This window comes from Paenibacillus sp. FSL M7-0134 (genome assembly GCF_038007865.1).
GTDB classification, from domain to species: Bacteria; Bacillota; Bacilli; order Paenibacillales; family Paenibacillaceae; genus Paenibacillus; species Paenibacillus polymyxa_B.
Genome location: NZ_JBBOXV010000001.1, coordinates 1,127,501 through 1,358,186, shown reverse-complemented (window position 1 = coordinate 1,358,186; position 230,686 = coordinate 1,127,501). Strand labels below are relative to the sequence as shown.

Below are 230,686 nucleotides of genomic sequence, written 5' to 3'. Positions count from 1 at the left end.
TCTATTAAGTCGTCTTCCGCTCGCTTATTCACAAAGGTTGAGATTAGAGTTCTAAGCTTTTCATTATACATTTTTAGAGCCTCCTAAAATATACATTATATAAATGAATAATATATATTCAAAAGATTAGGATTCCCTAATATAATAAATGCTGCTGTCTATCGTGCAAATCTTAGTCTTATTTGCTCATTGTAAGTGATGGTTATTCATCAACACAAAGTAGGTCAATTGAGACACGTTTCAAAACTTGTTCTCGAACCTCTGCTATTTTCTAAGAACAATAATTTCCCAAGAGCTTCCCTATTATAATGATCAAGTTATTTTGCTCTTCTAAAACTAATGGGTACAAGTTTCCAAAATGGGAATGGTTTCAAGGTCTCGGAACATACAAAAAAACACAACGTTTAGCCACAATTAATGATTTTCGCCAAACTTCATATGTATTCATGGTACCTTCCATCCAAACATCAACACACTAAACAAAAAAATAATGGGTCTTTTGTGTATAGCATATGGATATTACTTATCCATTCACAAAGGTTTCCCATTATTTTTACTTATCCTTCAAACGTCCAAAGCAGTTGATACCTCCGAGTTTCATCATAGTTAAATCGTCAACTAAATAGAATAACATGTAAAAATTTATGATAAGTTCATTTCCTACCTGCACATGACTTCTCTTTTCCAATACAGCCTTACAAAATCATAATCACTTCAACACATATACTCTCACACTAAGCTAGTTTATTTTCTCGATGGGTGTTTTATGAATATGATCTAAGGGCAAACTTACAGACTTTCGTTTTGACGGATACGTTGTTCTATGCGTGACACAAGTTCTTTAAATGTTTTTTCAGTAACTGCCAACGGTACACCATTAATCATTTCCATAATCACTGCTTGAGCAATATCTCCTCCTTCTACTCGTACCATATACGAGTAATAAATTTTTCCATCCTTAATCGCACCACCATAAATTGTATATTCCCTGGAAACCTGCTTTAACGTAATTTCCATATGATTCATTTGCTCCTTCATGCGTTAAGTGTTATTAGGGTATACACGTAAATAATATATAACTCATTTTTATGAATATACGAATACATAAAGAAGATCTAATACAGTATATACTGTATTAGATCTTCTCATTTCTAGTTGTTTCTTAAAATGGTGCTGAAAGTCATATGCACTACATATTGATCCATTAGATTTAAAAATATTCATGGAATTCGTACTCATAATACCATAACGTTACTCTGAATAATGTATAATGCCTTTTTCCTTTTCTTCCTTATGTATATTAATAGGCAATGTCTTATATATCTCTTTAAAATAAGGTATTATAATGTTCCTAAATTCATGATATTTTCATAATCTCTTCGTGTCATTTCAATTACTTTAGATACATGAATGATTTCCTAAATCTTTACTATTAATCCTATCTTTCGATGCTTTCGAATACGTTGGATTTCCATATGATTAGCCTCCCATTAATATCGGACTATAATGTAGGGGGTCATCCCCCTACCGGGTTGGTCCCCTCTTCGGGGCCCTTCTCTTTCCCCTTGCTCTCTCTTCTTCTCTTCCCTACTTCCTCTGTCGCTTCCTTCTCTCGCTCCAATCAACCCCTTTTTTAACCCCTTCTTGTGTATGTTGTCCCTCCGGGACGGGTGTTCTGGATCTTTTGGCCTATCGGCAATTCCCCATCTCCCGCCCGACCTTTATTCCCATGTTTATTGATTTATATTTTATAATATTCATTTTTTATCATCGGACATTCTATTAATAGAATGTAGAGAGGTAAATAAAATGTAATTATTTATCAGTAAGCAAATTAGTAAAGAGATGGAAAAATTAGTGTATGCTGTGTTCGATAAACTATATCCTTCAAAAACAAATGGAGATAGGTTATCGTGATTTGACTAGTAAGATGAGCGACAACGAGTTCAGGGCTTATTTTGAATATGTATTTAATGATGAAAAACAATATCTAATTTTAGATACCGTAGATTACGAACGAGATATTCAAATGGAAAATATTGAAGCTGAATCCAAGGTATTAGTAGTTCCTCTATTTGAGAAAGTGATCATACATCATATTAATATGGATACCAATGAACCCGTATTAACTAAGTATGAGGTTTCCGTAGGTTATGTTTCCAGTAAAACGGTCACACCATACAATAGTCTCTAAGCTAATCTGACTTACGATTAGCTTTCTTTCTGGAACCTTAAATGAAGTTGCCGCGCTATTAAAATCAAACCTCTTAAAACGCTCCTCGCCAATATCTTTTTTTGATAAATCCGATTACCTTTTATAACACAATTATATTCAATGATTCTGTGTTCTGGCCAAATTCGATTACTTTAGATTGCGTCACATTACCCCACAAACTTGCAAAACTTCGCCATACCCATTCCTAGAACCTGCCTTTAGCCATATGAAAGACTACTTAACGACTCTATTGAGGATTACAAGCAATTGAAACCATATCCGGATAACTTACCTATTAACATAAAAGAGAAAGTACCGTCAATTCGTCATAATGACATAACTGACGGTACTGACACCAATTAATGGAGAGAAATAGGTTTGTGCATTAAGAACCCCTGTCCAGCATTAAACGTTGTGGTTTTATATGGACAGGGATTAGAAATTCCGATCCATGGAACGGCAAATCCACAATTCGACGTGTTGTGATGTTGAGATTGTTTGGGGATGTGGCTTAACACACACATTACAAAACAAATTAATTGTGAGATCATCTGCATTAATTACTACCCAATTAATTCCATGAAATCGGATTCAATTTTACCGTAAATATCCAAACTATAGTCCATACTGCCGATTTCAATTCGAAAATGACAATGAGGAACAAATTAATCATCAAAATGGACAGCATTTAGAAACATTGTGAGTACGTTCTACGCACCTACTCTTCGAGTAGTGTCCACAATATCGTTTTCTTCAATTTCTCGGACCAAATCAGTATTCAAGATTATGCTTAGTCAAAGTGTTTTTACTCTGAATGGTATTATCTCCTATCCGTATTCAGAGCAAAGAAAACGCCGAACCACTGTCCATAAAAAAAGATCCCTCACCAAGAAGAAGATTTATGCTTGTGATGCTTGACTATGTAAAATCACAAGTCAATTAACCTTGGGCTTAGAGCAACTTTTAAGTCACCGGCGAGGAAATAACAAAATTAAATACAATAGGATATTTTATGCATATCCTATTTAACTAAATCATATATAAAAGAAGAATGCTGACAGGAGTGATAGCACATATGGACTGGAATGCGTTAAGTAATAACGAAAGACTACATTTAATGAACAACTGGGTTATGGAAGAAAATAAATGCCTTTCAAAGCTAACAGATCGAGATAGCTTATGCATTCTTGAACAATTTAATACCTTCCAGCTTACTAAAACCTCTCCATGTAAATACCGGACAATCGTAGAAGCTAACAAGAATGTTGCTATTGCAGACACAATGATAGAATCCGTTTGCTTAGCCGCCCTAAAAGCAAAGGGTTTGATTGATTAAGATTATTAAAATGTAAGGCGCTTCACCTTCTCTTGTATAAGTGAGGGTGAATCAATCATGTACACTTGGATATTTTCTTTTTGATGTTCATTCTTCTTAACGAATAACTTCACAAAATCAAAATCATGGGTGGCAAATAGGATTTGTTTATTCATTTTACCAAGAACATCACATATTGAAAATTGATTAACGTCATCCATATTTTGAATTGGGTCATCAATTGCTACAAAATCGAGTATACTAACTCGTTGAGACTCATTGATTGCTAAAAAGATTGAAATTGCTAATACATTTAATTGTCCGGAGCTTAGTGTATACTGCGCGTTTGTTAAAGTTTTACCTTCTTCACTTGGCATTTGAACCATAATTTTAAGCTCGTCGTGACCCCCGTCAAATTTAATAGAAAGGCTACTAGGCAGAGGATTAAGATATCGAAAATATTTTTGAATGGATGAGTGCGATTGGTTAAGATGCTCTAATGCTGTAGACCCCAACTGGGATTTAGCCGATTTAAGAAAAACAGAAATATCCTCTATTTTCAATTTGTATTTCCCAACTTCCTGTTCCCTTGCTATTTTATCATTATTCAACATCTCTACATCTGCTTTAATACGTTTGTAGCTGTTCCAAAACTGAACAAAGGAAACCGTATCAGCATATTCATTTTGGACAGTTAATTTATCATGTTGGTACTGCTCCACAAGAGTATCCAGTTTCTGATTTAACTCTTCCTCATTATTTTCATCTGGCAACTGTAACAGCATTTTTTCTATCTCATTAAGATCTTTGTTGATTTTTTTGTACACCCCATCTTTCTGTTGAGCATAAAGTTGAAGCCGATACGATGCCCGTTGAAGTCTAGATAGGCGGATATCAACCTCTTCTTCCCCCCCCAGACGAAAAGCCCCAAACTCTTCTTTTAAACGAGTAAATTCTTTACTGACTCGTTGCAAATTTATCAGATCCTGCCTGACTCTCTCTAGCAATTGTACCTGTGCCAAGATTGTTTCATTCTTGTGTTTAATTTCTTCAAAGGGTAGCATAAAAATATTCTCATCAAACATCTTAAGATTGGTTATTATTTCAAAACGTGCCTCACCATTTTGCAATCGGGTATGGTCCATTCTTCTATCCCCAACGGCTTGATCAAGTTGTTCCTTTGTCAGTCGTAGCTTGGTTTCCAACCTTTGATCTTGATCAAAAAGCTGCTTGGAAAGTGCAGAGTTCAGTTGTAATAGCTTCATTTTCTCCCCGATTGACATTTCTACCTTGGGGAGTAGTTCATCACCATGATACGACGCGCATACAGGACAAATTCCTTCATGTTCATGATTGGTTAGATATTCGTAAATACCACGAACATCTGAAAGCAATTTGGTAACCACCCCGTCCGTTTGATTATTCATTCGGCTTACAATCGCTTGTCTCAATATATCAATCCGCTTATAACGTCTCTCCAGTCGCTTTATCCGTTTATCCAAACTTGTTAGGTATGAAGGAATAAGTAATATATCTTGCGTAATTTCTTGATATTCTAACGCATAAGCTAGAGCAGTTTCCAAACGGTTCTGTGATTGTCTATTTAAGTTGATCTCCTCTAGAATTTGCGATATCTCTACAACCTCTGAAATATCAACCTCTTTGAGATTCTCACGAATTGTTCTATCTTCTTCTTCTAATAGTAATAACTTATTTAAGACATCTTTTCTTTGGCTTAAAGTGGTGATAGTCGAATTTACTCGGCTTTGAAGAAGGTTGGCTTGTTCCTTTTGCGTTGAAAGAAGATTCATCTCTTCTTTTATTAATCCGATCTGAATCTTAGCATCGTTAATGGTTGTATAACCAAGTTTAAATATATTTTCATAAAATATAATTTTTGTATTCAAAATTTGTGATTGGGACAACAGCCTTTCCTGTAAAAGATTAATGGATTCATAGACTTTTGCATAATTTAATGGGATATGAAGTAAGTTAGCCCACTTCTTAACCTTGGATGCATCAAAAGTTGGAATGTCTTTTTTTCTTTGCTCAATCAATTGATTGTAATTAGCAGCAGCTTCGGTAACTTTTGTTTTTTGAGACAAGAGTTTTGCCTCTACTTCTTTCATGTTATCAAGTAGAAAAAGTACGCTTCTCAAACCCATAATATCAGCTAACGCTTCAAATCTTCCCTTTGCATCATCTCGCGAAATGAAATCTGTAATTTGATCCTGTGAAAGAATATGTGTTTGTTTAATCAAACCGCCCAACATACTTCTTCCTGAATTTTGGTAAAATTGTTTTCTTAAAAATATATCTACATTACCTTTTCCCCGAATAGACCGCCCTGAAGGCGTTTGAATCATAGCCGTTACATTCCCTGCTACCCCATCAATAACCTTAAATTTTCGTATTAAAGTATGCCCTTCAAATTCAATTTCCACCGAACAAACTGAATTCTGACTGTCGCATTGAAAACAAAGGACATCTTTTTCGTTAAAGTCCTTCTGCCTTGAGAATCTGCTAATTATACCGGATAAGCACCATTCGATAGCATCAAAAAAGGTACTCTTTCCAAATCCATTCGGGCCATATAATATAGTGATTCTCTTACTAATATCAAATTCATGTACCCCTAAGTATTTACGGAAGTTTTGTATACAGACTTTTTTTATTTCCATTTCATAACTCCTTTTCATTGAAGATAAAAAGGGCTGCTTCTTCAATTTTTTTCTGAGAGAATTTTGCACGCTCCCCATTATGCTGGCGAAGATATTCTACCAACCTCGTAACATTATCACCGTACTGGCTTGTATCTTCAACGATATTTAGTTCATTCCCCTCTGTATTCCCAATGTTGATATCAAGAAATGGGATTCTTTTCAAATCATTCTCTGTGCGAATCACATATTTTCGAAGAGCACTAGCTTCGCGTTCTATATAATAAACCATCTCATCATTAATCGCTTCAGTTCCAGCACAAAGTAAATAATATGCGTTCCACGCGTTTAAACGATTTCTCAATAATAGATCTCTCATTCTGCTTGCTTCATTCATAATTTGGTTTGTATTCATTTCGGTTTCCCATCGTTGTAAAATGGAAATCGTTTGCCCATTTGTAAAGCATTTAACTCCCCAGTCCTTCATATTAGCAATCTCTGTTTCTTGGAAATCTGCATCAATAAGCTGTTGAAATGTTCGATTATAAGCTTCCATCTGCCCCTCCTTTACTAAACTCGGCCCAAAATTCCCGAAGATGTTGCCGGAGTTCAGGCATGTTATTGAAATGAAATAAATTATTGTATTCCTCGGTTAGTTGCCCACCAGGCATAAAATCCAAAACGATACGCATGTTTTTAAGTGAATTATTCAAGGGAAGCCCCTCCACCTGTGGACTAGCTTCAAAAATTGTGATGGACTTAACTGCACCATTACTGCCTTTAAATTGTCCTTGTAACAATACATTTGACGGTGGATGTAGTATAATGTCCATTGATTTCTCGGGATCCTGAAACATTTGGCGAATTTTTTCAATTGCCTCTTCAACGGTGCCCCTTCGACTCAAGCTTAAAAAGGAAAAGTATTCAGAGTGAATCTCCTTTACAAGTAATGTCGAATGCTTGTCAGATATCCGCAAAAGGTCTTCATTTATTAAAATTAGTAATATTGAACAATTGAATAACTCTAATAATTTATTAGTTTGATCAATTTCAGTTATATCCATATATTTCTGTGAAACTTCTTTGCCGTCCAAGTATCGATTTAATAAACTTCGAATCGTTCCTCCACCCTGAATCCAATCAATGAGATGCACTTTGTATCTATGGATTTCACTTTCAAGTTCTGTGTAAAGGTCAATTTCTTTAATATCATGCAGCATTTGATCAAATACTGTATGTATGACCTCAATGCTATTATGTTTACGAATCGATTCACCGCTTGACTGTAGTGCTCGATCGTGGAGATTTTGACGAATTTCTTCTACTTCATCAGCAGACATATATAAAACAAGATTGTCTCCTATAGCTTGGCACTTCTCCATCATGAGGCCAACTAACCACTGGAGATCTTCAATACTAACACGCACGCCTGGCAAAATTTTATCACTAAGAAGGTACAAAATATGATTAATATACTGATTAATCTGAGATAAATCATTTTTCTTATGAATGTAGAATCTGGATAGAAGAGATGCGAGCTCCTCGCCGCAGATAGTGTTATATTCAACAGGTTCTTCGGTATCTTTATGATAAGCAGATTCAGAAAGTCGGGAAAACAAGTCATCATCATTGGGAACCGGGTTAGAAAACTTGCTATTTTTACTGTAAAATGATACGTCCATTTTTTTCGAACCAATTACAATGAAGCTCGTAACAAGCTCGAATTCAGTCTGAAATCCTTGAGAAGCGGGGAAATACTTAGCTTTCATCAGCAATTTATCTACCCAACTATCGGGCCTACGATGTGTCTGACCATCCACTTCTTTAGGAGTCCTACTATAAATACCAGTATTACTCACTTTTAAATCAGTTTCATAACTAGTTTTTACTTGGACAAATCTAACTCGGTTATTTTTTCCGACAATTATATCTTCATGAAGCTCTAGCGAGACAAAGTCCCACTTACCCTCCATAACTTCGATCATATACTCAATTGTTACTAGAAATTGGTAGTAAAATCCTGCCAGCGCTGTTCGTCCACCAATTTCTTCTGGTTCAATAGTCATCAGAAGTTCTTGAAGAACAGAAGCCTTATCAGATTTCGTGCGATTTATAAGTTGCATTCTAGAATTGTCTACCTTATCCCGAGGCTGAGATAAGATGTCTATTACTTTGTTCAATTTGAACCATTCCTTTTCATAGTGTACAATTAACGCCATTTCATTTTTATAGGTGTTCTAACATGGCTTTTCGTATATATGGTGTGTTATATAAGGGTTCATTATGATTCTCCCTTGAATAGATCCTCATTCGCTTCATACTTATCTTCATTGTTTGTTCTTTTTCTATAACTGCAAAAGTTCCCAAATAATACGATGTGATATTATGGATATAACCTACCTTATTATTTATAGAGCTAATTGATAAATTATACCTACTTTAGTATTACTCACTACCATGAAGAAAGGTACAAAAGTAATGATATCATTAGTCATATAAATAATTTGTCGTTTTTTGTCGTGGTAATTTACATACTTTCAAAAGGTAAAATCTATGTATGACGATAGACAAGGATACTGGAATTAAAAACATTATAAAAGAGGGTGGAGTACTTTCAGACAGTCCTATTTTTCATGGTGAGATATTTCCATTTTTTTGGAATTCGGTTAATGAGTTAGCCGATCCGTGTTACTTTCGCTGGAAAACCTATTACTAATGTCGGAACAGCAACAAATTATGTTCATGCAGAATACAATACAAGATATCCTTTTTCTCTTTAAAGGCAAATAATCATTCCCTTTGAACCTCAAAAAGCGACGATACCGACGAAAGCGTCAAACTACGCCAAAGTCAGTACCGTCGCTTATTTATACCTGAAACAATTAGAAGACCACTCATCTTTCTACTGTCGCTTATCACTCAGATAAAGCAGACAATAACATCTACTACCCAGCGTTAATTGCCCCAACGTATTCCAATTTCCCCAAAGGAAGTCTCGCTTTCATTCAATCCCTCAGGATCACTTGTTCCAATCGCTTCAATTTCTTTCTTGGTTAATATTATGTCATTACTTAAATCTTTAATCTTTCTCGTGTATATTGATTTAAGAAGATCAACTTGTTCATCCGTCATCTCATAATAATCCTTCCAAGATTCAACCGCTGAATCATATTCCATTAACTGGCTTTCTAAAAGATAGCCACCATTTAAAACGATTCTTACTACGTTATCTATAGAGATCATGTTATCCTGATCCCCCCAAAAAGCTGTTGTAATAGAGGGTATGGGCACACCATCTTCCCCTTCTTCCAGCAGATACTCCAAAGTTTCATTTTTCGCTAGCTCCAAGACTTCATTGGGTGCTCCTTTAAAAAAATCAATAGCAGTTGTAACATCAGAACGAGTAACATTGTCATTTCGGAATGCTGCAACACAATACTTTTCACTGAATGTAATTGTTGCTCTCCCACCTGTTCCGTCAATAACACTGTAGTTCATTCCATCCCAAGAATGTTCATAGGACAGTTCAGGGTAATGGGCCACCATAATTGCGTGCGCAATAGATGAAAGTATACATCCCTTCCAAAGATCGTGTTTATTCCATCCTTTAGTTATCATTATAGGCTTCATTATGGTCTCCCTTTTTTAGGTTTAGAAGGTGGATTCGCTTTATTGGCTTTCGATGAATCTGAAGGCAAAATATTTGATTTATCTCTGTTTTCTTTACGTGTTAGTACCTGGGCATTACTATAACTGTTACTTCCACCTTTATCTTTGGGGTAAATATGATCAATTTGCCATTCATTCTGATCGGGAGTAACACCTTTTTGGCTTTTTTGTGGCTTAGTAGCAATTTGACCAGATTGATCAGATTTCACCACGCCTCCGTTTTGTTTTCTATTTTCCTCTATAATTTTTTTCTTTTGGGCAGGTGTGAAATTTTTGCCTGGCCCAACATGTTTTGAATCCTCAAGATTGGAATAAGGACCTGATTCTGCGTCCTTGTTTCCTTTATTTTCAGGAACACTCTTTTTCGGTTTCTGTGGTGTTGGCGAGCCCTTACTCGACTTGGTATCAGTGGGCTTAGGAGGGGTCGAGCCCTGCTTGTTTTTTTCTTTAATCATTTTCCAGAGTTCAGCAGAATCTCCTCCTGTATTCGACGCCCCGTGATAGGACATCACACCTCCATGATATATCATACCAGCAGATGCAACGTTCACCAACACACCAGCCGGAGATAATACGACCGATCCATCAAGAAGAAAACCACCTACCTCTCCCCCCGTACCAATCATCATCTCTCCAACTCCAGCTACAGTGCTGAAAACATCTCCTATCACTTCACCTGTTTTACCTGCAATCGGATGTTTTGGGTTGTAGTCAATTTGATGTTTACCATGTGATACACTTCTTAAACCAGCTTGGTATGCTCCTTGAGTAGCATCCCATGCCATTTCACTGCTAATCCGGGTTCCTTCTAACTGTAGTTGTGCGTTCAGTAATTCAGCCTCACCTTGCTTCTCTAATGCTCGTTCCCACCAAGACTGAGATTTCTCTTCTTGCGTTGGCTTTTCTTGTTGTGCCATGTAACTGTCGTAGTTTGCCCTCCAGCGTTGTCTCAACTCGGCGGGAATTTGCTGATAGGCATGAGCCATAGCATTCGATTCTTTCAGTAAGTTTTGAACAAGCTCTAGGGGACCACCGGAATGGGCCACATGACGTGCACTCGTATATACCTTGCCTAAAATCCACTTGCTATAATAGGTTTGTTTCGCTTGCTCATGCTCATACTGACTAATCAATCCTTGAAGCGCCAAACCTGCCAAATGTTTCAACGGATGTACACCCGCTTCTTTAGACGCTCCCAAGGTAGGCGTTCCTTTGCTGCGAACAGGAATCGCTGCGGTTGCTTGTAAAACCGTTGCTGCTACCTTACCTGCTATTCCACCCGATGTATTCAACATCACGTTGGCTACTTTCCCGACTGCTGGAATGGAGCCTAATAGCTTGGATACTGTACCCAGCAAAGCGTTGGCCTGTTGAAGTGCCGCTGGACTTGTAACCTTTGCCGTAGGAGTAGAAGTTGCACTGCTGGAAGAAGCGTTGGCTGCTGCAGTTTGAGCCGCTTCATAGGCTTTAATACTCATCAATGGAGGCTCAGGTACAGGAGGGAGGTCAGCTACGAAAACTGGAGCTTTTACCGTACCTTCCTGATAAATCACTGGGGCTTTGGTATCTGTCTCACCATCCAGCACCATACTGCTGGCTCCACCTTTTAAGTATAGTGCGGTTCCAGCTTCAAGTGATAGTTCCTGACCTGCATCCAGCTTTACATGACCGCCCTGAATCTGTACATTCCCCGGACTGTTGACGGTGATGCCCGTATCCTCATGTAGTGTAATCAAAAACCCATCGGAAATGGACAGGACCAGCTCCTGCTCAGACATTTCTATACCGCTACCTTGTACGTGTTTCCATGTCTTCACATCTGGCTGTCCATTGGCGTGGCGATGCTGTCGCAAGGAATCGGTCACATAGGCTTCCTGTTCACGGTGTGTAGGCAGATACAGCTCCACTTGTTCCCCAACTTCAGGCATGTCGTACCAGCCACTATGTTCTTCCGCGACATAACGGGTAGCTACGGGAAACCAGCAGGCTTTAGCTGGGTCCTGCTTCGGATCAATTTCCAGTTGAAGTTGTACGAAATCCTGTTGTACCTTCAGCACCGTTCCCGTGAGCGAAATCCCGATAGCTTGATCGTTTTCATACCGAGCATACTGAATATCCTGTTCGGCTTGGAGATCATAACGAGTTTGGAGTAAACCGTCCTTTAACTCTGTCACTGCCCGAACAATGACCAGCTCTTTGCCTTGTCCGATAGGTAACGTGATAAAGTCACCCAGTGCATAGTATTGCAGATTTTCAATCGTATAGGTGACATACGCGCCAGCACGTTTCCCCGGGTTCCCTGTATCTAAATCATGAAATGTTTTCCGTACCCTATAAAATACATCTCGCTCCACCTTGTGCTGCTTGCCTTCTGGCATCCCAAAGAAAATCTTAGGTGATGCAGCCGTGATTTCCGGTACAAGTACCGAACCAAAGCGAGAGACAAGACGCTTTAAAAAAGCCCAATCGGTTTCTTCATATTGTAAAACAAAAGCACCTAACTGGGCATAGTTGGTTACGGTATCAATGGCATCTCCATACATGTACTTCCGAACCATTGTAGTGACTAGATCATCATAAGTACGGTGAATATCCTGATAGGAGCGCCTTTTCGTTTTGATATCCATTTGATAGGAATGCGAGGCCGCCTCCAGTTCAAAAGTGTATACTCCCCGTATGCAGTGCACAGACATGCGTGTAATTAACCCATGAAATAAACGTCTAAGCGACTGTCCTTGCTCATCCAACTGACGTATGACAATTGGTTCCTGCTCCATGTCCTGTCCAACACACGCGGCTCCCTGTTCTTCCGACAGCATGCCGCTCACATATAGGAATACATGATCGTTAACGGCCCTGGTAATTCGCAATTGTTCCATATGCTGAGGTTGAAAGGGAGCATATAATCGCAGACTTTCATATCCGATTCCGTTTTGCAATACGTCCAAATGATTTCATATCTCCTTTCCAGCGACACTAGGCACCGTTTCTCAGCTACCTTGTGTGTACATTTACTCGTAGCTACAACATAATTTAAATAGTAAGTTTAAGAGGTTATTTTTAACAGTAAGCCTTTCTTATGTATGTATCGGATAGAATAAAGATTTTGTTTACAGAAAGCCCACACGTTGTGTTATTTTGAATGGTGTGGATTGACAAATGAATCTATGAAGTACCTCAAAATCGTTTTGGCTAGGAAAGAAAATAGATATTATAACTCGGAAGGACCATTCATTACGATTGGTCTTATTTTATTTTAGGAGGTTACGTTGTGCGCATCATTCAAACCCAGCAAGACATCGACTCACTGCAATACTCTCCACTCCCCCCACTTTATTAAAGCACATCCAAGAATACCAGCTTCACAATTCATTCTGGATTGTCAACAGGAAACCTGGACAAGGATTATAAGGGGATCTTTCTTGCTGCTGCCGACGTAAGGCAACCTAACGTTCCGTGGATACGATGTGGTTAAACCAGTTCATGTAGTCACTAAGTTCCAATTCCAACTGCTCAGCGTTCTGAAAGTGCACATGGTTTGCAAACTCTGGTTTAAATACTTTGAACATGGCTTCGGCTACAGCATTGTCATGTTGGCACCCCTTCATGCTCTAAGATCGCTTAATTCCAAACGTACCCAAAACACTGGAGATCGGGGTATTATCAAATTCTTTTCCACGGTCACTGTGAAACATTTGAATTGTATCCAAGCGCAATGAAATACTGGCAATAGTTTTGTGGACCAAGCTGGCTGTCCTTTGAGGGCCACTGCTGTAACCAATAATCTCTCGGTTATAAAGGTTAACAAATAACCACACGTAGTGCCGCTTATTCTACATACGTACGTATGTCAAATCACTCACCCCTACGGCAAAAGGTTGTTTCTGCTCAAATTTGCACTGTAGGATGTTTGTTTCCTTCGACTCATTGGAATCCGTTTTGAAGGGTTTGTATTGAGCGGTGTAGTTCGAGGTAACCCATTTTTTTGTGATATTCCCAATTTTACTCCGTGAAGTTTGTGAACGCTCTCTTCAGCAACTCGAATTTAAAGTCATGATACCTTCTTCAGAGGGTTTAGGGACTCCACGAGGATGATTATGAGCACATATAAGGGAACGCACTGCATATGCTTTATTGTCGCTCCGAATACCTCTCTAGGATGGACGACAGTGCGGTTTAGAGAGCCAATAGAAATAACTTCTTTATGAATTACTTGATTTTTGGTATTTAATAAAAGACAAGTGAATTACTCCTTAGTGGAGAATCGAAATTCTGGTTCCAGCAGATTACAAGCGTCCTTAGGGATACTTATAAAATAAGGATCAGATTCCGGCAGTGTGAGGATGTTAGCTAGTTGAAGAATGAAAATATTTTATTTCGATTTATCGTAGACAATTCCATTAATATGTATTAATTCCCATTCATCAACATTCATAAGTTGGGACATTGTAGGGAATTGTCGAAATAGCTCTTTTATAATTTTCACTTCTTCTGAATCGCTTATGACTATAGATTTTAAATTCTTAACACTTCCCTTTTCCATTCTCTGCGCCTCCTGCTTTTTAATTGTTACAACAAATAGCCGAACTGAATCAAGATCAGTTCGGCTATTTGCTGTACTATATTGTACGAAAAAATAATATATAAATAATGATATTATTAAATACTAACAACAATTAATTCCTGATTTAGAGATGTGTCTTCTTTCATAGTATGCCTCTTTAGCAAATCACCCTATGCGTATTCCTCACCAAAATTACAACGTATCTATCAAAAAAATAAATCCAAAATCATACTACACAGTGATTCATTTATTGCTTTCTCTATATGGGGAGTGTTGAATTCACATTAAAATCAATGAACTATGACTTTTTTTTGCCGCGATTTATTCTTCTCTCACGCAACTTAATCCAAATCCCTCTGAATGATACTACAACTTTCTCAGGAACGTTTAAAAAATCAACTAATATTCTTCGATCCAGCTCAGGGAGCAACCCAGAAATATCATCATTATTACGAATAAATTCTTCTATTAATCCAATTAATTCATCAATTATAGTGTCAGGTATCATAAGATTGAATAGGTTAGGAAGTATAATTTTTTCTGCTTCTCCTGGCAATATCTCAAGCACACCTCCACCATAGCTTCTTCCTTCAATTTCAGTGAAAGCCAAAGCGATGCTATTATAGTGTGCTAAAACTGCCAACTTAGGATTAATGCCATTTTTAAATTTAATCCTATGCATAGTATCAGTACTAACAGCAGCTACCTTATTCAAAACAAATTTGGGATAAAGATAATTTCTTCTTAATAAAAATGCCTCTGGAATCCATATTGATGGCACACGGTACCATCTTTCTCTTATAGAACATTTATAACCTAAATGCTCTTTCCTCTCTTCACCTTCTAGTATATACCTTTTATGGCCCTCCGGGTAATCATCGAAGTTATCTGAGGGAAAGTCTAGTAGAAAGGCTTTGGCTCCCCTATCAATATTATATTTCCATTCAAGCTCATCATAATAAGTACCTCTGATGCTAACGCTTCTAGCAATTAACGGCCTTGTCACTTCCGATAGGTTATATCGCTCTACCGTATCCAAGCTTACACAAAAGAAATCGTTATTCCCGGTAGTTATACCAATATCTACATCCGCTACGTCATCAAATAGCACAAACCTAGAATCACCTTTAATCTGCTGAATCAGTTCATTTTCATTTGCAGTTAGAAAGTAACTTGTCCATTTTGAATTATTATACTCTACATCCATATAATTAATATTTTCAGCATTGAAGTTCTCTGTTAAATCATTAATATTGTTATATTCAAGAAGTTTAATTTGGTGTTCTCCTTCAAATGACGAAATCTTTTCACCTAGAAATACAACCACTTCTTGTTCAACATTAGGAAAAACAAGCTCTTTAAAAGTTATAACAGTTATTTTTTGCAATTTTTGCATCAAGTATGCTCTAAGGCCTTCCGAATATGCGACTTGTAACAGTTCTGCGGGAATTACTAAACCAATCCTTGAATTCTCACTTAGTAAATGGATACTTGCAACTACAAATGAAACCCAAGCATTAATCAATTTATTTGATTTCATGCCACTCGATGTTAATATCAAAGATTGTTCATTTCTTTGTTGCTCCGTAAGATACTGATAGCGAATATATGGGGGATTGCCTATAATCAAATCAAATTGCTGTTTATTCACCATTTCTTCATAAAACATATAAAAATCAGTATTAATTAATTTGAAGTTATTATGATTCAGTATTCTATTTTTAGCCTTTTCTAACTCTTCATTATTAATTTCAATTCCTATGCAATGAAAATCACCATCTATTTTAGAAAGACTCTCAATGAAATTCCCATCACCACAACTCGGTTCCAATACTGATATTGGATACCTACCATTAAAACCCCATCTAGCAATAAAGTCAGTTAATAATTTTGGAGTATAGTATCCTCCACGTAATTTCTCATTAGAAGCATTTTCTTTTAATAGCATCATTATCACCTTTGTGTATTGTAACATATATTCATTTAAAACACTTCAATTACAAGGAAACACACATTCCTATCAATGGAAATAAATTGTTTCTTGCTTTCTTAAGCTTCGATTAACTAAAATAGGAATATAATAATGAGGTGATTAAAATAGTTAAAGTATCTTTTATCATGCAGGGGTTATCAGAACACGTAAATCATTATGACAGTCTTATAAATTTACTCGAATTAGACAATATTACAAAAGTAATAATCAGTACGGCCTTTTTAAGAAGGGGCGGAGTTCTCCTTATAAAAGATAAACTCCTACCACTGATTGAAAAATTAGACTTTTACGTTGGAGTAAGAAATGATATCACATCAGCTCAAGCATTAACAGAGTTGATTAATATGGGAGTACATCCTTATATAGTGGACACAGGTTCGACTGACCTTATATTCCATCCCAAAGTATACCTAGCCATTAGTGATTCTGATGAAGTTGCACGTGCTATTATTGGGAGTGCCAATTTAACTACACGAGGTCTTGCTGGTAATATCGAAGCTAGTGTCATTGTAGATCTTGATCTAGCCGATCATTCTGGTAACACTGACTCTTTGAATGAGATCATTTCTTCTTTCGACAATTTAGTGTTGAATTATCCCAAAAATGTATTTAAGATAAGTAATTTAGACGAAGTTAATCTATTGTTATCTCAAAGCAGAGTTTCTGACGAAAACATTAAATCTCATATTTCGAAACAAGAAGATTTGGAAGCCAACCAAAAAGATGTAACTTCAGAAGTAGAAGACACCGAAATAAAACAAGCAGTCATACCAAGAATAAAACTCAATACGCCAAAAATTGAATTTCAAAGAAAGGGCGAAAAAAGTACTGTCCTACCTGAAGTAGATGATACAGATACTCAAAATGACCCTATCGCGAATGTGGCTCCTTCATTAGTTTTAAAATGGGAAAGCACACCCTTAAATGAGAGAGATCTAAATATTCCAAGTGGTGTTAACACAAATGCTACAGGATCAATGACCTTAAGAAGTGGATCATCAAAGATCTCCAATTTCCAAAGTTATTTTCGCCACGAAGTATTTAATAGTTTAAGTTGGCATCAAAATCCAAGAGCAAACTCTACACACTTACAAATAGCGCGGGCTGACTTCGAAATAATTATTTTGGGAGAAAACTATGGCGTGTTCAATTTGGAGATAAAACATGATCCTAGAACAAATACTTCTTCTTATAAACAAAGAAATGTTATGACACATTTGAAATGGGGGAATGCAAAACATCTTATTAGAAAGGAAAGCCTTCTTGGTTATACCTTAAAAATATATGAAAACCCTCTAGGCTCACCAAGCCCCTTTGTTCTTATAATTGATTAACGTTAAATCATGGGATCAAACTATAAATTGATTCAGTAGGATATTCATAGTCATATTGTCTACAACTATTAGCAAATTATCAACATTTATTAGCTAGTGTCTATACGCCGTCTACATTAAATCATTTTCTAAAGCAAAAACCCGCTCAATGAGCGGGTTTTTTAAATGGAGGCGAGGGGAGTCGAACCCCTGTCCGAAGATAACGACACATAAGCTTCTACGGGTGTAGTGACAGTTTTGATGTCACCCTAGAAACTCCCTGTCACCGGATTCCCTTCGGGTCAGCCTGATTATCTTCTTCAGCTCACCCCAGGCGGAGATGAGACAGCGTATTCCACTATTTGTTAGCCCCTATCCCAGTCACATGGACGATGCTGGGTAGAAGCACGCACACAGTTTCTTAGGCTGCGAAAGCGTAGTTGTTTTGTTGTTTGCCGTTTAATAGGCTTTAGCGTTGATGAAGCGGACGCGTCCCCACTACCCGCTACCCATGCTCGAACTATCCCCGTCGAATCCATAAACGCCCCCTTATTATAAAAGGGCTCCACGGATAAATCCGGAAATACCGGAGCATAAGCATGCATAATATCAAAAGCTGAATTCTAAGATTCAACACTCGAACAAAGTTAAAAGCTTTAAAACTGACTACTTCGTTAGTATAGCATATTACAGGTCATTACGAAACGAAATGAAGCCATTTAAGCCTTATAAAATAGCACCATTACAGGAACAAGTAACTTCTCCACGTAATTTGTACCATACAATAATACAGCAACTTATCTCGCAATTTTCTGTTTCTCACGCAAAGCGCGCTGGATATCACGCTGTGCATCACGTTTAGCGGCAGCATCACGTTTATCATACTGCTTTTTACCTCTACCCAGTCCGAGCAAAAGCTTGGCATAACCATTGCGAACATAAATCTTTAACGGAACAATCGTGTAGCCTTCCTGTTTGGACAATCCGATAAGTTTGCGAATCTGCTCTTTATGCAACAGCAGCTTACGCGTACGGGTCGGATCAGTAGGATTATTACGATTGCCTTGCTCAAAGGGACTGATATGCATATTGTGAATATGAATTTCGCCGTTACGGATCGTAGCAAATGCGTCACTTATATTAGAGCGACCATTCCGTAGAGACTTAATTTCTGTTCCCGTTAGCACCATGCCCGCCTCGTAAGTGTCCTCAATAAAATAGTCATGGGAAGCTTTTTTGTTCTGGGCGAGCACTTTCCCGTCTGCCTTCTTACCCATGAATACCACTCCTTATGAATAACGTAATTCACTCTTGAAACCCAGGCATCAAAATCCGGCTACAAAGAGCCACCTAGAAATATATTGTAACAAATTTCAGATGGTAAAAGCAAGAAAGGTCAAGCCTTATACATTTCTAACTGCACTTATATCACACTTAAAACCAAGCGGCTTCCATCCAATACAGCAGACAGAAACCGCACGTATACCTATGCTTCAAATCAGCTTCATACACTGCAATGAAAGCTCCAGCCTTCAAAGTAAGTAAGCTCTAGCTACCTACTTCTTCTTTTTCCGCACAAAGCCCGCGGTGCTATTGCCGCCACTTCCGCCCTTATTCTTCCGCTTGCGACGTGCTGCGCCTTCACTGTTTGGTCTGGCATCACTACCTGGTGTAGCTGCTCCGCCGATGAAAATACCGCTGGCAGACGTCTTCTTCCGTCGCTTGCTTGCCCCGGATGCTGGCGAGTTATACCCGCCCTTGCCACTGCCAAAGCCGAAGCTGCTAGCTGAGCCGGCTCCAGCTCCGTTTCCACCGCCGCGCCCTGAACGACCTGCGGTGCTAATACCTCCGCCACCTACGCCTGAACCGGCTTCTTTAGGCTTCCCGGCAGCATCACGACCGCCTTTACGCTCCCTGCCAGCCTTGTCTTTACCACCCTTACGTTCGCGCCCTTCATGGGGTTTGCCTTTACCTCGGCCCTCACCACCACGCGCAAAACCTCCGCCCTGTCCTGAACCGCCCGTCCGCTCACGGCGTTGCCGTTGCTTCATATCGACAAGTTCAAAGTCAATTGTGTAATCTTCCATGTTCACACGCGCGACGCGAACCTTAACCTCATCCCCAATGCGGAACACCTTGGAGGTGCGTTCGCCAATCAACGCCATATGCTGCTCGTCAAAGTGATAATAGTCGTCCGTAAGCGCACTCAGACGCGTCAGGCCCTCCACTGTATTGTCCAACTCAATGAACATCCCAAAGCTGGTTACACTGCTGATGATCCCCTCGAATTCCTCGCCGACCTTGTCCAGCATGTATTCAGCCTTTTTCATCTGCTCTGTATCACGTTCTGCATCCACAGCCACACGTTCACGCTCAGAAGATTGCTGCGCAATATCAGGCATACGTGCAGTCAAATATTCCTGACGCTCGGCTGTTAAAGCCCCGCCATTCTCCAATACCTCACGAATGACACGGTGAATCACCAAGTCAGGGTAACGACGAATCGGCGATGTAAAATGAGAGTAATACTCTGCTGCTAGCCCAAAATGTCCTGTCGTTTCCGCATCATACTTTGCCTGCTTCATCGAACGCAGCATCATCGTGCTAAGCACGGTTTGCTCCTTCGTACCCTGAATATCTTCCAGCAACGTTTGCAGTGCACGGGGATGAATGGAATTTCCTCTACCTTTGATCTGATGCCCAAAATTAGCCGCGAAAGCCATAAAGTTTTGCAGCTTCTCCGGATCTGGGTCCTCATGAATCCGGTACAAGAAAGGTACTTTGAGCCAATGGAAATGTTCGGCTACCGTTTCATTGGCCGCCAACATAAACTCTTCAATAATTTGTTCAGCTATCGTACGCTCTCTCTTCACAATATCTACAGCTTTTCCTTCATTATCCACAATCACTTTAGCTTCATCAAAATCAAAATCAACCGCACCTCGGCGCATTCGATTAGCACGCAGCTTCAATGCCAATTCCTTCATCGTGCCGAATACATCAACGAGATCCTTGTACCGTTCCATCAGTTCAGCATCTTCCTCTTCGAGGATTTTGCGAACGTTAGTGTACGTCATCCGTTCCTTCGTTTTAATCACACTGGTGAAAATATCATGCTTTACAACCTTCATATGCTCATTGAATTCCATCTCACAGGATAAAGTCAGTCGATCCACCTGTGGATTCAAAGAACATATTCCGTTCGAAAGTCGATGTGGAAGCATAGGAATGACACGGTCAACCAAATACACGCTACAACCGCGGTTATATGCCTCCTGATCCAGCTTAGAGTTCTCACGCACATAATACCCTACGTCGGCAATATGAACGCCCAGACGGTAGTTCCCGTTCGGCAAGCGCTCTACATTTACAGCATCATCCAGGTCTTTAGCATCCTCACCATCAATGGTAACAATGATCTTATCACGCAAATCGCGCCGTCCCTGACGTACAATCTCTTCTTCCGTAATCGCGTCGGGAGCATTCTCCGCTTCCTCTGTAACTTCATCTGGAAAAGCTTCCGGAAGCTGATGCTTGCGAATAACTGACAAAATGTCGACGCCCGGATCATCCTTATGACCCAAAACTTCCAACACTTCGCCTTCCGCCGCTGCTCGTCCTTCTGGATAGCTCACAATACGCACAACGACCTTTTGACCGTTTACGGCTCCATTGAAGCTTGTTTTTGGAATGAAAATATCCCGGTTAATACGCTTATCATCCGGCAGAACGAAACCATATGCTTCGTGGCTCTGAAACACGCCTACTACTTGAAGCACTGCACGCTTCACGATCCGTACAACTTCACCTTCTAATCGACCGCCCGCAGGTCCCTTCGAGGACACTCTTACCAGTACCGTATCTCCATTCATCGCACTTTTTAAGTCGTTCGCATGAATATATACATCCGGGTGCTCCCGGTCCTCTGGAATCAGAAAGGCAAATCCCTTGGCATGAGCCTGCAAACGCCCACGCTGCAAATCCATCCGTTCCGGCACGCCATAACGGTTTGTGCTGGTCAGCAGGATTTTCCCCTCTTCCTCCAAGGAATTCAAGAGCTTAAGAAATTCACGGAAATCCTCCGCATCCTTAATATCAAAGTGCTGCTCCAGCTCCTGGTAAGTCATGGGTTTGTATGCAGTCTCGCGCATAAAATCGAGTAGTTGTTGCTCTGTTATCATAATATTGTCCACCTCGGGTGACCTTTAATTTTCAGTAATAAATCCGCATGTCCTTGTTCCTGATACAAGGCTCTTAATATACTCATACCCTAGTATACACGAATTTAATCGACGGCATCCCTGCCTGTCCAAAATCTAAAAAAAGCCCCCGTTTCCCGCGAAACGAAGGCTTAAGGTACATATTTATCTTATTTTGCAAAAAATGCAACTAAAACAGAAACGATCATAAAACCCGCACCCAAAACAGCAGTTGCACGTTGTAAAATCAAATCCATACCGCGAGCTTTTGTTTTGCCGAACAGATGCTCAGCACCGCCAGAGATGGCACCGGACAAACCTGCGCTTTTCCCCTTTTGCAGTAAAACAACCGCAATAACAGCAATCGAGAACACAACGAGCAGCACTTTCAAAAAGATTTCCATGAAAAATCCCACCTCCTGAGCTTATACATCTGTTTTGCAAAACAACACAGCCTCTTTTATGAAAACATGTACATATCATGTTATAAATAGCCGGAAATTAACGCAAAACACTATTTTTATTCTACCACAGCTTCCAGTAGATAACAACAGTTATACAAGTCACTCAGCCATTAAGCCTTTGCAAAGTTATGTATTCTCATACACATCCATAATAACAAAAAAACAGACCTGCCCGCGGTGGCGAGTAGGTCTGTTTTTTAATGCGTAAAAGCTTTGAGCGTTCAGACTTCGTGATCATGAACCATGAGTCAGAGGCGCCATCAGCATTTTTGCGCAATATTATTTTTTCAGGTTGTAGAAAGATTTCAGGCCGTGGTATTGAGCCAGTTCACCCAGTTGATCCTCAATGCGGAGCAATTGGTTGTACTTCGCAATACGGTCAGTACGGGAAGGAGCACCTGTTTTAATTTGGCCTGCATTTGTTGCAACAGCGATATCAGCGATTGTGCTGTCTTCGGATTCACCGGAACGGTGAGAGATAACAGCTGTGTATCCTGCGCGTTTAGCCAATTCGATAGCATCGAAAGTTTCAGTCAGCGTACCGATTTGGTTTACTTTGATCAGGATGGAGTTACCGATGTTTTCATCGATACCTTTAGCCAGACGCTCTGTGTTTGTTACGAACAGGTCGTCACCAACCAATTGGATTTTGTTGCCCAATTTTTCAGTGAGCAATTTCCAACCTTCCCAGTCATCTTCGGAGCAACCATCTTCAATAGTGATGATTGGGTATTTATCAACCCAAGAAGCAAGCAGGTCAACGAACTCAGCAGAAGTGAAGGATTTGCCTTCGCCTTCCAAAGTGTATTTTCCATCTTTGAAGAACTCAGTGGAGGCAACGTCCATACCGAGGAATACGTCAACACCTGGTTTGTAACCAGCTTTTTCGATCGCTTCGATAATAGTGGACAGAGCTTCTTCGTTAGATTTGAAGTTAGGAGCAAAACCACCTTCATCACCAACAGCTGTGTTCAAACCTTTGGAGTTCAGTACGGATTTCAGGTTGTGGAAGATTTCTGCGCCTACACGCAGAGCTTCTTTGAATGTAGGAGCGCCTACAGGCAGAACCATGAACTCTTGTACGTCAACGTTATTGTCGGCATGAGCGCCACCGTTAACGATGTTCATCATTGGCACTGGCAATTGTTTAGCATTGAATCCGCCCAGGTAAGTGTACAGTGGCAAGCCCAGAGCTTCAGCAGCAGCGCGAGCTACAGCCATGGATACAGCCAGAATTGCGTTTGCACCCAATTTACCTTTGTTATGTGTACCGTCCAATTTGATCATCAGCGTGTCGATTTCTACTTGGTTCACAGCATCCAAGCCGATTACTTCAGGAGCAATAATTTCGTTCACGTTTTTAACAGCTTGCAGAACGCCTTTACCCAGGTAACGGGATTTATCGTTATCACGAAGCTCTACAGCTTCGTGAGCGCCTGTGGAGGCACCGGAAGGAACGATAGCACTACCGATAGCACCGGATTCCAGATATACTTCAACTTCAACCGTTGGGTTACCACGGGAGTCGAGGACTTCGCGAGCGTACACGTCAGAAATAATAGTCATTTGTACTTAATCTCCTTTGTGAATCATGATTTATTGGTCAAGCCTATACTTATTAAATCAAGCTTACTTGCGGGATGCAATCATAGATTTTCCTGTCATTTCCGCAGGTTGCGGAAGTTGCATCAAATCCAGAAGCGTTGGAGCTACGTCAGCCAGTATTCCATGCTCACGCAAAACGATATTTTCGTCAGTCAAAATGAACGGAACCGGATTAGTTGTGTGAGCTGTGAACGGACGTCCCTGCTCATCAATTTCCATATCCGCGTTACCATGGTCAGCAATGATAATAACCACGCCGCCTTTGGCTTTAACCGCATCTACAACACGTCCAACACATTCATCCGTCGTCTCTACCGCCTTAATTGTTGGCTCCAGCATACCGGAGTGTCCAACCATATCCGGATTGGCAAAGTTCAGGATAATCGCATCATGCTTGTCGGCTTCGATTTCCTTAACAGCAGCATCCGCTACTTCATACGCACTCATTTCCGGCTGCAAGTCATATGTAGCCACTTTAGGCGAGTTGATCAAAATACGAGTTTCGCCAGGAAGCTCCACATCACGTCCGCCACTGAAAAAGAAAGTAACGTGCGGATATTTTTCAGTCTCAGCAATACGCAATTGCTTTTTGTTGTTTTGAACCAACACTTCACCAAACGTGTTATCCAGGTTTTTCGGTTCGTAAGCTACAAAGCCTTCAACCGTTTCGCTGAACAACGTCAGGCAAACAAAGTGCAAATCTTTAGGCAATTTCGGGCCACGGTCAAAACCACGGAAGTCCGCGTTTGTAAATACCTGAGACAGTTGAATCGCACGGTCAGGACGGAAATTGAGGAAGATAACAGAGTCATTGCTTTCGACCAGCCCTACAGGACTTCCGTCAGCCTTCACAATAACCGTTGGCTCCACAAATTCGTCGAACACTGATTTTTCATACGATTCTTTCAATGCTTCCATTGGATCTGTGTATTGAGGGCCTTCTCCGTATACGATTGCACGGTAAGATTTCTCCACACGTTCCCAACGTTTGTCGCGGTCCATAGCATAATAGCGTCCTTGTACAGTCGCAATTTTGCCTACGCCCACTTCTTGAATTTTGGCGATCAGTTGCTGCATGAAGCCTACGCCGCTGTCAGGCATAACGTCGCGTCCATCCATGAAAGCATGAATGTACACTTCAGTTAAGCCTTCTTTTTTCGCCAAGTCCAGCATAGCGAACAGATGGCTGATATGGCTATGCACGCCGCCGTCAGACAACAGTCCGTACAGGTGAAGTTTCGTGTTGTTCTTCTTAGCATGTTGCACTGCTTTAACCAGTGTTTCATTGTCGTAGAACTCGCCGTCACGAATGGACTTCGAAATACGAGTCAAGTCTTGATATACAATTCGGCCTGCGCCGATGTTCAAGTGACCTACTTCGGAGTTACCCATTTGTCCTTCAGGCAGACCCACTGCTTCGCCAGAAGCCGTCAGCGTTGTATGAGGATACTGTTGTAAATACCGGTCGTAATTCGGTTTGTTGGCCTGCGCAACCGCATTACCTTCTACGGTGTCACGCAATCCGAACCCGTCCATAATAATTAAAGCTACCGGTTTTGGTGCTGTCATCTTACTTCGCCCCCTCAACAAGCGCGATGTACGACGCCGGTTGAAGACTGGCACCGCCCACAAGCGCGCCGTCGATATCGCTTTGACCCAGGTACTCAGTAACATTTTCAGGTTTTACACTGCCACCATACTGAATACGTACAGCATTTGCTGTATTTTCATCATACAGCTCTTTAATCAGACTACGGATATAGGAAATCACTTCATTCGCATCCTGCGAAGTGGAGGATTTGCCTGTTCCGATGGCCCAGATTGGCTCATAAGCAACAACTACTTGTGCAGCCTGATCCTTAGCCAAACCAGCAAAAGCTGCTACAGTTTGCACTTTTACAACCTCTTTAGTTTGTCCAGCTTCACGATCTTCCAGCTTTTCGCCTACACATACGATTGGAGTCAGGTCATGACGGAATGCCGCATGAACCTTTTTGTTCACCGTTTCGTCTGTTTCATTAAAATATTCACGACGCTCGGAGTGTCCGATCACAACGTAGTCTACGCCCAGATCTTTCAGCATTCCACCGCTAATTTCACCTGTAAATGCACCATCTTCTGCAAAATGCAGGTTTTGTGCGCCAATTTTAATAGACGTGCCTTTTACTGCTTCAACCAGAGCAGGAAGATTCGTAAATGGTGCGCAAATCACGCTTTCCACTCCTGCAACCTCTGCTTTGCCTTTGATCTCTTCGATGAAAGTTTTAGCTTCTGGTACGGTTTTAAACATCTTCCAGTTACCCGCGATAATCGGTGTTCTCAATGGTTTCAACTCCTAACTATTAGGTGCCCTAAAGCTTTATTCACGCATAGTGCGTTTGATTATTTATCGTTCAGTGCAACAACACCCGGAAGTGCTTTGCCTTCCATAAATTCCAGAGATGCGCCGCCGCCAGTGGAGATATGATCCATTTTGTCAGCCAAGTGGAATTTTTCAGCCGCAGCCGCAGAATCACCGCCACCAATGATGGTGTATGCTTCTGTTGTTGCGCAAGCTTCCGCTACTTCACGAGTACCACCAGCGAAAGGTTCGATTTCAAATACACCCATTGGTCCATTCCAAACAACCAATTTGGAGTTTTTGATCACATCTGCATAGATTTTACGTGTTTTCGGTCCGATATCCACGCCTTCCCAATCTGAAGGAATGCCGTCGATATCCACAATGTTTGTGTTCGCCGTAGCGCTGAAATCGTCAGATACAACAATATCAACCGGAAGGTAGAAGTTTTTGCCGAGCTTCTTCGCTTTTTCGATAAATCCAAGAGCTACGTCCAGTTTGGATTCATCCAGTAGGGATTGACCCACTTCATGACCTTGAGCTTTGAAGAATGTATAAGCCAAACCACCGCCAATGATTACGTTATCTGCAATGTTCAGCAGGTTGTCAATCACGTCGATTTTGTCTTTTACCTTGGAACCGCCGATAATGGCTGTAAAAGGACGATCTGGGTTTGAAAGAGCTTTACCGATTACAGACAATTCTTTCTCCATCAGCAAGCCGGAAACAGCCGGAAGAAGATGCGCGATACCTTCTGTGGAAGCATGAGCACGGTGTGCTGCACCAAATGCGTCATTCACGAAAACGTCGGCCAATTCAGCAAATTGCTTCGCCAATTCAGGATCATTCTTTTCTTCCCCTGCATAGAAACGTACATTTTCAAGCAACAGCACGTCGCCGTTTTGCAGTTCAGCCACTTTCGCTTTAACAGCTTCGCCTACCGATTCGTCCACTTTAACTACTGGTTTTTTCAGCAGCTCAGACAAACGTACGCCAACAGGAGTCAGACGCATGGATTCAACAACCTGACCTTTTGGACGTCCAAAGTGACTCGCCAAAATAACTTTTGCACCTTTTTCAATCAGGTAGTTAATGGTTGGCAAGGTTTCACGAATACGCTTGTCATCCGTAATTTTACCGTCCTCAACCGGAACGTTAAAATCTACACGAACAAACACCCGTTTTCCATTCAGTTCTATATCACGTACGCTCTTTTTGTTCATCTCCATATTCCTCCGCACCCTTATAATTTTACGAATCAGGAATTCAAGGCACATTTGATATATAAAGAGCGGAAACAATAACCTGTTTCCGCTCTATGATGTTGCTCAATAAGACTGTTCTTATTTAGCCAGTTTTGCGAAGTATTCCAACGTGCGGATCAATTGTGCAGTGTAAGACATTTCATTGTCATACCAAGCTACAGTTTTCACCAGTTGTTTGTCGCCAACAGTCAGAACTTTAGTTTGAGTTGCATCAAACAAAGAACCGAAAGTAAGACCTTTGATGTCGGAAGAAACGATTTGATCTTCAGTGTATCCATAAGTTTCAGGATCGGATGCTTCTTTCATCGCAGCGTTGATTTCTTCAGCAGTTACGTTTTTCTCCAGAACTGTTACCAGCTCAGTCAGGGAACCTGTAGGTACTGGAACACGTTGAGCCGCGCCATCCAATTTACCTTTCAACTCAGGGATAACCAAACCGATTGCTTTAGCAGCACCAGTTGTGTTAGGGATGATGTTTTCAGCTGCTGCACGAGCACGACGGAAGTCACCTTTAGCATGTGGAGCATCCAAAGTGTTTTGGTCGCCAGTGTAAGCATGAATTGTAGTCATCAAACCTTCAACGATACCAAATTTATCTTGCAGTGTTTTAGCCATAGGAGCCAGGCAGTTTGTTGTGCAAGAAGCACCGGAGATTACAGTTTCAGTTCCGTCCAGAATTTCATGGTTTACGTTGTAAACGACAGTTTTCATGTCGCCAGTAGCTGGAGCGGAGATAACAACTTTTTTAGCGCCGCCTTTCAAATGTTTCTCAGCAGCTTCTTTAGTTGTGAAGAAACCTGTACATTCCAGAACGATGTCTACACCCAGGTCTCCCCAAGGCAGTTCTTCAGGGTTGCGGTTAGCCAAAACTTTAACTTCTTTACCGTTTACTTTGAAGAAGCCGTCATGTACTTCTACTTGTCCTTGGAAATTACCTTGTGTTGTATCATATTTCAACAAATGTGCCAACATTTTGGAATCTGTCAAGTCATTGATTGCTACTACTTCAATACCTTCCACGTTTTGAATCCGGCGGAAAGCAAGGCGTCCAATACGTCCGAAACCGTTAATACCAACTTTAACTGTCATGAGTGAGTTCCTCCCAAAGTTCGTTTAGTTTAGTTTTATATATTCAAGACAGACCCGAAAGCCCGTCAAGACAACACTATTCATAAATCCTATATTAATCATTTAAATAACGACTTACAATCTCAACAGCAGCGCCTTCGTCGGTGACTAGAATGTCCTCTTGCCCGAAACGCAGTACCGCATGAATAGCGGCCGCCTTGTTTTTGCCTCCAGCTACACCTAGAACCGTATCGGTACGCCTAATGTCCTCCAATCGGAGTCCAAGCGTCAGCATTCTGTGAACAACGACGCCATCTTCGTTAAAGTAATAACCAAACGATTCGGCTACCGCTCCTTCACTGCTGATCTGGGCAAAGGTTTCGGGATCAAGTTTACGTCTATGTGCCATCGCTATGGCGTTGCCTATCCCGTGAATGATGATACGACTCTCGCGAATCAGGTTCAATATATCCTGAATGTTCGTATCTTCAAGCAAGGAGTTGTAAGCATGATTGCTGAGCAAATCCGGTACATGGAGCAGACGGTATTGAGCGCCTACCTTGCGAGCCATTGTGGAAGCAATTGTGTTGGCCTGCATTTCCATGCTTTCTCCCAAACCCCCGCGTGCCGGTACAAACCACCCACCCTTAAGTGGGCCATTAGAAGGTAGTGCCAGTTGTTCCGCCACGTCGGCAATTGTCGTGCCACCTGTTACAGCGACCACATCCTCGTCGTCCATAACACTCAGCAACGCTTTTGCTCCAGCGCGCCCCAGCTCCTGCTTTGTTAACGGAGAAGCATCCGAATCCCCTGGAACGACAACCACCTTCCTCAAACCATAGGCTTGACGAATCTGGTCCTCCAATTGGGACAGGCCGAACAAGTTGTTCGCAATCGGCTCCAGCTGTTCCAGCAGATCCAGTCCTGCTTTGCTCACCTTCATGCCTACACTCTCAATCTCAATTAGCCCCTGAGCTTTAAGAAGATCGGTTTCGGCGCGCAACACGCGCTCAGTCATGTTCAGTGAAGCTGCCAGTGTTCTGCGTCCAACAACATCGGACAGCATAATCTGATGCAGGATCGTGTACCTTTTTTTCAAAACATCCATGAGGTCGGGCAGAAGCTGCTTCTGTATTTCTAATATCTTTCGCATGCTTTCCACTCCCGCACACTTCTAAGTTCTGTCTCTAATGCTCTATCTCTAACTGGTCTCAAAACGTCCCGGGATAACTTTTTAAGTCCCACGTATATCTTAACCAATATTTGCTCCATATGCAAGTCTATCTGAACCTATATTTCTCAACCATTTATCTGAATATGCGCATTTAATAAAAGCTTGCAATTCACTGCTGTATATCATATAATCATCTTTGTTTCCAATTAGCTGTTTAATTAGTTAGTTGTTTGCATTGAATCAACTATGCGCCCGTGGTCCAACGGATATGACGTAGGCCTCCGGAGCCTGAGATCGAGGTTCGATTCCTCGCGGGCGCGCCATTTTAAATGAACGCTTAGATGCTTCTATATAATGTTTTAACCAATAAGAGCGCTGAGGGCTCTTTTTTTTAATCATTAGTTTGACTTTCTTTGACTTTTTGTTTGAAATTGTTTATCATGTGGTTATTACGGTAACAGTTTATAAATAAGGGACGTGTAATCGGCATGTCCACCAAATCCACTAACGATATTTAAGGGAGGTTTTTTGACGTGAGCTATGTTCCTATGGTAGTAGAACAAAGTAACCGCGGCGAACGCGCCTATGACATTTATTCCAGACTGTTAAAGGATCGCATTATTTTGTTAGGCTCGGACGTCAATGACGTTGTAGCCAACTCTATAATTGCGCAAATGCTGTTTTTGGCTGCCGAAGATCCTGAAAAAGATATTCACTTGTATATTAACAGCCCTGGCGGTTCCATTACAGCTGGTATGGCCATTTTCGATACGATGCAATACATTAAACCTGACGTATCTACGATTTGCGTAGGTATGGCGGCTTCCATGGGCGCGTTTTTGCTGAATGCAGGCGCCAAAGGTAAACGTTTCGCTTTGCCAAACAGTGAAATTATGATTCACCAACCCCTGGGTGGTGCACAAGGTCAGGCAACGGATATCGAAATCCGCGCACGCCGCATTCTGAAAATGCGTGATAAACTGAACCGCATTCTCGCAGATCGCACAGGCCAACCACTGGAGCGCATTGAAAAAGATACAGACCGTGACTACTTCATGTCTGCTGATGATGCCAAGGAATACGGTATTATTGATAAAGTGCTAACTAGCTCCTCTCCAGAAGGTGTATAAGAGAAGAAATTTACCTCTTTCGATAACTGGTAAATGAAAAAGCTGCTCCGGATGTCCTTATCCGGTAGGCAGCTTTTTTGCTTTATTGTTTTTTAGGTTATAGACAATTGGACTTATTTATTTCTACTATTCATTCTGTCCCGCAAAAGGCTTTCCACCTTGAGGCAGCAGTTGACCGAACGAGTAGGTGAACTCAGGAATTCCATACGCGTATGGCGCATAATCATACAAATCAAACACGATTGTTACTCCACTGTTCGTCACATAAAAATTCTGATCTGCCGCCAGCTCTTTAAATTTGCCGAATCCTTCGCCAGCCTGAAGTGCATCGATTTTTTTCTTCAAATCAGCATTGAGGAACTTTTTGTAGTTCGGATTTGCCTTCAATACGTCAGACAATTGCTGCAGTTTACCATCAGCTAGCGAAAACGTATATCCTTTACGTGCCGTCATGCCATGTGCGCCACCCGTATACGAGTAGTCCTGCATAATCACACTCAGAATACCATCTTTGTTATAGGCAATCGCAAAATCATTTCCAAACTCATACGGTCTTTCTGTTGTAGCCTCTCCCTCAGCCATCATCTTTTTGCCTGCTGCCAATATACCTTCTGCATGCTTTTTAAGCACATTGTTAATGGCCTGTTGAGCCTCAGAATTCAGCTGGCTACCGCTGATTTGCGGGTACTTAATCTTGTAGGACACCTTCGCACTACTCGAAGCTGGAAGTGTTTGAGACGCAATTGTAATCGGATTTAGCTGGCTTTTACTCAGCGTTACTGTTTTCTGAGCTGCATTCCATTGAGCATCTATGCCCAGATAGTCTTTCAGCAAACTCATAGGAATGTATAGCTTCCCAGCGATCTGTTTGGCATCCATACTACGTGTATTGATTCCATTGACGTTGACGTAGGCATCCGAGGAAGAAGCCATAATGTAAAGTTTATTGTACCCGCTACCTACGGTATATGTCGCTGTTTTCGCATCATAGCTTACTGGAATCCCCAAGCTGTCGCGCAGTGCGGCCACCGGAATCATTGTACTCCCGTTCACTTGGACACCTTTAGCGGGCAACGTTTTACCATTCCATTGGATGGTGATTCCTGGTTGCTGTGTTGTCGCTTGCTGCTGTTTCGTCGATGCTGCCTGGATATAGGAAACGGGAACAGCTGTGACTCCTGCGAAAATCCCTGCCGCCAGCAGTGCTGAACCCCATTTTTTTGCATGCTTACTCATATTAAATATTCCTCCTGTTAATGATCTGTATTGTCTATGTGTGATAACTACTTTTATTATTATATCTATACCCTATTGTATGTAGTTTACAATCTGTACACTCTCCGATTTCAATATGTACACCTAATAACCCTTAGCTATGACAGACTCATTACAAAAAGGTTTCGGTATACAAAAAAAGCCAGCAAGCCAGCCTGCACATGATGCAGGCCGCTTGTGGCTTCGTTTGATGATCTATATTAGTTCATTTCGTATTGAGCCGACACCTGAACTTTCACTGTTACTTGCCCCGATTGTATCTCTGTCCCGCCACCTGCTACGTCCAAGAGCGATTTTGACATGGCATTTTCACGTTGTGTAAAGATTTGTGCTTCTCCGCCATCTACCGTCACACTCACAAGGACACCTAACCCTCGTTTGGCTGCCTTAGCTACAGCACTGGCTTTAGATTGTGCGCTTCCCAATGCCTTAGTAATGGCTTCTTCTTCATAAGTCGAAGGATCTTCCACGGAAAAACGTACATTATCTACGTTATTGGCTCCGGACTTGGTCGCCTCATCCAACAACTGACCGATTTTATCCAAATCGCGGTATTTGACGGAAAGTGTATGGTTGGCAGTGTAGCCTTTGAGCTTCTGCCCTTCTTTTTCGTTATAGGTGTAGTTAGGCTGTACATAAAACTGGCTGGTCTGAATGTCATCTGCGCTAATGCTCCACTTTTCTTTCAGCAGTTGTGTAACCTTGTTCAATTTTGTAGCATTGGCTTTTTGAGCAGCAGCTGCCGTATTCCCTTCCGATTGTACACCGATAGAGAGATAAGCAATATCGGGCTTCGCCAATACTTCCCCGCTTCCAGTCACATTAATTACACCGTTTACCGTCGAAGCTGTTGACGCAGCATAAGCACGATCTGCCCCCGTCCATAATCCGCCTGCTACTCCCCCTGCCATTAATGCTCCTGCGAGAACTGCCGTGGCTACTGTTTTTGTCCAAAGTCTCATTGAATTCAACCTCTTTCTTGAAAATGTTTGTACCTTCCAGACGGAAAAGACGGAAAAAGGTTGCAGCCAAGCGTACAAATTTCCGAAACAGAGCATGACCACGGGGATTTTAATTATTTATAGTTTGAACTTAATACAGTCTCTATATTCAACAAATCCATCCATAAAACAGTTAACGGAGGAGTTTTCGAAGACTTTTTTCTGGATACAAAAAAAGCCCCAAAGGGGCTTTTCACTAAGAGCATACACCATATCACAAAGCAAATCTTTGTTTATTGATTTTCCAGCTCTACCTTACTAACCAGACTTACTAAAGCGTTTACAGCCTGTTCGGCGTCCGCACCTTCAGCACTAATATTGATTTCAGTACCTGTACTGATGGCAAGACTCATAATACCCATGATGCTCTTGGCATTAACCTTTTTGTCTTCTTTTTCCACAAAAATCTCAGATGAATATTTATTCGCTTCCTGTACGAACAACGCAGCAGGTCTGGCGTGCAGTCCTGTTTTCAAGCGTACGACTACCGGATGTTTTGACATGTCAGCTTACCCCCTCATCAAATAAATCTGGACACTACTTACTCCATTTTATTTATCACATTATAACATTAACCCGGGACAGACACTAGAAAAAAAACTAAAAAAACCGGGGCTGAAAGCCCCACGGACATTCTTTTTACGGAATCAGGCCATTTTCGCCCCTGATTTTGTCAGCCATCTCATCAATTTTGCGAAGCCGATGATTTACACCCGATTTACTCACGACCCCTTTGAGCATTTCCCCGACTTCTTTTAAATTCAAATCGGGATGAGCGAGACGAATTTCTGCCACTTCACGCAGTTTATCCGGCAAGGTCTCCAAACCAACTTCCCTCTCCAGCAACTTTATATTCTCAATTTGCCGGACAGCAGCTCCAATCGTCTTGTTCAAATTAGCCGTTTCACAATTGACAATGCGATTTACGGAATTGCGCATATCGCGCATAATGCGTACATCTTCAAATTTGAACAAGGCTTGATGCGCCCCAATGATGCTAAGCAGCTCAATGATCTTCTCGCCTTCCTTGATGTAGAGAATAAAACCTTTTTTTCGCTCAATACAGCGAGCATTTAGGTGAAACTCATTCGCAAGATCAACGAGTGCCTGACAATGCTCCTCATACATCGAAGAAATTTCAAGGTGGTAAGACGATCCTTCAGGATTGTTGACAGAGCCACCTGCCATAAAGGCGCCCCGCAAATAAGCCCTCTTACAACAGTTTTTCCGAACGATATCCCGATTAATCCCGTCAGTGAATAAGAAACCTTCTGTGACGATATAAAGATCCTTTAGCAGTTGCTGCACACCATTGGGAATACGGACAATGTACACATTATTTTTTTTCAAGCGCATTTTTTTCCGTACAAGCAGTTCGATATGGAGTTGAAAATGCTTCTTGATCAAGGAGTAAATCCGCCTTGCAATCGCGGCATTTTCTGTGGACACGTCCAATATCACCCTTTTATTCGACAGTTGTACGGATCCGAGCATACGTATAAGTGCAGATAGTTCCGCTTTCTCACAGCAGGACTGGCTTTCAATCATCGTAAGCTCTTTTTTCGTTTGTGCCGCAAAGGACAAGGGACTCACCTCCTTCTTAATATCCAGTTTTGTACCAATTGGTAAATATGCTGGCTCAATTTGTCGGCATCATGCCGTAAATACGTGCGGAACAGAACTAATGTATCTGCCACCACTTTATATCCCCGGTCGGTCAGCTCGCCCATGTCTACTTGAACTGGCTTGGCTCCCTGCTCGGCATACATTTCCTGTACTTGGGGTGGGATTTCTCCGTTATTTACAATGACATAGTCGAAGAGATGATGCCCTACATGCTCAAAAATAGCTTGCAGGTGATCTCCTACCGTATAACCATCGGTTTCGCCAGGCTGGGTCATAACGTTACAGACAAATATTTTGATAGCGTCTGATTTTACTACAGCTTCAGCGAGTTTAGGTACAAGCAAATTTGGTAATATGCTGGTATATAGACTGCCGGGGCCAATCAAAATCGCATCGGCTTCATTAATGGCCTCTACAGCCTCAGGCAACGGCTCCACGTGAGTCGGTTCAAGAAAGACGCGTTTGATGCGTCCGCCCGCTTCCGGGATCTTGGACTCCCCGGTAATCACCGTTCCATCCTCCATCTCAGCGCTTAACACAACGCCTTCCTCGGCTGCCGGTAGCACACGTCCCCGGACAGCAAATACACGGCTAAGCTCACGCACCGCCGTTACAAAATCTCCCGATATATCGGTCATCGCTGCTAAAATCAGATTACCCAGGCTGTGGCCTGACAATCCTGATCCCGCACCGAAACGGTATTTCAGCATATCTGACATCACTGGTTCCACGTCAGCCAAGGCAGTCAGCACATTGCGAATATCCCCTGGAGGGGGCATCTGCAGCTCACTGCGCAAAATCCCGGAGCTTCCGCCATCGTCAGCGACTGTAACAATAGCCGTAATATCTAGCGGCTTTTGCTTTAAGCCCCGCAGCATGACGGACAAGCCGGTTCCGCCGCCCATAACAACAATACGTGGGCGCTCCCGTTGTGATCCGGTCTCTTTCATGATTTCACCTCATTAATGCCGGTCCCGATCAGCATCCCGATGCGAAACAGAAACAGATTCTGTCTCGCTGGCACCCAGCATTTTTCCTAAATACTCCGATATTGCAACAGAACGATGCTTACCGCCAGTACAGCCAATGCCGATAATGACCTGGCTTTTGCCTTCTTTGCGATATTGCGGAATCAAAAAGTGTAACATATCCAGCAACTTGGTCAAGAATGCCTGAGTCTCGGGCCATTTCATGACATAATCATATACATCGCTATCCTGTCCCGTGTGGGGACGTAGTTGGTCCACATAGTGGGGATTAGGCAGGAAGCGCACATCGAATATAAGATCGGCATCAATGGGAATACCATACTTGAAGCCAAAAGAAGTAATGTTCACGGAAAGCATACTGCTCTCCAGATGAGAAAATCGTGAAATAATCCTCGCCTTTAAGGTTGCAGGCTTCATCACACTTGTATCAATAACCTGTGTAGCCGAGCTTTTTAATTCTTCCAACATCTTGCGCTCCAACCGAATCCCATCCAAAGGCATGCCGTCTGGAGCCAGCGGATGACGTCTACGGCTTTCCTTATACCGCTGTACGAGAACGCCATCATTCGCATTTAAGAATAAAATTTCACAATGAATCGTAAAATGATCTTTAATATAATTCAACGATTCAGACAAGGCGGTGAAAAATTCTCGTCCGCGTAAATCAATTACGAGTGCCACCTTGCCTATTTTACCGTTAGACTGCTCAATCAACTCGGCAAATTTGGGAATCAGTACAGGAGGCAAATTATCAACGCAGAAGAAGCCCAAGTCTTCCAGGCTCTGAACCGCAATGGTCTTCCCTGCGCCTGACATCCCCGTAATAATAATGAGCGTTGCCCACGGCGCAGCATTTTTTAGGTTATCTGTCATATGGACTTCCCTCTCCTTTTGCTTCTTCGCTCTATGCCAGTACCCGTATTATCAGTAACCTGTGGATCAGGATCAGGATCAGGAACGTAGCAACAAACCAGCTGCCCCTACGATACCTGCATCATTGCCCAGCACAGCTGGAACAATCGATACCCCTTTTTGAAGGGGCTCAGGTGCCAGTTTGGTGTACACGCGACGCATCTCTTCAAACAAAAAGTCGCCTGCTTTGGAAACACCGCCACCTATGATAAACAACTCTGGATTAAGCACAGCGGCAACTGCTGCCATAGATTTCCCCAAATAGAAAGCAGCACGGTTCACGATACGCAGAGCGACTTCATCCCCGGCTTTAGCAGCATCAAATACTTCCTTGGCAGCAATTTGATCTTCCAGCGCCAGAGAGGTCCGGTCGCCACGTTCCACAGCGTCCTTGGCCATACGAATGATGCCTGTTGCGGAAGATACAGTTTCCAAGCAACCCATTTTGCCGCATCCACACTGAATAGCCTCCAGATCAGGTACGACACTGATATGGCCAATTTCTCCGGCCATGCCCGAAGAACCTTGGTATATTTTACCGTTTATAATAATGCCGCCACCTACTCCTGTTCCCAGGGTATAGCATACGCAGTTTTCTATGCCTTTGCCTGCACCAGCCCAAGCCTCACCCAGCGCAGCAACATTCGCATCGTTGTCTATTTTCACAGGCTTGCCAATCCGGTTCTCTAGGAGCGCACGGATCGGTACGTCACGAAAGCCAATATTAGGAGCGAGGACAATAATACCATCACGAACATTCGTAAAACCTGCAACGCCTGCACCGACACCCTTTAGTTGATCCCACTCATAAGGAGATTGCTCAACAATATGCCGCACATATTTTTCGATATTACCGATGACAACGTCTACACCTTTATCGGTTTCGGTTGGTCCCTCATATGTGTGCAAAAGCTGTCCGTTTTCATTACAAATGCCGACTTTAATCGCGGTACCGCCCAAATCGACACCTACATAGATACTTTCAGACATGTTCCAAGCCACCTTTATGTTTACTTAAAAACCTGGTATGAAATATACGCTTACAATTCCTACTTCATAATAGTAATCCTACGTTCCAACTATAATTGAAGCCCCCGTTACGGTCAAGGACACTTCCTTGTTGAAAAGTGTACGATTAGCGGAATTTTTAACCTCATGCACCCATAAGAAAAACGTCTATTGACGTACTTTCAAGGAAGCCAGACCACGCTTAACGGAAATTTTTCTTGCGATTATAGATTGTTCAGCTCCGCTGAAAACTTATAAATTCTATAATCATAAAAAGGAGAAAGCCTGTGCAAACGCAGCAGGCTTTCTCTTCCTGAACAAAAGATGCGGCATAACAGAGGTTTCCTTCGCTCTCCCGTTAGCCTTTTTGTATACCATAGACACGCTTTTATTGATCCAGTGTTTCGCTCCAGTCGTGAACAGCACTGCCTTCGAGATACTTCTCGCAGTCCATAGCCGCCATACAGCCCGTTCCCGCAGCCGTAATAGCTTGACGGTAACGGTTATCCTGTACGTCCCCACAGGCAAAAACTCCGGGGATGTTCGTTTCCGTTGTGCCTGGCTTTACTACAATATAGCCGTGTTCATCGGTATGAATTTGTCCGTTCAGGAAACCTGTGTTCGGTGTATGCCCGATGGCTACGAACACGCCATCTACCTCAATCAGCTCATCCTGATTGGTCTCATTATTGTGTACCTTCAAACCTTTTAAGCCTGCTTCTCCCGTCACAACTTCAAGAGGAGTCCGGTTTAATGCCCAATGTACTTTTTCGTTCTCACGCGCACGATCTTGCATAATTTTGGATGCCCGCAACTCATCGCGACGATGGACCAAGGTTACACTGGAAGCAAAACGGGTCAAGAAGCTCGCTTCCTCCATGGCTGAATCGCCACCGCCAACCACGACAATCTTTTTCCCGCGGAAAAAGAAGCCATCGCAAGTTGCGCACGTGCTGACTCCGCGACCTACATTGTCCTGCTCACCCGGAATGCCTAGATATTTGGCGGACGCACCTGTAGCAATAATGACCGACTCCGCCTCAATGATACCTTTACCCTCTACCTTCACTTTAAAAGGGCGTTTGCTGAAATCTACTTCCTCTACCCATCCGGAAGTAAATTCAGCGCCAAAACGTTCAGCCTGCTTGCGCATATTATCCATCAGTTCAGGCCCGAGGATACCTTGCTCAAAACCCGGGAAATTTTCAATTTCGGTCGTTGTAGTAAGCTGCCCACCGGGCTGCATCCCTTCAATGATCAGCGGATTCATGTTAGCGCGTGCCAAATAAATAGCCGCTGTGTAGCCTGCAGGACCTGTACCAATAATTATGGATTTATACATACGTTTGTTGCCTCCTTTAAGTGATGTTTGGAGCAGGTCTCAGACCTGCTTTTTAAACGTGGAGAGCGGCTGCTTCAGCTTCTGTTTGATACCACACACGCTGTCAATCTGGCGTGCATAGCGGCTTACGGTCGATACGGAAATACCATAACGATCGGCTACTTCCTGATAGGTGACTGAATGATGATGCATTTTGGCTGTCAAATATTCCAGCGCCGCTGCCCATCCCTCAGTATGCTGAACCATCGGAACTTCCGGGGCGAGCCGATCCAAATACTCCAGCCAAAGCGATTTCAAATCGTGCTGCATGGCCGGATCTGATGACTTGCTCATGACGGTCAGTACCTTATCCAGCACTGCCTGCCATTGTGGATCGACTGGGGAAGCAGATACATCACCTTCAATTGTATGCGGATCGTTCTCAACCTCCGACTGATCAGAATGTTCCGTTTCCGGGTACATTTTCTGCTCACCCTGCTCCGCCAGCTCTTGCAATACTTGCAAGGCACGACGTTTCAGCTCATCCTCCTGGTCCGGGTCTTCTACGAAGGACTCCAGTGCCTGACGCACCTCATCATCACCGATCAGGCTTAACGCCTGAATGACCTGAAGCTGAGTCGCCCGGTCCCCGTGGCGCAAGGCCCAGAAGAAGGATGATCGGATTAGCGGGTCCTTCTTCATGCTGTCAGGCACCTGGTCAGCACCAAACTTCTCCCACATGCGGAATTGCTCCTCAAACGGGAGATGATAATGATAGCTGAGCACTTGCAGCGGTGTACCCTCCTGCTGGAGTTCCTCCAGTCGGGACAGGAAAAACCGCGGAACTTCCGAGGAAGCATCCTGCTTTTGCAAATGACTCCACAACCGCCGAGCTTCCGCATATCTTCCCGTATTGCTGGCAGCTACCGCCGTGTAATGGTACAAAGAAGCGTCCGCATTGTTCTCTCCATCGCCATGAAGCAACCTGCGGAAATGTCTGTAGGCCTCCTCGTGGCGTCCGAGAATCCCCATAGTGGTCGCCAGCTTGAATACCTGCTCCTCCTGAAACGGTATAGTAACCGCCAAAGTCTGCACCAGACGATCCAATTCCGGGCCGCCGCCCTCGTGCTGATAAAAGATCGCCAAGTTGCACAATGCGTGTAAATTACCCGGCTCATCTTCCAGCACTTGAATAATGGTAGCCTTAGCATTTTGGAACAATCCCATGTAGTAATACGCCAGCGCCAGATTATTCCGCGCAGCGAACATATCCGGTTGTTCCTCTGAAATTTGCTTGAGCAACTGGGCTGCCTGAGCAAATTTCCCCTCCTCCAGCAGGACACGAGCCTGATCATGCTCTACTACTCCCTGCCGGGCCTTAATGCGGTTCAGCTTCGTTGGACGGTCCAGCTCATAATAGAGCAGCTCCATCATTTCCTCCGCTTCATCAAGAAACTGGCCTTCTTCGTCCTCCTCCAGGTACGTGACCAATGCTTTCTCCGCTTCTTCAAACTGCTCCATATTAGCGTAATTATTCGCCATATAGAAATAACACTCTGTCATCGACGAGTCTACGTCACTTAGAACAGAGGACAGGATCTCATTCGAACCTGCATAATCCCCCATCTCTGATAATATACCCGCCATATTGCAATGATTCACCGGATTATCCGGTTCATATTCAACGGCTTTGCGAAAATATTTCAATGCCTTGTCATAATGATTGCGATCAAGCGAGCGCACAGCTTTCTCAAAAAAGAAAGATGCGTCGAAACGCAAAGCAATAATTTTAGGGCTAGGTTCCGATACTCGCAGATGTTTCCCTTTCATAAATAACCAAGGCACCTCCTTTAAAAGTAACTGGCATGTTCATACCCTTCAGTATACCACAACTTCAAAACGACTTGACAGTCGATCCTACCTCATTCCAAAAAACGGATATATGCTCGTATACCGATAGATATAGATACAAGAATACGCTAAATAGCCGAGCGCTTTTTCCCTGTATAAATAGGGAGCGTTCGGCTAGCCACTGGATATGATACTTAGACCCAATAAACGTAATAATTAAAGCGTCAGCGGCACCAGCGAGCGCTCGCGATGCTGAAATACGGCAAGCTCGCGATAGCCGACTTCATATAGAAGCGCGCGTGCCTTCTCCAAGTGCTCGGACAGCTTCGCCGGATCATGAGCATCCGATCCTACGGTCAGCGGGATGCCTAGCGTAAAAGCTTCTTCCAGCATGCGGCGGCTCGGGAACATCTCGGCACAGGGCTTCGAAAGCCCTGATGCATTCAGTTCCATCGCCCGACCGCTACGGGCAACGGCTGAGAGTGCGGAGCGCTCCAGTTCACGCAGCTCCTCCATTTCCTCCGGCTTCGGATGATAGCCGAAGCGCTTAATGACATCCAGATGACCCATGATGTCATACAAACCGGTAGCTGCCGCCTTGGAAACCGCATCATAATACGTGCGGTACACCTCAAGCACATTTTTGCCTTCCCAATGGTGTACCTGACGGAAGTCCGTGACATCCCATTCACCGAGAAAGTGGACGGAACCAATCACATAATCCCAGGGATACGCGGTGATGATGTCTTCGATTTCTCGTTCCCAGCCCTCGATGTAGTCGCCTTCCAAGCCAACACGAATATCAATTTGTCCTTTAAAACGTTCCTTCAGTTCCAAACATTCTTCCACGTAGCGGGGCAGCTCCTCCATAGGCATCGCCATTTCCGGGTAATAGTCAGCCGGTTTTACATGCAGTAGTGGCATGTGATCGGACAAGCCGAGCTGATCCAGACCCAGCCGAATTCCCTGCTGTACATACTCTTCCAGACTCCCTATGGCATGCCCGCAGCGGGCGTGATGCGTATGATAGTCGATTTTCATGCGACCCTCCCCCTTTCAACACTACAACAAACCGTACTAATCACGACGAGGACGTTCATGACGGCGATTCAGCTCAGCCAGCACGTCATCGAGCGGTAGCTTGCGCTCCTGCAACAGCACCAGCAGGTGATAAATCAAATCGCTGACCTCCAGGCGCAGTTCGTCATTATCTTTATTTTTGGCGGCAATGATTGTCTCGGATGCTTCCTCGCCAACCTTTTTCAAGATTTTGTCTACACCTTTATCAAAAAGATAAGTCGTATAGGCCCCTTCAGGACGTGTCTCTTCGCGCTCCTTAATAATCGCCTCCAGCTGGCCAAGCACCTCAAAGCGGTCTGCTGAAGCATTGGAAACATCATTTACCAGCGTGTGGTCTCCTGCATTTCCTGCAGCAGGTGCTACAGCCGTTCCTGGCGCGGAAATATCACGAAAAAAGCAGCTCGTTGCTCCTGTATGACAGGCAGGACCACTCGGAATGACACGTACCAACAGGGCATCACCGTCACAATCCAGCTGGATGGAGGTGATTTTTTGCGTATTCCCCGAAGTAGCCCCCTTATGCCACAGCTCCTGTCTGGAACGAGACCAGAACCAGGTCTCTCCCGACTCCAAAGATAGTTTCAGCGACTCGCGGTTCATATAGGCCAGCGTCAGCACCTGAAGCGTAGCATCATCCTGCACAATCGCCGAGACAAGACCTGCCTCATTCCAGCGGACATTATCCAATATCTGCTCCAGAGATAGCTGTTGGTTCAATTCGTTGCTCATCGTATCTCCACTCCTCTGCGCTTCAAATCCCGTTTTAGCTCAGGGATTCCTATTTCTTTATAGTGAAAAATCGTTGCTGCTAATCCAGCATCCGCTTTGCCCGCCGTAAACACGTCATAGAAATGCTCCTGTTTGCCTGCTCCGCCAGAAGCGATAACTGGAATCCCGACGGTATCCGACACCGCGGAAGTCAGTGGCAGGTCAAAGCCGTCCTTGGTTCCGTCCGCATTCATGCTGGTCAGCAGAATCTCACCGGCTCCCAACTGCTCAGCTTCCTTGGCCCAGGCCAAGGCGCGGATACCAGATGGCGTGCGGCCTCCGTGCGTATACACTTCCCACTCGCCCCACGCCTTGTTGTACTTGGCATCAATGGCAACAACGATACATTGTGAGCCAAAGCTGCGCGCACCCTCCGCAATCAGCTGAGGGTTACGGACAGCTGCCGTATTTACGCCGATTTTATCAGCTCCGGCACGCAAAATGCGTTTCATATCATCGACATGAGATATCCCGCCACCTACGGTGAAAGGAATGGCAATTTCCCCGGCTGTCTGACGAACTACTTCTTCCATGGTGGCACGCCCTTCAACTGAAGCAGAAATATCCAGAAATACGATTTCGTCTGCCCCTTCCCGGTCATAAAGCGCCGCCAATTCCACCGGATCGCCTGCATCGCGTAAGTTCACAAAATTAACGCCCTTAACCACCCTGCCATCCTTTACATCCAAGCAGGGAATAATACGTTTAGCCAGCATGCCTACTCCCCCTATGCCTTTGCTACAGCTTGTACGGCGACCTGTAAATCAATGCTGCCTGTATACAATGCCTTACCCACAATAGCACCGCCCACACCCTCTTTCGCATAGGTGCTCAGCGTGATTAGATCGTCCATCTTGCTGACACCGCCGGAAGCGATCACGGTTCGTCCACTGCTTTTCGCAAGCGCTACGATTGCCTCCACATTCGGGCCTTGCATCATTCCGTCGCGGGAAATGTCTGTGAAAATGAACGTTTCCGCTCCCTTGGAGGCCAACTCAGCAGCCAATTCGTCCGCTCGAACCTCCGAGGTTTCAAGCCATCCGCGCGTGGCCACATAGCCATTACGTGCATCCAGACCAATGGCGATCCGATCACCGTAGGTACCCAATACCGCTTCCGTAAAAGCACGATCCTCAATCGCTGCCGTGCCCAAGATCACACGGCTCACGCCCAGCGACAACAGCCGCTCCACATGTTCTCGTGTACGCAAGCCGCCACCCACTTGTACAGGCACTTGCACCGCAGAAGCGATGCGCCCAATGAGTTCATCGTTCACCGGTTGACCTGCTTTAGCACCGTCCAAATCAACCAAATGAATGTAGGAGCCGCCCAAACGCTCCCATTCTTGGGCAACCTCCACCGGGTTTTCGTTGTATATCGTCTCCTGGTTATAATCTCCTTGTACCAGTCGTACACATTTGCCATCGCGAATATCAATCGCCGGGTATATCGTGAACAAAGTATGACCCCCTTGTGAGCTATTCAACATCTATATGCCTTTACATCAATCAACGACCAAAGTTGGCGTACCTCCAACTGCAGACTCACGAATCGTTACGCTCGCTTTTCCGCTTCCGCTAGTTCCAAAAACTGACGAAGCAGTTGCATCCCCATTTCCCCGCTTTTCTCTGGGTGGAACTGCATGCCATATACATGGCCTCTGCCCACGATAGCCGTTACGGGCCCACCGTAGTCGGTCACCGCCAGCAGGTCACTTTCGACCTCCGGCTTCGCATGATAGGAATGCACAAAATACACATGTCCTTCCTCCAAGCCCTGTAACATCGGGTGATCCGGCTGAGTCATACGCAGACGATTCCAGCCCATATGCGGCACTTTAACCCCCAGATCAGGAGCAAACCGAATAACCTCGCCTGGTAAAATATTAAGCCCTTCGTGACTGCCGTATTCTTCACCACGAGTGAATAACAGTTGCATTCCTAGACAAACACCGAGCAGCGGTTGTCCAGCGCTTGCAACCTCCTGAATCACCCGATCCAATCCGCTGGAACGCAAATGCTCCATAGCGTCCCCGAATGCCCCTACACCCGGCAAAATCACACCGCTGGAGGAACGAATCACTTGGGCATCTCCCGTTACTACAGCCTCATAGCCAAGACGCTCAACCGCCTTGCTCACACTATGCAGATTGCCTCTGCCGTAATCCACAATGGCAATGGACATGGACTACAGCACTCCCTTCGTTGAAGGCACTCCCGTCACTCGCGGATCAATGGAGGTCGCTTCATCCAGTGCACGTCCCAGTGCTTTGAACACCGCCTCAATCATATGGTGGGTATTTTGCCCGTAGTGAACGATGACGTGTAGCGTCATGCGAGCCTCCAACGCAAATTTCCACAGAAATTCATGCACCAGCTCTGTCGAAAAGCTCCCTACCTGCTGTGATGGATACTCCGCACGATACTCAAAATGGGGTCGGTTACTCAGATCAATGACAACTTGCGCGAGCGCCTCATCCATCGGTACAAAGACGCTGGCATAGCGCTTAATTCCTTTTTTATCACCCAACGCTTCCAGTAAGGTTTGCCCCAAACAAATACCAATGTCCTCCACGGTATGATGATCGTCGATATCAACATCCCCTCTGGCCTGTACATTAAGATCAAATTGTCCGTGCTTGGTGAACAAATCCAGCATGTGATTCAGAAAAGGAACATCCGTTTCAATCTCAGCTTGCCCTGTGCCGTCTACTGCAAAAGATAGCTGAATATCCGTTTCGTTCGTCTTCCGGCTGACGCTGCCTGTACGTCCTGTTACGTTATTTTCGTTCCCCATCGCCATCCACCGCCTTCTTTTCATTGTCCAATCGAACTTGTATCGCCCGTGCGTGACCTTCCAGTCCTTCATGGCGGGCAAGCTGCATAATCGTCTCTCCATTGCGCAGCAGTGCTTCCTTGCTGTAATAGATCATACTCGACTTCTTGATAAAATCATCAATATCCACTGGCGAAGAAAACCGCGCCGTTCCATTCGTCGGGATAATGTGGTTAGGTCCAGCAAAATAATCGCCTACCGGCTCCGAGCTGTACGCTCCCAGGAAAATAGCTCCCGCGTTTTCGATCAGACCCACATGCTCCATCGGCTGCTCTGTCATAATTTCCAAATGTTCTGGTGCCAGTTGGTTTACAATATGGATACCCTCTTCCAAAGTGTCGACGACAATGATAGCCCCGTATGCCTCCACAGATGCAGCAGCAATATCTCTACGCGGCAGCTCTGCCAATTGGCGCTGTACTTCAGCTGATACTTCTTTGGCCAAGCGTTGCGAGGGCGTAACCAGTATGGCTGAGGCCATTTCATCATGTTCCGCCTGTGAAAGCAGGTCGGCCGCTACATAAGAGGCATTCGCCGTGTCGTCAGCCAACACGACAATTTCACTTGGTCCCGCTATACTGTCGATATCCACCGCGCCGTACACCTCTCGCTTCGCTAGCGCTACATAAATGTTGCCGGGACCGCAAATTTTATCGACTGGTTCAATGCTATGTGTTCCGTAAGCGAGAGAGGCAATCGCCTGCGCTCCGCCAACCCTATATATTTCCGTTACACCAGCCTCTGCCGCAGCTACCAGTGTATATGGATCTATCCCTGCCTTGCCGCCTGTAGCCGGGGGTGTCACCATGACAATCTCCGGTACACCAGCTACCTGAGCGGGAATGACATTCATCAGCACCGAGGATGGATAGGCTGCTTTACCGCCCGGAACATACACGCCTACACGTTTCAACGGTCGGATAATTTGGCCGAGCAAGCTACCATCCGGCTGTAAATCCATCCACGAATTACGTTTTTGCTTCATGTGAAAAGCACGGATATTATCCGCCGCCTCTCGAATCGCCTGTAAAAAAGAAGGCTCTACCTTGTCATATGCCGCCTTCAATTCTTCCTCCGTCACACGAAGTTGCTCTGCTACCAGCGATACACCATCAAACGATTGCGTATACCGCAGGACAGCCTCATCCCCCTCTTGGCGTACCGAATGAATAATGGTACGCACAGCCTCATTTTGCTCAGGTGTGCCGTAATCCACCTCCCGTTGGAGGCTGAAATCACGGGCTGATACGATCTTCATTTGTCCATTCCCCCTTACTTGCAGCTTGCAGAATGCCCTGTAACCATTGGCTTATTCCTTTAGTTCATTTATTCACGGGGTGCCACCGCATTTGGAATCACCTGATGCAATCGGTCACACAACGCCTGAATCGGGCCGTTTTTCATCCGGTAGCTGACCCGATTGGCAATCAGACGACTGGTAATATCCAGTATGCTGATCTGCTCGACTAATCCGTTCTCCCGCAAGGTTTGCCCCGTTTCCACCATATCAACAATACGGTCTGCCAGACCAATTAACGGCGCCAGTTCAATGGAGCCATTCAGCTTAATAACCTCCACCTGTTGACCTTGCTCCCGAAAATACTGGGAAGCCACGTTCGGATATTTTGTAGCGACCCGCTGACGAATACCTGGCTGCCAATCTGGTAAAGCAATCACCGACATCCGGCAACGAGCAATCCCGAGATCCAGCAGTTCATACACATCCTTGTTTTCTTCCAGCAAAACATCCTTGCCCACGATGCCGATGTCCGCCGCCCCATACTCTACGTACGTAGGAACATCGACGGGCTTCGCCATAATAAATTCCATGCCTAGCTCAGGCAGTGGAATGACCAGTTTACGCGTTTCGTCCACATCCAGTGGAATCGGAACCCCCGCTTGGCGAAACAGCTCGGAAGCCTGCTTATAAATCCGTCCCTTTGGCATGGCTACCTTCAACGTTTCCGTCATGGCAATTCTCTCCTTTGTACTGGCTGTCTTCCTTCGGCTGTATAGCTGTATACCTCTGCGTACAGGCCATGCTGTTCACGACGTCGATCTTCCGTTCCGCCCGTGAGCCCTGTCACTACCGTAAGGCCTATTGCGCGTAGCTGTGCCGCTGCGGATAACGCCTCTTGGCGTCCCTGTTCGTCATAACGGATAAGTACAGGAAGCTTCGTCTCCATTTGGATACCATCCACACCATCGACGATGCGGTTTGTCTTCAATGCAAATCCCGTTGCAGGTACGGATCGACCAAACTGCTGAAGCAGATTGTCATAGCGACCTCCGTTGCATACCGGGAACCCAATCTCCGCCGCATAGCCCTCAAAAGTCATTCCTGTATAATATGAAAAATCTCCGATCATGGTAAGGTCGATTAACACATGCTCAGATACGCCGTAAGCCTCCAGTACTTCCCACACCTCGCACAAATGTGCAATGGATCGAATCGTCTGCTGCTCCACACTAAGACGGGTAGCCTGGTCACAAATTTCTTTTCCACCGCGCAACCGAAGAATAGCTTCCAGCTTATCCCGATGTTCGGGAGCCAAGCCCAAAGCTTCAATCGCTGTTCGGTAGCCCACTACATCACGACTGAGCAACAGTTCCTTTAGCGCTTGTTGTTCAGCCTGACGGCCGGGAATGATTTCCTCAAATAAGCCGTTCAGGAATCCCACATGCCCCATGGCAATTTTAAAAGAGGTCACCCCTGCTGCCTGTAATGATGCAATTGCCAATGCTACAACTTCTGCATCAGCCTCAGGCGAATCATCACCCACCAGCTCCACACCCGTCTGAAAAAACTCCGCTTCTCTTCCTGCTTCTTCCTCAATCGCCCGAAATACATTTGCGTGATAGGAAAGTCGGAGTGGTACTTCCTCTTCCTTTAGCAACGAAGATACCACCCGTGCAATCGGAGCGGTCATATCCGATCGCAGCACCAACGTGGTTCCCCGGTTATTGAGCAATTTAAACAGCTTCCGATCGGAAGTAGAACTAGCCACTCCCACCGTATCGTAGTATTCCATCGTAGGCGTCATAATCTGGCGGTAACCCCAACGCTCCATGCATTCGAGTACATTCAGTTCAATGGCCCGCAGCTTCGACACTGCACGCGGAAGATAATCTCGAACCCCTACAGGGATCTCAAATCCTTTTGGCTTAGACATCTCTATCACCTCATGATTTCACAATATCTTTATCATGGTAAAGTGCTAACAAACTAAAGTATATTCGATATATTATCATGCCCTACTTGTGAACGTCAACCGAACAGCGCAGCCCTTTTTTTTACGGATTCGCCAAGTGGCTGCCCCTCTCTATATTTTATCCAATGCAAAATACATGAATCCTATATGAAAAACATCTATCAACGTATTCTCCGGAGCAAGACCGCGCTTACGGTAATTTTTGTGCATATAGAGTTGTTCAGCTCCACTGAAAACTTATAAATTCTGTACTCTAAAAAAAGACTGCCAGCTTTAAGCTAACAGTCCAAATCAAAATATTTAGCTATTTATCTGTTCTCTTTACTCCGGGAAGGAAACTTTGGAACCGTGCCCAAACCGATCCATGCAAATGGTACATATCGAAAACACAACGTCACAATCAGCCATGAGCCAAACAGCGCCAACAACCATCCACCCGCAACAGAGAAGATATATTCTACCGGCGTTCCTTGGAAATCTAACTTGCGATACACCCGCAATAACGCTGGGTGAAGTAAATAAATGCCGAATGAGCATGCCCCCAGCCAACTGATTAACATTCGCAACCTATCGTTAGTATGACGATATAATAAGACCGAGAACTGAAACAGCACCAGCGCAGAGACGAGGGCATATGCATTATGGAGCAGTTCATAGATCAGCGAGTCTGCATAGATGGCTTTGCGGTATGCTACAAACCATATTTGCACATAAGCTATACCCAGGAGTAGCCAAGCCACCCACAAGCCCCACCAACTGATCAACTGACTGCGACTAATTGCCGTACCTGACACCGGTAAAAGCCACTTTTTAAACCCTTCATATCCAATTGCTACAGCTGCACCCAAGGCAAAATAACTGATATACGTAATCGCAAGACTTCCTCTTTCCTCTTGCCAAACGTATTTGTTCAGCAATACAAACCCCCATTGAATGACTAACCCTACTATCAAAATGACAAAGGCTGCTCTCCGTGGACTCGATATCGAATGGCATAAACGCTGCACTCCCCACAGCAACAGCGGAAAGACCAAATAAAATTGGATGATGATGATGACATAATACAAATGCGTGTATGCCTTTCCCGTTAACAGCACGAGCGGAAGATCACTGAGCGGCATCAACCCACGTGTTACCAAGGTCAAATAATACACAAGAGAAAACAAAACGTACGGTAACACAATAAACATCAGTCTTTTTCGGAAAAATATAAGCATATACTTACCACGAAGCGGCCTATCAACATAATTGTAAAATAAAACAAACCCGCTCACAAAAATAAATACGGGCACTGCAAAGCTACTAAACACATTTAAAAATAAAAAAGGATAAAACAATAGAGAATGACGCGCATCAATTAAAGCCATTGAAGTCGCATGAATGGTAACAACGGCTGCAATTAATATTCCCCGGTAAATATCAAGCTCTGGTATACGTTCTTTTTTGACCAAATCAACACGCTCCCATATCGCCTTGCAAATATGTCTGTTATCAATTTTTAAACATAATTAACATGCATTACCCCACTTATTATACAGAAAAACAATGCAAGAAAGACCCCTTAATACATAAGGGGCCTTTCTATTGTGCTATTTACTGCTCATTCACACCAGAGCGTCTTAAATCACGTAACGGATTGCCACCCACAAATGCACCTGCGGGCACGTCTTTATGTACGACCGCTCCGGCCGCTACGATAGCTCCGTCACCGATGGTCACACCCGGCAAAATGGTTGTGTTGGCGCCGATCAACACATGATCACCAATCACCACTTTACCGATACGATACTCCTCTATGAGGTATTCGTGAGCCAGTATCGTCGTGTTATATCCAATGACCGAATTGTTCCCTATCGTAATATGCTCCGGAAAAAAAACATCTACCATCACCATCAGGCCGAAGGCCGCATGTTGCCCCACCTTCATCCCCAGCATTCTGCGGTAAATGACGTTTTTCAGAGAAAGCACAGGACAATACCGGGCAATCTGTATAAAAATAAAGTTCTTAATGCCTTTCCAGCGGCTCACCGTCCGATAAATCTGCCACAACGCATTGGGACCTTCTACAGGATAGCGGTTCACCTTTCTCACGATACATTGACACCTTGAAGCTCCAGCTTCAGCAAATCCCGCATATCATGCAACATGTAGTCTGGCCCATATCCGCGCAGAGTTTCCTCACCCTTGAGCGACCAAGCTACACCAGCCGATTTCACACCTGCTGCCTGAGCTGACAAAATATCAAAAGAACTGTCTCCGACCATCAATGTATGCTCTGCTTCAGCATTCAAACCTGCCAATGCCTTGAGCACTGGCTCAGCGTGTGGCTTTGGATGCTCCACATCGTCTACCGTCACAATATAGTCCATAGAGGAGGTCAGATTGAACAGGTTAAGTACACGTAACGTGGATGGTCGTATTTTGGTTGTCACAACCCCCAGCTTAATTCCTCGCGCACGCAACTCCTGAATAACCTCAATGACATATGGAAATGGCTTGACCATTTGATCATGATGAATCTGATTATAAGCACGATAGTCCTTAACTAACCCAGATACATCCGTTAATCCCGAAAAAGTACGGAGTTGATCGTCCAGCGTTCCACCCATATGAGGAATAATATGCTCCCGCGTCAGCGGATCAGCATCCGGATGATTCAAAATGTGTAGAAATGTGCTGATAATCAACTCATTCGTATCCATGATGGTGCCGTCTAAATCAAACAAAATCGTATTTATCATAGATGCTCCTTCTTGTCCTCGTCCATGTCTTCCTTAGGTAGCTTATCCGTCGTAGCTGTTGGAGGAACCGCGCCCTGTCCTGGACGGGATACCTGTTCTGGCGTCACGTCAGGTACCTGATCAATCCCCGCTTTGCTGGAGATAATCGGATCGCTATACCGAGCAACAGATGTGCCCTTCCGGCGACGAACCAAAATGAAAATCACAGCGGCTACCACAATGAAAATAGGCAGCAATTGCGAGATCCGTACATTACCGTAACTCGGGTCCAGATGCCCTGGTTCAAACCCTAACCACACCATAGGAGACCACAAAGCATTCACAAAGGAAGCCAGCCAATCTGGTCCCTGAAAAGCCAAACTATCCGTCCGTACACGCTCGATGAAAAAGCGGCCAATCGAGTACCAAATGAAGTAAAACGCAAACATTTCGCCTGCACGTACAAATTTCATACGACGAATGACGAGCAGCAAAATCACACCGACAATACTCCACAGTGATTCATATAAAAATGTAGGGTGATGGAACACCCCGTTAACGTTCATCTGATTCACAATGAAATCCGGCAGATGGAGCTGATTTCGCAAAAATGTTTCTTCCGTCGGTCCACCGTAGGCTTCCTGATTGACAAAATTACCCCAGCGTCCAATCGCTTGACCGATCAGTAGGCCTGGTGCACAAATATCAGCGATACGCCAGAAGTTATACCCTTTATACCGGAAATAAATGACCGCACATATAATGGCCCCGATCAAGGCACCGTATATCGCAATACCGCCGTTCCAAATTTTGAAAACATCCCATAGATTATCTCGGTAGTCTTCCCATTTGAAGGCTACATAATAAATACGCGCTCCAATAATAGCTGATGGAACACCCAGAAGCAGCATATCCATAAAAAAGTCCTGCGGAATACCGAATCTTTTTCCTTCACGGATGGCGAGATATAAACCCACAAGCGCCGCCAGCCCCAAAATAAGCCCATACCAGTGGACCTTGATTGCCCCGATTGAAAAAGCGATCGGATTCAGCAGTAATGTTGCCGTTGACATATGTTTCTCTCACTCCTCGTTCTTCCTTGCAAACGAACAAACCTTAATCCATCTCTTCCATATCTTCAGAAATCGTAGCAGTCAGCTTGTTTGTAAATTGCAGGGCTGCATTAACGCCCATTTGTTTCAAACGATAGTTCATCGCCGCCACCTCGATAATAACAGCCAAGTTTCGGCCCGGACGAACTGGGATTGTAACCAGTGGAACATCTGTATCAATAATGCGTGTCGTTTCCTCATCGAGACCAAGACGGTCATACTGCTTGTCCTGCTGCCATGCCTCCAGACGAACAACCAATGTAATCCGCTTGTTATTACGAACTGCGCCAGCACCAAACAGCGTCATCACATTAATAATGCCCACGCCACGAATTTCCAAGAGGTGACGGATCAGCTCAGGTGCCGTACCATGCAGCTGAAAATCGGACGTTTGCCGAATTTCTACCGCATCATCTGCTACCAAGCGATGTCCACGTTTAACCAGTTCCAGTGCCGTTTCACTTTTACCAATTCCGCTACTTCCTGTGATAAGCATTCCTACGCCATACACGTCACACAGTACACCATGAATAGTCGCCGTAGGAGCCAGCTTTCTTTCGAGAAAGCCTGTGATGCGGCTTGATAAAATCGTCGTCGCCATATTAGTGCGCAGTACAGGAATATCTCGCTCTGCGCTCGCCTCCACTAGCTCAGCAGGTACCTCCAGACCACGTGTGATAATAATGCATGGAGTCAGCTCTGTACACAGACGCTCCATCCGATCCCGACGCTCCTCAGGAGGAAGCATCCCCAGAAAAGCCAACTCAGACCTTCCCAGAAGCTGTACCCGCTCCTGTGTATGATATTCAAAATACCCGGCCATCTCCAGACCTGGGCGATTCAAATCATCCACTGTGATCAGTCTTCGCAGACCTTTTTCACCAGAAATAACTTCCATTTGAAACTGCTGTACAAGCTCGGATACCTTTACCTGTTTAGCCATTGTATTCTCCCCTTCATCTGCAACACCGGATTCTATACGTCATTTGATTTATGTAGCTTTACCCTATTAACCATACAGCCCAACGCCAGTCTATGCTGCACTGCACCAATCCACACTCCACTTGATTTAACACTATGGTTCCAGGCTAACTCTCTTCCGAAGCTGGATTGATCCCATCTAGGAACCTTGCCTGCATCTAGACCTGTACCATTTACCCATCGTATCGGAATTTTCCAATGAATGCAATGCCGAAGCTAGTAGCCGTATGCGATATACAAAAAGAGTCGCAGTTCTCCGCTTGGGGAAAACTGCGACTCTCTTCCAGAGGCAAATTTTATTCGCCAACCAGAATACTCAATTCTGATTCCTTATCAAAAATATGAACCTTGTTCATATCAACAGCCAACTTCGCTTTGACACCATCACGAGTATTGGAGCGTCCGTCTACACGGGCAATAATCGTATCATTTCCGGCACCGCTCAGGTACAACAGCATTTCATGACCGAGATTTTCTGTTACATCCACAGTGGATGTAAAGATTGTATTCGGAGAAGCCTCCAAGAATACAGGCTCTTCATGAATATCCTCAGGACGGATACCTAAGATCACATCTTTGCCGATATATCCCTTCGCTTTTAAAATCTGTCCTTTACCTTCTGGTACGAACAGATCCAGACCCGGCGCAGTAAAATGCAATGCACCTTCTTTTTCAACCAGCTGACCTGTGATAAAGTTCATCGTAGGAGAGCCGATAAAACCAGCAACGAACAGATTCACTGGACGGTTGTACAGTTCATCCGGGGATGCAGCTTGTTGAATGATACCATCCTTCATAACGACAATCCGATCACCCATCGTCATGGCTTCAATTTGGTCATGTGTTACATAGATACAAGTGGTTTCAAGGCGTTTAACCAGTTTAGTGATTTCAGCACGCATTTGACCACGAAGTTTAGCATCCAAGTTGGAGAGCGGCTCATCCATCAGGAAGACTTGAGGATCGCGGACAATCGCACGGCCCAGAGCGACACGTTGGCGTTGACCACCGGACAGCGCTTTAGGTTTACGTTCCAGCAAGTGCTCGATATCGAGTATTTTGGCAGCTTCGCGTACTTTCTTGTCGATTTCTTCTTTCTTAACTTTGCGCAGTTTCAGACCGAACGCCATGTTCTGGTACACGCTCATGTGCGGATACAGGGCGTAGGATTGGAATACCATCGCGATATCGCGGTCCTTTGGAGCCACGTCGTTCACAACACGATCCCCAATGTACAATTTACCATCTGAAATTTCCTCCAGACCAGCAATCATACGAAGTGTAGTAGACTTCCCGCAACCGGAGGGACCAACCAATACGAGGAATTCTTTATCTCGAATGTCCAAATTGACATCAACAACCGTAGCTTTATCTGCACCCGGATATTGCTTGAAAATATGCTCTAAACGTACACCAGCCATAGCTTTTGCCTCCTAAGATCGAGTTATGAAATCGAATACATTTCTTACTTGTATCTTACCCTAGTCCTTGTAGCGTGGCTATTCGCAAACTGCACAAAGATGCTATTTCCTTTTTGTCACTTTGTACAATAGGAGATAGAGCTTGACCAAAACCGCATCATTAAACGTCCGCACGTCCAATCCGGTCTCCTGTTTGATCTTATCCAAACGGTAAATCAACGTATTTCGATGCACATACAGACGCTTAGCTGTCTCACTCACATTACAATCCAATTGAAAAAAGATATCTAATGTAGCCATCGTTTCTGAGTCTTCCAGTATGACAGATGATTTCATTACCTGCTCTAAAAATAGTACGCGTTGTTCCTTGGGAATGCGGTTTAACAGCCTTTCTAAATGAAGCTCCCATGAAAAGTGGATGTGCTCTGTTACATGAAAAATCTTGCCCAGATGTATCGTCTCCCATAACAAATTCAGCTCTTGGGGAAGACTTTGCAAAGGGATCGAAGGCTTAGAAACCGCCAAATGGAATACACCCACCCACTCATTCGCAATAAGCTCATATAGGCCCAAGCTAAAAGCCGTAAGAACCTCCTCCAGCGATTCCGTAAAATCTGCATCCCTGGACTCAGTGTCTTTATCCCGTTCATCGTCAGCTCCTAATAAAAGCTCCTTTTTAGCCATAATCAGCCAAGACTGTTCGTCCAATGGAGTAAGTAACACATCCCCTCCAAAATAGCTCGCGAACAATCGATGAAGCTGCGTATAAGTAATAGCCCCCTCCTGTGTTCCCTCGCCATTCAGTAAAATCGGAACCATACACGCTGATAGCGAATCACGAAGCTGCAATTCATCAGGAACCTCTTCTTCCCTGTTTAAATTGGCAGCCTGCTGTATGAGCCATTGTCCAAAACGATTCATCCGCTCTTCCTCGCTATAAATCGGGTTGTCCGACAATTGTGGACCGTTCTGCCAGACCTGCTCCATGTTCCCCAATAGCGCTTCTACCAGTTTCCGTTCTCGATCCGTCAAATATCTGGCCTCTACCACAAAGGCAGCCAGTTCACCTGCCGACGCACGAAACGGAAAATATAACTTGTTGTCACGGACAAACGATCTATCCGGAATAACTGAATCGGCTGTCTCTCCCTCTGCCATCACTTCCGGGCACCAAGGCACTATGGTAAAAGGCGCTTGAATAATATTCTGAAGCTGTTGCTGAATCCATTCTGTATCCAGAGTCACGCGATCACCACTTCACTTTTTTTAGAATATAGAATAAGCACTGAGCGAACATAATGAACTCATTATAACCTGTCGATACCGTAAAATAAAAAAGCTATATAAAAACATAACTTAAAACAATACAAAAAAAGCCATCAACCTATAGTTGATGACTTCTGATGAGCCATGAAGGACTCGAACCTTCGACACCCTGATTAAAAGTCAGGTGCTCTACCAACTGAGCTAATGGCTCGTAAAACTGGTGGAGGATGATGGATTCGAACCACCGAACCCGTAAGGGAGCAGATTTACAGTCTGATGCGTTTGGCCACTTCGCTAATCCTCCATATAAAGGTGGCTCGGGACGGAATCGAACCGCCGACACGAGGATTTTCAGTCCTCTGCTCTACCGACTGAGCTACCGAGCCATACCCATTAACAAAAAAATAAAGTGCGGAGGGATACCCCTTCCCACTTTAGTACGGAAAAACTATTGAATTGAAAAATGGCGGAACTGACGGGATTCGAACCCGCGATCTCCTGCGTGACAGGCAGGCATGTTAGGCCTCTACACCACAGTTCCCTAGATTTTTCAAAATTCAAAAATGGTGCCGGCGAGAGGACTTGAACCCCCAACCTACTGATTACAAGTCAGTTGCTCTACCAGTTGAGCTACACCGGCACAATGGTGGAGGCTGAGGGGATCGAACCCCCGACCCTCTGCTTGTAAGGCAGATGCTCTCCCAGCTGAGCTAAGCCTCCTGGGTATGTATGGTAGCGGCGGAGGGGATCGAACCCCCGACCTCACGGGTATGAACCGTACGCTCTAGCCAGCTGAGCTACACCGCCATAACATAATATTTCGCTAGCTTGTCCTAAATGGCGGAGAGAGAGGGATTCGAACCCTCGCACCACTTTCGCAGTCTAACCCCTTAGCAGAGGGTCCCCTTATAGCCACTTGGGTATCTCTCCATATAAATGGACTCGCTTAGCAAAATTCCGCAAGTTATTCTTTAAATCAACAAAGTGATTTGGAATATCAAGCGCAATTTCAAGGTTACACCCTGAAAACTGGATCCGAAACTTATTTGCGTTTTATTTAGGATAAGCCCTCGACCGATTAGTATTGGTCAGCTCCATGCATTACTGCACTTCCACCCCCAACCTATCTACCTCGTCGTCTTCAAGGGGTCTTACTAATTGGGAAATCTCATCTTGAGGGGGGCTTCACGCTTAGATGCTTTCAGCGCTTATCCCTTCCGTACATAGCTACCCAGCGGTGCTCCTGGCGGAACAACTGGTACACCAGCGGTACGTCCATCCCGGTCCTCTCGTACTAAGGACAGCTCCTCTCAAATTTCCTACGCCCACGACAGATAGGGACCGAACTGTCTCACGACGTTCTGAACCCAGCTCGCGTACCGCTTTAATGGGCGAACAGCCCAACCCTTGGGACCTACTTCAGCCCCAGGATGCGATGAGCCGACATCGAGGTGCCAAACCTCCCCGTCGATGTGGACTCTTGGGGGAGATAAGCCTGTTATCCCCAGGGTAGCTTTTATCCGTTGAGCGATGGCCCTTCCATGCGGTACCACCGGATCACTAAGCCCGACTTTCGTCCCTGCTCGACTTGTAGGTCTCGCAGTCAAGCTCCCTTCTGCCTTTGCACTCTTCGAATGATTTCCAACCATTCTGAGGGAACCTTGGGGCGCCTCCGTTACTCTTTAGGAGGCGACCGCCCCAGTCAAACTGCCCACCTGACACTGTCCTCGCACCGGATCACGGTACCAAGTTAGAACCTAGATACGATCAGGGTGGTATCCCAAGGATGCCTCCCTTCAAGCTGGCGCTCAAAGTTCTACGGCTCCCACCTATCCTGTACAGATCGTACCCAAATTCAATATCAAGCTGCAGTAAAGCTCCATGGGGTCTTTCCGTCTTGTCGCGGGTAACCTGCATCTTCACAGGTATTAAAATTTCACCGGATCTCTCGTTGAGACAGCGCCCAAGTCGTTACGCCATTCGTGCGGGTCAGAATTTACCTGACAAGGAATTTCGCTACCTTAGGACCGTTATAGTTACGGCCGCCGTTTACTGGGGCTTCGGTTCATAGCTTCGCCCGAAGGCTTACCACTCCCCTTAACCTTCCAGCACCGGGCAGGCGTCAGCCCGTATACTTCGCCTTGCGGCTTCGCACAGACCTGTGTTTTTGCTAAACAGTCGCTTGGGCCTTTTCACTGCGGCCCCCTCGGGCTATTCACCCTACCGAGGCACCCCTTCTCCCGAAGTTACGGGGTCATTTTGCCGAGTTCCTTAACGAGAGTTCTTCCGCGCGCCTTAGAATTCTCTTCTCGCCTACCTGTGTCGGTTTGCGGTACGGGCACCTTCTCCTGGCTAGAGGCTTTTCTTGGCAGTCTGAGATCATGACCTTCGCTACTACAATTTTCGCTCCCCATCACAGCCCAGCCTTAACGATGTGCGGATTTGCCTACACACCAGCCTCACTGCTTAGACGGACATCCATCAGTCCGCGTCACTACCCTACTGCGTCACCCCATTGCTCATAACGGATTACGGTGGTACAGGAATTTCGACCTGTTGTCCTTCGACTACGCCTATCGGCCTCGCCTTAGGTCCCGACTTACCCTGAGCGGACGAACCTTCCTCAGGAACCCTTAGGCTTTCGGCGGATCTGATTCTCACAGATCTTTTCGTTACTCATACCGGCATTCTCACTTGAATGCAGTCCAGCGCTCCTTACGGTACACCTTCAACCCGCATTCAACGCTCCCCTACCCCTGATGCAAGCATCAAGCCATAGCTTCGGTGGTGTGTTTAGCCCCGTTACATTTTCGGCGCAGAGTCACTCGACCAGTGAGCTATTACGCACTCTTTCAATGGTGGCTGCTTCTAAGCCAACATCCTGGTTGTCTGTGCAACTCCACATCCTTTCCCACTTAACACACACTTGGGGACCTTAGCTGATGGTCTGGGCTGTTTCCCTTTCGACAATGGATCTTAGCACTCACTGTCTGACTCCCGGAACTAAATCTATGGCATTCGGAGTTTGACTGAGCTTGGTAACCCTTGCGGGCCCCGCACCCAATCAGTGCTCTACCTCCACGATTCTATTTCCGAGGCTAGCCCTAAAGCTATTTCGGGGAGAACCAGCTATCTCCGGGTTCGATTGGAATTTCTCCGCTACCCCCACCTCATCCCCGCATTTTTCAACATGCGTGGGTTCGGGCCTCCAGTGCGTGTTACCGCACCTTCACCCTGGACAGGGGTAGATCACCCGGTTTCGGGTCTACGTCCACGTACTCATTCGCCCTATTCAGACTCGCTTTCGCTGCGGCTTCAGCTCTTCACCTTAACCTTGCACGGGAACGTAACTCGCCGGTTCATTCTACAAAAGGCACGCCATCACCCATAGATCGGGCTCTGACTTCTTGTAAGCACACGGTTTCAGGATCTATTTCACTCCCCTTCCGGGGTGCTTTTCACCTTTCCCTCACGGTACTGCTTCACTATCGGTCGCCAGGGAGTATTTAGCCTTGGCAGATGGTCCTGCCGGATTCATACGGGGTTTCACGTGCCCCGCACTACTCGGGATCCGTCTCGGAGAGAACAAGTTTTGAACTACAGGGCTTTTACCTTCTCTGGCGGGCCTTTCCAGACCTCTTCATCTAACCGGTTCCTTTGTAACTCCATGTGAGACGTCCCACAACCCCAAGGAGCAAGCTCCTTGGTTTGGGCTAATCCGCGTTCGCTCGCCGCTACTGACGGAATCACTATTGTTTTCTCTTCCTCAGGGTACTTAGATGTTTCAGTTCCCCTGGTCTGCCTCTATTCTGCCTATGTATTCAGCAGAAAGTGACTGTCGATGAAGACAGCCGGGTTTCCCCATTCGGACATCCCCGGATCAAAGCTTGCTTACAGCTCCCCGAGGCCTTATCGTTGTTCGCCACGTCCTTCGTCGGCTCCTGGCGCCTAGGCATCCTCCGTGTGCTCTTTGTAGCTTAACCTAGTATTTACATGGTAAATACGATTTGCTTTGAATTTCGGTTCAACACTTACGTGTGAATGAAATTCAAGGCAGCTACCTTTATTTCACTTGTTTACACAAGATCAGCTTAAAGGAATATTCTAAAACGCAATTTCGTTTCGGTATCCAGTTTTCAAGGTGCAATGATAATAAATCTTTTTGGTGGAGCCAAGCGGGATCGAACCGCTGACCTCCTGCTTGCAAGGCAGGCGCTCTCCCAGCTGAGCTATGGCCCCAAAATAAAATATAAAGTTATATGGTGGGCCCTAGTGGACTCGAACCACCGACCTCACCCTTATCAGGGGTGCGCTCTAACCAGCTGAGCTAAGGGCCCATAATAAACCACCAAAGAAGTTCTTCTTTAGTGGTTGCGCTTGGCGACGTCCTACTCTCCCAGGACCCTGCGGTCCAAGTACCATCGGCGCTGGAGGGCTTAACGGTCGTGTTCGGGATGGGTACGTGTGGAACCCCTCCGCTATCGCCACCAAACGTTCGAGAGTTTGAGCTCTCAAAACTGAGCAACGAGTGAGTAACAGGCCTAAACCTGAGTTTTGAAGCTTACGCTTCATATTTGAATGTTTCCATTGCAGGAAACGATTCTCCATAGAAAGGAGGTGATCCAGCCGCACCTTCCGATACGGCTACCTTGTTACGACTTCACCCCAATCATCTACCCCACCTTCGGCGGCTGGCTCCCTTGCGGGTTACCCCACCGACTTCGGGTGTTGTAAACTCTCGTGGTGTGACGGGCGGTGTGTACAAGACCCGGGAACGTATTCACCGCGGCATGCTGATCCGCGATTACTAGCAATTCCGACTTCATGTAGGCGAGTTGCAGCCTACAATCCGAACTGAGACCGGCTTTTCTAGGATTGGCTCCACCTCGCGATTTCGCTTCCCGTTGTACCGGCCATTGTAGTACGTGTGTAGCCCAGGTCATAAGGGGCATGATGATTTGACGTCATCCCCACCTTCCTCCGGTTTGTCACCGGCAGTCTGCTTAGAGTGCCCAGCTTGACCTGCTGGCAACTAAGCATAAGGGTTGCGCTCGTTGCGGGACTTAACCCAACATCTCACGACACGAGCTGACGACAACCATGCACCACCTGTCTCCTCTGTCCCGAAGGAAAGGCCTATCTCTAGACCGGTCAGAGGGATGTCAAGACCTGGTAAGGTTCTTCGCGTTGCTTCGAATTAAACCACATACTCCACTGCTTGTGCGGGTCCCCGTCAATTCCTTTGAGTTTCAGTCTTGCGACCGTACTCCCCAGGCGGAATGCTTAATGTGTTAACTTCGGCACCAAGGGTATCGAAACCCCTAACACCTAGCATTCATCGTTTACGGCGTGGACTACCAGGGTATCTAATCCTGTTTGCTCCCCACGCTTTCGCGCCTCAGCGTCAGTTACAGCCCAGAGAGTCGCCTTCGCCACTGGTGTTCCTCCACATATCTACGCATTTCACCGCTACACGTGGAATTCCACTCTCCTCTTCTGCACTCAAGCTCCCCAGTTTCCAGTGCGACCCGAAGTTGAGCCTCGGGATTAAACACCAGACTTAAAGAGCCGCCTGCGCGCGCTTTACGCCCAATAATTCCGGACAACGCTTGCCCCCTACGTATTACCGCGGCTGCTGGCACGTAGTTAGCCGGGGCTTTCTTCTCAGGTACCGTCACTCTTGTAGCAGTTACTCTACAAGACGTTCTTCCCTGGCAACAGAGCTTTACGATCCGAAAACCTTCATCACTCACGCGGCGTTGCTCCGTCAGGCTTTCGCCCATTGCGGAAGATTCCCTACTGCTGCCTCCCGTAGGAGTCTGGGCCGTGTCTCAGTCCCAGTGTGGCCGATCACCCTCTCAGGTCGGCTACGCATCGTCGCCTTGGTAGGCCTTTACCCCACCAACTAGCTAATGCGCCGCAGGCCCATCCACAAGTGACAGATTGCTCCGTCTTTCCTCCTTCTCCCATGCAGGAAAAGGATGTATCGGGTATTAGCTACCGTTTCCGGTAGTTATCCCTGTCTTGTGGGCAGGTTGCCTACGTGTTACTCACCCGTCCGCCGCTAGGTTGTTTAGAAGCAAGCTTCTAAACACCCCCGCTCGACTTGCATGTATTAGGCACGCCGCCAGCGTTCGTCCTGAGCCAGGATCAAACTCTCCATTAAAGACCAACCGAAGCTGGTTTATAGAAAGAGCGATAAGCTCATTTTGAAACTGACGAGATAAAAATATCTCTTGTTTGATTTTGCGAACAAAATCGTTTTACTCACTCGTTGTTCAGTTTTCAAAGATCAAACCTGCATTATGTCTTACTTTGTTTCACCACCGCATCTCAGCGGCGACTTGATTAATATAACACACATTCAGGATTTAAGTCAACACTTTTTTAAAATTATTTTTTAATTTCATTCAAATGTTGTTCTCACAAAAAATTCCCGGGCTTTAAGGGCCGAGAATTAATGTATCACATTTTTGAATTCGCCGTCAACTATATTTTAAAAATAGAAACAATAACATTTAAGTTTTCATATGGCCTGTCCGAATAATACTATTTTCAATCCCAGTAAAAGGACAATCCCAGGCAAACCTAATATCGTTACCGCCCCCATTGTCACTGGATTGATCGGGATGTACACCTGCGTAATCCACCCTGAATAATTGATAACATACAATGCGATGGCTGCCAGGCCCATATGCGCCCCGAATACTACAAGCCAGCCGATACCCAAACGTTTTTTTAAGATTAGAAATAGTAGCATCCCGACACAGGCAATCAGAACAAGCCAGACCGCCCCTTTCATTCAGCTCTCCGCTTGTGAACACGATCCGTATCATTGGCATACCCAGGTTCATCTGCAGGCAGATGGAAACGATGCAGGCCTTGCTGTTTCGCGCTTTTTAAATGTATCTGATATTTACGTTCTGCAGCTTCTAGAACAAATATAGCGTAGTCGATCTCATCTTTACCCGTAGCTTCATGAAATAAACGATGCGCTCTTAGCCATTCCGCATGCGAAGCCCGAATCTGGGCAAACAACTCCTGCCGATACTCCGCTTCTGATTTGCCATTCTCCTGACGACGGAAATTTTGTTTCATCCGTTCCCACATCCGTTCATCCTCCTCACAAGCTGAATTATGTGCACAGTCTGCAAGACTACCTTATTCATACTTATTGAACTAAGGACAAACTTAGAACCAGGAACGATCTATACTGCCATCTATCACGGCAAATAAAAAAGGAGCCGTAGCGGCTCCCCCAAGTAAGTCGAGAATGCCCAAAGGACATTTCAGACTCCCTATTTATAACGTATAAATACACCTATTAATTGAGCTCTCTACGGCCTTCCAACGCTTTGGACAGGGTAACCTCGTCGGCATACTCCAAATCTCCACCCACTGGCAATCCATGAGCAATACGAGTAACCTTGATTTCAAAAGGACGCACTAGCCGAGAAATGTACATGGCCGTGGCCTCTCCTTCAATGTTCGGGTTCGTAGCTAAAATCAGCTCCTTGACGCGTTCATCACTGAGTCTGTTCAGCAATTCCTTGAGTTTGATATCCTCAGGACCAATTCCCTCCATAGGAGATATCGCCCCATGAAGCACATGGTAAAAACCATTAAACTCTTTGGTACGCTCCATAGCCACCAAATCCTTGGAATCCTGAACAACACAAATGACGGAGGTATCCCTCGTCTTATCCTGACAGATCCGACAAGGATCTGTGTCCGTAATGTTGCCGCAGACTGAACAGAAGTGAAGATTGCGTTTTACATTGACCAGCGCTTTGGCAAAGTCAATCACATCATCTTCCTTCATTTTCAGTACGTGAAAAGCCAACCGGGCAGCCGTCTTCGGCCCTACTCCCGGCAGGCGCGTAAAAGCATCAATTAGCTTTGCAATCGGCTCCGGATAATACAATAGCGTGTTTCTCCTTTATGCAGCAGACTAGAACAAGCCCGGAATTTTCATGCCGCCTGTAAATTTACCCATATCATCATTAGCCAGTTCATCTGCTTTGGACAAAGCATCATTGACAGCAGTCAGCACAAGATCTTGCAGCATTTCTACATCATCAGGATCTACAGCTTCCGGTTTGATCGTGATGGACAACACTTTTTTATGTCCATTTACCTCCACCGTCACAACACCGCCGCCAGAAGTTCCTTCGATTACTTTTCCGCCAAGCTCCTCTTGGGCTTTCAGCATTTGTTCCTGCATTTTTTTCACTTGCTTCATCATTTGGTTCATATTGTTCATTTCAATCATCTCCTTTAATGAAGTATACATCTAGAAACTTGATTCAATCTTTAATGACTACTAGGTCTTCCCCGAAAAGTTGAATAGCTTCATCAATCCAGGGCTCCTTGGACTTTCCCGGCGCATCATGCTCCGGCTCCAGTTGCAATTCTTCGGCAGGCTGGTCGGAAACTCCTTCAATCGCAGCATTCCAATCCTTTTGCATCATCGTTACTAAACGATAAGGATGACCCAACTGCTCATGCAATACCTTCTCGATGACCTGCTTATTGGCAGGCTTTTCGGTAGTTTCACGATGAATATTGTTCTTAAATGCAACCAGCACACTGTCCTCTAACACAGAAACTGGCTCACCATCCATAAACCAAGCATGAACCGTAACTTTTGCCTCTTTTACCCCTTGCAAAATCTGGCTCCACTTACGTCCTGCTGCTGCGAATGCTTCGCTCGACTTCTCAGCGATATAGCGATCCAACTGAGAAGGAAGCTTGGCTGGCGCTGAAATCCGCGGAGCAGGGGCACGCCCCCCGGAAGCCTGACGACCACCCGACGATGCTTCCTGTCCCGCTCCAGCGCCCAATCCACCTTGCAGCGCGCGCTCCAGTTTCTTTTCCAGCTCAGCAAGCTGACGCTTCAACATTACCACATCTTCCTGATCAGCTGCAGCGCCAGAGCGTTGTGCGGTCGGCTGAGCAACAGTTCCTGCTTCCCCCGGAATACTACACAGCTTCAATAGAGCTACCTCAAACAAGGTTTGTGGCTGTACGGCATATTTCATCTCGCTCTGATAACGATTAAGGGTGTCAATCATCGCAAAGAGTTGCTCCTTGGTAAAAGCATCTGCCACTTCCTTAAATCGCTCTGGATCCAGCACTCGCTCCGTCATTTTGGTCGCCTGAGGCACCATCTTGATCATTAGCAGATCTCGGAAATAGTACAGAAGATTCTCCATGCACTTATCCGCACTTTTACCTTCCTGCATAAAGTTCTCGATCATTTGGAGCACCGTGCCCACATCTTCTTTCAGCAATGCCAAGGCAAGCTTACCGAATTGCTCGGACGCAATACCTCCCGTCATATCCAGCACCTGCTGATAAGTAACCCGACCATCTGTAAACGAGGATATCTGATCTAAAACGCTAACCGCATCTCGCATCCCACCATCTGAAAGACGCGCAATGTACTGCAGTGCATCCGAATCAGCCTGTATGTTCTCCTGTTGACATATCAGGTCAAGCCGCTCTGTCTGTTCTTCCAGCGATACCCGCCGGAAGTCAAACCGCTGGCAACGTGAAATAATTGTTGCCGGAATCCGATGTGGTTCAGTCGTAGCCAATATGAACATCACGTGTGGCGGCGGCTCTTCCAGCGTCTTGAGCAGCGCATTGAACGCTTCCGTCGTCAGCATGTGCACTTCATCAATGATATAAACCTTGTGCCGCACTTCTGTGGGCGCATATTTGACTTTATCGCGCAAATCACGAATCTCTTCAACGCCCCGGTTGGAGGCTGCATCAATCTCCTGTACATCCATGACCGCTCCGGCCGTGATCCGTTTACAGGCTTCGCATTCGTTGCAAGGTTCCGGCGCAGGTCCATGCTCACAGTTGATTGCCTTGGCCAAAATTTTGGCTGCACTCGTCTTACCTGTTCCTCGTGGACCGCTGAACAGGTAGGCATGGGACGTGCGATTTTCGCGGATGGCATTCTGCAATGTCTGGATAATATGCTGTTGTCCTACCATGTCCTTGAAAGCCTGCGGCCGCCAAGCACGGTACAACGCTATATGTTCCAATGCGCGTTACCCTCTTTCCCATTCACTTTCATGACCATTCATGGTCACTTCATTATACTATACTCCCGTCCGAATCTAAACCAGACACCTTCCAATTTATAAAACACAAAAAAACATCTTCGCAATGATTGCCAAGATGTTCTAATTACCAATATATACCGTGCACCTGTTATTGATCGTTGTGATCCGAGCGGCAATCCTGAACAACAACTCGGGCTAGGCAACCCTCCGGCACAAGAGTGGACCTGCTTATGGCTGCTTCCTTCCGGACCTGACCAGGTTCACAAGTACTCATTGCGGAGGACCCAGCCGTCAACATTGTGCGCAGGGACCAGCCTCACATCAACAACACCTCTAACAGGAATTCAACCTCGCTATAGCGGATTGCGAGTTACAGGGCACCGCTACCTCCCCATCTAGCACGGTGAAAATAAGTATATCTTAAGGCCGCATAAAAAGCAAATACACATTATTACAAAAAGAGCCCTCTGCAGTTGCAGAAGGCTCTAATAACTTTATAACCTGCGGTAATCCATTAGATACCGTATTTCTTTTTGAAACGATCCACGCGTCCACCAGCATCAATAAATTTCTGCTTGCCTGTGAAGAATGGGTGGCAGGCGGAGCAAATCTCCACACGCAGAGATCCTTTCACAGAACCAGTTTCAAACGAATTTCCGCAAGCACAAGTGACATTAGTTACGTTAAAATTTGGTTGAATAGCTTGTTGCATTGAACTTTCACCTCTTTCCGCCCTGAACGTCCTATCAGTCCAGAGTTGTATGAACACATGTTCACATTATAGCACTTGAATATGAGCGTTTCAACAACTCTTTTCTGCATTCAAAGATGGCATAAAATAGGTGTGTTTCAAGTTACATCGACCATTTTAGGCCTTGGCAAATTTGGGACGTGCCAGCCCTTGTGGCGGTACATGAGTGTAAGAACCGATGACTACATCAGGCAGCTCCTCACGATAAATCTCAAGCATTTGCTTCATACCAAGAATCTCACCTTGAGCAGGTGGAATCAACTCCAGATAGCTTTCAGGATCGATATTCAAGTTACGCATTTGAATCAGCTTGAGCTTAGTACGTTTGGCAAATTCAATCATTGCCTCAATTTCTTCCTCTCGGTCAGTTACACCCGGAAAAATTAAATAGTTAATCGACGTATATACTCCCTGTTCGGAAGCATAACGAAGTGATTTTTCCACATTAGCCAACGTGTAACCGCGCGGCTTGTAATACGCATTGTAGTGATCGTCCAGTGCACTAATGGTACTAACGCGCATCAGATCAAGACCCGCATCCACGATTCCCCGGATATGATCGCTCAATCCCGCATTCGTATTGATATTGATGTATCCCATATCGGTAATGGAACGCACCTCTTTGATCGAATCAATAATCAGTTTGGCTTGTGTGGAAGGCTCACCTTCGCAACCTTGGCCAAAACTGATGATGGACTCCGGTGTCTTCAAATGTTCCAGCATAACTTCTACAATTTCTTCGACGCGAGGACGGAAGTTCATTCTTGTCTGCGGAGATACGAAACCACTGTCATCCGGCTGTTCAGATATACACCCAAAGCAACCCGCATTACAAGAATAAGATACCGGAACTCCTCCTTCCCAGCGATTCAGGAATGTGTTCGAGGAAGTAAGACATTCGTAGCCCAGCGCACAGTTAGACAAATGTTGGTACAGCCGATTTTCGGGATATTGCTCCGTCATCCGCTGCACACCCAATTTAACTTGATGACGGTCACAGTTTTCCGGATTCCACTTGGATGGACTGTCACTCTGCTCTGCCGTTACATAAAATGCCCCATCTTTCCAGACTACAGCCGAATAACCGAACAAGGGAAGTTTGTACTCCTTATCGGTCTTCACATATCCCGGCAGGCACAAGCGTGTAAAACCTTGCGGCAATAAAGCCCCTACTGCTTGCATATCTCCGGGAAGAGAAACCATTTCCCCTGTTTCAGGGTTCATACCGACCGGGCGAGTGCTGGGCAGGCTTACCAATGTAGCTCCTTCCGGTAACGGAATAAGCTCATCCTCCATGATTTCAACAATCATGTCTGCACTACGGGCAAGCCCATACAAAGAAGCATGATCATATACATTGCCTTTTTCGTCGGCATACACCAAATACATTATGGAGCTCCTTTCGCTCCGTTAAGCCTACGCCATTAACAAAATGAATGGTAACGACTGTGTGCTTACGGAACAGATAAAATACATGAAGGGTTTTAGTTGGTTGTGGCCGGGACTGACGCTGTGGTAGAACGCGCCGTTCTCCGTTGTTGCCCACCAGAACTGCTTTGCGAGCCACTGGAAGAAGGTGCCGTCAAATCAAACGAAGCCAAAAACTCAGCATTAGTTTTGCTATTACGCAGCTTTTTGAGGAAGCCTTCCACAAATTCATGGCTTTCCGTCATATTTTTACGAATGGCCCAGATGGTATCCAATTCTTCCTTATTCAACAACACTTCCTCACGGCGTGTGCCGGAACGACGAATATCAATCGCAGGAAAGATACGACGTTCTGCCAGCTTGCGGTCCAAATGCAGCTCCATATTGCCTGTACCTTTAAACTCCTCATAGATGATATCGTCCATGCGTGATCCTGTATCAATCAGCGCTGTAGCAAGAATCGTCAAGCTACCGCCTTCCTCCACATTCCGAGCCGCACCAAAAAAGCGCTTTGGACGGTGAAATGCCGCCGGATCAATACCCCCGCTCAAAGTACGACCAGAAGGAGGGATAACGAGATTGTACGCACGAGCCAAACGTGTGATGCTATCCAACAGGATGACAACATCCTTTTTATGTTCTACGAGACGCAGCGCACGCTCCAACACGAGTTCTGCCACTTTGATGTGATTTTCAGGAAGTTCGTCAAATGTAGAGGCCACAACTTCACCTTTAACAGAACGCTGCATATCGGTCACTTCTTCGGGGCGTTCATCAATCAACAAGACAAAAAGCTCGATCTCGGGATTGTTGGTAGAAATGCTATTGGCAATTTCTTTGAGGAGAAGCGTCTTCCCAGCTTTGGGAGGTGCTACAATGAGTCCGCGCTGTCCAAGTCCGACAGGGGCCAGTACATCCATAATTCTCGTAGACAAATGGTTGGGGGAAGTTTCAAGGACTAATTTGGTCTGCGGATACAGTGGAGTCAGTGCAGGAAAATGTAGCCGCTCAGCAGCTTGCTCAGGACTTCTTCCATTGACGGCGTTAACTTGAAGCAATCCAAAATATCGTTCATTCTCTTTTGGCGTTCGGCATTTACCGGAAACAAGATCGCCTGTCCTCAAGTCAAACTTGCGGATTTGTGAAGCAGAGATGTAAATATCTTCGGTACTCGGGAGATAATTGATCGGCCTCAGAAAGCCGTAACCTTCGGGAAGGATTTCCAGAACCCCCTGCATAAACATCAATCCGCTCTTCTCAGCTTGTGCGCGCAGGATAGCGAAAATTAATTCTTTCTTTTTGAGCGTTCCGTAGTACGGGATCTGGTATTGCTTGGCCAGCTTGTACAGGTCGGTCAGCTTCATTTCTTCCAGATCGGAAATTTGCAGATCCATATAATAACCACCTATTCAATTATTAAGTCCATTCATACATCTAAATGATAGACAATGATATCATAAACACCATTAACATAATTTTAACCAAAACAAATAAAGTTATGCAGCCATCTGCCTGGATTATACCGAATTATTCCGGTTTTCCGATAAAAGATTGTTAGGTATGAACCACAATCATTTATCAAGCAGCGGCTGCATAGGTGTTGCCCGTTCTATTACTTTCGTCCGGGAGTTCGAAAAAACTGCATGGTTTAATTATTCAGTTTGCCGCCATACATCCGCGCCCAAAAGACGCAGGTTGGAGACAAGGTGATCATAACCACGGTCAATGTACTCGACACCCGTCACCTCGGTTACGCCTTCGCTTACTGTAAGTCCAGCAATGACAAGGGCCGCTCCGGCGCGCAGATCTGCTGCTTTTACTTTAGCTGCATTCAGTTGACCACCCTCTATAATGGCGGACCGACCCTCTACGCGAATTTTAGCCCCCATTCGCACCAGCTCAGGAACGTGCTTAAAACGATTGCTGTACACAAAATCGCTCAATACACTGACACCCTGCGCTTGGGTAAGCAAGCTGGTCATGGGAGATTGTAAATCTGTGGCGAATCCGGGGTATATTAAGGCTTTAACGTCGACATGTTCATAGGAAGGTGCACCCAGTACGCGAATACTTTCATCATATTCCTCGATGCCGATGCCCATTTCCTGCATTTTTGCAGTGAGAGCCTCCATATGTTTGGGGATTACGTTGTCAATCAATACATTTCCACGGGTTGCCGCAGCGGCAATCATATATGTGCCCGCTTGTATACGGTCAGGTATGATCGAATGACGGCAGCCATGCAGCTCCGACACACCTTCAATTCGAATCGTTTCCGTACCGGCGCCTTTAATAATGGCCCCCATGGAGTTTAAAAGGGTTGCTACATCTATAATCTCAGGCTCTTTAGCCGCATTTTCGATAATTGTGGCGCCTTTGGCACGTGCTGCCGCCAGCATAATATTAATGGTAGCGCCTACGCTGCTAACATCCAAATAAATTTTGGTTCCGCGCAATTCTTTGGCGTGCAAATGAATAGCGCCATGCTCGTTCGTAACCGTGGCACCCAGCGCTTCAAAACCTTTGATATGCTGATCAATGGGCCGGGGTTCGAAATTGCACCCTCCTGGCAAACCGATGATCGCTTCCTTGAATCTGCCCAGCATGGCTCCCATCATATAATAAGAGGCTCGTAATTTCTTAACAGGCCCATTCGGCATAGGAATGGATTTAATAGAGGAAGGATCTATTTTCATCTGGCTACCTTCCCAGGTAACCGTTGCACCAAGTTCCTCCAGTATTTCGGAATACACCGCCACATCACTCAACAGTGGCAAATTGTCCAAAATGACTTCCGACTCTGCCAGAATGGCTGCGGGAATCAAGGCGATGGCACTGTTTTTGGCACCGCTGATGGAAACTGTACCTTGAAGCGGCCGTCCACCGGTGATCATCAATTTTTCCATAAGCTTGAGGGTCCCCCTACGTGTTTTGCAGTCGGTCAAACAATAATCTCAAACAATAATCTCAAATCATAAACTTTTAACTTTTTTAGTGGTGAAAATGGAAAGACACCGGCTAAGCGGTGTGCTTTCCATACCAAACTATTCAACTGTACAGATTTAAATATTTTGTGCAGCAGAACTACAGCTACAACTAAGAAATACATCTAGTCTGTGCAGACGCACGACCAGTTTAATTCATTATTACGCTTTGTTGTTGGAACCAAACTCACGAATTTTACCGATAACGGTTTGTTTAATCGCTTCACGACCTGGAGCGATGAATGTACGTGGGTCATAAGCATCCGGTTTCTCAGCAAGCACTTCACGAACCACTTTCGCAAATACGATTTGGTTCTCAGTGTTTACATTGATTTTGGAAGTTCCCAGGGAGATTGCTTTTTTAATGTCATGTGTTGGGATACCAGTACCACCGTGCAGAACGAGTGGAAGTTTGATTGCATTGCAGATCTCTTCCATTTCTTTGAATCCGAGGTTTGGCTCGCCTTTGTAAGGTCCGTGTACGGAACCCAGTGCAGGTGCCAGTGTATCGATACCTGTTTCGTTAACGATACGCAGACAGTCGTCCAACTTAGCGTACATTACGTCGCCGACAACATCATCCTCTTGACCGCCAACCATTCCAACTTCAGCTTCAACAGAAACGCCTTTGGAATGAGCATATTCTACCACTTTTTTCGTTGTAGCAATGTTTGTGTCGATCGGGCTGTGGGAATCGTCAATCATAACGGATGTGAAACCAGCGTCGATAGCTTCTTTACATTTTTCAAAGCTGGAACCGTGGTCCAAATGGATCGCAACTGGAACGGTGATTTTCATGTCATGAATAAGACCTTCTACCATTTTAACAACAGTGTAGAATCCGCCCATGTGACGTGCTGCGCCTTCAGAAACACCCAAGATTACTGGGGATTTTTCTTCTTCAGCAGCGCCCAAAATAGCTTGAGTCCACTCCAGGTTATTAATGTTGTATTGACCTACTGCATATTTTCCTTCGAGTGCTTTGTTCAACATGTCTTTCATAGATACCAATGGCATGGTTACAGTCCTCCTAAAGGTGTTTGGGTTTGTCTATATTTTAGCCGACATCACATACGGGCTTATTATACCACAACCCATGTTAAATACTAAACAAGCTTTTGCATATCAACACATACAAAAATCACGCCCAGGACGCCGTTTTTCCATAGAATTGTATAAGGAGAGGATTTACTTTCAGTATTTCCCATAATCACAAACAAAAAACCCTGTTGTGTTAACAGAGTTCTCAACCATAGTGACTCACCTAATCACCTCTGAGTTGTTTGTTCACAGCGATCCGCATTTCGTCAATATCAAAGGGCTTGGTAAAATGCATTAGCGCACCTAGCTCCGTCGCCTCTTTAATCATGTCCAGTTCTCCATATGCTGTCATCATAATAACCTTGATATCAGGATTCATGGTTTTTAGATGCTTCAGAATTTCGAGTCCGTCCATACCTGGAATTTTCATATCGAGCAGAACCAGATCAGGTGGTTCCTTCTCAACAATTTCAAGTGCAATTTTTCCGTTCGCCGCCTGAAAGGTCTCATAACCCTCACTTCCGAACACTTCCATCAATAAAATTCGTATTCCATTCTGGTCATCGACGATTAATACTTTCTTCTTTTCCAATGTTTTAACCTCCTAAGATCTTAAAACGAGGATCATGCAGCTATTGCCATAACAGCGTCCGATGACGTACAATATCCGTCCCATACCTAAAACTATATTCGCTCCTGCAAAAAGAAAATCCTGCTCTTATACATAATTGTGGAATATTCTTTCATAATCAGGAAGCACGGGATAAAAAAAGACCTCCCTGAGGAGGTCTTACAAGCCGTAGCATTAACCTTGAAGCTGCAATGCTGCCTTTACAAATTCACGGAACAAAGGCTGTGGACGATTCGGACGGGAAGTAAATTCTGGGTGGAATTGTACCGCCAGGAACCACGGATGCTCTGGGAGCTCCACAATTTCCACCAAGCGTCCATCTGGTGAAGTACCGGAAATACGAAGACCTGCTTTTTCAATAACTTCACGATATTCGTTATTGAATTCGTACCGATGACGGTGTCTTTCGTACACCAGCTCGTCGTTGTAGCAAGCCGAAGCCAGGGAACCTTCCGCCAGTTTGCATGGATACAAACCAAGACGCATCGTACCGCCCAAATCTTCGATGTCTTTTTGGTCAGGAAGCAAGTCAATGACAGGATAATCCGTAGCTGGGTTAATTTCCGAGCTGTTAGCTCCTTCGAGACCAGCCAGGGAACGGGCAACCTCAATGACAGATACCTGCATACCCAGACAAATGCCGAAGAACGGAATTTTTTGCTCCCGTGCATAACGAATGGTACTGATTTTGCCTTCAATTCCGCGATCGCCGAAGCCACCCGGTACGAGAATGCCGCCAATGCCGCCCAGCATGTCAGCTACGTTCTCGTCCGTCACTTCTTCAGCGTTCACCCAACGGATTTTTACGTCTGCATTCGCATCAAATCCAGCGTGGGAAAGTGATTCAACCACACTTAAATACGCATCATGTAATGCAACATATTTACCAACAATAGCAATCTCAACCGTTTTATCCAGCTTGCTGATTCGATCAACTAACCCTTCCCATTCGGTCATATCTGGTGCAGGTGTTGTCAGCTTGAGGTGGTTAACTACGATTTCATCCAAGCCTTCTTCACGCAGGTTCAACGGAACCTCGTAGAGGGTTGAAGCATCGCGGCATTCTACCACTGCATTCGCATCAATATCGCAGAATAATGCAATTTTTGCCTTCATATCGGAGGACAGTTCATGCTCTGTACGGCAAACAATGACATTCGGTTGGATACCGATACTGCGCAATTCTTTTACACTGTGCTGAGTTGGTTTGGTTTTAACCTCACCAGCAGCTTTAATATAAGGAATGAGCGTTACGTGAATGTACATTACATTCTCGCGCCCAACTTCGCTTTTGAGCTGACGAATAGCTTCCAAAAATGGCAAGCTTTCAATATCGCCCACAGTACCGCCGATTTCTGTAATAATTACGTCCGAACCTGCTTCACGGCCTGCACGGTACACGCGCTCCTTGATTTCGTTCGTAATATGAGGGATAACCTGCACCGTACCGCCTAAATATTCTCCGCGACGTTCTTTGCTGATTACGCTGGAATATACCTTGCCTGTTGTGACATTGCTGTTCTTGGACAGATTAATATCAATAAAGCGCTCATAGTGTCCCAAGTCAAGGTCCGTTTCCGCACCATCATCCGTTACAAACACTTCACCGTGCTGGTAAGGACTCATCGTACCCGGATCGACATTCAGGTAAGGATCAAATTTTTGAATCGTTACCTTCAGTCCCCTGTTCTTCAAAAGCCTCCCCAGTGAAGCTGCCGTAATCCCTTTGCCCAAGGAAGACACAACCCCGCCTGTCACAAAAATATACTTTGTCACTGTTCAAAACCCTCCTAGATAAGATGCAAAATTCAGGCGACATTATGATGTTATCGTAACCCGTTTGCACGGATTATCATCCATGAAGAAGGCAGCGGAATCATTTTCCATGTCCGCCGCCCTTAGCCCTCTTTCATGAGTGAAAACACCCCTATAAAAAACAAAAAAGCACTCCCGTAGTACGGGGCACTTTTATACAAAAAGCAAACATATAAGTGAATCAATCATAAGCCCAAGCAATAGTTTACCCCGTGTCCAATCCGCTGTCAAGGAAGTTATCTGTGTTAATTTGTCCATTGAACCAGATTGGAGAGAATCTACCTGAAAGCTTTAAATCAGAAGAGGTTTTCAAGAAAACGGTCATGAAAAAGGGGAGAACGCATCTCCCCTTACAGCCTGTTCCTAACGAAGCGAATCGTCGTCTTCCGTCGACTCATCGTCATTTTCATCTTCTGAATCTTCCTCATCACTGAGGTCTTCATCGTCTATAACCACGTCTTCATCACTATCATCATCATCTTCTTCTCCGTCGAACAGCTCATCTTCGCCATCCTCGTCTTCGCTATCTGCATCGAAGTCGTCATCAGAGTTGTATGTTTCTTCTTCCTCATGATAGTCATCTTCATCGTCATCGTCTTCGTCGTTAATAATGCGAGGACGCTTGGCGCCTGTCAGGGCATCTTCGGATTTATCTACCGGATACCAACGTTTCAAGCCCCACAGATTCGTACCGACACAGGCAAAACGCCCGTCAATGTTGATTTCAGTATATAGCTGAGCAATAACGTCATTAATTTCTTCGTCGGAAAAGCCACGCAATTTGGCGACTTCCTTCATCAGGTCACGGTAATAATACGGAGTATTGGCTGCTTTCAATACCATAAATGCCAAGTCCACCATTGGAGTCTCGTGGACTTTCTCCGGGTCAATCTTCAAGTTGAGTGGGGTACTCACCTAGGGACACTTCCTCTCACACGTAATTCACAAGAACATGTTTCAGAGCATACACGATACATGCAATACTAACATATCCATTATCAAAACTAAGTAAAACCTATTTGGAAGCAAATTGCAAGTTAAAGATGGGTATCGTCATAATTTCCAGTAATATCCCTCTAAACAAGACGGCACACATAAAAAGACGGGGTCCCCCCCGTCTTCGACTGTACCCGCTCCGGGAGAACCCCCCAAAGTTGTTGCACAAGAGCTTATGCCCTCCATGTATCGTATGTGTCCACAGCCACTTTGACACGACAAGCAGGCCTATTTCCATAAAAAAGGGGCAGGTTTCCCATGCCGCAGCTGACGCTTGCTCATACAATACCTCAGCATGGCTCATCGGAGGGGGACCGTCTCAAATGGACTATCCGGATTTTTTGCAGCGTTTGCATGAGGGTATTTCGGAGCCGTCCGGCAGTGGACGGAACAAACAGATCATCACGTTCGATAAGCCTCACCAATACCGGGAATGCCTGTCCTATCTCAGGAAGCTGAAACCCGAGCTTGCGGGATTACGGCAAGTACAACCGGCCCGACTAATCCGCGCTTTAATCGCTCCGCTTTCAGGGGGAGACAGGCTAGGCAAATATCACAACGGTGTTACCGTTGAAGAAGATACCCGCATGAAGGTCCACGCTGAAACTGCTCATATACCAAAAGCAGAAAAGAACCTTTCCATGCCATGGGGAGTCAAACAGGTACGTGCATACAAGGCTTGGCCTTCCTCGACAGGGAATCGGGTCAGAATCGGTGTGATTGACACAGGAGCGGATTTTCAACATCCTGATCTTCGTCATTCTCTCGCCAGAGGTATTAATTTGCTTAACCGAACCATGCTACCCTATGACGATAACGGCCATGGTACTCATATTGCTGGAACTATCGCGGCGTCCAACTATGACGAAGGTATGGTCGGCGTAGCACCACGGGCTTTAATTCATCCCGTAAAAGCATTTGATCATAATGGAGCTGCCTACGTCTCCGATATCATTCTTGGTATCGACTGGTGTGTATTAAATCGTGTCGATATCATCAATATGAGCTTTGGTATGAAGTCGCGCAGCAAGGCACTACTTGATATGGTGAATAAAGCATATCATAACGGCATCGTGATTGTAGCGTCCTCGGGAAATGAGGGCAAGCGCCGAAGTATTGACTATCCAGCCCGCTATTCCCAGACGATTTCAGTGGGTGCTACTGACAAATACAGACGCATCGCACCTTTCAGCAACCGAGGGCAATTTGTAGATGTGTACGCACCGGGCGAAAAGATCACCTCCTCCTGGATCCATGGCAAGCATCACGAAATGAGTGGTACCTCTATGGCTACTTCCCATGTGACCGGAAGCATCGCACTTCTCCTTTCACTGAGACCGGAACTGGAGCCTGGAGAAATCAAAGCGCTGCTTAAGCGTACCGCCACACCGCTACGCCTGCGTAAAAGCGCTGGACGCAGCTCTATCTCCACTAAACTTGGCGAAGTCGATGCCTTCCGATTGATGCAGGAGGGCACGAAGTAAATGATGATGTGATGCTAAACCTCTAGTGTAGCGCCCGGCTCCAAAGAATGAACTTTTCTGGCAGGACCTTCACACCCACGATTTCCTGCTCTTATCAACTCATCTCGTACCAGGTCAGTCTGCAGCTTTGGCGCATGAACGAGTACAACCTGTTTGCTAGGCAGCTCCTTCAACATTTGCCGCACATCTGATAATCCCTGATGCACCTTGTAAATCAAATGCCGAGCTACACAGCTGTCATTTTGATCTGCACGTTCCAACAGATGTTTGCCAAAAGAACCATGTGGAGCATGCCCGGTCAATATAACAATGTTGCTAATGCTTTCTCCGCTATCTTCACCCTCCCCCATGTTGCGGTTATCCGATAGAAACTGATAGTACCAGCGCGCCTGTGGGGAATCCATCATGCCGTCTCTTGTTATGATAATAGCCGTTGGGTTCTGTTCCAGCAGACTCACTCGTTCAGCAGCACCACGAGGCACGAAGACCCTGTCACTGTTTAGCACATGTTTTATTCGCGCTGGAGCTTCTGGACGCAGCCATTCTTTCCAGCGGTCTAACTGTTTCAATCCCTGCCATATATCGTGCTCTACAATCATTGCCTGTGTAGGGAATTGCTCGCTAGCCCATACGATCATGTCCTGTCCTCTGCCAAAGGCAGGCACCGGCAACAACACATGACCACCAGACCATAATATCCGCTCCATCTCGACCCTCAGCCGCTCCAGCTTAACAGGCTGCGGGTCTATATCCATGCCATAGGCATTGTCCATAATGGATATGTCCGCTAGATTGGGCTCTGACTTCCATTCAGGCAGGTCATGCAGCCCCTCCCCAACACCCAAGTCTGGCGCATCGGCAGCAAGAAGCTCAGATTCGCGGCTGTAATCTCCAGAAAAAAACAACCGCTTCCCTTCCATTTCTACCGCATACCACACTGCACCAGCCAAATGTCCACTGCGTCCCCACATGATTCTCACACCCGGACAAGCCTCAAGCCATTCTCCTGCTGGCGCTTCATCTTCTAGATAGCGATAAGCAATGGATTGGATATCCTGTACGTCGTATGGCAATTCGGCTCCTCTCGATTCAACATAAGTATGCCAGGAGCGAAAATAGGAGCCTAGCTGCTCAGCGGTGGCCTTGGTCGTCCAGACCTCCCCCTGGTATCCATACTTGTACAGTAAGGGGAGCGCCATGGAATGATCCTCATGTGCATGAGACAGCAATACAGTGGTCAGTCCCTCCGCCTTTTGCGGCGGAAAAATCGGATATTGTCCGGTTCCTTCCTTCTTCACGCCACAATCCAGCATGACGCGATGCTGCGTTCCTTCAAAAACATAGCAGGAGCGGCCATGTTCGCCCGCTCCTCCCCAAATCCTAAGCTTGGTCATGATCATTTCCACTTTCTTTGCGAGTTTAAGCTTTCCATTAAGATCAGCAGCAGTGTGGTCATTCCGACCGATATGACGGCCATCGCCATCCCAAGTGACACCTGGCCCTGCTCAAATTGTGCAAATATGTAGGTTGCAGACGTCTGAACGGATGGCGGCAAAATCAGCAACGATCCTACCAGCTCGCGTGAAGCAATGGTAAATGTCATCATCCAACCAGCGAGCATTCCCGGTACAATCAGCGGCAGCACAATCCGGCGGAATATGTAAGACGGTGGCCCGCCAAATACCTGTCCCGCCTGAAAAAGACCAGTGTCCACCTGCGTAAAGGCGCTTTTGACATACTGCACCGTATAAGGAACAAACAAGATAACATACGTCAGAATGACCATGCCGTATGTGTTATACAAAGGGATCGGCATCCATGGTGAGTTCCACCACAAAATCAGGCCGACCACCATAACAATTCCCGGCACCGTATTCGGAAGCAAGCTAAATGCATCAACCGTCCGTTGGATTCTTGTGCGTGAGCCGCCAATGACAAGCGCAAACCAAGTGCCCAGCACCACAGCAAGCGTCGAAGCGCCCAAAGAGAGAAATACGCTGTTCAGGAGCGCCTCCATGCTCTCTGATCCCCAAGACAGCAGTTCCTTGTAAGAGTCGAGCGTCAAATTATCCCAGGCGAGCCCAATTCCCCTCAGCTTCATCGTCGAGGCTGAAAGAATTGAAAAATAAGGAATGCCAATGGACGCAATGAGCAACAATAGAATGTATGCAACACTCAGCCCCGTAGTCCAGCCGGATATACGAAGACGGGACGGACGCGAACCTTTACCACCTACCAGCCTGTACGTAAACTTTCGGTTGATCACCGATTGCGCATACCACATGAGCAGGCAGGCGGTTAACAGCACCGAGGCCATTGACGTCGCTTTGCCAAAATCTATGGGCCAGCTGGAAATATATTTGTGAATTTCCGAAGTCATGACCTCATACCCGATACGTCGCCCAAAGGTAGCAGGGGTGCCAAACTCGGCAATCGTTTTAACGAAAATGAGCAACGCGCCCATTCCGTAAGCTGAAAGCAGCAGCGGTAAAATGATTCGACGGAATCTGTACAGAAAGCCGCCGCCCATTACGGCACCCGCCTCTTCCAGGCTCCCGCCAATCCTCACCAGCGCCCCGCGCAGCAGCAGGTACAGGAATGGAAACAGATGCAGGCTCATGATCATCACCATGCCACCAAGGCTGAAGAAGGACGGCGTTAAGAAATGCAGGTCCGGGAACAACTGCTCCAGATATCCGTTTTTTTGCATGAACAGAATCCAGCCCATGGAACCGATATAGGGCGGGGTCATAAACGGAATCAGCAACACGACATCCAACCAGCGCCAGTGTGCAAGACGAGTGTTGGACATGATCCAGGCTAGCGGAAGCGCAAGTACCGTCGTTCCTGCAATCACACAGATGCCTAGCCAAATCGAGCTGAATAGCACTCCTATAAATTGTGAAGCAGCTAACGTTCGAAAAGGCGCATCCCATTGAAATTTTTCATCAACATACACACTTTGGATAAAGATTTGCAGCAACGGCAACACAATCAGGAAAAGAAGCGCGATCAGAGCCAGCGTCAGACACCACACTCTGAGGTGTTTAACAGATAAGCCTCCCATCGGCTTACTTGAACATTTGCGTGAACTTCTCCGTCACGTCTGATCCATGCTCACCCATCCACTCCCAATTGGTTTTCAACAATGGAATCTCGTCCAGGTTGGCACGCTTGTCGGCTTTGATATCCGTGCGGCCCGGGAGTAAGGAGGCATCTGCTACTAGTTTCTGTGCCTCGTCCGACAACAGATAGTCAATGAATGCCTTCGCATTCTGCTCATGCTGCGTTGACTTGAGAATTGCGGCAGGACGTGGGCTGATGACCGTCCCCTCTGTCGGATAGACGATGTCAATCGGCTCGCCTTTGGCTTTTGCCTTGTAGGTCATGTAATCGACCGCAGCGACGACTATACCTTTAGCTCCGGTAATCACGGGGTCCAGCGCTTCCTGATTGGCACCAGCCATAGCAACACCGTTAGCCTTGTACTGCTCGAACAACGTCCAGCCTCCATCGCCCTTGGCGCTCAGATAGCCTGTCATAAAATCCAACGCTGAGCCGGACAGGGATGGATCGGGAATATTAACCTGATCCTTGTACTCAGGCTTCGCCAAATCAGCCCATGAAGTTGGTGGTGTTTTCACCAGCTTCGTGTTATACGCAATGCCCAGAGCAGAAGCACTGGTACTGAAGTAGTTGCCCTCCTTATCGGACCAGTCTGGATTTAGCTTGTCTGCGTTCTTGGCTTCCGGGTAAGGCAGCGTAAGTCCTTCCTTTTTCAAGCCTTGTACAGATGGAAGCGATGCCAGCACAACCACGTCCGCTACCGGATTCGTCTTCTCAGCTTCCATGCGGGCCAAAATTTTTCCTGTCGTTCCCTGGAACAACTCTACCTTAACTCCGCTCTGCGCCTCATACCCTGCTACCAGCTTTTTCGCCAGTCCATCCGGGCCTGCGCTGTAGACCACCAGCTTCTGATCGGTGGATGCCGCCTCAGCTTGTCCTGCTGATCCATTATCTGGCGCCCCATCCTTGGATGGCGTTGCTGTTCCGCAACCCGCCACAGCGAGTCCAAAAGTCAATGTTAATGCGAGCATCGTCCCTTTTTTCCATCCTGTACGAAAAACATGCCTATTCATCATCTTATATTTACCCCTTTTCCCTATGCTTCAAGTTGGTGGATGTGTTGCGGTGATACCCAAATGTGCATTTGTTGACCTATGGGCAAGCGGATGGAGTGATATGCAGTCCATTGTTCGCCGTTCTCGGCTAGTATACGAATTTCATAACGATCGCCGACATAGCTGACATGCAGGATCTTTACTGTAAAAGCGTGCTGATCCGCTTGCTCCTGTTCCCAACGGACATGTTCAGGACGAAATAGTGTTCGTTCCGACTCCAACCAGTTGGATTTGCCAATAAACCTCGCTACCTCTGTATGAGCTGGGCAACCGTAGATCACCTCTGGTGTTCCGGTCTGCAAAATATGTCCACTTTTCATAACAACTACTTCATCAGACATTGACATAGCCTCGATCTGATCATGGGTGACATATAGGGCGGTCAGCCCCAGATCGCGCACAAGCGATAGCATCTCAATGCGCATCTCCTCCCGTAGCACCGCATCCAGCGCACTGAGCGGCTCGTCGAACAAAACAAGTCGAGGCCGGATAGCAACCGCTCTTGCAAAGGCAACCCGCTGCTGCTGACCACCGGACAGCTGATGAGGATACCGATCCTCCATCCCTGACAATCTGACCATGTCGAGCGCCTCCAGCACCACTGTCCGCAGTTCCTTGTCTCGTACGCTGGCGAACCCTTTCCCACGCTTGCCCGCACGCAGGCCGAAGGCCACATTTTCAAACACCGTCATATGCGGCCACAACGCGAAATCCTGAAAGACCATGCCAAAGTGGCGGAGATGGGCGGGAATATCCTTTTTGCGTTCTGCCGAAAAAAGAATTTCCTCTCCCATCGTGATTGTGCCAGTATCCGGTATCTCCAGACCAGCAATCAAGCGCAAGAGCGTTGTTTTCCCACAGCCGGACGGTCCGAGCAGTGTTGTGAATTTGCCCCGTCGTACTACCAGATTCGTCTCATGCAGCGTTGTTATTTGGCTGAAGGTTTTACTTAATCCGTGAATATATAGATCCTGATTCATCGCATTACCTGCCTGTTCTTCTGACTGACCCCAGTGTAAAACTTGAATTCGCAACCTGTGTTATTGGAAAGTTAAAACAAAATTAATTATTTCAATGAATTGTGTTAACACTCATAGATTTAATCTATATAGAGGGGATTGATGCTGCTCCCCAAAGAAGTAGGCATGATTGTTCGATTAACCTGAAAGCGAGGCATTCTAAGTGAACTTAAGTCTTCTAAAGTTACATATTGTAGAGCTGCTGAATAAGCACCATAAAATTACCACGGTCGCCGAGCTTCTTGGCCTAAAGCAACCAACCGTTACTTTTCATATGAAAAATCTGGAGCGTGAATTCGGAGTAAAGCTGTTTGACACACGTATGGGCAAAATCATCCTGACGGATGCTGGAAATGCGCTGCTGCACTATGCCACTAAAATTAATGCACTGGCTGCTGAAGCTGAGCGAGTCGTCCGCGAATTCGATACGCTCCAGCGGGGAAGTATACGTATTGGCGCAAGCTATGTACCCGCTACCTACCTGCTTCCTGCTGTGCTGCACCGCTTTGCCCGTGAGCATCCGGGCATTCACATCGCCTTGTCCGTGAAAACAGCGCCCGTGATCAAGGACATGCTCGCTCGCCACGAAATTGACCTTGGCATCATTTCGGCAGAGCCGTTTCAATCCCCAACGCTACTCTCCGAATCCTTGGGCGAAGATGAATTGATGCTCATCTGCTCACCCACTCATCCGCTCGCCAACGAAACCGATTTGACACCCGAGCTTATCGCTTCTTCCTCCTTCGTATTACATGGCAAGGAATCCAGCACACGCCACGTGACCGACAAATGGCTGGAGCGTGGGAGTCGGCGACTTCCTTCCTATCTGGAGCTGGATTCACTGGAAGCCATCAAACAGGCGGTTATGCTGGGAGAACACATCTCCTTTGTCTCTCGCATTGCCGTTCAGTCAGAGGTTGAGCGGGGCTTACTGGTTGTAAGACCTATTCCGGGGCAGTCTGTTGAGCGGTACATCTATATGGTCAGCAACAAAGACCGCCATCGCTCGGCGCTCATTCACAGATTCACCGAATATTGTTCATGGAACCAAGATTAAATCTTACCTGTCATATAGAAATTATGTAATTTTTTAACCGGAGTACCCTCTTGCTTTGACATACGACTGACAATACACCCGTAAAGTGTAGCGTGTAACCTATTCGGACGAACAGGAGAGGATGAAATGAAAACAGGCCTTCGTATCACCAAATTGATGTCGGTAGTAACTCTAAGTGCAGTGCTGCTCGTAACAGGATGGAAAGGAGCAGAGCCGGTACAAGCTGCCGCCAATGCCACACCAAGCTATGAGGTGAAGCTGCTACTGGATACGGCTCAGGTCCTCAATGCGGATGGCTCATTAAAAAGTGGCATCGTGAACGAGTTTCAAATTAGCGAAGATGCACAACGATTGAGCGTCGAGTATTTTGATACAAATTCATTGCAATTGAATGACGAGGGCTGGAACGTGAGATTTCGCAAAAAAGAGGACAAAAAGAATTATGAATTAACCTACAAAAAGCGCTATACGGTCACAAACGAAAATATCGACGCTGCGCTCACCCAAGCGAATAAAGAAGGGTTCAGCGCATCTGATGATAATTATGAGGCTGAGGTGGATTGGGGATACAGCAAGCAAACACTAAGCTTTTCCAATGATAAGAAAACAAACGCCTCCAAAGGATTGGCTCTGCCTTCCCCAGATCAAGCATTAAAGCAATTGCAGGATAATCTTCCGGGCAAGCTGCAAAACTGGAAAAACAGCAATTGGGGTAAACAAACCTTGGCAAACTCCAGAGTACGCGGTCCTGTACAGGTCAGTAAATACGAGGGTAGCTTTCAGGGATTGGATGCCGACGTTGAAGTATGGCCTATTCGCAGCGCAAACGGATCAGGTATAGAAAATATTATCGAAATCTCCTTCAAAACCTCGGATTACAGTGTTGCCGCCAGCAACCGCACCAAGCTGATGAACCTGCTGCAATCCAAAGGATGGCTGGTTCCCGCGGATTCCCTGAAAACGAATTTGGTACTGGAACGCTACTAAGCTAATCCAACATAAAAAAGGAACCGAGGCGCCACCCTGTTGAGGGTGATACGAACGGTTCCTTTTATTATTATTTATATGACTACAAGGTCATGATGTTAAAGTTGCTTGCTTACATACGTTCCGGTGCAGACACGCCCACCAGCTTCAGTACGTTGGCAATGGTAGTGCGCACCGCACCAAACAACGCCAAGCGTGCCTGCGTTTGAGCGGCATCCTCTGTGATGACGCGCTCTGCCTTGTAGTAGCTGTGGAACAATGAAGCCAGCTCGTAGACATAGCGAATCATACGGTGTGGTGCAAAGTTTGCAGCCGCCACCGATACTTCTTCCGGCAGCTCGCCGATTTTGCGTAACAGATCGTATTCATGCTCAGCCGTCAGCTTGGACAAGTCAACTTCTGCCAACGGCAGCACAGCAATACCTTGCTCTTCGGCTTGACGATATACGCTGCATGCACGTGCGTGCGCATATTGCACGTAGAATACTGGATTCTCATTGGAGGTAGAAATCGCCAAATCCATGTCAAAATCCAGGTGCGAATCCATGCTGCGCATAGTGAAGAAGTAACGGATCGCGTCTACACCCACTTCTTCCATCAGATCTTCCATCGTCACGGCCTTGCCGGTACGTTTGGACATTTTTACTTTTTCCCCATTTTGGAACAAGCTGACCATTTGGGCAATCAGCACTTTAAGCTTATCCGGGTCATTGCCCAGTGCTTCCATTGCTGCCTTCATCCGTGGAATGTAGCCGTGGTGATCCGCTCCCCAAATGTTGATGATCGTGTCATACCCACGAGCATATTTATCGCGATGGTAAGCAATATCCGGGGTCAGGTACGTGTATGTACCGTCATTTTTGATCAAGACGCGGTCTTTATCGTCGCCGTACTTGGTCGTATTCAGCCATGTAGCTCCGTCCTTCTCGTAGATCTCCTCACGGTCACGCAGCTCATTCAGCGCTTTAAGCACTTCACCGTTTTCATACAACGACGTTTCGCTAAACCAGGAGTCAAAAGGTACACGGAACAGTTCCAGATCGCGCTTGATCTTGTTCAGTTCCTTTTCCAGACCGTAGTCACGGAAATAAGCAGCGCGATCTCCCGGTTCCATAGACAACAGAGAATCTCCCTTTTCGGCCACCAATTCCTTGGCAAACCCGATGATATCCTCACCATGGTAACCATCCTCCGGCATCTCCGCAGGCTGTCCCAGCTCCTGCAAATAACGCGCTTCAATAGAACGGCTCATGTTGTAAATCTGGTTACCCGCATCATTAATGTAGTATTCACGAGTTACTTTGTATCCAGCAAAATCAAGCACGTTGCAAAGAGCATCCCCTACGGCTGCACCACGCGCATGACCTAAGTGAAGGCTACCCGTCGGATTGGCGCTAACAAACTCGATTTGCACCTTTTTGCCCGCACCTTCCTGTATACGCCCGTAATCTGCCCCCTGCTCCTGCACCTGTCCAATAACAGCATAAAGGTAGCTCTTGTTCAGGCGGAAGTTAATAAAGCCCGGTCCAGCGATTTCCGCACTTTCAATAGAAGCAGAAGCTAAATCCATATTCGCGATCAAATCTTCAGCGATTTGCCGTGGGTTCTTCTTCGCAATGCGGGTGAGCTGCATCGCGGCGTTGGTAGCCAAATCACCGTGTGACTTGTCCTTCGGTACCTCCAGCGTAATGGTCGGCAACTCTTCGCGGCTCACGATTCCGGTAGCCAGCACCGCCGCCTCAATTGCTGAGGTCACCTTTTGATTAATAAGTTCCAGTGGATTGCTTGTCATGATTATTGCTCCTCCTGTATATGCAAACTGATGGCAAAATGCCCCGAGAAATCCTCAAATACGTACAGATCATAGGTCCAGCTCACATGTCCGGTGAATCCATCCATCCGAATATCGAGCTTCTGCGTATGCGCAGACATGTTCAGGTTTAAATAAGGCGAGCGGTAAAATCCAGGCAACCTGCGTCCCAGCGCAAACGACTGCTCTGATTGTACCTCACCGTGACGAATCAGCTTTAGCTCATCCGGTCCGATTTTGACTGTGTTCCGTGTCGTACCGCCCTCAGGACTTTCTTGCGGCTCATCGTACCTTATATATAGATGCTTCCCACGCACGATCGCTTCTCCGGGAAGTTCCTGTACCACATCTTCTCCGTCATGATGACTATGAAGACGGATTCGGACCTTTGCATTATGTGGCATGTATTCAAACTCCATTCTATTGCTATCCTACTGTACTACTATATCCAGTTCCCGATTGCAATTCAAATGAGTTTTTACAAAAAGATGCTTTCATCCAAAAAATTTAGCTACCTTAAGTCAGCTTCATCGGATGCTTGGCTAAAACTTTCAATGAATCGAGAGGCTAGAGAAGACATGTATTTATCCTTCAGCCAGACAGCTGCCACACGCGTATGTAATTCTTCACACATAATTTCCTTAACGATTAACTGGTTATTGCTTCCGAGTGACAACGCAGACCGCGAAATCATACCGATCCCTAGTCCTTCATTAGCCCAGTGAAGCGTGGTGCGAGCATCATCGTTTTTGCAAAAGAAATTTGGCTCAAAGCCATGCTTCATACAGGTATCGTGGATCAATTGTTCAAAGCGGCGATATACGATGAGCGGCCTATTTTTCAAATCAGACAACGGGATGGTCTTCTGTTCGGGGTTCCAGTCATGTTCTTCTGTCATCACTGCTATCATCGGCTCGGAGGACGCATATCTGCACCCTAAATCGGTGGTATTAAAAGGGGTTCTGACGATACCGACCTCTACAATTCCTTTGTTCAAAAGATCAAGAATCATGAAGGTATTTCCCTCATGAATTTCGAATTTTACACCCGCATAGGTTTTATGAAATTCGGAAAGCCTGTCTTTCATCAGGGCTGCGCCGGAAGAGGAGACCGTTCCAATGGTGAGCGTACCCTTCATCCCCAAGGCAAAATCGTTTATTTCTCTTGTTGTGGCATCTGTCAGCTCCAAGATCTGCTTGGCCCTGTTCTGTAAAATGATGCCGGCCTCCGTCAACTGGATACTTCGTGAGCCTCGATGCACGAGCTTTACACCAAGCTCTTCCTCTAGCTGCATGAGCTGCTGACTTAAAGGAGGCTGCGCGATTTGCAGCTTTTGGGCTGCCGCTGTAATCTGTCCGGCCTCTGCGATCGCCAAAAAATACTTGAGATGTCTCAATTCCATCCTTATGGACCTCCGGTACTGATATATGTAAAACCTATACCTCTAATATATATTAAATATTATTCATATGGTTGGGGATGTGCCATAATCAAATTCAGTTATGCTATTGCGGCATGAGGCTATATACATTATTTAGGTTAGGTGATGGTTTATTTGCTGAAATTTGCTGTTTTTTTGAAACCTTATAAAAAGGAAACGATTCTTGGGCCTCTGTTTAAATTGATTGAGGCCATCTTGGAACTATTGCTGCCTACTATGGTTGCTTTAATGATCAATCATGGCGTAGGTAAAGGAGACACCCATTATGTTTGGCAGATGGGTCTTTTGATGTTACTCATGACTATACTGGGCTTTGGCAGTTCATTAGTGTGTCAGTTTTACGCAGCCCGTGCCTCTCAAGGATTCGGAACTACACTGCGTAACACGATGTTTAAGCATATCTCATCGTTTTCTTATGCTGATCTCGATAAGTTCGGTACGCCCTCGCTCATTAACCGGATTACGAATGATGTCAATCAGCTCCAAACGGCTGTAGCGATGCTGATTCGTCTGGTCATTCGTGCTCCTTTTATTTGTATCGGGGCTATTATCATGTCAATGATTCTGGATTTCCGCCTGGCTTTGGTGCTGTTGGCGGCTACACCAGTTCTGGCTTTGATCCTATATGTGGTCATTACGAAGGCTTCACCACTGTATCGTCGGTATCAGAAAAAATTGGATAAAATCGCCCTGGTGCTAAGCGAAAATCTTACAGGCGTACGGGTCATACGCGCATTTGCCAAAAGAGGAGCTGAACGAGTTAAATTCAACACTGCTTCAGATGACCTGACTCAGACCGCTATTCGTGTCGGACGTATTTCTGCTTTGCTAAGCCCTGCCACCTTGCTGGTGGTAAACGGAGCTATTATTGCAATCCTGTGGATCGGCGGCATCCATATCCAATATGGATCTCTTACACAAGGGGAGATTATTGCCTTTATTAATTACATTACGCAAATTTTACTGGCTCTGATTGTGGTGACCAATTTAATTATTTTGTTCACCAAGGCTGCCACTTCAGCAGCGCGGATTCAGGAGGTCCTAGACATGCAAGCTTCGATTTCCGACACTGCTGCTACTTCTACACCTATAGACAGGGAGGGAACAACTGAGCATGGCGCTGTACCAGCCATCTCTTTTGATCATGTTTCCTTTGGATACAATACGACAGGGCAACTGGCACTTAGCGATGTAGTGGTAAACATCTATCCCGGTGAAACGGTCGGCATCATCGGAGGAACAGGTTCGGGGAAATCCACCTTTGTGAATCTCATTCCCCGCTTCTATGATGTAGTAGAAGGTCGTATAGAGGTTGATGGCATTGACGTACGGCAGTATAAGCTTGAGCAATTGCGGCAGAAAATCGGTATTGTTCCTCAGAAGGCGCTGCTGTTCACTGGAACTATAGCGGATAATATCCGTTGGGGGCATGAACACGCCACCGATGAGGAAGTCGCTCAAGCCGCAGCAATCGCGCAAGCAGATGAGTTCATTTCCAACTTGCCGGAGAAATTCGATGCTCCGATCACCCGAGGGGGGCTTAATCTGTCGGGAGGACAAAAGCAGCGACTTACCATTGCCAGAGCTATTGTCGGCAATCCGCAAATTCTCATTTTGGATGACTCCTCAAGCGCACTTGATTTTGCTACCGATGCCGCCCTCCGCAAATCGCTGCGTGAAAATAGCACCAGTATGACCGTCCTGTTGGTCTCGCAACGAGTAAGCAGCGTACAGCATGCTGATAAAATAATTGTGTTTGATGAGGGGCGGATTGTCGGTATCGGCACACATGAACAGTTGATGAGCAGCTCAGATGTGTATCAGGAAATTAATCATTCCCAGCTCTCAACGCAGGAGGTAGACCAATGAGCGGCAAGGAAACCTGGAGAAGATTGTTAACCTATGTGGGTCGATATAAAACAACAACATTTTGGGTCATCGTCAGTGCGTTTCTCAGCGTGCTTGCCAGTCTGATCGGACCCTACATGATTGGTCAAGCTATCGACCACATGGTGGATAAGGGAGCAGTGGATTTTAAAGGTATTGCGCAGATTCTAGCTGGATTAGGCATTGTATATGTAGTAGGAAGTCTATTTAGCTGGCTGCTCACGTATTTGACGAACCGGATTGCTTTTCAGACCGTAAATGATATGCGGCGGGAGTTATTTGATCATTTTAATATCCTTCCGTTAAGCTTTCATGACACTCATCCACAAGGAGACAGCATAAGCCGTTTTGTGAACGATATGGATGCTGTGTCGGATGGATTGCTGCAAGGATTTTCCACATTGATTACCGGGATTATTACAATTATAGGCTCCATTGTACTCATGCTGTATATCAGTCCGATCATGACGTTGGTCGTATTGGTGTCTGCCCCGATCACATATGGCGTGGCACGGTTCATTACTACAAGGTCGCAGCGTATGTTCCGCGAACAGGCCAAAATTTTAGGAAGCCTGAACGGTTACGTCGAAGAAATGATCGGCGGACAACGGGTAGTTACCGCTTTTCATTATGAAAACCGCTCGCTTGAGGAATTTTCCGCCAGAAACGAACAATTGTATCAAGCCGGGGTGAAATCGCAGTTTTACGGATCATTGTCCAACCCCTCCACCCGATTGGTGAACAACATGACTTTTTCAGTCACCGCCATGATTGGCTGTATCTCCATCATTTTGGGCGTGATCTCGGTAGGCGGATTGTCGAGCTTTCTAATTTATACCAATTTGTTCGCCAAGCCCTTTAATGAAATTACGGGTGTGCTGACTCAGTTCCAGGCAGCTACGGCTTCTGCTCAGCGCATATTTGCGATTTTAGACTCACCGCCTGAGCAGTCGGAAAAATCGAACGCCGTACAGCTGGAGCGCAGCAAAGGCACGATTCTTTTTGATCATGTCAAATTCTCCTATAACCCGGAACGTACGCTCATTACGAACTTTAGTCTGGAGGTTAAGCCAGGCACTCGTGTGGCCATTGTCGGGCAGACCGGAGCTGGTAAAACCACACTCGTCAATCTGCTCATGCGGTTTTACGATGTGGACAGCGGCTCGATATCCATCGACGGGGTGAATATCAACGACATGAGCCGGGACAGCCTGCGGACTAACTTTGGTATGGTACTTCAAGATACTTGGCTGTTCAGCGGGACCATTCGGGACAATATCGCTTACGGGAAGCCGGAGGCCACAGACGAAGAAGTCATCGCAGCTGCAACAGCTGCCAATGCGCATAGCTTCATCAAACGACTGCCTCATGGCTACGATACGGTCATCAGCGGATCAGGCGATAGCCTGTCGCAAGGCCAAAAACAGCTGCTTACCATCGCGAGGGTGATCCTGGTCGATCCACCTATGCTGATCCTGGATGAAGCGACCAGCAGCATAGACACCCTGACAGAAGCGCGTATCCAAAAAGCATTTATGAAAATGATTGCCGGACGCACCAGCTTTGTGATCGCCCACAGACTATCGACCATCCGCGAAGCGGATTTAATTTTATACATGAAAAACGGCGATGTCGTCGAAAGTGGTACCCATGAGGGACTTCTTGCCAGCGGCGGCCATTATGCCTCGCTCTATAACAGCCAGTTCACTACGGCTTAAAAGACTGACCAGATACGATCGCATCATTAAGGTCAACGTTCTTTAAAAAAGTCGGTTGCTTTTTAAGCAAACGGCTTTTTAAATTTTTCTTTGATAAATCCCCCCCTTATATTATATAATACAACACGAACAAATGTTTCTGTTTCATCTAAACCTTATGGTTTGTGTATAGCCAACACCTATGCATGGGTTTCAGTTGGGAGGCTGAATATGGATATTAATGAATTTCAAAAGTGGGTCAAGCAATATTATCAGGAGAGAAACTGGTCTGATTTGGATATCTTTGTCCGAATTGGTTTCTTGGCAGAGGAAACCGGGGAGGTTGCGAGAGCTATTCGCGCCCTGGAGATCGGCAGAGACCGGCCTGATGAGATCGATGGTTCATTCGAGGAGAACAAGGACCATTTAACTGAAGAACTTGGAGACGTACTGGGTAATCTCATCGTGATCGCCAACAAGTATGACATCACCTTGGAGGATATATTTCGAACACACCAGCAAAAACTTGCAAAAAGATATACATAAAGGAGAATCTCATATGAAAAGCATTGCTGTTTTTTGCGGTTCCAGTAATGGAGCGTCTGAGATTTATCGAGAGCATGCTGTTGCTCTGGGCAAGGCACTTGCCGAACAGGAAATAAGCCTGGTTTATGGAGGAGCAAGTGTTGGTTTAATGGGTGCAGTGGCTGACGCGGCACTTCATGCAGGAGGTTGCGTCATCGGTGTGCTCCCTCACTTTTTGCAAAGCCGTGAAATTGCACATAATGGCCTGAGCGAATTAATCATTGTTGATTCCATGCACGAACGAAAATCTAAAATGGCAGAGATTGCGGACGGATTCATTGTTTTACCAGGTGGCCCAGGTACAATGGAAGAATACTTTGAAATCTTCACATGGGCGCAATTAGGCTTGCATGAAAAGCCATGCGGTCTTTTAAACATTAACCATTATTACGATCCTCTTATTTCCTTGTTTGATCGTATGGCTGAGGAACAATTTATGCAGGAAAAATATCGTGCGATGGTAATTACGGATACTACTCCGCAAGGAATCCTACGGCAATTTACAAATTACACTCCTCCTGCCGTCAAAACATACCTCTCGAGCAAACGGACCTGATATTAGGAATGGCACATACTGCTCAACAGATATACCAATTAATTTAATAGTTATAAAAGGAACACCACCGTCAACGTTATTCCAGTGGTGTTCCTGTAAAATTGAGGAGAATTGCAGGCTTTTATTCTCCCCAATCGTCACGTTCACTTTCACAACTGCATTTAATTATGTAGTCATCCAATGAATGATGTCACGCCTAACGAGAACCCCAATTTTAAATCCCAGCGCCCGTAGCGGTTGGATGGTCCATTTGCTCACTTTCCTGAAAATCCCTGCGATACAACCAGCCGATCAAGATAGCAATGGTCGTCATAATCGCAGCCAACAAATACACCTGCACCATACCAAAACGGTCTGCATACCAGCCCATGAATAACAAGGACAGGCCGAAAGCGAGATTTGTAAGCACATCAATTCCCGCCATCACTTTGGGCAGCTGGGCTGCCGGTGCACTGGTTTGCAGCAAGGTACGGCGAATGATACCAGCCATTTGAACAGGTAAGCCTGATACAGCAAAAAGAATAAGTGCAGCAACGGGGATTGTATTCAGCGCAAATACAATTGTAATCAGTACATACACCAGTAACGCTCCGAGCATGTACAAAAAGCTGTTCTTTTGCAATCGCTTGACCAAGCCAACGACAATCAATCCACCCAAGATCGTGCCCGAGAAAAAGGACGCATTCATAAAGCCCCACCAGCTTGCATCCCGATGCAGCACTTGACTGACGTACGCCAAAATAAATACGCCGAGCCAGGAGACTCCCCCAATACTATCCACACTATCGACGATCATCAGAGAACGAATACGACGGTTGTGCCAAATGATTTTCCAGCCTTCCCCAAGCTCTTTCCAATGGGAGCCTTTTTCCTTTCCCTTTGCAGGTTCTACTAGATTTGTTGAGGAATCCGAAGCTTCAAGACTTAATTCCTTCTGATCCAGTGGATCGCGGACGAAGGACGTGACAGTTACAGCTACGAGATAACAACCGGATGCGATCACAAGCGTATTCAGGGAACCCAGCCAAGCTACAATAATTCCGCTCAACGCCCAGCCTGCACACCTGACCACCTGATCACTGACCGCTACCATGCCGTTGGCCCGCATTAGCCCTTCACCCGTAGCCAAACGGGGTACAAGCGCATTACGCGCAGGATTTGTCCAGCCATCCAGAAAAGACATACCAAACACCATCACAAAAATAAATAGAAACGACCTCTGCTCCGGTACGATCCACAAATAAAGCAGCAGCAGCGTAAAAATGACAAACTGCCCAAACTGGGAAAATAGCAACACGCGCGTCAGCCGAAATCGGCCGAGGACGATCGGTGCAACGAGCCCACTAAGCACTTGGGCAGACAATCGGAACAACGGGATTAAAATAGTCGTCATTAAGGAATTACTTGAACTGAACACCAATACCACTACACTCAACATATAGATGATATCTGCTACGTTGGAGATCGTCTGAGACCCCCACAGGTAATAAAAAGAGCGTCTGATCAAAAAAGTTTCCCCCTCTTTGGTACATCGCCAATTTATGTATTTCCATAACCAAACCTCCCTTGTTGATATTACAAATCTGTTAATTGTCTGGTTTTTTGTATATTCTACGTACACCCTTAAATTTCCTTCTTTTATCTTAAAAGGAAATCCGGTGTCCAGTATGCTTTCATAGCCTTTTCCAAATCTTATCCAACACAAAAAAGCGCCTATAGCGCTCTTTCCCACCCAAAAAAAGGTAATAAAGACCACTAAGACGCTTCTTAAAATGTTTACTTCGTTAAATCTTCCACAAATTTAGGTAATACAAACGCCGCTTTGTGTAGACGCGGACTGTAATATCGGGTGTCCATCTCTGGAATTCGGGTCTCGTCTACTTCGAGCGGATCATACTTCTTACTACCCAACGTGAATGTCCAAAAACCGCTAGGATAGGTCGGAATGTTCGCACCATACACACGCACAATCGGGAAAATTTCCTTCACATCTTTGTTGACCTTCTGAATCAGGTCTGCCTTGAACCAAGGATTATCCGTTTGCGCAACGAAAATGCCGTCTTCCTTCAACGCTTCAAAAATACCTTGGTAAAACCCTCGCTCGAACAGCGGGGCTGCCGGACCTACCGGCTCCGTCGAATCGACCATAATGACGTCGTATTCATTTTTGTGTTCAATAATGTGCATGTACCCGTCATTGACCAGCACTTCTACATTAGGCTCGTCCAGCTTTCCTGCGATTTCAGGCAAATATTTTTTGGAATATTCAATCACCTTACCGTCGATCTCAACCAATACAGCCTTCTCCACTTCAGGGTGCTTGATAACCTCACGAATAACGCCGCCATCGCCACCGCCCACAACCAAAACTTTTTTCGGATTCGGATGTGTATTCAAGGCCGGATGTGCTACCATTTCGTGATACACAAATTCATCCTTAACCGTTGTCATCACCATGCCATCCAGAACAAGCATATTGCCGAATTCCTCAGTCTCGATCATAGCCAGATCCTGAAAATCTGTTTTCTCAGAGACGTAGGTTTGTTTGATTTTTGCTGTAATGCCGAAAGAGGGAGTCTGCTTCTCCGTAAACCACAAGTCCATCATTCCAACCTTCTTTCTGATCAAAGTATGTGTCCGGCAATCCGGTAGCATAAACGTTGACTTTCCTTATATCAGCAACACGCAAACGCCGAGTTTGCTATATTTATTGTACCAAACGCATTGGAATTTCACACTTTTTGCATTATAAGTGATACCTGAATGGACTGCAAAAGCAATTTGGAGATTTAATCTTGTTTAAAATAGACACGTGTGTGTATCTGATGAATAGACGCTTTCGGATTGACTATACTGAGAACATCAACTATGGAAGGAGGTGGCATGATGACCGATACGACCGGGCGATCCCCCAAGCGTAAACCGCTTTGGCTTCGATGCTTTCAAGGACTGATGTCTCTCACTATTCTGACGGTCATCGCCGCCTGCATCCTGCTCGCCTATTTGTACACGACCAGCCTTCCGCTCGCGGATACGGATCGGAATTCACGTCTGCTCGATAGTCAAGGGCAAGTCATCGCCACTTTCTCTGCTGGAGGCAAAGAATCCATTCCGGTCCAGCTTGATCACATTTCACCCGATTTGATTGCAGCTACCCTGGCTGTGGAAGATCGGAAATTTTACGATCATTTCGGCTTTGATTTCAAAGGTCTGGGCCGGGCGGTAATCGTAAATCTGACCCGCTGGGATATGTCGCAAGGGGCCAGCACGCTGACTCAGCAGCTTGCACGCAATCTGTACTTATCTCATGAGAAAACGTGGACTCGCAAGGCCAAGGAGGCCATCTATACCGCACAGCTTGAAATGAAGTACACCAAGAATGAGCTGCTGCAAATGTATTTGAACGAAATTTACTATGGTCATGGCGCCTATGGCATTGAAGCAGCTTCGCAAATGTATTTCGGTAAATCCGCAAAGGATCTGGATTTGGCCGAAAGCGCCCTGTTAGCAGGTATTCCGAAAGGACCGACCTACTATTCACCGTATAATCATATGAAAAATGCAAAGGATCGGCAGAAAATTGTACTGGACTCCATGGCGCTCACCGGCAAAATTACTCCGGCCGAAGCCACCAAGGCCTATGAGGAAATGCTGGCCCTGCGGCCCGAGAGCCAGCGCCGGACAGTGGAAGCCGCTCCCTGGTTCCGCGATTACGTCCGCCAACTGGCGACTCATCAGCTTGGGATTAGCGAAGGGGTGCTTGAGCATGGTGGCCTGAGCATTTATACCACGCTGGATATGCACATGCAGCAAGCAGCCGAGGCGGCTGTAAACGAGGGCATGAAGAGCAGCAACGGACTGGAAACCGCGTTAATCTCCATGGACCCGCGCAACGGACATGTCAAGGCCATGGTCGGTGGAACGAACTATGTCGGGAATCAATATAATCATGCGCTGGCCACAACCCGGCAGCCAGGCTCCGCTTTCAAGCCGATTATGTATCTGAGCGCGCTGGATTCCGGCGAATTAACGAGTACGTCCAAGTTCGAAAGCCGACCGACGTTGTTCCACTACGATAACAATCGCAAGACCTATAAGCCCAAAAATTTTGGAGACAAATATTTGGGTGAAATAGATCTTCGGCGCGCAATTGCGGCGTCCGATAATATCTATGCCGTTAGCACCATTTTGAAGGTGGGAACGGATAAGGTCATGGACCTCGCCAGCAAAATGGGCATTACAAGCGAGCTCAAGCCCGTACCTTCGCTGGCGCTGGGCGTGTCGCCCGTCAGCCCGTTCGAGATGGCCTCGGCCTTCTCGGTCATCGGCAGCGGCGGGCAAAAGGTGGCTCCGGTGGCAGTGCTGCGCATCACCGATGCGGCCGGGCGGTCGCTGTACGAAGCGCCCCAAGCCGCGCCCGTGCAGGTGGTGAAGCCCGCCTCCGCCTACGTCCTCACACGCCTCATGGAAGGCGTGTTTGAAGAAGGCGGCACCGGCAACCGGGTCGCGAAGCTGATCAAGCGCCCGGTCGCCGGCAAGAGCGGCACGACCAACACCGATGCGTGGATGGTCGGCTTTACCCCCGAGCTGTCCACCGCTGTCTGGGTCGGCTACGACAAGGGCAAGGCCATCAGCACACAGGATGCCCGACGGGCGGCTCCGATTTTTGCGCAATATACGGAGAAAGCGCTGGAGAATGTGCCGCCCAAAATCTTCCCCATCCCTGACGGCGTAGTCAGCGCTTATATTGATCCGGCCAGCGGCAAGCTGGCTGCATCGGACAGCCCGGACAAGCGGCTGGAGGTATTCGTCAGCGGCACGGAGCCAAAGGATACGCTGTCGGGGCAAGATAACCCACCGGCAGCAACGCCAACTGACCAAGCGGAGCGACAAGCCGAAAAGAAATCGTGGTGGGGCAATTTTAAGCGTTGGTGGATGGATTAATAGCAAAAAAAGACTGGGAGAACGCGATGAGCGCTCTCTCAGTCTTTTTATTTTCGCTTCACTTACCTCATTTACCCATTTACCTCTCTTGCCAGTGCCATCAGCCATCATCCCGTTAAGCCCCGCTCTTCCCTAAAGCTGCGCGATTACCAATAACAGCTAAACGACTCAATACGGTTAGTGTCTACACCATAATAAAACCAAAAACGACCACTCCACCGGAAACCCGCTACGGATGTCCTGCCTACAAAGACAGGGTACATCCAGAAACGCTCCCCGTTCGTCAGCCATACAAACGTGTTGCGGAACAAACAACCGAAAATGGCTCCAGGGTCAACCGCATACGCCGAAACCAGCGGCTTCGGTGGCGTAAATTGCGGTGGTGGGGAAGTTGGTGCTTGAGTTTGCTGCCCACCTTGCGGACCGAATGGCCCCTGCGGCGGCGGTGAGAACGGCTGTGGCGAAAATGGCCCTGGGCCTGGTGGCGGACCTATCGGAGATGGGAAGGAATCCTGCATATCAGGAAATTGTGGAATCGAAGGACCTGACGGCGTGAATGGACCCGGAGTACCCGGTTGCGTTCCGAAAGGAACTTGTGGCAGTAAAGACATGTGTTTCACTCCTTGTGTTCTAGGCTGATGTATCCTATGCGGGACATCAGCCCGCGGACTGGGCGAATCCCCATATCGCCGCCAAACTCCGCTATTTCGTCCTTTTACATCAAAAATTCTTATTTCCTGTTACGATTAACTCCCTTTCTGAACATGCTCCAGCTCAATTTCATGCACCATTTTAATCTCGACTCGTTTCCTTAGCTCATAATACCGTTCCAGCAGTCGGTGCTCAACCCCCAACTGTTCATTCATCCAGCCTATAATAGAGTCATCGTGATGTTCGTTAGACCAGCTAAACAAATCGCTATATAGCTGACCAAATGATTCCTCATTGCTGCGAGCGAACCGGATCGGTCGGGCTGTATAGCTTAGCTTGAGTTCCAACATCTCATATAGCACGTCCAAACGATATTCCAATGCCTGTACATCTTCTTTGGATGCATCGTAGCTTTTTATATCCTGAACGAGCTCCCTAAAGGTTAGCCCTACATGCTGCATAGCAAAATAAGACCACACACAACTGCCTGTAGCCGTTCCATGAGCCTCCCAAAACGGATTCCACAGGATAGAGCGAATCGTATCCTTCTGCCCTTCTCCAAACAATGCTATTCCAGCAATAATTCCTGCATTACAGTCTACGGAAGCATGTTGCTCTCCCCAATGTACCAATCGCGGAATCATATCTTCAGTAGTGCATTTAAAGCTTAACAGAGGTAAGAATTCATTAAACAAATTCTGATCCAACACTTTTTCCAATTCAGCCGCTAGTTGTTCACGATACGGTTCGCATGGAAGATGTACCAGTCCCAAACAGGCATCCACAGACGCAACTCCATATGGCCCATTCACCAAAGCGACAAGATCAGCAGCAGCCTCCACATAACCCAAATAACCTAGCACATACAGCACACCGTCAGGTATATGTTCTGGGGATGCCTGATTTTGAACGTAACGCTCGTACATATCCTGCGCCAAAGTAACATCCCCGCATCTCATGATCGGCTGGAGGAGTAACCCCCGGATATAATGATGGGGATCTTCTACAAAAAGCCTGTATAACTCCCAAGCATCCTCCATGGTCCCATATTGGGCAACCACATCCGTATAAGCGGAAATGATGCTGGCGTCCAGCTTCTTGCCTGAGCCGAACATATCAATAAGCCCTGCTGTCGCGTCCATCATCCTGTTTTCCCCTTTCCCATGTTTGCATACCTTTCTTTATGAAGCACTTCTCCACTGTTGAATATTTCTATTAAAAAAGAGGAAAGATGTTATCATCTACGATCCAGTCTAGGGAGTTGATCTCATGCAAGATTCCAGTCCAAAAATTACAACATTTTTCATGTTCTCAGGTCAAGCAGAAGAAGCCATGCAATATTATACCTCTGTATTTAAGCCGTCTGGTATTATGAGCATTTTTCATCAGGAAGATGGAACCGTGTTACATGCCGTATTCAACCTCAAAGGGCAGACTTTTATGGCTATTGACCAAAATCATCACAACAAACACCCTTTTACCCCAGCTCTATCGCTACTCGTCACTTGTGATTCGGAAGAAGAAATCCATAGCGTGTTTGACCAGCTATCTCAGGAAGGCCGAGTTCTAATGCCCCTTGAAGCCTCTCCCGTAAGCCAACAATTTGGGTGGGTTGAAGATAAATACGGAGTCTCATGGCAATTGAACCTGGCAAAAGACTAAATTTCTTCTCTAAACGATCCAGCAGACTCTAGAAGTCTATGAAAAAACAATAGACCATGCTCCATCTTTTTTTGGTAATATTATATTTAATAGGTGCCAGTAAAAGGATGTGTGTTTATTGTATAGTGCAAATTGTGAACAATGTTTTGGTTTATGCTGTGTAGCCTTGCCTTATGCAAAATCAGCTGATTTTGCTTTTAATAAGGATGGAGGAACTCCTTGTCAAAACCTAAATGCGGATTATCGTTGTGATATTCATAAGAATCTAAGAAACAACGGCTTGCGAGGCTGTACGGTATATGATTGCTTTGGAGCAGGTCAAAAAATTTCCCAAGTTACATACAACGGAAAAAGCTGGCGAGACCACCCGGCAATAGCTGAGGAAATGTTCAGTATATTTCCCATCATGCAACAGCTTCATGAAATGCTTTATTACCTAAATGAAGCCCTTAACTTAAAAGAAACTCACCCCATCTATACAGACTTACAAAAAGCTATGGCGAAAACCGAGCAGCTTACGGATCAAGATCCAAAATCCCTCATAAATCTTCATGTACCAACCCATAGGGCGTTAGTCAATGATTTACTTTTACAAACAAGTGAGTTAGTACGAGAAAAAGGTAAGAAAAACTTAGAGCGCAATAAATATAATAAAAAAATCAGGAGTAGAGACCTTATCGGGGCAAATTTGAGAGGCGCCAATCTTAGGGGTGCCAATTTGAGAGGAGTTTTACTTATTGCTGCTGACCTCCGAGAAGCCGATATGAGAATGACCGACCTTATCGGTGCGGATTTTAGAGACGCTGATTTAAGTGGAGCTAATCTGGAAGGAAGTATTTTCCTTACACAAGCGCAATTAAATTCGGCTAAGGGCAATTGTAAAACCAAACTGCCCCCCTCTCTAAGCATTCCCGGCCATTGGCTGCATTAGTTTTTTTCTAAAGAAACATTGCTTACCTACATGAAAAAGAAATAGACCGCCCCCCACAAAGGTAACGGTCTATTGTTGGACCCTACTGCCGACTGCTCTTTAAGCAGTGGTTGTATACTGGAGTCGTGTTAGCGCACGACTCCTTTACTATTCTTACCTCAGTATAGCTCATTTTATAACGTAAATACAGCTTTTATCTTCAAAAATTTTACTGATTACTCAGCTCTTTAACGTATATTTGGCAACAAAAAGTACCTTCCATTGGATCAGGTTCAAAAATCACGTCTTTATGACTGCATCCAGATTTAAATCCCCTTATTCTTCTTCGTTCAGAAATTCCTTTAATCTCCGACTTAAAGCTGTATACTGCTCTGCATTGGTGTCCGAAAAAGCCTCCTCCCGGTTGGAGTATACATCCTGATACTGTGGAGGGATTGAAAATTGCGACCTCGTAAAATCTATAATGTCCTCACCAATGCGGTTGTAATAGTGCCAACCACTATCCAGCCATGTCCTCAAAATATCGCCGCCAAGCCTGTCCTGAACGACAAGCGCTGTGACACCACATTGTCCAGCCGCAGGATTATTTGCTATCCATTTAGAGCTAGACTCCAAAGACCAAGCTTGAAACAACGCCTTTTCTAATTCTAAAAAAACGGTTTGCATTCAACATGCGCCTCCCTCTTCGATTCCATTCTGCACTTATGGTGAACGTGCTTTATTTATTTCAACCCGTATTCCACACTCTATGAATCTTGGCTTCTGCTTCTTTCAGTTCTAGCAAATATATGTCTGGATTCGAAAGTTTTTTCCACTCCTCAAAACCAAACTGCGGATCGTAATGTCGAATGAGAAGAGATAGTAAAGCTCCATGAGTTACAATGATAACCGTTTTTTCCGCCCGCTCTATAAGCTCCTGGACAAGCTGGATTCCTCGATCTGCTGCTTCACGAGATGATTCTCCTCCCTCCAGCTTCAAGTCCTCGTCCAAATACGTCTGCTCCAGCACGTCCAGCCAATGATCCAGATGCTCACCGCTTAATACACGTTCCTGAAGACGTAGATCAGTATATACCTGCAACTGTCTACGCTCAGCCAAGGGCTGAATGGTTCGCACGGCCCGTTTCCATGGACTGGACACAATATATTCCACACCTACATTCTCCATAAAATCAGCCAACTGCTCAGCTTGCCGGGTACCTTCATCGGTGAGTCGGGCATCTGGTTCCTGTCCGGTTGCTTGGGCATGTCTGACAAAATAAATTTTCTTCACGTCATCACTCCTTAACTGTCACACAAATTTAAAATTGTGCATATTTACAAATAATTATTTTTATGTTATAATATTGGTTTACATATTTGGATTTCATGATACGATTCCTTTGTATTACATCAACTCTTATGGGAGGGATTCGATGCAATTAGACAAGGGAATACACATACTCCAGGTTTCTGCTAACATCATGGGAAGTATAGAGAGTATTCACCCCACTTTAATGTGGGACGAAGATAACATGATTTTAGTCGATACGACTTACCCCGGGCAACTCTCACTTTTACATGAGGCTATTCTAGACACCGGATTAGCAATCCATAAACTTACCTCCATATTAATAACACACCAGGATCTTGATCATATCGGCAGTTTAACAGATATAATCCGGGCTTCCTCATCCCCAGTTCAAGTATTAGCCAGTTCTATCGAAAGGCCTTATATACAAGGAGAAAAACAGCTTATAAAGCTGACTCCAGAAGCAATAGATCAAGCTGTAAGCTCCATGCCCGAATCCGTTCCGGTAGAATGGAGACATGCATTCCGGCGTACACTTGAAAATCCCCCAAAGGCTATTGTAAACTCCACCATCGTTGCCGGAGAGGAATTGTCCTTCTGTGGGGGGATCATAGTTATAGATACTGCTGGTCATACACCAGGACACCTAAGTTTCTATCATAAATCCAGTCAAACCCTGATTGCAGGAGATGCCCTACGCGTAGTAAGCAGCAAATTATTGGCTCCAGACCCGCAATACTGCTGTGATTTCAATATGGCCAAAGAATCTCTTAAAAACCTGCTGCCTTATGATATTAAAAAAGTGATCTGCTTTCATGGAGGGCTGTACGAAGGCAATTGTAATCAGCGGATATCTGAAATATGTGAATCCTAGCTTTTGATTACATGGTCATACCCGATCCTTGACCGATCAGATAATCATCTAAAGAAAAGACTAACCAGGAATTCCTGGTTAGTCTTTTCTGAATGAGAACTAGGCTTTTAAGTGGACTCTTAATACGGGTACTTCTGAAGAGGCAGATGTTCCTTCCAAGATTTCCACATGGCTGATCATCTCTTGCCCGTCTGGAACGATTACCGGAGTAATTACAGGCAATCCCCCCTGTTGAATCGCGTCTAGATCAAACTCCATCAGTAATTGCCCTGCTTTAATGTTATCTCCTGTTTGAACGTGAGGGTTAAACCCTTGTCCTTTGAGGGAAACTGTATTAATCCCGACATGTATCAAAATTTGTACACCAGATTCATGCTCAATGATCAGAGCATGCTTACTTTTCTCCATCACGTGGACGACTTTACCCGTAAAAGGAGCAGTCACTTTACCTTCAGTCGGATGAATAGCGATGCCTTCCCCCATAGCCTTCGTAGAGAACGCAGGATCTGGAACCTCTTCAAGGGAAACCACTTTTCCTTTGATTGGTGCTACCATGTCGAATTCTTCAATACGAGGAGCCGCCTTCTTTTTCAACCATTTAATCATAACGATGCCACCTTATTTAGAGATTACATTCATAAACAGTGAATAGGACTTAACTACATCTTTCAAGGAACCGGTTCCACAAAATGAATAAAAAAAGGAGTGGAAGCGATTTCTATCTGAATTATAGTGAATGCCTTTCCAGGATGTCAAGATGCTCCTCTCCGTTTCTAGAATCACTCCGTTTAAAGATACAGAAACATTTTATAGCGAGCATACTTTACATCCTTTCACTAAAATTGCATAATGATCAGTTGTAAAGTATGCACATTCATATTATATACTTACCTAAAGGAGAGTGTAATTTATGAGTGAACCCTGTGTTCCGTCTGGCGTGGTCCTAAAAGACACTGGCTTTGGATATACGTTGTCCTTAATAAGCGGTAAATATAAAATGATCATTATATATTGGCTTTTTGAAAATAAGGTTATGCGACATAACGAGCTGAAGCGAAGTATCGGTACCATTTCCTTCAAAACACTAAGCATCATGTTAAAAGAGCTAGAGGCAGATGGCCTTATCATACGCAAGGAATTTCCCCAGATCCCTCCAAAAGTTGAATATTCACTATCTAAACGTGGCCTTTCTCTCATTCCATTATTAAATATGATGTGCGAGTGGGGAGAGGAAAATGGTTTGCCAGCTCTGGAGGACGGACAGCAATAGACATTCCTATTACAGGCTGTCAATAAAATTCAAATAATCTCGTGCGCTTTTCTCCAATTCGCTTTCGGACGTACCAATCTCATTTTCGCCAGACTCTTTTTCTGTACCATAAAACGCAAAGAACGAACGATAATCTGCATTGCAATATAGGAAGGTTGTTTCAAAAGGAGATAATAGCTGCTCAAGTGTATGGCGATATCTTCCTTCTTCACTATAATCTTCTTTTTTACTTCCGGCAGATACTGCTAAAGCAACCTTACGATTCTTTAATTTGTCACCTCCATTTGAACCATGAGCCCAGCCATAAACAAAAACATCGTCAAGCCATTTTTTAAGGAGAGGCGGACTGTTAAACCAATAAACTGGGAACTGTAAAATGAGATTGCTATGTGATTCAATGAAGTGCTGCTCTTTTTCCACATCAATGTTCCCGTCAGGGTAAACCTTATGCAATTCGTGGATAGTATACTTTTCTGGATATTTTTTGAGTTCTTCTACCCATCGCCTATTTATGACAGATGCCTCGATGCTTGGATGTGTAACGATAACAAGAGTTTTCAAAGAATTGTCCTCCTTAAGTATTATTTATTTTTGAGTATAAAGTGAGCGCTACAAATATGTAAGTATGCACTTTCAGGACAACTACTTACTAAAAGGTTAGTGTCAACTCAGATAAATAAAAAAAGCAGCCCACAGAAGTGGCTGCTTTTTTTACTGCGTTAACGCTGGGCCTATCCTTCCAGCGCCTGCTTCAATTCCTCAGGCGAAGCGTCCCACCATTCCTCGTTATGCGAAATTAGCAGGCTTTTAAGCGCTGCTCTATCTTCGCTGCCGAGATCATCCAGCATGAAACGACGCTTGAGCGCGTAATCCATACGGTTGACGTGATCGGCGAGGATTTTCCAGCCGCGTTTGGCTTCGTCGTCAATCAGCATCTCGCAGGCGGTGGCGCCGCCGTACATACGTCCTTCGGGCGTACGATCCACGGCTACCCATACGAGCCATACCTGCCGTCCATTCGGTACATCCTCTTTATTCGTAGAGAACTTGATACCACGTTCTACTTTACTTTTGGCATGCATGGCACCGATATCAATTTTCGCTTCTCCTCGGTCAATGATGACCGGGGACATGCTGTTCAGGTCGATTGAGCCTGCGCCGAAACCCTTATGTTTACTCTTGCCACTGACAATGTTCAGTGCAATCTGTTTTTTGCCGTCCGGCTGATTTTCACTCATGCGTCACTAGACCTCCATTTTCCGTCTTCACACTCATTCTACACTATAAATATTTTAACTAATAATCTCCTGAAAGCAAACATATACATGCTGTAGATGCTTGTCAACGGGAGGTATCCATTGTATGACCCCAGCACGCACTAAAATCGTTTTATTGTCTACACTAGCCCTCGGTCTCCTCGCAGGGACGTTATGGTTTGCCTGGCAGCCCCAATCGCAATCAGACCCGCAGTCCATAGGCCAACCACTATACGGCTCCCTGTCTGAGTCTGCGCTTGCCCCAAATATGGGCAAGCCTCTAGGGGCAAACATCCTGCCTGACCTGCCCAAGAACCCTCCACAGCCCGCTACAGAAATCCTCAGCAAACGGGTGGTAGAGTACCACATTGATGTGTCTCTGGAAAAAGGACAGGTTTTGCGAGGCACTGAGACACTGACCTGGAGGCATCCGGGCAAGAAAACCGTGAATGATCTGTATCTTCATCTATACCCGAATGCCTTCTCTTCCATGGAAACCACCTTTATGAAGGAATCCGGTGGAAAGCTGCGCGGAGACACCATGCCCAAAGACGGCTTTGGCTCCATGACGCTGACTGAACTAAAAACAGAAGACGGTTTATCTCTCATGCACCGCATCCAATATGTGCAGCCAGATGACGGTAACGCAGGCGACCGTTCGCTCATGAAGGTGCGTCTACCCAAGCCGGTACGAGGTGGCGAAGAAATCACATTATATATGAAGTTTGAGGTAAAACTGCCCGCCATCTTCGCTCGTATGGGTGCGACAGATGATTTTGTAATGGCAGGACAGTGGTTCCCGAAGCTCAGCGTCTACGAGACTGCAGGACAACGTGGACGCGCCGAGGAGGGCTGGAACCTCCACCAGTATCATGGTAACTCCGAGTTTTATGCCGATTTTGGAATTTACAGCGTACGGATTCGGGTGCCTGAAACTCATATCGTAGCAGCGACCGGATTTCCCACCCGTGGTGCCGTCCGACAGAACGGCCAAAAAATATATCAATTTTATGCCGATGATGTACACGATTTTGCCTGGTCCGCTTCACCCAACTTTGTAACCGTAGAAGAACCCTTTTCTTCTGCTGAAGTCCCTGGTGTCAAAATCAAGCTCTACCTTGACCCGTCGCACAAGGAGCTCAAAGGGCGTTATATGAGCGCAGCGAAGGCCGCTCTTTCGTACTACAGCAAATGGTACGGGCCTTATCCATATTCCACCCTATCCATCGTGGTTCCACCCAAATCAGGCAATGGAGCCGGCGGTATGGAGTATCCGACACTCATCACAGCCGCTGCTGCGGGTAATCTAAATCCTGGCTATAGTCTGGAACGAACATTAGTTCATGAGATTGGACATCAATATTTCTACGGAATGGTAGCCAATAACGAATTTGAGGAGCCGTGGCTGGATGAAGGCTTCACCTCCTATGCAGAGGAGCGGCTTATGGAGCAAGAATATGGGCTTACCCCCAACTTGCCATTACAATCGGGACAGATAGCCTCCCCACAGCCGCTAAACCGCGAGTCATGGAAGTACGGCTCGGCTGCTGAGTACGCGCAAAACGCCTACTCTCGAGGCAAGCTGGTACTACGGGGCATTGAACGTCAGGTGGGTATGAAAAAAATGGATCGGATTATGCGGACCTACGTCCAGACGTACCGATTCAAGCATCCATCCTCCCAGGATTTTCAACGTATCGTGGAGAGAGCCACCGGACGCTCATGGAGCCACTATTTTGAACAGTATGTATATGACGGCCAGATGGCGGACTTTTCGGTGGATCATATCACGAACCACAAGCTGGAGAATGGATATGAAGCAGTCGTGACGGTCAGCAAAAAAGGGGCGGATTATCCCAAGATCCCTGTCCAATTTACCTTCAAGGATGGTACCACGATATTCAAGGCTTGGGACGGCGCGGGCAAAAGCACAACTTTTCGGATCAAAAGTACTTCTCCCGTTTCCTATGTAACCCTTGATCCTCTATATACCATTGCACTGGAGAACAAGCACATTAACAATAGCCTAAAAGCCGAATTGGACGAAAAGCAACAAACCCGTTGGAATGTAAGTGTAACCAAGCTGTTAGAAACACTGCTTGGAAGTCTGTCATGGTGAGGTGTCTATAGATGCGGACTGTTATAAAAGAGGGCTGGGCGCTGGTGCGCATACGATTCTATATCGTTATCATTTTATTTCTGTATCGACTACTGTGGGGGGTGTTTCTCTATCGGCTGGTGCAGTCTGCCGTTATCCCGCTACTGCTCCGTTATCCTGATCAGGGTCAAAACGAGCTGGGACAGACCTTGTTTTGGATGGAGAGCCAGATTGCTCTGATGGACAGCCGGGAAGTACATGTGTATTTGTGGATACTACTAGGGGCGACTGTACTACGCATACTGATCACTCCCTTCATTAGAGCCGGAATATATCAAAGCCTGCATACCGATGCGACTGAACCGCAAAGCCTGTCCTTTTTCAAGGGTATGAAACGCCATGGCATGTCGTCGCTGTTGTATTACACCATCGAGTTGGGACTGCTGCTGCTTCCCGCCATTTGGGTAGTACCGAGACTCTACCCTATTGTAGCAGGAGCACTTCAATCTTCCTCTTATCTGCTGCATTTGTTGCCCTATGTCATGGGATGGATGGCATACGGATGGTTCATTCGGCAGTGCATCCTGTATATGCAACTGGGGACTATCGGTGGTCACGCCATACTATCGTCCCTGCTCGCCTTCTTTCGCCAGCTCCTTCCAGCTGTCGGTATATCTCTTTTGCTTGGTGCTTGTGTGCTGCTGGTCTTCGGTCTATTTGGCACCGTGGCGATGATTTGGACTGGCATGCTGGCGCTCATTCTCCAGCAATCGTATCATTTTGTTACTAGTCTGGTCAGGCTGTGGCATATCAGTTCGCAGTACAGACTATGGCATACCGATATCTCCAGTAGAAGTTAAGCCCTGCCTTTATGTTTTTTACTTCATTTCCGTCTGTCGAAAAATCTTGATTCATATCCGCGCAAACGACACATAACTGAATACTGTTAACAACATCTGTTCCTTGGACATTAGGAGCAGATTTTTTTTGTAACTTTTTGCAATGAAACATTTGCCAAAGCCAGCCGTCTTTGTTACAATAATCGCAGTGAACTGATAGTAACAACTTTGTAATCTTTATTGTAACCTTTATCTCAAAAATAACGTTATTGTGAATACTGCTCTCCAAGGTGCACATCTTAAGTTAAGCCTAATTCCTGGCACCTAGGAAGCGGGGGAACCAGTTTGGGTGAATTGATCTCGCAACAGAGTGGTCATAGGGGAACCTTCTACCGAATCCTTAAGCTAACCTCGCAGGCATTGGAAGGGGTATATTTTTTTTGAAGAAGAAGCTAACGATCGCAGCTATGGGTCTTGCCATTGCCTTTACATCTTTTACATTCGGTGGCGGCAGTGCATATGCAGACTCTAAGATGGACCAGGTCATTCAAGATGCCAAAGGAACGAGCTACAGAAGCGGAGGCACTACACTCGAGGGATTCGATTGCTCCGGCTTCACAATGTATGTATTCAACAAACTGGGAATTAAACTTCCGCATCAATCCGGATCACAATTCAAAATGGGATCTTCTGTATCCCGCGATGAAATGAGACCTGGAGACCTGGTGTTCTTCAACACCACAGGAAGAGGCATTTCCCATGTAGGTATCTTCGTAGGTGAAGGGAAATTTGCCCACTCCTCGACTTCACGTGGTGTAGTAGTTAGCTCACTGAACGAAAATTATTACGCTAACCGCTATGTCGGTGCAAAAAGAATTATGAGCACAGACGCTTACCATTCTGTAGCTTCAGAAATTCCTGATGACGACAACGTAGAATAACTAACGCACAGCAAGCTAACCCTAGCCGCAATTTGATTCTGGCCGGAATCGAATTGCGGTTTTTTATGTCCACAACATCAGCAATTATTATCATTACTGACGAACTGAAGCCTCAAAAGGTTTCAATTTTAGCGAACATCGTCGGTTTTACCGTCAGCGCTGGGGGAGCATATGAGCAGTAATTCCTTCTTATTGAATGTATACCCGACTTGAGTATGAAATAAACACGCTTGCCATTCCCCTGCAACTTGTCTACAATCTGTTGTTAATGATTGAAGTACCTGTAAAAGGAGGATGGAACACATGCCGGCCTCAATATCCAACTATCGGATCGTACCGATGGACGAGCATCAAGCGGCTGCAATCTGTGAGTGGCGCTATGACCCACCTTATAATATATACGGTTGGCTCCCCTGGGAACAAATGAAGGCGCTTGAAGTCGAATTTGGAAGTCCCACGCTTCGCCAAGAGCAATATGTTGCCGTACTGGATGAAGAGAATAAGCTGACGGGATTTGCTCAATATTTTCCTATGATCGGTGTGACCCGGCTAGGTCTTGGAATGCATCCCGAAAGATGCGGACATGGCAAAGGCGCTGATTTTGTCCGTGCCATTGCAGAGGAAGCCCAACGACGCAACCCGAAGAATGAAATTGATCTAGAGGTACTCACTTGGAATGGGCGCGCTATCCGGGCTTACAAGGCGGCTGGATTTGAGCTTACAGATACCTATGAACGCCAGACTCCCGATGGCAAAAAACCGTTTTTTTGTATGGTATATCGTCCCGAGCACCAAACCCAGGTTCTATGATAAAAGCGCCTTCGGCATACAACCGCGATGTTGTATAGCGAAGGCGCTTTTATCATCATACGACAGATCATTACAAGCTCAATGACTGCTGCGCATTTTTTCAAAAGCTTCATTATATTGTTGGGCTTCCTTAATATCCACGGCCATAATACCGCCGTCGTCCCAAGAGGTCAAACGCAGAGTCACGGTCTTGTAATCAATCGTAATAAATGGATGATGATTGAATGCTTCAGATATAGCGGCAACTTCATCCACGAATGCAATCCCTTTCATAAAACTGGAAAAATTATATTTCCGAACGATCCAACGTCCTTCCTCCAGTTCCCAGCCCTCCAGTTTCTCCAGATGTGCTTCAATCTCTTCTTGTGTAAAAGGCATGTTACGAACTCCTCCCCGTTTATACGGAAGCCTTTCGACCGCTTAAATACGGCCAAAACTACGATATATTGGTGTACATATTACCACGGCCCCGTTGATAAATCCATAAGACGGACCTCAAATCAATGGGACTGACGTCAGCTCCTCGTCTCCAATGAGTACATAGATACGATGCTGCTCCGGCTCATAGATCACAACGCCACTGCCTACAGTGATTATGGGCTCTGTACCCAGTGCATAAAATAAGTCTTCTGCCAAAGCTTCATTGACTTCCTGGCGTCCCGCCGGGTCCAGCCTGTCCCAATCTTCTGCTTCCATCTCGAAAAATTCGTAGCTGTCTGGGATGCGTCCCACAGCCTCTGTCAAATCGTTCAAAATTTGTTCATACTCACGCCCATGCTTTACTCCCATGCCATTTCCTCCAATGGTTCCGCCATTCAATACATAATCACCTTATTATACCGGAAATTCGCACTTAACAAAAAAGAGAGTTTTGTCGATAAATACTATAATCCGTCTTGTAATGACGCGCTTGGGGCAAGGACGACCCCGGCGGCATGAAAGGATTCAAAATCTATTCTCATGGATGAGGTGTATCATGCAAATTTCAACCATTATCGGACTTGTGCTCGGGATTATGTCACTGGTCGTCGGGATGATCTTAAAAGGCGCTCCGGTCGTCAATCTGGTCAATAATCCCGCTGCTTACATGATTATTTTCGTCGGAACGGCAGCGAGTATATTTATGGCCTTCCCGATGGCAGAAATCAAACGGATTCCGAAGCTGTTCAAGGTTATTTTCACCGAACAAAAACTGTTAGACCGCAAAGAGCTCATCGGTACGTTTACCGAGTGGGCATCCATTACCCGTCGTGAAGGTCTGCTCGCCTTGGAATCTAAGGTAGAGGAAATCGACGATCCCTTTATGCGTGGCGGCATGCGAATGATTATTGACGGAAATGATCAGGAATTCGTACGGGACGTTCTGATGGAGGATATCAATGCTACCGAGGACCGACATCGCTCTGGCGCGCTGATCTTCTCTCAAGCTGGTATGTACGCTCCAACGCTCGGGGTACTCGGTGCGGTTGTAGGTCTGATCGCCGCTCTGGCCGACCTTAGTGACATGGAAAAGCTCTCTCATGCCATTGCAGCAGCCTTCATTGCGACGTTGCTCGGTATTTTTACAGGTTATGTCCTGTGGCATCCGATGTCCAACAAGCTCAAACGGTTATCCAAAAAAGAAGTGGAGCTTAAATTAATGATGGTCGAAGGTCTGCTTTCCATTCAATCGGGGATATCGACGATTGCCATCAGTCAGAAACTGACGATCTTCCTGACTCCGACCGAACGGGCTACGTTGACCCAGAAGGATGGCGATTCCAGTGAGTAAAAAGAGACATGAACCGCATGAAGAGCATGCTGACGAAAGCTGGCTGTTGCCATATTCCGACTTAATGACCCTTCTGTTGGCTCTTTTCATTGTCTTATTCGGTATGAGCTCGCTCGACGCCAAAAAATTTGAAACTATGGCTCAATCCCTGAGTGCAGCTTTTAGTGGCGGCACTGGCGTGCTGGATCACTCGGCCGCGAATCCGTCGTCACAATCCATGGATATGGGCAAAAATAAAGAACAAGTATCACAACCCTTAAAATCGAAGGCTACTTCTACCTCTGAACTGCAAAAACAGTTGGCCCAGCGGGAAGAAGAAGATTTAAAAAAACTTAAAAAACAAATGGATCAATACATTCAAAATAACGGCCTGACCCCGTTGCTGAATACCAAGCTGAACCAATCACAGCTGATGATCACCATTAGTGATAATGCCTTGTTTTCATCCGGGCAGGCCGAAGTAAAGCCGGAAGCAAGAAAGCTGGCCAAGTCTATTTCTAGTATGCTTCAGCAGTTCCCTGGCTATGATGTTATCGTATCGGGTCACACGGATAATGTACCGATCTCCAACAGCCAGTTCCCGTCCAACTTTGATTTGAGCGCCAAGCGCTCTCTGAATTTCTTGCGTATCTTGTTGCTCAATCCAGATCTCGATCCAACCAAGTTTGTATCCATCGGTTATGGCGAGTATCGTCCATTGGCAAGCAATCAAGATGGTCAAGGACGCTCCAAAAACCGTCGTGTTGAAATATCTGTTCTCCGCAAATATCAGAACGGGACACAAGTCATCAGTCCTACCTCAAGCTCGAGTGAAGGTTGATTATGCATATGTTATATGAACAAAGGCACCGCCGCATTTTTATGCAGCTGGTGCCTCTTTGTTTATGCTTCCTGTACTCTGGCCTTATCTGATAAGAGGATCATACGCTGTAGGCTATACAAAGCCCCTCTGGCATTAGCTAAGCGTATAATCGAGCATCTGGCCAAGCTCCTGCTTCTCAGCCTCTGTCAGATCACGCCAGGCACCTTTCTGAAGGGACCCCAACCGAATATTCATGATTCGCAGCCGTTGCAGTTTTTTTACTTCATAACCGAAGGCAGCACACATACGCCGGATCTGACGATTTTTCCCTTCAGTCAGGATAATACGGAATACATACTCAGATACACGCGTCACCTCACAAGGTAGCGTCCGCTGACCGAGTATTTTCACACCACTGGACATGCCCTGCACAAAAGATGGTATGACAGGGCGATCCACTGTTACGATATATTCTTTCTCATGCTTGCCTTCTGCCCGTAAAATCTTATTCACAATGTCTCCATCATTGGTAAGTAAAATGAGACCTTCCGAATCCTTATCCAGGCGTCCAATCGGGAATATCCGCTGCGGGTGCCCCACAAAATCAACAACATTGCCTCTAATGTGGCTCTCCGTTGTACTTGTAATGCCCACCGGCTTGTTCAATGCAATATAGACGTGATCGGACTTCTCGCGCAGCGGCTTGCCGTTCACGCGAACATCATCGCCTTCCTCCGCTTGACTACCCAGCACGGCCACTTCGCCGTTAATCGTCACGCTGCCGCTCTCTACCAGCTTGTCCGCCTCCCGGCGCGAGCAAAAACCGGTTTCGCTGATAAACTTGTTAATGCGCAACCTGTGTACCCTCCATTTCTACTAACACACTTCCTCCTGCGCCCCTGCCCGTTACTCCGGCTTGGCAATCGGAAGCTGCACCAGGGCTGTCGTTCCCTCTCCCTCTGTGCTTTCAATATCCAGTGTGCCTTTATGACTCTGTATAATACGCTGGCTGACCATAAGTCCTAGTCCTGTCCCTGTTTCTTTGTTTGTGAAAAAAGGTTCTCCTAGCTTGGACAGCATTTCTGCAGGAATACCCGTTCCCTGGTCCCGTATGAAGATTTTAACGCTTTCTCCCTCCAAGAACAAATGAATCGTGATGATACCACCTTTACTCATAGCCTCCATGCTATTTTTAAGTAAATTAATGAATACCTGTTTTAACTGATTTTCTTCGGCGTATACCAGGGCAGGCTCGTCCGTGACCTGAAGATTGAATACAATGCCCAGCAGATGCGCCTGACTATCTAGTAAAGAAATCACATCGCTCACAATATAGCGAACATCTTTTTTCTGAAAATGCACCGCCTGTGGCTTCGCCAGAATTAAAAACTCGCTTACGATCAAATTAATGCGATCCAGCTCAGACATCATAATATCGTTGTGTTTCATATTCAACACTTGATTTTGCTGCTGTAGTTGGAGAAAGCCACGTAGCGTGGTTAGCGGATTACGAATCTCATGCGCTACACCTGCCGCTAGTTGTCCGACGGTTGTCAGTTTCTCTGATCTGCGCAACAGCTCCTCCATCCGGTTGCGACCCGTGATATCACGGGACACGCAGATAAACCCCAAAATCTGGCCTTCTTCATCCAGAATAGGAGACGTGCTCATACTAATCTCTACCGTACTTCCATCCTTACGCATTCTAAGGGACTCACTTGATACGATGCTCTCTCCCTGAAGCAGACTCTTCTTCTGAAATTCATACTCCTCCTGTTGCTGCGGAGGTACAAACTCCAGCTTACGACCAACCAACTCTTTCTTGGTCCAGCCGTACAAAGCTTCGAAGGCATGATTGACCCGAACGACACGATCCTCCTCATCAGTCACATGAATCGCATCTGCTGTCTGATTAATAACCGATTCCAGATGCTCCTTTACAGAACGGTTCTCTTCATACATTTGTTCGAGTCTTCTCGTATACACCCCCAAATTGTAGGCCATCGCATTGATGCGCTCACCCAACTGTGCAAGCTCATGACCACCCTTGATTTCTAGCCGTGTATCAAAATGACCATCAGCCATCTCGTTCACTTTGCCCAGAATCGACTGAATTGGACGGACAAACAGACTGGCAAGCACATAGCTTCCAATGATCACAACCTCTAAAAGGACAATAGAAATGGCAATTAAACTAATCAATTGCTTGGAAATAACAGAAGTGATCGTATCATAATTCATAACAATACGGATAACATAGGCATCACGGTTAGCCGGATAAAAAGGTATGTAACTGACGAGAACCCGTTCGCCTTTAATATAGCAGTCTTGTACAATACTCTCCCCCGAGATGATAGCCCTGGACACGGCCAAACGATCCTCCTGCACTCTCGTTAGTTGATACGTGCCGAATTGGATCGGTTTGTTGTACATGTAATAGTATTTCCAGTCGTTCCCGTTCTTGTCCATCGTAGCGCCACCAAAGGTTGCAGGGTTAATTCCTGTAATCTCCATGATGCGATAATCCACTTGTTGGGTTTGCTTTACGATCTCATCGGGACTCAGGATGGTTATGAAATTTTGTACTGAAGTATCCTGAAAGGAAATTCGAATTAAGTAGTTACGTTTTTGGTCATAATAAAATCCCCATTTATTAATATGTGAGGAGTCTGAACCCGTGTAGTCAAATGATCCGGTCCAAAAATGATCCAGTTTCTGACCTTGCGCCATTGCAGCCTGTCCATGCTCATATAATTGGTCAACTGCATTTTTCCAATGCCCGGTCAATGGATCGGATGGCGTTACTTCTTTAGGATCGGAGGATTTGACAACCTTATACCCCTGCCCGTCTCGAATCATCAAAGAAATATTAATATCCCTGTGGAGTGTGGCTATCTGTTGAAGCTGTTCCTGCTGAATATTTCGGATGTCAGGATCGAGCTGATTGGCAGCCAACGTGGCAGAAAGCCACAGATTATATCCGAGCTGTTTGTCAACGGCCTCCCAGCTATGTTGGGTTTGTTCGATAGCTCCTCCGATAATTTTAGCGGTCAGAACCATTTTAGTTTCACTGTCACTTCTTAGATTTTCGTGGGTCGTGTAATAATTGAGTGCGATGTTTAACAACAGGATGAACAGGACGGACCCCGACAAAATGATCGTTATTCTGATTTTTATCGACACACTGATTTCTCACCTCTTGCCGTATGCTGGCGATTACTGGCAATTGCTAACTCAATGATACCGTAATAGCGCCTCTGATACCAGCATTTACATTTACCGGATATACATAAATACACACCTTGTGTACAGTATTGTCAATAGACGGGCGTTTGCCTACAATATAAGAAGATAATCATCCACAGGTAGTCCACAAATACACAGATTTTATTATAAACTGTGGATAAACCTGTGGACAAGTGCCGTGTTATCCACAATTTTATTCACATCATGTTAACAACGGAATATTTGTTCGTTGGATAATTCCGCGTTTGAAAGGAGCATTTTCCCAGTGACCACTATGGATCACGCCTATTGGATGAAAGAAGCCATTCAGGAAGCGTATAAGGCAGAAACGTTAGGTGAAGTCCCCATCGGAGCTGTCATCGTAAAAGATAATGAAATCATCGGCCGCGGTTACAATTTGCGCGAGACGGATGCTGACCCAACTGCACATGCAGAGATGGTTGCCATTCGTCAGGCCAGTGAGCATTTGGGTGCTTGGCGCCTGCTGGATTGCAGGCTGTATGTCACCCTGGAGCCGTGCCCGATGTGCGCCGGAGCCATTGTTCAATCACGAGTCCCTCATCTGATATACGGCACCACAGATCCCAAAGCAGGCTGTGCAGGCACGCTGATGAATTTATTACAGGAGCCTCGGTTCAATCATTGCACAGAGGTAACCAGTGGTGTACTTCAGGAGGAATGTGCCTCGTTGCTAACGAGCTTTTTTCGGCATCTCCGGCAAAAAAGAGCGGCCGCCAAATTGTCTCCTCCCCTATCTTCATCCTGAGGGGGAAAATTCCAAAACACTTCATCTCATTGCTAATTCCCCATGGAAGGAGATCACCTCATGCCTATGAGCTTGTATAATACGCCTCAAGGTATCTTTTTACGGCCATTTAGCTTAGCGGATAGCGAAGCCCTTCTCGCCCTTAGGCACCGAAATAGGGATTCCCATGCGCCTTATGAGCCGCTTTACGAGGATTCATTTTTCACATTAGAGAAACAGCAGGATTATATCCGTCAGAAATTGCATCAGGCCGAAGAGGATCGAGGTTACGTGTTCGGTATCTTTCTCTTAAAGGAAGAACGGCTCATCGGTTATATCTCTATTTCCAATCTAGTACGTGGAGTTGGACAATTCGCTGATATCGGCTACATGATGGATCATCATGAACAGGGTAAAGGGCATATGACCGCTGCCTTAAAGTTGATCATACAATATGCCTTTCGTGCCTTATCTCTACATCGTCTCCAAGCGGGTACCCTTTTGCATAATGATCCCTCACAACGTGTATTAAAAAAATGCGGCTTCCAGCCAGAAGGCATTGCTCGCAAGCTTATACAGATTCAGGGCGCATGGCAGGATCACCAGATGTTTGGACTTTTGGCTGAGGATGACGTGTGGCAGAGCTAAATGACTGCACAGGGACAACATTAACAGTAAACAAAAAACCGCCCGGCTTATGCCGAGCGGTTTTCTTACATCATATACGAAAAAAATGATGTTTTGCAATCATGTCATCCCATAATTAAGGAGCAACAGTTTGCATTTTTTGTTGCAGTTGTTCCATAGTCAGGACTTGATCACCTGTTGGAATACCCACTTTAAATGCTGCTTTAGCATTGATTTTGCTGTATTGCGTGTAGCCTGTTACGGACAATTTCACATTGTCTTTTGTAGCCGGATCATTCATCTCTACATTCGCATTCAGGTCTTGATACACAGGAATGTTATCCTTGTTCAAAGCTGTGTTAATGTCAAATTGTTTCACCGTCAAATAGTTTTTCAACTCGTCCAGCTTTTTGCTAACTTCGCTGGTGTTGGATTGCAGTTCTTTCTTCGCTTCAGCCAACTCTTCCTTCTTCACTTGAAGCATGCTAGCATATTCATCTTTAGACATCACATCAAGGACTTTAGGAAGCGCCTTAGTGATAAATGTATTGGTCGCTTGCTTCACATTGTCGTTCGTTATTTTAAACTGAACTACTTGTTTAGCTTCAACGCCTTGTGGCAATTTAGCGTCTTTAGGATCAATATCAAAGAAGTACGTAGCTTGATCATACTCGTTCATAATAGCAGCAATCACTTCATTCGCAAATTTCTGCGATTTTTCCTGATCCATGGCTGCAGGGTTAAATTCTTGTCCTGATTGTTTAGCCAGTTCTTGTGGATCAATGATCAGGAATTTACCTACAACATCCTGTGGAAGCGGGTAAAATGGAATATTAGGAATTTTAACGTACAGTTTATCTTTAGTCATTACCATTGGAATCGTGAAGCTGGTGGAAAGATCACCCTTCAAATGAATACCGAGCGTCATTTCAGATTGGAAAGGTTCTTTTTGGTATACACCATCCAACGTAATATCAGCATTTTTCAGCATGCTAGTTACCATTGCACTTTGCTCACTTGGAACAGAAGCGGATGTAATGGTCAGTTCCTTAATCGTGAATTGACTTTTGGATTCATAAGAGTTCAACTTCATTGCATTAGCTGTACCGGTCGTAACAGCTTCCTTCGGTTCTAACTTCTTGCTACAACCTACCAGGGCTACCGTCAAAAGCAACACCATAGTGAGTACCAAGACGGATAACTTTTTACTCATTGTGTAGATTCTCTCCTCTCGTATTTAACCCCTTTATTTATGCTAACAAAAAAAATACACACCTTCTATTTTAACTCATATTCTCAAACGGCGAAACACTTATTGGAAAATTTTCTTACAATAAGCACAAAGACACCCTGGCTCTCTAACCAGGGTGTCTTACACTATGCAATATATTTTAGGAGAAAGGTCTGCCTGCTTATGAGCCTTCTCTATTATGGTGATCCACGTGATTCCGCTGTTTCACCTTCTTGGAACCGGATAACGGCTCCTGCTGATGACTACGCTCACGCTTTTCGTTACTTCCACCAGAATCCTGTGCTTCGGGAACAGGAATGGCTTTAGGCTTGCTCATTTATGCATCCTCCATTCTCAGTCTATATTTTTGGTACATCAACGAATCCGTTTATTACCATTAAAAATAGGACTATAGATGGTGTAGATCTTCCGTTTTATCGTGATTTAGTGAATCCTGATGACGGCGATCATTACGATCCTGCTGCACTTGCTGTGCCTGATGACTATTAACTGGACGTTGCTCCAAATCATCAACAATGTTAGACAGGTTTTTATCCAGTCCGTTTTTGGCTTTTGTCATGTAGCCTTCCTCCTCATTCCTTCATGACCTACGAATGCGTCAACGACTGTAATGTTTGGGCACATTGGTGAATATGCCGAGTATAATCGGACACTAACTGCTGAATGATATCTGTTCGTTCATCCACAGACTGTCCGTCCCGCTCTACATCGACTAAGCTAACCTGTACTTCCCGGGAGTCTACATAAGTACATGCAAAATCAAAGGAGTACATTTGTCGGCCTTCAACCTCGATGTGGATTCGTATAGCCCGGTTATTGGCTTCATCTGCCTGTACCTGTGATTTGTCCCCTGAATTCAAAAGAATCGGCAGTTGTTCCTGCCAGGCCTCTACCAGCTTTTGCTGGTCTACTGTCATTTCTCGATTCATGCCAGCACCTCCACATCTGATAACGTGTGAAAAAAACGAGCTTTTTATACAACAAAAAAGCCATTCTCCACGATTCCTGATCATTAGCTTATAAAGGCCAATGTATCAGCTATCGTATTTGAATGACTTGGTTTATTTAAAATATGGCGGAGAGGATGGGATTCGAACCCATGTGAGCTTGCACTCTAACGGTTTTCAAGACCGCCCCGTTATGACCGCTTCGGTACCTCTCCAGGTGGTAAATGGATAAAGCTGCTTCCCTTTTAACATACTCAGGCGCAACAAAATTATTTTACCACAGGATTTCTAAGAATGCAACACTTACTGCTTAGGAGCAATAACCTCAACACCTCGCATGTATGAACGCAGGACTTCTGGGATCACGATGCTTCCGTCCTCTTGCTGATAGTTCTCCAAAATAGCAGCCACAGTCCGACCCACAGCCAATCCTGAACCGTTCAGCGTATGTACAAATTCAGGCTTCGCCTTCGAATCTGGACGGAAACGAATGTTTGCACGACGCGCTTGGAAGTCTTCTGTGTTTGAACAAGAAGAAATCTCGCGGTACATGCCACTCTCAGGCAACCATACTTCCAGATCGTACGTTTTGGCAGACGTAAAACCCATATCTCCAGTGCAAAGTGCCAGCACGCGATATGGAAGTCCGAGCAGCTGTAAAACACGCTCAGCGTTATTCGTCATTTTCTCCAATTCCTCATAGGAGGTATCCGGGTGAACCAGCTTAAGCATCTCTACCTTATTGAACTGATGCTGACGGATCAGGCCACGTGTATCACGTCCTGCTGATCCTGCCTCTGAGCGAAAGCAAGAGCTGTATGCCACATAATATTTCGGAAGCTGCTCCGCATTCATGATCTCTTCACGGTGGTAGTTGGTTACCGGAACTTCAGCCGTAGGAATGAGATAATACTCAGTATCACGCAGCTTAAACAAATCTTCTTCAAACTTCGGAAGTTGACCCGTTCCGTACAAGCTATCCCGATTTACAATGTATGGAGGAAGCATTTCTTCATAACCATGCTCACTGCTGTGCAGATCCATCATAAAGTTAATCAGCGCACGCTCTAATCTTGCTCCCAGTCCTTTGTAGAACGTAAAACGAGAACCTGTTACCTTGGCTGCTGCCTCAAAATCAAGAATATCTAGATCCTGAGCCAATTCCCAATGCGCTTTAGGTGTAAAAGAAAACTCGCGTGGCTCCGACCAGCGACGGATTTCTACATTATCCTCTTCCGATGCACCTACAGGTACTGTTCCATTAGGAATATTCGGAATAGACATCACCAGTTCGTCGATCTGTACTTCCAGTTCGCGTACTTGCTCATCTAATTCTTTAATACGATCGGAGACTTGACGCATTTCTGCAATCAGATCATCCGCATTTTCCTTATTCTTCTTCAACTTGGCTACTTCACCGGATACCACGTTCCGACGATTTTTGAGTCCTTCGCTTTCTTGTAGTAACTCACGACGGCTTACATCCAGATCTGTAAAACCATTAATCAGATCCAGAGATTTCCCCCTGTTCTGCAAAGCTTTCTCAACCCGACCAAGCTCATTACGTAAAATCTTTATATCTAACACAGGTAATCCCTCCTACACTACAAACCTGACTTTCCCCTATTCGCGGACCATATCCACAAAATACTGATGTAACCGGTAATCGTCTGTTAACTCCGGATGGAAGGATGAAGCCAGCAAATGACCCTGACGGGCTGCCACGATCTCGCCGTTATACTCAGACAGCACATCTACTCCCGTTCCAACAGACTGTATTAATGGCGCGCGTATAAATACAGCACGAACCGGTTCCTCAATCCCTTTAATGTTCAAGTCTGTTTCAAAGCTTTCTCTTTGGCGACCAAATGCATTACGCGATACTGTAATATCCATGAGTCCCAAATGTGCTTCTTCCTGTCCTTGAATCGTTTTAGCCAGTACAATCAATCCCGCGCAAGTACCGAATACAGGCTTGCCTTGATTGGAAAACTGACGTACAGCCTCTATAAAATTATACTTGCGCATTAGCTTACCGATAGTGGTACTTTCACCACCGGGAATGATAAGACCGGACAGCTCATCGAGCTGTTCGATCTTCTTCACCGCTATACCTTCCGCACCCGCACGTTCAACGCTTCGTATATGTTCAGCTACAGCGCCTTGCAGCGACAATACACCTATTTTCATGCCGGTCCCTTCTTTCTTACCAACCACGATCCTGCATGCGCTCATGCGGTGCCAGTTTGGAAATTTCAATGCCTTTCATAGGAGTTCCCAAATTCTTGGAGACTTCTGCGATTAGCTTGTAATCCGTATAATGAGTGGTCGCTTCCACGATTGCACGTGCAAACTTCTCAGGGCTATCCGATTTGAAAATACCAGAACCTACAAAGACGCCATCAGCGCCTAAATGCATCATTAACGCGGCATCGGCAGGTGTCGCTACACCACCCGCTGCAAAGTTGACCACAGGCAGCTTGCCAAGCTCATGCACTTCCAACAGCAGTTCATAAGCAACTCCGAGGTTTTTCGCTTCTGCATACAGCTCGTCCTTCGACAAGTTTTGCACCTTGCGAATTTGACCATTGATAAAACGCATATGCCGAACGGCCTCAACAATATTCCCAGTTCCCGGTTCGCCCTTCGTACGGATCATAGATGCACCCTCACCAATACGACGCAGCGCTTCTCCCAGATCCTTGGCTCCACAAACAAATGGAACGGTGAACTCCCGCTTATCAATATGGAAAACTTCATCCGCAGGTGTCAGCACTTCGCTCTCATCGAGATAGTCAACACCGAGAGATTCCAGTACCTTTGCCTCTACAAAGTGACCGATGCGAGCCTTAGCCATAACAGGAATAGAAACAACCTTCATAACTTCTTCCACAATCGTTGGATCAGCCATACGAGCAACCCCACCAGCTGCACGGATATCCGAAGGCACCCGTTCAAGAGCCATTACAGCTGTAGCTCCTGCTGCCTCTGCAATTTTAGCCTGCTCAGCGTTCATGACATCCATGATTACGCCGCCTTTTTGCATCTCTGCCATACCTCTTTTTACACGCGAAGTTCCCGTTTCCATATCGTTGCCTCCTGTAAGGGTTACGTTTAGATTCTAACTTAATATTTTACCGCACGAATGCCAAATACACAATCATTTCAAGCTGCAAAATAAGTAATGAAAAACAAGATAGGTCGCTTAGCTTTGCTTTTTTAGAAGAGGTTCTTAATTCCTTGGAACAGATCTCCGAAGAAATCACCGATTGCCCGGAAAAGCATTCGGAACCAGCCGCCCTCTTCTACTGCCGTCGTAGTAACCAGATCAACGGTTTTTGTCTGCCCTTTATCCACACCGTCTGTCTTGTACGTGTACGTAATTGTTCCGACTTTGGCCCCTTGCTTCAAAGGTGCCACCAGAGAGCTTGCTGGTGTAATGTTCGTTGTAAAGGTTACCTTAGGATTGCTCGCACCCTTAGGTACAATAAAGCTTACTGCATCCTTGGTGACGATCGGTACTTCTGTTTCCGTACCTTTGGTCACTGGCACATTCTCAACACCCTTAACCACCGTCTTTGGAGCAACAACCTGCTTCACTTCAAAGTTATCAAAACCATAGTTCAGTACTTTAGCTGTCTCTGTAAAACGGTGTGCATCTGAATCAGCTCCCATAACTACACTGATGAGACGCACTCCGTTGCGTTCAGCGGTTCCTGTAAAACAGTTGCCAGCATTAGCCGTATGGCCTGTTTTCATCCCGTCTAAACCTGGGTAAGCAAACTTTCTAAAGTTAGTAATATTTTTGTTTGCTTCTAGCATCCAGTTATAGTTAATAATCGGCGCCTTGTCGGTAGGACGGAATTTGTAAGATTGAATTGTGGTGAATCGCGTGTAATCCGGATGATCTTTAATGATGTAACCAGCCAGAGTAGCTGCATCTCTCGCTGTCATCACAGTTTCCCGGTCTGTATCCGGCTGGAAGCCCTTCGGCATATCACCACGGTCCAAACCAGTCGAGTTGATAAAGTACGTATTTTTCATGCCCATTTTCTGAGCTGTTTCATTCATTAGTTTTACAAAGTCCTGCTCGGTTCCGGATACGCGTTCAGCAAGGGCTACTGTGGCGTCATTAGCAGAACCTACCGCCATTGCAATATAAAGCTCTTCTACCGTATGTTGATCCCCTTGAGCCAAAAAAATACGTGATCCAATGCTCTTAGAAGCATTCTCGTTAACCGTAACCTTATCCGTCCACTTAAGTTTACCTTGCTTAACCTGTTCAGCCACGATGTATTCTGTCATCATTTTAGTCATACTTGCTGGTGGAAGTGGCTCATCCGGATTCATAGACAGCAACACTTGCCCGGTGGAAGGCTCGATCAAAATGGCAGAACGTAGTGCCAGACTAGGGGGGTTAATAGAACCTGTCCCCGTAATATTGGTTGCCTGTGTTGCCGCTCCAGCTGCAAAAGTAGCCACGCTAGAATCGAAATTGCCTACAACAGGCAATGCCGACATATACATCATATTAAGCACCATGACTGCAGTCACACTCTTTTTAATCATGCTGCGTTTTGTATTTTGCTTTAAATTGTTCGCTTTCAAATGAATACAAACTCCTCTCGTACCTCAACCCGATCCGCTATGTATAACGAGACGGTGGTTACAGCCTCTACTTGGCCAATGTAGTTAATGTTTTAACGTTATAAAATCCAGTTTTATTTCGTTTTCTTAGTTGTATCCTGTCATGAGCATTTCCTGCTCGAATCTTCTTCACTGGTAGGAATCGTCCAAAAGACCTACGTGCCCTAATTCATCACTAATTTCGTCATAAAGGCGGACACTTGTCTATTCTATCACAGGGGTATCTCTAAAAAAAGACAGGCAGAGCGAAATACGCTCTGCCTGTCGTCAAGTCTACTACAGCCGAACTTTATAGAGAGTAGTTTGGTGCTTCTTTCGTAATTTGCACATCATGCGGATGACTCTCACGCAGACCAGCACCTGTAATACGGATAAAGCTTGTATCGTTACGAAGCTCCTCAATATTAGCTGTACCGCAATAACCCATACCAGAACGAAGACCGCCCAACAGCTGATGAACAGTGTCGGAAAGTGGTCCTTTATAAGCAACGCGTCCTTCTATGCCTTCCGGTACCAATTTCTTGTCGTCATCTTGGAAATAACGATCTTTACTACCTTGCTTCATCGCAGCCATAGATCCCATGCCACGATATACTTTGAAGCGGCGTCCTTGATAAATTTCAGATTCGCCTGGGCTTTCTTCCGTACCTGCAAAAAGACTTCCCAACATTACCGCAGAAGCTCCTGCCGCAATAGCCTTTGTAATTTCACCGGAGTATTTAATACCGCCGTCTGCAATAATCGGAATATTATATTCACGTGCTACTGTTGCACAATCATAAATTGCTGTTACTTGTGGAACACCAATCCCTGCGATTACGCGTGTTGTACAGATGGAGCCTGGACCAATACCGACTTTTACGACCGATGCTCCAGCTTCAATCAATTCGCGCGTTCCGTCACCAGTAGCTACATTACCTGCTACAATCGTCAGATCAGGATAAGCTTCACGCAGCTTGCGGACTGCTTCAATAATGTTAATATGATGCCCGTGAGCAGAGTCCACAACAATCATATCCACACCAGCTTTTACAAGTGCTTCAGTCCGATCAAATGTATCTTTGGAAATGCCGACAGCCGCACCGACCAGAAGACGGCCTTGTGCATCTTTCGCTGCGTTCGGAAATTGAATAGCTTTCTCAATATCTTTAATGGTGATAAGGCCTTTGAGATAATTTTCATCATCGACCAAAGGGAGCTTTTCAATTTTATGCTTTTGCAAAATGACTTCCGCTTCCTGTAAAGTCGTACCTACAGGTGCAGTTACCAGTTCTTCCTTCGTCATGACTTCACTGATTTTAAGGTTAAAATCGTGAATAAAGCGAAGATCGCGGTTAGTAATAATACCCACCAGTTTGTTTTCTTCGTTTACAACAGGTACACCAGAAATACGGTATTTACCCATAACTGCTTCAGCATCGGATACCAAATGATCCGGAGTCAATGAGAATGGATTGGTGATAACACCGCTCTCCGAACGTTTAACCCGATCCACCTCTACCGCTTGCTGTTCAATCGACATATTTTTATGAATAATACCGATACCGCCCTCACGAGCCATCGCGATTGCCAACACTGCCTCAGTAACAGTATCCATACCAGCACTCATCAAAGGAATATTCAGCTTTACGTTATCACTCAAACGAGTCGCCACGCTTACTTCTTTGGGCAGAACCACCGACTTGCGAGGTACCAGCAAAACATCGTCAAAGGTAAGGCCTTCCTTACCGAATTTATCTTCCCACACCAAGATGATCCTCCTTCAAATTGTTTAGTCTGTATTGGTCTTGTTGTCTGTCCGACATGGACAAATCAAGGCTCTCTGAAAATATATTATTGCAATCTTAGCAAAGCGGTATAGGGGTGTCAAGCCTTCATCAATAGCCCTAACCTTTAGTATTTCCCTGTACAAACAACTGTACTCCTACGAAGGACAACCTTTAAAAATAAGCGTTTCCAAAGGTAATAACTATTTACAAGAGCATATCTCCTCTTTGAATGCGCAGCATAGAAGCAATTATATAAGTGGTTTGTACCGCAATATACCAAAGAGGACCATAATCTCAATGAGATCATGGTCCTCTTTACTTGTTGCTTGGCGACGTCCTACTCTCCCAGGACCCTGCGGTCCAAGTACCATCGGCGCTGGAGGGCTTAACGGTCGTGTTCGGGATGGGTACGTGTGGAACCCCTCCGCTATCGCCACCAAACATGAATTTACATCGTAAATTCTTCCGTATGGTTATTCGGTTCATCACTTATCGTGTGAATGAATAGCCATGCGCTTATCATATGTCACTTGTACATACTTTCAAGGTTACACCCTGAAAACTGGATCCGAAACTCATTGCGTTTTATTCTTAGGATAAGCCCTCGACCGATTAGTATTGGTCAGCTCCATGCATTACTGCACTTCCACCCCCAACCTATCTACCTCGTCGTCTTCAAGGGGTCTTACATACTGGGAAATCTCATCTTGAGGGGGGCTTCACGCTTAGATGCTTTCAGCGCTTATCCCTTCCGTACATAGCTACCCAGCGGTGCTCCTGGCGGAACAACTGGTACACCAGCGGTACGTCCATCCCGGTCCTCTCGTACTAAGGACAGCTCCTCTCAAATTTCCTACGCCCACGACAGATAGGGACCGAACTGTCTCACGACGTTCTGAACCCAGCTCGCGTACCGCTTTAATGGGCGAACAGCCCAACCCTTGGGACCTACTTCAGCCCCAGGATGCGATGAGCCGACATCGAGGTGCCAAACCTCCCCGTCGATGTGGACTCTTGGGGGAGATAAGCCTGTTATCCCCAGGGTAGCTTTTATCCGTTGAGCGATGGCCCTTCCATGCGGTACCACCGGATCACTAAGCCCGACTTTCGTCCCTGCTCGACTTGTAGGTCTCGCAGTCAAGCTCCCTTCTGCCTTTGCACTCTTCGAATGATTTCCAACCATTCTGAGGGAACCTTGGGGCGCCTCCGTTACTCTTTAGGAGGCGACCGCCCCAGTCAAACTGCCCACCTGACACTGTCCTCGCACCGGATCACGGTACCAAGTTAGAACCTAGATACGATCAGGGTGGTATCCCAAGGATGCCTCCCTTCAAGCTGGCGCTCAAAGTTCTACGGCTCCCACCTATCCTGTACAGATCGTACCCAAATTCAATATCAAGCTGCAGTAAAGCTCCATGGGGTCTTTCCGTCTTGTCGCGGGTAACCTGCATCTTCACAGGTATTAAAATTTCACCGGATCTCTCGTTGAGACAGCGCCCAAGTCGTTACGCCATTCGTGCGGGTCAGAATTTACCTGACAAGGAATTTCGCTACCTTAGGACCGTTATAGTTACGGCCGCCGTTTACTGGGGCTTCGGTTCATAGCTTCGCCCGAAGGCTTACCACTCCCCTTAACCTTCCAGCACCGGGCAGGCGTCAGCCCGTATACTTCGCCTTGCGGCTTCGCACAGACCTGTGTTTTTGCTAAACAGTCGCTTGGGCCTTTTCACTGCGGCCCCCTCGGGCTATTCACCCTACCGAGGCACCCCTTCTCCCGAAGTTACGGGGTCATTTTGCCGAGTTCCTTAACGAGAGTTCTTCCGCGCGCCTTAGAATTCTCTTCTCGCCTACCTGTGTCGGTTTGCGGTACGGGCACCTTCTCCTGGCTAGAGGCTTTTCTTGGCAGTCTGAGATCATGACCTTCGCTACTATAATTTTCGCTCCCCATCACAGCCCAGCCTTAACGATGTGCGGATTTGCCTACACACCAGCCTCACTGCTTAGACGGACATCCATCAGTCCGCGTCACTACCCTACTGCGTCACCCCATTGCTCATAACGGATTACGGTGGTACAGGAATTTCGACCTGTTGTCCTTCGACTACGCCTATCGGCCTCGCCTTAGGTCCCGACTTACCCTGAGCGGACGAACCTTCCTCAGGAACCCTTAGGCTTTCGGCGGATCTGATTCTCACAGATCTTTTCGTTACTCATACCGGCATTCTCACTTGAATGCAGTCCAGCGCTCCTTACGGTACACCTTCAACCCGCATTCAACGCTCCCCTACCCCTGATGCAAGCATCAAGCCATAGCTTCGGTGGTGTGTTTAGCCCCGTTACATTTTCGGCGCAGAGTCACTCGACCAGTGAGCTATTACGCACTCTTTCAATGGTGGCTGCTTCTAAGCCAACATCCTGGTTGTCTGTGCAACTCCACATCCTTTCCCACTTAACACACACTTGGGGACCTTAGCTGATGGTCTGGGCTGTTTCCCTTTCGACAATGGATCTTAGCACTCACTGTCTGACTCCCGGAACTAAATCTATGGCATTCGGAGTTTGACTGAGCTTGGTAACCCTTGCGGGCCCCGCACCCAATCAGTGCTCTACCTCCACGATTCTATTTCCGAGGCTAGCCCTAAAGCTATTTCGGGGAGAACCAGCTATCTCCGGGTTCGATTGGAATTTCTCCGCTACCCCCACCTCATCCCCGCATTTTTCAACATGCGTGGGTTCGGGCCTCCAGTGCGTGTTACCGCACCTTCACCCTGGACAGGGGTAGATCACCCGGTTTCGGGTCTACGTCCACGTACTCATTCGCCCTATTCAGACTCGCTTTCGCTGCGGCTTCAGCTCTTCACCTTAACCTTGCACGGGAACGTAACTCGCCGGTTCATTCTACAAAAGGCACGCCATCACCCATAGATCGGGCTCTGACTTCTTGTAAGCACACGGTTTCAGGATCTATTTCACTCCCCTTCCGGGGTGCTTTTCACCTTTCCCTCACGGTACTGCTTCACTATCGGTCGCCAGGGAGTATTTAGCCTTGGCAGATGGTCCTGCCGGATTCATACGGGGTTTCACGTGCCCCGCACTACTCGGGATCCGTCTCGGAGAGAACAAGTTTTGAACTACAGGGCTTTTACCTTCTCTGGCGGGCCTTTCCAGACCTCTTCATCTAACCGGTTCCTTTGTAACTCCATGTGAGACGTCCCACAACCCCAAGGAGCAAGCTCCTTGGTTTGGGCTAATCCGCGTTCGCTCGCCGCTACTGACGGAATCACTATTGTTTTCTCTTCCTCAGGGTACTTAGATGTTTCAGTTCCCCTGGTCTGCCTCTATTCTGCCTATGTATTCAGCAGAAAGTGACTGTCGATGAAGACAGCCGGGTTTCCCCATTCGGACATCCCCGGATCAAAGCTTGCTTACAGCTCCCCGAGGCCTTATCGTTGTTCGCCACGTCCTTCGTCGGCTCCTGGCGCCTAGGCATCCTCCGTGTGCTCTTTGTAGCTTAACCTAGACTTTTCTTTCAAAGAAAGAAAATGTCGATGTTCGATAAAGAATGATTTTTGCCAAAGGCAAAAGATCTTTCCTTACCTGCTACCTTTATTTCACTTGTTTACACAAGATCAGCTTAAAGGAATATTCTAAAACGCAATTTCGTTTCGGTATCCAGTTTTCAAGGTGCAATTCGCCTCTTCGAAGCGAAATCCGATGAATATTTCGATTCCACACGGATGTGTGAATGAAACATTCGTCGAAGCTTGAGAGTTTGAGCTCTCAAAACTGAGCAACGAGTGAGTAAGTTAAGGATATTCATTTCATTCACACAAACGCGATGAACCGAATTGAATATCCAGTCGCAGGTACATTGTACCTACTTATTTGAATGTTTCCATTTCAGGAAACGATTCTCCATAGAAAGGAGGTGATCCAGCCGCACCTTCCGATACGGCTACCTTGTTACGACTTCACCCCAATCATCTACCCCACCTTCGGCGGCTGGCTCCCTTGCGGGTTACCCCACCGACTTCGGGTGTTGTAAACTCTCGTGGTGTGACGGGCGGTGTGTACAAGACCCGGGAACGTATTCACCGCGGCATGCTGATCCGCGATTACTAGCAATTCCGACTTCATGTAGGCGAGTTGCAGCCTACAATCCGAACTGAGACCGGCTTTTCTAGGATTGGCTCCACCTCGCGATTTCGCTTCCCGTTGTACCGGCCATTGTAGTACGTGTGTAGCCCAGGTCATAAGGGGCATGATGATTTGACGTCATCCCCACCTTCCTCCGGTTTGTCACCGGCAGTCTGCTTAGAGTGCCCAGCTTGACCTGCTGGCAACTAAGCATAAGGGTTGCGCTCGTTGCGGGACTTAACCCAACATCTCACGACACGAGCTGACGACAACCATGCACCACCTGTCTCCTCTGTCCCGAAGGAAAGGCCTATCTCTAGACCGGTCAGAGGGATGTCAAGACCTGGTAAGGTTCTTCGCGTTGCTTCGAATTAAACCACATACTCCACTGCTTGTGCGGGTCCCCGTCAATTCCTTTGAGTTTCAGTCTTGCGACCGTACTCCCCAGGCGGAATGCTTAATGTGTTAACTTCGGCACCAAGGGTATCGAAACCCCTAACACCTAGCATTCATCGTTTACGGCGTGGACTACCAGGGTATCTAATCCTGTTTGCTCCCCACGCTTTCGCGCCTCAGCGTCAGTTACAGCCCAGAGAGTCGCCTTCGCCACTGGTGTTCCTCCACATATCTACGCATTTCACCGCTACACGTGGAATTCCACTCTCCTCTTCTGCACTCAAGCTCCCCAGTTTCCAGTGCGACCCGAAGTTGAGCCTCGGGATTAAACACCAGACTTAAAGAGCCGCCTGCGCGCGCTTTACGCCCAATAATTCCGGACAACGCTTGCCCCCTACGTATTACCGCGGCTGCTGGCACGTAGTTAGCCGGGGCTTTCTTCTCAGGTACCGTCACTCTTGTAGCAGTTACTCTACAAGACGTTCTTCCCTGGCAACAGAGCTTTACGATCCGAAAACCTTCATCACTCACGCGGCGTTGCTCCGTCAGGCTTTCGCCCATTGCGGAAGATTCCCTACTGCTGCCTCCCGTAGGAGTCTGGGCCGTGTCTCAGTCCCAGTGTGGCCGATCACCCTCTCAGGTCGGCTACGCATCGTCGCCTTGGTAGGCCTTTACCCCACCAACTAGCTAATGCGCCGCAGGCCCATCCACAAGTGACAGATTGCTCCGTCTTTCCTCCTTCTCCCATGCAGGAAAAGGATGTATCGGGTATTAGCTACCGTTTCCGGTAGTTATCCCTGTCTTGTGGGCAGGTTGCCTACGTGTTACTCACCCGTCCGCCGCTAGGTTGTTTAGAAGCAAGCTTCTAAACACCCCCGCTCGACTTGCATGTATTAGGCACGCCGCCAGCGTTCGTCCTGAGCCAGGATCAAACTCTCCATTAAAGACCAACCGAAGTTGGTTTATAGAAAGAGCGATAAGCTCATTTTGAAACTGACGAGATAAAAATATCTCTTGTTTGATTTTGCGAACAAAATCATTTTACTCACTCGTTGTTCAGTTTTCAAAGATCAAACATTCTTTTTCGTTGATTCAGTTTATCGCTTCATCAACTCTTATATCATATCATCTCCGAACCAACTTTGCAAGCACTTTTTCAAATCTTTTTTGTAACACTCGCTCGCAATATTGTATTTCTTGGCCGGAATTAGAGTATACCACTCCGCATATTTAAATGCAACCGTTTTTTAATAAATTGTTTTTACTATCTTTATTGTTGTAATGACATCCTGTGTACTCTGTACTTTTGCTAAATGGACTTAGTTATCTGCATCCAAGAACGACGTGAGATCCATTCAATGATCTCGAATACGCGTGTTGCTCATTACAACTCAAGTGCATATTCTGCTTTTTCTTTAATATTGATGATTTGACAAAGAAAGGATGGGTAAAAAAGATAAGGAGCTAGCAACAAACCATGCGATAGCAGCTTTGTTTCACGCAACTTTAGGTAATGATTAATTATAACTGTATAGAGGAGTAGATTTGCTAATGAAGCAACGAAGGCGAACATGGACGAGAATTGTGTTTCTTATCATCTCTTGCTTACTGCTTTTCGTGATCTCAGGATTTGTGTATGAGTGGATTGCATCCAAAAAGGATAAATCACAATACCCACCTCCGGGGGAATTGGTCGATGCCGGGGGTTATCGACTCCATATTCGTAAACTCGGTAACGGCTCTCCAACAATATTGCTTGAATCAGGGAGCGGGGAAAGTAGCCTGTCATGGAGAGATATTCCCGAAAAACTGTCATCATTCGCCACTGTTGTATCCTATGACCGGGCAGGCTATGCCTGGAGCGAGGAGGCTGCTACTCCACGAACCGGGGAAAACATCGTTCGAGAGCTTCATGTCGCCTTAAAAAACGCAGACATCCAAGCTCCTTATATTCTGGTAGGCCATTCCCTTGGAGGGATGTACTCAAGACTATACGCGCAGACATACAAAGACGAAGTGGCAGGATTGGTTCTGGTGGATGCCAGGCCTGAGAATGACGCTCGCCGGACAAATGAGATTTATGCCAAGGAACGGCCTAAAGTCAATCCCTCCCCGTTAATATCCATTCTCCTAGAAAAGTCAGGGGCTTTTCGCCTGTTCCCCAATTTAATGCTAACGGGTCGGGTCGAATATCAAGATAGAAAATCTTTTGTGAATATTGTCGCTTCCTCTAAATACTTTCGATCTGTTGCGGAGGAGGGTGATCTAGCAAGCACTACCGAAGATGCCATACGGGGACAGCATCTGGGTAATCTCCCTGTACGTGTAATTGCCCGGGGCATTCAACAAGATTTGACTCAGTTCGGTATTAGTAAACGCGGAAATGATCAGATCGAACAAAGCTGGCAAATGGGACAGCGCGAGATGCTTAACATCTCTACAAACAGCAAATTTATTGTTGCCAAGAAGAGCGAGCATATGATCATCCATGATCAACCGGAGCTTGTCATCCAAGTCATCCGTGAACTCATCACCGACACAAGACACTTTCAGTCAACCATGTCTAAAGCATACACAGATGATTAGGGACTTTATATGTTAAACAGCATAAAAAAATAAAAGACGCCCGAGTTCCTTCTATATAAAGGAATTCGGGCGTCTTTGCTGCCTAACACTTATTATGCTTGATTGAGCTTAGGACAAAATGGGCTTGTTTTTAGATGAGGCCTCTGTGACCTTGCCAAGTATCTGTCTCAGTACTTTAGCATTTTCCCCAATAAAACCGGAATCAAGCAGCACATCATGCGTTCCGATGACTTCGTATTCTTTGTATTGACCAAGTGTCGCCTGTTGCCATAACAATTTATCTAATGATGTATCCGGACCAATACTATCATCCTCTGCAATTAGAGCATGGATATTCGCATGAACTTCACCTGAGTTAATAAGCTCATCGCGGTAGACGGAGTAAACCAACATTTTGTCCATGACTCGCTCCCTGTCCACTGGATCGGCAAGGAACGCTTTGTACTGGTCCCTAATGCTGTCCAGTACCATCTCGACAATCTCTTCAAGCTCCTCCGGTGTCGATTCATCCTTGGACATCTTTCTCATAGCATCTACCATAATAAGGTCGCTAACATGGTGACCTCGGCTTTCCATGGCTTTAGCTACCTCGAAGGCGAGGTTTCCTCCAAGTGAGTATCCCAGGAATATATACGGACCCTCTGCTTGAATATCCACGATGGCATCGATGTATCGATCCAGCATATCTTGACCCTGGAAACGATCGCCGATAAATTCCATCCCGTACACCTCGCAAAGCCCTTCCAGCTCCTTGGCCATCTCATAGTATCCCAGAGAGTGGCCCACCCGTGGAGGGAAGCAAAACACTTTGAGCGTTCCTTTCCCTGGGAAGCGGATAATTTCCATTTCCTCTTCATTAGCAGCAGTTGTTGCCTGCAGCTTGGAAATTTCATGCGCCATTTCTTCCACAGTCGGCAGATTAAACACGACTTGGAGTGGGAGCTGGACGCCCATACCGGACGAGATCCTTTGGATCAAGCCCAATACTTTCAGGGAATGGCCCCCAAGTTCAAAGAAATGATCCCTGATCCCGATTTCCTGTACGCCGAGCACCTCGGACCAAATCTGAGCGAGCTCTACTTCTGTCTGCGTACGCGGCGCGATATACTCCGCTGTGCTCCGCAGAAGTGTTTCCGGTGCCGGTAGCGCTTTGCGATCCAATTTGCCATTCGGATTCAGCGGCATTTGTGCCAACTGTACGAAAGCAGTCGGAATCATGTAGCTTGGCAGCTCGCTGGCCAGTGCCTCGCGTAGTATGCCCGCTGTAAGCCCCTCTTCGGCCACAAAGTATGCACAAAGCTGAGTACTTCCAGTAGAATCAGCCAGTGCAAGAACAACCGCTTCCTGCACAGATGGCACTTTCAAAATTTGTGCTTCCACTTCTCCCAGCTCAATGCGGTAACCCCGGATTTTTACCTGGTGATCGATCCGTCCCAAATACTCAATATTCCCGTCCGGCAGCCATCGGGCTAAATCGCCCGTTCGGTAAATCCGTGCTCCCGGTTTGTACGGGTGAGGAATGAACTTCTCTGCCGTCAGGTCCGGCTGGTTGAAATACCCCCGCGCTACCCCTTCGCCCGCAATGCAGAGTTCTCCCGGTACCCCCACAGGTGATACCTGAGAAGCGCTGTCCATCATCCATACTTGGACGTTAGCGTACGGTTTGCCGATTGGCACATGCGTTAGAGCCGCAGTCTCAAGGCTCGTTGTATACCGAGTCGCATATACGGCTGCTTCCGTAGGACCGTAGATGTTTTCCAGTACTGCGTAAGGAGATACTTTATAATACTCTTCCACAAGTTTGGCAGGCAGCGTCTCGCCGCAGGCAAACAGATATTTCAGAGTAAGGAATCCTTGGGTGCCGCTTTCTTTCAAGTATTGAACGAGCACACTGAGCATCGACGGCACCAAATTGAGATGCGTGATACGGTTCGTATCCACGGCCCCTAGCAGTGCCATCGGGTCTTTGTCCACGCCTTGTGGCAGGATCACGAGCGTCCCCTGTCCAAAGAACCAACAGAACAGCTCCGGTACGGAGAAGTCAAAGGTGAATGTCGTTTTGAGCAGGAATCGGTCACCTGCCAACATCGGATATTCAGCTTCCAACTGACTCAGCGTATGGACGGCAGAGCGATGTTCAATCATTACCCCTTTCGGCTTGCCGGTTGAACCTGACGTGTAAATGATATACGCCAGATGCTCCGGCCCCGCAATTGGCTCCAGATTCGAGCTATCCGCATGATACGCCTGCGGATCATCAAGTGCCAGGATCGTGCCAGTGAACGGAAAACGATCTTTGAGATGGTTCTTCGTCAGCAGAAGCTTCGCTCCCGAATCCTCCAGCATGTGGCGAATACGATCTTCTGGGAACTCCGGATCAATCGGTACATAGGCCCCGCCAGCTTTTAGAATGGCATGAATGCCAATGATCATCTCAAGCGAACGCTCGACCATGATGCCGACTGGTTGGTCCGGTCTGACCCCTTGGGCACGCAGCGTACGTGCAAGGCGGTTCGCCTGCTGATGAAGTTCTCCATAGGTAAGCTCCGTTTCACCGTAAATAAGTGCTGTACAATCCGGTGTGAGTGCTGCTTTTTCCTCAAATATACCGTGAAGGGTCTGCTCACGCGGATAAGGAGCTGCTGTATCGCCCCACACCTCTATAATCTGCGATTTCTCTTCTGGCGTGATCAGCTCCAGCTCATCAATACGGATAGCAGGTTGAACAGCAACGCTTGTCAGAATTCTCGTCAAGTGTCCTTGAATTCGTTCCACGCTCTCCCGATCATAGACGCGGGCATTGTAACGGTACAAGAACTCCAGATTACGACCCGGCAGCACAATGAGGTTAAAATCATAATTCGTCTGTTCAAACATCTGAACATCCGTAATTTTGTATTCAGCCTCTTCACTGGCAATTTTCTCTTCCAAATGCTCTTCTACTGGGTAATTTTCGAACACCATAATATGAGAAATCAAATCTTGCTTTTGTTCGCTCTGTGCTTGAATCTCATAGAGCGGATAGGAATCATAAGCATGTCCTGCCAAATATAATTCCTGCTGTCTTTTCATCACATGGGAGAACGAATCGCTTCCCTCGGCCTGTACCCGAACCGGAACTGTATTAATGAAGAGACCGATCATGCTTTCGATACCCGGAATCTCGGCAGGTCTTCCCGATACCACACTTCCGAAGACGATATCCTGGCTTCTATTGTAACGCTGCAACACGATTCCCCAGGCTGCTTGCATCAGCGTATTCATCGTCACCTGATGCTGTTTGGCCACCTGTTCCAGGCGATCGGTCAGTTCCGCATCCAACGTGAATACCAGCTTCTCCGACACGTAGGCTTCTGCTTTTGCCGATGGCTGTGTGATGGCTTGTGGCAGCTTCGTCTGCTGCTCGTATCCTTCCAGGTACCCTCTCCAGTAAGAGGATGCCTCTTCCTCGCCTTGCTTCTCCAACCATTGAATATACTGGCTGTACGATACAGCTGCAGGAAGCTCAGGTTCCCTTTGCTCACGCAGAACCCCATACGTCTCAAACACTTCCTGGAGCACAAGCGGCATACACCAGCCATCCAAAATGATGTGATGAGAGCTCCACAGCAAATGGTAAGCCTCTTCTGCTGTACGTAGAATAGCAACACGCAGCAATGCTTCTTCAGCAAGATTAAAGCCTCTTGCTTTGTCCTGAGCAGTATAAGCTGCAAGACGCGCTTGAATTTCATCGGCTTCCAGCTCGTGCAGATCCTCGTACACGAAGTCACACGCTCTTTCTTTGAACACAATCTGAATAGGGAAATCGCCCCACCCGGCATGGAAATTGGTTCTCAATATGGCATGCCGTTTCATCAGATATTTTAAGCTGCGTTTGAAATCCTCAGGATAGAATGCTCCCTGAATTTCAAATTTGGCCTGCTCAAAGTAGACTTCCGAATGAGGCTCCAGCAAGCTGTGGAACAACATTCCTTTTTGCATCGGTGTCAGTTTATACATATTTTCAATACTACCGATATGTCGTGTCTGCTCTTCTAACTCCTCGATTTTTTCCAAGCTGATATCTTTGAGGAGTACATCGCTTGGTGTAAGTTCTGTTCTTTCCTTACTTACGCAATGTCCAATGACTTCGCTGAGACGGTTCTTCAGAATGCCAACAAACTTAGCCACAGACTCCCCGTGGAACTGATGACGGTTATAGCTAACCGAAAGTTGAAGCTGTCCTTCGGCAATCAGTCCATTAATGTTCAATGCCTGATGCTGCACCATCTGCTCACTGACCTCAGGTCCTACTGAGTAAGGCGATACTTCCATCGTCCCTCCTGCAAGATCCTGGTCGAACTGTCCCAAGTAGTTGAAGGTAATCTCCGGTTCAGCCGAGAAGGAGGAGACATCGGAACCGTTGCTTAAATATTTCAAAATACCATATCCGACACCTTTGTTCGGGATACGACGCAACCCTTCCTTGACGTGCTTGATTCTGGCGCCGATCTCCAATTCCCCTCCCATCTCAAGGGCGACAGGGTATTGACTTGTAAACCAGCCTATTGTACGAGTAATATCCAGTTCCGGCACAACAGGCTCCCGCCCATGTCCCTCCAGAAGGATGCCTACACGTTCGATTCCCGTCCACTCGTGAACAGCCATACCCAGAGCCGTCAGGAGCAGATCGTTGACCTCCGTATTGTAAGTGCGGTTCGCTTCTTTCAGGAACTGCTCTGTCTCTTCTGGTGACCATCTAACCGTGACAGCCTCACTGTCTTTGATGAGAAGAGCGCCGTCTACCTTGTCTTTTGGAAGAGGGGCAAAGCCATCTCCCTCTACCTCTGCCCAATAGCTGCGTTCTTGTTCAGCCGCCGGGCTGTTTGCAAATTGTGTGATTCCCTCAACCCATGCACGGTACGAATCCGTCTTCTGTGGAAGCTTGACCGCTTCTCCACGTACTGCCTGCTCGTAGCCTTCCTGCAGGTCCTCAAAGAGAATACGCCAGGATACGCCATCCACAGCCAGATGATGAATAACGATCAACAGATGTTCGCCTTCCACACAGCGGAACAGACCCAGTCTAAAGAGAGGTCCATCCTCCAGAGAGATGCTGCGCTGAATGGCTTCCGCACCTGCTTCTATTGCTGAAGCCGGGTCTGTTTCAGCCCGCAGGTCGTGGATTTGGAGGCTATAGAGTTCACCCTCACCCACGCTCCGGTTCCAGGCCTCCAACCCCTGCTCTCCTTGGCGGAACACCAGTCGTAAAGCATCATGATGCTCTGCAATTTTCCGAACAACCTCGGCGAGCGCATCGGTATTGAAGCCATCCCGTCGGTACAACATGACCGACTGATTAAAGTGATGCAGATCCATTGACTGTTCATCGAAGAATCTGTGCTGAGCAGGTCCCAGTCTTACCGCTCCGTGTACCTCGCTTTGGTCCGCAATTCGGCTGACCACACTAACGCGCTGTGCCAGCTCTGCAATTGTCGGATAACCGAACAAATCCTTCATTTCAAGCTTATAGCCTGCTTGAAGAAGCCTTGAGGATACTTGAATGGATTTGATCGAGTCACCTCCAAGCTCAAAGAAATTATCATGAATGCCGACAAGCGGCACGCCGAGTACACCTTGCCAGATTGAAGCCAAAATGTTCTCCACATCCGTCCGCGGAGCGGTAAAGTCTGCTCCCGCCTTTATACCCGAGTTCGGTTCAGGCAGTGCCTTGCGATCCAGCTTGCCATTCGGTGTCAGAGGCATCACGTCCAGTTGGACGAAGTAAGACGGAATCATATATGCAGGCAGTCCGGCAGACAGTTCGTCTCTCAGCTCGCTGACAGACATTTCGCGATCAGCTACGAAGTAAGCACACAGCGATTTCTGCCCATGAGCATCTGCCCACGCAACAACGAGAGCTTCCTCGACAAGTGGAATGTCCAGCAGCTTGGCCTCAATCTCACCAAGCTCAATACGATAGCCCCGTATTTTAACTTGATGGTCAATGCGTCCAATGTACTCAATGTCTCCATTAGGAAGGCGACGAGCCAAATCCCCAGTGCGATACATATTTCCTTCCGAAGCGAACGGATTTCTAATGAATTTATCTGCGGTAAGCTCAGGACGGTTCAGATATCCACGGGCTACCCCGTCCCCGGCGATGTACATTTCGCCCTCCACGCCTAACGGTACGAGACGAAGCTGATCATCCAGAATATGGATGAATATGTTGTCGGACGGCAACCCAATCGGTACGGATTCCCGTGTATCCTTCGCAGGATCGTACAGGTGAATCATGCAGCCGACGACGGTTTCGGTCGGACCGTATTCATTGTAGATTTTGATGTTGCCACCAAAGAGGTCGGTAATCGTTTTGGACAAATGTGTGGTCAGATTTTCTCCGCCCACAATGAGTTGCTGAATACGACTTTCCGCTGGAATGGTCATGTCTTTTATCAGACTGAGATGCGTTGGCGTCAGCTTGAGAATATCGACCGCATTTTCGCGCAAAATATGCTGAACAACCTCCGCTTTATCTATACCATCATAAATCCGCACTATTCCTCCGTTTATTAACGGAGTAAACATTGATGTCATCGTCAAGTCAAACGAAATGGATGAATACAACGGGAAATCCGTTGGTTTCCCAGCACAATAGACCTTATTGGCCCACCAGATGTAGTTCACGATCCCTTTGTGGTTAATCATGGTTCCCTTCGGATTTCCGGTTGTACCCGAGGTATAGATTAAGTACACCAGATCGTTTCCTCCAACAGGAATATTGGGATTATCCACCTCGGTTCCGTAGATGTGCGGGGAATCCAATTCCATAACCGTTCCCTCAAAAGAGGCCAACTCCGTCAGGTGGCTCTGTGTGAGCAGAATTTCAGCGCCAGAATCCTTCAGAATATACTGAATCCGCTCCTGCGGATATTCAGGATCAATAGGTACATAGGCTCCACCCGCTTTGAGTACACCCATGATGGCGACAAGCAGCTCTACAGACCGATCTGCCAACAGACCTACCACTTGTTCACTCCGTAGTCCTTGGTCTATCAAGGTGGAAGCTAGTCTGTTCGCCTGCTCGTTCAGCTCCCGATACGTGATCTGGATGTCGCCGTTTACTGCCGCAATCTTATCCGGCGTACGGACAACCTGTTCTTCAAACAAGGTATGCAGACCCTGATCACTTGGATAGGTATGGGCCTTGCCGCCCCAGTCAAGCAGGTTCATCCGTTCCTCAGATGTTACAATCTCCAGTTCCTGTATCGTCGCCTGCGGACGAGCAGCCACCTGATCGAGCATCTGCAACAAGTGTCCTCCGATTCGTGCAATGCTTTCTTGCTCGTAAACCGAAGCATTATAGCGAATGCAGACCTTGATGTCTTCGCCTGGAATTACAACCAGGTTAAAGTCATAGTTGGTTTGTTCAAACATGGTGAAGTTGGCGACTTCGAGATTGTCCTCCGTTTGATTCCCCGATTGCTCCACCTGCTCGTCGAGCGGGTAATTTTCAAAGATCATAATATGAGAAATCAGGTCCTGCTTTTGGGTTGTTTTCCCCTGAATCTCATACAGTGGATAGGTGTCGTAGGCACGACCAGCCAATGACTGTGCCTGTGTACGTTTCATCACCTCGACAAAGGCTTCGTCTTTGGATGACTGTATACGGATAGGTACTGTATTAATGAACAGACCCACCATATTTTCGATCCCTGCAATCTCAGCAGGTCTACCCGACACAACGCCGCCGAAAACGACATCCGAGCTGGCATTATAACGTTGGAGAATCAGTCCCCAAGCTGTCTGCATGAGTGTGTTGACTGTCACGTGATTGCGCTTCGCAACAACATCCATTTTACCGGTCAAGGATGCACCCAGATGGAGAACATGCTCATTCAGAACATAGCCCGCCTCTTTGGCTTGAGATTTCGTTTTACCTTCCGGCAATACAGTATTCCCGTCATAATCTTCGAGATATTGGCTCCAATACGTTGAAGCTTCTTGATCATCCTGTGCATCAAGCCACTCGATATAACGACTATAGGGCTGAGCTGGCGGCAGGACAGGCTGTATTTGCTGTTTCTTGGCAGAATAATAATCGAACAGCTCCTGTGTAATGATCGGGATACACCAGCCATCCATGACAATATGGTGGAAGCTCCACAATACAAGACAGCTTTGATCCTTCTGCAAGACGGTCACTCGCATCAGCGGATCTTCTGACAAGCTGAACCCCTTAACCATATCTTCAGCAATATAAGCCTTGATTCGGGCTTCTTGTTCCTGCATAGATGCGTCGCGCAAATCTACGTAGTGCAGAGGGATTAACCGTTGCTTAAAGACAACTTGCAGCGGTACATCAGCAATGTTGTTGTAAAAGCCGGTACGTAGTATGGCATGTCGTTGCACTAAAGCCTGGAAGCTCTCGAAGAAGATATCTACATCGAAGCTACCACGCAGCTCAAACGTTGCCTGTTCAAAGTATGAAGAGGAGTCCGGCTCCAGCAGGCTGTGAAACAGCATTCCCTTCTGCATTGGCGTCAGCTTGTACACATCCTCAATCTCTCCGATATGAGCCGTCTGCGCCGTGAGTCGATCAAGCTGCTCCAATGTTAATCCTTGGAACAGAACATCACTTGGTGTAAGCTGTGTACGCTCCTGAGCTACACAATGACGGATGACCTCACTAAGGCTTGACTGTAATAATTCAGCAAAATGACTCACCGTCTCCTTACGATACTGCCTGCTGCTGTACGTAATCGTCAGTGATAGCTGGCCTTCGGCAATCATGCCATTCACATCCAGAGCATATTGCTGTGGTGTGAGATCGCTGAGCGCTTTACCAACTGAATGTGTGGATAGGCTAAGGGCATTACCCTCCAAATCCTGATCAAACTGCCCAAGATAATTGAAGGAAATTTCCGGCTCCACGCCGAATCCAACACTTTTCTCCGGTGCCATATACTTCAGAAGACCGTAGCCGATTCCTTTATGCGGAACCTCTCGCAAATTCTCCTTGATGCGCTTGATTCGCGCAGATACTTCCTGTCTGCCTTGCAGGTTCAGCAGAACTGGATACTGGGTTGTGAACCAACCCACGGTACGGGTAATATCCAGGTCTGGTACGATCATTTCCCGTCCATGTCCTTCAAGATTGACCAAAATCTGCTCCATGCCTGTCCAGCGCTGAATGGCTGCCCCCAGAGCAGTCAAGAGCAAGTCATTCGTCTCCGTATGATACGCCCGGTTCGCTTGTCGCAACAGCAGGTCAGTTTCCTGCGCAGACCACGTTACCGTAACCGATTCAGTATCCCGAATGGTGCCCGGCTTCTGATCCTCATCCTTCGGCAGTGGGGCCAAAATCGCCTCCTCAATCAGCTGCCAGTATGCACGCTCCTTGCCCAGAGCAGGCCCTGCTGCATACTTCGTCGCTTGCTCAGACCATACAAGATACGAATCGGTCTTTTGTGGAAGGACGATTGCTTGTCCATTCCATGCCTGCTCGTACCCCGCTGCAATGTCCTCAAACAGGATGCGCCAGGATACGCCGTCAACCAAGAGGTGATGAATGACAATCAACAAATGATCGCCATCGTCACAATGGAACAGGCCTAGCTTGAACAGTGGGCCACCTTCCAAGTCAAAGCTTGCCTGAATGGCATCGGCTTGGGCCTGAACCGCAGCTGTCTGGTCTTCCGCCTGCCGCATATCGGCAATGTCCAATGTGTAGAGCTCGCCTTCGTCCGTTCCCCGATTCCAAGCTGCGTATCCAGCTTCTGTAGGCCGGAAAACCATGCGCAGCGCGTCATGATGGATCGCAATTTGGTCCATTGTCAACCGGAGTGCAGCCTCATCAAAGCCGTCTTTCCGATAGAGCATGACGGCATGATTATAATGGTGCGGCTCCGCTGTATGGCGTTCAAAGAACCAACGCTGAATTGGCATTAACTCTGCTGCACCTTTAATTTCGCCCTGTTCCGCTATACGTCCAGCTGCCTGAAGATACGGGCTTAGCTCGGCAATTGTCGGATATTTGAAGAGATCCTTCATCTCTAATTTATATCCAGCTTGGAACAATCTCGAGGACACTTGAATCGCCTTGATGGAGTCACCACCCAGATCGAAGAAATGATCATGGATGCCGACCTGCTGCGCTCCCAGCACACCTTGCCATACGGAAGCCAAAGCTTCCTCAGCTGCGTTTCTCGGCGCTTCATAAACCGCCCCAGTCTGCACATTGGCCTCAGGAGCCGGAAGCGCTTTGCGATCCAGCTTGCCATTGGGTGTCAAAGGCATCTGTTCCAATTGCATAAAGTAAGATGGAATCATATAAGTCGGCAGTTCGGCAGCCAAGGCTTTTCTCAACTCGCCTACCGTCAGCATCTGATCGGCAGTGAAATAGCCGACAAGCACTTTTTGTCCACTTCCATCCTCCCGGGCGAGCACAACGGCCTCCCTTACAGACGGAGCATGGAGCAGCTTCGCTTCCACTTCGCCCAGCTCAATACGGTAACCACGGATTTTTACCTGATGGTCAATCCGTCCCAAATACTCCATGCTTCCATCCGGCAACCAGCGTGCCAAGTCACCCGAGCGGTACATGCGCTCGCCCGCTTCAAACGGATGAGCGACAAACTTCTCTTCCGTCAATTCCGGTCGGTTCAGATAACCTCGCGCCAGGCCTACGCCCGCCACATAGAGTTCACCCGGAATGCCAATCGGCTGTGGACGACGTTGTTCATCCAAAATGTACGCCCGCAGCGTCGGAATCGTGGTGCCGATATTGCTGCGACCCTGTTCAATTTCCAACTCTGTAATTTCCTTGTAGGTTACATGCACGGTCGTTTCGGTAATGCCGTACATGTTAATGAGTTGTACTTGCGGATACTTCGTTCTCCATTCCTTGAGCAGGGCCGGGGCTAATGCCTCCCCACCGAAGATAATCATACGGAGGCTCAGTTCTGCCGCCTGATGACCAAGCTCTTCCTGTAGCAACTGGTAGAAGTACGTCGGTGTCTGGTTCAAAACGGTGACCTTCTGATCCTTAAGCAATTGCAAGAAACGATCTGGACTCTTCGCGGTAAGCGATGGAACGATGACCAACCGTCCTCCGTTCAGCAATGCTCCGTACATTTCCCATACAGAGAAGTCAAAACAGAATGAATGGAACAGTGTCCACGTATCCTGAGGACCAAAATCAAACATATTTTTATCATTAAAGAGCAAGCGAACTACATTTTTATGCTCGATCAGCGTTCCCTTTGGCTTGCCTGTCGTGCCCGATGTGTAGATGACGTAGGCAAGATGCTCCGGTCCGGCTGCAGGCTGCAGGTTTGAGACATCTTCCTTATAGGAAGCCGTTTTATCCAGACTTACGATGTCCCCAGCGAAGGAGACACGTTGCTCCAGATGCGCTTGTGTCAGCAGTAGCTTGGCTCCCGAATCCTCAAGCATAAAGCGAATGCGGTCCTCTGGATATTCAGGGTCTACAGGGACATAGGCTCCGCCTGCCTTCAAGATGGCTAAAATCCCGACCACCATTTCAAGGGAACGATCCGCCATAATTCCAGCCAAACCGTCTGGTTGCAAACCACGTTCCCTTAGCATTCTGGCAAGTCCATTGGCCCGCTCGTTCAGCTCGCTGTAGGACAGGGCTGTATTTTCACATACGACTGCCACTGCATTCGGAGTACGTGCAGCCTGTTCCTCGAACAGCGCATGGATCGTCTTGTCACGAGGATAATCTGCCTTGGCTTCGTCCGGCGCTTTCATCAGCCTTGATTTTTCCTGAGGTGTCACGATATCAAGGGATGACAACGGCATTCCCGGATTGGAGACGGCTTCCCGAATAAGCTGTACAAAGTGGCCTGCCATCCGCTGGGCAGTCTCTTGTTTGTAGATCGCAGTCGCGTACTCAAGCGTGCAGTTCAATACCCCGTCTGCTTCACTCACGGTCAGCGTGAGATCGAACTTGGCAGCCGGATGTACATTATCGTAAGGAGTGAAGCGCAATCCTTCTATTTCTTGTTCTCCCTGCTCGATATTTTGCAGGACAAACATGGTATCAAATAGCGGGTTACGGCTCAAATCACGCTGAAGCTCCAGCTTTTCTACCAGCTCCTCGAACGGGTAATCCTGGTTTTCATAGGCCCGCAGCGCTGTTTCCTTCACTTCCTGCAGATAAGCCTCGAAAGGCTTCTCTCCTTCTGGATAAGTACGAAGTGCCACTGTGCCGACGAACATACCGATGAGGCCTTCGAGTGTCGCATGGGATCTTCCTGCCACAGGTGAACCGACAATGACATCTTCCTGACCTGTGTACTTGTGCAAGAGCGCTGTATAGGCTGCCAACAGTACCATGAACAGAGTGGAACCCGTTCGGGTAGCCAGCTCCTGAAGTGAAGCACTCAGAGAAGAATCAATTTGGAAGTCGATTCGATCGCCCGCAAAGCTTCGCACCGCAGGACGAACTTCATCCCCTGGCAAATCCAGCACTGGCAAGCTTCCGCGGAAAGCATCCAGCCAGTAAGCTTCCTGGGCCTTAAGACGCTCGCTTCCGAGCTGCTCTTGCTGCCATACAGCATAGTCTGTGTACTGGATCTGTAGTTCAGGGAATACGTCCTCCTCTTGGTAGAAGCGGAGAAACTCTTCTATGAGAATATTCATAGAAACCCCATCTGAGACAATATGATGCATGTCAAACAATAGTAAATGGCGCTCATGTGCAATTCGAATAAGGCCGACCCGCAGCAATGGAGCTACACCTAAATCAAAAGGACGGACAAACTGCTGAAGGGTAGCTCCTGCCTCTTCCTCGCTCAACTCCGCATATTCCACAGTAAACGGAACATCCGTCAGGAGCTGCTGTACAGGTTCACCGTTCACGGTCACAAAACGAGTACGCAGCGAACCATGACGATGAATTAGACGACGGAATGCCTGCTCTAGCCGTTCCCGATCCAAAGCTCCCTCAACGGTAAGGATACCCGGCATATTGTAGCTCAGCTCTCCACCTTCCAGCTGACTTAGAATAAACAGTCGTTTTTGGGCCGAGGACAATGGATAATGCTCTCTCGCTCCCGCTGTAGGAATTTCTTCGAAATTCAGCGGTGTATAGCCCTCAATGGCACGAGCCAATCCTTCAATAGTAGGAGACTCGAACACTGCTCTCAGACTAATCTCGCGATTCATTTCCTTGCGAATTCGTGAGACTAGCAGGGCTGCACGCAGTGAATGACCTCCAAAATGGAAGAAATTATCCTTCACTCCCGCGCTCTCTACACCCAGCACCTCTTGCCAGATTTCGGCTAATTGAATTTCCACAGGTGTCCTTGGAGCCTCAGATGAAGCCGCTGCCCATCCACGCTCGCCCTGCAGCGCTTTTCGATCGATTTTTCCGTTCGACGTCAGAGGCATATCCTCCAGTTGTATGAAGCGGGAAGGGATCATATATCCAGGTAATATCTCCGACAGGACGGCCCGAAGCTCGGATACCTCAAGTTTCTGAGCAGCTACGAAATAAGCGACTAGATCTTTGTAGCCGTCATCGCCCTCTACAGCCATGGCTACGACTTCCTGAACGGACGGCACTCTGAGCATTTGTGCTTCTACCTCGCCTAGCTCGATACGGTAGCCGCGGATTTTGACTTGGTGATCTATTCGGCCTAAGTACTCGATGGTTCCATTCGGTAACCAGCGAACCAGGTCACCCGTCCGATACATACGCTCTCCTGGAGCAAACGGATTGTCCACGAACTTCTCATCCATTAACTCAGGCTGGTTATGATACCCCCGTGCTAATCCGATACTCGAAATGCATAGCTCTCCAGCTACACCGACAGGTTGCAATCTAAAATGGTCATCCAAGATGTACACACTATGGTTAGCAATAGGTCGTCCAATAGATACAATATCCGTTGCTTCCTCACTGTCCGGGACAGACCAGATTGTGGTGCATACGGAGTCCTCCGTTGGGCCATAGCCATTAGAGTAACGTACATGCTTCCTCCACTCTTCGATCAACTCGACCGATGCGGCCGATCCAGCGGTTAGCAGGCACCGCAGTGTTGGCAAACGCTCTGGATCAAGGTGGATAGCGTAAGCGGGTGGCAAAGTCGCTACCGTAATCCCCTTATCGTTCATGAACTGCTCGAACAGGGCATGATCTAAAATATCTTCTGTAGAAGGGATGCACAGAACACCCCCATGGCTCAGCGCCGTTAAAATTTCCGAAACCGATGCATCAAACGACAGGCTTGCAAACTGAACGATCCGATCCTGCGGTGTAACTTCAAAGTGTGCCCCATATACGTCCGAAAGATTTGGTAGTCCCCGATGCTCGACTAATACGCCCTTAGGCTGACCGGTCGTACCTGAAGTGTAGATCACGTAAGCCAGATCATCCGGGCCAGCAGTATCCTCCAAATTCGAGGTGTCGGCATCATAGGTCGATGATTCATCCAGCAGCAAAACATTTTCCGTCCATCCGAGATGCTCCAAGAAATGGGCCTGTGTAAGGATTAGCTTCGCCCCGGAATCTTCAAGCATGTAACTGATTCGTTCTTTCGGATACTCTGGATCGATTGGAACATAGGCACCCCCGGCTTTCATAATGCCGTAGATCCCAACGATCATTTCGAGCGACCGTTCAGCAATCAGTCCCACCAGATCTCCCGTCTTGATTCCCTGAGTACGGAGCCTTCTGGCCAGTCCATTGGCTTTTGCATTGAGCTCGGCATAGGTCAGACTCTCGTCCTCGAACCAAATGGCAGTCGCATCCGGCGTTCGTCCCGCCTGTTCCTCCAATAGCCCGTGGAACGTGTTACAGTGCTCGTAAATGCCTTTTGTATTTCCCCATACGTTCAGAATCTGTTCTCTCTCCTGCGGCGTGACTAATTCTAGTGCATCCACGGAAATAGCAGGGTTCTCTACAATTTGTTCCATAAGGTGAACCAGATGGCCCTTGATTTGCCCAATTGTCACTTGGTCATAAACAAGTGCATTGTACTGGAACAGCAATCTCATCTCTTCGCCAGGGAGGACAATTAAATTAAAATCATAATTCGTTTGCTCAAGAAGCTCCGCTTCCTCAATCTCAAAGGCAGCCTCGCCACCACCCAGACGCTCTACCTCCTCCTCCACAGGATAGTTCTCAAACACCATAATATGGGAGATTAGATCCTGCTTCTGATCCGTCTGAGCCTGAATCTCAAACAACGGGTAGGTGTCATACATATGAGAAGCCATATATTGTTCCTGCTGCTGCTTCATCAGAACGGTGAAGGGGAGATTCTCCTCTGTCTTCACACGAACGGGAATCGTATTGATGAACAAACCGATCATCCGGTCAATGCCCGGAATTTCTGCTGGTCGGCCTGATACTACACTTCCGTACACGACATCCCGGCTACCGTTGTAGCGTTGAAGCGCAATGCCCCAGAGGGACTGCAGCAATATATTCATCGTGACATGAGCATCCCTGGCCACCTTTTCAAGGCGCTCAGTCAATTCCCTGCTGAGAGGATAATTCAGCTTTTCTGCTACATAGCCTTCTCCCTTACTTGCTCCACCGACTTGAGGTAAAAGCGTCTGCTGCTCGTAACCGGCCAGATATCGGCTCCAATAGTTGGACGCAACTGCTTCATCCTGCTGTTCCAGCCATTCGATATATCGACTGTACGGATGGACCTCTGCCAGCTGCGGCTCTCTTCCTTCCAGGAGGGCAAAATAGTGTTCAAATACCTCCTGCGTAATTAACGGAACACACCACCCATCCATGACGATGTGGTGAAAGCTCCATAAGAGGCGGAAGCTCTCTTCATCTGTTTGTAAAATTGATACACGGAGAAGCTCGTCTTCAGCTAGGTTGAAGCCCTGTGCTTTGTCTTTAGCACCAAATGTCTTCAGGTAAGCTTCGCGCTGCGATGCATTCATCTCACGCAGGTCTTCGTACACCAATTTAGCGCCTCTGTGTCGAAATACAACCTGCAAAGGCTCGCTGCCCCATCCGCTGTAAAAGTTCGTGCGCAGGATGGCATGACGCTCCACCACGGCATCCAGACTGTGTCCGAATGCAGTCGGATCAAAGCTACCCTTAAAGTCAAAGGCAGCCTGCTCAAAATAAGCACCTGTATGCGGCTCAAACATATCATGGAACAGCATGCCCTTCTGCATCGGAGTCAGACTATATACATTCTCAATATCGCCTATGTGGCTGGTCTGCTTAGAAAGCTCCTCCAGATCGGCAATGCTTAGACCCTTCGCAAGCACGTCGCTTGGTGTCAATACGGTTTTCTCTTGGGTTACGCAATGCTGGAGAAGCTCTCGCAGGCTTTCTTCAATATATCCAGCGAGCTGTTCCATCGTAGATAACTTATACTGTTTTCCGTTATAAGTAATCGTCAGAGTCAGGGCTCCGTCCGTCACCATGCCATTGATATCTAGCGTATAGGCTGGTTCCTCCAACAAGCTTTGGGCGCTTCCGGTCGGATAAGGAGAAATCTGCAACGAGCTGCCTTGCAAATCCTGATCAAATTGCCCCAAATAGTTAAAAGAAATCTCAGGCTGCAAGCTGAAGCTGTCTTCATCCAACTGACTTGCCATCGTTTTAAGCAACCCGTAGCCAATACCTTTGTTCGGAATTCGGCGCAGCCCTTCTTTCACAGACTTGATCAAGGAGGCCACTTCTGGGTCATCCCCCAAGTCTAAAATCACCGGATATTGACTTGTAAACCAGCCTACGGTACGGGTGATGTCGATATTCGGTATAATCGGCTCACGACCGTGTCCTTCCAGATTCACAGCAACCTTTCCGATGCCAGACCATTTGGATACCGCCATGCCCAGAGCAGTCAATAGCAGATCATTCGTCTCTGTTTGATAAGCACGATGGGCTTTTCTCAACAATTGGTCGGTTTCTTCTATAGTCCATTGTGCTGTTATTACTTTGCTATCCTGTAAAAGAAGGCTTTCCACAGCCTCATCCTTCGGCAACTGTTCGAGTGGCTGATTCTCCAGCTCCCTCCAATACTCCCGATGAGTCTCCATTTCAGGACCTTCCGAATAACGAGCAAGGGCGTCTCCCCAGTCACGGAAGGAATCCGTCTTCTGCGGGAATGTCAGCGCTTGTCCTTGAATCACCTGCTCATAGCCTGCTGCAATATCCTCGAACAAAATCCGCCAGGATACTCCGTCCACCACCAAATGGTGGATCACGATCAGAAGATGGTCTCCATCCTGACAATGGAAAAGTCCTAACTTCAGCAGCGGACCTTCTGCCAGATTGATACTGCGCTGAATGTCATCCGACAGCGATGTAATGGCTGCAGCCGGATCGGATTCATTCCGTAAATCAGCGGTGAACAGGCTATAAAGCTCTCCTTCTTCAAGATCACGATTCCAAGCTTCGTAGCCATGCTCTGTCTGACGGAAAACCATGCGAAGGGCGTCATGATGCTCAGCGAGTTTTCTTAGCACCTGATGCAAGGCCTTTTCCTCAAATCCCTGTTCACGATACAGCATAACCGCTTGATTGAAGTGATGAGGCTCTGCCTGCTTCCGTCCAAAGAACCACTGTTGGACTGGAGTCAAGCGAGTCGTTCCACGCACAACTCCCTGTTCAGCCATATGCACAGCCGTTTGTATTTCAGCGCCTAGCTCGGCAATGGTTGGCGATTTGAACAGCTGTTTCATCTCTAACCGATAGCCGGCCTGCAGTAACCGTGACGACACCTGAATAGCTTTTATGGAGTCTCCACCCAATTCAAAGAAATTGTCATGGATACCCACCTGTTCGGCACCCAGTACCCCTTGCCAGACAGATGCCAAAGCTTCTTCAGCCGGTGTACGAGGAGCTGTATACTTCCGTCCTGTATGCGCGCCTACTTGAGGAGCCGGCAGAGACCTGCGGTCCACTTTTCCGTTTGACGTTAATGGCATACGGTCCATCTGGATAAAGTAGGATGGAATCATATAGCCCGGAAGTACCTGCGATAGGGAAAGACGTACTTCGCCTGCCGTGAGCGTACGATCCGCCACATAATAAGCGCAAAGCTGCTTCTCTCCAAGCTCATCCGCGCGAACGACCACTACGGCGTCGATTACCGACTCCACCTTGGCCAGTTGGGCCTCGATTTCAGGGAGTTCGATGCGGTAACCACGTATTTTGACCTGCTCATCAATTCTTCCTTTAAACTCCAAATTCCCATCTGGAAGCCAGCGTACCAAATCCCCAGTTCGGTAGCAGGGTTCTCCGTCCTTAACAGGACTAGGAACAAATTTCTCTGCTGTGAGATCAGGACGATTGAGATATCCGCGTGCTACACCTTCACCGCCGACAATGAGTTCACCCCAAGCACCAATAGGCTGTAATTGCAGCGATCCATTGACCACATAAGCGGTCGAATTACTAATTGGGCGACCAATCGGCACACCCCCTTCGGCACGACCTGGAATCTTGTAGGTGGTGGAGAAGGTCGTATTCTCTGTCGGACCATAGCAATTGATAGGGACAAGATCAGGATTAGCCTCGATTACACGATTCATATGAGATAGAGACAGTACGTCACCGCCGACTAACAATGCTTTTAGCCCTCTGAACAGGTACTCATCCTGCAGGGAAAGCTGATTGAAAAGGGGTGAAGTAAGCCACAATGTTGTAATCCCGTACTTGGCAATAGCCGCTTTGAGCCTATCAGCAATCAGAATGTCGTCATTCTCTACGAAATAGAGCTGCCCACCGTTAAGCAACGCTCCCCATATCTCAAATGTAGAAGCATCAAAGGCCACGGCTCCTGTTTGCAAAATTCGTGTGGATTCATTCAGCTCCACATAGTTGGTCTCTTTGACCAGACGGACCACGTTCCGGTGTTCAACCATAACGCCCTTCGGTCTACCCGTCGTACCCGATGTATAGATGACATAAGCAAGCCCCTGCGATCCCTGAGCCGTCTCCGGCTGGGCAGGCTCAGCAGCATAAGCCTCTTCACTGCTAAGATCGACAATCGGTATACCGTAGTCTACACTTATAAGCTCGCCCTTTTGCACCAATAATAGCTTGGCGTCGGAATCATCAAGCATATAACGTACCCGATCTTCCGGGTAATCAGGATCAATCGGCACATAGGCTCCACCTGCCTGAAGCACCGCGAGCATACCAATGACCATCTCGATGCTTCGTCCGCCCATTACGGCCACAGGCTGCTCCCTCAACGTTCCCAAACGACGCAGTGTTTGGGCCAGTCGGCTCGCCTTGTCTTGCAATTCAAGGTACGTTAGCTGGACATCGCCGAATACAAGCGCCGTCTGCTCTGGTGTACGCTTGACTTGTTCTGCGAACAGCTCATGAATGGTCTTGTCCCTTGGATAAGGAGCCGATGTCGCGTTAAATACTTCAACGATTTGTACTTTCTCCTCCGGTGTGATCATTTCAATCTCGGCCAGTTGCAACTGAGGATTGGCCGAGACTGCATGCAGAACCCGGAGCAAGTGCGTTGCAAGTCGCTCTACACTTTCACGCCGATATAAAGCCGTACTATACTCGAGGCCAAAGGCTAATTTTGATCCCTTCTCCTCTACATTGAGGGACAGGTCAAACTTGGCTGTGACGGTGTCCATCAAGTAAGGAGTAAAGTGCACTCCGTCCATATCCTGCTCTTCCTGCTCGGTATTTTGTAATACCAATAAGGTGTCAAAGAGCGGATTGCGGCTGACATCACGTCCTACGCCCAGCTTTTCGACCAATTTTTCAAAAGGGTAATCCTGATGCTCAAACGCCTTGAGCGCCGTTTCCTTGATTTCCAGAAGATAATCCTGAAAGGTTTTATCTCCTGCCGGGTAGCTGCGCAAGGCCAGTGTGTTGACAAACATTCCGATGATGCCCTCAAGCTCAGCCTGCGGTCTTCCGGCTACTGGAGAACCTACGACGATGTCCTCTTGTCCTGTATATTTGTGCAGTAGTACCGAATAAGCGGCCAGCAATACCATATACAGTGTAGTACCTGTACGGGATGCAAGTTCTTGTATCGCCTTATTTCCAGACTCATCCAATGTAAAATCAATTCGGCTACCCTCGAAGCTCCGAACCGAAGGTCGTTGGAAGTCTGTAGGCAAATCCAATACCGGCAACTCTCCTTCAAAGGATTGCAGCCAATATTTCTCAAGATCTTGCCATTGATTCTCTGACTGTTCCCGTTGCCATACGGCATAATCCTTGTATTGGATGTGCAGTTCTGGTAGCTGTTCTCCTTGATACAAATGAGTAAGTTCCTGTATCAATATTTGAATAGAAACCCCATCTGAAATGATGTGATGCATATCAAACAGCAACAGATGACGCTCCTCCTGGAGCTTCACCAAGCTAACACGCAGTAATGGAGCCTGGCTCAGATCAAAGGCACGAATAAAGTTGTGAATGAGCGTATCCGTCTCCTCCACCGAAGCCTCTGTGTAGTTCAACGCGAACGGCACATTCCTATGCACACGCTGAACAAGCTCTCCATCCTGCATATAAAAGCCGGTTCTCAGGGATTCATGACGCTGGATCAGTGCCTGGAACGCGGACTCCAGCCGCGTGCGATCCAATGGTCCATCCACTGTGAAGACCCCTGGCATATTGTAGCTAAGCTCTCCCCCGTCCATCTGTCTCAGCACGTATAACCGCTTTTGCGCTGAGGACACTGGGTAAGCTTCGCTTTCCGCTGCCCGCGGGATGGATTCGTACAGGGTCGGAATGTGTTTTTTCACAAGTTGCGCCAAGGATTCGACCGTAGGTGACTGAAACACCTCACGCAGCGAAATGCTACATCCCAATTCTTTGTGAATCCGTGAAACGAGCACTGTTGCCCGCAAAGAGTGACCCCCAATTTCAAAGAAATTATCTCTGACACCGACGCGAGTAACTCCCAAGATATCTTGCCAGATGAGTACCATCTGAGCTTCCACAGCAGTTCTCGGAGCCAAATAAGCCTCGCCGGATTGTACGCTGCTTTCAGGAGCCGGCAACGCACGGCGATCCAGTTTGCCATTTGGCGTAAGCGGCATTTGCTCCAGCCGGACAAAATAAGAAGGAATCATGTAAGCGGGGAGTTCCGCTGCCAGCTGAGACCGCAATTCCCCCGGCGAAAGATCACTGGAGGCTACATAGTAGGCGCACAGCAATTTTTGGCCCTGTTCGTCATCCCGTGCGAGGACAATCGTTTCTCGTACGTTCGGAGCCTTGAGAATTTGGGCTTCTACCTCGCCAAGCTCAATTCGGTAGCCGCGAATTTTGACCTGATGGTCGATCCGTCCCAAATATTCAATATTGCCATCAGGCAACCAACGAGCAAGATCCCCAGTTCGGTACAGCCGCTCTCCCGCCCGATACGGATGCTCAACGAATTTCTCAGACGTCAAATCCGGCCGATTCAAATACCCACGGGCAAGACCGTCCCCTGCAATGTATAGCTCTCCCGGAACCCCAACAGGCTGCAGCCGTCTTTGCTCATCGAGAATATAAGCGCTAAGTGTGGGGATCGTTCTGCCAATATTGCTTTTCCCCGCTTCAATCTCATGTTCCGTGATTTCCTTGTAGGTGACATGGACTGTTGTTTCCGTAATTCCGTACATATTAATCAGCTGCACATCAGGATACTTGACCCGCCAGTTTCTCAGAAGAGATGGACTTAAGGCCTCTCCACCAAAAATGATTTTCCTAAGGCCAAGCTCTGTCGAAGAGTGCGTTAACTCTTCCTGTAGCACCTGATAAAAATACGTTGGCGTCTGATTTAAAATGGTGACTTGGTTGTCTTTCAACAACTCCAGGAAAGCTGCTGGGCTCTTGGCTGTGAGAGATGGAACAATCACCAATTTCCCTCCATAAAGAAGCGCTCCGTACATCTCCCAAACGGAGAAATCGAAGCAGAACGAATGGAATAGCGTCCACGTATCCTGAGATGTAAAATCAAATAGATTTTTATCGTTAAAGAGCAGTCGAACTACATTTTTATGCTCAATCAGCGTGCCCTTCGGCTTGCCGGTTGTACCCGACGTGTAGATGACATAGGCCAGATGGCTTGGTCCTGAAATACTCTCCAGATTGGAGGCATCTCCTGTATACGTTGCAGAATCGTCCAGGCTCACAAGCTTTCCGTCAAAAGTGGTACTTTCCCACAGATGACTTTGGGTAAGCAACAGACGGACACCTGAATCCTCCAGCATATAATGGATACGTTCTTCGGGATAATCAGGGTCAATCGGTACATAGGAACCACCTGCTTTTAAAATGGCCAACATCCCGATGACCATCTCCAAGGAACGGTCAGCCATAATCCCTACGAGCGTATCTGCTCCTACACCCTCGGAGCGCAAATATCTCGCAAGCTGGTTAGCCTGCTCGTTTAGAGCTAGGTATGTAATGCTCTGTTCGTCCATCTGAACGGCTACGTGATCTGGCGTGCGCTCGGCTTGTTCCTCGAATAAGCCATGGATGGTCTTCTCACGTGGATAATCGACTGCAGCGCCTTCCGAAAGAGCCAAAATGGATTGCTCTTCTGGTTCACCCAATAAGTTTACCTCTGCGATAGAAAGCTGAGGTGAATGAATGATCTGCTCGGCGATCGTAAGCAACTGGGAAACCATGTCCTTAACTTCACTGCGTTCAAACAGCTCCGTCCGATAATCGACATCCAGTACCAGTTCGCCTTCATCCAGGATCTCCACGATATGAAGCACGAAATCGTTCACTTCGTCCCCGCAGAAATCATAATCCGTCAAAATGCGCACATCATCCAAATCAACCCAATTGATAAGACGATATTCCATTGAAACGCCAAAAAGCCGCTGAATATCCTTGTTACCATGCATTTCTCTAAGATCCTGAATTAACTGATTGTACGGATACTTCTGATGCCGCAGGACTGACATCTGATCTCTGGCTACATCCTGCAGGAAGCTCAACACATCCATATCCTTTTTGACGTATGTTCTGGCAGCAGCGGTGCTGACAAACATACCTATCTTTTGCTTCTCTTTTTTGTTCCCCCGGTTAGCGAACGAAGTGCCAATCACCACATCCGGCTGATTCGTCATTTTGTGTATGTAGATATACATCGCACCCATGAAGAACTGGAACAAAGAAATCCTGTTCTGTTGGCAAAATGCTTGCAGCTCGTGATATAGCACTTCTGGTACGGTAAAATGCTCCCGAACGGCGTGGGTGCTTAAAGATAACGGATTATATGACTTCCAACCCGTAAGCTCAGGCAAATCAGAAAATTTATCCAGCCAGTAAGCCTTATCCTTTTGGTATCTGTCAGAAAGTTCGTATGCATTCTCATCAGCAATATATTGAATATACGAGCAATCGTCGCCCAGCTTCGGTTCATTTCCTTGAATTAACTCCATGTAAAATGCTGTCAGCTGATTGCCATAGACCACCATTGATATTCCGTCAGAAATAATATGGTGCATCTTGATATTAATCCAATACTCTTCCTCGCTAATCTTCACAATTAAAAACTGGAAGAGCTCAGAATCCAGCAGGGGCAAGGGTTTGCTTTTGTGTTGCTCAAGTAAGGCTTCCACCTCAGATACACTTTCATAGTGGCTAAGATCCAGGCACTCCAGCTGTCTCTCTTCATAAGGAACGACGTACTGCTGAGGCACTCCATCCACTGAGGTAATACGGATGCGGAACGCATCATACTGTTTGATAATCAAATTAATGGACTGCATAAAGGCAGCAATATTGATATGCCCCTTCATCTTAGCTGTACCGGAAAGCTGTGACACTGACGTATCTGGGTAGAGTAATTCGGTATACCATATACGCTTCTGCGCATTTGTTAAATCATATAACTGCATGTCATTCATCTCATTCACTCCTATTCCATGATGTGAATATCCTCCCGCTGCACCTGGCAGTCAGGAGGACAAAAGGACAGTTTAACGTGCGCTTCCACCCTGTCATTGATCCAGTGAAACAATTTCTTCCGCCTCAACCACCAATCGATCCCCTACGGAAGCCCGACCGCTTCCAAGAATATAGCCCCGCCGACGCTTGATCACTTCAAAATAAAGATCAATTCGGTCCCCAGGCTTGGCCAAGCTGTGGAATCGAATTCCATTGAGGTTAGTCAGGTATGAAATTCCTTTTTTATCAATCGCAGCGAATGCCGCTAATTGTGCAAGCGACTCCACAATCAACATAGGAGGCATGTATGGGTTAGTGTCAGTAATGAACCACTCACTCCAGGTGACAAGCTTGTATCCCTTCGCCCATTGCGACGTTTCGTACCCGGTCACGCCATCCAACAGAAGAAATGGGTACCGGTGCGGAAGCACATCCGGGATATGGATCAGCTCTTCGCTCACAGGCTTATTCCCCTTCCCACTTGCGAACAGCAAGGCAGACGTTGTGCCCTCCGAAACCAAATGAATTGCTAATCGCCGCGCGGACCTCGCGTTCCTGATATACATGCGGCACAAAATTCAATTCAGGAGCTTCAGGATTGTCGCAATTGAGTGTCGGTGGTACTTTGCTGTGAATCATACTCTGCACAGTCGCAATTAATTCGACTGCCCCTGCACCGCCCATTAAATGGCCAGTCATGGATTTAATAGACGATATCGCCAATTGGGGGGCATGCTCCCCGAATACTTTTTGAATAGCGTTAATCTCCATACGATCATTAAATGGCGTACTCGTACCGTGGGCATTGACATAGTCGATTTCCTGCGGTGTTAAGCCGCCATCCTGCAGTGCGATGTTGATTGCTTCTGCCGGGCCGGAGCCAGAGGGATCTGGAGCCGTGATATGATACGCATCAGTTGTGCATCCGTAACCCACAACTTCGCCCAGAATGGTGGCTCCGCGGTTCAAAGCATACTCCAACTCCTCCAGCACCAAAACTCCTGCTCCTCCACCTATGACGAATCCATCACGATCCACATCAAACGGACGACTAGCCTTCTGCGGCTCTTCATTACGTCTGGAGAGAGCATGGATATTCGCAAAAGATGCCAGATCAAGCTGACTAAAATTGGCTTCTGCTCCACCAGCAACCACGACATCAGCCGTGCCGTACTGGATCGTACGTAATGCCTCACCAATGGCATTACTTCCTGTGGCACAAGCCGTAACCACAGCAAAAGAAGGCCCCTTGGCTCCAATAGCAATGGAGATTTCACCAGGTGCTGAATTAATCATCATCGAGGAAACAAAATAAGGAGAAACTCTTTTGGGACCAAGCTTTGTTAATTTCCCATAGTTCTCCTCTATAACGTCGAGGCCGCCTGCTCCAGAGCCGACAATAACCCCCACGCGACTTGCATTCCGCTCATCAATCACTAATTTTGATTGCTCCACTGCCTGCCGGGCAGCCGCCAAAGCAAACTGAGTGAACTGTGCGACTTTATTAGCTTCCTTCTTGCTCATATATTGCAATGGGTCAAAGCCCGTAACCTGTGCACCGATCTTTGTCGGAATGTCCGCTGTATCGAAAGCAGTGACAGGTCCGATTCCGCTTTTTCCTTCCAACAGTGAATTCCAGAAATCCGTAAGATTAAGCCCGACCGGCGTTACGACTCCCTGTCCAGTCACTACAACACGTCTTCTCACTGTATCCACGTCCTTCGTTGAAATTAATTCTTGGAAGCCTGTTGCTCGTAGAGAGGAAAGTCGCCATACACATGACTGATTTTTTCATGCACATCCGCAAGATCAGCATATACCTCGACGACCACAAGCTTGTTCTCCTGATACTTTTGCCAAGCAAGCTGAAGCTGTTCCCGTGCCTCTCCCTTACTCCGAATTGCAAGGCTTTCCACAAACTCATACTGAGGAATTTGAATTCCTGTCTTGGCCGCCTCAGAAACAAACGGGAGGGACTGCCCTGTGAGTTGTTTATAATTCATCTGATTCTGCAACCAACCATAGCCACCATTATTGAGTACGATATAGATTAACGGTATTTGATACTCCACCGCCGTCATAAAATCCGAACAGAAGAGATTGAACGCACCGTCACCTACAAGTGCCACTACTGGACGTTGTGTCGCCACGCTTGCTCCCAGAGCAGCCGCCGCACCGAATCCAAGACTCGTTTGATCACTAGGAACAATCGAAAGAGAACCGTGGGCAAAGCGAAAATATGGATAAAAATAGGACCACATATCCTGCAATCCATTCTCTTGAAGAAGCACCAGATTTTCAGGGAACTCCGTCTGAATCATGTCCAACAGCTCAGGAACGTGGATTCCAGGGGTCTTTTTCAGCTCTTCCAGATAAATAGCCCTGTGAGAAAAAGCCTCCTGTTTACAGCTCCTAATCGTTTCAAGCCACACTCCATCAGGCTCCTGCCCGCGCCGTTCAAGCCACTGCTCCACCGCTGCATATCCATCACCGAGCACCTTGATACCCTTGTACTCGTGTGCAAAATCCTCCAGATTTACATTGACTTGAATCAAAGGTGTATCCTGTAGCAAAATATCCCACTCAAAAGTAGCCGTTTCTTCCAATCGACTGCCCAGTGTGATTACCACATCAGATTCCTTCCAGATTTGTCTTAGACTGAGATCTGTATAGAGTCCTGCAACACCACAGAAGAGTTCGTGGTCTTCATCAACTACACCCCGTCCCGAGGCGGTTGCGAACAAGGCCGCTCCATGTTGGTTAGCGAACCGCTCAATCACATCACCTGTACCTGACTTCATGCCGCCTCCGACTAGAATGAGTGGTCTGCGGGCGTTCTCAATAATTTCCCACGATGCATCCAACTCCCGACGAGACGGAGAGCACGACAGCTTTTCTGGTGGGGTAAACTGAAGCCCTGTTGGCACAGGCTGGTCCATCAGGTTTTCAGGGAGTTCGATATAGACGGGACCCGGTGCTCCATTGATAGCCAAAAAGGCAGCCCGCTCCATCGCCCATACAAGCCGATCCACATGCTCGACACGATAAGCCCATTTTACGAGCGGCTTCACGAGTGAGATTTGATCGGCTTCCTGAAAGGATCGGGTACCCAGCTTGTCTCCGCCAGTGCCAAGCGCCAAAAGCAGGAGCGGAGCGCCCAGGTTCTTGGCCTCCAGTAGCCCTGTAAGTGTATTACTGAGCGCAGGGCCTTTCCCCACAACGCATACGGACATCTGGTTGGTGGTGAGCGCATAACCTGCTGCCATGAACACAGCATTACGTTGATCTTTGCACAGAATAAAATCCATACCGGATGAGGGGAGTGACGATACGATTTTGAGATCATCACTTGGTAATCCAAAGAGATGCTGAACCCCAGCCGATTTTAAGTAGCCAATGATGGCATCCCAAGGGAATAAACTCGCAGTCATACCAAACTCCTCTTTTCCGACAAATATTCTGCGACAATTTCTGAAATCAAGATCGGCTTCGAAATGAGCTTGAAATCGTAAAAAATATAGTTCGACATCGTGCCATAGCCACCAAAAGGCTTATTGCCTTGATCCACATCCTCAAGCGTCTGATTAATGGTCAGCGTGTGCTTCTTCCGCAGAACGTCCGCCAGGTGACTAGACCCGTATAAGCTGCAACCCATTGCTCGTTCACTGAAATAACTGGAGGAAATACGCTTGATCAGCTGCTCGTCGTCTCGGTAGCTAACCACGTTGAAGACCGGTGAAAAATACTCAATAATCTCCAAATCCTGATCTAGCTCGCTATATACAACCGTTGGCTCCATCTTTTTCGTACGGAAATCAATGCCACCGCCGTAAATAATAAACTTATCGTTCGTATTAAAATATTCAGAAACCGAGTTCAGCGCATCTTTATAGAAAATAGGGGAATAGTTTGCGTTCGGATCATCGTTGGCTCCAAACACAAGTTGGTCAAGCCGCATAATCAGCAGGTTTTTGAAGCTCTCTGTCACATCTTGATGTACCAGAATGATGTCGGGTCCCAGGCAGTCCTGTCCTGAGTTGAACAGTCTCATTCGGATTACATCGGTAACCGCCAGTTCCAGATCAGCATCGGGTCCGATGACGAAAGGATTGATCCCTTGTCCATAGAAGATGTAGAGTTGGTCTTTTCGGATTTGTTTTTTGATCTTCTCCGCATTGACATAGCTCCCGGTGAACACCACAATATCAGCTGGCATAACCGAATTTTCCATAAAAACCCTTTGACTGACCTTACGAATATAGATGGGTAATCCGTGTACAGCCTGAAGTTTTTCATGCAGCATGTTGACGTACTCGTTTACGTGAGAAGAAGGGCGAAAGTCTATATTTTCAACGTACAGGGACGGAATCAAGAGGTATAATGCATAGGAGTACAAAATGACGTTGGAAGGCATGAATACAGCCATAGATCGTTGCCAGCTTGGCTGATAGGTCTGCACTTCTTGCAGAGCACCTTGAAGTGTGAGGATCGTGGAGTCAATTTCTGCATTGGCGGCCCGATAGGATGAAAATTGCGTGAGAATATCCATCACTTCCTGCCGATTTTCAATCAAATAATTGAGGCACTTCAGAATAGATTCATGCCTTTCCAAAAACAGTGTGTTTTCTGCCAATTCTGGATTTATACTCATGGCACATTCTCCCTTTCCTATATGCGGTTTTGGTAAATATTTTGCTATACTTTGCGAGAAGCAACTTTCTCCAGGGCAATACGCTCCATCTCCAGCCGATCTACTTTTCCATTGCGATTTAAAGGAAAGTGGTCGAGCGGAAGCAAAAGATCGGGAAACATGTATGAAGGAAGTACACGATTTATTTCCTTACGGAGTACAGACAAGGCTTGCGAGGATTCGCCTTCGATGAATGCAACAAGCAATGTCCCTTTAGCCTCATCCTCCAAGGTGATCACGCAGGATCGGTAACCTAGCGAACCAATCCGATCCTCAATATAGACAGGAGATACCATATAGCCCATCCGGTTGACCGTCTTACCGCTGCGACCAATGACATACAGCATTCCGTCATCCAGATAGCCCAGATCCCCCGTCTTGAACCAGCCGTCCTGTAGAACCGATTGCGTCAAGTCTGGACGATTCAAGTAACCTTCCATGCGTCCAGCACTGTGTATCCACACTTCGCCTACGATACCATCCGCCTGCTGGTTGCCTGTAGAATCTAGTATTTTCAGATCCACACCAGGTAATGGTAGACCACAACCCTTCGGACATTCTAGCGTCCCCAGTGTAACGTTGCCCAGTTCAGAAAGGCCGTAACCATTCAGGAGGGGCTGTCCAAATATGTTGTTAAATTTCTCTTCAAGGTCTTGGGTAAGTGGGGAACCGCCTACGCACCACATGCGTACCGGAGCTTCCTTGACCATTTCCAGTTGTTCGGGTTTTCGGTTTAGCATACGCAACAAGGTGTAAAAAGCAGAGGGGTTAGCGTCTACGACCGTCGCCCGGTCTTTCGTAATACTTGCAATGACGCTCCAGAGGTTTTTGGGATTGCAGATGATGAGAGAACATGAGGTTAACCACCAGGAGAAAATAAGTGAGATTCCATAAAAATGAGAAAAAGGCACAACGGGGAGCATATGGTCAGACGGTAGGTAGTTCATGGCGTGTATGGAATGCCTGATATTCTCCATAAAAGCTGAACCAGCTTTCACGATTCCCTTGGGTTTTCCCGTCGTACCTGAAGAATACAGAATGAGCGCATCTGGCCTCTCGCACCACTTGTTAAAGTCGAGGGCTTCAAGCTTTGGCTCTCCCACCCAATCCGGGTGTACTGCTTCTTCTTGAATCAGATCTTGAATTAGAATAACGAGAGCATGAGGAAGTTCTAAATCGGAATCCGTAAGGATGCAACAGGCACCCGCTTCATCATAGATTTGAGCCACCTCATCGAGCACAGTCTGCTCGTCCACCACAGTCACCGAAACAGCGATATTACACAGGGAAAACAGAGACACAACAAACCAATAGGAATTGGCCGCTTTCAGAATCACTCTACCGTCTTCGGGAATTCCTCTGAGCGTCAACATCCGGGAGAAGATCGTAACGTCTCGCTCCAGACGCTCCCTAGTCATAATTCCTTCAGGTGAGATAATACGGCAATCCGTATGCGTAATAAGCACAACGTTCCCTCCTTACATCCCCGTAATATGGTATCCAGCATCTACATGGATAACTTCACCCGTAATGCCTCTCGATAAATGGGAAAATAGGAATAACGCCGTATCTCCGACTTCCGACGTATCAACCGTCTTGCGTAGGGGCGTAGTTTCTTCAATATGTTTGAGCATTGTGTTAAAATCTTTAATGCCATAGGCAGCCAAGGTCCGTATCGGACCAGCGGAAATCGCATTTACGCGAATGCCATATGTGCCCAGATCATTCGACAGATAGCGCATGCTGGCTTCCAGTGAAGCCTTCGCCACACCCATAACGTTGTAATTTTTGATCGCTCGTTCTGCGCCAATATACGTCATGGTGACGATACTTCCACCCTCTGTCATCAGTGGGTATACTCGACGGGAGACAGCAGCCAGAGAATAGGCACTGATTTCTTGTGCAACGGCGAATCCCTCACGAGAAGTGTCAACGAACAAGCCATCCAAATCCTCAGCCTTAGCATAGGCGACACTGTGAAAATAACCATGTAATACGCCTACTTTTTCTTTTAGAAAATCCGCCAATGCATCAAGCTCTTCATTGCTTTGAACATTACAAGGACAGACCAGTGCTCCTGGAATGGTTTCAACGAGCTTTAGTACCCGCTCTGCAACCCTCTCATTTTCGTAAGTAAAAATGAGCTGTGCTCCTTCAGCAGCTAAAGATTGAGCTGTCCCCCAGGCAATACTCCTGTTATTAGCCACGCCCATAATCAAAATGTTCTTACCGCTCAGTAGTACTGCCACAGAAACCACCTTTCTTTTTTACATTTTTAAACAAAATAACAACTTAACTGCGTATGTCTACATTTATAGACATATGTAATCTTTCCTGGAATATTATCGCGTTAATTGCCAAACTTGGATAAGCGACGTTTTAGGCAAATCACAAAATTTATTTTAAAATTTGTGGAACACATCTTGCATGCTGTCTGTCATCTCACAAAAAATAGTTGTGTTGCTTCCGTTGGTCTGTGTTCAAATCGAAAGGGATACATGTGTGTGAAAAAAGATAGCGAGGCAAAAATAAGGTGACTGTCAAAGTAAGTTAAACATAAAATCCTCATATTTTTGTAAATATTTACATTCCAACAACGGACTCACCCCATTTACCGGAAGTAACCACTTCATTTTCACCAACAATGAGTCTTCCGATTTGAACATCCTGAGTGACCAGCCAGATTTTATCTAATCTAAGTGTAAAGCTTAACCTCTATAGACTACGCTTTTGTTTTTTGGGAGCTAAAGTATAGCTAAAGGAGACAACAAAGTCGATTGCCAGAACGATCGCCCATGTTTGCATAATGCCCTCCAAAGACACCGTACGCTGCGGATCATCAACATACATAATGATGGCAAGCAACAAAGCATTACCTATAGCCCAGCCCAAAAGGTGAAGCAACCAACCTATCCGTTCCTCTTTTGCATGAGCAGCACCATACTTGCGTTCAGGCTTGGGTCCCTTACCAAACCAATGGGAGAACCGTACATCCGCCCACTTAATTAACCTATGACCAAATGCTACTGTAATACCAAAATAACAGGCCGCCAAGCCAGTAGCAGTCGTAATCTCCATGCCACTTTTCACCGTGATGAACACCGCAATCAGTAGCAGGATATCAATAATGGGGGTAAATAGTAAAAGAAGACCGCCTAATTTCTTCAAGCCAAACATATACCTTGCGATCAAGCCTGCAACAACAAAAACCCAAAATAAAACTTCAGCACTAATAATAAATAAATACATAATAGATGATTCCTTTCAAATTAGAAATTGGTATTCACCTCAACTATCCCCCTTTCATGCCCACTATCATACAATATTATACATAATATTCCTAGTATTTTGTCTATAATTACATAAAAGGAAACAAATAGCCGTTTTTTCTGCGAAAATCAGTATCTGTTCAGCCCATTTCGTCTTGTTCTCAAAATGGGCATTTTACATGATATGCTACCCATAAAGAATTATGATGATCTGAAATGAAAAAAGATGTACCTATGCTAATCAGCACGGGTACATCTTTTTTTACAGATACACTATCCAATTACAATATGACCTTCGGGACGACGGTACAATGTCTTGGTCGAGCGTGGACGAATGGCATAGGCAATCGTAAGAGGACCAATCCGACCAATAAACATAGTCACACAAATAATCAGCTTGCCTGCGTCAGACAATCCTGGCGTCACTCCTACAGACAACCCTACCGTTCCAATTGCGGAAGCAGCCTCAAATGCAAGGGAGAGAAATGGCGCATCCTCTGTCATTAAGAGCAGTATAACCACAATCGAGAATATAAATAGGGCCAGTACAATAATGGTCAGCGCCCGCATCATGATATCTTTGGGGACCCTATGACGGAAAAACACAATTTCCTTCTGTCCTCGCATGACGGCGATTAGCGCACCTACCATAAGCAGAAACGTAGTCGTTTTAATTCCTCCTCCCGTGGAGCCCGGAGAAGCACCGATAATCATCAGCAACATAATAAAAAACTGACTTGCCTGCCTTAACCCGCTGATATCGACTGTGCTCGTACCTGATGATCTCGTGGAGACCGATTGAAAGACAGCTCCATATACTTTGCCTTCCCAGTTCAGCGCACCCAAGGTTCGTGCATTGGTAAACTCAAAAACAAATAAAACCAGCGCACCAACCACAATGAGCACTCCCGACACGCTAAGCACCATTTTGGAGTGTAGAGACAGTCTCCGGGTACGGCGAAAATCGAACAGATCGCTAAGTACAAGGAAACCCAAGCCTCCTGATATAACGAGCACAGATGCAATCATATTGAAAACAAAATCTCCAGCGTACTGTTGGAAGCTAGTCCCGAACAGATCGAATCCCCCGTTATTAAAGAGGGATACGGAATGGAATATTCCATAATATATCGCTTGTCCGACAGGCATCTCTCGCATCCACCGCAAAGCTAAGACGACGGCAGCTATCGCCTCAATGGTAAAAGAAAAGATCAGCACCTTGCGAATAATACGCACGATCCCTTCCATGCTATCGGCATTAATAGCCTCCTTAAGCAGCAACCGATCCTTTAACGATAATCGCCGCCCCAACAACAGCGCAAACAAGGTCGCTAAGGTCATAAACCCCAGCCCGCCTAGCTGCATCAGCACCAAAATGACGGTTTCGCCAAACATCGTATACGTTGAATCGACGTCAACAACGACCAGTCCTGTGACGCAAGCGGCTGAGACGGACGTAAAAAGCGAATCAATCCAATGCGGAGCATGACCACTATGATTGGCAACAGGAAGCATCAGTAGCAAAGTACCCAATGCAATAATCAATAAATATCCGATGACCAATATAAAAGGAGGCGATGCGAACCGACTAAGCTTGACGCTGCGTTTCATTAGAGTATTCTCTCCATCCGTTCTTATGAAAAAGAGGAACAAGACACGGGAAGCCCGGCTGATCCTCTATATTCATAATGTTATGTTATTCTACTGTTGGTTACGCATATGCGGGAAAAGCAGCACATCGCGAATGGAAGGCGCATCTGTCAGCAACATAACCAAACGATCGATGCCGATGCCCAGTCCACCTGTTGGTGGCATCCCGTATTCCAAGGCGCGGATAAAGTCATCATCCATTTCATGCGCCTCGTCGTTACCGTGCTCACGTTCCAGCAATTGTGCTTCAAAACGTTGGCGCTGGTCGATTGGATCATTCAGCTCAGTGAACGCATTCGCATGCTCACGAGCAACCACGAACAGCTCGAAGCGATCCGTAAACCGCGGATCTTGTTCGTTTTTCTTGGCCAACGGCGAAATTTCAACCGGATGTCCAGTAATAAAGGTCGGTTGAATAAGCGTTTCCTCTACGAACTGCTCAAAGAATGCATTCAGGATATGGCCAAATGTCATATGCGGTTCAACCGAAACTTTATGCTCTTTCGCAAGGCGATGAGCTTCTTCATTACTCATCTGCACGCTAAAGTCTACGCCTGTTACTTCTTTAACAGCATCAACCATGGAGACTCTGCGCCATTGCGGCGTCAGATCCACTTCCTGGCCTTGATATTGAATATGCTGTGTGCCCAGTACTTCCTGCGCAATATGTGCAACCATGTTTTCCGTCAATTGCATGATATCTTTATAATCAGCATACGCTTCATACAGCTCAATCATCGTAAACTCAGGGTTATGGCGGGTCGAAATACCTTCATTACGGTAAACACGACCGATCTCATATACTTTCTCCATTCCGCCGACAATTAGTCGTTTCAAATGGAGTTCAATAGCAATACGCATATAAAGCTGCATGTCCAATGCATTATGGTGCGTAACAAATGGCTTCGCCGCCGCCCCGCCAGCAATGGAATGTAATGTTGGGGTTTCAACTTCCAAATAGCCGAGCGAATCGAGATAACGACGCATGGATTGAATAATACGGGACCGTGTAATGAACGTTTTTTGTACTTCAGGGTTCATAACCAAATCGACATACCGCTGACGGTAACGCAATTCAACATCCTTCAGGCCATGATATTTCTCTGGTAATGGATACAAGGATTTGGACAAGACCTCAATATCCAGCACTTTGATTGTCGTTTCGCCCGTTTTGGTCTTGAAGAGCACACCCTTAACACCAACAATATCACCCAGATCCAAAATACCAAATGCTTTATATTTGGATTCAGGTACCGTGTCTTGACGAACATAAATTTGAATACGTCCGCTAAGATCCTGTATATGAGCAAAGCTGGCTTTTCCCATAACACGTTTAGCCATAATACGGCCTGCTATGCTAACTTCAATATTCTTTTCTTCCAGTTCTTCCTTAGTCAAACTGTCATACTTGTTCAGTAGTACGCCCGCTTCAGCCGTGCGTATGTATTTGCGTCCAAAAGGATCAATGCCCAATGCGCGAAGCTCGTCCAATTTGGCACGACGAATTTGTAATAGTTCACTTAATTCCTCGCGATTTTCTTGTGTTTCCTGGTTAGTAGTTTCATCCGACATGGTGCTAAATCAGCTCCTTCAATATGAATAGACGGGCCGGGGTCCGTCCGGGTGTAGAGAAAAAAAGCTTCCACAAGGAAGCTTTTACATTAAATTCCAAAGTCCGTGTCTTATTTCTTGATATCCACGATTTTATATTGAATAACGCCTGCTGGAACGGTGACATCCACAACAGTTCCCTTTTTCTTACCGAGAATTGCCTTGCCAACCGGACTTTCATTCGAAATCTTATTCTGTAGCGGGTCGGATTCGGCGGAACCTACGATAGCATACTCTGTAATATCTCCGAATTCCAAATCTTCAACGGTCACAGTTGCACCTACTCCCACAACATCGGTGTCAATTTCATCACTATTGATAATGCGGGCATTGCGTAGCATCTTTTCCAACGTAATTACACGGCCTTCAATAAAGGCCTGCTCATTCTTCGCATCCTCATATTCGGAGTTTTCACTAATATCTCCGTATCCGATGGCTACCTTAATCCGTTCAGCCACTTCGCGGCGTTTGACAGACTTTAAGTTCTCAAGCTCATCTTCGAGCTTTCTAAGACCTTCCTGTGTCAGAATGACTTCTTTATCGCTCATCTTAACCGATTCTCCTGTCATGGGAAAAGTTTAAAAGTGCATCGGAATGCACGCTTTCAAAACATAATATGCCACTCTGAGGGAATGAGAACATTTCCTGCTGTTGTCTTGAGAGCTGCACACAATTTGTAGCATACATCAAGATTTTATACTGAACGATTATAGGGCAAGCAATTGGAAAAGTCAATCGCGTGCGCAGGCCGGAACAGCTTCCTTATTGCGCAACAGCAGCAGGAGAAGCAGCACTTGTAGAAGGCTCATCGTTTTCTACCATGTGCAATTGAGATACAAATTGATCCAAAATACGTACCATATCGTCGCGCTTTGTTTCTTCCATAATGACATCCTTAATACGTGCAGAACCTTTAAACCCCTTGAGGTACCAAGCCAGATGCTTGCGCATTTCACGGACAGCTACCGCTTCACCCTTCAATGCAACCAGACGATCCATATGCAGAATGGCAATGCGGATTTTTTCTTCCGGTGAAGGATCGGGCAACAGCTCACCTGATTGCAAGTACTCAATCGTACGGTAGAGCATCCACGGATTCCCCAGAGCACCGCGTCCGATCATAACGCCATCACAATTGGTCAGATCCAGCATGCGGCGGGCATCTTCCGGTGATGCCACATCACCGTTTCCAATTACAGGAATGGAAACTGCTTCTTTAACTTCTTTTATAATATCCCAATTCGCATGTCCCGTATACAGTTGCTCCCGTGTACGGCCATGTACGCTAACGGCCTGACCTCCGGCACGTTCAACAGCGCGAGCGTTCTCTACGGCATAAATATGCTCGCTATCCCAACCAATACGCATTTTCACGGTAACCGGCTTGCTTACCGATTCCACTACCGCCGATACCATTTCATAAATCTTGTTTGGATCGAGCAGCCAACGAGCACCTGCATCACATTTGGTCACTTTGGGAACCGGGCAGCCCATATTGATATCAATAATATCTGCATTCGTTTCCTGATCTACCACCTTCGCTGCTTCCACCAAAGATTCGCGGTCGCCTCCAAAAATTTGCAAGCTAAGCGGCTTCTCGCGCTCATCTACAAACAGCATCTCACGTGTACGCTTGTTGCCGTGAATGATGGCCTTATCACTAACCATCTCTGCACATACCAAGCCTGTACCGAACTCCTTGGCGATCAAGCGAAAAGCAGGATTGCACACGCCTGCCATGGGTGCCAAGACGACTTGGTTTTTCATTTCAATATCGCCGATTTTCAACATATCTGTTCACCCCTTTATTCCTTCTTTTATATCGTATACTTATCGTCATTCCGTCAGTTCCCGGACTTCAATTTCTAGCGTTTGGGCGATGATGTTCAGCATGTCTGGGTCTACTCTACGATTGCCTCGCTCCACAGCACCTAATACAGTCAAAGATATACCAGTACGTTCTGCCAACTCCTGCTGTGTGAACCCTTTTAGCTTCCGAAAGGCGCGGAGTCGTTGCGCCAGCTGCATGTTTTCCAAAGCTGTATGCCGTCCTTTCCATCCACAGAATTCAATGCAGTATGCACGATACTGTACAGACCGGACGGATCTTGGTTCGGAACGATATCAGCCAAAGGAACCAGCACAAAAGCACGCTCCAACATACGAGGGTGAGGAAGCTCCAAATCCGGTGTAGCCAGTTGCGCCGCTTCCATCCATAACAAATCCAGATCAATGGTTCGTGGCCCATTAGGAATGTGTCTTACTCTCCCTAGACGACTCTCCACCTCCAGCATATATACCAGAAGCTCCTCTGGAGCAAGTGTTGTAGATACGGCTACCGTCATGTTCAAAAAAGAAGGTTGATCCAGATACCCAACAGGCTCTGTTTCGTACAGGCTGGAGCACCGAAGCACCCGTATACCCGGATGTTCGTCCAGCGCCGTAATGGCTTCATACAGGGTATGCTCGCGCTCCCCCAAATTAGCCCCTAAAGCAATATAAGCCTCTGATGCCTCAGAGGTCGAATGTGCATTCATGTATCGTTCCTACTTTCTTGCGCGATAAAGCTCAACCGTCACGCCCTGAAAATGAATATCAAACGGCGGATGCGGCTTCGTGACTTTGACAGTCAGTGCATTGACACTAGTATAAGTGTCCAGTAGGGAAGATGCAATACGTTCGCCCAAAGCTTCAATCAATTGGTAAGATTCCTTTTCTACAATATCTTTAACGGTGTAATGCACCTCGGCGTAATTAACCGTTTTGTCCAAGGCATCCTGCTCACCCGCTTCACGCAGATCAAGCTCCAGTTCCAAATCAATATAGAAACGTTGTCCCAGCTTGCGCTCCTCTGGAAAAACGCCATGATATCCGTAATACTCCATACGATGCAAAACCATTTTATCCATCGTGGGTATCCCCCCCTGTTTTTTATTAGATTTTCTCAATAAGCTCAACTTAGAAGTTTCGTATCGTGCCATTGCGCAGTCGGATGGTGCTCCCCATCGCCACTGCCCCAGATTTCTTGAATAAAACCTATAATAAAGGTAGAAATTCGGGGAAGTGATGCTTCCGAAGCGAGCTTTCCTACGGAAAGCTTTTAAAGCGACCGCTTTGCTTGTACAGCACCATTCCGCCTACTCCGTTCTCGTTCTACTTGATCTATTCTTCTGTTCACCTTACACAATAAATAACTCCCTAAAAATACAGTGACTTTATGGCGCGTTGTAGCGGAATGAAGGATTTGAATCCGGAGAAGCGAAGCGCTCGCCTTTGCAACGGGATTCTAACAGTCATATGTTTACCAATTCAAAAGAATCCCATTGCAACAGCGATCGCAGGATCAAATCATTCATGAAGCGTCTTCTAACCACCATAACTCAGTGCATTTTTAGACCCGTACACCATCGCATCACACATACGTACGGTGCGCTTGATTTGCGCCACATCGTGTACACGCACAATCTGGCACCCTTGAGCAATGCCAAAGGCAACGGTAGCCGCCGTGCCCTCCACCACATCATTCACAGGCAAATCCAGTGCTGTACGAATAAACCTTTTGCGCGACGTAGCCAATAACAGCGGAAAGCCCAGCTGACTCAATGTATCGAGAGAAGTCATGGCATGAATATTTTCATCGTAATCCTTGGCAAAACCGATACCTGGGTCTAAAATGATCTGTTCCTCACGTACCCCCGCATCCAGCGCTAATCGGATACTTTCTTTTAAATCGGACAGCATATCAGAAACCAAATCACTATAGTTACGGTCATGACGATTATGCATCAAAATGACCGGGCAATCGAATTCCGAAGCTACACGTGCCATATCGGGGTCTGCCTTAAACCCCCACACATCATTAATGATATGTGCGCCAGCCTCAAGCGCCTGCCTGGCTACCTCGGCTTTGTAAGTATCTACAGATAACGGAATGTGCGGTGCGATACGATGGATGGCCTGAACGACCGGAATGACCCGAGCCAGCTCCTCTTCCACACCTACTGGATCATGACCCGGGCGAGTAGACTCCCCACCAATGTCAATGATATCCGCTCCATCTTCCACCAGCTTCAATGCATGTAAAACAGCAATCTCGGGACTATAATGTAATCCTCCATCGGAAAATGAATCCGGGGTCACATTCAGTATACCCATGATCTGTGTGGAATGTCCGAGCGTAAGCTCGGCATCCCCCATTCGGTAACTACGTTGATAAAGGGTCGGTATGTTCACTTGATCCCTGCTTTCTGTCTATAATCGTGCAACAGCAAAGCTGTTATGGACCTGGGCTGTGTCAAGGGAACCGATAAATGGTTCGTTGCTCCTCCCGGCTCCAACAACAAATCCACGGGCCGTATTTCTTGTATAGAGTTGGTCATAAAAATTTCATCAGCCTGTTTCAGCTCGTCCCAGCGGTACAGGCCTTGCTCACAAGGAATGTCTCGCAGATGCGCCAGCTCCAAAATGAACTCACGCGTAATGCCTGGCAGAATCCCTGTAGACAAGTCAGGGGTATACAACGTATTGTTCCGCACAAAGAACAGATTGCTGACCATTCCTTCTGCCAGAAAACCATCCGCCGTAAGCATCATTCCTTCAGCCTTATAACGGACAGCCTCGGCATACTGCTGAAGTTCCCGCTTTGCAAGAATATTATTCATATAATGGAGCGACTTTAAGCGAACCTCACCCTCTGGAGTATTTCTGGGAGTTCGCAACAACTGAAGCGCCGATGGGGAAGTGGATTGCCCGGTTTGTGTATTGGTAGAGGGCAACGGTTTAGCGAACAGAATATGATTAGGACGCGTATAGTCCCCTGTCGGCAATCCTAGCACCTCTTCGCCCGCTGATACGGTGTAACGGATATAGGCTTCATCCAGTCCATTCGCCACCATCAGATGTTGGATGTGTCTCGTAAGTTGCTCCTCATCCAGTTGAAAAGGAATGCCGAGCATTCGGCAACCTTCCTGCAGTCGATGTAGATGCCGATCCAGCAAGAATGGGACACCCTTGTAGGTGCGGAATGTTTCAAACAAGCCCATTCCGTATAAAAAGCCGTGATCACTTACGTGAATCACGGCTTTTGCGGCTTCCGTGAGGACGCCGTTGACTCCGATATATTTCATGAATCAGACGCCTACCTTGCGTTTTAGGAAATTGCGTAACAGTTGATGCCCATAATCCGTAATAATGGATTCTGGATGGAACTGAACTCCTTCTACGGCAAATTCTTTATGCCGCAAACCCATAATTTCACCTTCTGCGGTTTCCGCGGTAATCTCTAGACACTCAGGCAGACTCTCGCGCTCCACCAGCAATGAGTGATACCGGGTTGCTGTGAACGGAGAAGGCAAGCCTTCAAATACTGACGTATTGTGATGAAGAATCGGTGATGTTTTACCGTGCATGAGTCGTTCAGCCCGGATAACCTTACCGCCGAAAGCCTGTCCGATGGCCTGGTGGCCGAGGCAAACGCCAAAAATCGGAATGCGACCTTTAAAATGGCTGATCACATCCAGTGATATCCCTGCCTCATTCGGCGTGCATGGACCCGGCGAGATCAAAATATGCTCTGGTGCCAGCTCTTCTATGCCTTTCACATCAATCTCATCGTTCCGTTTTACGGTTACTTCTTCGCCAAGTTCACCTAAATATTGAACAAGATTGTACGTAAACGAATCATAATTATCAATCACCAAAATCATACGACTCACCCTCCTGTGATACCGCTTCTGCTCAAAGCGGCTTCTTCTTCACCACATTGTACCGCCTTCATGACAGCTCTAGCCTTGTTCCGACATTCCCGATATTCCCTGTACGGGTCTGAATCAATGACGATCCCCGCACCTGTCTGTAAATAGGCAGTGCTGCCTTTAACAGCTAGTGTTCTTATTATAATATTTAATTCCATATTGCCGTTATAGTCAATCCATCCAAGGGACCCTGTATAAGGCCCCCGACGAACGGGCTCTAATTCTTCAATAATTTCCATGGTGCGCACCTTGGGTGCCCCGGTAATGGTTCCGCCTGGAAAGGTAGCAGCAATTACATCTATAGCTGTACGACCCGAGGCTAATTTTCCTTCAACCTGAGAAACCAGGTGCATAACGTGCGAATAGTATTCGACCGTCAGCAGTTCAGGCACATGCACCGATCCGTATTCGGCAATCCGTCCGATATCGTTACGCTCCAGATCGACGAGCATAATATGCTCGGCGCGTTCCTTTTCGCTTGATAGAAGCTCTGCTGCCATAGCGGCATCTTCATCCGGTGTTAGCCCTCTTCTTCTCGTACCTGCAATTGGTCGGGCGCTCACACGTCCATCCTCCAGCTTCACCAACAATTCCGGCGAGCCACTAACGATCCGTAAATCTGGCATACGCAGCATACCCATATAAGGGGAAGGATTCAGCAGACGAAGCCATTCATATATATTTTCAGGGAGGGCTGTAAGCGCACGTTGCTGACGAATCGATAAGTTGACCTGGAATACATCCCCTTGGGCAATGTATTCCTGCACACGTTTCACGGCTTGTTCAAAATCTTGTTGGTTGAATGCCGCTGTCCAGCCTTCAGATTCAAGATGAGCAGCCTCTAACCCTTCTTCGGCGAGCCTAGCACAACGACGAGGGTACGCAGAATCAATCTCTCCTGCATTTATGATGTTATTCCACTGAGTCAGCATACGTTCTGCACGTTGGGCAGCTTCCGCGTAACGCTCGCAAAGTATAGGATTCGGCCCATCCTGCATAACGCGATTGGTCAAATCGGTATCACTACTGACTTTATCGGAATGCGCAGGAGCGGGCATATGAACAGCACAATATATGGAGGATTTTTCGTGATCGTAAATCCATAGCTCATCCACCCTCATCCATACATAATCAGGTATGTCCGTATCGTCTGCAGCTTGAGATGGCAAACGCTCCAACGAGCGAGCTACATCGTAGCCAAGATAACCCGCAAATCCTCCAGAGAAAAAAGGCATGCCAGGTACACGCGGCGCACGGTAAGGAGCGATCCAGTTGCTCATGACTTTCAAAGGTTGACCATGCATTTCTCCATGTTTCCCGCTTTGCAAATCAGTCCAAACTGCATGTTCTCCCTTGCCCTCCAATATAGCAACCGGATTTAAGGCCAGATAGGTGTACCTCCCACCTTTAGCGCTCTCCAGCAAAAAGGCATATGGAGACGAATCCTCCCAAGCCTTCCGCCACGATGACGGTAGCCCCCCCACGGGTAATGGGTACTCAGCAATATAGGGAAGTATGCTCCAGCCTTCCTCCTGCCAAACCTGCCACTGCGTCTCCGTCACTCTAGCTGTCGATTTCATCCGTGTGTGCTTCCCCTTCCCTACTTTTCAATAAGTCTATATTCTCTCCTTAAAAAGAAACCCCCACCCCCCTGCAACAGGGAAATGAGGGAATCCTTACGTATAGTATACACAATTACGACATAATTACAGCTCGAAATTGTATAGTGGTGTGCTCAGGTAACGTTCTCCATTACTTGGAACAATGACAACGATCCGTTTACCCTTGCCCAATTGCTTAGCAAGTTTCAAAGCCGCATGAACAGCCGCGCCAGATGAAATACCGGACAAAATGCCCTCTTCCTTGGCCACTCTACGTGCTACCTCGAAAGCTTCATCGTTTTCTACATGAATAATTTCATCATAGATATCGCGGTTTAAAATTTCAGGAATAAAGTTGGCACCAAGTCCTTGAATTTTGTGGGGTCCTGGCTTACCGCCTGCTAACAGTGGGGAAGAGGCAGGCTCTACAGCCACAACTTTAATATCAGGGAATTCTTTCTTAAGCACTTCTCCGGCACCAGAAATGGTTCCGCCAGTACCTATTCCAGCTATAAAAGCGTCCAGAGTTCCGCCAATGGAACGAATGGCTTCCACAATCTCAGGACCGGTCGTTTCACGGTGAATTTTGATATTAGCTTTGTTCTTGAACTGCTCAGCAGCAAAATATTCCGGATTTTCACTCAGCAATTCTTCCATTTTCTTAACGGACCCGTTCATGCCTTCTGATCCTGGTGTTAGCACAAGTTCGGCTCCATAAGCACGCAACAAATTACGACGCTCTATGCTCATCGTTTCTGGCATAACGATTACTGCCTTATAGCCCTTCGCAGCAGCAACCATAGCCAAGCCGATTCCTGTGTTACCGCTAGTTGCTTCAATAATCGTACCGCCTGGCTTAAGCAGACCTTCACGTTCAGCTTCTTCTACCATGCTAATCGCAATACGATCTTTTACACTGGAGCCTGGGTTCTGATATTCCAGTTTCAAATAAATTTCGGCGCTATCTTCCGGTACGATCCGGTTGAGCCGAACGAGGGGAGTTTCCCCGATAAGTTCGGTGATGTTATTAACAACTTTAGCCATGATAATTCCTCCCTGACTGTAGATGATGTATTAAAAATTGCGAAATCATTTTGTAGATCATTCTTAGTCAATCACTTTAATTCTGTACCGTTCATTTAATTTCCGATAAAAATAGTGGGTTTTATACGCTAATCATAACAATCTTCAATTCCAATGTCAATACGAGTGAGTAAGCCGCGATGCTGTCAACCCGCGTTATCAGCATCGTGCTTCCTTCAAACCAATATTCTTTCACTACGTTACAGAGCAGCGGAGGATGCATCTTTTCCAGATAAAATACGCGCTCCATATTTATCACGTAGACTCTTCTCGACCTCTTCCAAAGGAGCGGCCTGTGCAAGCGCAAGAGATCGGCGAATTTGCTGCCGGATCTGCTGCTTATCCGGAGAATTCTTCAACCGGACATCCTGTACATAAATGACAGCATAGCCATCGTTAACAGAGATCGGACCTGCAACATCCCCGGAGCTTAGCTCTCTCGCCGCCTTCATGATCGCCTCCGGTTGCAATGGATCATATTCATCCACCCATCCCAACTGCCCGCTGCTATCCTTGCCAAAAGGCTTACCTGAGTACTCTTGAATCAGCACATCGAAGCTCTCCCCCTGCTTGACCCGATCTAGCAACGCTTCTGCTTCCTCCGCATTATCCACATAAAGAGCTGCCAATTGGATCTGCTTACCGACGGCAAATTCCTCAGGGTGCTGTTCCCAATACTCGTCAATCTCAGCTTCCTGAACTTGAATACCCTGCGTGGCTATTTTCTCCAAACCAATCCGGTATTCCGCTTCATTCCGCAAGTCAACCGGATCTAAGCCAAACTGTCGCTGCATTTCATCAAAGTAGGCATGATCTGAGTCATACCCTTTACTATCCTGCTCCAGCACCTGCTGTAAATCCTCTTGGGTGATCTTGATACCGAGACGCTTGGTTTCAGCCTGCACGGCTTTACGATTCAACATTTGCAACAGCGTATTGGTTCCATATCGCTTTTTCAGTTCCGCTACCCACTGTTCCTCCGATATGCCTTCCTGACCCATCTCCGCCACAGTATGATCGCCGTCATCCTTGCTTACATCACCCGGCTTTGACAGCCCCCGAAGCATGATAAGACCACCCAAGGCGGCGACGCTAACGGTCAGAATAATGACAGCTGTCCATAATCCTTTTTCCCGTGTAGTCATCGCTTGCACCGCCCATCCGGTTAGGATTTGGCTTGATCTAACAGATTTTGCAATTCATCCTTATTAAACTGATAAGCCTCATTACAAAAGTGACATACGACCTCAGCCTGTCCTTCTTCCTCAATTAACTGCTCTAATTCGCTTTCTCCCAAACTGATCAATGTTTTTTCCACGCGCTCACGTGAACACTCACATTGAAAATGGATATCCAATTCATCGAGAATCCGAACGTCCGGCAGCATCCAGCGCAGCATTTCATCAAGTTCCAACCCTTGATCCAGCAAAGCAGTAACGGGTGGAATGGAGCTGACTGCATTTTCGATCGCAGTAATCTCATCATCATTCAAGCCTGGAAGCAACTGAATAATAAATCCACCGGCCACAATAACCGTGTTATCCGTATCTACCAGCACACCCAAGCCCACCGCTGACGGGGTCTGTTCCGATTTGGCAAAATAATAGGTAAAATCCTCACCCAGTTCACCGGAAATAATCGGAGTACTGCCGCGATACGGTTCTTTTAACCCCAAATCCTTGATGATATGAATGAACCCCTCTGTACCTACGGCACCCGCTACATCCAGTTTGCCCATACTATTGCTTGGCAAATGCACATGCGGTTCAGTAACATAACCTCGCACTTCCCCTACAGCATTGGCATCAACGACGATTTGCCCAATCGGTCCATCACCTTTAACTTGAATGGTCAATCGCTCTTTTCCTTTTAGCATAGAACCCATAATAGCACCTGCTGTGAGGGTTCGCCCCAAAGCAGCGGTAGCCGTTGGATACGTATCGTGTCTTCTCCGCAATTCCTCTACCAATTGAGTTGTCCGAACAGCAAAAGCTCTAACCCTCCCATCCATGGCTGTGCCACGAATAAGTCGATCCTGCTTATTTTCCATATTGATATCCTCCCCTATTCACCAGGACAGCTATGCTGCTTATTTTCGTTAGTATTGCTCATCATTGAAGCATAATTTCCTACTATATAAACAACCTGCATCTACAGATCACGCGAATTGTTCAAAAACGTAACATATTTCAGTATAGACGAAAAACGCCGCTAATCCAAACCGATAAAATCATTCGGTTGGACTCAGCGGCAGCTTATACCCACTTTTTTATTCGGCGTTACGTTGGTAAATGATGCGCAATCCTTCGAGCGTCAACATCGGCAACACTTTCTGAATGCTCTCCGCCTCTGATGCGATTAGCTCTGCAAGACCTCCGGTAGCAATAACTGTAGGCTCCGCCTGCATTTCTTCCTTAATGCGCCGCACAATGCCATCCACTTGCCCAGCATAACCGAAGATAATCCCAGCTTGCATGGCATGAACCGTATTACGACCAATAACCTTTTTGGGTTTCTCCAACTCGATGCGGGGTAGCTTGGAAGCCCGTTGATACAGTGCCTCCGTCGAAATCCCGATACCCGGCACAATGACACCGCCCAAGTAGTTTCCCTTATCGTCAATACAATCAAACGTCGTCGCTGTCCCAAAATCCACCACAACCAGCGGCCCGCCGAACCGTTCGACAGCCGCAACAGCGTTCACGATCCGATCCGCACCTACTTCACGCGGATTCTCATAACGCAGGTTAAGACCGGTCTTGATTCCCGGTCCGACGATTAAAGGCGTTTTGCCTATGTATTTATCGCACATTTCTTCTAATACACGGACCAACGGCGGAACGACAGAGGAAATAATAACTCCCTGGATGTCATCCTTTAATACGCCACCCATACTAAAAAGATTATGTATGAGTACGCCGTATTCATCTGCGGTTGCCTGTCTGGAGGTACTGATCCGGTAATGGTGCAACAGCTCCCGCCCTTCGTATATCCCCAGAACAATATTGGTATTACCTACATCCACTACAAGAATCAATGGGTGTCACCTATCTTTCTTTGCGTTAAGGTCAAGGCTGATATCCAGGTTATGAAAAGAGTATGTCAGCCTGCCTACAGAGATCACATCTACGCCACTCTCAGCCATCTCACGCACTGTATCCAGCGATACATTGCCCGAGGCTTCTGTTTTGACATGTGGTGCCCGTTCCCGAATGAACCGAACGGCTTCCTTCATATCTGGGGCAGACATGTTATCCAGCATAATGATATCCGCCCCAGCTTCCAGGGCTTCCTGAACTTGTTTCATGTTTTCCGTCTCTACTTCAATCGTCATCGTATGCGGTATATTAGCGCGCGCTCGACTCACAGCTTGTTCAATCCCACCTGCGCCCTTAATATGATTATCCTTAATCATAACAGCATCGTACAGACCAAAGCGATGATTCGAGCCACCGCCTACACGCACAGCATACTTCTCCAGCAGCCGATGTCCCGGTGTTGTTTTACGTGTATCCACCAAGCGAGTGGACAAACCATGCAATTGATCTATAAAAGCCCGAGTCCGCGTGGCAATGCCAGACATCCGTTGGAGCAAATTTAACGCCAGTCGTTCTCCAGTCAAAATTGCATGGGTACTACCCGTCACTTCCGCCAAAACGCTTCCCTTTTCAATCCACTGTCCGTCCTTCACCAGCGGAGTGAACGACAAGGAAGGGTCCACTACCTGAAATACAAGGGCAGCCACGGGTAAACCGGCAACCACGCCGCTCTCCTTGGCATGAATGACAGCCTTGGATTGGTGGCCCTGCTCAATCGTCCAGCGCGTGGTCACATCGCCAGAGCCCGTATCTTCTCGCAGCCAGCTGCGAATTTGTGCTGTCAGTTCTTCCTGATATCCACTAAACTCTCCATAAAGTTCGCTGTTAGATGTCATGAACGTACTCCTCCGTTATCCCTTGCTCACGTCTCTGCTGAACATGCTTTCGCCAGACGCTATCATCTGTCTCAGGAAAATCCTCGCGATAATGCGCTCCCCGGCTCTCCTCACGCAGCAGCGCACCATCTGTTACTAATAAAGCACAGGTGAGCAAATTGGCAAATTCGATCTCTTCCCGGCTAGCGATCACAGCCTCAAAAATAGGCATTTGCCCTTGCAGCTCGTCTAATGCTGCTTGCAGCCCCTCGCCGTGCCGACGAACTCCAGCATAACGAACCATTGCTTCTTGCAGCTTATGCCGCTGCTCCGTGACGGATGAAGCCGGGAACTCTGTACGGTTATCGCTATAAGATATCAATGTATGGCCGACCAGCGGTGGCAATGAATGCAGTCGCTCAATAATCCTGCTGGCAAATACAATAGCTTCAGATAACGAATTGCTCGCCAGACGATTAGCTCCGTGAACTCCTGTAGAAGAGGTCTCCCCGCAGGCGAACAAACGCGCAATGGAGCTTTCCCCGTGTAAATTGGTCTGGACACCACCCATCATATAATGGGCAGCAGGCGCAATGGGGATCCAGTCTGTCGTCATATCCAAACCAAATGAGAGACATGTCCGATAAATTGTTGGAAAACGTTGCATCACCCGCTCTGGCGGCTCGTGTGTAATATCCAGGTATACAAACGCAACTTGGGTGCGCTCCATCTCATGAATGATAGCACGAGCTACGATGTCTCTGGGTGCAAGCTCCTGCCGGGAATCATACTTGTCCATGAAGCGTTCTCCGTGAATATTGCGTAACACGGCTCCTTCTCCCCGTACGGCTTCGGAAATTAGAAACCTTGGAGCGCCCGGATGGCACAACGCCGTAGGATGAAACTGTATGAATTCCATATCCCGTACAATCGCCCCAGCACGATATGCCATAGCGATACCATCCCCGGTTGCAATATCCGGATTGGTCGTATACCGGTATAATTGCCCGCTACCTCCTGAGCACAAAATCGTTGCATTAGCGGTTATATACGACCTTTCCCCACCTGGCTTTTGGACGAGGGCCCCAATACACTCACCATGCTCCGTCAGCAGATCAATTACCATGCACTCTTCCCATACTTCGATACCGGGATGGGCAGCAACCTGCTTTGACAACGCACGAACAATTTCATAACCCGTAGCATCTCCATTTGCATGCAAAATACGCCGATGACTATGCGCTCCTTCCCGTGTCAACGCTAGTTCACCATCCACACGATCAAAAGCCGTTCCCAAACGTATTAACTCCTGAATGCCAACTGGACCTTCATGGACAAGCGTACTGACCGCCTCAGATTCACATAGACCTGCACCAGCAATCAGGGTATCTTCCATATGATAAGCTGGTGTATCCTCGTCCGATGTGACAGCAGCGATGCCGCCTTGAGCATAACGCGTGTTGCTTTCCATCAAAGTCTTCTTGGTAATCAGCAACACTTTCCGATTCTCCGCAGCCTTAATCGCCGTATATAAGCCCGCAATGCCCGAGCCGATTATTAACACGTCGGCCTCCAATCGGGTCAATTCCGCTACATCAAAATCAACTAGATACCTTGGAATCATGCCTTCACCTGATTTCACAGAAGAATAGCGCACACCATAGGTTCTACAGTATGCGCTCACGTATATGTTCAAAATGATAGAAAGTCGATTGCAGCGGCTGTTGGCTTTTATAAGCTAAGAAGACGACAGCCGTTTATTTAACAATAAATGTACACAACGTTCCGGTGTCTGTCAAATCACGTTAGCAATAATCTTCCATTTAAAAAGCTCCGGAAAACCCATAATACCTGGTTCCCCGGAGCTTACATATACGCTTATTCAACTATCCATCGGATGATTAGGTTGTTGTCGGTGGAGTACCACCGGAGTTGCCCGAATTGTTATCATCCTCTGGCTTTTGCAGATTAGGGATATCATTCGGTTGATCCGTTGTATTCTTAGGCTCGTCATCCTTACCTTGAATACGTACACGGACGTCTCCAATGTTGTCGATCACAGGCTCACCATTTTCCGGTGTTCCTTCTCCCTCAGTCGTGCCACCATCCAAAGAACCTGTCTCGATCAAACGTTTGATTTGTTCAAGTTCCAAGGTTTCTTCTACCAGCAAGGTTTGAGCAATCAAATGAACCTCTTTGGAATACTTGGTCAGGAGTTCTCTAGCACGCTCATAAGATTCAGTGATGAAGCGATTCATCTCCTGGTCAATCTGATAAGCGATCTGATCACTGTAGTTCTGCTCATGACCGATATCGCGTCCAAGGAATACTTGGCCTTGTGAAGTACCGAACTGCATTGGACCAAGCTTCTCACTCATACCATATTCTACGATCATGCTGCGTGCAATGCTTGTCGCTTGCTGGAAGTCGCTATAGGCTCCCGTTCCGATCTCACCAATGAACAGTTCCTCGGATACGCGTCCACCCAACAATCCAGTGATTTTGTCCAGCAATTCCTGCTTGGTAGTCAGCATGCGGTCTTCCTTCGGAAGCATGATGACATATCCGCCTGCACGTCCACGTGGAATAATCGTTACCTTGTGAACCATGTCGGCATTTTCCAAGAAGAAACCAATAATCGTATGGCCTGCTTCATGATAAGCAACAATTCGTTTTTCGCGGTCACTGATTACGCGGCTGCGTTTTTCTGTACCTACGATAACACGGTCGATAGCTTCATCTACTTCTCGCATCGAAATATCTCTGCGGTTACGACGAGCCGCCAACAAGGCAGCTTCGTTCAACAGATTTTCCAGATCAGCGCCCGTAAAGCCTGTTGTACGTTTCGCAATTACGTCCAGTTTAACATCCTTCGTTAATGGCTTGTTGCGAGCATGTACATACAATACTGCTTCACGGCCTTTAACATCTGGACGGTCAACCGTAATTTGACGGTCAAAACGTCCTGGACGAAGCAACGCCGGGTCCAAAATATCCGGACGGTTTGTAGCGGCTACGATGATGATACCTTCGTTTGCGCCGAATCCATCCATCTCTACGAGCAATTGGTTGAGCGTCTGCTCACGTTCATCATGTCCGCCACCCAATCCGGCGCCACGTTGACGTCCAACGGCATCAATCTCATCAATGAAAATGATACAAGGTGCGTTCTTCTTCGCGTTCTCGAACAAATCACGAACACGGGAAGCACCGACCCCGACAAACATTTCTACAAAATCAGAACCCGAGATGCTGAAAAACGGTACTCCGGCCTCGCCTGCAACAGCTCTCGCCAAGAGTGTTTTACCCGTACCTGGAGGGCCCACTAACAGAACACCTTTTGGAATACGAGCGCCCACAGCTGCAAACTTGCGTGGGTCCTTCAAGAATTCTACGACTTCGACAAGCTCCTGCTTCTCTTCGTCAGCCCCTGCCACGTCCTCGAACGTAACCTTCTTCTTCTCTTCGTTATACAGACGGGCTTTGCTCTTGCCGAAGTTCATAACTTTGCCGCCACCGCCCTGTGCCTGATTAAACAGGAAGAAGAACAACAGGAACATGATCACCAAAGGAATGATAGAAGTCAAAAACGTCAGCCAAATGCTTTCGCCTTCCATTTTCTTCTGCACGTATTCAAACCCGTTCGTTTCGCTGGCATTAACCAGTTCACTTAGTGCTTGATCCGTTGGTGGAACATATACGGAAAAATTGGTCGATTTAGCATTAGCCGGCTGCTTCTTATATGCACCGGTTACAAGATAGGCGTAACCGTCAAATTGGACCGTTACTTTAGAGATGTTATTAGCTTTAACCTCTTGCCGTAATTGGTCATATCTAGGGAGATCGGAGGCTTCGTTACTGTTGCTAACAAACTGAACGATACCCACCACAACTAAAAAAAGAATCAAATAAAAACCAGAATTCCGGATGAACCGATTCATCCCCTACCTCCTCTCGAGACACTTAAGTTATTTTACCATAGCCTGTAAGTCCTTCTCAACAAAGGGCCTTATTTAGTCCTAGGACTGGAGGCTGAGATTAGCTGGTGTAGATTTCCGGCTTTAAAACCCCTATGTATGGGAGGTTCCGGTAGTGCTCGGCATAGTCCAGACCGTAGCCGACAACAAACGCATCTGGAAGCGTAAATCCAGTATAATCTGCTTCAAGATTAACTGTCCGGCGTGCAGGCTTGTCGAACAAGGTTACGACACATACCGAATTGGCATTACGATTCTTAAGCAATTCAATCAAATGCGTCAGCGTCAGGCCGCTGTCGATAATATCTTCGACAATCAGAACGTCGCGTCCTTCCACAGATGCGTCCAAATCTTTAATGATTTTGATGATACCTGAGGATTTTGTGGATGCTCCATAACTTGATACAGCCATGAAATCAAGCTCCAACGGCACTGTAATGGATTTAACCAAATCAGCCATAAAGATAAACGCACCTTTCAGCACGCAAATCACCAATGGATTTTTCCCTTCATATTTTACGCTGAGCTGTGCACCCAATTCCTTAATTTTACTCTGAATTTCTTCTTCGCTGATCAATATTTCCTGAATATCATTCTGCAACGGTGTAAACCTCCTAAGTTTATACTATGAAAGCCGTTCCTGCGCAATTACCGGTGCCCCGGACTCTCTCGTCTTTGCCATGACATATATATAACCGAAGACGTGTGCTTTTGCACCGCGGCATGTACAGAACGTCGTACGCCCGGAATCCAGAGAATAGCCCCAGAGTGGTCGCAGACGATGGGAATAACGGAACGCATTGAAGGAGGTATTTTTTCATCAATAAAAATATCTTTAACCTTTTTTCTTCCGTTTAATCCCATTACATACATGGTATCTCCAGGTAATCGCGAGCGTACAGTCAAAGGCAGACTCAATTGATCTGCGTCGAACCACGCTTCCTCCTTATTCACCGGATGGTCCGCATCCGAATAGGAAGCCCTTCGCCACCGAAGTATACCACCTGCCTCAGGCAACTCTAGCTCACCGGAAATAGGCAATACACTTAGTCCATAGCACCATTCGCCCATAACGACTTGCGTACGGTCAAACAAAACCGCCTGGTCATATTCGCGGACTCCAACCGCACCGCCTCCCAAATCCAAACTCCATGTAGACGATGCCTCTTGGAGAAGTCTTAGTCGAACGGTCTCAATTTTACGAAAATCAAAATTTTCACTGTCCGAAGGCAGATAATTTAATATTAGTTTAATCAACCTCCGTTGTAAAGCAACGGATAGCTTACGGTATGAAGCGATGGGAAACATGTACCTGCCATTATCCAAGCGCACCATTTTCTCGTATGCCGACAGTGTGGATGCCTCCATAAAGTCATTTTCGTCAGCCATCGTTTCGGCCAGCCGGTTTAGGGACGGTGTCAGTCGCTCATTATATTGCCCCAAAAAAGGAAGCACATCCATGCGAATGGCGTTACGACGGTATTTGGAAGATGAATTAGTGCTGTCTATCACATAGGAAAGACCATAAAAGTTACAAAACTCAATCAGGTCAGCCTTGTACATACGTAGTAGCGGGCGAATGAGTTGCACATTTTTTTCCCTGCGCGCCAAACGCATACCCACTAAACCTGCTGGGCCGCTACCACGCAGCAAGTGCAAGAGAACCGTTTCGGCTTGATCGTCGCCGTGGTGGGCCATTGCAATATGCTGCGCTTCCCACTTTGTAGCCATATCATGTAAAAAGCTGTAGCGCAGCTCGCGGGCTGCTTCCTGTGGCCCCTTCCCGCTCTCCTTCATATAAGCGGGTACATCCACCCGAGCCATTTCAAATGGAAGTTCAAGCTTTCGGGCAATATTGCGTACCTCTTCAGCCTCCGCATCCGATTCCTCTGGTCTGAAGCCATGATGAACGTGAGCGCAGACGAGTTGTAAAGGCATATGTATAACGGATATTTCATGTAAAATGTGCAAAAGGGCCACCGAATCCGGCCCACCGGATACAGCAACCACAATGCGGTCTCCGGGGCTCCACAGTGAATGATCTCGCGCCAAGGCGAGCACTTCCTGTACAACACCGGTCGGTTTTGTTGTTCCCATTCACGACCCTCTTTTCTCCCGACCGTAAAAATGATGATCATCTGTTATCTTATGTAAGTCATGCTGCTACCTTAACGCAATCCAGAGCGCTCCGGCAAGCAGCAAAAGCGATACCGTAAAAGCATATCCCAGCCAGCGTGGGTTCCCTCTTTTGACCGACGATTGCCTGACATGTGCGGAGGCCAAACGTGACCAAGATCGGGCCGCTGCACGAGTATCGGAATATTCTCCACGCACTGCACCCAGTAGCCATTCGGCATAGGGGCGTAATACACGGCTGCGGCGAATGATGACCGTCAATTCTGCCGTATTACGCAACTGTGGCAGCCTGCTCGCAGCCGCCTTTAACGATTCGCTCTCCAATATATGAATCGTTAGAAGAGCGAAGGCAAACAGGTCATACTGGGAATCGGCATTTCGGCTGCCAGCATTCCAGAATCCCCTGTCATACCATTCTGTAAATTGTTTAACACTCCGACCAGCAAGAGACACCCCACCGTAGTCAATTAATTCAGCCTCTCCATAGGCATTGACCAAAATATTCTGCGGCTTCAGGTCGCCAAACACCCATCCTGCCTGATGGAGATCCGCCAGACGATTCAGTATACCGGTTCCAGCCACACCATACCATTCCGGCCCTTTGGCTGCCACAAAACGATGAAGCGGATCACCCTTAACATATCGCATAACATAAAAGGGGATTTCTCCGCTGCGTAACACTACATCATCCACCTCAAACAAAAAGGAAGGATTTCCATTTCGCTGAAGGGCGGCCTGAGTCCCCTGAGACTGCAATGTGGTTAGCACATTAATCTCTGATTGCAGATCAAGCGTGTTCTTCCCCATTTTCAGAGCAAATTGCCGATCGGCCTGTGCTTCTTTTACCAAATATACAGTTCCGTTCGCTCCCCGGCCCAGCAAGCGCTGGATGACATAGCTGCTCCGCTTCCACTTGCCCTTGATGACCGTTCCGGGTGCAAGAACGGGATCAGACGACGTAGTCACCGAGCATCCCTTCTCCTTTGCCATAGGATTCTTCCAGATCTTTCTGTTCTCCTAGTGTAACATATCGGTAATAATCAATCACTTGTAAAATGGCAGGACCTGTCGGTGTTGCCCCTTTCATCCGCAAGCGTCCAAATATCGATTTGATCTGGTTAAGCTCAGAGGTCCAACCGATATCCATGACTGCGTCTTCTCCCATTTTTCCGCCCGGAAAATGAAATACAGATATACGGCTGTGTCCGCTTCTGGACTGTAAACTGAGCAGCAAATCACGAATGCTGTCCTCTACAGCAGGCAGCTTGGGCTTCATGCTCGCACTTGCATCAATGAGCAAAGCAATCTCCAGGGTGCTTGTTTCTGTCAGCTCATCCATTACCTCAACCACTTGGGCTCGTTTTGCCGGAGGAAGTTCACCGATATGTTTGGCGCCACCCTCACCCAGAATGTGCGTTAACTCTCTATTAACCGCCTGCTGAATGGTTTGAACCACCGTTTTGCGCGTCATCATCTGCATGGTCTGAGCCAACTGCTTCGTCCCAACGATTTGGCTAAACCCTCCCCCTGCTTTAGCAATTTCTTGAATCTCCGCGCTGCCAAGCTCGCCAATAGTTCCATAATCTATGACTCCGGCGACGTTCACTGTAATACCTTCTCGTAAAGCTTGGGCAGCCGCCATGACTGGACTAACACCTACATTAGAGCATCCGTCTGTAATGATCAAAATTTGCTTCATCGTTTTTTGACCTCCGCTTCCTCTTAATCTATCCCGATAGATTCTATCTTTGCCTAATCCGGAACGATTCAAACGAAGGATGCGGATTTTTAAAAACGAATAAGGAATTTCCCGGGCAATGTCGGATTAGCTCACCGTCCGTGGACGTTCCAACCACCTCATGCCAGGTACATGGAGAGTTGCCCATTCTGGGCGGAAGTGATCTATTTTACTAACGACTACTGTCATATCATCATAGATTTGATTTTGTTGGTATCGAATAACCCTTTCTAGTAAGCAGTCGGCCAACTGCTGTGGATCTTCGCTTTCAATTTCCTGAATCATGCGTTTCATCCATATTTCCTTATTAACCGCATAACCCGGTGAGTCGTATATACCGTCTGTAATCATAATGAGAATATCACCCGGCTGGAGCTGCAGTGATACCAGATCAATTTCAATATCCTGTATAATGCCAATCGGCAAGTTGCTGGCAGATACGGGAATGACCTCCTCCCCTCTTTTAATAAAACTCGGCGTAGACCCAATCTTCATAAAGGTTGTCTGGGCCGTGTACTGATCAATCAGCGCCATATCGACCGTAGCATACATTTCCTCAGGTGATCGCAGCATCAGGACAGAGTTAACCGACTTGATCGCCAATTTTTCGTCCATACCCGACTGCAGTAATTCCTCCAAAATGTTAAGTGCTGCACTGCTCTCTTGCTGCGCGCGCTCTCCGTTCCCCATACCATCGCTTAAAGAGACTGCAAAAGTCCCGTTCCCTAGCTCCATCATGCTGTAGCTGTCTCCTGAGAAAAAATCGCCTCCTTTGGCGGCACTAGCTACTCCTGTAGCAATCTCATACGTTTTAGCAGAGCCGAACATGACTGTAGCCAAGCCTTGGCGGCGATCTGCCTCCGTTTCGCGCATCACAGCTATATGCTCGTCCAGTATGTCCGACAGAAGTGGAGCAATGATTTTCCGACATTCATCAAATCCCCTTGTATAGGCATGGACAATCTCAATTTCTACCTGACCTGCATCCAGGTTAATGATCTCAATGGATTGAATGGACAAGCCCAGTCTATCAAGAGCCTCCCGTATTTGCTCCTCCTGCCGATGCATGGTCTGCCCTTCCCGCTGAATTTCTCGCGCTAAATCCTCCATGATTTGTGATACACCCGATAGCTGGTCAGCAACAAGCTGACGACTATCGTATACTTGGCGCTTCCACTGCATATTATGTTGGTAGAGGCTATACTGCTGCTTCATCACTTGCAGGACAGCGCCCGTTTTAGCACATGCCTTGCTCCATTGCGGCGGGATCTGCTCTGGTTCCAAATCCGGGTTATCCTCAATGGCGCTCATCATTTCCGTCATATACTGATGAGTTTGCATAAACTTGCCGTCCCAGCACTGCTCACACTTGAAGCAGGAGGCACATGTCCCTTCCGCCACCGCATTCATAAAGTGTTCGATTTCACCATCCGACTTCGTGCTCTCACTCGCAGATATCTGATGAAAGCTGCGGGATAGCTGACTGAATACACGAGAAAACTTCGTTACCCGCTCTGCGGTGAGGTCGCGGACCCTTTTGGCATACTCATGCTGAGATTTGGCGTGGTCCTGCGTACCGGGAACATAGGTAGAAACCGCTTTAAAGAAACTTTTTGGGGTCATTAAGAATAATAGAATTGCCGCACAGCTCTCCCAGGTTGACGTCAGCACGTCTCCGGTCCCGTCCAAATAGATTGTCAGGATTGAGGAGCCTAGCAGCATCCCAAGCGCAACAGCACCTTTTTTTCCTTCACGCAGCATTCCTGCCAGCAAACCTGCAAAAGCGAGTAAACTCATCTGCACAATTGCAGACATATTGGCCAAGCTTAAAATTAAGCCAGTAATTACACCGACCGATGCACCCAGCGAAGCACCTCCCACCAAAGCAAACACCAAGACCAAATATCGCGACAGTACATGATCGACAGACAATGAATGAACAGTCCATCCTACTGCTCCCGTCATCACAGAGGCTAATAAAATAATAAGACATAAAATTTCCTCATTCTTGAGCTGGCTTGTCTTCTTGCGGTACGTAAACAACGGGATGGCCTGCGTGAACACCAGCGTAAGCATAAAGCTGAGAACCGCATCCGTCCCCACAATGATAAGTTCATACCATGTAAAAGTCGGAGCCATCACGGCGTTAAATAAATTGACCATAAACACAGACAAGAAAACCATAAGCGGGGCATAGGATAATTCCAGACGGTCGAAGGTTCGTAGTCCGCGATACAGGAGATAAAATACCAGTAACTCACCACCAATCATAAATAACGATGGGTAAGGAGCTAACAGGCTGCCTAACACAACGGATACAGCTACAGGCAGCATCAGATCACGCCGAAGAAACGTTATGACCGCAAAATAAGCGAGGGCAAAGGGAGAAAGCTCGTCCAAAATAGTGGCGCGTCCTAGTAGAACTCCCATAGCTGACAATAGCAGCATCCATCTTTGCGCCGTTACCCATTGCACCACTTTATGTGAATCCAGCCGTTTCTTGAGTCTGGAAGACCACCCTTCCGTACGCTCTTTGGATTTGGACTTTCTAGATTTTAACCCCGGAAAATGTACCACGTTCCATTTCTCCATCATGCGTCAGGCACCCCATTCATCAATTTGATGTTCCCATCTTAAACCGGAACGACTGAGAAAGTTTGTCAGAACCTCACGTCTTATTCCAAGAAATTTCCGACAAAAAAACGTTCTGCGCGAAAGGACAGAGCATCACTCTGAACATCAAGCTACGCCCGTATGGAAGCCGATGGAGGAAGCGTCCCGCTACTCTTTACATGACCTCTCGATGTCGTTCGTCCTGATGCCTAGACTAGCGATTTGCACAGAAGATAGACGGAAAACCGTTGGAGTTTGTCGGACGATTATGTCCTCACGACAAAAAAAACATCCACTTTCCAGCATCGTAGCTCTTATCTTCTTCGCCAAAATTGCGAATCTCATAAATGCCCGTACGACTAACCACTGGATTCAGCGCCGACAGCCGCTGCTTATCGCATCTGTTGTCGGCAGAACGCAAAAAAACCGTAGCAGTCTCTCGACTGTACGGTTTTCCGTGTATGATTGATACGGTTGTCAAAGTGAATTAAACACGCTTCGCGCCGCGTCCTCCGCGTTTACCTTCGGTGTTCTTTTTCAGCGACGAAATGCGTTCCTCACTATCTTTCAGGAAGCGTGACATTTTATCCTCAAATGAAGGTTTACCCGGTGCAGGCTTGAAAGAACGGCCTCCACGATCGCGGTTGAAACCACCGCCACCACCACCGCGTCCTTGACTTGGACCTGAACCTCCACCGCCGAAACGGTCGCCTCCGCCTGGTCCTCCTGTACGCTCCGGTCTTGGAGCTCTTGGGGGACGGGCTTCACTTGCCGGCTTGTCAATCGTTTGCTTAATGGAAAGTCCGATTTTGCCATCTTTGTCAACATTAATGACTTTCACCGTCACAACATCATTAATCTTCAGGTGGTCGTTAACATCCTTAACATAGTTATCGGCGATTTCCGAGATGTGAACGAGACCCGTGACACCTCCAGACAAATCCACAAATGCTCCAAAATGCGTGATGCCTGTCACTTTGCCCTCTAACTTGGTGCCCACTTCAATTGCCATAGAATAAAATGATCCTCCCTTAAAATATACAACCGATTTTTTTGCAAAAAAATCCCGCTGTGGTGATTTGATTATACAAAATGGCGGAACCAAGGTCAACTAAGCATTGGCCCGATAATGTTCCTATTTCTGATCTCCGATGATTGGCGTCTCTTCCGGTTTGTAAAGACCGTACTTGCTTCTGGCAATCTCGCCAATGTACTCAGGGTCCTTGAGACGATTCACTTCGGTTTGAAGCTGTTGTTCCGTTTGTGTAGCAGCTTGCTTCTGCTTTTCCTTCTGGGTGAGCTGTTCACTTCGATCGGCCATAATCATGCCTTGAGAAAAAAAGGTAAAAATTGCCCAACTACCAAAGGCGGCAAGCGATAGCAACCAAATCATGATTCGCCTGCGCCCGCCCGCGTTGGACTTGGACGTAGAAGATGAATGGCGATCTACAGACGAATTACGCATGATACTACCTCCTTCCAAACCATCTTTTCGCTGTGTTTTTCAGTCTGATACCCAGCTTTACGAGCAACTCTGGAGTCTTCCAGCGCGCTTTAAGCGGACCGATCAGCCATAGGATCGGCTTCCAAACCGGCATCAGGATGTATATCAGCATCCTTCCCAGGAACACAATAAGTGTCCATGTCCATCCGACCAGCTTGCGTAACAGCCGATACAGCGCTAACACCGGAAGAACAATCAGGATGCGCAGTATGCTGTTCACGATCAACGTCAGTCTGCGAACTATCTCTAATAACATTACCACAAAACGTTGGGTTGTAACACTAAAGGCCCAAAAATAGAGCCAAACCCCCAAAAGTAGTCCTAAAAAGACATAAAACCGCAGCTCACCGCGATTACTCGCGTATAGCACACGGAAAATAAACAAAGCCGAGGCCACCCAGTACAGCACGTCCAACATATGAACGCTCCAGCGGGCAAAATGAAAGCGGATGGACAGCACCCGGTAGCTGTCAAACACCACTCCCATGGCTATGCCCGACAACAGCATCCATGTCAATGTCAGCCATTGTGTGTAAGGGTTCATTTGAAGAGCTTGCCGAATAGGCTTTTTCCGTTTTTGGCCGGGGCCCCGGGCTCCAGGTAGACGAGGGAAGTAATCAAACCTTCAATGGACAACAGCCCCTCTTCTAGACTGAGGTTTTTGATATGTAAATGTTGTCCGCGAATGGTGAGATGGCCCAGCTCGGTCTGAAGCAAAAATTCTTCACTGTCAAAGCTCTCCACATTGCTGACGCCTGAAATATCGAGTTGCTTGCGGCTTTGCATGCGCAGATCATGGTGCTTGGACTTCCCTTGTTCAATCATGGCATGTACCCCTCCTTCTGTTCTTAGCTTATGAAGGGGGCCGTATGATTTAGAACCGCTTTTGCTGTTAATCAGCATATGATGGACGAAACCTCGTCATCTAAAGAAAAAAAAGCACTCCTTCATAAAATAATGAAGGAATGCTTTCATGTACAGTTGTGAGAAAATCAGATGTCTGCTTACCAGTTCAAACCATTGTCCCTGGCAATAGGCTCTTCCTTTACCAAAGTGTACATACTTGCAGCCTCGTCCTTGCGTGTAGTGTCGGCGAGCCGTTCCACTCGCACGGTCACCAGCTTCTGGCCAAACTGGACGGTAATTTCATCGCCTACTTTGACCGCACTGCTCGGCTTGGCTTCGCGTCCGTTCACCAGCACTCTCCCTTGTTCGGAGACGTCCTTGGCTACCGTACGCCGCTTAATCAGCCGCGAGACTTTCAAGAATTTATCAAGACGCATTAGTTAACGGCTTCTTTAAGCTTATTACCGGCTTTAAAAGCAGGAACGGTCGATTCTGGAATTTCAATCGTGTTACCGGTTTGTGGATTGCGGCCTGTACGGCTGGAACGCTTGCGTGTTTCGAAAGTACCAAAGCCGATCAGTTGCACTTTGTCACCGCTAGCAAGTGCATCTGTAATTTCACCAAGAACGCCATTCAATACAGCTTCAACGTCACGTTTGCTCAAACCGCTTTTGCTGGAAATATTGTTGATCAGATCTGTCTTGTTCATAAGATAAAAGCCTCCCAAATGTCAAAAAATAATCATCACGCTGCATGTCCATTTATGGAGCAGACGTGAGGTCCAACTGTGGCCGAAGCCCTCCTGAATGTCACTGTAACACGCTTAACTATAAGCTACAGTTATTTTCAGAATTACTACAAGTTATTCTGGCTTGTCCGTAAAAATCCTGCAATGACAGGCGTTTTTTTATTCGACCCCAGTTAAGCCAACATCCTACTACAAAACTCTGCCCATTGGCAAGTCTTCACAAACTGGGCCTTCTTTCAACCCTGCATATGTCTCATTTTACTGTTCTGTGCAGCCAAAAGCGAATATGTGGAATCACGCTTTGCCAAGGAGCTTTTTCGCTTCCTGCCAGTAAGCCTCCATTTCATCTACGCTGCTGTCTTCGGGACGGCGTCCCTGCTCGCGTAATTTCTGCTCAATATACTGGAAACGGTCGACAAATTTGCGATTGGTGGCGGACAATGCCTCTTCCGGATCTACTCCCATGAACCGGGCTGCATTCACTGCAACAAATAATACATCGCCTAACTCCAGCAACTGGGCCTCCACGGCATGCCCTTCACGAACCGCTTCCTTCAGCTCAGCCACTTCTTCGTCCAATTTATCGAATACGCCCTCAATGCTATCCCAGTTAAAGCCTACTTTAGCTGCTTTCTTCTGGAGCTTGTACGATTTCATAAGAGCAGGCAGATCACGTGGAACCCCATCCAGTACGGAAGGGTCTGCTGCCGTCGTGCCTTTAAGCCGTTTTTCCTCAGCCTTCATCTGCTCCCAGTTTTGCAGCGCTTCTTCCGCATCATTCGCTTGATTGTCACCAAATACATGTGGATGACGGAAAATAAGCTTATCATTCAGCCCCTGGATAACATCATACACATTGAAGGTTCCGACTTCCTCTTCCATTTGGGCATGCAGTAAAATTTGCAACAACAGATCGCCCAGCTCTTCCTTCATATGCTCAGGGTCGTCCTCATCTATCGTTTCAATGACTTCATACGTTTCTTCGATCAGATTTTTGCGGATCGACTGATGTGTCTGCTCACGATCCCATGGACAGCCTTCCGGACTGCGTAAAATATCGACAATCTCGTGTAAACGGTCAAAAGAACGCCGTTTCAGTGCCTCATCTTCACTGCGAGGTATGTATACCAAGGATAGGTTCCCGTAGCCCTCTACTCGATCTAGCTCGTACAGCGGCACCTTGTGCACCGCTTCCTCGCCTTCCACCCCAAGAGCGTGACCGACGTACACCTCATAATCGTCAGGATACCGCTCCATCAGGCACAGCTTCACATCAGAAGCCGTGAAGGTGTCATACACCTGTCCGATCAGCGTATGCAACTGAGGCTGGAGCCAGCTGGCATCCAGTGTACCTGCATCCAACAGTTGGAAACCCTCGATCGGATCAAAACCAAGACGCACAAAAGCTTCATCCAGGAAACTTTCGCCACCCAGAATGTTCAGTTCAATCCCTTGCGCAGGACAACGCTCCTTAAGCAACTGCACCGCTGCTTCTGCCACCATCGGATGACCGGGAACCGCATATACGATTTCGCTTCCGTCTACCGCCTTAGCAGCCATCGTAATCAATTGGCTGGTAATTTCCTCGTATACCTCTGGAAAAGACTCCTTTGTCTCATATACCTCGTCAAACGACTCAAAAGCCACTTCAAACTCATTCAGCACTTGAACCGCAGGATGCTCCTTGGTCCGCAGATACAGCGCTGAAGCGCCCCGCATTTTGTTCAATATCCCTATCGTAAGCTGATCCGGATCTCCCGAGCCCAAACCTACGACCGTTAATGTTACGCTCATATCCAATCCTCCGTTTCGCAGAAACAAGGTTCATGCTCGAAAAAATATACGGCCTACCCCCGCTTCCGCTTCCTTTGCTTTGGGACTTACTATACCACAAAGTTGTATAGGCTCATAAAATGGCTGTGCCACTTTCGCGCCCTAAGCCCTATGCCTGGGCTAAGCCAGTACACGCAGCCTGCGCAGCACGGCTGCCAGCGGGCGTCCGAGCTTGGGCACCGCCACAAGCTCGGCTTCCGTGATCAGCCTCAAGCGTGCGAGGCCGATCACGAACACAACGGCGCCTGCTGCTACGCCCAGCAGGCTCTCCGCGGCTGCCGTGGCGCGACCTCCGGCAGCCCATCCCAAGGCACCCAGCACAGCGCTGGTGCCCCACATCGCCGCCCCGGCCGCACCAGCCAGGGCGATAAGCAGTGCCGCCGGCTTGAGCACGCTGGCGGACCAGCTCCCACGCAGGCCTACCAAGCGAGCCAGCAGCACGATGTTGATCACCGCCGCCAGCAGATAGGCGACAGCCCCCGCAATGGCGGCTCCAGCCGTGCCTAGCTGCGGCACGAGCAGCCAGTTTAGCAGCGCCTTGGCTACTGCGGCCGCGAGCATCGCCAGAGCCGGCGCGCGAACCGCGCCAAGCCCTTGCAGCAGCGCAGCCGAGATGATGCTGAGCGTACCGCCTACGGCGGTTAGCGCCATCCAGCGCATGACCTCGCTGCCGGTGTCGTCCGCATACAGCATCACATTGACGGGCACAGCCAGCACGATCAGGCCTGTCGCAGCGGCTAGTCCCAGCAACCAAAACCAGCGCAGCGATTGCTCGCACTGGCGACGTGCCAGCTCCGTACCGCCGGTCACCCGCGCCTCAGCCAGCGATGGAATGAATAATGCCGACAGTGTGGTAGCAAACATCATGACTAGCTGTACCAGCGGCAGACCTCGGTTATACACGCCAAAGGCCACCATAACCGCAGTATCGTCCAAACCCTCCTGCTTTAACAAGCGAGGTACGGTAAAAGTGTCTACCAGGCTAATTAACGGAACGGCTAGCGCTCCAAGGCAAACAGGCAAGGCATAACACAGCAGCGCCTTTAGCAAGGCACCGTTGCTTTCCGCCGGGTGTAGCTCTCCAGTTTGTGCTTGCACTGTCGCCATGACCGTCCCTTGCCTTCTAAGCCTCTTCCTGTGATTTCGCCAATATAGCAACATGACGACCAATCCCGCTGCTCCACCTGCTGCTGAACCAAACACTGCTCCGGCGGCAATCATATCCGCCCCCGCTCCTTGCGACAGCATGAGCAGCAACAGCATAATCATCACGCTTACCCGGATCGCCTGCTCCGTCACTTGGGAGATAGCAGTCGGAAGCATATTTTGCAAACCTTGAAAATATCCTCTCAATCCCGCCATAACCGGCACGAACAAAAAGGCAAACGCCGCCGCCCTCACCGATGGAATAACGTGAGCATTGTCGATCCATTGACCAATGAGCGGCGCGCACGTATACATCAGCACGCCCAAGATCAATCCAAAGACACCCAAGACAAGCGAAGATAGCCGAGCAACACGTTGCCCCGCTGCCTGGTTTCCCACTGCCTCAAACTCAGCTACAAATTTGGATATTGCAGCCGGAAATCCAGCAGCTGCAATGGTAATGAACAGCGTATAAAAAGGATAAACCGTATTATAAATGCCAAACACGCCGTCGCCGCCGATATTCTGCAGCGGGATTTTTTGCACTGTGCCGATCAGCTTGCTCGCTACTGCTGCCAGTGTCAAAATGACAGCACCCCGTAGCAGCCGCGAAGCGGCGCGATTTTCCTGCATTCTCCGTCTTCACTCCCACCTGAAATATGCATCTTTCACGAGTCCTATTATACCGCCTCTTCTCCCGGAAAGAAAAAAAACCCTGTACAACGTAGGACGGCTTTCGCCATTCTGTACGTCATACAGGGGTGAAACGGGAGGTTACTGTTCCATTTGTTTGCCCAGGAAGCCAGCGGCTGTTTCAGCCATTTTGATCTCCATTTCGGACATTTTTACATTTTCGTCCTTGTTCAACAATACAACGGAACCAATGGGATCACCACCGGAAACAATGGGAGCCGCCACAAAGGACGAGAGTGTTTCTTCGTGGTCTCGCGTTAGCTCATAGGAGCCGCTGGCTGTCTCCAGCACAGTTTTGCGATTATCCATACTACCTTCGATAATGCTACCGATTGGCTTGTCCAGAAACTCTTTTTTAGAGCCTCCAGCCACCGTAATAATGGTGTCCCGATCGGTAATCATTGTAATATGGCCCGTGCTTTCAAACAGGGACTCAGCATATTCTTTGGCGAAATCACCAAGTTCACCAATAGGTGAATACTTTTTCAAAATGACTTCTCCGTCACGATCCACAAAAATCTCAAGCGGATCTCCTTCACGAATTCTCAAGGTGCGGCGAATTTCCTTTGGAATAACTACCCGCCCAAGGTCATCAATACGGCGAACTATACCAGTAGCTTTCATTTCACATGTTGCCCCACTTTCTCAAGAAGAATTTAGTAAACTACTGACGGTATCGAAAGACGCTTCCACTCCCCCAGAAGCGGTCACGAAGAACGTCACGGTCATGGTGTTTATGGTGATATCTGACCATAGTATTCATCTGTTCCCAATTCCTTATGCATGTTCAGTTATTTACCTTCGTTTGTAGCTCCATCTTTGGCTGTTCCTGCATTGGTATCGCTCGTACCGTTTGTTGCTGCGCCCGGTGTAGTTGTGCTACCGGCACCGGAAGTTGCACCGCTTTTCTCTTGCGTAGCTGGTACCTTCGGCAGATTGATTTTCAAATCAAGCTTCGTCAAATCATTTTCGGTAAAGTTTTGGATACTTTCCCCGGCCAATTTATTTTTCAGGGCAGCCTTTTCGTTGTCTTTCAATTTATCAAACGTTGGCTCATTGCGGGACTCCACTTTGATCACGTGATATCCGTATTCCGTTTCCACTGGCTCACCGATTTTGTTAATCGGCTGAGTCTCAGCGGCCTCTTTAAATGCAGGTACCCATTGCGCTACGGATGCATTCTCATACAGACCTCCGTTAGACGCAGAACCTGGGTCTTCTGAATACTTCTTGGCAATCGTCGCAAAATCCGCTCCTCCGTCCAGCTTCGCCTTCACTTCTTTAGCCAGCTTGAGGGTATCCTCTTTTTTGCGCTGTTTCTTCGTTTTAGGATCTTCGAAGTTAATCAATACATGACGCACGGTTGCTGTTGTGAATTGATCTTTATTTTTCTCAAATTCCTGTTTTAGCTGATCATCTGTTACTTTGTTGGTTTCGCTGTTGATTACCGTCATTACACGCGTGAAGTAATCTTTCACACCTTGTTCGGTCAGTTTTTTATCACTCAGAAATGTCTTGAACTTATCTTCTCCGACTGACTTTTTATACTGCTCCAGCTGTTCGTTCCCTTCTTTGGCACCCTGCTCCTTGGCTTTGTCGTCCGCTTTGGCCGCCAGAAGCTTGTACACCACTTCCTGCTTTACAATTTGCTCCCGTACCTGATCCGAAGCTAACGCAGCCTCATATTCCGGGTAAAGGAATTTCATCATGCTGATTTCTTGGTTGAACTCATTTTCGGTAATGGTTCCACCCTTATAGGTCACGACAACCTTGCTGTTGTCCTTCGGTTCATCCTTGACCTTGTTCTCATCCGCTTGCTTCGTACATGCTGCCAGCACGGATATAGCTAGCAGCGCTGCCATTCCCAAGGAGAGCATTCTCCAAGGTTTTCTTTTATTTAGTTGTGGCATTTTGCAGTTCCTCCTTCAATGTGAATGCTTCTTTCAATGCACTCAAAAATTGTTCCAGCAGTTCTAGCAACTGTGGATCATTTAGACCTTTGCCCTTTATGCGTGCGCTCATAGAAGTGCCCTGTTCAAATTGTACACGTCTTTCAAAGCGATTGCCAATCTCGGCAAGTTTGGCGGTCTGTACCGCCTGCTGGCGCCCTTCATGGAATTTCAGCACTATATTGTCATCCCGTTGCACCATGGACTCGATGCCATACATGCGTCCATATACCTTGAGGCGAGCCACGGCTAGCAAATGACGCACAGCCTCTGGCAGATCGCCAAATCGGTCGACCAGTTCATCCTCCAGTTCGGAAGCCTCGTCAAAGGTGCTGACCGCTGCAACCTTTTTATAAATCTCAATCTTCTGGATGCTGTCATAAATATAGTCTCCCGGCAAGTAAGCATCGACGCCTAAATCAATCGACGTACTCCAATTCCGATTGGACTGATCCTCTTCTCCAAGTACGCTGACTTTACGTTTATTAATTTCCTCAGCCAGCATCTGCGAGTAAAGATCAAAACCGACGGATGCGATGAATCCATGCTGCTCAGCGCCAAGCAAGTTACCCGCTCCACGGATGGACAAATCGCGCATTGCAATCTTGAACCCGGAGCCCAGCTCCGTAAATTCTTTAATCGACTGAAGGCGCTTCTCTGCCACTTCCGTGAGCACCTTATCCCGCTGGTACGTGAAGTAAGCATAGGCAATCCGATTGGAACGACCTACACGCCCACGTAGCTGATAAAGCTGGGATAGCCCCATTTTATCGGCATCATGCACAATGAGTGTATTCACATTTGGAATATCCACACCGGTTTCGATTATGCTGGTGCTGACCAGTACATCATATTCGCCATCCAGGAAATCCAAAATAGTTTTCTCCAGTTCGGTTTCGGACATCTGTCCGTGACCCACGCCCACCTTGGCCTCCGGTACGAGCGCATTGATCTCTGCAGCCATCTCCTGAATGCCCTGCACGCGATTATACAGATAGTACACCTGCCCTCCGCGTGCCATCTCGCGTTCAATGGCCTCACGAACTAGAGTCTGGCTGTGCTCAACCACATAGGTTTGCACTGGAAAACGGTTTTCCGGTGGCGTCTCAATGACTGACAAGTCACGCACACCCAGCATGGACATATGCAACGTACGCGGAATAGGTGTTGCCGTTAACGTCAGCACATCTACGTTCGTTTTCAGCTTCTTCAGCTTTTCCTTATGGGTTACGCCAAATCGCTGTTCTTCATCGACAATCAGCATTCCCAAGTCCTTAAACACCAGATCCTGCGACAACAGACGATGGGTACCAATGACAATATCGACCGTGCCTTGCCGGACCCCTTTAATCGTCTCATTCTGCTCTTTGCGCGAGCGGAAACGGCTCAATACCTGAATATTGAACGGATACCCTGAAAAACGTTCACGGAACGTCTCATAGTGTTGTTGTGCCAAAATTGTCGTCGGTACCAGCACCGCTACTTGTTTACCTTCAATAGCAGACTTAAAAGCAGCACGAATAGCAACTTCAGTTTTGCCGTAACCTACATCACCGCATAGCAAACGATCCATCGGGCGACTCTGCTCCATGTCCTTCTTAATCTCTTCAATGGCCCGAATCTGGTCACGTGTCTCATCATACGGGAACATATCTTCAAACTCTTGTTGCTCAGGTGAATCCTTTTCAAAAGCAAACCCTGGTGCCGACTGTCGTTCTGCATATAGCTTGATCAAGTCATCCGCAATATCCTGAACCGAGCTGCGCACCTTACTTTTAACCCGTGTCCACTCATTGCCACCCAGTTTATAAATCTTGGGTTCCTTGTCCTCTGAGCCGACATATTTCTGAATCAGATCAATTTGTTCAATCGGCACAGACAGCTTATCTCCACCCGCATAGAGGACATGCATGTAATCCTTATGGATACCGCCAACCTCCAGCGTGCCGATTCCCATGTACTTCCCGATCCCGTGATTTTGGTGTACGACGTAGTCGCCCACCTTCAGCTCGCTATAGCTCTTAATCCGTTCTGCATTGTCCACATGCCGACCCTGCTTACGAGCTTTCCGCTGCTTCTGGGAAAACATTTCACCCTCGGTAATGACTGCCAGATGAATAGACGGCATTTCAAAACCGCTTTGCAGATTGCCTATAGCCATCGTCGGCTCATCAATACCGTAATCTTCAAGCACTCTGCGCATCCGGTCCAGACGTTCATCTCCACTCGCCAGCATCATAACCTGTGTGCCTGCTTTGCGCCAACGATCCATCTCCGCCTTGAGCACATTCATTTGGCCATGGAAATCCTGCATGCCTCGGCAGATGAAGTTCAAAATATTTTGTGGCTGGGTATGAGGAACCTGACGGAGGAAAATCGACAGGAACAACGTCTGAAATCTCCGGTTGTACAGCAGATTGTCCGCGTCATCTGACAGTTCTAGCTGCGGTAACGTTTTACCGTTTTGAAGCAAATGCAGATTCCATTCTGACTCATCTCGTTCCAGTTGCTTGGCTGTTTCCAGCATACGTGCCGGTTCATCAATAATCAGAATCGTATCTTCCGGCATATAGTCTGCTAGGGTTTTACGTTCAGGATACAGCAGGGAGATATATTTATAGATTTCGTCAAAATACACATGCTCTCGCAGCAACTCAATTTCACGATGGATCTCTTCTTTCAGATGCTGCTTAGCTTGACGATCCGTCATTTTGCCCAGCTGCTCCTCCAACAAAATAGCAGCGGCATCCGCCGCCTGGTCCATACGCTGGTTATTCGCAATAACTTCCTTACACGGTGTTACGGTAACGTCCTGAACCTTCTCCACCGAACGCTGATCTTGCGGATCAAACTTACGGATCGAATCAATTTCATCGTCAAACAGCTCCACACGATAGCCCCAACGGGTTGTCATTGGATAAAAATCAATAATTCCTCCGCGTACGCTCATCTCTCCACGTGATTCCACACGCTCTACACGCTGGTATCCCATCTCGACCATATGTAGCAAAAACGCTTCCAGCTGAATCGTTTCGCCTTCTTTCAGCTCAATACGAGCCTCACGCCATGTTTCCGGAATTGGCAGTAAACGTCGGACACCAGAAAACGGCACGACAACAATCCCACGAAAACCCTGGGCGCAGCGTATCAATACATCAATTCGTTGGGACAATGTCTCTGGACTGGATATTGCTGCTTCAGCAGCTACCAGCTCATTAGCAGGATACAATAAAACCTGATCAGGAGAAAGCGCTTCCTGTAAGTCATCTGCTATTTTTTGAGCGGCAAACATATTGTGCGTCATGACCATTAACGGTCGTCCGGTATCTTCGGCAAGCGCGGCCATCAGTACCTGTCGGGAAGAGCCTGATAAACCTGATATCAGTTGTTCCTTCATTCCTGATGATATACCTGCTGCAATGGATGCATAATCAGCATCCTTCGTAAAAGCCTGAATAAGTGCTTGTAACAAAAAAGGCACCCCTTTATGCTTATAAATAGTTACATGTAAACCGAAAAAGAAGCCTCAGCAATGCTGCCAAGGCTCCATAAGCGGAATTGCCGCTTCACCTCTCAAGCTGGTACATCCTACCAGTTGAATACCTGTTATTGGAGCGGATTAACGAGCAGACTCAGCTCAGGATTATTCTCCAATGCCTGACTGCAATGCTCGCAAATGACTTTGACGGTCACTTCACCACCCGAATTATACGCTATTATATCTCTACGTTCGGCAGGGGTCAAGGAATGGAAGCCCAACCTTTCTTCGGTTATTGCCGCGGAATCAATTCGTCCCAAGAAAGTTCGACAATGTCTGCATACATAATTAACAATCATGTAATGTATATGCCTCCTGAAAGTTTTCTATACCTTTCAGTATGTCCAACAATCTTCCATTTAAGCCCGTCTGCCTGCGTCTGAACTTACTTGTTGAATTCAGCCATCGTCCGTTCAAACGGATGACTCAAGCTATGCTCTAAGGCGTTGCACGTGTCCTCGATCATTCCGGCCAGTAATTCTTTTTCCTTCTTGGGAAAGGTACCCAGAACATAATCGACAATAGCATGTCCAGGTTCCGGGCGGGAAATGCCCATACGTATCCGATTGAAGGACTGCGTGCCGGTATGCTGAATGATCGATTTAATGCCGTTATGACCGCCTGCGCTACCTTGATAACGCAATCTTATTTTACCGACTTCAGTATCCAGATCATCGTACACGACAACCAGATCTTCCATATCGGCCTTATAGTAGTCCATATAAGCACGTAGAGACTCGCCTGATAGATTCATATAGGTCATTGGCTTAATCAGTACGGTTTTTACGCCACCAATGTGGCCTTCTCCAATCAACGCCTTGCATTTGCTTTGGTTAATCTGGATGTTATGACGCGAGGCAAGAGCATCCAATGCCATAAATCCGACATTATGTCTCGTTTTCTCGTATTGGGGACCGGGGTTGCCCAATCCTACAATCCACTTCATAACCTTGACACCCTCTTTCGCAGTCTGTATTTTTTGGTAAAATAGTTGTATTGAATAGGAAGGTGCGTGCCGGTATGCTCAATCAAGGTGATATCCTCTTATATGACAGCCATTTTCTATATCATTTAAAACATTCCGTTCCTGTCCAGATATATGACGGGAATGTACATATTCAGATTGGCATCGTTGCGCGTTTTAATGAGCATTTCGTCGAAATAGAGGACACACTATACAATCGTCAACGCTTCACATTCATATCTCGCCCAGGCTTTTAGCCTGACATGCTGATAGGGGTTACCTTTTCCATATGGAAAAGGCAACCCCTTTTTTAATGAGCCAGCGCTTATTCGATTTCAAACAGTTTGCTGATCGACAATTCTTCATGCACACGGATGATAGCTTCTCCCATTAATGGAGCCACAGACAATACCTTCAGCTTGCTTGTCGGATTCGGGTGAACGATCGGGATCGTATCCGTCACAACCACCTCTTTTAATGGCGAATTCTCCAGTCTTTCCATAGCAGGACCAGAAAGCACAGCATGTGTACAACATGCATACACATCTTTTACGCCGCCTTCTTTAAGCGCATTTGCACCTAATACAATCGTTCCGGCTGTATCAATGATATCATCAATTAAAATAGCCGTTTTACCCTCAATGTTCCCGATGATATTCATCACTTCACTGACATTTGGCTCTGGACGACGCTTATCAATAATAGCGAGCGGCGCACTCAGGAAGTCCGCCAGCTTACGCGCACGAACAACCCCGCCATGATCGGGTGAGACGACAATCGGGTTCTCAATTTGCTTGGAACGGAAATATTGGGCCAGAATTGGCGCTCCCAGCATATGATCCACTGGAATATCAAAGAATCCCTGAATCTGCATCGCATGCAAATCCATGCTGATCACGCGGTGAGCTCCCGCTTTTTCAATCAAGTTAGCGACAAGTTTCGCTGTAATCGGATCGCGTGAACGAGCTTTACGATCCTGACGAGCGTAACCGTAATATGGCATAACGACATTGATACTTTTGGCAGAAGCGCGTTTAAGTGCATCAATCATAACCAATAACTCCATCAAGTTGTCGTTAACCGGCAGACAAGTTGACTGTACAATATACACATGGCAGCCGCGTACGCTTTCCGACAGCTTAACCTGGATTTCACCGTCACTAAACGATGTGGTATGGGATTCCCCCATTGGGATGCCGATGTAGTCCGCAATCTGGTGGGCTAACTTCGGATTGGAGTTACAAGTAAATATTTTGAGTTTGGAATCGCAATAAGTCATTAATAGAAACCCTCCGTGCTGGTTCATTCATTACAGATTCAACAGCTTGCTGATTAAGGTCATTCCGATCTTTTCTTCTTCGCTTTGGCACGTGCGCGGATTTTGTCCGCATATCCGGCTTTGTTCTCTTGACGTGGTCTGGCAATGGCCAGATCGTTATCAGGGACAGCATGTGTTACAGTGGAGCCTGCTACAACATAAGCACCTTTTCCAATCTTAATCGGGGCGATCAGATTCACGTTGCTGCCAATAAAGGCATCGTCTTCAATTTCTGTAATAGATTTATTATATCCATCATAATTGACCGTTATTGCCCCGCAGCCAATATTTACGTTTGTACCCACCTTGGCATCACCGACATAGCTCAAATGAGACACCTTGGAATGATCTCCAATGGTCGCATTTTTCACCTCAACAAAATCACCAATTTTCACATGTTCGCCAAGCTTCGCGCCTGGACGCAGATAAGCAAACGGCCCCACAGAGGTACTGCTTCCCACTTCCGCTTCGTTCAACACCGAATGTTTTACCGTTGCGCCTGAATGGATAATCGTATTCTGAATCTCAGCCTGCGGACCAATCACACAATCTTCTCCGATTTGTGTTTGACCATGCAGCCATGTGTTCGGGTACAGTACCGTATCGGAACCAATAACAACCTCGCTCCCGATATAGGTAGAAGACGGATCAATGACAGTGACACCATTCAGCATATGCTTGCGGACGATGCGCTCACGCATATAGCCCTCAGCTACCGACAAAGCGACTCTGTCGTTAACACCGATGGATTCAGACACATCATCTGTCAAATACGCCTCAACCTGCTCACCTTCACCATGCAAAATACCAATGACATCTGTCAGATAATATTCCTGCTGTGCATTGGTGTTCGTTACCTTGTCCAGCGCTGCAAACAGCTTGGCATTGTCAAAGCAGTACGTTCCCGTATTGATCTCCCGGACAGCATCTTCCTCAGGTGAACAATCTTTCTGTTCCACGATCTTGAGCACGGCCCCGGAAGCATCACGGATAACTCGTCCATATCCTTTCGGGTCGTCCAACTCAGCGGTCAGAATCGTCGCAGCCGCCCCACGGCTCTCGTGCAGTTGCACCAAGCCCTCTAGCGTTTCCGCTGTGATCAAAGGAGTATCCCCACAAATGACAATGGTTGTACCTTTTTCCTGACCGAGCAAGTCCTTGGCTTGCTTGACAGCATGGCCCGTTCCCAACTGCTCTGCCTGAAGCGCATATTCTGCCGACGGTCCCAAATAAGACTGTACCGCCTCTGCTCCATGACCCACGACGACTACACTTCGGGACACACCGATTTCACGAACCGTGTCGAGCACATGCCCGACCATCGGTTTTCCGCACACCGGATGCAGAACTTTATATAATTTGGATTTCATACGTTTTCCCTGCCCTGCGGCAAGAATGACTGCCAACCTTTCCAACAAGTCCAACCTCCTATCCTGAAAATAACAGTTACCCCTTGGCTAAAACGTTAATTCCCAGATCAGATTTTGCTTAACTTTTCACAATCCTCCTGAAAAATAACGGCGAACCTTTGGTTAATGGCTATTTTTTCAGGCCAGCTTGTGCTGGACATTCATCCCCGGGACGCATCGCTGCCTAGTCCCTGTCTTATGAAAAAGCCGCTTCGGCAGCCCGGATGGCTCCAAGTTGCCTTAAAACTGACTGTTAACTCACTAAAGAATATATCTCATTCCAGACAAAAAGAAAAGAGAGCCACAGTTAGTGGCTCTCTTTTTCTTTTGTACCCCAATCCTGCTTTAGGCGAATTAAGCGCCTTCTTCAATAGCAACTTCTTCATCCACAGCTGCACGTTCGTACTCAGTCAATACAGCAGCTTGGATCTTCTCACGGGTTCCTGAAGATATCGGGTGAGCGATATCGCGAAACTCTCCGTCTGGAGTTCGTTTGCTTGGCATAGCTACGAACATCCCGTTATTACCGTCGATAACTCGGATGTCATGAACAACAAACTCATTATCAATCGTAATGGATGCAATCGCCTTCATTCTTCCTTCTGAGTTCACTCGGCGGAGTCTAACATCCGTAATCTGCATGTGTGTTTCACCACCTTTTTCCAAATAGGACTTGGTGTATACATTCCACACAGCAGTTCGAAATCCTTCTTTTTTTCGGCAATTCGTATCCTAAATTCAGGTAATTTTTTTGAAAAGATTTCTTTTCGACATATTTAGGTATTTTATGATGGATTGTGACAATTTACTGCCCTGTTCACTCATCAAAATAATTGCCCAGCTTGACTGTAATTTGCTTGCTTCGAGAATCGACTGCGGTCAGATTCGCCAGTGAAATATAATCGTGCAGCAGGCGCTCTTCGTTCTCCACCTCGCCTGATTCTACCAGCACACCTACACCGGCCACCTCAGCATCGAACTCAGCCAACAAGTCGACCATCCCCTGAATCGTGCCACCGGCCTTCATAAAATCATCTACGATGAGCACACGCGATTTCTCACGCATCGCACGTCTGGATAAAGACATCGTATGCAGGCTCTTTTGTGATCCTGAAACATAATTAATACTTACAGCCGAACCTTCTGTCACCTGATGATCACGCCGTACGAGAACGACTGGCAAATTCAGCTGTGCTCCGGTTGCATAGGCAAGTGGAATACCCTTGGTCTCCACCGTCATAACCACATCAATCTGACGATTGGCAAAAGCGGTCGCGAATATTTTACCAGCTTCGTTCATCATCGCAGGTTGGCCCAGCAAATCGGACAAATACAGGTATCCTCCCGGTAATATGCGGTCAGGCTGCTCCAGTTGCGCACACAGGTCGTTCGCAAACGCAAGCGCATGCTGCTTGGAAAGCCTCGGGATCAGTTTCACGCCCCCTGCCGCTCCCGCCAGCGTCAGAAGCTCGCCAGTGCCCTCATCCTCAAATACTTCCTTGATGATGGCCAGATCCTCGCTTATGGACGACTTAGCTGCCCCGTAGCGATCCGCAAAATGAGTAAGAGGCACCAGCGTATGCGGCCGTGACAACAAAAATTGCGTCATTTCCACCAATCGTGAGCTTCTTTTAAGTTTTTTCACAACAATTCCTCGCGATCTATTCTCCTGCCGCCCGCTTTGTACAGTAAAGCACCGGCGGACTGGCCGGTTGCTGGCGGAATGTAAGTGATATAGTAAAATCCGAATATTTAATAGTAAATATATCATCTTCGTACGTATTTGTACAACAATTACCACTATAATAAGAAAAAATTATCTAAAATCAGGTCAAAAGTCGTACTGCATACACATCTTTACAAAACCCTCTTAGTCCATTGTAAATCCGTGGCACTTTGGCTTCCTTCGATACCAGTCCGAACACCGTAGGTCCACTACCTGACATCAGCACACCGTCTGCTCCTAAGCGGATCATGGAGCTTTTAAGATGCTCTACCTCTGGATACAGCTTTAGTGTTACATCCTCCAGTACATTCCCCAGCGCGTTGCATACATCGGTAAAAGAAGCGTTACGGATCGCATGCTCCATCTGGCGGGCAGACGGGTGGTGCGTAATCTGATCTGCTTTGACACGACCATACACTTCAGCCGTCGACACATTAATCGGCGGCTTCGCAAGGATCACCCAGCATTGTGGCGGATTCGGAAGTGGCTTGAGCAGTTCTCCGCGTCCGCTCGCTAAAGCTGTACCCCCTGTAATACAGAAAGGTACATCTGAGCCCAGCTCAGCACCCAGCACCCTTAACTCTGCATCCGAGATGCCAAGCTTCCATAGCTTGTTCAGTCCACGCAGCGCTGCGGCAGCATCACTACTTCCACCTGCCAACCCTGCCGCCACTGGGATATGCTTATCCAGATGGATGTGGACGCCCGTAGACACGTTATAACGTTCTTTGATCAGACGCGCAGCCTGAAAAGCCAAGTTCTTTTCATCCAATGGTATGTACCCGGCTTGACTTGAAATAATAATGGTATCACGCGGTAACTCAGACATCGTCAATCGGTCAGACAGATCGACCATGGTCATAATCATTTCGACCTCGTGATAACCATCGTCCCGCTTACGTAGAACATCAAGCATTAAATTGATTTTCGCCGGTGCTTTTTCATATATTTTCAAGGCGTTCACCCACCTTCAACTTTTCCCTCAAGACAGCTTAACATATTATATCAGACTCAGCGTGTCAAGTCATGAGGTTCAAAAAAGCGGAGATGACCCGGTCTAATCCCGGATATCCCCGCTTTTCATCAGCACCACCGATGGCTACGATTTGCGGGAAGCTGCCTGCTCGGCAAGTTGGATAGCCCGCTTGACCATATTGCCCGCATCCTTGGCTTTAATGCCTCCCCAGCCTTCTTCCTTGACCGTGTCGTAAAATCCAAGATCTTTGGCCAGCTCGTACTTTAGCTCCTCCGACATGACACTCCGTCTTCTTCGGCTCATACATACGCCTCCTTCGGCAATGGAATAAGGAAGATCATTCCCGGCTTAGTATGTGCAGAGATGTCATGCTTCATCCTGCTCTGTATATACAAAACGGCCCCGTCATTTGAAATGACGAAGCCGTCGTTAAACCTGCGAAGCTGGTATAAATCACGAAATTAATTAAGGTGTTTCAAAATATTCGACTACACTTGTATGGGAGTCGGGATCATATACGCTGACTTCCACCGACTCGGTAAGAATGTCAGCATAGCTGTAGGAGACACGTTTAAACGTCTGTTGCTCCTGATCCAGCTTGACGATAAAAACAGAAGGGTACGTTTCTTCCAAGACACCAGTTCGTTCGACGGTCTTACGGCGTCCGCCGTTAGCCCGCAGCAAAATTTTTTGCCCTACATGTGCGTCGAGACTGCGTTTGATTTCCAACAGCGTATTTTTAGCCATTGCCTAACGACCACCTCTTTCCTTGTCCATTATAACGAATTTTAGAGGGATTGTCAAATCAAGCTAAATATTATAACAACACGAAAAATAAGTTGTCAATTTAATTTTTTGCGAACAGGAATAATTTATATAAAAAATGACAAAAAGCCTCTGAAAGCAGAGGCTTTTTGTTCAGATTAATCCTATTGGCACATTTGAATCCTAGATTGCGGAAGGCGTTACTTTAAGCGTAGACAAATTTTCAAGCTTCGGCAGGCCGATGCGATAGCTTCCCCTAGTTTCAATTCCACCCACTCCGCGACTGCCACTGATTGTCTGGTGAAACAGGTCCCCCATGTTGACCGTATCACGGATCGAAGTAAAGGCCGCCTTGGCAGCCACGTAAACGGGGTCCAGCGCGTGAATCAGGATACGCCCTGGTGAGCTGGCGAAGTTCGCTCCCGCACGTAGCAGCGCCTCAAAATGGGACTGGCACGCCCCCGCTACAATCGTCAGCGAATCCAGATGACGTTCATATTGTCTTGCTACCTGAATCGCCGCCACAAAATTTTGCGAATTTTTATAACTTTTCAAGCTGTACAAATCGTAAGGCTGTGGCTGCTTCAGCACACCGTCATGTCCGGTAATGACTACGATATCCGGACGGATACGGGGAAGCAGTCGGTACAACGTGTCCGCCATTGCCGATTCGTGAACGTGATGTCCCTCTGCAGGAACACGGAGCTGTTCATATAAACTGAGACATTTTTTCAAATAGCCGGGATCTCCATCCAGATGAAGAACCTTTCCCGGCATTTCAAAATACGTTGACTCGACCGGATCACTCCAGTCCCCAACCAGAGCTGCCTGACTACGAGCAGCTTGCTGCTGGCGTGCCCGTTGCAACAGATTAAGAGACTCACCAGCCTTAATATGGGCCTGCTGAGTCTTACCGCTAATCTGGTCTGCAGGCACTCTGACCAGATCGTTCACTGGGGAATCGGCCAGCAGCCGAAATTCTATTCCCTTAATGATCGCTTTATCCCGCTGGATGTCCTCAACACGAAACGTGACATCTCCGCCGTACGATTTCCGAACGACCAAGTCTCCTAAACTCATCACACTGTATCACCCCTCCTATATCGTATGGGTGAATGCACAGTTTGGTTCCAGCTTAGGATATACCTGCCTCCAACAGCACAGCGCTGAGACGCGCAAATTCCTCAATACTTAGCGTTTCTCCTCGACGGGAGGGTTCAATACCAGCTTGTTGCAACAACGGCTCCAGCGTGTCCCTGTTCTCTTTGGTGAAGAAACGGCTTTTTAAGTTATTGGAAATGGTTTTACGACGCTGGGCAAAAGCAGCATGAACCACTTCAAAAAAATGCTTCTCATCCACCACTTCCACTGGAGGGGCTTCCCGTACACGCAACCGGATGACTGCAGACTCCACATTCGGCTGGGGAATAAATACTGTATTCGGCACAATACAGACTAATTCAGGTTCGCTGTAATATTGCACCGCAATGCTCAGGCTGCCGTAATCCTTCGTTCCAGGAGACGCAGCCATACGCTCAGCCACTTCTTTTTGGATCATAATGACGATATTCTCCAAAGGGAGCTTGTCCTCCAGCAGCCTCATCAGAATCGGTGTAGTAACGTAGTACGGCAGATTAGCCACGACACTTACTTTGCTCACGTCTGCAAAATCGGCTGCGAACACCTCGCGCAAATCCAGCTTCAACACATCTCCATGACGTACCTTCACATGCTCGTAAGGGGCCAACACTTCTTCGAGAATTGGCAGTAGCCGCTGGTCAATCTCGACAGCGGTAACTGCCTTGGCCGATTGGGCCAGCTTCTCGGTCAAAGCACCAATCCCAGGACCGATCTCAAGTGCGCCCTTCGTCTCATCCAATCCGGCAGCATTTACAATCTTATTGAGAATATTCTGATCAATCAGGAAATTTTGTCCCAAACTCTTTTTGAACGAAAAACCGTGCCGTTGAATAATTTCCTTCGTACGCCGCGGTGTTGCTATATCTTGAATCCCTGTCATACGGATATCACAATCCTTCACTTTCAATTTGTGCCAGCGCCCCGGCAAATTCCTCGCGGCTGATCTGAAATACAGAGAGCCGTTTATGTAGCTGCTTTCCGTTGCAATAACCAATACCCAGCACATTCCCTAAGGCCATACGGCGTGCAGCAGCATTGGGATGGGTGATGAGTCCAGCATCAATCAGGTCCGCCCACTCAATCAGCGGGTCGGCGCCTTCCACTGTCGTATGGACCCGTGCAAGAGCGTGTCTGATCGCTTCTGGTGAGGCATTCTCCACGCCAATATCTCCTTTGCGCGTCGCTTCTGCCTCGGGTATAAAGGCCTGCTTGCAGCCGGGTACCTTGGAAGCGATAATCTTACGGATGCGCTCCCCTGCATGATCGGGATCGGTTAAAATGATGACCCCCCGCCGCTCCTGCGCCAATGCAATTTTACGCAGCGTCATTTTATTAATGGCGGAGCCGCCAGTTTCTATCGTATCCGCATCAACAGCGCGGCGAATGGCCACCGTATCATCCCGGCCCTCTACCACGATCACTTCCTTGATCATTTGCGTTTCCCTCCACTGCTACACAGCAAGCTATATTTATCTTTCCCTGCTTTTGAAAACAAAATAAGAAGAGGATATCCTCTTCTTAGCATGGCATAACTATGTTGTTAATACTATCGCATTGCCCTCAACATACACAACCTGTTTTAGTTGATTTCAGGCTTTATCGGTCCGATAACATAAACGGTTTTACCGTGCTTACGACCAAATTGGTTGGCTCGGCTCAAACTCTCATAATACACATCGATTTTGTGGCCTTTAATCGCGCCACCGGTATCCTCCGCACGGCGGAAGCCCACCCCTTCGATATACACCCACCAGCCGATTGGAATTACACTCGGATCGACCGCGATGGTGCGTCCTTCCGTGACACGTGCGCCGGATGCAGTACGTGTACCGATACCTGGCTCCTGTGAGGAATACGCCGTCATGGAGACATTTTGTAAAACTTTGCTATATTTAAAATTGACGCCTGCTTTACGGACAGCACTGCCCGAACTAACCGTTGTTGCCTTAACCGCATCATTGGGACCGACGGAAGCAGCCAGAACGACCGGTTTTTTCTTCGTTCCTACTGCAATGACTTTATCCACACGGTTCTGTGCAACTTCCTTGTTAACCAGCTGTTTGGATACCAACTTTCCATCATGATATACCTTTTGAACGTGCTGGACGACCACACCCGATTTGCCGCTTTGAATGACCCGATTATCGCCTTTATAAAGACTCGGATCGGCCGTTTTGATGACCTGATAAGGCACCTGTTTTTTCTGTTCGACCTGCTGTTTCTTCACACGGACGATTTTTATGTCCATGTTAGACGAAACAGAGGCATCCAACGCAGGATAAACTTTATCCGTTGATGATAATTTATAGCCCGAGGTACGAATGGCACCTTCTACTGTATTTTCTGTTGTGTACAGCTTTTTCGTCTCATTGCCTGAAGATACTTTGACTTGATTGGCACGTTTAATGACTACGCGATCGCCATCCTGTATTGCTCCATTTAGCGGCATGGAAACTGTATCATGCGGCTGAAGTGAAATGGAATGCTCGCTCAGCAAATCTTGAAGCTTGGATTCCCGGGTTTCTACCGCAGACGCCTTGCCATCGATGACAAAAAAGACTTGTTTTTTAGATTGCGTGTACATCAGAATTGAAATCATAATCGTTAGCGCGATTAGAAAAATAGCAACCAAAGCAGCCTGGCGCACATTCTCTTGCTTCCAACGCAATACGTAAGACATGCTGGATGAGCGTGACTCATGGGTATCCTTTTTTTGGAAAATGCCCATTTCCTCCGTCCTCCTTACATAGCCCGCCGTCTGGAGTAAGACATAGTTGAGATTTGACGTGACTATAACAGATTTTCTACAAGACAAGCCCAAACTGCGACTGTCCTGCACCATGTACCCGTCTTCGCGGCATGCTGTCCTCCCCTGTTTAACCACAGTATGATGACAGATTTTCTTTTATTCACAACAAAAAAAGCCAGAGAAAGAGACTAGAGAGCTCTTTCGTGGCTTCCGGCATGTGTGAATATGCGGGAAAACTCATGCACGAGATGGCTTCTCTCTTGTTACGCTTACGGGGTTAGCTGTCGGGTTCGGACGTAGAGAGTCGCCCTAGCTTGGGTCAACCGCTCATGGCGGTCGCCTTCACATTCACCCCGAAGACCCAGAAAGAAATCGAAATACGGCTCCTCCACCTATTCAATCCCATCCGGGGAAAGAATTTCGGTCGAGCCGGCTGGCGGAAGAGACGTTCCCTTCTTGCACATATGCCGGACGTACTGTAAGCCATATCGGTTCCCCCGTTCCCTGTAAAAGGGACTCAGCGAGACTGGTTCATGAAATGACTTGTTGATGTTTACATTCAAACAACAATTCACTGAAAAGATGATATCCTGTTTCTATGCATGTTGTAAAGCAGGTTTCAAGTACATTTTTTAAAATATTCGGTTAAAATATTGTAATATTCTCGAGTTTCCTGCAACAAATTCATGATTAGCTTCGTCTATCTCTTTATTTTGATCGATTTCTTCACTTTTTCATTGAATGTCAAATCGTTCCAGGGCATTTTGGGTCGTTATTGACACTAATTCCTCCACTGTAATCCCTTTGATTTGGGCTGCAGCCTCTGCTACCAGTCTCACATGTGCAGACTCATTTCGCTTCCCACGAAACGGATGAGGCGTCAGATAGGGAGCATCAGTTTCAATGAGCAGACGGTCCAGCGGCACCTGTGCGAGCACCTCTTTTGGCTGCTTGGCATTTTTGAACGTTATTGGACCACCAAAGGAAAGGTGAAATCCCATATCCAGCACCATTTTGGCTGTCTCCCAGCTACCCGAAAAGGAGTGCATGACTCCTCCAATCTCACTCGCTTTTTCCTCGCGCAATATCCTAACAATATCTTCATGTGCATCCCGGTTATGAATAACAATGGGCATTTTGAGCTCACGAGCCAGACCAATTTGATTTCGAAACACCCGATGCTGAACATCCTTCGGTGATGTATCCCAATAATAATCCAGACCGATCTCTCCGATGGCTACAACCTTCTTATGACTGCATAACGATGCAATCCATTCTAAATCGCCCTCCTGCATTGTAATAGCATCCTGAGGGTGCCATCCGACTGCCGCATAAATAAAATCATACGTCTCGGCCAATTTCATGGTGGATGGAATGGTCTCACGATTAAATCCGATATTGATCATCCGTGTTACTCCTGATTCGACAGCACGTGCTATAACTTCTTCACGATCTTCGTCAAATTGTGGCGCATCCAAGTGAGTATGAGTGTCGAATAAATCCAAGGTTTACATCTCCTTTTTTTACTTACATTTCTATATAGTTGTCTATTCTTTGACAAAATAATTCCTTATTTCGGCAGGAAGCCTGTCTTTTACCGCGTTCAATTTATTCTGGGGAAAATACATATGATATTTTCCTCGGTGAATACCACTTATTGAGCGCACAATTTCCGAAACTTCGGATATTTCACTCACCTCGCCCTGACGTCCAAGCAGTAAAATCTGGTTGTCCGTCGAGCCACCCTGCCGAAACACATCATAAGGAAGATCTGTCGGAAAATCAATTTCAAAATCATATTCAGGGTGCAAACCAGCCTCTTTCAAAGCTTCTCTAATACTGTCAATGGTATCTGTATCCATATTTTCAATCTCTACATATTTATACAATCTACGGTCCATAAAACGGCTGCTCAAATCACTTAAAATCTCGTCCTTTTCTCGTTTCCACTGGCTAAATACGGTCTGGATTAATGACTCGTCGAGCATCAGATATTGCTCTACTGTAAGCTCTCCTTTCAACAGATCCGGCAGCGGGTCCAGCAGAAAACCAAACTCATATCCGTTTTTAAACAATTCCTTTGCTCGCTTGAAAATTTTACGTAAAAGGATTTCCGAGCTGCGTGTTACAGGATGAAAATAAATTTGCCAATACATCTGATAGCGTGACATTAAATAATCTTCTACTGCATGCATGCCTGATTCCTTCACAACAATTCTCCCATTATGAGGACGCAGCAGTCGTAAAATACGATCCAAATCAATCGTGCCGTAGTTGACACCTGTTGAATGAGCATCCCGCAACAAATAATCCATACGGTCGGCATCTAGCGGACTGGTTACCAAGTTGACAACGATTGGCTTATCATACGTTTTGGCTATAACCGCAGCCACCTTTTGTGGAAGCTTGTCGTCGACTTGCCGTAGCACGGCGTTGATCTTCGTGTCTCCCAGTACAATGCGGCATGTCCAATCCTCATGGTTCATATGAAAGGCTTCCTCAATTGAATGAGAAAATGGGCCATGCCCCACATCATGCAATAGGGCCGCACACAGAGCAACCAGCCTTTCCTCCTTCGGCCAATCTGGGAAATCTCCACGTTCAAATTGAGAAATAATACGTCTCGTAATCTCATATACGCCCAATGAATGTGAAAAACGGCTATGCTCCGCTCCATGAAACGTAAGATACGATGTGCCTAACTGCCGTATGCGCCGTAAACGTTGGAACTCCGGCGTGTTGATCAACCGCCATATCACAGTATCCTGAACATGGATGTAATTATGTACCGGGTCTTTAAAAACTTTTTCTTCACTGAGTGGCTGGTGCAAGATATCAGCTCCTTTAATATTCGGAATAATGGATTAAAATACAATAAAATCCTAAATGATTTCCTTCATTCGACATTCTTTGTCGTAATATGTCGAATTATAGTTTTTCGACATTTCCAAATCGACAAACTGAATAAATCATCAATAAGATAAGGCAATACACATGAGTAAAGGTCTTTAATCTAAATACTTTTGCATAATCAGACTGTTACTACATTTTTAAGGTTGACTGTTTTGGGAATCGTTGGTATAGTAAATATCAGAAAAGAGAAAATTTTGTCGAATCATGACACTTATATTATTTTAAACGGCGAGAGGAGCCTGATTTATTATGATGAAATCCACTGGTATTGTAAGAAAAGTTGACGAGCTCGGACGTGTTGTTATTCCAATCGAATTGCGTCGTACCCTGGGAATCGGAGAGAAAGACGCTTTGGAAATTTATGTTGATGGCGAACGCATCATGCTTAAAAAATACGAGCCTGCTTGTATCTTCTGCGGCAATGCTGAGAACGTAATTTACTTCAAAGGGAAAATTGTTTGCCAAGATTGCATTTCTGAAATCCCAACACCTGTGACAAACTGAGAATTTTAGTATATAATAGACTTATCAGATATTGTTAATTCTAACCTTTTTCATATATACTCCTTGTTGCCTTCCACGGTTTGAACCCAACCGTTGGAAGGCCCTTTTTTGTTCAGACAGATATTCATAAGAGTGCGTTGTAAACATCTCTCTTGGAGATTGAACGATCTGTGGCTGTACGCTTCATTGCATCCTTGCGTGTAAGTCCCTCTGCCTCGTAATGTGCGACGTGGGACTCCAAAGATAAGGACTGCCACCACGCCTGACGTTCCTGTTCCTCTTCCTCTTCGTCTTTTCCTTCAACCACCAGGCAATATTCACCAATCGGTGGATTTCCCTCTAGTCTAGCAAGGCATTGCTCCACGGTTCCCCGAACCCATTCCTCATGCAGCTTGGTCAGCTCACGCGCAAGCACCACTTTGCGTGAACCTAATGTTTCCTTCAACACCATCAATGTCTTCACAATGCGATGAGGCGATTCATAAAAAATAATTGTGCCGTGAGATACCTGAAACGATAGCAACAGCTTCTCTAGGTCCTTTTTCTCCCGTGGTGGAAAGCCAGCGAAGGTGAACCTTTCTGTATCCAGTCCTGAAGCAATTAAAGCCGATAGTGCCGCATTTGCTCCTGGGATAGGAATGACGCTAATTTCCGCTTCCAGTGCCAGCTTGACCAGATCCGAACCAGGGTCAGAAATGGCCGGTAGACCTGCATCGCTAACCAGTGCCAAATTTTTTCCTTCTATTATATAACGTATCAGTTCAGGCCCACTGGCAGCCTTATTATGTTCATGATAACTGAAGAGCATATCCGGTGTAATTTCGAAATGGGTGAGCAGTTTGCGTGTCTGCCGCGTATCTTCGGCAGCGATAATACTACATGATTTTAAGGTGTTAATCGCCCTAAAGGTCATATCGTCCAGATTCCCAATGGGTGTTGCAACAAGATACAACTTTCCCCGTTCTTCTTCGCTGGTACTAAAGCTTTTTTGTACAGCTGCTTTCACACAGAATCCCCCTTGCTTACTTCTCCATAAATATCTCTTATTTCCTGAGTATAATTCCCATTTTCCTGATATACAATGAGCGGAGGCAACAGACGAACCTCTGGTTTGCCGTCACGTAATGCTTCAACCAGTACCATATTGGCTTCCATATGAACTCGTGGGTGTACAAAACGTATTCGTTTGGGTTCCAGACTATGATTACGCATTAAGGTTATAATCTCACCCAATCGCTGCGGGCGATGAACCATGGATACTTTTCCCCCATTACGGACAAGCCGGGTGGATGCCTGAATGACTTCTTCCAGTGTACAGTTCACTTCATGACGGGCAATTGCCTGGTGAGGATTCAGCTTGATATCGCTACCATTTAGCGGCATATAGGGGGGATTCACGGTAATCGCATCATAAACACCATGTCCCGTGATGTGAACCAGCTCACGTAGGTCCCCTTCCCGAATCTGAATTGCTGCTTCTAATCCATTCAAGCTGACACTGCGTCTAGCCATATCTGCCAAGCGTGGTTGAATCTCAATTCCTTCAATAGACGCTTTTGTTCGTGTCGTTAGCAACAGCGGGACAACCCCATTGCCAGTACACAGATCCAGGATCTTTCCACGCTGTGGAATACCAGCAAAACGTGCCAGCAAGACCGCGTCCATCGAGAAGCTGAATACTTCATCACTTTGGATAATGCGCAAATTATGTGAAAGTAAATCATCAATTCGTTCAGACTTCTTTTCATTTTCGTCCATAATGCTCTCCCATCTTTTATAACCAAAATCGCTTTTCACTCATACTTCCTTACAAAAAAGCCGTAGGCATCTTGCTCCTACGGCTTGTTTTTATTTATTCAAAAATGACAGACAGAAGAGGCAATCGCCTTCCGTTCGCAAATGTCCGTAATACACGTTGCATATATGAAATCCTTCATGATACAGCCTTGCTAGATTGTCGTAGCCTTCGCCCACGACCTCACCCGTTTGCCCTTCATCCTTAATGACGATCGGAGGAGGAAGCTTCGGCTTGTTTGCCGTCTTTTCTTCTCCAGAGGTTTCACGTTTGAGCATCTTGCGCACCTGTTCGTTTTCAATCGTTAGTCGTTGATTTTCCTCCAGCAGCTCTTTTACTGCCAGTTTCAATTCACCCAGATCGCTATGCAACTGTCCCATTTGGGTTTCCATTTCGTGAATACGCGCAAAAACATTTAATTTATCCAAGTTTCCACCCCGAAGCAACCTAATGGTTTACTTGACGACTACATCGTCCATTGGAAGTTCCTTGACCTTACTGATCTCAAACAGTTGAACATGCACCGTGCGATGACCTGCATTCACACCTACGACTTTACCTTCTCCCAAAGAGGTGATAACCATCTTACCCACCTGAGGTAGCTCTTCTCGCATGCTTTCGTAGTTATCATGTTCAAACTTGAGGCAGCACATCAATCTCCCGCACAACCCGGAAATCTTCGTCGGATTCAGCGACAAACTCTGATCCTTCGCCATCTTAATAGATACCGGCTCAAAATCCCCCAGCCATGAGGAGCAACACAGAATACGTCCACAAGGTCCGATTCCGCCAAGCATTTTAGCCTCATCCCGTACGCCGATCTGCCGCAGCTCGATCCGTGTACGAAAAATACTGGCCAAGTCCTTTACAAGCTCTCGAAAATCCACCCGACCCTCTGCCGTAAAATAAAAAATGATCTTATTGCGGTCAAATGTAAATTCTACATCTACCAGCTTCATTTTAAGGCCATGGTCTTTAATTTTATTTAAACACGTGCCGAATGCATCCTTGGCCGCCAATTTATTCTCTTCTACAACAAGAGCGTCATCATCCCCAGCAATACGAATGACTTTTTTTAAGGGCAGGACAACATCCGAATCATTTACCTCTTTTTTGCCCACTACAACCTTGCCATATTCAATACCGCGCGCGGTCTCTACAATGACACAGTTTTCTTTCTCCACTGGAAGGTCCAGCGGATCAAAATAATAAGTCTTGCCCGCCTTCTTGAAACGGACACCCACTACACTATACAAAAATTAACCCCCTTGTATGCCACTAAACCTCATTTGAAGCCGACATTGTACGAATGGCCGCAATTGAAGTCTCACTGTCGCACAAACCGGGAACCTGGCGTCGCGGATTGTGCAGAGTGGAACAAGCGCGCCTTCCTGTTAGCCGGTGATAGAACCGCTTGTATCGGACAACCCAATCAGAAGCTGCTCCACGCATAATTGCCCGTTGACGTGAAAACGGAGCTTCTTCCTGCAATTCGCGGCCAAATCCATATAAGAGACCCATTGTTCCGTGCTGCGGGTGATTGCCAATTTGGAGACGGACTCCAAATGATCTATGAAAACAATGCTTTCGTGCCTTCCGTAACGGAAATGAAGCATATCCTTAAACCACAAATGAAACAGATGAAACAGATGAAACAGAATATCCAGGTGTTCAGAAAGTCCAGTTTTAAAAATCTTCTGTTGAGCCAGAATAATAGACGAGCTCCCCCGACTCATGGACTCCTTCACTAATTGTAACACTACGTTTCTAATTTCTGCAAACCAATTCTGCTGGAGAATTTCTCTACATGATTCCAGTCCTGAAGCAATATGAACGACCGACCGGACAAGCCCTGCCGTATAGCCTTCCCCAATTAACGCCTGCATCATCACTTCTGGCTGTAAAGCGTGGAAAGGAACCTGCTGCGTCCGTGATTGAATCGTAGGTAGCAACGCCTGTCCATTTTCAGAAATGAGTATACCGACCACTGGAATCTGGGGCTCCTCCAAAAATTTAAGTAGGCTATTAGCAGCTTGCACTGTCATGGTATCCGCCTGTCGAATAATATATACCTTCGGATTGGAGCTTTCAGATTTGTAAGAAAATATACGTTGAAGCCCGCGAATCTGATCAATTTTAATCGTAGCTCCATCCGGCTCTACAATGTGCAAATCTGGATGATTCCCGTGCTCTACCTTACGGCACGACAAGCACTCCCCACATGCATCATCCGTCTGTCGCTCACAAAATAAAGCCTTAGCAAAGATCTGCGCCATGTTCATCTGCCCGCTTCCCGGCGGCCCGCTAAAAACATAGGCATGGTTGACCGTATGATTCCGTAGTGCACTTTGCAGCATTTTTTTGGCTACATCCTGGCCCATTATATGTTGAAAAGACATATTTCCTCACTTTCTCCACTGAAAACAACTGTGATCCCTCAGCAAACCGTTGTTCTTCCGGGCAAACTTTGTTGCTATTTTCATGATTCCAACTTCAAATCCTCGTTTTTCGGGGCAACTGCTGCTATTTCCGTATCACGTCTGCCCACATATACATAGTCAAAAATAATCTGCCAGCATGATCAGCAAGCAGATTATTTCTTCGTGGCAACAGCCCGTCTGTATTCATTTATAACATAAGTCTGCATTAAAATGAGAGATTAATCAGCAATCCTCTGATCTCACCGACCCCTTGCAAAAGCTCAATCTTGCCTTGTTCAGTTTCAAGCAGCTCATCCGCCATTTTGAGCAACAGCTCATCCACTTCATCAATCAGCTTATAACGTTTGCTGCGTCCCCGGCGATCCCAACCCTTTGTGTCCTTCATGGACACGCCTCGCCGAACTGTATCTTCCAAAAAACGTTTAACCAGCATCTTATAAGCCTTCAACTCACGAATCGTCATTGAACGTGCAAGACGATCTCCCTGCATTTGTATTTCCTTAAAGCGCCGATTCAATTCCTCCTGCGAAGCCTGCTCCCCATTTTGCTGCATAACGTCGGAGAAGCTCTTGGGCTGAATTGGCTTTGCACTCATTTCATTTGTAGACAATGTACTTTGTAAAGGGCGATAGCCCGGATTTATTTTCATATAAACCTGCTTTCTCCCCGGATGCTTCCACTTTCCCCCTTCATGAACAGTTCAAACTAGAACTCGGGGTTTCTTCGGCTTTCCGGGGACTACGCTGTAGCGCTGCCGTTTTAGTGGATCTGCCCTCACTCCCATCATGTGAGAAGATACAGGCGATTCCCCTATCATATCGGCAGAATAGGCCCTATTGTGTAGATTCAGAAATGCTCGAAACGGTCTACAGGCATCACGAATACCGTCGCTCCACCCACCTGCACTTCAACAGGTAACGGTAAATAGGAATCCGTCGTCCCGCTCATAGGGGTAACGGGTGTGACCAGCTGTTCACGAACCTTGCAACTGCTGCGAATGACGTTCATTAATGAGTCCACCTGATTGTCATCAACACCGATCATAAATGTCGTATTACCTGCACGCAGAAATCCTCCTGTGCTCGCCAATTTGGTAGCACGGAAATTAGCTTTCACCAGTCCGCTGGATAATCTATTACTGTCCTTATCCTGTACAATCGCAATAATCAGCTTCATCCTGTATTCCTCCTTCAAGTCATATTAGAGACAACCTTGTCCCTAGCTCAATTTTACCGTATATCCTTCGACAATTATATGCTAAAATTCTGAACAAACCGCTTTTTCAGCAAATCCCTCAATACTTGCTCCACCTGCTCTGGCGCCGGAGATGCATCAACAATTGTAATTCGCTCCGGAAATTTGCGAGCCAACTCCAAATATGCCTCTCGCACCTTATGGTGAAACGATATACTCTCCATGTCGAGACGGTCCATTTCTGCTCCTCGTGACGCATTAATTCTTGCCAATCCCAATTCAGGCTCAATATCCAGATAAAATGTGGCATCCGGCTCCCAATCATCAACCGCGAAGCGATTAATTGAAGCTACCTCTTCAATTCCGATCCCTCTTGCAAATCCTTGATAGACCAAGCTACTATCCACAAAACGATCACATAATACGATAGCTCCCTGTTCAATAGCCGGCTTTACCTTCTCCACCAAATGCTGACGCCGCGCCGCCGCGTATAAAAGTGCCTCTGTTCGAGCATCCATACTGGTATGAGCAGGGTCCAAAATGATAGAGCGAATCTTTTCGGAAATTTCGATGCCACCCGGCTCCCTCGTCGTGATGACTGGATAGCCTTCTTCCTCCATAAACTTCGCCAGCCGTTGAATCATAGTTGTTTTACCGGAGCCGTCTCCCCCCTCCAGTGTGATAAAAATGCCTTTGCGATTCATGTTATTCCCTGCTTTCCTGCCTGAAAAATAAAAGTCACCCACAGGCTACGTATGCTTCTTTTATTCAGTCTTCTGTATTTGTTAAGTCTCTAGTATCTAATCTTTATTGTAAACGGAATACCCGAATTGTAAGCATACCTTCATCTGCTATCCCGTGCCACTTGGCTCCCAGCTCACGTAGACGACTCATCCGCAGTGCAATCGCTTCTGTGATTGTTTCTCCTGTATATAACAGCGGAATACCTGGAGGATACGGGATAATCATTTCAGCCGCTACCCTGCCAGCGGAATCCTCTACAGACACGTTCTCTATCTGATCCGGGCTAATCGGTCGAAGTCCAAACGGCACCGGACTAGAGTATCCCTTCATTCTATCATTGTTCCACGTGGAAAAATCTAATTCGAGTCTTTGCAGCTCTTTTTCCGTTGCCCCCGGCTCACCAGCCGTCTCCTTAAATCTTATATCATTATCTATATGCACAAGAGCCTGCAACAGGTGACTCGCATCCTTAGGCGTAGAGCCTAACGTAAACAATAAAACAACATGTTTTTCGTCGCTCATCTCTGGAGTACATCCATAAGTCTCCAACTCATGCTTGAGTCCAAACCCATCCAGTATCCCCCATGTATCATACAGCACCAATTTAAAAGGGTCCTGGGTTGAATATCCGCTTATTCCCTCCTCAGCCCTTTCTAGGACCTCAGAGATTCCCCTGTGAGCGCCTTTCCCCTCTAGTACCTGCTGTGTAGGTTCTAGCAAGCGAAAGCGTGGGAGCTGCTCCAGGCCCTTTCTAAAAGCATCTGCCGACGCTAAGCCCACTGTAAAAGCATCCGCTCCATACGCCTCTATATACCATCTTGCCAAATCCAGTGAAGCCATTAACGGATAAGAAGGGCTAGAGCTCTGCACCATCGCCAACCGCTGACGAAGCAGTTCCCGATGGATTCTCTCTCCCTGCACATGTAACATGGCCCCCATGGTCATGGCTGGAAGCATTTTATGTGTCGACTGGACGACTACATCAGCCCCGCAGGATAGCGCAGAGGCTGGCAAACGAGGATGCAGCCCATAATGGGCACCGTGTGCCTCATCTACCAATAGCGGCACATGGGCTGCATGACAGGCCTTAGCCGTTGCCGTCAGGTCATGCCCCATTCCATAGTAATTAGGTAGTGTAAGTAACACCCCTTTAGCCGAAGGATAGGCCTTCAGTGCAGCCTTTATTGTATCCGTCGTTGGGGCAACCGCCAGTCCGCTTAGTGTGTCTATTTCCGGATCCAGGAATACCGCGTTAGCCCCTGACAGCATGAGACCGTTCAGGACAGATTTGTGTACATTCCTCTGTACCAGCAGTAGATCTCCCGGCTCCGTACATACAGTTAAAATCATAGCCAAATTACCGACCGTGCTTCCTCCAATTAGCCAAAAGCTCTCCTCAGCACCAAAGCACTTTGCAGCCAGTCCCTGCCCTTCACGAATCACATCTTCTGGGTGATGCAAATCATCCAGTCCAGAAATTTCTGTCGCATCAATAGACATCACTTCTTGCAACAGAGACGCAATATTTTCATGCTCATATACTTGTCCATTTTTATGACCGGGTACATGGAAAGAAGCATTGCCCTGAGTCCGGTAACGTATTAGAGCTTCCATTAATGGTGCATGTACCGCCTTTTTCCCCATCATTCTGCAATCCTTCCAAACAAAGCTTTATATCTACCTTATTTTATCGTAAAATCAAGCGGAATCCTACTTTTACTCACAGAAAAAAAGGCCCGTATCGACAGACCTTGGAATGCCAATCCTTCAAAGACTAATTAGCAAAGGATATTATGCATTTTTCTGTACCCAGATTTGCTTTAATTGATCAATAAAAAAATGATATTTGGCATCAGTTGCATCCGTGTGCACCATTTCAGCTTCACACGTATCACAGATAAACTCGGAAACGATAAAAATGCCTTCATGCTTGTGCTGCCCGCATATAATGCAGCGGTGGCCGCCTTGATCATGCATATCCATCCCACCTTGTTTCTTTTACTATTAGTATGGGGCACTTTCTACTATTTTAAACCTTTTCATAGCCCAGTTCGACGATATACTCTATATATATTCCTTCTGGGCCATTATGGTGTTTGTACCCCGTATGTTTAAAAAACAGCCGTCTATGCCGATATAATAAGAAAAGCTCTTATGTATGGATACCCTTTCATCGGAGCCCTTGAACACTTCATCAGTGATAGCTTTTCCAGTAATTATAGAGTAGGCTAGCTAACACTGGATGTTGATCATTCTGTATTTCTACAAAAACGATTAAATGCTTATTTAAAGCGGCATGAGCGAAGTACCGTCCCTTTTTCCGGCTGTGGACGGGAAGCCACTTGTGATGCAGTAGATTAATGAAAGGACTGTTCGCATGACAGAGGAAACCGGAACCAAAGCTACCTACTATCACTACAAGCTCATTAAAAAAATCAGTATACCGCGTCAACTAATATGGAGTCACATCACATTACCTATTATTATGCTTCTCTTTCTGCTTCTTGCCTTTTCCTGGACTAGCGTGTTTTTGTTTGCTCTTGCCTTTTTCCTAACCTTATGGGTACACTTCGTAATCTCACGATCTGTCCTATACATCGGTGGCGGAACATCCTTCCGCAAACGCTGGGCATTCCATCGTAAATTACCTTGGCTAGGCTATATGACAGACCAGTATATAGGCTATAGCATCTTTCGTCGTGTGCACATACATACCCTCTGGATCGGTATCTGCTTATCAGCCGTATTCATTCTCTGGTCTCCACCAGCCTTTACTGTATCCTTACTCTTCTGGCATCTATGGCTTATTGCACCGCGTCTATACATCCTCAGTCGGCTTACAGGCGAGAGAAAAGACGGCATGTTGAAGTTTACCGATGAAGATGCCTCATATTATCAACAGTAAATCTAACCACTCATTATCTGTACAGATAGAAAATTCAGGTCTGAACTAACCTACACCCATATAGACCGAAGCAATAAAAAAGGAGCAACCTCAACCGGTTACTCCTTTTTTCGTGACTTAACAACTATAATCGTTATATTCGCTTATCAAGTAAACTTTTCCTCATCATTATCCTCGTTATTCATGTAGAGCATTTGATCAACATGCAAATATATAAAAGGAAGCCACTCCCTACTCAACGGCAGTTCTGAGTGCTTCCCCATATCCGATCTCTTCATTCATCATTATACACAGCATACAATACGCTATGAGTTTACTAAAAATATGATCTACAATAAATCCTATGCTGCTTACTCGGTTGAAAACCGTGTTCCTAATTAAGATCCACGCTTTTGCTCTTCACAACAGCCTTTCTGTCTTTTGGAACCAATACAGTAAAAGAACCATCATGCACAGATAAATGCACCATGTGTTTATTTTTCTGAAACACCTTCTGATTCGAGGTGGATAAATTCGGTTCCTCAGTCCAGCCCCAAGCTGCAATCTCCTCTAGATAAGGAGCAGGTAGACTATCACTTTCCTTCAATGCTGGCAGTGCATAGCGAACATAGTCCATGTCCGAATTACTGCTGGCCCGATCGGTTTTACTAGCTTCTTTGGGAACCGGAAACGTCTTCTCATTGGCAGCACCCTCAAACGATGTCCAAGAAGGCTCCTCCTCCACGCACCCGGTAAGAATCGCGACAGCGACACTGAATAGCACCAATAGAGCAAGCCATTTATTTCGCCGCATGATCTTCCCTCCTTACCAGCCTGATTGACTATACAAAATCCTATGATGGAGTTTGCATAATTCTGCAATAATGCAGCGTGTGTGTATGGGATTCAATACCTATATTATACAGGGTTTACTCTTACATTCCGTAACAAAAATGTTACCTTCCTTTTGTAAGGATATTTCTAAAGTATACGTATATGCAAAAAAGAGGACCATAATCTCAATGAGATCATGGTCCTCTTTACTTGTTGCTTGGCGACGTCCTACTCTCCCAGGACCCTGCGGTCCAAGTACCATCGGCGCTGGAGGGCTTAACGGTCGTGTTCGGGATGGGTACGTGTGGAACCCCTCCGCTATCGCCACCAAACATGAATTTACATCGTAAATTCTATCGTACGGTTATTCGGTTCATCACATATCGTGTGAATGAATAGCCACGCGCTTGTCGTATGTCACTTGTACATACCTTCAAGGTTACACCCTGAAAACTGGATCCGAAACTTATTTGCGTTTTATTTAGGATAAGCCCTCGACCGATTAGTATTGGTCAGCTCCATGCATTACTGCACTTCCACCCCCAACCTATCTACCTCGTCGTCTTCAAGGGGTCTTACTAATTGGGAAATCTCATCTTGAGGGGGGCTTCACGCTTAGATGCTTTCAGCGCTTATCCCTTCCGTACATAGCTACCCAGCGGTGCTCCTGGCGGAACAACTGGTACACCAGCGGTACGTCCATCCCGGTCCTCTCGTACTAAGGACAGCTCCTCTCAAATTTCCTACGCCCACGACAGATAGGGACCGAACTGTCTCACGACGTTCTGAACCCAGCTCGCGTACCGCTTTAATGGGCGAACAGCCCAACCCTTGGGACCTACTTCAGCCCCAGGATGCGATGAGCCGACATCGAGGTGCCAAACCTCCCCGTCGATGTGGACTCTTGGGGGAGATAAGCCTGTTATCCCCAGGGTAGCTTTTATCCGTTGAGCGATGGCCCTTCCATGCGGTACCACCGGATCACTAAGCCCGACTTTCGTCCCTGCTCGACTTGTAGGTCTCGCAGTCAAGCTCCCTTCTGCCTTTGCACTCTTCGAATGATTTCCAACCATTCTGAGGGAACCTTGGGGCGCCTCCGTTACTCTTTAGGAGGCGACCGCCCCAGTCAAACTGCCCACCTGACACTGTCCTCGCACCGGATCACGGTACCAAGTTAGAACCTAGATACGATCAGGGTGGTATCCCAAGGATGCCTCCCTTCAAGCTGGCGCTCAAAGTTCTACGGCTCCCACCTATCCTGTACAGATCGTACCCAAATTCAATATCAAGCTGCAGTAAAGCTCCATGGGGTCTTTCCGTCTTGTCGCGGGTAACCTGCATCTTCACAGGTATTAAAATTTCACCGGATCTCTCGTTGAGACAGCGCCCAAGTCGTTACGCCATTCGTGCGGGTCAGAATTTACCTGACAAGGAATTTCGCTACCTTAGGACCGTTATAGTTACGGCCGCCGTTTACTGGGGCTTCGGTTCATAGCTTCGCCCGAAGGCTTACCACTCCCCTTAACCTTCCAGCACCGGGCAGGCGTCAGCCCGTATACTTCGCCTTGCGGCTTCGCACAGACCTGTGTTTTTGCTAAACAGTCGCTTGGGCCTTTTCACTGCGGCCCCCTCGGGCTATTCACCCTACCGAGGCACCCCTTCTCCCGAAGTTACGGGGTCATTTTGCCGAGTTCCTTAACGAGAGTTCTTCCGCGCGCCTTAGAATTCTCTTCTCGCCTACCTGTGTCGGTTTGCGGTACGGGCACCTTCTCCTGGCTAGAGGCTTTTCTTGGCAGTCTGAGATCATGACCTTCGCTACTACAATTTTCGCTCCCCATCACAGCCCAGCCTTAACGATGTGCGGATTTGCCTACACACCAGCCTCACTGCTTAGACGGACATCCATCAGTCCGCGTCACTACCCTACTGCGTCACCCCATTGCTCATAACGGATTACGGTGGTACAGGAATTTCGACCTGTTGTCCTTCGACTACGCCTATCGGCCTCGCCTTAGGTCCCGACTTACCCTGAGCGGACGAACCTTCCTCAGGAACCCTTAGGCTTTCGGCGGATCTGATTCTCACAGATCTTTTCGTTACTCATACCGGCATTCTCACTTGAATGCAGTCCAGCGCTCCTTACGGTACACCTTCAACCCGCATTCAACGCTCCCCTACCCCTGATGCATTGCATCAAGCCATAGCTTCGGTGGTGTGTTTAGCCCCGTTACATTTTCGGCGCAGAGTCACTCGACCAGTGAGCTATTACGCACTCTTTCAATGGTGGCTGCTTCTAAGCCAACATCCTGGTTGTCTGTGCAACTCCACATCCTTTCCCACTTAACACACACTTGGGGACCTTAGCTGATGGTCTGGGCTGTTTCCCTTTCGACAATGGATCTTAGCACTCACTGTCTGACTCCCGGAACTAAATCTATGGCATTCGGAGTTTGACTGAGCTTGGTAACCCTTGCGGGCCCCGCACCCAATCAGTGCTCTACCTCCACGATTCTTTTTTCCGAGGCTAGCCCTAAAGCTATTTCGGGGAGAACCAGCTATCTCCGGGTTCGATTGGAATTTCTCCGCTACCCCCACCTCATCCCCGCATTTTTCAACATGCGTGGGTTCGGGCCTCCAGTGCGTGTTACCGCACCTTCACCCTGGACAGGGGTAGATCACCCGGTTTCGGGTCTACGTCCACGTACTCATTCGCCCTATTCAGACTCGCTTTCGCTGCGGCTTCAGCTCTTCACCTTAACCTTGCACGGGAACGTAACTCGCCGGTTCATTCTACAAAAGGCACGCCATCACCCATAGATCGGGCTCTGACTTCTTGTAAGCACACGGTTTCAGGATCTATTTCACTCCCCTTCCGGGGTGCTTTTCACCT

184 protein-coding genes, 12 tRNA genes, 8 rRNA genes, 2 other RNA genes and 2 riboswitches (2 of these 208 cut by a window edge) are annotated in these 230,686 nt (G+C 46.7%); of the genes, 29 read left to right on the top strand and 177 right to left on the bottom strand.

Going from position 1 to position 230,686, the window contains the following annotated elements:
- Positions 1-71, bottom strand: partial view of a RadC family protein gene (radC, locus tag NSQ58_RS05970; RefSeq protein ID WP_137077589.1) — the 5' portion only. The gene continues 529 nt to the left of window position 1, outside the view; only the first 71 of its 600 coding nucleotides appear in the window; its start codon is at positions 69-71; its stop codon lies off the left edge, out of view.
- 718 nt (positions 72-789) lie between these two features.
- Positions 790-1,017 carry a hypothetical protein gene (locus NSQ58_RS05965; RefSeq protein WP_338533079.1) on the bottom strand — a complete coding sequence of 76 codons (228 nt, stop codon included), beginning with the start codon at positions 1,015-1,017 and terminating at the stop codon, positions 790-792.
- A gap of 901 nt (positions 1,018-1,918) precedes the next feature.
- Between NSQ58_RS05965 and NSQ58_RS05960 the strand changes: the two genes are divergently transcribed.
- Together NSQ58_RS05960 and NSQ58_RS05955 are read left to right on the top strand one after the other, a co-directional pair.
- Positions 1,919-2,194, top strand: coding sequence for a hypothetical protein (locus NSQ58_RS05960; RefSeq protein WP_338533078.1), 276 nt, complete (start codon positions 1,919-1,921; stop codon positions 2,192-2,194).
- Between the two features lie 1,096 nt (positions 2,195-3,290).
- Positions 3,291-3,551 carry a hypothetical protein gene (locus NSQ58_RS05955; RefSeq protein WP_338533077.1) on the top strand — a complete coding sequence of 87 codons (261 nt, stop codon included), beginning with the start codon at positions 3,291-3,293 and terminating at the stop codon, positions 3,549-3,551.
- Positions 3,552-3,556: 5 nt separating this feature from the next.
- On the opposite strand, the gene NSQ58_RS05950 is transcribed toward NSQ58_RS05955, so the two are convergent.
- The 9 genes from NSQ58_RS05950 to NSQ58_RS05910 all read right to left on the bottom strand — a co-directional run bounded on the left by NSQ58_RS05950 (position 3,557) and on the right by NSQ58_RS05910 (position 16,374).
- The gene (locus NSQ58_RS05950) at positions 3,557-6,211 is read right to left on the bottom strand and encodes an AAA family ATPase (RefSeq protein ID WP_338533076.1); all 2,655 of its coding nucleotides are present in this window, start codon (positions 6,209-6,211) and stop codon (positions 3,557-3,559) included.
- Position 6,212: 1 nt separating this feature from the next.
- Positions 6,213-6,746: an ABC-three component system middle component 1 gene (locus NSQ58_RS05945; RefSeq protein ID WP_338533075.1), complete on the bottom strand. Its 534-nt coding sequence runs from the start codon at positions 6,744-6,746 to the stop codon at positions 6,213-6,215.
- Positions 6,733-8,370, bottom strand: a complete 1,638-nt coding sequence (locus NSQ58_RS05940) for a dsDNA nuclease domain-containing protein (RefSeq protein WP_338533074.1) — start codon at positions 8,368-8,370, stop codon at positions 6,733-6,735. The genes NSQ58_RS05945 and NSQ58_RS05940 overlap by 14 nt, the downstream gene beginning before the upstream one ends.
- 775 nt (positions 8,371-9,145) lie before the next feature.
- Positions 9,146-9,820: a hypothetical protein gene (locus NSQ58_RS05935; RefSeq protein ID WP_338533073.1), complete on the bottom strand. Its 675-nt coding sequence runs from the start codon at positions 9,818-9,820 to the stop codon at positions 9,146-9,148.
- Positions 9,820-12,807 carry a contractile injection system protein, VgrG/Pvc8 family gene (locus NSQ58_RS05930; RefSeq protein ID WP_338533072.1) on the bottom strand — a complete coding sequence of 996 codons (2,988 nt, stop codon included), beginning with the start codon at positions 12,805-12,807 and terminating at the stop codon, positions 9,820-9,822. Before NSQ58_RS05930 ends, NSQ58_RS05935 begins: the two co-directional genes overlap by 1 nt.
- A gap of 498 nt (positions 12,808-13,305) precedes the next feature.
- The gene (locus tag NSQ58_RS05925) at positions 13,306-13,467 is read right to left on the bottom strand and encodes an IS3 family transposase (RefSeq protein ID WP_338533071.1); all 162 of its coding nucleotides are present in this window, start codon (positions 13,465-13,467) and stop codon (positions 13,306-13,308) included.
- A 423-nt stretch (positions 13,468-13,890) separates the two neighbouring features.
- Positions 13,891-13,980, bottom strand: coding sequence for a JAB domain-containing protein (locus NSQ58_RS05920; RefSeq protein WP_338533070.1), 90 nt, complete (start codon positions 13,978-13,980; stop codon positions 13,891-13,893).
- Positions 13,981-14,231: 251 nt separating this feature from the next.
- Positions 14,232-14,402, bottom strand: coding sequence for a hypothetical protein (locus NSQ58_RS05915; protein ID WP_338533069.1), 171 nt, complete (start codon positions 14,400-14,402; stop codon positions 14,232-14,234).
- A 319-nt stretch (positions 14,403-14,721) separates the two neighbouring features.
- Positions 14,722-16,374, bottom strand: a complete 1,653-nt coding sequence (locus tag NSQ58_RS05910; RefSeq protein WP_338533068.1) for a class I SAM-dependent methyltransferase — start codon at positions 16,372-16,374, stop codon at positions 14,722-14,724.
- 137 nt (positions 16,375-16,511) lie between these two features.
- Here NSQ58_RS05910 and NSQ58_RS05905 point away from each other — a divergent pair, with 137 nt between their 5' ends.
- Positions 16,512-17,750 (top strand): phospholipase D family protein, encoded by a 1,239-nt coding sequence (locus tag NSQ58_RS05905; protein WP_338533067.1) that lies wholly within the window; start codon positions 16,512-16,514, stop codon positions 17,748-17,750.
- Between the two features lie 163 nt (positions 17,751-17,913).
- Here the strand turns inward: NSQ58_RS05905 and ssrA are convergent.
- From ssrA to NSQ58_RS05855, 10 genes are all read right to left on the bottom strand, one after another.
- Positions 17,914-18,278, bottom strand: a transfer-messenger RNA (tmRNA) gene (gene ssrA / locus NSQ58_RS05900).
- Positions 18,279-18,526: 248 nt separating this feature from the next.
- Complete coding sequence (gene smpB / locus NSQ58_RS05895) at positions 18,527-19,006, bottom strand: SsrA-binding protein SmpB (protein ID WP_013308270.1); 480 nt, start codon at positions 19,004-19,006, stop codon at positions 18,527-18,529.
- Between the two features lie 279 nt (positions 19,007-19,285).
- Positions 19,286-21,910 (bottom strand): ribonuclease R, encoded by a 2,625-nt coding sequence (gene rnr / locus NSQ58_RS05890; RefSeq protein ID WP_341057015.1) that lies wholly within the window; start codon positions 21,908-21,910, stop codon positions 19,286-19,288.
- 188 nt (positions 21,911-22,098) lie between these two features.
- Complete coding sequence (secG, locus tag NSQ58_RS05885) at positions 22,099-22,332, bottom strand: preprotein translocase subunit SecG (protein WP_013308268.1); 234 nt, start codon at positions 22,330-22,332, stop codon at positions 22,099-22,101.
- A gap of 339 nt (positions 22,333-22,671) precedes the next feature.
- Entirely contained in the window at positions 22,672-23,958 is a 1,287-nt protein-coding gene (gene eno / locus NSQ58_RS05880; RefSeq protein ID WP_013308266.1) for a phosphopyruvate hydratase, read from the bottom strand.
- Between the two features lie 63 nt (positions 23,959-24,021).
- Positions 24,022-25,566, bottom strand: coding sequence for a 2,3-bisphosphoglycerate-independent phosphoglycerate mutase (gene gpmI / locus NSQ58_RS05875; protein WP_028541876.1), 1,545 nt, complete (start codon positions 25,564-25,566; stop codon positions 24,022-24,024).
- A gap of 1 nt (position 25,567) precedes the next feature.
- The gene (gene tpiA, locus NSQ58_RS05870) at positions 25,568-26,320 is read right to left on the bottom strand and encodes a triose-phosphate isomerase (RefSeq protein WP_023986490.1); all 753 of its coding nucleotides are present in this window, start codon (positions 26,318-26,320) and stop codon (positions 25,568-25,570) included.
- A gap of 59 nt (positions 26,321-26,379) precedes the next feature.
- Positions 26,380-27,561 carry a phosphoglycerate kinase gene (locus tag NSQ58_RS05865; protein ID WP_023986489.1) on the bottom strand — a complete coding sequence of 394 codons (1,182 nt, stop codon included), beginning with the start codon at positions 27,559-27,561 and terminating at the stop codon, positions 26,380-26,382.
- Between the two features lie 120 nt (positions 27,562-27,681).
- Complete coding sequence (gene gap / locus NSQ58_RS05860) at positions 27,682-28,692, bottom strand: type I glyceraldehyde-3-phosphate dehydrogenase (RefSeq protein ID WP_023986488.1); 1,011 nt, start codon at positions 28,690-28,692, stop codon at positions 27,682-27,684.
- A gap of 94 nt (positions 28,693-28,786) precedes the next feature.
- Positions 28,787-29,824, bottom strand: coding sequence for a sugar-binding transcriptional regulator (locus NSQ58_RS05855; RefSeq protein WP_023986487.1), 1,038 nt, complete (start codon positions 29,822-29,824; stop codon positions 28,787-28,789).
- A gap of 269 nt (positions 29,825-30,093) precedes the next feature.
- Between NSQ58_RS05855 and NSQ58_RS05850 the strand changes: the two genes are divergently transcribed.
- Together NSQ58_RS05850 and clpP are read left to right on the top strand one after the other, a co-directional pair.
- A tRNA-Arg gene (locus tag NSQ58_RS05850) sits at positions 30,094-30,168 on the top strand.
- A 210-nt stretch (positions 30,169-30,378) separates the two neighbouring features.
- Complete coding sequence (gene clpP, locus NSQ58_RS05845) at positions 30,379-30,975, top strand: ATP-dependent Clp endopeptidase proteolytic subunit ClpP (protein ID WP_013368815.1); 597 nt, start codon at positions 30,379-30,381, stop codon at positions 30,973-30,975.
- Between the two features lie 126 nt (positions 30,976-31,101).
- Here clpP and NSQ58_RS05840 read toward each other — a convergent pair whose 3' ends face one another.
- From NSQ58_RS05840 to rpoE, 52 genes are all read right to left on the bottom strand, one after another.
- Positions 31,102-32,211, bottom strand: a complete 1,110-nt coding sequence (locus NSQ58_RS05840; RefSeq protein ID WP_053324374.1) for a PdaC/SigV domain-containing protein — start codon at positions 32,209-32,211, stop codon at positions 31,102-31,104.
- A gap of 239 nt (positions 32,212-32,450) precedes the next feature.
- Positions 32,451-33,212, bottom strand: a complete 762-nt coding sequence (locus NSQ58_RS05835) for an SIMPL domain-containing protein (RefSeq protein ID WP_076159786.1) — start codon at positions 33,210-33,212, stop codon at positions 32,451-32,453.
- 272 nt (positions 33,213-33,484) lie between these two features.
- A complete protein-coding gene (locus NSQ58_RS05830) occupies positions 33,485-33,754 on the bottom strand; it encodes an HPr family phosphocarrier protein (protein WP_013368811.1) in 270 nt (89 codons plus the stop codon).
- A gap of 136 nt (positions 33,755-33,890) precedes the next feature.
- A complete protein-coding gene (gene whiA / locus NSQ58_RS05825; RefSeq protein ID WP_061830212.1) occupies positions 33,891-34,835 on the bottom strand; it encodes a DNA-binding protein WhiA in 945 nt (314 codons plus the stop codon).
- Between the two features lie 5 nt (positions 34,836-34,840).
- Positions 34,841-35,827, bottom strand: coding sequence for a gluconeogenesis factor YvcK family protein (locus NSQ58_RS05820; protein ID WP_023986485.1), 987 nt, complete (start codon positions 35,825-35,827; stop codon positions 34,841-34,843).
- Between the two features lie 12 nt (positions 35,828-35,839).
- On the bottom strand, positions 35,840-36,739 hold the full coding sequence (gene rapZ, locus NSQ58_RS05815; protein ID WP_013308254.1) for an RNase adapter RapZ: 900 nt from the start codon (positions 36,737-36,739) through the stop codon (positions 35,840-35,842).
- Positions 36,740-36,817: 78 nt separating this feature from the next.
- Positions 36,818-37,768, bottom strand: a complete 951-nt coding sequence (locus tag NSQ58_RS05810) for an ROK family glucokinase (protein WP_023986484.1) — start codon at positions 37,766-37,768, stop codon at positions 36,818-36,820.
- Positions 37,769-38,174: 406 nt separating this feature from the next.
- Positions 38,175-39,128 carry a thioredoxin-disulfide reductase gene (gene trxB, locus NSQ58_RS05805; protein ID WP_013308252.1) on the bottom strand — a complete coding sequence of 318 codons (954 nt, stop codon included), beginning with the start codon at positions 39,126-39,128 and terminating at the stop codon, positions 38,175-38,177.
- 39 nt (positions 39,129-39,167) lie between these two features.
- The gene (locus NSQ58_RS05800; RefSeq protein ID WP_341057012.1) at positions 39,168-40,937 is read right to left on the bottom strand and encodes a tetratricopeptide repeat protein; all 1,770 of its coding nucleotides are present in this window, start codon (positions 40,935-40,937) and stop codon (positions 39,168-39,170) included.
- A gap of 237 nt (positions 40,938-41,174) precedes the next feature.
- Positions 41,175-41,999, bottom strand: coding sequence for a histidinol-phosphatase HisJ (gene hisJ, locus NSQ58_RS05795; RefSeq protein WP_023986481.1), 825 nt, complete (start codon positions 41,997-41,999; stop codon positions 41,175-41,177).
- A 36-nt stretch (positions 42,000-42,035) separates the two neighbouring features.
- On the bottom strand, positions 42,036-42,767 hold the full coding sequence (hisIE, locus tag NSQ58_RS05790; RefSeq protein ID WP_341057009.1) for a bifunctional phosphoribosyl-AMP cyclohydrolase/phosphoribosyl-ATP diphosphatase HisIE: 732 nt from the start codon (positions 42,765-42,767) through the stop codon (positions 42,036-42,038).
- Positions 42,764-43,522: an imidazole glycerol phosphate synthase subunit HisF gene (gene hisF, locus NSQ58_RS05785; RefSeq protein WP_023986479.1), complete on the bottom strand. Its 759-nt coding sequence runs from the start codon at positions 43,520-43,522 to the stop codon at positions 42,764-42,766. The genes hisIE and hisF overlap by 4 nt, the downstream gene beginning before the upstream one ends.
- A gap of 11 nt (positions 43,523-43,533) precedes the next feature.
- Positions 43,534-44,265, bottom strand: coding sequence for a 1-(5-phosphoribosyl)-5-[(5-phosphoribosylamino)methylideneamino]imidazole-4-carboxamide isomerase (hisA, locus tag NSQ58_RS05780; protein ID WP_023986478.1), 732 nt, complete (start codon positions 44,263-44,265; stop codon positions 43,534-43,536).
- Between the two features lie 95 nt (positions 44,266-44,360).
- Entirely contained in the window at positions 44,361-44,990 is a 630-nt protein-coding gene (gene hisH / locus NSQ58_RS05775) for an imidazole glycerol phosphate synthase subunit HisH (protein ID WP_028541873.1), read from the bottom strand.
- Between the two features lie 3 nt (positions 44,991-44,993).
- Positions 44,994-45,602, bottom strand: coding sequence for an imidazoleglycerol-phosphate dehydratase HisB (gene hisB / locus NSQ58_RS05770; RefSeq protein ID WP_013308245.1), 609 nt, complete (start codon positions 45,600-45,602; stop codon positions 44,994-44,996).
- On the bottom strand, positions 45,586-46,899 hold the full coding sequence (gene hisD, locus NSQ58_RS05765; RefSeq protein ID WP_264454304.1) for a histidinol dehydrogenase: 1,314 nt from the start codon (positions 46,897-46,899) through the stop codon (positions 45,586-45,588). Before hisD ends, hisB begins: the two co-directional genes overlap by 17 nt.
- A gap of 68 nt (positions 46,900-46,967) precedes the next feature.
- Positions 46,968-47,612, bottom strand: a complete 645-nt coding sequence (hisG, locus tag NSQ58_RS05760; protein ID WP_023986475.1) for an ATP phosphoribosyltransferase — start codon at positions 47,610-47,612, stop codon at positions 46,968-46,970.
- Entirely contained in the window at positions 47,609-48,814 is a 1,206-nt protein-coding gene (locus tag NSQ58_RS05755) for an ATP phosphoribosyltransferase regulatory subunit (protein WP_023986474.1), read from the bottom strand. The genes hisG and NSQ58_RS05755 overlap by 4 nt, the downstream gene beginning before the upstream one ends.
- 347 nt (positions 48,815-49,161) lie before the next feature.
- The gene (locus NSQ58_RS05750) at positions 49,162-50,304 is read right to left on the bottom strand and encodes an acyltransferase (RefSeq protein WP_341057007.1); all 1,143 of its coding nucleotides are present in this window, start codon (positions 50,302-50,304) and stop codon (positions 49,162-49,164) included.
- A gap of 142 nt (positions 50,305-50,446) precedes the next feature.
- Entirely contained in the window at positions 50,447-50,944 is a 498-nt protein-coding gene (locus tag NSQ58_RS05745; RefSeq protein WP_028541869.1) for an acyltransferase, read from the bottom strand.
- Positions 50,941-51,594 carry a pyrophosphatase PpaX gene (gene ppaX, locus NSQ58_RS05740; protein ID WP_028541868.1) on the bottom strand — a complete coding sequence of 218 codons (654 nt, stop codon included), beginning with the start codon at positions 51,592-51,594 and terminating at the stop codon, positions 50,941-50,943. The genes NSQ58_RS05745 and ppaX overlap by 4 nt, the downstream gene beginning before the upstream one ends.
- The gene (lgt, locus tag NSQ58_RS05735; protein WP_338533062.1) at positions 51,591-52,646 is read right to left on the bottom strand and encodes a prolipoprotein diacylglyceryl transferase; all 1,056 of its coding nucleotides are present in this window, start codon (positions 52,644-52,646) and stop codon (positions 51,591-51,593) included. The genes ppaX and lgt overlap by 4 nt, the downstream gene beginning before the upstream one ends.
- Positions 52,647-52,689: 43 nt before the next feature.
- Positions 52,690-53,628 carry an HPr(Ser) kinase/phosphatase gene (gene hprK / locus NSQ58_RS05730; RefSeq protein WP_013308232.1) on the bottom strand — a complete coding sequence of 313 codons (939 nt, stop codon included), beginning with the start codon at positions 53,626-53,628 and terminating at the stop codon, positions 52,690-52,692.
- A gap of 334 nt (positions 53,629-53,962) precedes the next feature.
- A complete protein-coding gene (locus tag NSQ58_RS05725) occupies positions 53,963-55,087 on the bottom strand; it encodes an ABC transporter ATP-binding protein (RefSeq protein WP_028541867.1) in 1,125 nt (374 codons plus the stop codon).
- A 102-nt stretch (positions 55,088-55,189) separates the two neighbouring features.
- Positions 55,190-56,332, bottom strand: coding sequence for a PucR family transcriptional regulator (locus NSQ58_RS05720; RefSeq protein WP_028541866.1), 1,143 nt, complete (start codon positions 56,330-56,332; stop codon positions 55,190-55,192).
- A 159-nt stretch (positions 56,333-56,491) separates the two neighbouring features.
- Positions 56,492-56,564: transfer RNA gene (locus tag NSQ58_RS05715), tRNA-Lys, on the bottom strand.
- Positions 56,565-56,571: 7 nt separating this feature from the next.
- A tRNA-Tyr gene (locus NSQ58_RS05710) sits at positions 56,572-56,657 on the bottom strand.
- 9 nt (positions 56,658-56,666) lie between these two features.
- Positions 56,667-56,739: transfer RNA gene (locus tag NSQ58_RS05705), tRNA-Phe, on the bottom strand.
- A gap of 78 nt (positions 56,740-56,817) precedes the next feature.
- Positions 56,818-56,894: transfer RNA gene (locus NSQ58_RS05700), tRNA-Asp, on the bottom strand.
- A 23-nt stretch (positions 56,895-56,917) separates the two neighbouring features.
- A tRNA-Thr gene (locus tag NSQ58_RS05695) sits at positions 56,918-56,993 on the bottom strand.
- A gap of 4 nt (positions 56,994-56,997) precedes the next feature.
- A tRNA-Val gene (locus NSQ58_RS05690) sits at positions 56,998-57,073 on the bottom strand.
- A 10-nt stretch (positions 57,074-57,083) separates the two neighbouring features.
- Positions 57,084-57,160 (bottom strand) — tRNA-Met (locus NSQ58_RS05685).
- A gap of 31 nt (positions 57,161-57,191) precedes the next feature.
- A tRNA-Ser gene (locus NSQ58_RS05680) sits at positions 57,192-57,283 on the bottom strand.
- 128 nt (positions 57,284-57,411) lie between these two features.
- Positions 57,412-60,336: ribosomal RNA gene (locus NSQ58_RS05675) — 23S ribosomal RNA — on the bottom strand.
- Positions 60,337-60,516: 180 nt separating this feature from the next.
- Positions 60,517-60,592: transfer RNA gene (locus NSQ58_RS05670), tRNA-Ala, on the bottom strand.
- 21 nt (positions 60,593-60,613) lie between these two features.
- Positions 60,614-60,690 (bottom strand) — tRNA-Ile (locus tag NSQ58_RS05665).
- 38 nt (positions 60,691-60,728) lie between these two features.
- Positions 60,729-60,845: ribosomal RNA gene (gene rrf / locus NSQ58_RS05660) — 5S ribosomal RNA — on the bottom strand.
- A 118-nt stretch (positions 60,846-60,963) separates the two neighbouring features.
- Positions 60,964-62,519 (bottom strand): 16S ribosomal RNA (locus NSQ58_RS05655).
- The 16S, 23S and 5S rRNA genes sit together here with 10 tRNA genes alongside, the layout of an rRNA operon.
- A 360-nt stretch (positions 62,520-62,879) precedes the next feature.
- Positions 62,880-63,155, bottom strand: coding sequence for a pro-sigmaK processing inhibitor BofA family protein (locus tag NSQ58_RS05650; protein ID WP_025719099.1), 276 nt, complete (start codon positions 63,153-63,155; stop codon positions 62,880-62,882).
- On the bottom strand, positions 63,152-63,463 hold the full coding sequence (locus NSQ58_RS05645) for a DUF2508 family protein (RefSeq protein WP_025676300.1): 312 nt from the start codon (positions 63,461-63,463) through the stop codon (positions 63,152-63,154). Before NSQ58_RS05645 ends, NSQ58_RS05650 begins: the two co-directional genes overlap by 4 nt.
- Positions 63,464-63,677: 214 nt before the next feature.
- On the bottom strand, positions 63,678-64,277 hold the full coding sequence (gene recR / locus NSQ58_RS05640) for a recombination mediator RecR (protein WP_013308227.1): 600 nt from the start codon (positions 64,275-64,277) through the stop codon (positions 63,678-63,680).
- 27 nt (positions 64,278-64,304) lie between these two features.
- Positions 64,305-64,616, bottom strand: a complete 312-nt coding sequence (locus NSQ58_RS05635; protein ID WP_013308226.1) for a YbaB/EbfC family nucleoid-associated protein — start codon at positions 64,614-64,616, stop codon at positions 64,305-64,307.
- Between the two features lie 43 nt (positions 64,617-64,659).
- The gene (dnaX, locus tag NSQ58_RS05630) at positions 64,660-66,411 is read right to left on the bottom strand and encodes a DNA polymerase III subunit gamma/tau (RefSeq protein WP_028542567.1); all 1,752 of its coding nucleotides are present in this window, start codon (positions 66,409-66,411) and stop codon (positions 64,660-64,662) included.
- 158 nt (positions 66,412-66,569) lie between these two features.
- Positions 66,570-66,836: signal recognition particle sRNA large type (ffs, locus tag NSQ58_RS05625), an RNA gene on the bottom strand.
- Between the two features lie 110 nt (positions 66,837-66,946).
- On the bottom strand, positions 66,947-67,144 hold the full coding sequence (gene rpmE, locus NSQ58_RS05620) for a 50S ribosomal protein L31 (protein WP_025719104.1): 198 nt from the start codon (positions 67,142-67,144) through the stop codon (positions 66,947-66,949).
- Between the two features lie 156 nt (positions 67,145-67,300).
- Positions 67,301-68,572: a radical SAM protein gene (locus NSQ58_RS05615; RefSeq protein ID WP_061831800.1), complete on the bottom strand. Its 1,272-nt coding sequence runs from the start codon at positions 68,570-68,572 to the stop codon at positions 67,301-67,303.
- Positions 68,573-68,667: 95 nt separating this feature from the next.
- A complete protein-coding gene (gene rho / locus NSQ58_RS05610) occupies positions 68,668-70,005 on the bottom strand; it encodes a transcription termination factor Rho (RefSeq protein WP_028542569.1) in 1,338 nt (445 codons plus the stop codon).
- A 258-nt stretch (positions 70,006-70,263) separates the two neighbouring features.
- A complete protein-coding gene (locus NSQ58_RS05605) occupies positions 70,264-71,517 on the bottom strand; it encodes a UDP-N-acetylglucosamine 1-carboxyvinyltransferase (protein ID WP_013308220.1) in 1,254 nt (417 codons plus the stop codon).
- Between the two features lie 240 nt (positions 71,518-71,757).
- Complete coding sequence (gene fba / locus NSQ58_RS05600) at positions 71,758-72,612, bottom strand: class II fructose-1,6-bisphosphate aldolase (RefSeq protein WP_013308219.1); 855 nt, start codon at positions 72,610-72,612, stop codon at positions 71,758-71,760.
- A gap of 247 nt (positions 72,613-72,859) precedes the next feature.
- Positions 72,860-73,228, bottom strand: coding sequence for a response regulator (locus tag NSQ58_RS05595; protein WP_013308218.1), 369 nt, complete (start codon positions 73,226-73,228; stop codon positions 72,860-72,862).
- Between the two features lie 213 nt (positions 73,229-73,441).
- Positions 73,442-75,043 (bottom strand): CTP synthase, encoded by a 1,602-nt coding sequence (locus NSQ58_RS05590; protein ID WP_028542570.1) that lies wholly within the window; start codon positions 75,041-75,043, stop codon positions 73,442-73,444.
- 402 nt (positions 75,044-75,445) lie between these two features.
- Entirely contained in the window at positions 75,446-75,997 is a 552-nt protein-coding gene (gene rpoE / locus NSQ58_RS05585; protein ID WP_013308216.1) for a DNA-directed RNA polymerase subunit delta, read from the bottom strand.
- Positions 75,998-76,401: 404 nt separating this feature from the next.
- On the opposite strand from rpoE, the gene NSQ58_RS05580 reads away from it, so the two are divergent.
- Positions 76,402-77,562 carry a S8 family peptidase gene (locus NSQ58_RS05580; RefSeq protein ID WP_053324366.1) on the top strand — a complete coding sequence of 387 codons (1,161 nt, stop codon included), beginning with the start codon at positions 76,402-76,404 and terminating at the stop codon, positions 77,560-77,562.
- A 14-nt stretch (positions 77,563-77,576) separates the two neighbouring features.
- Here the strand turns inward: NSQ58_RS05580 and NSQ58_RS05575 are convergent, their stop codons facing one another.
- From NSQ58_RS05575 to NSQ58_RS05560, 4 genes are read right to left on the bottom strand one after another with little or no spacing between them, the layout of a single operon-like run.
- A complete protein-coding gene (locus tag NSQ58_RS05575; RefSeq protein ID WP_341057004.1) occupies positions 77,577-78,962 on the bottom strand; it encodes an MBL fold metallo-hydrolase in 1,386 nt (461 codons plus the stop codon).
- Positions 78,959-80,629 (bottom strand): ABC transporter permease, encoded by a 1,671-nt coding sequence (locus tag NSQ58_RS05570; protein ID WP_341057002.1) that lies wholly within the window; start codon positions 80,627-80,629, stop codon positions 78,959-78,961. The genes NSQ58_RS05575 and NSQ58_RS05570 overlap by 4 nt, the downstream gene beginning before the upstream one ends.
- Positions 80,630-80,633: 4 nt before the next feature.
- Positions 80,634-81,704 (bottom strand): ABC transporter substrate-binding protein, encoded by a 1,071-nt coding sequence (locus NSQ58_RS05565; RefSeq protein WP_075153536.1) that lies wholly within the window; start codon positions 81,702-81,704, stop codon positions 80,634-80,636.
- 20 nt (positions 81,705-81,724) lie between these two features.
- On the bottom strand, positions 81,725-82,723 hold the full coding sequence (locus tag NSQ58_RS05560; RefSeq protein ID WP_341056999.1) for an ABC transporter ATP-binding protein: 999 nt from the start codon (positions 82,721-82,723) through the stop codon (positions 81,725-81,727).
- A gap of 202 nt (positions 82,724-82,925) precedes the next feature.
- On the opposite strand from NSQ58_RS05560, the gene NSQ58_RS05555 reads away from it, so the two are divergent.
- Positions 82,926-83,819, top strand: coding sequence for a LysR family transcriptional regulator (locus tag NSQ58_RS05555; protein ID WP_075153535.1), 894 nt, complete (start codon positions 82,926-82,928; stop codon positions 83,817-83,819).
- Between the two features lie 126 nt (positions 83,820-83,945).
- Positions 83,946-84,806 carry a hypothetical protein gene (locus NSQ58_RS05550; RefSeq protein ID WP_071559510.1) on the top strand — a complete coding sequence of 287 codons (861 nt, stop codon included), beginning with the start codon at positions 83,946-83,948 and terminating at the stop codon, positions 84,804-84,806.
- A gap of 112 nt (positions 84,807-84,918) precedes the next feature.
- On the opposite strand, the gene argS is transcribed toward NSQ58_RS05550, so the two are convergent.
- The 3 genes from argS to NSQ58_RS05535 all read right to left on the bottom strand — a co-directional run bounded on the left by argS (position 84,919) and on the right by NSQ58_RS05535 (position 88,018).
- Positions 84,919-86,598 carry an arginine--tRNA ligase gene (gene argS, locus NSQ58_RS05545; RefSeq protein WP_028542578.1) on the bottom strand — a complete coding sequence of 560 codons (1,680 nt, stop codon included), beginning with the start codon at positions 86,596-86,598 and terminating at the stop codon, positions 84,919-84,921.
- A 2-nt stretch (positions 86,599-86,600) separates the two neighbouring features.
- Positions 86,601-87,035, bottom strand: a complete 435-nt coding sequence (locus NSQ58_RS05540; RefSeq protein WP_013308207.1) for a DUF1934 domain-containing protein — start codon at positions 87,033-87,035, stop codon at positions 86,601-86,603.
- Positions 87,036-87,127: 92 nt separating this feature from the next.
- Entirely contained in the window at positions 87,128-88,018 is an 891-nt protein-coding gene (locus NSQ58_RS05535) for a LysR family transcriptional regulator (RefSeq protein WP_341056996.1), read from the bottom strand.
- Between the two features lie 153 nt (positions 88,019-88,171).
- On the opposite strand from NSQ58_RS05535, the gene NSQ58_RS05530 reads away from it, so the two are divergent.
- The 4 genes from NSQ58_RS05530 (at position 88,172) to NSQ58_RS05515 (ending at position 92,782) form a co-directional block, all read left to right on the top strand.
- The gene (locus NSQ58_RS05530) at positions 88,172-89,926 is read left to right on the top strand and encodes an ABC transporter ATP-binding protein (RefSeq protein ID WP_076265414.1); all 1,755 of its coding nucleotides are present in this window, start codon (positions 88,172-88,174) and stop codon (positions 89,924-89,926) included.
- The gene (locus NSQ58_RS05525) at positions 89,923-91,662 is read left to right on the top strand and encodes an ABC transporter ATP-binding protein (protein WP_076265413.1); all 1,740 of its coding nucleotides are present in this window, start codon (positions 89,923-89,925) and stop codon (positions 91,660-91,662) included. The genes NSQ58_RS05530 and NSQ58_RS05525 overlap by 4 nt, the downstream gene beginning before the upstream one ends.
- 210 nt (positions 91,663-91,872) lie before the next feature.
- Positions 91,873-92,187 (top strand): MazG nucleotide pyrophosphohydrolase domain-containing protein, encoded by a 315-nt coding sequence (locus tag NSQ58_RS05520; RefSeq protein ID WP_025718465.1) that lies wholly within the window; start codon positions 91,873-91,875, stop codon positions 92,185-92,187.
- A gap of 13 nt (positions 92,188-92,200) precedes the next feature.
- Entirely contained in the window at positions 92,201-92,782 is a 582-nt protein-coding gene (locus tag NSQ58_RS05515) for an LOG family protein (RefSeq protein WP_076265412.1), read from the top strand.
- 214 nt (positions 92,783-92,996) lie between these two features.
- Here the strand turns inward: NSQ58_RS05515 and NSQ58_RS05510 are convergent, their stop codons facing one another.
- Together NSQ58_RS05510 and speE are read right to left on the bottom strand one after the other, a co-directional pair.
- Positions 92,997-94,289 carry an MFS transporter gene (locus NSQ58_RS05510; RefSeq protein WP_053324353.1) on the bottom strand — a complete coding sequence of 431 codons (1,293 nt, stop codon included), beginning with the start codon at positions 94,287-94,289 and terminating at the stop codon, positions 92,997-92,999.
- Positions 94,290-94,558: 269 nt separating this feature from the next.
- Entirely contained in the window at positions 94,559-95,386 is an 828-nt protein-coding gene (gene speE / locus NSQ58_RS05505) for a polyamine aminopropyltransferase (RefSeq protein WP_316244511.1), read from the bottom strand.
- A gap of 282 nt (positions 95,387-95,668) precedes the next feature.
- Between speE and NSQ58_RS05500 the strand changes: the two genes are divergently transcribed.
- Entirely contained in the window at positions 95,669-97,726 is a 2,058-nt protein-coding gene (locus tag NSQ58_RS05500) for a transglycosylase domain-containing protein (protein WP_103744921.1), read from the top strand.
- A gap of 146 nt (positions 97,727-97,872) precedes the next feature.
- Here NSQ58_RS05500 and NSQ58_RS05495 read toward each other — a convergent pair whose 3' ends face one another.
- Positions 97,873-98,337, bottom strand: a complete 465-nt coding sequence (locus NSQ58_RS05495; protein ID WP_028542587.1) for a hypothetical protein — start codon at positions 98,335-98,337, stop codon at positions 97,873-97,875.
- 135 nt (positions 98,338-98,472) lie between these two features.
- The gene (locus NSQ58_RS05490; protein WP_028542588.1) at positions 98,473-99,522 is read right to left on the bottom strand and encodes a hypothetical protein; all 1,050 of its coding nucleotides are present in this window, start codon (positions 99,520-99,522) and stop codon (positions 98,473-98,475) included.
- A 124-nt stretch (positions 99,523-99,646) separates the two neighbouring features.
- Here NSQ58_RS05490 and NSQ58_RS05485 point away from each other — a divergent pair, with 124 nt between their 5' ends.
- Positions 99,647-100,039, top strand: coding sequence for a VOC family protein (locus NSQ58_RS05485; protein WP_028542589.1), 393 nt, complete (start codon positions 99,647-99,649; stop codon positions 100,037-100,039).
- A gap of 118 nt (positions 100,040-100,157) precedes the next feature.
- A complete protein-coding gene (locus tag NSQ58_RS05480; RefSeq protein ID WP_049828494.1) occupies positions 100,158-100,970 on the top strand; it encodes a pentapeptide repeat-containing protein in 813 nt (270 codons plus the stop codon).
- Positions 100,971-101,285: 315 nt separating this feature from the next.
- On the opposite strand, the gene NSQ58_RS05475 is transcribed toward NSQ58_RS05480, so the two are convergent.
- Together NSQ58_RS05475 and NSQ58_RS05470 are read right to left on the bottom strand one after the other, a co-directional pair.
- Positions 101,286-101,636, bottom strand: a complete 351-nt coding sequence (locus NSQ58_RS05475) for a YunG family protein (protein ID WP_028542592.1) — start codon at positions 101,634-101,636, stop codon at positions 101,286-101,288.
- Positions 101,637-101,697: 61 nt separating this feature from the next.
- Positions 101,698-102,243, bottom strand: a complete 546-nt coding sequence (locus NSQ58_RS05470; RefSeq protein ID WP_028542593.1) for a histidine phosphatase family protein — start codon at positions 102,241-102,243, stop codon at positions 101,698-101,700.
- Between the two features lie 142 nt (positions 102,244-102,385).
- Between NSQ58_RS05470 and NSQ58_RS05465 the strand changes: the two genes are divergently transcribed.
- Positions 102,386-103,135 carry an MBL fold metallo-hydrolase gene (locus tag NSQ58_RS05465; protein ID WP_028542594.1) on the top strand — a complete coding sequence of 250 codons (750 nt, stop codon included), beginning with the start codon at positions 102,386-102,388 and terminating at the stop codon, positions 103,133-103,135.
- A gap of 99 nt (positions 103,136-103,234) precedes the next feature.
- Here NSQ58_RS05465 and NSQ58_RS05460 read toward each other — a convergent pair whose 3' ends face one another.
- Positions 103,235-103,741 carry a PTS sugar transporter subunit IIA gene (locus NSQ58_RS05460; RefSeq protein ID WP_341056994.1) on the bottom strand — a complete coding sequence of 169 codons (507 nt, stop codon included), beginning with the start codon at positions 103,739-103,741 and terminating at the stop codon, positions 103,235-103,237.
- Positions 103,742-104,045: 304 nt separating this feature from the next.
- On the opposite strand from NSQ58_RS05460, the gene NSQ58_RS05455 reads away from it, so the two are divergent.
- The gene (locus NSQ58_RS05455; RefSeq protein WP_025723772.1) at positions 104,046-104,405 is read left to right on the top strand and encodes a winged helix-turn-helix transcriptional regulator; all 360 of its coding nucleotides are present in this window, start codon (positions 104,046-104,048) and stop codon (positions 104,403-104,405) included.
- A 9-nt stretch (positions 104,406-104,414) separates the two neighbouring features.
- Here the strand turns inward: NSQ58_RS05455 and NSQ58_RS05450 are convergent, their stop codons facing one another.
- Positions 104,415-104,966: an NAD(P)H-dependent oxidoreductase gene (locus tag NSQ58_RS05450; protein WP_028542595.1), complete on the bottom strand. Its 552-nt coding sequence runs from the start codon at positions 104,964-104,966 to the stop codon at positions 104,415-104,417.
- 170 nt (positions 104,967-105,136) lie between these two features.
- Positions 105,137-105,643 (bottom strand): YwhD family protein, encoded by a 507-nt coding sequence (locus tag NSQ58_RS05445; protein WP_028542596.1) that lies wholly within the window; start codon positions 105,641-105,643, stop codon positions 105,137-105,139.
- 124 nt (positions 105,644-105,767) lie between these two features.
- On the opposite strand from NSQ58_RS05445, the gene NSQ58_RS05440 reads away from it, so the two are divergent.
- From NSQ58_RS05440 to NSQ58_RS05425, 4 genes are all read left to right on the top strand, one after another.
- The gene (locus NSQ58_RS05440) at positions 105,768-107,780 is read left to right on the top strand and encodes a M1 family metallopeptidase (protein ID WP_075153526.1); all 2,013 of its coding nucleotides are present in this window, start codon (positions 105,768-105,770) and stop codon (positions 107,778-107,780) included.
- 11 nt (positions 107,781-107,791) lie between these two features.
- Positions 107,792-108,619 carry a hypothetical protein gene (locus tag NSQ58_RS05435; protein WP_341056993.1) on the top strand — a complete coding sequence of 276 codons (828 nt, stop codon included), beginning with the start codon at positions 107,792-107,794 and terminating at the stop codon, positions 108,617-108,619.
- Positions 108,620-108,895: 276 nt separating this feature from the next.
- A riboswitch (cyclic di-AMP (ydaO/yuaA leader) is annotated at positions 108,896-109,033 on the top strand.
- Positions 109,034-109,038: 5 nt separating this feature from the next.
- Positions 109,039-109,539, top strand: coding sequence for a C40 family peptidase (locus NSQ58_RS05430; protein WP_025723776.1), 501 nt, complete (start codon positions 109,039-109,041; stop codon positions 109,537-109,539).
- Between the two features lie 303 nt (positions 109,540-109,842).
- Entirely contained in the window at positions 109,843-110,349 is a 507-nt protein-coding gene (locus NSQ58_RS05425) for a GNAT family N-acetyltransferase (protein WP_028542599.1), read from the top strand.
- 78 nt (positions 110,350-110,427) lie between these two features.
- Here NSQ58_RS05425 and NSQ58_RS05420 read toward each other — a convergent pair whose 3' ends face one another.
- A complete protein-coding gene (locus tag NSQ58_RS05420) occupies positions 110,428-110,727 on the bottom strand; it encodes a 4a-hydroxytetrahydrobiopterin dehydratase (RefSeq protein ID WP_007428083.1) in 300 nt (99 codons plus the stop codon).
- Between the two features lie 117 nt (positions 110,728-110,844).
- Positions 110,845-111,138, bottom strand: a complete 294-nt coding sequence (locus NSQ58_RS05415) for a hypothetical protein (protein WP_028542600.1) — start codon at positions 111,136-111,138, stop codon at positions 110,845-110,847.
- Positions 111,139-111,325: 187 nt separating this feature from the next.
- Here NSQ58_RS05415 and motA point away from each other — a divergent pair, with 187 nt between their 5' ends.
- Both motA and motB read left to right on the top strand, forming a co-directional pair.
- Positions 111,326-112,120, top strand: coding sequence for a flagellar motor stator protein MotA (gene motA / locus NSQ58_RS05410; protein ID WP_028542601.1), 795 nt, complete (start codon positions 111,326-111,328; stop codon positions 112,118-112,120).
- A complete protein-coding gene (gene motB, locus NSQ58_RS05405) occupies positions 112,113-112,940 on the top strand; it encodes a flagellar motor protein MotB (RefSeq protein WP_025723781.1) in 828 nt (275 codons plus the stop codon). The genes motA and motB overlap by 8 nt, the downstream gene beginning before the upstream one ends.
- Before the next feature lie 135 nt (positions 112,941-113,075).
- Here the strand turns inward: motB and rluF are convergent, their stop codons facing one another.
- Positions 113,076-113,777 (bottom strand): 23S rRNA pseudouridine(2604) synthase RluF, encoded by a 702-nt coding sequence (rluF, locus tag NSQ58_RS05400; RefSeq protein ID WP_028542602.1) that lies wholly within the window; start codon positions 113,775-113,777, stop codon positions 113,076-113,078.
- A gap of 51 nt (positions 113,778-113,828) precedes the next feature.
- The gene (locus NSQ58_RS05395; protein ID WP_028542603.1) at positions 113,829-116,105 is read right to left on the bottom strand and encodes a PAS domain S-box protein; all 2,277 of its coding nucleotides are present in this window, start codon (positions 116,103-116,105) and stop codon (positions 113,829-113,831) included.
- A 328-nt stretch (positions 116,106-116,433) separates the two neighbouring features.
- On the opposite strand from NSQ58_RS05395, the gene tadA reads away from it, so the two are divergent.
- Positions 116,434-116,934, top strand: a complete 501-nt coding sequence (tadA, locus tag NSQ58_RS05390) for a tRNA adenosine(34) deaminase TadA (protein WP_028542604.1) — start codon at positions 116,434-116,436, stop codon at positions 116,932-116,934.
- 60 nt (positions 116,935-116,994) lie between these two features.
- The gene (locus NSQ58_RS05385; protein ID WP_076161096.1) at positions 116,995-117,561 is read left to right on the top strand and encodes a GNAT family N-acetyltransferase; all 567 of its coding nucleotides are present in this window, start codon (positions 116,995-116,997) and stop codon (positions 117,559-117,561) included.
- Positions 117,562-117,676: 115 nt separating this feature from the next.
- Here the strand turns inward: NSQ58_RS05385 and NSQ58_RS05380 are convergent, their stop codons facing one another.
- From NSQ58_RS05380 to NSQ58_RS05320, 13 genes are all read right to left on the bottom strand, one after another.
- Positions 117,677-118,753: a hypothetical protein gene (locus tag NSQ58_RS05380; protein ID WP_076161093.1), complete on the bottom strand. Its 1,077-nt coding sequence runs from the start codon at positions 118,751-118,753 to the stop codon at positions 117,677-117,679.
- Between the two features lie 199 nt (positions 118,754-118,952).
- Entirely contained in the window at positions 118,953-119,108 is a 156-nt protein-coding gene (locus tag NSQ58_RS05375; RefSeq protein ID WP_025720032.1) for a small acid-soluble spore protein P, read from the bottom strand.
- Between the two features lie 72 nt (positions 119,109-119,180).
- Entirely contained in the window at positions 119,181-119,351 is a 171-nt protein-coding gene (locus NSQ58_RS05370; protein ID WP_007428073.1) for a hypothetical protein, read from the bottom strand.
- A gap of 28 nt (positions 119,352-119,379) precedes the next feature.
- Positions 119,380-119,721, bottom strand: a complete 342-nt coding sequence (locus NSQ58_RS05365; protein ID WP_013308177.1) for a hypothetical protein — start codon at positions 119,719-119,721, stop codon at positions 119,380-119,382.
- Positions 119,722-119,865: 144 nt separating this feature from the next.
- Positions 119,866-119,954, bottom strand: a tRNA-Ser gene (locus NSQ58_RS05360).
- An 88-nt stretch (positions 119,955-120,042) separates the two neighbouring features.
- Positions 120,043-121,326 (bottom strand): serine--tRNA ligase, encoded by a 1,284-nt coding sequence (gene serS, locus NSQ58_RS05355; RefSeq protein ID WP_341056992.1) that lies wholly within the window; start codon positions 121,324-121,326, stop codon positions 120,043-120,045.
- 36 nt (positions 121,327-121,362) lie between these two features.
- Entirely contained in the window at positions 121,363-121,929 is a 567-nt protein-coding gene (gene pdxT, locus NSQ58_RS05350; RefSeq protein WP_053324339.1) for a pyridoxal 5'-phosphate synthase glutaminase subunit PdxT, read from the bottom strand.
- A gap of 16 nt (positions 121,930-121,945) precedes the next feature.
- Positions 121,946-122,827 (bottom strand): pyridoxal 5'-phosphate synthase lyase subunit PdxS, encoded by an 882-nt coding sequence (gene pdxS, locus NSQ58_RS05345; RefSeq protein ID WP_025720037.1) that lies wholly within the window; start codon positions 122,825-122,827, stop codon positions 121,946-121,948.
- 131 nt (positions 122,828-122,958) lie between these two features.
- Positions 122,959-124,347, bottom strand: coding sequence for a D-alanyl-D-alanine carboxypeptidase family protein (locus NSQ58_RS05340; RefSeq protein WP_160789808.1), 1,389 nt, complete (start codon positions 124,345-124,347; stop codon positions 122,959-122,961).
- Positions 124,348-124,675: 328 nt separating this feature from the next.
- Complete coding sequence (gene guaB, locus NSQ58_RS05335) at positions 124,676-126,133, bottom strand: IMP dehydrogenase (RefSeq protein ID WP_013308172.1); 1,458 nt, start codon at positions 126,131-126,133, stop codon at positions 124,676-124,678.
- Positions 126,134-126,479: 346 nt separating this feature from the next.
- Positions 126,480-126,596 (bottom strand): 5S ribosomal RNA (gene rrf / locus NSQ58_RS05330).
- A gap of 151 nt (positions 126,597-126,747) precedes the next feature.
- A 23S ribosomal RNA gene (locus NSQ58_RS05325) occupies positions 126,748-129,672 on the bottom strand.
- Positions 129,673-130,076: 404 nt separating this feature from the next.
- A 16S ribosomal RNA gene (locus tag NSQ58_RS05320) occupies positions 130,077-131,632 on the bottom strand.
- A 607-nt stretch (positions 131,633-132,239) separates the two neighbouring features.
- Here NSQ58_RS05320 and NSQ58_RS05315 point away from each other — a divergent pair.
- Complete coding sequence (locus tag NSQ58_RS05315; RefSeq protein ID WP_071559521.1) at positions 132,240-133,274, top strand: alpha/beta hydrolase; 1,035 nt, start codon at positions 132,240-132,242, stop codon at positions 133,272-133,274.
- A gap of 108 nt (positions 133,275-133,382) precedes the next feature.
- Here NSQ58_RS05315 and NSQ58_RS05310 read toward each other — a convergent pair whose 3' ends face one another.
- The 45 genes from NSQ58_RS05310 to pth all read right to left on the bottom strand — a co-directional run bounded on the left by NSQ58_RS05310 (position 133,383) and on the right by pth (position 204,386).
- Positions 133,383-157,109 carry a non-ribosomal peptide synthase/polyketide synthase gene (locus tag NSQ58_RS05310; RefSeq protein WP_341056991.1) on the bottom strand — a complete coding sequence of 7,909 codons (23,727 nt, stop codon included), beginning with the start codon at positions 157,107-157,109 and terminating at the stop codon, positions 133,383-133,385.
- A gap of 93 nt (positions 157,110-157,202) precedes the next feature.
- Positions 157,203-157,610 carry a 3-hydroxyacyl-ACP dehydratase FabZ family protein gene (locus tag NSQ58_RS05305; RefSeq protein ID WP_025721676.1) on the bottom strand — a complete coding sequence of 136 codons (408 nt, stop codon included), beginning with the start codon at positions 157,608-157,610 and terminating at the stop codon, positions 157,203-157,205.
- A 4-nt stretch (positions 157,611-157,614) separates the two neighbouring features.
- Positions 157,615-158,856 (bottom strand): beta-ketoacyl-ACP synthase II, encoded by a 1,242-nt coding sequence (fabF, locus tag NSQ58_RS05300; RefSeq protein WP_053324335.1) that lies wholly within the window; start codon positions 158,854-158,856, stop codon positions 157,615-157,617.
- A 23-nt stretch (positions 158,857-158,879) separates the two neighbouring features.
- Positions 158,880-160,580 carry a thiamine pyrophosphate-binding protein gene (locus tag NSQ58_RS05295; protein WP_264454313.1) on the bottom strand — a complete coding sequence of 567 codons (1,701 nt, stop codon included), beginning with the start codon at positions 160,578-160,580 and terminating at the stop codon, positions 158,880-158,882.
- A complete protein-coding gene (locus NSQ58_RS05290; protein WP_075153521.1) occupies positions 160,577-161,800 on the bottom strand; it encodes an aldehyde dehydrogenase family protein in 1,224 nt (407 codons plus the stop codon). The genes NSQ58_RS05295 and NSQ58_RS05290 overlap by 4 nt, the downstream gene beginning before the upstream one ends.
- Positions 161,801-161,844: 44 nt before the next feature.
- Positions 161,845-163,305 carry a class I adenylate-forming enzyme family protein gene (locus tag NSQ58_RS05285; RefSeq protein WP_071559529.1) on the bottom strand — a complete coding sequence of 487 codons (1,461 nt, stop codon included), beginning with the start codon at positions 163,303-163,305 and terminating at the stop codon, positions 161,845-161,847.
- A 12-nt stretch (positions 163,306-163,317) separates the two neighbouring features.
- Positions 163,318-164,088, bottom strand: coding sequence for an enoyl-ACP reductase FabI (fabI, locus tag NSQ58_RS05280; protein WP_013308164.1), 771 nt, complete (start codon positions 164,086-164,088; stop codon positions 163,318-163,320).
- A gap of 466 nt (positions 164,089-164,554) precedes the next feature.
- The gene (locus tag NSQ58_RS05275; protein ID WP_023986462.1) at positions 164,555-165,088 is read right to left on the bottom strand and encodes a hypothetical protein; all 534 of its coding nucleotides are present in this window, start codon (positions 165,086-165,088) and stop codon (positions 164,555-164,557) included.
- Between the two features lie 293 nt (positions 165,089-165,381).
- Positions 165,382-166,719: a TrkH family potassium uptake protein gene (locus tag NSQ58_RS05270; RefSeq protein ID WP_023986461.1), complete on the bottom strand. Its 1,338-nt coding sequence runs from the start codon at positions 166,717-166,719 to the stop codon at positions 165,382-165,384.
- A gap of 90 nt (positions 166,720-166,809) precedes the next feature.
- Positions 166,810-168,330: a lysine--tRNA ligase gene (lysS, locus tag NSQ58_RS05265; protein ID WP_339201225.1), complete on the bottom strand. Its 1,521-nt coding sequence runs from the start codon at positions 168,328-168,330 to the stop codon at positions 166,810-166,812.
- Positions 168,331-168,440: 110 nt separating this feature from the next.
- Positions 168,441-168,917 (bottom strand): transcription elongation factor GreA, encoded by a 477-nt coding sequence (gene greA, locus NSQ58_RS05260; protein ID WP_013308160.1) that lies wholly within the window; start codon positions 168,915-168,917, stop codon positions 168,441-168,443.
- A 214-nt stretch (positions 168,918-169,131) separates the two neighbouring features.
- Positions 169,132-170,160 (bottom strand): tRNA dihydrouridine synthase DusB, encoded by a 1,029-nt coding sequence (gene dusB, locus NSQ58_RS05255; RefSeq protein WP_023986459.1) that lies wholly within the window; start codon positions 170,158-170,160, stop codon positions 169,132-169,134.
- A 45-nt stretch (positions 170,161-170,205) separates the two neighbouring features.
- Complete coding sequence (locus tag NSQ58_RS05250; RefSeq protein WP_175405216.1) at positions 170,206-170,406, bottom strand: helix-turn-helix domain-containing protein; 201 nt, start codon at positions 170,404-170,406, stop codon at positions 170,206-170,208.
- Positions 170,358-170,906, bottom strand: coding sequence for a 2-amino-4-hydroxy-6-hydroxymethyldihydropteridine diphosphokinase (gene folK / locus NSQ58_RS05245; protein ID WP_023986458.1), 549 nt, complete (start codon positions 170,904-170,906; stop codon positions 170,358-170,360). The genes NSQ58_RS05250 and folK overlap by 49 nt, the downstream gene beginning before the upstream one ends.
- 9 nt (positions 170,907-170,915) lie before the next feature.
- Positions 170,916-171,278, bottom strand: a complete 363-nt coding sequence (folB, locus tag NSQ58_RS05240; protein WP_023986457.1) for a dihydroneopterin aldolase — start codon at positions 171,276-171,278, stop codon at positions 170,916-170,918.
- 457 nt (positions 171,279-171,735) lie between these two features.
- Complete coding sequence (folP, locus tag NSQ58_RS05235; RefSeq protein WP_023986456.1) at positions 171,736-172,602, bottom strand: dihydropteroate synthase; 867 nt, start codon at positions 172,600-172,602, stop codon at positions 171,736-171,738.
- A complete protein-coding gene (locus tag NSQ58_RS05230) occupies positions 172,599-173,495 on the bottom strand; it encodes an aminotransferase class IV (protein ID WP_339201223.1) in 897 nt (298 codons plus the stop codon). Before NSQ58_RS05230 ends, folP begins: the two co-directional genes overlap by 4 nt.
- A 3-nt stretch (positions 173,496-173,498) precedes the next feature.
- Positions 173,499-174,074 carry an aminodeoxychorismate/anthranilate synthase component II gene (gene pabA / locus NSQ58_RS05225; protein ID WP_013308153.1) on the bottom strand — a complete coding sequence of 192 codons (576 nt, stop codon included), beginning with the start codon at positions 174,072-174,074 and terminating at the stop codon, positions 173,499-173,501.
- A gap of 5 nt (positions 174,075-174,079) precedes the next feature.
- A complete protein-coding gene (locus NSQ58_RS05220; RefSeq protein ID WP_339201222.1) occupies positions 174,080-175,702 on the bottom strand; it encodes an anthranilate synthase component I family protein in 1,623 nt (540 codons plus the stop codon).
- Between the two features lie 126 nt (positions 175,703-175,828).
- On the bottom strand, positions 175,829-176,767 hold the full coding sequence (gene cysK, locus NSQ58_RS05215) for a cysteine synthase A (RefSeq protein ID WP_028542507.1): 939 nt from the start codon (positions 176,765-176,767) through the stop codon (positions 175,829-175,831).
- A 239-nt stretch (positions 176,768-177,006) separates the two neighbouring features.
- Positions 177,007-177,951, bottom strand: coding sequence for a peptidyl-prolyl cis-trans isomerase (locus tag NSQ58_RS05210; protein ID WP_028542508.1), 945 nt, complete (start codon positions 177,949-177,951; stop codon positions 177,007-177,009).
- A 20-nt stretch (positions 177,952-177,971) separates the two neighbouring features.
- A complete protein-coding gene (gene hslO, locus NSQ58_RS05205) occupies positions 177,972-178,856 on the bottom strand; it encodes an Hsp33 family molecular chaperone HslO (RefSeq protein WP_028542509.1) in 885 nt (294 codons plus the stop codon).
- A 219-nt stretch (positions 178,857-179,075) separates the two neighbouring features.
- Complete coding sequence (locus NSQ58_RS05200; protein WP_023986451.1) at positions 179,076-179,843, bottom strand: type III pantothenate kinase; 768 nt, start codon at positions 179,841-179,843, stop codon at positions 179,076-179,078.
- 6 nt (positions 179,844-179,849) lie between these two features.
- Entirely contained in the window at positions 179,850-180,740 is an 891-nt protein-coding gene (gene nadC / locus NSQ58_RS05195; RefSeq protein ID WP_341056989.1) for a carboxylating nicotinate-nucleotide diphosphorylase, read from the bottom strand.
- Positions 180,730-182,343, bottom strand: coding sequence for an L-aspartate oxidase (nadB, locus tag NSQ58_RS05190; protein ID WP_338533048.1), 1,614 nt, complete (start codon positions 182,341-182,343; stop codon positions 180,730-180,732). Before nadB ends, nadC begins: the two co-directional genes overlap by 11 nt.
- A gap of 277 nt (positions 182,344-182,620) precedes the next feature.
- Positions 182,621-184,660 carry an ATP-dependent zinc metalloprotease FtsH gene (gene ftsH, locus NSQ58_RS05185; protein WP_028542511.1) on the bottom strand — a complete coding sequence of 680 codons (2,040 nt, stop codon included), beginning with the start codon at positions 184,658-184,660 and terminating at the stop codon, positions 182,621-182,623.
- Positions 184,661-184,757: 97 nt separating this feature from the next.
- Positions 184,758-185,297: a hypoxanthine phosphoribosyltransferase gene (gene hpt / locus NSQ58_RS05180; protein ID WP_341056987.1), complete on the bottom strand. Its 540-nt coding sequence runs from the start codon at positions 185,295-185,297 to the stop codon at positions 184,758-184,760.
- A gap of 47 nt (positions 185,298-185,344) precedes the next feature.
- Positions 185,345-186,793, bottom strand: coding sequence for a tRNA lysidine(34) synthetase TilS (tilS, locus tag NSQ58_RS05175; protein ID WP_341056984.1), 1,449 nt, complete (start codon positions 186,791-186,793; stop codon positions 185,345-185,347).
- Between the two features lie 66 nt (positions 186,794-186,859).
- Positions 186,860-187,798 (bottom strand): protein kinase domain-containing protein, encoded by a 939-nt coding sequence (locus tag NSQ58_RS05170; protein WP_023986445.1) that lies wholly within the window; start codon positions 187,796-187,798, stop codon positions 186,860-186,862.
- On the bottom strand, positions 187,782-188,531 hold the full coding sequence (locus NSQ58_RS05165) for a VWA domain-containing protein (RefSeq protein WP_023986444.1): 750 nt from the start codon (positions 188,529-188,531) through the stop codon (positions 187,782-187,784). The genes NSQ58_RS05170 and NSQ58_RS05165 overlap by 17 nt, the downstream gene beginning before the upstream one ends.
- Before the next feature lie 126 nt (positions 188,532-188,657).
- Complete coding sequence (gene spoIIE, locus NSQ58_RS05160; protein WP_023986443.1) at positions 188,658-191,165, bottom strand: stage II sporulation protein E; 2,508 nt, start codon at positions 191,163-191,165, stop codon at positions 188,658-188,660.
- 292 nt (positions 191,166-191,457) lie between these two features.
- Positions 191,458-191,664 (bottom strand): hypothetical protein, encoded by a 207-nt coding sequence (locus tag NSQ58_RS05155; protein WP_341056982.1) that lies wholly within the window; start codon positions 191,662-191,664, stop codon positions 191,458-191,460.
- Between the two features lie 6 nt (positions 191,665-191,670).
- Positions 191,671-192,195 (bottom strand): S1 domain-containing RNA-binding protein, encoded by a 525-nt coding sequence (locus tag NSQ58_RS05150; RefSeq protein WP_014279051.1) that lies wholly within the window; start codon positions 192,193-192,195, stop codon positions 191,671-191,673.
- Between the two features lie 123 nt (positions 192,196-192,318).
- Positions 192,319-192,648 carry an FtsB family cell division protein gene (locus tag NSQ58_RS05145; protein ID WP_013308137.1) on the bottom strand — a complete coding sequence of 110 codons (330 nt, stop codon included), beginning with the start codon at positions 192,646-192,648 and terminating at the stop codon, positions 192,319-192,321.
- A gap of 4 nt (positions 192,649-192,652) precedes the next feature.
- Entirely contained in the window at positions 192,653-193,231 is a 579-nt protein-coding gene (gene yabQ / locus NSQ58_RS05140; protein WP_023986441.1) for a spore cortex biosynthesis protein YabQ, read from the bottom strand.
- Entirely contained in the window at positions 193,228-193,512 is a 285-nt protein-coding gene (gene yabP / locus NSQ58_RS05135) for a sporulation protein YabP (protein ID WP_013368685.1), read from the bottom strand. The genes yabQ and yabP overlap by 4 nt, the downstream gene beginning before the upstream one ends.
- Positions 193,513-193,691: 179 nt before the next feature.
- Complete coding sequence (locus tag NSQ58_RS05130; protein WP_016818913.1) at positions 193,692-193,970, bottom strand: RNA-binding S4 domain-containing protein; 279 nt, start codon at positions 193,968-193,970, stop codon at positions 193,692-193,694.
- The gene (locus tag NSQ58_RS05125; RefSeq protein ID WP_007428028.1) at positions 193,970-194,242 is read right to left on the bottom strand and encodes an HU family DNA-binding protein; all 273 of its coding nucleotides are present in this window, start codon (positions 194,240-194,242) and stop codon (positions 193,970-193,972) included. The genes NSQ58_RS05130 and NSQ58_RS05125 overlap by 1 nt, the downstream gene beginning before the upstream one ends.
- A gap of 333 nt (positions 194,243-194,575) precedes the next feature.
- Positions 194,576-196,075, bottom strand: a complete 1,500-nt coding sequence (gene mazG / locus NSQ58_RS05120) for a nucleoside triphosphate pyrophosphohydrolase (protein WP_076160992.1) — start codon at positions 196,073-196,075, stop codon at positions 194,576-194,578.
- A 159-nt stretch (positions 196,076-196,234) separates the two neighbouring features.
- Positions 196,235-197,893 (bottom strand): putative polysaccharide biosynthesis protein, encoded by a 1,659-nt coding sequence (locus NSQ58_RS05115; protein WP_341056980.1) that lies wholly within the window; start codon positions 197,891-197,893, stop codon positions 196,235-196,237.
- 141 nt (positions 197,894-198,034) lie between these two features.
- Positions 198,035-198,577, bottom strand: coding sequence for a stage V sporulation protein T (gene spoVT / locus NSQ58_RS05110; protein ID WP_023986438.1), 543 nt, complete (start codon positions 198,575-198,577; stop codon positions 198,035-198,037).
- A gap of 167 nt (positions 198,578-198,744) precedes the next feature.
- The gene (locus NSQ58_RS05105; protein ID WP_341056979.1) at positions 198,745-199,863 is read right to left on the bottom strand and encodes a peptidylprolyl isomerase; all 1,119 of its coding nucleotides are present in this window, start codon (positions 199,861-199,863) and stop codon (positions 198,745-198,747) included.
- Entirely contained in the window at positions 199,847-203,374 is a 3,528-nt protein-coding gene (gene mfd / locus NSQ58_RS05100) for a transcription-repair coupling factor (protein WP_023986436.1), read from the bottom strand. The genes NSQ58_RS05105 and mfd overlap by 17 nt, the downstream gene beginning before the upstream one ends.
- 134 nt (positions 203,375-203,508) lie before the next feature.
- On the bottom strand, positions 203,509-203,739 hold the full coding sequence (locus NSQ58_RS05095; protein WP_013308128.1) for an anti-sigma-F factor Fin family protein: 231 nt from the start codon (positions 203,737-203,739) through the stop codon (positions 203,509-203,511).
- Between the two features lie 86 nt (positions 203,740-203,825).
- Entirely contained in the window at positions 203,826-204,386 is a 561-nt protein-coding gene (pth, locus tag NSQ58_RS05090) for an aminoacyl-tRNA hydrolase (protein ID WP_023986435.1), read from the bottom strand.
- Between the two features lie 74 nt (positions 204,387-204,460).
- On the opposite strand from pth, the gene NSQ58_RS05085 reads away from it, so the two are divergent.
- Positions 204,461-204,661, top strand: a complete 201-nt coding sequence (locus NSQ58_RS05085) for a hypothetical protein (RefSeq protein WP_023986434.1) — start codon at positions 204,461-204,463, stop codon at positions 204,659-204,661.
- A 68-nt stretch (positions 204,662-204,729) separates the two neighbouring features.
- Here NSQ58_RS05085 and NSQ58_RS05080 read toward each other — a convergent pair whose 3' ends face one another.
- From NSQ58_RS05080 to NSQ58_RS05020, 13 genes are all read right to left on the bottom strand, one after another.
- A complete protein-coding gene (locus NSQ58_RS05080; RefSeq protein WP_013308125.1) occupies positions 204,730-205,683 on the bottom strand; it encodes a ribose-phosphate diphosphokinase in 954 nt (317 codons plus the stop codon).
- Between the two features lie 59 nt (positions 205,684-205,742).
- Positions 205,743-207,140 (bottom strand): bifunctional UDP-N-acetylglucosamine diphosphorylase/glucosamine-1-phosphate N-acetyltransferase GlmU, encoded by a 1,398-nt coding sequence (glmU, locus tag NSQ58_RS05075; protein ID WP_080658680.1) that lies wholly within the window; start codon positions 207,138-207,140, stop codon positions 205,743-205,745.
- Positions 207,141-207,485: 345 nt separating this feature from the next.
- Positions 207,486-207,773 (bottom strand): septation regulator SpoVG, encoded by a 288-nt coding sequence (spoVG, locus tag NSQ58_RS05070; RefSeq protein ID WP_007428016.1) that lies wholly within the window; start codon positions 207,771-207,773, stop codon positions 207,486-207,488.
- A gap of 175 nt (positions 207,774-207,948) precedes the next feature.
- Positions 207,949-208,776 carry a pur operon repressor gene (gene purR / locus NSQ58_RS05065; RefSeq protein ID WP_013308122.1) on the bottom strand — a complete coding sequence of 276 codons (828 nt, stop codon included), beginning with the start codon at positions 208,774-208,776 and terminating at the stop codon, positions 207,949-207,951.
- A gap of 181 nt (positions 208,777-208,957) precedes the next feature.
- Complete coding sequence (gene ispE, locus NSQ58_RS05060) at positions 208,958-209,812, bottom strand: 4-(cytidine 5'-diphospho)-2-C-methyl-D-erythritol kinase (RefSeq protein WP_013308121.1); 855 nt, start codon at positions 209,810-209,812, stop codon at positions 208,958-208,960.
- Between the two features lie 144 nt (positions 209,813-209,956).
- Positions 209,957-210,136, bottom strand: a complete 180-nt coding sequence (locus NSQ58_RS05055) for a small, acid-soluble spore protein, alpha/beta type (RefSeq protein WP_007428013.1) — start codon at positions 210,134-210,136, stop codon at positions 209,957-209,959.
- Positions 210,137-210,298: 162 nt separating this feature from the next.
- Positions 210,299-210,580: a biofilm formation stimulator Veg gene (gene veg, locus NSQ58_RS05050; protein WP_013308120.1), complete on the bottom strand. Its 282-nt coding sequence runs from the start codon at positions 210,578-210,580 to the stop codon at positions 210,299-210,301.
- Between the two features lie 201 nt (positions 210,581-210,781).
- On the bottom strand, positions 210,782-211,678 hold the full coding sequence (yabG, locus tag NSQ58_RS05045; RefSeq protein ID WP_023986432.1) for a sporulation peptidase YabG: 897 nt from the start codon (positions 211,676-211,678) through the stop codon (positions 210,782-210,784).
- Positions 211,679-211,733: 55 nt separating this feature from the next.
- Positions 211,734-212,618: a 16S rRNA (adenine(1518)-N(6)/adenine(1519)-N(6))-dimethyltransferase RsmA gene (gene rsmA, locus NSQ58_RS05040; RefSeq protein WP_076265350.1), complete on the bottom strand. Its 885-nt coding sequence runs from the start codon at positions 212,616-212,618 to the stop codon at positions 211,734-211,736.
- 7 nt (positions 212,619-212,625) lie between these two features.
- Entirely contained in the window at positions 212,626-213,171 is a 546-nt protein-coding gene (gene rnmV, locus NSQ58_RS05035) for a ribonuclease M5 (protein WP_076265349.1), read from the bottom strand.
- A gap of 146 nt (positions 213,172-213,317) precedes the next feature.
- Positions 213,318-214,466 (bottom strand): 3D domain-containing protein, encoded by a 1,149-nt coding sequence (locus NSQ58_RS05030; RefSeq protein ID WP_071559543.1) that lies wholly within the window; start codon positions 214,464-214,466, stop codon positions 213,318-213,320.
- 271 nt (positions 214,467-214,737) lie between these two features.
- Positions 214,738-215,020: riboswitch (cyclic di-AMP (ydaO/yuaA leader) on the bottom strand.
- Between the two features lie 201 nt (positions 215,021-215,221).
- A complete protein-coding gene (locus tag NSQ58_RS05025) occupies positions 215,222-215,992 on the bottom strand; it encodes a TatD family hydrolase (RefSeq protein ID WP_068938706.1) in 771 nt (256 codons plus the stop codon).
- Between the two features lie 42 nt (positions 215,993-216,034).
- The gene (locus NSQ58_RS05020; RefSeq protein ID WP_023986428.1) at positions 216,035-217,318 is read right to left on the bottom strand and encodes an HD domain-containing protein; all 1,284 of its coding nucleotides are present in this window, start codon (positions 217,316-217,318) and stop codon (positions 216,035-216,037) included.
- Positions 217,319-217,649: 331 nt separating this feature from the next.
- Here NSQ58_RS05020 and NSQ58_RS05015 point away from each other — a divergent pair, with 331 nt between their 5' ends.
- The gene (locus NSQ58_RS05015) at positions 217,650-217,904 is read left to right on the top strand and encodes an AbrB/MazE/SpoVT family DNA-binding domain-containing protein (RefSeq protein ID WP_007428005.1); all 255 of its coding nucleotides are present in this window, start codon (positions 217,650-217,652) and stop codon (positions 217,902-217,904) included.
- A gap of 124 nt (positions 217,905-218,028) precedes the next feature.
- Here NSQ58_RS05015 and rsmI read toward each other — a convergent pair whose 3' ends face one another.
- The 10 genes from rsmI to NSQ58_RS04965 form a co-directional block, all read right to left on the bottom strand.
- Complete coding sequence (rsmI, locus tag NSQ58_RS05010) at positions 218,029-218,910, bottom strand: 16S rRNA (cytidine(1402)-2'-O)-methyltransferase (RefSeq protein ID WP_023986427.1); 882 nt, start codon at positions 218,908-218,910, stop codon at positions 218,029-218,031.
- Complete coding sequence (locus NSQ58_RS05005; RefSeq protein WP_023986426.1) at positions 218,907-219,662, bottom strand: tRNA1(Val) (adenine(37)-N6)-methyltransferase; 756 nt, start codon at positions 219,660-219,662, stop codon at positions 218,907-218,909. Before NSQ58_RS05005 ends, rsmI begins: the two co-directional genes overlap by 4 nt.
- A 90-nt stretch (positions 219,663-219,752) precedes the next feature.
- Positions 219,753-220,127 carry a DNA replication initiation control protein YabA gene (gene yabA / locus NSQ58_RS05000; protein ID WP_025722558.1) on the bottom strand — a complete coding sequence of 125 codons (375 nt, stop codon included), beginning with the start codon at positions 220,125-220,127 and terminating at the stop codon, positions 219,753-219,755.
- A 27-nt stretch (positions 220,128-220,154) separates the two neighbouring features.
- On the bottom strand, positions 220,155-220,955 hold the full coding sequence (locus NSQ58_RS04995) for a PSP1 domain-containing protein (RefSeq protein WP_013308110.1): 801 nt from the start codon (positions 220,953-220,955) through the stop codon (positions 220,155-220,157).
- A 138-nt stretch (positions 220,956-221,093) separates the two neighbouring features.
- Positions 221,094-222,098, bottom strand: a complete 1,005-nt coding sequence (gene holB, locus NSQ58_RS04990) for a DNA polymerase III subunit delta' (RefSeq protein ID WP_341056974.1) — start codon at positions 222,096-222,098, stop codon at positions 221,094-221,096.
- 247 nt (positions 222,099-222,345) lie between these two features.
- Complete coding sequence (locus NSQ58_RS04985; RefSeq protein ID WP_013308108.1) at positions 222,346-222,789, bottom strand: YaaR family protein; 444 nt, start codon at positions 222,787-222,789, stop codon at positions 222,346-222,348.
- A 197-nt stretch (positions 222,790-222,986) separates the two neighbouring features.
- Complete coding sequence (locus NSQ58_RS04980) at positions 222,987-223,316, bottom strand: cyclic-di-AMP receptor (protein WP_007427998.1); 330 nt, start codon at positions 223,314-223,316, stop codon at positions 222,987-222,989.
- Between the two features lie 74 nt (positions 223,317-223,390).
- On the bottom strand, positions 223,391-224,038 hold the full coding sequence (gene tmk, locus NSQ58_RS04975) for a dTMP kinase (RefSeq protein WP_068938708.1): 648 nt from the start codon (positions 224,036-224,038) through the stop codon (positions 223,391-223,393).
- Positions 224,039-224,141: 103 nt separating this feature from the next.
- Entirely contained in the window at positions 224,142-225,725 is a 1,584-nt protein-coding gene (locus tag NSQ58_RS04970) for an aminotransferase class I/II-fold pyridoxal phosphate-dependent enzyme (RefSeq protein WP_069079940.1), read from the bottom strand.
- A 144-nt stretch (positions 225,726-225,869) separates the two neighbouring features.
- Positions 225,870-226,055, bottom strand: coding sequence for a sigma factor G inhibitor Gin (locus tag NSQ58_RS04965; RefSeq protein WP_023986422.1), 186 nt, complete (start codon positions 226,053-226,055; stop codon positions 225,870-225,872).
- Between the two features lie 400 nt (positions 226,056-226,455).
- On the opposite strand from NSQ58_RS04965, the gene NSQ58_RS04960 reads away from it, so the two are divergent.
- On the top strand, positions 226,456-226,983 hold the full coding sequence (locus tag NSQ58_RS04960; RefSeq protein ID WP_023986421.1) for a hypothetical protein: 528 nt from the start codon (positions 226,456-226,458) through the stop codon (positions 226,981-226,983).
- A 373-nt stretch (positions 226,984-227,356) separates the two neighbouring features.
- Here the strand turns inward: NSQ58_RS04960 and NSQ58_RS04955 are convergent, their stop codons facing one another.
- From NSQ58_RS04955 to NSQ58_RS04945, 3 genes are all read right to left on the bottom strand, one after another.
- On the bottom strand, positions 227,357-227,776 hold the full coding sequence (locus NSQ58_RS04955; RefSeq protein WP_013308104.1) for a hypothetical protein: 420 nt from the start codon (positions 227,774-227,776) through the stop codon (positions 227,357-227,359).
- A 235-nt stretch (positions 227,777-228,011) separates the two neighbouring features.
- Positions 228,012-228,128, bottom strand: a 5S ribosomal RNA gene (rrf, locus tag NSQ58_RS04950).
- A 150-nt stretch (positions 228,129-228,278) separates the two neighbouring features.
- A 23S ribosomal RNA gene (locus tag NSQ58_RS04945) occupies positions 228,279-230,686 on the bottom strand (it continues 519 nt past the right edge of the window).

What these genes read in the sequence shown, in the direction of transcription:
- NSQ58_RS05150 (WP_014279051.1), bottom strand. Translation starts at nt 192,195, where the DNA reads ATGGCAATTGAAGTGGGCACCAAGTTAGAGGGCAAAGTGACAGGCATC.
- NSQ58_RS05525 (WP_076265413.1), top strand. Translation starts at nt 89,923, where the DNA reads ATGAGCGGCAAGGAAACCTGGAGAAGATTGTTAACCTATGTGGGTCGA.
- NSQ58_RS05580 (WP_053324366.1), top strand. Translation starts at nt 76,402, where the DNA reads ATGGACTATCCGGATTTTTTGCAGCGTTTGCATGAGGGTATTTCGGAG.
- greA (WP_013308160.1), bottom strand. Translation starts at nt 168,917, where the DNA reads ATGAGCGATAAAGAAGTCATTCTGACACAGGAAGGTCTTAGAAAGCTC.
- pdxT (WP_053324339.1), bottom strand. Translation starts at nt 121,929, where the DNA reads ATGAAAATAGGTGTATTGTCGCTGCAAGGCGCTGTAGCTGAACATATA.
- dusB (WP_023986459.1), bottom strand. Translation starts at nt 170,160, where the DNA reads ATGTTGAAAATCGGCGATATTGAAATGAAAAACCAAGTCGTCTTGGCA.
- NSQ58_RS05440 (WP_075153526.1), top strand. Translation starts at nt 105,768, where the DNA reads ATGACCCCAGCACGCACTAAAATCGTTTTATTGTCTACACTAGCCCTC.
- NSQ58_RS05520 (WP_025718465.1), top strand. Translation starts at nt 91,873, where the DNA reads ATGGATATTAATGAATTTCAAAAGTGGGTCAAGCAATATTATCAGGAG.
- NSQ58_RS05270 (WP_023986461.1), bottom strand. Translation starts at nt 166,719, where the DNA reads ATGAAACGCAGCGTCAAGCTTAGTCGGTTCGCATCGCCTCCTTTTATA.
- hprK (WP_013308232.1), bottom strand. Translation starts at nt 53,628, where the DNA reads ATGGCTAAACAGGTAAAGGTATCCGAGCTTGTACAGCAGTTTCAAATG.
- NSQ58_RS05375 (WP_025720032.1), bottom strand. Translation starts at nt 119,108, where the DNA reads ATGAGCAAGCCTAAAGCCATTCCTGTTCCCGAAGCACAGGATTCTGGT.
- rpmE (WP_025719104.1), bottom strand. Translation starts at nt 67,144, where the DNA reads ATGCAACAAGCTATTCAACCAAATTTTAACGTAACTAATGTCACTTGT.
- yabG (WP_023986432.1), bottom strand. Translation starts at nt 211,678, where the DNA reads ATGAGTTTAGGAGACTTGGTCGTTCGGAAATCGTACGGCGGAGATGTC.
- NSQ58_RS04955 (WP_013308104.1), bottom strand. Translation starts at nt 227,776, where the DNA reads ATGCGGCGAAATAAATGGCTTGCTCTATTGGTGCTATTCAGTGTCGCT.
- NSQ58_RS05030 (WP_071559543.1), bottom strand. Translation starts at nt 214,466, where the DNA reads ATGGGCATTTTCCAAAAAAAGGATACCCATGAGTCACGCTCATCCAGC.
- NSQ58_RS05125 (WP_007428028.1), bottom strand. Translation starts at nt 194,242, where the DNA reads ATGAACAAGACAGATCTGATCAACAATATTTCCAGCAAAAGCGGTTTG.
- NSQ58_RS05295 (WP_264454313.1), bottom strand. Translation starts at nt 160,580, where the DNA reads ATGACTGCGAGTTTATTCCCTTGGGATGCCATCATTGGCTACTTAAAA.
- rnr (WP_341057015.1), bottom strand. Translation starts at nt 21,910, where the DNA reads ATGATAACAGAGCAACAACTACTCGATTTTATGCGCGAGACTGCATAC.
- rapZ (WP_013308254.1), bottom strand. Translation starts at nt 36,739, where the DNA reads ATGACAGATAACCTAAAAAATGCTGCGCCGTGGGCAACGCTCATTATT.
- hisG (WP_023986475.1), bottom strand. Translation starts at nt 47,612, where the DNA reads ATGACGGAAACGTTGAAGGTAGCCATGCCAAAGGGACGGATTTATAAG.
- NSQ58_RS05615 (WP_061831800.1), bottom strand. Translation starts at nt 68,572, where the DNA reads ATGTATTTGGTGTATGCCGACGAAAAAGGCAATGTATATGATCATGCT.
- hisJ (WP_023986481.1), bottom strand. Translation starts at nt 41,999, where the DNA reads ATGAAAATCGACTATCATACGCATCACGCCCGCTGCGGGCATGCCATA.
- hisD (WP_264454304.1), bottom strand. Translation starts at nt 46,899, where the DNA reads ATGAAGATCGTATCAGCCCGTGATTTCAGCCTCCAACGGGAGGTGGAT.
- yabQ (WP_023986441.1), bottom strand. Translation starts at nt 193,231, where the DNA reads ATGAACCCTTACACACAATGGCTGACATTGACATGGATGCTGTTGTCG.
- NSQ58_RS04970 (WP_069079940.1), bottom strand. Translation starts at nt 225,725, where the DNA reads ATGATGGGGAAAAAGGCGGTACATGCACCATTAATGGAAGCTCTAATA.
- pdxS (WP_025720037.1), bottom strand. Translation starts at nt 122,827, where the DNA reads ATGGAAACGGGAACTTCGCGTGTAAAAAGAGGTATGGCAGAGATGCAA.
- NSQ58_RS04960 (WP_023986421.1), top strand. Translation starts at nt 226,456, where the DNA reads ATGACAGAGGAAACCGGAACCAAAGCTACCTACTATCACTACAAGCTC.
- cysK (WP_028542507.1), bottom strand. Translation starts at nt 176,767, where the DNA reads ATGGCTAAAGTTGTTAATAACATCACCGAACTTATCGGGGAAACTCCC.
- NSQ58_RS05570 (WP_341057002.1), bottom strand. Translation starts at nt 80,629, where the DNA reads ATGGGAGGCTTATCTGTTAAACACCTCAGAGTGTGGTGTCTGACGCTG.
- NSQ58_RS05445 (WP_028542596.1), bottom strand. Translation starts at nt 105,643, where the DNA reads ATGAGTGAAAATCAGCCGGACGGCAAAAAACAGATTGCACTGAACATT.
- NSQ58_RS05910 (WP_338533068.1), bottom strand. Translation starts at nt 16,374, where the DNA reads ATGATGCTATTAAAAGAAAATGCTTCTAATGAGAAATTACGTGGAGGA.
- NSQ58_RS05955 (WP_338533077.1), top strand. Translation starts at nt 3,291, where the DNA reads ATGGACTGGAATGCGTTAAGTAATAACGAAAGACTACATTTAATGAAC.
- NSQ58_RS05370 (WP_007428073.1), bottom strand. Translation starts at nt 119,351, where the DNA reads ATGACAAAAGCCAAAAACGGACTGGATAAAAACCTGTCTAACATTGTT.
- NSQ58_RS05220 (WP_339201222.1), bottom strand. Translation starts at nt 175,702, where the DNA reads ATGAAATCGACAGCTAGAGTGACGGAGACGCAGTGGCAGGTTTGGCAG.
- NSQ58_RS05605 (WP_013308220.1), bottom strand. Translation starts at nt 71,517, where the DNA reads ATGGAAAAATTGATGATCACCGGTGGACGGCCGCTTCAAGGTACAGTT.
- yabP (WP_013368685.1), bottom strand. Translation starts at nt 193,512, where the DNA reads ATGATTGAACAAGGGAAGTCCAAGCACCATGATCTGCGCATGCAAAGC.
- NSQ58_RS05415 (WP_028542600.1), bottom strand. Translation starts at nt 111,138, where the DNA reads ATGGGAGTAAAGCATGGGCGTGAGTATGAACAAATTTTGAACGATTTG.
- hisH (WP_028541873.1), bottom strand. Translation starts at nt 44,990, where the DNA reads ATGTCCATTGCCATTGTGGATTACGGCAGAGGCAATCTGCATAGTGTG.
- hisIE (WP_341057009.1), bottom strand. Translation starts at nt 42,767, where the DNA reads ATGAGCAACGAATTGAACCAACAGCTATCTCTGGAGCAGATATTGGAT.
- NSQ58_RS05945 (WP_338533075.1), bottom strand. Translation starts at nt 6,746, where the DNA reads ATGGAAGCTTATAATCGAACATTTCAACAGCTTATTGATGCAGATTTC.
- smpB (WP_013308270.1), bottom strand. Translation starts at nt 19,006, where the DNA reads ATGGGTAAGAAGGCAGACGGGAAAGTGCTCGCCCAGAACAAAAAAGCT.
- NSQ58_RS05290 (WP_075153521.1), bottom strand. Translation starts at nt 161,800, where the DNA reads ATGAGTATAAATCCAGAATTGGCAGAAAACACACTGTTTTTGGAAAGG.
- eno (WP_013308266.1), bottom strand. Translation starts at nt 23,958, where the DNA reads ATGACTATTATTTCTGACGTGTACGCTCGCGAAGTCCTCGACTCCCGT.
- gap (WP_023986488.1), bottom strand. Translation starts at nt 28,692, where the DNA reads ATGACAGTTAAAGTTGGTATTAACGGTTTCGGACGTATTGGACGCCTT.
- NSQ58_RS05535 (WP_341056996.1), bottom strand. Translation starts at nt 88,018, where the DNA reads ATGGAATTGAGACATCTCAAGTATTTTTTGGCGATCGCAGAGGCCGGA.
- hisF (WP_023986479.1), bottom strand. Translation starts at nt 43,522, where the DNA reads ATGCTGGCTAAACGTATTATTCCCTGCTTGGATGTAAAGGATGGCAGG.
- gpmI (WP_028541876.1), bottom strand. Translation starts at nt 25,566, where the DNA reads ATGACAGCACCAAAACCGGTAGCTTTAATTATTATGGACGGGTTCGGA.
- NSQ58_RS05560 (WP_341056999.1), bottom strand. Translation starts at nt 82,723, where the DNA reads ATGAATCAGGATCTATATATTCACGGATTAAGTAAAACCTTCAGCCAA.
- NSQ58_RS05855 (WP_023986487.1), bottom strand. Translation starts at nt 29,824, where the DNA reads ATGCGAAAGATATTAGAAATACAGAAGCAGCTTCTGCCCGACCTCATG.
- pabA (WP_013308153.1), bottom strand. Translation starts at nt 174,074, where the DNA reads ATGATTTTGGTGATTGATAATTATGATTCGTTTACGTACAATCTTGTT.
- NSQ58_RS05055 (WP_007428013.1), bottom strand. Translation starts at nt 210,136, where the DNA reads ATGAGCCGAAGAAGACGGAGTGTCATGTCGGAGGAGCTAAAGTACGAG.
- NSQ58_RS05380 (WP_076161093.1), bottom strand. Translation starts at nt 118,753, where the DNA reads ATGAGTAAAAAGTTATCCGTCTTGGTACTCACTATGGTGTTGCTTTTG.
- rnmV (WP_076265349.1), bottom strand. Translation starts at nt 213,171, where the DNA reads ATGATCAAGGAAGTGATCGTGGTAGAGGGCCGGGATGATACGGTGGCC.
- rsmA (WP_076265350.1), bottom strand. Translation starts at nt 212,618, where the DNA reads ATGACAGGGATTCAAGATATAGCAACACCGCGGCGTACGAAGGAAATT.
- NSQ58_RS05755 (WP_023986474.1), bottom strand. Translation starts at nt 48,814, where the DNA reads ATGTCTAAGCCAAAAGGATTTGAGATCCCTGTAGGGGTTCGAGATTAT.
- spoVG (WP_007428016.1), bottom strand. Translation starts at nt 207,773, where the DNA reads ATGCAGATTACGGATGTTAGACTCCGCCGAGTGAACTCAGAAGGAAGA.
- tilS (WP_341056984.1), bottom strand. Translation starts at nt 186,793, where the DNA reads ATGGGAACAACAAAACCGACCGGTGTTGTACAGGAAGTGCTCGCCTTG.
- NSQ58_RS05500 (WP_103744921.1), top strand. Translation starts at nt 95,669, where the DNA reads ATGACCGATACGACCGGGCGATCCCCCAAGCGTAAACCGCTTTGGCTT.
- NSQ58_RS05565 (WP_075153536.1), bottom strand. Translation starts at nt 81,704, where the DNA reads ATGATGAATAGGCATGTTTTTCGTACAGGATGGAAAAAAGGGACGATG.
- NSQ58_RS05635 (WP_013308226.1), bottom strand. Translation starts at nt 64,616, where the DNA reads ATGAACAATATGAACCAAATGATGAAGCAAGTGAAAAAAATGCAGGAA.
- NSQ58_RS05485 (WP_028542589.1), top strand. Translation starts at nt 99,647, where the DNA reads ATGCAAGATTCCAGTCCAAAAATTACAACATTTTTCATGTTCTCAGGT.
- NSQ58_RS04965 (WP_023986422.1), bottom strand. Translation starts at nt 226,055, where the DNA reads ATGCATGATCAAGGCGGCCACCGCTGCATTATATGCGGGCAGCACAAG.
- NSQ58_RS05095 (WP_013308128.1), bottom strand. Translation starts at nt 203,739, where the DNA reads ATGATTGTTAATTATGTATGCAGACATTGTCGAACTTTCTTGGGACGA.
- lgt (WP_338533062.1), bottom strand. Translation starts at nt 52,646, where the DNA reads ATGTCAACGGCAACATTACTGCTGAATCCGATCGCTTTTTCAATCGGG.
- spoIIE (WP_023986443.1), bottom strand. Translation starts at nt 191,165, where the DNA reads ATGATGGAGAAATGGAACGTGGTACATTTTCCGGGGTTAAAATCTAGA.
- NSQ58_RS05275 (WP_023986462.1), bottom strand. Translation starts at nt 165,088, where the DNA reads ATGTATTTATTTATTATTAGTGCTGAAGTTTTATTTTGGGTTTTTGTT.
- NSQ58_RS05005 (WP_023986426.1), bottom strand. Translation starts at nt 219,662, where the DNA reads ATGGACGAAAATGAAAAGAAGTCTGAACGAATTGATGATTTACTTTCA.
- NSQ58_RS05085 (WP_023986434.1), top strand. Translation starts at nt 204,461, where the DNA reads ATGCTCAATCAAGGTGATATCCTCTTATATGACAGCCATTTTCTATAT.
- argS (WP_028542578.1), bottom strand. Translation starts at nt 86,598, where the DNA reads ATGACAAGCAATCCACTGGAACTTATTAATCAAAAGGTGACCTCAGCA.
- NSQ58_RS05540 (WP_013308207.1), bottom strand. Translation starts at nt 87,035, where the DNA reads ATGGAGTTTGAATACATGCCACATAATGCAAAGGTCCGAATCCGTCTT.
- NSQ58_RS05950 (WP_338533076.1), bottom strand. Translation starts at nt 6,211, where the DNA reads ATGGAAATAAAAAAAGTCTGTATACAAAACTTCCGTAAATACTTAGGG.
- NSQ58_RS05115 (WP_341056980.1), bottom strand. Translation starts at nt 197,893, where the DNA reads ATGCAGGAAAATCGCGCCGCTTCGCGGCTGCTACGGGGTGCTGTCATT.
- NSQ58_RS05575 (WP_341057004.1), bottom strand. Translation starts at nt 78,962, where the DNA reads ATGATCATGACCAAGCTTAGGATTTGGGGAGGAGCGGGCGAACATGGC.
- NSQ58_RS04980 (WP_007427998.1), bottom strand. Translation starts at nt 223,316, where the DNA reads ATGAAGCTGATTATTGCGATTGTACAGGATAAGGACAGTAATAGATTA.
- hisB (WP_013308245.1), bottom strand. Translation starts at nt 45,602, where the DNA reads ATGGGGAACGAAAATAACGTAACAGGACGTACAGGCAGCGTCAGCCGG.
- NSQ58_RS05310 (WP_341056991.1), bottom strand. Translation starts at nt 157,109, where the DNA reads ATGAATGACATGCAGTTATATGATTTAACAAATGCGCAGAAGCGTATA.
- NSQ58_RS05810 (WP_023986484.1), bottom strand. Translation starts at nt 37,768, where the DNA reads ATGTCTGAAAGTATCTATGTAGGTGTCGATTTGGGCGGTACCGCGATT.
- folB (WP_023986457.1), bottom strand. Translation starts at nt 171,278, where the DNA reads ATGGATAAAATGGTTTTGCATCGTATGGAGTATTACGGATATCATGGC.
- NSQ58_RS05455 (WP_025723772.1), top strand. Translation starts at nt 104,046, where the DNA reads ATGAGTGAACCCTGTGTTCCGTCTGGCGTGGTCCTAAAAGACACTGGC.
- ppaX (WP_028541868.1), bottom strand. Translation starts at nt 51,594, where the DNA reads ATGATAAATACGATTTTGTTTGATTTAGACGGCACCATCATGGATACG.
- trxB (WP_013308252.1), bottom strand. Translation starts at nt 39,128, where the DNA reads ATGTATAAATCCATAATTATTGGTACAGGTCCTGCAGGCTACACAGCG.
- NSQ58_RS05650 (WP_025719099.1), bottom strand. Translation starts at nt 63,155, where the DNA reads ATGAAAGGGGCGGTCTGGCTTGTTCTGATTGCCTGTGTCGGGATGCTA.
- speE (WP_316244511.1), bottom strand. Translation starts at nt 95,386, where the DNA reads ATGGACTTGTGGTTTACGGAGAAGCAGACTCCCTCTTTCGGCATTACA.
- NSQ58_RS05965 (WP_338533079.1), bottom strand. Translation starts at nt 1,017, where the DNA reads ATGGAAATTACGTTAAAGCAGGTTTCCAGGGAATATACAATTTATGGT.
- NSQ58_RS05365 (WP_013308177.1), bottom strand. Translation starts at nt 119,721, where the DNA reads ATGAATCGAGAAATGACAGTAGACCAGCAAAAGCTGGTAGAGGCCTGG.
- NSQ58_RS05420 (WP_007428083.1), bottom strand. Translation starts at nt 110,727, where the DNA reads ATGCCTTTTACACAAGAAGAGATTGAAGCACATCTGGAGAAACTGGAG.
- tmk (WP_068938708.1), bottom strand. Translation starts at nt 224,038, where the DNA reads ATGAATCGCAAAGGCATTTTTATCACACTGGAGGGGGGAGACGGCTCC.
- NSQ58_RS05130 (WP_016818913.1), bottom strand. Translation starts at nt 193,970, where the DNA reads ATGCGTCTTGATAAATTCTTGAAAGTCTCGCGGCTGATTAAGCGGCGT.
- lysS (WP_339201225.1), bottom strand. Translation starts at nt 168,330, where the DNA reads ATGTCGGATGAAACTACTAACCAGGAAACACAAGAAAATCGCGAGGAA.
- nadC (WP_341056989.1), bottom strand. Translation starts at nt 180,740, where the DNA reads ATGACATCTAACAGCGAACTTTATGGAGAGTTTAGTGGATATCAGGAA.
- holB (WP_341056974.1), bottom strand. Translation starts at nt 222,098, where the DNA reads ATGTCTTTTCAACATATAATGGGCCAGGATGTAGCCAAAAAAATGCTG.
- motA (WP_028542601.1), top strand. Translation starts at nt 111,326, where the DNA reads ATGCAAATTTCAACCATTATCGGACTTGTGCTCGGGATTATGTCACTG.
- nadB (WP_338533048.1), bottom strand. Translation starts at nt 182,343, where the DNA reads ATGATTCCAAGGTATCTAGTTGATTTTGATGTAGCGGAATTGACCCGA.
- NSQ58_RS04985 (WP_013308108.1), bottom strand. Translation starts at nt 222,789, where the DNA reads ATGAAAATAAATCCGGGCTATCGCCCTTTACAAAGTACATTGTCTACA.
- NSQ58_RS05800 (WP_341057012.1), bottom strand. Translation starts at nt 40,937, where the DNA reads ATGAAAGGGAAACATCTGCGAGTATCGGAACCTAGCCCTAAAATTATT.
- NSQ58_RS05725 (WP_028541867.1), bottom strand. Translation starts at nt 55,087, where the DNA reads ATGGCTGGTGTACGTTTAGAGCATATTTTCAAGCAATATCCGGGTGCA.
- NSQ58_RS05315 (WP_071559521.1), top strand. Translation starts at nt 132,240, where the DNA reads ATGAAGCAACGAAGGCGAACATGGACGAGAATTGTGTTTCTTATCATC.
- veg (WP_013308120.1), bottom strand. Translation starts at nt 210,580, where the DNA reads ATGGCTAAAAATACGCTGTTGGAAATCAAACGCAGTCTCGACGCACAT.
- NSQ58_RS05490 (WP_028542588.1), bottom strand. Translation starts at nt 99,522, where the DNA reads ATGATGGACGCGACAGCAGGGCTTATTGATATGTTCGGCTCAGGCAAG.
- folK (WP_023986458.1), bottom strand. Translation starts at nt 170,906, where the DNA reads ATGAATGCACATTCGACCTCTGAGGCATCAGAGGCTTATATTGCTTTA.
- NSQ58_RS05210 (WP_028542508.1), bottom strand. Translation starts at nt 177,951, where the DNA reads ATGACTACACGGGAAAAAGGATTATGGACAGCTGTCATTATTCTGACC.
- NSQ58_RS05645 (WP_025676300.1), bottom strand. Translation starts at nt 63,463, where the DNA reads ATGTGGGAACGGATGAAACAAAATTTCCGTCGTCAGGAGAATGGCAAA.
- NSQ58_RS05460 (WP_341056994.1), bottom strand. Translation starts at nt 103,741, where the DNA reads ATGATTAAATGGTTGAAAAAGAAGGCGGCTCCTCGTATTGAAGAATTC.
- rho (WP_028542569.1), bottom strand. Translation starts at nt 70,005, where the DNA reads ATGGATCTGCAAATTTCCGATCTGGAAGAAATGAAGCTGACCGACCTG.
- NSQ58_RS05465 (WP_028542594.1), top strand. Translation starts at nt 102,386, where the DNA reads ATGCAATTAGACAAGGGAATACACATACTCCAGGTTTCTGCTAACATC.
- NSQ58_RS05425 (WP_028542599.1), top strand. Translation starts at nt 109,843, where the DNA reads ATGCCGGCCTCAATATCCAACTATCGGATCGTACCGATGGACGAGCAT.
- hslO (WP_028542509.1), bottom strand. Translation starts at nt 178,856, where the DNA reads ATGGAAAATAAGCAGGATCGACTTATTCGTGGCACAGCCATGGATGGG.
- secG (WP_013308268.1), bottom strand. Translation starts at nt 22,332, where the DNA reads ATGGAAATCTTTTTGAAAGTGCTGCTCGTTGTGTTCTCGATTGCTGTT.
- NSQ58_RS05080 (WP_013308125.1), bottom strand. Translation starts at nt 205,683, where the DNA reads ATGACTTATTGCGATTCCAAACTCAAAATATTTACTTGTAACTCCAAT.
- NSQ58_RS05550 (WP_071559510.1), top strand. Translation starts at nt 83,946, where the DNA reads ATGAAAACAGGCCTTCGTATCACCAAATTGATGTCGGTAGTAACTCTA.
- NSQ58_RS05830 (WP_013368811.1), bottom strand. Translation starts at nt 33,754, where the DNA reads ATGTCAAAACATCCGGTAGTCGTACGCTTGAAAACAGGACTGCACGCC.
- NSQ58_RS05435 (WP_341056993.1), top strand. Translation starts at nt 107,792, where the DNA reads ATGCGGACTGTTATAAAAGAGGGCTGGGCGCTGGTGCGCATACGATTC.
- spoVT (WP_023986438.1), bottom strand. Translation starts at nt 198,577, where the DNA reads ATGAAAGCTACTGGTATAGTTCGCCGTATTGATGACCTTGGGCGGGTA.
- ftsH (WP_028542511.1), bottom strand. Translation starts at nt 184,660, where the DNA reads ATGAATCGGTTCATCCGGAATTCTGGTTTTTATTTGATTCTTTTTTTA.
- NSQ58_RS05015 (WP_007428005.1), top strand. Translation starts at nt 217,650, where the DNA reads ATGATGAAATCCACTGGTATTGTAAGAAAAGTTGACGAGCTCGGACGT.
- NSQ58_RS05840 (WP_053324374.1), bottom strand. Translation starts at nt 32,211, where the DNA reads ATGAGTAAGCATGCAAAAAAATGGGGTTCAGCACTGCTGGCGGCAGGG.
- NSQ58_RS05515 (WP_076265412.1), top strand. Translation starts at nt 92,201, where the DNA reads ATGAAAAGCATTGCTGTTTTTTGCGGTTCCAGTAATGGAGCGTCTGAG.
- NSQ58_RS05145 (WP_013308137.1), bottom strand. Translation starts at nt 192,648, where the DNA reads ATGCGTAATTCGTCTGTAGATCGCCATTCATCTTCTACGTCCAAGTCC.
- NSQ58_RS05820 (WP_023986485.1), bottom strand. Translation starts at nt 35,827, where the DNA reads ATGAAAGAGACCGGATCACAACGGGAGCGCCCACGTATTGTTGTTATG.
- NSQ58_RS05105 (WP_341056979.1), bottom strand. Translation starts at nt 199,863, where the DNA reads ATGCCACAACTAAATAAAAGAAAACCTTGGAGAATGCTCTCCTTGGGA.
- NSQ58_RS05935 (WP_338533073.1), bottom strand. Translation starts at nt 9,820, where the DNA reads ATGAAGCCTATAATGATAACTAAAGGATGGAATAAACACGATCTTTGG.
- NSQ58_RS05475 (WP_028542592.1), bottom strand. Translation starts at nt 101,636, where the DNA reads ATGCAAACCGTTTTTTTAGAATTAGAAAAGGCGTTGTTTCAAGCTTGG.
- NSQ58_RS05165 (WP_023986444.1), bottom strand. Translation starts at nt 188,531, where the DNA reads ATGAAGCAAATTTTGATCATTACAGACGGATGCTCTAATGTAGGTGTT.
- NSQ58_RS05925 (WP_338533071.1), bottom strand. Translation starts at nt 13,467, where the DNA reads ATGAAGGGGTGCCAACATGACAATGCTGTAGCCGAAGCCATGTTCAAA.
- pth (WP_023986435.1), bottom strand. Translation starts at nt 204,386, where the DNA reads ATGAAGTGGATTGTAGGATTGGGCAACCCCGGTCCCCAATACGAGAAA.
- NSQ58_RS05230 (WP_339201223.1), bottom strand. Translation starts at nt 173,495, where the DNA reads ATGAAATATATCGGAGTCAACGGCGTCCTCACGGAAGCCGCAAAAGCC.
- fba (WP_013308219.1), bottom strand. Translation starts at nt 72,612, where the DNA reads ATGCCATTGGTATCTATGAAAGACATGTTGAACAAAGCACTCGAAGGA.
- NSQ58_RS05865 (WP_023986489.1), bottom strand. Translation starts at nt 27,561, where the DNA reads ATGAACAAAAAGAGCGTACGTGATATAGAACTGAATGGAAAACGGGTG.
- NSQ58_RS05915 (WP_338533069.1), bottom strand. Translation starts at nt 14,402, where the DNA reads ATGGAAAAGGGAAGTGTTAAGAATTTAAAATCTATAGTCATAAGCGAT.
- mazG (WP_076160992.1), bottom strand. Translation starts at nt 196,075, where the DNA reads ATGAGCGTAACATTAACGGTCGTAGGTTTGGGCTCGGGAGATCCGGAT.
- NSQ58_RS05495 (WP_028542587.1), bottom strand. Translation starts at nt 98,337, where the DNA reads ATGTCTTTACTGCCACAAGTTCCTTTCGGAACGCAACCGGGTACTCCG.
- NSQ58_RS05385 (WP_076161096.1), top strand. Translation starts at nt 116,995, where the DNA reads ATGCCTATGAGCTTGTATAATACGCCTCAAGGTATCTTTTTACGGCCA.
- NSQ58_RS05835 (WP_076159786.1), bottom strand. Translation starts at nt 33,212, where the DNA reads ATGAGACTTTGGACAAAAACAGTAGCCACGGCAGTTCTCGCAGGAGCA.